Here is a 230,686-nt window from a genome sequence, read left to right on the forward strand (position 1 = left end):
CTCGACGGGGCCGCCGGGCTCGGCGTCGACGCGGACGTCGCCCTGGGCAGGGGCCCGTAGCTCGGCACGGACGCCGGGCCGCTCGACGGGGCCGCCGGGCTCGGCGTCGACGCGGACGTCGCCCTGGGCAGGGGCCCGTAGCTCGGCACGGACGCCGGCCGCGACGTCAGACGCAACGTCGGCCTCGACGTCGGACGCGACGTCGGCTTGGACCTCGACCTGGGCCTCGACCTGGACCTCGGCTGCCTCGACGTCGGCCTGGACGTCGGCGCGCACGGTCACAGGATCTGTCCCGTCCGCCCGGCGAGCGCCGCGACGCTGCGGAGCACCGCGTACGGCACGACCCGGCTGGTGGCGGGGTTGTCCGCGTCCGGCACGTGCGCGACCTCGAACCGGTACGCGCCGTGCGGACCGCTCGCCTCGATCACGTGCCGTGTCCGGTGCGCCGCGGGATCGGCGACGACCCTGACCCGTACGGCGTCGAGGTCGCCGACGGCGAGCGCGACCGACGCGGCCACGTTCGTGGACCTGGGGAACTTCGCGGGGATCTCGCGCGCCGTGCCGGACATGACCTCGACCGGTCCGGTCGCCGTCCGCATACGGGCCAGCAACTCCTCGTCCATCCAGGGCTGTTCGAGGGTCGAGGGCAGCTTGGTGGTGGTCAGCCTGACCTCGTCCAGCGGGCCGAGGGCGCGGGCCGCCTGGAGCAGGTCGAGCCCGCCGACGGCGCCGCCCGTGAAGTACACCCGCCCGGGTCCCGCCGCCGGCAACCGCTTCGCGAGCTCGTCGTCGGTCAGCGCCCCGCTGGAGGCGATCAGCAGATCGGTGCCGGAGGCGAGGACGCGCTCGCCCCACTCCCGTACGACACCCTGCCCGGCGGCCTCCACGATCAGATCGCAGAGCTCCAGGGCCTCCTCGAAGGGGACCTGGGGCGCGGGCGCCGTGTCGCCGAGGGGGCGGTTGTCGACGACGCACACCAGCTCGGCTCCGGCCACCCGCCCCTCGGCGAGGGCGGTGCCGACGATCCGGCCGATGGCGCCCCAGCCGACCACTCCGACCTTGCGTACGCGGTTCATGCGGTGTCCTTCCAGGCATCGATCGGGGCGAGCGGGCCGGGGTCGGGCGCGCCCGCCATGTGGCAGCGGATCTCCTTCGACGGCGGTCCCGCCGTGCCCCACAGGTCGGAGAGTTCCGGCACGCGCCGCCACACCCGGGCGATCCAGCCGTCCTCGACGATCTGGGCCACCTCGGAGGTGTACTCGCAGACGAGACCGGAGGGGTCGGTGAAGTAGGAGAAGGTGTTGTTGCCGGGGCCGTGCCGTCCCGGTCCCCACTGCGGGGAGATGCCGTGGTGGCGCAGCCGCCCGAGGCCCCGCATGAAGTGGTCGACCGACGGCATCTCGTAGGCGACGTGGTTCAGCGAGGTCCAGTCGGCCTGGTTGAAGGCGATGCAGTGGTGGTCGGCGTTGCAGCGCAGGAACGCCATCTGGTGCTCGGACCAGTCGGAGACGCGCAGCCCGAGGACCTCGCGGTAGAAGGCGACGGCCGCGTCGATGTCGGTGGTGTTGAGGACGGCGTGCGTGACCCCGACGGGCACCGCGCCGTCCTGTCCGCGCGGGGCGACGGCTTCGACGTGGGCGCTGATCTCGACGAGCCGCCCCTCGGGGTCGGTGAACCGCAGGCCGTAGCCGCCGCCCGCCTGGTCCAGAGGCCCCGGGCCGAAGACGGGGACGATGCCCCGCGCTTCGAGGCGCCGGGCCGCCTCGTCGACCTCGGCGGGGGTGGCGACGGCGAACGCGAGCCGGCCCAGACCCACGTGCTCGCGCTCGGTCAGGTGCAGGACGTGGTGTTCGTCGCCGGTACCGCGCAGCCAGCGCGCGCCGCTGTCGGAAGCGACGGTCTCAAGCCCCCAGACCTCCTCGTAGAAGTCGGCGGCCTCGGTGAAGGCGGGGGTGTGCAGCTCGACGTAGCGCAGCGAGCGGAGCCGGGCGATCGGGCCGGACGGCGGGGGTGGTGGTGCGTGCATGAGTCTCTCCAGACGGACGGACGGACGGACGTGTCCGGGTCAGTTGGCCCAGGGAAGGGGAGCGCCCGAGGTGCCCCAGTACAGGGACTTCTGGCGCTGGTACGCGCGGATCGCGTCGCGGCCCTTCTCCGTGCCGAGGCCGCTGTCCTTCCAGCCGCTGAACGGGGTGGCGGCGCTGAACTGCTTGTACGTGTTGATCCAGACCGTCCCCGCGTCGATCCGGCGGGCCAGCCGCCACGCGGCCGCGGCGTCCCGGGTCCAGATGCCGCAGGCGAGGCCGTAGACGGAGTCGTTGGCCTGCCGGACGAGGTCGTCCTCGTCGTCGTACGGCAGGACCACGAGGACCGGACCGAATATCTCCTCCTGGCAGGTCCGGGAGGTGTTCGGCAGGCCGTCGAGGACGGTCGGCAGGTAGTACGCGCCGTCCCGGTACCGCTCGCCCTCGGGCGCCGAGCCGCCGCACAGCACCCGCGCGCCCTCGGACCGGGCGAGGTCGACGTACGCGGCGACCGCGTCGCGGTGGCGGTGGTGCACGAGCGGGCCGACCTGGGTCGCGGGGTCGGTGCCGGGTCCGACGCGCAGCTTCCGGACGCGTTCGACCAGCTCGCCGACGAAGGCGTCGTGGATCTCGCGGGCGACGAACAGCCGTGACCCGGCCACGCAGGACTGGCCGCTGGAGGAGAAGATCCCGTACAGCACGCCCGCCAGGGCCTGTTCGACGTCGGCGTCGGCCCGGACGATCGTCGGTGACTTGCCGCCGAGTTCCAGCGAGGCGGGGATCAGCCTGCCTGCGGCGATCTCGGCGATCGACCGGCCCGTCGCCGTACCGCCGGTGAATCCGATCCGGCCGACGAGGCGGTGGCGGACGACGGCGTCGCCCACCACCCGCCCGCTGCCCGGGAGCACGGACAGCAGCGCGGTGGGCAGACCGTGCTCGTCGAGGGCGCGGGTGATCAGCCGGCCGAGGGCGAGGGAGACCAGCGGCGTCCAGGCGGCGGGCTTGAGGAGGACCGCGTTCCCGGCGGCGAGCGCGGGGGCGATCTTCTGCGCGTCGCTGGCGAGCGGCGAGTTCCAGGGGTTGATCGCCCCGACGACCCCGATGGGCTCGTGCACGCTCATGGTCAGGTACGGCCCGCGCGCGGGGGTGACGGAGTCCTCGGCGGTCTCCAGGGCGGCCGCCAGGTAGCGGAAGGTGCCGGCCGCGCTGAGGGCGAGTGCCCGGGTCTCGGCGAGGGTCTTTCCGGTGTCGGCGGTCTGGAGCGCGGACAGTTCGTCCGCCGCCTCCTCGACCAGGGCGGCGATCCGGTGCAGGAGCCGGGCGCGCTCGTGCGGGAGCAGCTCCCGCCACCGGGGGTCGGCGGCGGCCCGGGCCGCCGCCTCGGCCGCCTCGGCGACCTCCTCGGCCGACGCGGTGTGCACGGTGGCGAGGGTTCGGCCGGTCGCCGGGTCGACGGTGTCCAGCGGTTCGCCGGCACCGCGCCGCCACTGGCCCGCGATCAGGATGTCGGTGGGGTGGTGCGGCACGGGCGGACCTCCTGGTTTCTCGAAGTGCTTGAAATCTAAGGGCTTAAATATCTCCGCGCAAGACCCCGGCGCGAAATCGTTGCCCAGCAGGTCTTGAGCCCGCAGGGGGTTGACATCAAGGATGGTGTCGAGTCGGCGGGTTCGCGATTACTAAGGCCTTAACCATTGACCACTTAGATAGTGGAACCTACTGTCTCCGCAACTTCTCTGTTCGCGGAAGGACCCCCTCCATGACGACCGTGGCCGGCAAGCCAGCCCTCGGCTCCATCGCCGCACGACTCGAACGGCTGCCGCATTCGCGCTGGCACGTCAAGGTCCGCTTCCTGATCGGCGCCGTCACCTTCTTCGAGGCGTTCGACCAACTGCTGGCCGCCTCCGCCCTGCCCGTCCTGATGAAGGAATGGCACCTGTCCACCGGCCAGGCCACCTTCGCCGTGACCTCCGCCTCGATCGGCATGCTCCTCGGCGCCCTCGCCGCCGGCTGGCTGGGCGACCGGATCGGCCGGGTGCGCACGGTCGCCCTCGGCGTCGCGATCACCGGCCTCGCCAGCCTCGCCGTCGCCTTCACCGGCTCCATCGAGACCTTCGCGCTCTTCCGGTTCGTCCAGGGCCTCGGCATCGGCGGGGTGGTCCCCGTCGCCGCCACGTACATCAACGAGATCGCCCGCTCCGACAAGCGGGGCCGGTTCGTCCTGCTGTACGAGATGATCTTCCCGGCCGGGCTCGCCGCGGCGACCCTGGTCGCCGTCTGGGTCGTCCCCAACCTGGGCTGGCGGGCCATGTTCGTCATCGGCACCCTCCCGGTCCTGATCGCCGCCGCGCTCCCCCGCCACGTCGAGGAGTCCCCGCGCTGGCTCCTCGCCCGCGGACGGACCCAGGAGGCCGAGGAGGCGATCGCCCGGATCGAGGCGCAGGTCGCCCGCTCCACCGCCGAGCCGCTGCCGGCACCGGCCGCCGGGATTCCCGAGGACTCCTCGCAGGGGGGCCGGCTGCGCGACCTGTTCCGGGGCCGCTATCTGCGGCGTACCGCGGTGCTGTCCGGGCTGTGGTTCGTGGCGTACTACGTCAACCACGGCATCTCCACCTGGCTGCCCTCGCTCTACACCAAGCAGTTCGGCCTGGATCTGACCACGGCTCTCGTCTACACCCTGCTCAGCAATCTCACGGGCCTGGTCGGTACGTTCGTCGTCGCCCTGCTCATCGACCGGATCGGCCGCCGGGCGGCGCTGACGGCGGCGCTCCTCGGGGGCGCGGTCTCGCTGGGCGCGCTCGCCCTGGCGGGCGCGAGCTCGGGCGGCCAGGTCGCCGTCTTCGCCTCCTGCACGACCTTCTTCCTGTACGCGATCAACGCGGGCCTGTACCTCTACTCCCCCGAGCTGTACCCGACGGCCAACCGGGCCAAGGGGGCGGCGTTCGGCGGTCTGTGGAACCGGCTCGGCGTCATCCTCGGCCCGGTCACGGTCGGCGCGATCATCGGCGCGGGCGGCAGCCTCTCCCTGGTCTTCGCACAGTTGGCGCTGGTGGCCGCGGTCGGTGCGGTGATCGCCCGGTTCGCGGTCGAGACGAAGGGCAGGACGCTGGAGGAGCTGAATCGCTGACCGGTCGCCGCGGTGACCCGTCGTCCCGGCGACCGGTCGCCCCGGCGACCGCCCGACGCCTCAGCGGTAAGATTCTCAGCGCTGTGAGATGCCGCTGCCGGGAGCCGGAAGGGGCGTTCGGCCGGGGTGGTACGAGGGGATGGACATGGCTGCATCGAAGCCCGCGAGCCGGGACGCCGTGGAGAAGGTGATGGCGGACTGGGCGCGCGAACGGCCGGAGCTGGACACCAGCCCCCTGGACGTCCTCGCCCGGCTGCACCGCTCCTTCCTGCGCTACAACACCCGGATCACCACCTCGATCGAGCGGCACGGCCTGTCGGTGGCCGGTTTCGACGTGCTGACGGCGCTGCGCCGCTCGGGCGAGCCGTACCGGCTCACGGCGGGGCAGCTCGCGGACTCCGGGCTCGTCTCGTCGGCGGGCGTGACCCTGCGGATCGACCGGCTGGAGAAGGACGGCCTGATCGTCCGGGAACGGGACGCCGAGGACCGGCGGGTCGTCTACTCCCGCCTCACCGACGCCGGCCTGGCCACCGTGGACACGGTCTTCGCCGAACACCTGGAGAACGAGCGGCGCATGCTCGACGGGATGTCGCCCGCCGAGCGGCGCCAGCTCGCCCGCCTGCTCCGGAAGCTGGAGACGTCGATCCTCGCCGCGGACGAACCCCCGACGGGGACCGAGCCCGGCAGCTCGGTGAACAAATGATCGGTGATCGAGTAATCGCTTGCCTTCCGGTGATCGTGGTGGATGCAATCACCGCATGACTACGCCACCCTCGCGACCCGGAGCGGAACGGACCGACGGATCATCCGTCCGGATCGGCGCTCTCGTTCCGCTGACCCGGCCCGGCTGGGTCCAGGCGGGCCGACACGTGCTCGCCGGGCTCGAACTGGGCGTTGGTGACGTCAACGACGCCGGCGGGATCGACGGACGACCGCTCGAACTCGTGGTGCGAGACACCGCGGCCGATCCGCGGAAGGCCGCGGCGGCCGTGGACGAGCTGGCCGGCCTGGGCGTGGCCGCCCTGGCCGGCGAGTACCACAGCGTCGTCGCCCGCTCCGCCGCCACCAGGGCCGACGCACTCGGCCTGCCGTACCTCTGCTCGTCGGCGGTTCTCGACGCCCTCACCGAGCACGAGACGGAATGGGTCGCGCGCCTCTCCCCGCCGCAGTCCCGCGGCTGGCAGACCTACGCGGACTTCCTCCTCGACGCCGGCCACCGTCGGATCGCCGTGGCGACCCAGCCGAGTGTCTACTGGGCGACGGGCACCCGCGTTCTGCGGGACCACCTCACGCCACGCGGCGGCACCGTCGTCGAACTCGACATGAGCGCCCTCGGCCCGGCAGCCGTCTGCGACGCACTCGTCGACCGGCGCGCGACAGCCCTCCTGCTCCTGGTCGGCCACCCGGAGCCGGCGGTCCCGATCGTCCAGGCCGTCCGCCGCGACCCGCGCCTCGCCGGGACCATGATCGGCGCTCCGGCCGGGCAGCCGGAGCTGGCCGACTGGGCGACGTTGCTGGGGAAGGACGGCGCGGCGGTCCCGTTCCTGCGCTACCTGCCCGAGCGCCTCGGCCCCTTCGGCGCACGCGTCGAGACGGCCCTGCGTGAGCGGCTGGCCGAGGCACCCTCCTTCGTCGCCTTCGAGGGCTACGACACGGCCATCGTCCTCGCCGACGTGCTGCGGGCAGCGGGTTCACACGGCGCGGACCGGGCGCGGACCGCCGCATCGTGGCCGCGCGTCGCGGTCGAAGGCACCCGCGGACGGATCGAGTTCTCGCGTACGCCGGGCATCAGCGTCTGGCAATGGGCCGGTGCGCCCGTCCAGGTCGTCGACCGCGATCCTGCGGACCCCGATCGCTTCCGGGTCCTGCACACCGGCTGAGAGAGACCGTCGACACCCGGACCGGGCAGGGGCCGGCGCCGTGGAGGTCATCACCGCCCGGCGGCGTCGGCCCATCCCTGGACCGTCGGCAGGACCCGCTCGGCGACGCGGAGCATGACCGAGTCGTCCGGCACCGTGCCGTCCTCGCGCCACATCGCCAGTTCGAAGGAACCGCCGCTGTCCTTGGCGTCCTTGGCCACCGACAGCACGCGGGCCGGGACGCCGGCACCGCTGTAGGCGCCGCTCCCCTCGCCGCTGAAGCTGATGGCCGTGGTCGACTGCGTGGAGAGGACCGCCGGGTGGCCGAGCACCGTCCGCGACACCGCGCCGCCCCAGAGCAGTCCGGCTTCGGAGCCCGCCACGGAAAGCCGGTCGTAGCCGGCCAGCGTCACGGTGTACGTCTCGAACTCCACCTGGGACAAGGGCGTGGTGAGGTCCCGGACATCGCCGCCGCCCAGGCTGAGGAAACCGTCGCTCCCACTGGCGGACTTCGCGATCTCCCCCGGCGTGCCGAGGAGTTGAGCGAGGTCGGGGCGGTTCAGCAGCTCGCACAACCGCTGCCCGGTGACGCGCGGGGCCGCGCCGTCCTCGCTCGCCGGCGTCGGCGGCTGCTCGGAGCCCCCGCCCGGACACGCGGCTGCCGGCCTGGCGCCGCCCGTGCCGGCGGCCGACTCCGCCGTCTGGTCGTAGGCCCACAGGCCGACGCCCAGGGCGGGTATCAGCAAGAGGCCGGCGATGGTCTGCCCCCACACGCCCGCGCCCTTCGGAAGCGCGTCGATGTCGTCGGCCATGGGCCGTTCTCCCCCCTCGTACCAAGATCCCCCGATCCTGCCGGGGCACCGTAACCTGTGATCACTGGGCGGACAAGGCCCGGCCGCCGCCCTTCGGGGTATCCGGGTGGGCGCTGCCGCGCGGCGTGGGCGGGCGCCTCGCCGTACGGGATATCAGTGGTGGCGGCGACGGTCGGCGGTGACCGTCCAGACAACCGAAAGGCGGAAGTCCAGTGAGCGTCGAGCCCGTTCCCGAGGACTACCCGAGCCTCACGCCGTACCTCTGCGTCGACGGGGCCGAGGCCGCGATCGACTTCTACGTCTCCGTGCTCGGGGCCCACGAGCGGATGCGGATGCCGGCGCCCGACGGCAAGATCGGCCACGCCGAGCTGGATCTCGGCAGCTCGGTCGTCATGCTCGCGGACGAGTTTCCGGACATGGGCTTCCGCTCGCCGAAGGCGATCGGCGGCACACCCGTCACTCTGCACGCGTACGTGGAGGACGTCGACGCGGTCTTCGCCGCGGCACTCGCCCGCGGCGCCAAGGAGCTCCGGCCGGTCAGGAACGAGTTCTACGGCGACCGCACCGGGCAGTTCGAGGACCCCTTCGGCCACCGCTGGAGCATCGCCACGCACATTGAGGACGTACCGGCGGAGGAGATGAAGAAGCGGGGCGAGGAGGCCATGAAGTCCATGGACGACGCCAAGCCCGAAGCAGGCTGAGCCCCGACGGCGGGTACGGGGGCGGCGGGCGTACGGGGGGGGCGGGGGTCAGGCGGGCCGGTCTCCGTACGCGGCCCGGCTGGCCTCGATCTCCGTGATGTGCTCGATCGCCCAGCCGGCGAGGGCGAGCGCCGGGCCGATGAGGCTCCGCCCGGTGGGGGTCAGGGCGTACTCGACGCGCGGCGGGACCTCCGCGTACGCCGTCCGCGACACCAGGCCGTCGCGCTCCAGGTTCCGCAGGGTCAGCGTGAGCATCCGCTGGGAGATCCCCGGTATCTGCCGCTGCAGGTCGGTGAAGCGCAGAGGTCCCCGATCGAGGGTCGTCACGATCAGCAGGGTCCACTTGTCGCAGATCCGGTCGAGCACGGCGCGGATCGTCCGCCCGCCGTCGCCTCGGATCAGGCACGTGTGCTCATACCCCGTCATACCGGCTCCTTCTGCCCCCAGGCACACGTGTGTGCCTTTTGTACGCCCCTCGACGGTCCTCCATCATGAGGCCACTTCCATCCGGGAACCATGGTCGAGGGGGGCACCCGTGAACGTCGCCTACTGGATCGTCGCCACGCTGCTGGCGGTGTTCTACCTGTACGCCGGAGGCATCAAGGTCCTCCACAGCAAGGAGCGGCTTCAGCCCATGATGGGGTGGGTCGACCGCGTCCCCATGCCGGCCGTCAGGGCCATCGGGACGCTGGAGGTCCTCGGCGCGGCGGGCCTCGTCCTGCCGCCGGCGACCGGGATCGCCCCCTGGCTCGCCGTCGCCGCCGCGATCGGCCTCGTCCTGATCCAGCTCGGGGGCGTCGTCGTCCACCTCTCGCGCGGCGAGGCGCGGCAGATCGGCCTCAACATCGCGCTGCTGGTGGCCGCCGCCGCGGCCGCCTGGCTGGGACTCGAACGGCTGTGAATCGCCTGCGACCCACCGACCACGCCAGGAAGACGGCGCCGCCCTGGAACCCCTGCCTCAGCTGGTGAAGCGGCGGCGGGAGTCCTCGATGTCGCCGAGGTACTGGCGGGTCCAGCCGCACAGGCCGTCGATCGTGACGCGGAGGGCGAGCCCCGGCTCGGTGAGCGCGTACTCGACGCGCGGCGGGACGGTGGGGTGCACGGTCCGCTGGACCAGACCGTTCCGCTCCAGCATGCGCAGGTTCTGCGTGAGCATCTTGTGGCTGATGCCCTCGACCCCGTCCCGCAGCGCGCTGAACCGCAGGGTGCTCTCCCCCAGGCACTCGATGATCAGAAGCGCCCACTTGTTGGCGACGTCGGAGAAGATCTCCCGCGCCAGCGAGTCCGCGCGCGTCACGTCCGCGTCCTCGGGCAGGCCGCTGAACTGCTTGGTCACCATCGGGTTCCCCAGTCACTGAAAAGTGCGTTCTTCCGTACCGTGGACCACTCTCCTACGGTGAGTGGGTAACCACAAGTGACCACGAAGAACCAGGAAAAGGCGCATCATGGCCATCACCTTTGTGAACCCCCCCGGACTGCCCGAGATCCCCGTCTATCGGCAGGTGTCGGTCGCGACGGGGTCGAAGACGGTCTACGTCGCCGGGCAGGTCGCCTGGGGCCCGGACGGCGTCACCGTCGGCAAGGACGACCTCGCCGCCCAGGTCGAGCGCTGCTATGTCAACGTCGCCACCGCCCTGGCCGGTGTCGGCGCTTCCTTCCAGGACGTGGCGAAGTTGACCGTCTACGTCGTGGACTGGACCCCCGACAAGATGCCTCTCCTTGTGGAGGGCCTCGCGCGGGCGGCGGCGACGCTGGGGGTCACCCCCGTGCCGCCGGCGACGATGATCGGCGTCGCGGCCCTCGATGTACCGGAGCACCTGGTCGAGGTGGAGGCGACGGCGGTCATCGACTGATCGGCGGGGTCGGCTACTTGCCGAAGCCGTCGAACTTCACGTCCGGACCGCAGACGTTGAAGGTGCCCGCCGAACCGTCGGCCTTGGCCACCTTGACGTTGCGGCCCTCGTCGTCCGGCAGCGCGATCTCGACCGTGGACGCCTGGACGGCGCAGACCTCACGGGCCGAGCCGGTGCCCTCCATGTTCAGGTCCGCGTAGGAGACGTACGCAACGGCCGAGGCGCCGGGCTCGATGTCGACGGCGTCGGTGCCGTTCCTGGAGGTGTCGGCGCTGATCGGCTCGGCCTTGCCCTGGTCGTCCTTGGCCACCAGGGTCGTGGCACCGACGATCGTGCAGGTCGCCTTCGAGGTGTTGGTGACCTTGACGGTGGCGGCCGCCGGCTCGTGCTCGTTCGCGTGCTGCGCGGAGACGATGAAGGCCACCGAGGTGTTCTTCGTCGTGCACGCGGAGGTGGCGCCACCGTCACCGCCGGTACTTCCGCCGCCGTTCGAGGTGCCCTTGGAGGGCGACTTCGTCGCGGGGCCGCCGGTCGAGGAGTCCGCCGAACCGGACGCACCGGCGGACGCGGAAGCTGAAGCGGAAGCCGACGCGGTGGCGGAGGTGGTGGCGCCGCCCGCCTTGTCGGCCTTGTCGGCGTCGCCACCGCACGCGGTCAGACTGAGACCCGCCAGCACGAGGGCGGCGGCCGTGGAGGCGGTACGGAGGTGAAGGCGCATGCAACTCATTCCCCAAGCGGATCTTGACGGTGCACGAACATAGATGTCGAGGCGGCGCCGCCGGTTCCGCCGGGCATCGCGAACCTTTCCTTGACGAACACCCAATATTTTCCCCGCAGTTCGCCCCCATTGGCGCCCGCACGCATGAGCGGGTCAGTGAGCGTGGAGCCGGCCCCATGCGAAGTTCTGGCCGAAGCCGGTGCCCGCCCCTCCCGTGTACACCTGGTCGGCTGCGTAGTACGTCGCCTTGACGTCCGCGTTCGTGTTGACGGACGTACGGGTCAGCCCGTCGCCCCACACGCTCCAGATCACCCACGGGCTGCGGGTCAGCGCGTTCGTCAGGTCGGCGGTGACCGGCACGTCGAAGGTCTCGGCGAGCATCCGCGGCTTCGCGTAGTCGGCGAGGCCGGTGTAGTAGACGTGGGTGAGGTCCGAGGCGCTCGGGCTGTAGTCGTCGACGCCGACGACGTCGACCCGGTCGCCGCCGGGGTAGTGGTCCCACGGCACGTCGCCACCCTGCGGCTGCCAGGCGTTGGGCGACCAGACGAAGATCAGGTTGTGCAGCCCCTTCGTCCCGACGAGGAAGTCGTACGTGATCGCCCACAGCTTCTTGTAGCTGGCCGGGGTCTTGCCGCCCCACCAGAACCAGCCGCCGTTCATCTCGTGGTACGGACGTAGGAGCACGGGTATGTCGTAGCGGGCGAAGTACGAGAGCGCCGCGGCGAGGTACTCCAGGTCGGCGAGGAGGGCCCGGTACTCGGGGGTGTCGGACTCGCGGTCGACCACGCGGTCGAACCACGTCTGGTCGGTGGTGAGCGTGGCCACCGGGGAGGACGTGGACCCGCCCGGATGCTGCCCCTCGACCTGGGTGAGGACGCGACTGAAGGACTTCAACGCCGAGCCGGGGTACGGCTGGTGGAAGCTCATGCCCACGATCCCGGCGGCCGCGCCGCCGTTGGCGAGCGACGCGGTGGTGCCGTCGAGCCGGGTCATCACGCCCTCCGGGTTGTATGTGCCGTCGGCGGCGCGCGGCAGTCCCTTCCACACGCCGAAGGCGAGGTCGACGGCGTCGTCCACGTACTGCCACTGCCGCAGCCCGGTCGGCAGGCCGAGGGCCCGGTTGTAGTCGCGGTCCCCGTACGTCCCCCAGCCACCGGTCGCGCCGTAGCCGGGTCCGAGGTCGATCTCGACGAACCCGGAGAGCTTGCCCGTGATGTCGCGGGCCTTCTTGTAGGAGTAGCCGGAGAAGGTGGCGCCGCCGGTGTCCCCGTAACCCGCGTTGTACAGCTCGTTCTGCGTCTCGATGTGCTGCCCGATGATCGTCATCGGCCGGCTCCCGCTCCGCGCCGCGTTCTCCATCGCCACCAGGTGCGCGTAGACCGCGCGCGCGTTGGCCGAGGCGAGCGGGTCACGGTCCGTCAGCTTCGCCCCGACGGGCGGCGCCACGGCTGCGCGCGCCACGGGGGCGGTCAGCCCGCCGGCCGCGACCGCGGCTCCGGCGGCGGCCATGAACGTACGCCTGCGCATGGTGGGACCTCCGGGCCGAGGAACGAACTTCCGAGCGTGTGAACTGGCGAGCGAGGCCGATGGTAGTGGCCGCCGCGGCGCGGAATGGCTGGACATGAACTTCCGGAGTGGCTTAGGTTAGCCTTACCTTAGTGACATCGATCCGATGCCCGCCACCTCGCGAGGAGTTGCCTTGAGCGCCGTCACCGACACCGCCCCTTCCGAGCAGTCCGCGGCGGAGCGCGTCCGTTCCGTGCTGGCGCAGGCGGTCTCACTCTCCCTGACCACGGACGGGCAGTGCTACGACCTCATCGGTATGCACACCCTCGGCCGGAACGGCCGGATCACCCTCACCCCGCAGGCCGACAGCCCCCTGACCGCCGAGGTCGTCGCCGCTCCGCGCGGCAGCCTCGCCGCCCTGCTCGAGTTCACCGACATCGCACCGACACCGCTGCGCGACCGGGTGCGCGCCCGGGTGACGATCTCCGGCTGGCTGGCGACGGCCGAGGACGGACTCCGGCTCGATCTCGCGCGGGTCACGCTGAAGACCGCCGCCGGAACCCAGGACGTGAGCCTGGACGCCTTCACCCTCGCGCAGCCCGACCCCCTCGCCGTGGAGGAGGCCGCCATGCTCACGCATCTCGCCGACGCCCACGGGGACATGGTGGCCGATCTGGTCGTCCTCGCCGGCTCGCGGCTGCCGTACGGGGTGGTCCGGGCCCTGCCGCTCGCCGTGGACCGGTACGCCATCACCCTGCGCTGCGAGTACCGCGAGGGCCACTGCGACCTGCGCGTCCCCTTCCCCACCGAGGCCCGGGACGCGGCCGAGGCCGGCGAGCAGGTCCGGCGGATCCTGACGACACCGTCCTGCGCGCACCACCACCACTCGCCCCGCCGCTGAGGCACCACTCGTTCCTCCCGCCCCGGCAACTCGCCGTGCACGACGGGCAATTACCGCCGCCCGTACACCCATCCCAGCCCAACTTAGGTTAGGCTTAGCTAAATCACATACACGTGGTGGCGGCGCGGACTTGTGCGCGCACCACCGGGGGAGGAACCACCATGGGCCTGCCGACCGTCGGCCCCTACCCCCTGCCCGACCGCTCCGCCCTCCCCCGGTCCTGCGTCCCCTGGTCCATCGACCCCGCGCGCGCCGCGCTGCTGGTCCTCGACATGCAGAACCACTTCGTGGCGGCGTTCCCGGCCGGGCAGAGCCCGGTCGTGGAGCTCGTCGACAACATCGCGGCCCTCCGCGAGCTGGCCGGGACCCTGGGCGTACCCGTCCTCTTCAGCGCCGAGCCGGCCGCCCAGCGGCCCGGTCAGCGCGGTCTGGTCGCCGACGTCTGGGGTCCTGGCATCGGCGACGAACCGGACGCGGCCGCGATCGTCGCCCCGCTCACGCCCCGCACCGGCGAGCACCTGCTCGCCAACGTGCGCCACAACGCCTTCCTCCGCAGCCACCTCGGCAGGCTGCTGCGCTCGGAGGGCCGCGACCAGCTGATCATCTGCGGGGTCTACGCCCACCTCGGCGTCCTGCTCACGGCGGCCGACGCCTTCATGAACGACATCCAGCCCTTCGTCGTCGCCGACGCCGTGGCGGACTTCTCCCCCGAGGAACACGCCATGGCGCTGCGCTGGGCCGCCCGCAGCGGGGTGGTGTGCACGACGGAATCCCTTTTGCGCGACCTCTTGCTCAACAGTGCGCTACCTGCCGTTCGCCGGGATGCGTGACCTGGTCCCCCTGACGGCGACCTGCGGCGCCCATCCTGTGACCGCAGCACCCCCCACGGACAGGGAGAGACGACGAAGATGACCGTACGGGTCGCGGTGGCCGGTGCCAGCGGCTATGCGGGCGGGGAGATCCTCCGCCTCCTCGACGCACATCCGGGCGTGGAGATCGGCGCGCTGACCGCGCACAGCAGCGCGGGCCGCTCGCTCGGCGCCGTCCAGCCCCAGCTGTCCGGGCTCGCGGACCGCGTCCTGGTGGAGACCTCGCCGGACACCCTGCGCGGCCACGACGTGGTCTTCCTCGCCCTGCCGCACGGACAGTCGGCCGCCCTCGCGCGGGAGCTGGGCCCCGGCCCGGTGGTCGTGGACTGCGGGGCGGACTTCCGGCTCCGCGACCCGGCGGCCTGGGAACGGTTCTACGGCTCCGGGCACGCCGGGACCTGGCCGTACGGTCTCCCCGAACTGCCGGGCGTCCGAGACGAGTTGAAGGGCGCCACCCGGATCGCGGTGCCGGGCTGCTATCCGACGGGGGTCACGCTTGCGCTCTTCCCCGCGTACGTGGCCCGGCTGGTCGAGCCCGAGGCGGTGGTCGTCGCGGCCAGCGGCACGTCGGGGGCCGGGCGGGCGCTCAAGCCGCAGCTCCTCGGCTCCGAGGTGATGGGCTCCATGACTCCGTACGGAGTGGGCGGCGGCCACCGGCACACACCCGAGCTGACACAGAACCTGTCCCTGGTGGCGGGCGAACACGTGACGGTCTCCTTCACCCCGACCCTGGCTCCCATGTCCCGGGGCATCCTCGCGACCTGCTCGGCCCGGCTCCGCCCGGACGCGGCCGCCGCCGGGGAGGCCGCGGTGCGGGCGGTGTACGAGGCGGCGTACGCCGACGAACCGTTCGTACGACTCCTGCCGCCGGGGCAGTGGCCCTCGACCGCCGCCGTCCTCGGCTCCAACACCGCCCAGGTGCAGATCGCCGTGGACCCGGACGCAGGCCGGCTGATCTGTGTGAGCGCCATCGACAACCTGGTGAAGGGCACCGCGGGTGGCGCGGTGCAGTGCATGAATCTCGCCCTCGGCCTGCCGGAGCGGCTGGGCCTGCCCATGAATGGAGTGGCACCGTGAGTGTGACCGCTGCCCGTGGATTCCTTGCCAGCGGCGTGGCCGCCGGGATCAAGGAGTCCGGCGACCGGGATCTGGCCCTGGTGGTGAACCGAGGGCCGTCGCGCGCCGTCGCCGGCGTCTTCACCTCCAACCGCGTGCAGGCCGCGCCCGTCCGCTGGTCCCGGCGCGCCCTGGCCGACGGCCGGATCGCGGCCGTCGTCCTCAACTCCGGTGGCGCCAACGCCTGTACGGGTCAGGCCGGCGCGGTCGACGCGCTGCTGATGGCCGAGCACACGGCGCGGGCGCTGGACCTGGACCCGCACGAGGTCGCGGTGTGCTCCACCGGTCTGATCGGCGTCATGCTGCCGATGGACAAGGTCACGGCGGGCATCGCCACCGCCGTGGAGCGGCTGGCGCCCGAGGGTGGGGAGGACGCGGCCGTCGCCATCAGGACGACGGACTCCGTCCACAAGACCGCGGTCGCCGCCCGGGACGGCTGGACGGTCGGCGGGATGGCCAAGGGCGCGGGGATGCTCGCACCCGGTCTCGCCACGATGCTGGTCGTGCTCACCACGGACGCGGACGTCGACGCGGAGGCGCTCGACGCGACGCTCCGCGCGGCGGTGCGCACCACGTTCGACCGGGTGGACTCGGACGGCTGCATGTCCACCAACGACACCGTGCTGCTGCTCGCTTCGGGCGCGTCCGGGGTCGTGCCGGAAGCCGCGGAGTTCGGCGAGGCGGTGCACGCGGTGTGCCTGGATCTGGCCCGGCAGCTGATCGCGGACGCGGAGGGTGCGTCCAAGGAGATCGAGGTGACGGTCGTCGGCGCGGCCGCGGAGGAGGACGCCGTCGAGGTGGGCAGGTCCGTGGCGCGGAACAACCTCCTCAAGTGCGCGCTGCACGGGGAGGACCCGAACTGGGGCCGGGTGCTGTCCGCGATCGGGACCACCTCCGCCGCCTTCGATCCCGACCGGCTGGACGTGGCGATCAACGACGTCTGGGTGTGCCGTAACGGCGCGGCGGGCGAGTCCAGGGACAAGGTCGACCTGTCGTACCGCCGGATCACGATCACGGTGGACCTGTGCGCGGGCGACTCCTCCGCGGTGATCTGGACCAACGACCTCACCGCCGAGTACGTCCACGAGAACAGCGCGTACAGCTCATGAGCGGGCAGAGCGGCCTGACGGCCGTACCGACCGCACCGACCGCACCGACCGCCGGTCTTACGGACGCCGATCTCCCGTGGCTGGAGGAGCTCCAGGGCCGCACGGTCGTCGTCAAGTTCGGCGGCAACGCCATGGTGGACCCGGCGCTCCACCGGACGTTCGCCCAGGACGTCGTGGAGCTGTGGCACGCGGGGCTGCGCCCGGTCGTCGTGCACGGCGGCGGACCGCAGATCAGCGCGATGCTCGACCGGCTCGACCTGGAGGTCCGCTTCGAGGCGGGGCTCCGTGTCACCACGCCGGAGACGATGGACGTCGTCCGCATGGTCCTGACGGGCCAGGTCCAGCGGGACCTGGTCGGCGCGCTGAACGCCCACGGCCCGTTCGCGGTGGGCATGTCGGGCGAGGACGCGCACACGATGACGGCCGTACGGCGCCCGGCCTGGGTAGACGGGCGGGCGGTCGACATCGGCCTGGTCGGCGAGGTCGTGGCCGTGGAGCCGGGCACCGTACGGACACTGCTCGACGAGGGCCGTATCCCGGTGGTGTCGCCGGTCGCGCGCGGTGAGGACGGCGAGGTCTACAACGTCAACGCCGATCTCGCGGCCTCGGCGTTGGCGGTGGCGCTCGGCGCGGAACGGCTGGCGGTCCTGACCGACGTCGAGGGGCTGTACGCGGACTGGCCGCACAGCACCGAAGTGATCGACCGGCTCACGGCGGCGGAGCTGGACGCGCTGCTGCCGGGGCTCGCGAGCGGCATGCTCCCGAAGATGGAGGGCTGTCTGCGCGCGGTACGCGGGGGTGTCCGGCGGGCCCATGTCCTGGACGGCCGGGTGCCGCACGCCCTGCTGCGGGGGGTCTTCGCCGAGGAGGGCCCGGGCACGACCGTGGTCCCGGACGGGACGAAGAAGGAGGAGGACGCGTGACCGCCGACGGGGGCCTCACACCGCTCACGGACCGCTGGCGGACGGTCATGATGGACACGTACGGCGCTCCCCCGCTCGCCCTGGTCCGGGGTGAGGGCAGCACGGTCTGGGACGAGGCGGGCCGGGCGTACACGGACTTCACGGGCGGGATCGCGGTCAACACGCTCGGCCACGCCCACCCCGCCGTGGTGTCCGCCGTCCAGGACCAGATCGGCCGGCTCGGGCACGTCTCGAACCTGTTCGTGGCCGGGCCGCCCGTCGCGCTGGCCGAGCGGCTGCTGGGTCTTCTTGCCCGGGAGCGGGGCCGGGTGTTCTTCGCGAACTCCGGTACGGAGGCGGTCGAGGCCGCCTTCAAGATCGCCCGCCGGACGGGGCGCCCGCACATCGTCGCCGCGGAAGGCGGCTTCCACGGGCGCACCCTCGGGGCGCTGGCGCTCACCGGCCAGCCGGCGAAACGCGCCCCCTTCCTGCCGCTGCCCGGAGAGGTGACGCACGTGCCGTTCGGGGACGTCGCGGCCCTGCGCGCCGCCGTGACCGAGGAGACCGCGGCCGTCGTCCTGGAACCGGTCCAGGGCGAGGCGGGGGTCGTTCCGGCGCCCGAGGGGTATCTGCGGGCCGCCCGCGAGATCACCCGGGCCACGGGCACGCTGCTCGTCCTCGACGAGGTGCAGACCGGGATCGGCCGTACCGGCCACTGGTTCGCGCACCAGGCGGCCGAGGGCGTGGACCCGGACGTGATCACTCTCGCCAAGGGCCTGGGCGGCGGGCTGCCGATCGGTGCCACGGTGGCCTTCGGCCGGGCGGCCGAGCTGCTGGAGCCCGGCCAGCACGGCTCCACCTTCGGCGGCAACCCGGTCGCCTGCGCGGCGGGGCTCGCCGTCCTGGAGACCATCGAGACGGAGGGCCTGTTGGCCCAGGTCGCCCGCCTGGGCGCGCGGCTGCGCCACGGCATCGAGGCCCTGGCACATCGGCGGGTCGCCGAGGTGCGGGGCGCGGGCCTCCTCCTGGGCATCGTTCTGACGGAACCCGTCGCCGCCGCCGTCCAACGGGCGGCCCAGGACGCCGGGTTCCTCGTCAACGCGGCCGACCCCGGCATCGTACGGCTGGCTCCGGCCCTGACGGTGACGGACCATCAGATCGGCCGACTGGTGAAGGCGCTGCCGGAACTCCTCGACGCCTGACAGCCGGACCGGTCCACCATCGTGCGGCTCCTCCGGCGACGGGCGGTTCACCGTCGTGCTCCGGTGAACCGCCCCGTCGCTAGAGGGCGCGGGCCAGGATGCGGGCGTTGCGGCGCGGGTCGAGGGAGCGTGCCCAGGACGGCGGTGCCTGGCTCGCGCGGGCCGGTGCGAAGCCGTGCCGCAGGAAGAGGTCGCCGCCGCCGGTCGTCGCCGTGAACAGGGTCCGCAGGGATCGGCCGCGGGCCTTCGCCAGCGCGGCGCGCAGCAGTCGGGCGCCCGTACCGCACCCCTGACGGTGCCCGGCCACGCAGAAGTTGTAGAGGACCCCGGTGGCGGCGAGGCCGGCCGTCGGATCGGCGGGGTGGGCGCGCAGCCCGAGGCAGCCGTCGAGGGTTCCTCCGGGGCCCTCCGCGACGAGGAAGTCCGCCGCCCGGTCGGCGTAGAGGGAGAGCGGGCGCTCGCGGAGCGCTCCCGAGTCGACGAACGGCCGGGAGAGGGCGACGAGCGCGGCGGCGTCCCCGGGGTGTGCGGGCCGCACGGTGAGCGTGGGGTGGTTCCGTAGCGCCGGGACATCGGGTTCGCGGGACGACAGCGCCGTGGTCAAGGCTTCCGTGCCTCCGTCGCCGCACGGCCGTCCACGTAGGTCGCCACGACCTCGATGTCGCCGATCCTGGAGGTGTCCACGCGGCGCGGGTCGTCGCCGAGGACGACGAGGTCGGCTCGCTTGCCGGGCGTGAGGGTGCCCGCGCTGTCGTCCCAACGGCAGGCGTACGCGCCGGCGACCGTGTACGCGTACAGCGCCTCGTCGACGGTGATCGCCTCCTCGGGGCCGATGAGCTGACCCGACACGGAGGCCCGCTCGACCATGAACTGGACGGCCCGCAGCGGCGATCCGTCCGTGACGGGCCGGTCGGAGCTGCCGACGAGCGGGACGCCGTGGTCGAGGAAGCCCCGGCCCCGGTACATCCAGGGCGCGCGCTCGGGTCCCATGATCGTGGCGTAGTCGTCGCCGAAGTAGCGCAGGAAGTTGGGCTGGACGACGGCGCTGAGGCCGAGCCGGGCGAAGCGCGGAAGCTGGTCGGGGCGGATGAGCCCGGCGTGCTCGATCCGGTGCCGGGCATCCGTGCGGGGCCGCAGCTCCTGGGCCCGCTCCAGGGCGTCCAGGGCGAGGTCGGCGGCCCGGTCGCCGATCGCGTGGACGGCGAGCTGCCAGCCGGCGAGGTGGCCGTCGACGATGAGGGAGGTGAGGTGTTCGGGGTCGGCCTGGAGCTGGCCCGTGTGGTCCGAGCCCTCGTACGGCGCGGTGAGGGCGGCCGTACGGGCCATCATGCCGCCGTCGGTGTATATCTTCAGCGCGCCGACGGAGAGCCAGTCGTCCCCGAACCCGGTCCGCAGGCCGAGGTCGAGCCCGCGCGGGATGCCGTCCCGCTCGTGCGCGCCGACCGGGCGCAGGGTGTCGCCGCCCGGCATGAGCTGGATGCGCAGGGGCAGCCGGCCCTGGTCGCGCAGGAGTTGGTACGCGCCGAGCTCGACGGGGCTGTGGCCGAGGAGGCCGCCGCCGATGCCGGCCTCGGCCACCGCCGTGACGCCCTCGGCCAGGCACTCCCGTGCCGCGTACTCGATGGCGTCGGCCAGTTCCTCCTGCGCGTACGGGAGCCGCAGCCCCCTGACGGCGCCCATCGCGCTCTCCACAAGGACGCCGTCCTCGTGCGGAACGTCCGCCGGAAGCAGGTCGAGGACGGCGGTGTTGACCACGCAGGCGTGGCCGGACTGGTGCATCACGAACACCCGGTGGCCCTGGCTCACCCGGTCCAGTTCGGCGGCCGTCAGGTGCCGGCCGAGGGCGCGCTGGTCGTAGCCGCCGACGCTGACCCACGCGCCGGGGGTGCTCTTGCGGGCGCAGGCGTCCCCGACGACGTCGAGGACGTCCTCGACGCGTTCGAGGCCGGCGATGCTCGGGGAGCTCGCCTTGAGGCCGGTCCACGCCAGGTGGACGTGGCTGTCGATGAACCCGGGCAGGACGGTGGCGCCCTGGAGGTCGACGACCTCGCGGGCGGGCAGCGAGGTCACGGCCTCGTCGAGGCCGACGATCCGGCCCTGCCAGATGCCCAGGTCGTGGGCGACCGGGTGGTCCGGATCCATGGTGAGGATGCGGGCGTTCGTCAGCCTCGTGCAGAGCATCATGGGCGGTCGGTCCGTCCGTATCTAGGAGTCGTGTCCGGGAGGTCGTATCCGGGAGGTCGTATCCAGGTGGTCAGGAGGTCAGGAGGTCTCGGCCAGCAGGGCGGCGGAGGGCGGGGCGGCGGAGGGCGGGGCGGCGGAGGGCGGGTCCGTCCTGTCCTGCACGTCGTCGGCCGCGTCCGTCGTGTCGGTCTCCGGGTCGAACCGCCGGGGCGCGGCCGGGATCATCAGCGGGGTGCCGGTCTCCGGGTCGGCGATGATCCGGCAGGGCAGGCCGAACACGTCCTCGACCAGCTCGGCCGTCATGACGGTGGCCGGGTCGCCCTCGGCCGCGATGGTCCCGCCGGGCCGCATCACGATGAGGTGCGTGGCGTAGCGGCAGGCCTGGTTGAGGTCGTGCAGGACGGCCACCACGGTGTGGCCCTTGCGGGCGTGCAGTTCGGCGCAGAGGTCGAGCACCTCGACCTGGTGCGCGATGTCGAGGTAGGTCGTCGGCTCGTCGAGCAGCAGGATGGAGGTCTGCTGGGCCAGCACCATGGAGAGCCAGACCCGCTGCCGCTGGCCGCCGGAGAGGTCGTCCACGGGGCGGTCGGCGAGTTCCAGGACGCCGGTCTGCCGCATCGCCTCGACCACGGCCGTCTCGTCCTCCGCGGACCACTGCTTCAGCAGCCGCTGGTGCGGGTAGCGGCCGCGGGCCACGAGGTCGCCGACCGTGATGCCGCCGGGAGCGCTGGAGGACTGCGGGAGCAGCCCGAGCCGGCGGGCGACCTCGCGGGAGCGGTACGTGGCGATGGCGGCGCCGTCGAGGTAGACCTGGCCGGCCTTGGGCCTGAGCATCCGGGCGAGCGCGGTGAGCAGCGTCGACTTGCCGCAGGCGTTCGGCCCGATGATCACCGTGAAGGAGTGGTCGGGGATGTCGACGCTCAGCGACTCGGCGACGGTCCGCTGGTCGTAGGAGAGGGTGAGGTCCTCGGCGCGCAGCCGGGGGCCCGGGGCGTTCGTACCAGTCATGCGCGGCTCTTTCGCGACTCGGTGATCAGCAGCCAGATGAGGTAGGCGCCGCCGACGGCCCCGGTGGCCGTGCCCACGGGCAGCAGCGCGGGGGCGAACGCCCGTTGCACGACGAGGTCGCTGAGGGCGAGCAGGACGGCGCCCATGAGGGCGGACGGCACCAGGGCGGGGCCGGACGAGCGGGTGAGTCGGCGGACCACCTGGGGCGCGGCCAGGGCGATGAACGCGATGGGGCCCGTGACGGCGGTGGCGAAGGCGGCGAGGGCGACGCTGATGACGAAGAGGATCGTCCGGGTCCGCGTCACGTTGACGCCGAGGGCCGTCGCCGTGACGTCGCCCATCTCGACCATGGCGAGGCGGCGGGAGAGGAGGAGGGCGGGCGGCAGGAGGACGGCGAGGGCGAGTCCGATGGCGTTCGCATGCATCCACAGCCGGTTGCCGAGGCTGCCGATCAGCCACGCCTGCGCCTCCTGGGCCTCCTGGAAGGTCGCCCGGGTGATCAGGTACGAGTTGACGGCGAGCAGCAGGGCGCTGACGCCGATGCCGATGACGACCAGCCGGAACCCCTGCAACCCACGGCCGATCAGCAGGAGATGGACGACGAGGGCCGTGGCGAGTCCGCCGATCAGGGCGCCGATCGCGATCTGGGTCATGCTGCCGTGCAGCACGATGATGACGACGAGCGCGCCCACGGCGGAGCCGTTGGTGAAGCCGATGATGTCGGGGCTGCCGAGTGAGTTCCGGGTGAGGCTCTGCAGGATCGCGCCGCTGACGCCCAGGGCCGCGCCGACGAACACCGCGGTCAGGATGCGCGGCATCCGGAGGGTGTTGACGACGAAGTCGGCGGCTCCGGAGCCGTTTCCGGTCAGGGCCCCGAGGACCTCGCCGACGGTGAGCGGGAAGTCGCCGGTGGTCAGGGTGACGCCCATGACGACGACGAGCGCGGCGAGCAGCAGGGCGGTCACGGCGACGGTACGGCCCTGGACGCGCAGCGAGAGTCCGCCCCTGCCGACGCGGACGACCCGGCCGCTGATCACGCGGGGGGCGGTCCCGGCCTGGAGGGTGGAGGCTTGGGCCTCCCGTACGGCGCTCACAGCATGACCAGCTTTCGACGGCGGCACAGCGCGATGAACAGAGGGGCGCCCAGGAACGCGGTGACGATGCCGACCTGGACCTCGCCCGGGGCGCCGAGCACCCGGCCCAGCACGTCCGAGCCGATGAGCAGGACGGGGGCGAGCAGCGCCGAGTACGCGAACACCCAGCGCTGGTCGGCTCCCGCGAGGAACCGGGCCACGTGCGGAACGGCCAGGCCGACGAAGCCGATCGGTCCGGCGGCGGCGGTGGCCGCGCCGCAGAGCAGCATCACGGCGACGGCCGCGAGGACCCGGGTCCGTCCGACGTGGACGCCGAGGGCGCGCCCCATCTGGTCGCCCATGGCGAGGGCGTTGAGGGACGGGGCGAGGACGAAGGCGAGGACCAGGCCGACGACGACGAACGGCAGCATCAGCAGCACGATGTCGTAGTACCGGCCGGCGAGGGAGCCCACGGTCCAGAAACGGAACTGGTCGAACGCCTCGGGATCGAAGAGCAGCACGGCCCAGTTGAAGGCGTACAGCACGGCGGTCACGGCTGCTCCGGCGACGACGAGCCGGTCGGGGGTGGCCAGTTTCCGCCCGGAGGAGCCGAGGAGGTAGACGCCCACCGACGCGGCGGCGGCGCCGGCGAGGGCGAACCAGACGTAGCCGAGCGGCGCGGCGACGCCCAGGAAGGCGATGGCCACGACGACACCGGCGGAGGCACCCAGGTTCACGCCGAGCAGTCCGGGGTCGGCGAGCGGATTACGGGTCAGGGCCTGCATCAGGGCCCCCGAGAGGCCGAGGGCCATCCCCACGAGGAGACCGAGGACGGTACGGGGGATCCGGTAGTCGTGCACGATCACGGAGGCTTCCGAACCGTCCGGCTCCCACAGGAGATGCCAGATCGAGGTGAACGGAATGCCTCGCGTACCGACCCAGACACTGACCAGGGAGACGAGGACCAGGGCCCCGAGGGTGACGACGAGGCCGAGGCCGCGCAGAGCCACCGCGGTCGGACGTGCCGTGGGCACGGCCGGCACGGCGGGGCCACCGGTCTCGTTTCCGGGCGCCGCCCGGGTTTCGACGGACAACGACCACTCCCCTGGCGGCGGACTCGAGCCCCCGCGAGCCGCGCCGGGCGTTGAACACGGCTGTGCGGCAAGCGAGATGACAGATTCTCGAATGAACTTAGGTGAGCCTAACCGTACATCCGGGACGGGTCAACGCGAGGTTCGTCCCCGATCAACGCCGCACGCTGCGAGGATGACGCCGGGGCTGCCGCACACCCTTGGCAGCAGCCGTGTTTAAGGTAGCCTTACCTAACTATCCTGCCCTTTCCTGTGGAGGCACCGCATGCCCGCTGGAGGACCAACGGGGGGCTCCGTCCTCCGCCGAGCTCTCGCCGATCAACGCCGACGGGTCGCGGGAGCCTCGCTCCTCGGCATGGCGCACCAGGCGTGCGAGGCACTCGTCCCGGTCGTCATCGGTCTGGTCATCGACGAGGCGGTGGCGACCGGTTCCTCCGGCGCCCTCCTGCGCTGGCTGCTGGTGCTCGCCGTTCTCTTCCTCATCCTGTCCACCTGCTACCGCAACTCCGCGCGGCTCGCGGAGGGCGCGGGCGAGGCCGCCGCGCACCGGATCCGGCAGGACCTCGCCGCCCGGGTCCTCGACCCCAGGGGCGGCGCCGACGCCGGCCGGCTGCCGGGCGCGCTCACCGCGGTCGCCACGGGCGACGCCCGACGCGTCGGCTCGGTCGCCTCCGCGATGCCGTACACGCTCTCGGCCATCGCCGGTCTCGCGGTCAGCGCGGTGGCGCTGCTGCGGATCTCCGTACCGCTCGGGCTGCTCGTCCTGCTCGGCGTCCCGCCGCTGTTGTGGCTCGGCCACGTCATCAGCCGCCCGCTGGAGCGGCGCAGCGAGGCGGAGCAGGAGCACGCCGCCCACGCCTCCGGAGTCGCCGCCGACCTGGTCGGCGGTCTGCGGGTGCTGAAGGGCATCGGCGCGGAGGCGGCCGCGGTCGCCCGCTACCGGGAGACCAGCCGGAGTTCGCTGGCCGCCGCCCTGCGGGCCGCGACCAGCCGGGCCTGGCACGACGGCGCGATCCTCGCCCTGACGGGCATCTTCATCGCGGCCATCGGGCTCGTCGGCGCCCATCTCGCGATGAGCGGCAGCATCACGGTGGGTCAGCTGGTGGCGGCCGTCGGCCTCGCCCAGTACCTCCTCGGCCCCTTCCAGCTCCTCACCTACGTCAACGGCGAGTTCGCCCAGGGCCGTGCCTCGGCCGACCGGATCGCCGAGGTCCTCGCCTCGCCGCCGGCCGTCGCGGCCGGCACGGCCGAACTGCCCGACAAGGTGACCGGGCGGCTGCGGCTGCGCGGGGTCACCCAGGGCGCGCTGCGCGGCGTCGACCTCGACATCGCCGCCGGCAGCCTCGTCGGTGTGGTGGCCCGCGACGCGGCCGCCGCGAACGACCTGCTGCTCTGCCTCGGCCGTGAACTCGACCCCGCCGAAGGGACCGTCGAGCTGGACGGCGTACCGCTGACCGACCTCGGCCCGGCCGACGCCCGCCGCGCGATCCTGGTCGCCCACCACGACGCCGACCTGTTCGAGGACAGCCTGCTCGCCAACGTACGGGCGGGCGCCGACGGTACGGACCCGGCGGACACGGCCGACGCGTCGGACGTCGGCCCTGCGCTGGCCGCCTCGGCGGCGGACGACGTCGCCGAGGCGCTGCCCGAGGGTGTGGACACCGTGCTCACCGAGCGCGGCCGGTCGCTCTCCGGCGGCCAGCGCCAACGGGTCGCGCTCGCCCGGGCCCTGGCCGCCGACCCGCCGGTGCTCGTCGTCCACGACCCGACCACGGCCGTGGACACGGTCACCGAGGCCCGGATCGCCGGCCGGCTGCGGGACCTGCGCAAGGGCCGCACCACGGTCCTGGTCACCACCAGCCCCGCCCTGCTCGCCGGGACGGACGTCGTGATCATGCTGGACGACGGCCGGGTGACCGCCGAGGGCAGCCACCCGGAGCTGGTCGCCGCCCACGAGACGTACCGCACGGCGGTGCTGGCATGACGGCCGCTCAGGACAGGGATCCCCAGGACGCACACGAGGTGCGGGACCGAGACGTGAACGACGAAGGACGGACGATGAGCGGACCCGTACCCGGCACGCCCGAGCGCGAGCTCCTGCCCACCGCCACCGGTGCCCATACCTTCGCCGTCGTCCGTGAACTCCTCCGCCACCACCGTCTCCTCTCGGTGGCCGCGGTCACCGTCCTCGTCCTCGGCACGGCCATCGGGCTGCTGACCGCGCCGCTGCTCGGCCGCATCGTGGACCTGGTCGTGGACAAGAGCGGCGCGGGCGCGCTGACCGTGCCGATGCTGCTCCTGCTCGGGGTCGCGGTCGCCCGGGGCGTCGCGACCGCGATCGGCAAGTCCCTGGTGGCCCGGCTCGGCGAGACGGTCCTCGCGGACCTGCGGGAACGGTTCATCGCGCGGGCGCTGCGGCTGCCGCTCGAACGGGTCGAGAAGGCCGGTTCGGGCGACCTGACCTCGCGGGTCACGGGCGACGTCACGCTGATCGCGAAGGCGGTACGGCAGGCACTGCCCGAGTTCGCCGGCGCCTTCCTCACCATCATCCTGACCCTGGTCGGTCTCACCGTCCTCGACTGGCGCTTCCTGCCGGCCGTCCTGCTGGCCGTACCGGTCCACATCCTGACGGTGCGCTGGTACATCCCGCGCGCCGCGACCATCTACGCCGCGCACCGGGTGGCGACCGGCGCCCTCCAGCACCAGCTGCTCGACAGCGTCGGCGGGGTACGTACCGTACGGGCGTTCCGGCTGAACGGGCGGCACGCGGAGCTCCTGGAGCGGCGGTCGCAGGCGGCGGTCGACCTGGCGGCACGCGGCATGCACCTCGTGTCGGGCTTCTTCTCCCGGCTGAACATCGCCGAGTTCATCGGCATGACGTCGATCCTCATCACCGGCTTCTTCCTGGTGGACGGCGGCTCGGTGAGCATCGGTACGGCGACGGCGGCGGCGCTCTACTTCCACGGGCTCTTCAACCCGATCAACGCCGCCCTCTTCCTCATCGACGACGCGCAGTCCGCAGGGGCGAGCCTCGCCCGCCTCGTGGGCGTGTCGAGCCTCCCGGCGGAGCGTGAGCCCGACGTGCGGGCCGCCGCGCCGGTGGACGGCTCGGTGAAGGTGTCGGGCCTCGGCCACGCGTACGTGGACGGCCATCCGGTGCTGTCCGAGGTGGACCTGGAGGTCCGGGACGGCGAGCGGGTGGCGCTGGTCGGCGCGAGCGGTGCGGGCAAGACGACGCTGGCGAAGCTGATCGCCGGCGTCCACGACCCGGCGACCGGTGCGATCTCGCTGGGCGGGGTGGACTCCCGGGAGCTGGGCGCGGCCGGGGTCCGGCGGGCGGTCACCCTGATCAGCCAGGAGGTCCACGTCTTCGCGGGACCGCTGGCCGAGGACCTGCGGCTGGCCCGCCCGGCGGCCACGGACGAGGAGCTGCGCGCGGCACTGGCCCACGTCGACGCACTGACCTGGGTCGACGCACTGCCCGACGGCCTTGCGACGGTCGTCGGCGAGGGCGGCCACCGGCTGACGGTGACCCAGGCCCAGCACCTCGCGCTGGCCCGGCTCGTCCTCACCGACCCGCCGATCGCGATCCTCGACGAGGCCACCGCGGACGCCGGCAGCGCGGGCGCCCGCGTCCTGGAGACGGCCGCGCTGCGCGCCCTGGAGGGCCGTACGGGCCTGATGGTGGCCCACCGCCTCCCGCAGGCGGCGACCGCGGACCGCGTCGTCGTCCTGGACCAGGGCCGCGTCGTGGAGACCGGCACCCACGACGAACTCGTCGCGGCGGGCGGCCGCTACGCCGAACTCTGGTCGGCCTGGTCGGACAGCCGCCGCGAACCGGCGGTACCGGCGTAACCCCGAGCCCCACCGAAGTCCCCGTCCCACCCCGCAGCAGGGGCGGGACGGGGACTTCGCCGTCCCGGGGACCGTCAGCTGTCAGCGGTGGACAGGAACTGGGTGGCGGCGAGTTCGGCGTAGAGCGGGTCGGCGGTGACGAGTTCTCGGTGGGTGCCCACGGCACGTACCCGGCCCGTGTCCATCACGACGATGCGGTCGGCCATGGTGACCGTGGAGAGCCGGTGGGCCACCACCATCACGGTCGTGGTGCGGGAGACGTCGGAGACGGTGTCGCGCAGCGCCGCCTCGTTCACGGCGTCGAGCTGGCTCGTGGCCTCGTCGAGCAGGAGCAGGCGGGGGCGGCGCAGCAGCGCGCGGGCGATCGCGACGCGCTGACGCTCACCGCCGGAGAGCTTGGTGCCGCGGTGCCCCACGAGCGTGTCCAGGCCCTTGGGGAGCCGCTCGACGAGACCGTCGAGCCGGGTGGTCCCCAGCACGCGGTGCAGGTCCTCCTCGCCTGCGTCCGGATGGCCGAGCAGGAGGTTGTCGCGGAGGGTGCCGGAGAGCACGGGCGCGTCCTGCTCGACGTAGCCGATCGCGGAACGGAGCAAGGTTGTCTCCCACGCGGCCAGGTCGCGGCCGTCGAACGTGATCCGTCCGGCGTCCGGGTCGTAGAACCGCTCGATGAGGGAGAAGACGGTGGTCTTGCCCGCCCCGGACGGGCCGACGAAGGCGGTCATACCGCGCGGCGGTACCTCGAAGCTCACGCCATGGTGGACGTACGGCAGATCCTGCGCGTACCGGAACCGGACGTCCTCGAAGGCCAGCGCGGCGGGTTCGGCGCCGGGTGCGGGCAGCGGCGCGGGCTCGGCCGGCGGCTCGGCAGGCAGCCGCAGGGCCTCGCGGATCCGGGCGAGGGCGGCGGCGCCGGCCTGGTACTGAGTGACCGCGCCGACGACCTGCTGGATCGGGGACATCAGGTAGAAGACGTAGAGCAGGAACGCGACCAGAGTGCCGACGTCGATCACGCCGGTGGCGACCCGGGCGCCGCCGACGGCGAGCACGGTGATGAACGCGATCTGCATGGACAGGCCGGCCGTGTTCCCTGCAAGGGCCGACCACTTGGCGGCGCGTACGCTCTGCCGCCAGGACTCCTCGGCCGCGGCGTGCACCGCCTGCTCCTCGCGGTGCTCGGCGCCGGACGCCTTGATCGTGCGCAGTGCGCCGAGGATGCGCTCCAGTGCGGCGCCCATCGCTCCGACCGCGTCCTGTGCCTGTTTGCTGGCCTTGTTGATACGGGGCACGATCGCGCCGATCACCATCCCCGCGCCGAGCACCACGCCGAGCGTGACCGCCAGCAGGACGGGATCGACCAGGCCCATCATCACCAGCGTCGCGACGAGCGTGAGCCCCCCGGTGCCGAGACCCACGAGTGAGTCGGTGGTGACCTCACGCAGCAGGGTCGTGTCGGAGGTGACGCGGGCCATCAGGTCGCCGGGTTCGCTGCGGTCCACGGCGGCGATGCGGAGCCTCAGCAGGTACGACGACAGGGTGCGCCGTGCGCCGAGGACGACCGACTCGGCGGTGCGCCGCAGGACGTACCCGCCGAGGGCGCCGATCCCCGCGTTGGCGAGGACCAGGACCGACATCAGCAGCAGGGCGCCGGTGATGGGACGGTCGTCGGAGAGCGCGTCGATGAGGTGCTTGGCCACCAGCGGCAGCGCGAGCCCGGTGGCTCCGGTGACCAGCGACAGCAGGGCCCCGCCGAGCAGCGTCCAGCGGTGCGGCCGTACGTATCCGAGGAGCATGCGCCACGCAGGCGTGGGCGGTTCGTCGGGTGGGGTGACTGGGGCGGACTCTGCGGTGGTGACCACGCGTGCTCCTCGTCGTGCTGTGTCGCTGGCGGCATCTACAGCAGACGCCCCGGTGGGTGCGAGGGTTGAGGGCGCCGACCGCCCCTGCTCTTCGGTCAGTTCACGCGGCCTTCCCACGCGCGCGTGAAGAGCGTGGGCAGTGGACCGGAGGGGACCGCGGCCAGGTGGGATGTCGACCTGTGTTCCCTGGCCAGCGGCAGCAGCCCGAGCTTCGACACCTCGATCGGGAGACGCGGGGGCTTCCGCTCCTGCCAGGCGCCCGGCAGGAAGAGGGAGCGGCCCGCTCGCGTCCGGACGGCACGCAGCACGCGGCCCGAGGTGCCCAGTTCGGCCTCTGCCTCCTTGAATCGGGTGGCCTTCCACCCGGTCCACGCCTTGACGTTGCGGTCCGACGGATCCGGCAGGGCGAGCAGCATCAGATGGAGCGCCGCGGCGTCCTCGGTCAGTCCGTACGTCCTCGCGCATTCCTCGACGAGATGCGGCACGGAGCGCGCCGGGTCCTGCTCCCATCCCGGGGGCCGCTCCCCGTCGGTGGCGAGGTGCTCCCCGAGGGCGGCGAAGTCGTCGCTCAGCAGCAGCCGCAGGTCGGCGAGGGCGGGCAGCCCGGACGAGCTGGGCAGCCACTGGGAGGGCAGGACGGAGTCGAGGTACGCGTCCAGGGTGTCCAGGAGGGGATCGTCGGCCCCCTTGAGCGCAGCCGGGTCCACACGGAGATGACGGATGTCGTACACCGGGTCGGCCACCTCCGTGACCGCCGGATGGGCGGCGATCGCCTCGGTCGAAGGAGGCGGGCCCATCAGATAGTTGCTCTGCAGGGAGAAGAGCGTGAGCGGGCCGGGCGCCGAAGCCAGCTCCTCGCGCAGTCGGGAGATCGCCGCGCCGACCGCGGGGCGCAGCGGATCGCCGGCCGGGGTGCGGTAGGCGAGCCAGGCGGCCATCCTCGGGAGCGCCAGCACCTGGGGTTCACCCGGCAGGGCCGACCGGTGGGTCTCGAGGCAGTGCGCGCCGGTGGCGAGGCGGCCGAGCAGGGCGGGCAGCCGCAGGTGGGGCCACCAGGCCCGGGCGTCCCGGCTGTGCACGCGGTGGAGGGCACGCTCGCCCTTGGGAAGGAGCGTCTCCTTCGCGGCGAGGGGCAACAGCGCCGTGGGGACGGGCAGGGGGCTGCCCAGCTCGTGCAGCCACCACTCGGCTGCGCGGTCGACGTCGGGGCCGGTCTTCCACAGCTGCTCGGGATCGTCGGGAAGGAGCTTGTCGTAGAGCGCCGTGACGAACCGGGGGTCGAGCGTGGAGGTCAGTGCGCCGACCGCCTCGTCCGCTTCCTTCCACCGGATGTTCCAGGGCTCCAGGTCGGTGCGGGGGTGACGGGAGAGATAGCCGTCCTCGTCCTCCAGTTGGTGCGGCGCACAGGGGACGTGCGCCATCAGCAGCACGGTGGCCTCGGCCACGGTGAGGCCGAGCCGCTCGGCGAAGACCTCCGCGAGCTCCGGGCGGGCGGGGGCGGGGCCGTTCTCCCGGTACAGCTCGGCGAAGCGCGCGAACCAGGCGCCGGGACGTACGGGCTCCAGCACATGGGCGCGCGTGAGCTTCAGGCCCGCGGGGCCCGGCGGACCGTCCTCGGAGAAGGAGCCGTCGGGGGCGTACTCCCACAGCATCCGGTGGGACTTGCCGCCGCCCAGGACGACGGAGACGGACGTCGCCGTGCGGAAGACCTTCCCGGGGAGGGGCAGCTGGACGTCCGTACCGTCCTCGGGCACCTCGCACCGGCCGATCCGCCATCGGCCCGGCCCCCCGTCGAGGACGGGGTGGGCGGCGTACGCCGGCAGCGACCGGTCCGCCCGGCCGCCCGCCCTGGAGGAGACGGCGCACAGGGCGATCGGCGCGGCGCAGGCGTGCGTGTGGCGGAAGCGGTTGTCACGGGGAAGGCTGTCGATCGTGGCGTCGGCCTGCGCCAGATCGCCTCCCCAGACGGTGGTGCCGTGCTCGGCGAGCCGCATCAGCCGACGGCTCATCCGGACGTCGGGATCATCCGTCCCCGCATCTGGCGCGGGCGTCCGATCGGCCTCGCCGGGGGTGAAGCGGCGGACCAGCCGCTCAAGCCCGTCACGGCAGTTGGCGGCCATGACCAGCGAGCGGGCGGCCAGGCTGTGGATCGGTTCGCCCAGCTGAGGCAGCGTTTCCAGGATCGGTCCGCGATTGGGGCCTCGTACGCCGTCCCGGTCCACGTGGTAGGGCTGGAGTCGGCCCAGCAGCTCCTCCACCTGCTCACGTGTGACGGTGTCGGGCAGCTCGGCCATCAGCAGCGGCATGACGTCCACCGCCGCGAACCCCGCTGCGGCGTCCGCGTCCTTGAGGAGCAGCTCCACCGCCACGCCCACGTGGGCGAATCGGCCGAGCAGCAGGACCAGCTCCTCGAAGTCGACCCCCGCGCGCAGCGTCGCCCGCTCGCGGTCGGACCAGGCGCGGATCTCCTCGTGCCCGATCGGGTTGTCGAAGAGCGTGGGGATCTGCTGCCAGCCCTTGACAGCGTGCGGCTGATACCAGCTGTTCGACGCCTGGCTCTTGGTGGTCATCTCCAGGTCGGCCCGCGCCCGTGCGCGCAGTTCGCGGGCGAAGCGTTCGTCCGCGCGCAGGTGCTCCAGCTTCGGCCGGCGGCCGAGCTCGAGGTCGTGCAGCTCCGACGGGCCGAAGAGCTCCGGCGGGTCGGCGACCGGGGCGCCGTGCTCCAGCAGGAGGTCGATGAGGTCGAGAGGCGTCTTGGCGCCGGTCCGTCGGCCGAACGTCTGGTACTGGAACTCCACGGGGACACCGTCGGCGGCCAGCCGCGGCGCGATCCTCTCGGCGATCTCGTACATGACGGGCCACAGGCCGTTCCGGCCGTTGTTCGACGCGACGCACTCGGACAGCCAAGCGGCGGCCTCGCCCGCGGGCAGCCCGCCGGCCTCATCGGTGAGCCGGGCCAGCGCGCCGGTGCGCTCGAGCAGCTCCCGCCACAGCGTGGAGCTTTCACCGAAGCGGCGGGGTCGCAGCTTCAGGACCTGGTGCACCGCCTCGGGGGCGTGATCGCCCAGCATGTCCATGGCCGGGCCCTTGAAGCAGTCGGTCCAGAACTTCTCGTCGGTCAACGCGACACCACCGACCGCGAACAGCTCTCCGAGCAGCGTGGCCAGTTCCCTCTCGGGTTCGAGTCCGGCGGCCCTGGCGATCTTGCGTACGTCGGCGGCCAGCTGCGGGTACAGCTCCCCCGAGGCCTGGACGCGGCGGATGACCACGAGGCGGAAGCCTGCGAGGTCCGCCCCGGTCGCCGCGCCCTTGACGGCCAGGTCGCGGGCCCAGGCACGCAGGACCGTGGCGGAGAGCGCCTTGTCCTCGGCGTACGCGAGGTAGCGGCCCGCCAGCCACTCCCGGTCGACCTTGCGCGCCTGCGACCGCTCGGCCGTGCGGGCCCGCCCGAACCAGGCGGTGGCTGTCTGCCGCTCGCCCTTCCGCAGGGCCAGGTCGGCCAACTCGTCGAGGAGGGTGACAAGGAGCGCGGGAGCCGACTCCTCCAGATCGTGCAGGATGACGTCGATGTCCGACTTGAAGATGAACCTCCACCGACTCGTGCGTTCCTGCAGGGAGATGAGCTTCTCGGCAGCCACTTCCTCCAAGCCCGGGTGCGCGGCGATGACCCGCTCGGGGAACGGCAGTTCCCCGTCGGAGGGGTCCGGTAGGCCCGTGGAGAAGCAGCCGTCCGGTTCCCAGTGCTCCGCGCGCATCAAGCGGTCGCGGTACGGGACGAGTTGCTCGGGAAGAAGCAGGGTCAGCGTGCGGCCGTCGAACCCGGTGTACGTACGCGCCCACAGGCCGCCGTCGCCCGGATCGTCGGCGAGGTCGGCGGCCTCGGACTCCAGGGCCTCCCGCCAGAGCGGATCGGCATCGGCGAGCGCGCTCGGGATACGCACCCCGGCCTGCGCCCATGCACGCGCCTGCTGCCGGCACAACTCACGGTGCTTCTTCAGCTGCGTCCATGTCCTGAGCAGCAGGCCGAGGCCCGGCGTTCCGGAGAGGGGTTCGGGGACGTTCTTCAGCCTCCGCCCCTGCGGATTGCGGTAGACGACCTCCAGGTCGTCCGTCAGTTCCGCGGTGTACCCGTTGTTCTCGACACGCGTGCCCATGCGCCCGTCTCCCCCGTACTGTTGATCGACACCCCACGCTACGCGGCGGCACTGACATCGCCGCACACCCCTCCCGCGCACCCTCCCGCGCACCCTCCCGCGCACCCTCCCGGAGGGGAACTTCCCCGCTCGTTCGCGCGTTGCGGAAGGCGATCCACTGGTTTGGATCCGATTGTCCGGTGTGTGTGACAGCGACGGCGCGGTCGTCGTGAGAAGCGAGCAACCGATGGCCTTGGTGGGCCTGTTCTGAATCGCCGAAGGCGATGGGTACGTGGGCGCGAAGCCGACCGGTCCGGCGCGAGGTCGGGAGGTCCGGGGCCGTCGGGCCGGGCCCCGGCGACGATGACGCTGCGCGTGGAATCACGCGACGGCGACAGAGAGTTGTCGGCGTACGTGTGCCGCCACCGTCGGCTACTCCCCGGCAGAGACCGACGTCTCCCAAGCGGACGGCTCAGCGGGAGGAGCTGTTGCGGAGGTGGGTGGGCTGGCGTCCGTCCCCGTCCGTAAGACCGCCGCCGCCCGTGGAGAGTGCTCCACGGGCGGCGGCGGGCGTGCGGTCGTGCGGGCGGGTCAGCCCTGCTGGGCGGCCGCGAGGCTGGCCGGGCGGAGGTCCGTCCAGTGCTCCTCCACGTACGCGAGGCACGCCTCGCGGGTGTCGGGGCCGAACGCGGTCCGCCAGCCGGCCGGGGCCTCGGCGAAGGAGGGCCAGAGCGAGTGCTGGTTCTCGTCGTTGACCAGGACCAGGAAGGTGCCCTGCGGGTCCTCGAACGGGTTGGTGCTCATGCGTTGTCACTCCTTGTGGACATGGCGGTGAACAGCTCCGAGAGCGGCTGTTCCGGGTCGGCTGCCACCGTGCGCAGCAGCCTCTGGAGTTCGTCGGCGAGCCGCCGCGCCTTGGCGGTGCCGAACAGGTCCGTCGCGTGGATCAGGCCGCAGTGGACCGGGCCGGCACCCTGCGGCTCGTAGAAGCTGAGGGTCAGTTCGGCCCTGGTGGAGCCGGTCGGTACGGCGTCGAGGGAGCCGATGCCGCCCTCCAGCCGCTCCAGGTCCGCCTGCTCATGGTGGATCACCATGACCTGCGGGCCCCCCTCGGGCAGCCCGGTCGCCCGGACGACCTCCTCGAACGGCACGTCCTGCCGGTCGAGGGCGCCGAGCGTGGTCTCCCGTACCCGGGCCAGGAGCTCCGCGAACGTCGGGTCGCCGGCGGTGTCGGTGCGCAGCACGACGGTGTTGAAGAAGCAGCCCACCAGGTCGGCCAGCTGGTCGTCCGTACGTCCGGCGACCATCGTGCCGATGGGCAGGTCCGTCCCCGCGCCGTGCGCGGTGAGCAGCGCCGCCAGGGCGGAGTGCAGGACCATGAACATGCTGGTGCCGGTCGCCCGGGCCAGCTCGTCCACGGCCGTGTGCAGTTCCTCGTCCAGGACGAAGCCCACGTGGTCCGCGCCGGGCGAGGCCGAGCGCGGGCGGCCGTCCGCCGGGAGGGCGAGTCGGGTCGGGGCGTCCTTCAGCGTCTCGTGCCAGTACGCGAGTTGGCGTCCGCCCCGGCTGTCCGGGTCGCTCAGGTCGCCCAGGACCTCGCGCGCCCAGCGGGCGTAGTCGGCGTACGAGACCGGCAGCGGGGCCCACCCGGGCTCCCGGCCCGCCGTACGTGCCGCGTACGCGGTCGTGAGGTCCCGGAAGAGCGGTACGACGGACCATTCGTCCACCGCCAGGTAGTGCATGGTCAGCAGCAGCGCCTGCTCCCCCGACGCCGCCGTCAGCAGGTGGGCGACGAGCGGTGCCTTGCGGTCCGGCTCCGGTGATCCGGCGGCCAGTTCGGTGAGGCGCGCCTCCAGGTCCTGGCACTCCTCCAGGGTGAGGACCGGGGGTTCGACGTCCCGGTGGTGCAGCGCGCCGTCCCCTACCGCGAACGCCGTGCGGAGCGGCTCGTGGCGGCCCGCCACGTCGGCGAGCGCCGCGGACAGCGCGTCCGCGTCCAGGCCGCCGGCCGCGCGCAGGACGAGCGCGTGGTCGAAGCGCGGGGTACGGAGGTACGCGTCCCACTGCCAGCGCTGGACCGGGGCGGCCACCGTCGAATCCGAGGCGACGCCCGGTCGCAGCGCCGGCCCGGCCATCCCCGCGCCCTTCAGCTTGCCTTCGACCCCCGCGACGGTCAGCGCGTCGAAGACGTCCCTGATGGACAGCTCGACGCCGAACTCGGCGCGGATACGGCCCAGGAGCCGCATCGAGGCCATGGAGTGGCCGCCGAGCGCGAAGAAGTTGTCGTGGACGCCGACCTTCTCCAGCTTGAGGATCTCTCCGAACAGCGCGGCGAGCCGCGCCTGCGTCTCGTTGGCCGGGGCCGCGTCGCCGGTCATCGCCGCCCAGTCCGGGACGGGCAGCGCCTTGCGGTCCAGCTTGCCGTTGGGGGTCAGCGGCAGCGGCCCGTCGAGCGCGACGACGAGCGCCGGGACCATGTACTCCGGCAGCTGCCCGGCCACATGGGCGCGCAACTCCTGTGCGTCCAACTCCAGCGAAGCTTCCGGAACGGCGTAGCCGACCAGGCGGACGATGTCGCCGTCGCGGTCGGGCACCACGGCGGCCTGGGCCACCGACGGGTGTCCGGCGAGGGCCGCCTCGATCTCGCCCAGCTCGATGCGGAAGCCGCGGACCTTCACCTGGGTGTCGACGCGGCCGAGGAAGTCGAGGTTGCCGTCGGCGCGCCAGCGGGCGCGGTCACCGGTGCGGTACATGCGGCTGCCGGCAGGCCCGTACGGGTCGGCGACGAAGCGCTCGGAGGTCAGCGGCGCCTTGCCGAGGTAGCCGCGGGCGAGGCCGCGGCCTGCGACGTACAACTCGCCGACGACGCCCGGCGGGACGGGCCGCAGGTGGTCGTCCAGGACGTAGCAGCGGGTGTTGGGGTCGGGCCGGCCGATCGGCACCCGGCCGGACGGGCGGCCGCCGTGCTCCCGCGAGGGCCACAGCGTGGAGTTGACCGTGGCCTCGGTGAGACCGTACGCGCAGATCAGGTGGGCCGTGGCGCCGAACCGCTCGAAGACGTCCGGCGGCACGGTCTCCGTACCGACCAGGACGGTCGATCCCTCGGGCAGTTCGCAGCCGGGCGGCAGCGCGGAGACGAGCGACGGCGGCAGGATCATGTGGGTGATCCGCTGCTCGCCGAGGAAGTCGGTGAGCGCCGGGCCCGCGACCCGCGCCTCGTCCGTGATGAGGACGAGCCGGCCGCCGTGGCAGAGCGCCATCGCCAGTTCGAAGGCGAAGACGTCGAAGCCGATCGAGGCGAACTGCAGGACGTGGCTGTCGTGTTCCAGGCCCATCCGGTCCACCGCCGTGGCGACCAGGCTGGAGATGCCCTCGTGCGGGACGACGACGCCCTTGGGGCGGCCGGTCGAACCGGATGTGTAGATGACGTACGCGGCCTGGTCCAGGTGGACCGGCGCGGCCTCGACCGCCGTCTCCGGCAGGGCCGCCAGCTCGGCGGCGACCGTCGGCTCGTCGAGCAGCACCACCGGTACGTCCGCGACCTGCGGGATCTTGCCCGCGACCGGCTCGGTGCCGACCACGAGCGCCGCCCGCGAGTCCTCGATCATGTACGTGAGCCGGTCGGCCGGGTGGACCAGGTCGAGCGGCAGGAACGCGGCGCCCAGCTTCAGCGCGGCGAGCACCGTGGCGACCATGTCGACCGAGCGGGGCACGGCGACGCCGACCACGCTCTCGGCGCCGACCCCGTGCGCCGCGAGGAGCCGCGCGAGGCGGTTGGCGCGGGCGTCGAGCTCCGCGTACGTGACGGCCCGGGCGCGGTCGACGACGGCGACCGCGTCGGGGCGCTCGGCGAGCCGCGCCGCGAACAGCGCCGGGAAGGTCTCCTCGTCGACCTCGCGGGGCGCGCCGTTGAAGCCCTCCAGGACCAGGCGCCGTTCGTCGGCGGCCAGGATCTCCGCCCGCGAGACGGGCTGCTCGGGGGCGGCGACGAGGGCCGCGACGAGCGAGCTCAGCCGCTCCCCGAGACGGGCGGCGGTCTCGTGGTCGAACAGCTCGGTGGCGAACTCCAGGCGGCAGGCGAGGGAGCCGGTGGAGCCGTCGGCCGGCGTGTGCTCGCTGAAGCTGAACACCAGGTCGAACTTAGCCGAGCGGATCCGGAACGGCACGTAGTCGGCGCTGAGGCCGGGCAGTTCAAGGCCGTCGCCGGTACGGGCGTGGTAGCCGACCATCACCTGGAACAGCGGGTTCCGGGAGAGCGAGCGGGTCGGGTTGAGCTTCTCCACGACCGACTCGAACGGCACGTCGGCGTGCGAGAACGCGGCGAGGTCGGTCTCCCGGACCCGGGCGAGCAGCTCGGTGAAGGACGGGTCGCCGCTCAGATCGGTGCGCAGGACAAGGGTGTTGACGAAGAAGCCGACCAGGTCGTCGAGCGCCTCGTCGCCGCGCCCCGCGATCGGGGAGCCGAGCGGGATGTCCGTACCGCCGCCCAGCCGGTGCAGCAGGGCCGCCACGGCGGCGTGGACGACCATGAACATGCTGGCGCCGGTGTCACGGGCGAGCCGCTTCAGCCCCTCGTGGACCTCGGCGTCGAAGGAGATGTCCAGTTCGGCGCCGGTGAACGCCGGCCGGGCCGGACGGGGCCGGTCCGTCGGCAGCTCCAGCTCCTCGGGGGCGCCGTCCAGGGTCGTGCGCCAGTACTCCAGCTGCCGGGCGGCCAGGCTGTCGGCGTCCGCCGGGTCGCCGAGCAGACGCTGCTGCCAGAGCGCGTAGTCGGCGTACTGGACGGGCAGCGGCTCCCAGCTCGGTGCCGTACCCGCCGTGCGGGCCGCGTAGGCCGTGGCCAGGTCGCGGAGGAACGGGCGGTCCGACCACTCGTCGGTGGTGATGTGGTGCAGCAGCAGGACGACGACGTGGTCCTCGGGCGCGAGCTCCACGACCGTGGCGCGCAGCGGCAGTTCGCCGGCGAGGTCGAACGGGCGGTTGACGGTCGCCTCCACCAGGTCGGGTATCCGGTCCTCGGTGGCACGCAGCCGCTCGACCACGGGCCGCGCCCTGTCCGCGGGCAGCACGCGCTGGATGGCCTGGCCGTCGCGCGGCACGAACACGGTCCGCAGGGCCTCGTGCCGGGCGGTGACATCGGCGAGCGCCGCGCCCCACGCGTCGACGTCGAGGGCCCCGCGCACCCGCATGACCAGCGGGAAGTTGTACGCGGCCGAGGTGCACTCGATCTGCTGGATGACCCAGAGCCGCTGCTGGGCGTGGGAGAGCGGCAGCTCGTCGGGCCGCTCGCCGGCCGTAAGGGCGGGCCGGGCGGCGCCGCCGGACCGGTCCGCCCGCTCGACGAGTTCGGCGACGGTCGGTGCCTCGAACAGGTCGCGGATGGCGAGTTCGGTGTCGAGGGCGGTACGGGCCCGGCTGACGAGCCGGGTGGCGAGCAGCGAGTGGCCGCCCAGGTCGAAGAAGTCGCTGTCGATGCCGACGCTGCCCTCGGGCAGGCCGAGGACCTCGGCGAAGAGCGCGCAGAGCGTCTCCTCGCGCGGGGTGCGCGGGGGGCGGCTGGTGCCGGTTCCGGCGAAGTCCGGGGCGGGCAGGGCCCGTACGTCGAGCTTGCCGTTGACCGTGAGCGGCAGGGTGTCCACGGGGACGAGCGCGGACGGGACCATGTAGTCGGGCAGTCCGGCCTTCAGGTGGTCGCGCAGCCGCTGGAGCAGCTCCTCGCCCGGCTCCGTACCGTCCTCCGGGGCGAAGTAGCCGACGAGCCGCTTGGTGCCGGTGCTCTCGTTGACGACCACGGCCGCGTGGGCGACCTCGGGGTGCGAGGAGAGCGCGGTGGCGATCTCGCCGAGCTCGATGCGGTAGCCGCGGATCTTCACCTGGTCGTCGGTGCGCCCAAGGAAGTCGAGCAGCCCGTCGGGCCGCTGCCGTACGAGGTCGCCGGTGCGGTACATCCGCTCCCTCGGCTCGCCGAACGGATCGGCGACGAACCGCTCGGCGGTCAGGCCGGGCCGGTCGTGGTAGCCACGGGCCAGGCCGGTGCCGGCGATGTACAGCTCGCCGGGGCAGCCCGGCGGGACCGGGCGCAGCATCCCGTCCAGGACGTACGCGCGGGTGTTGCGGATGGGCATGCCGACCGTGGAGGTCGCGCTGTCGGTGGTCGAGCCGCCGAGGGTGTTGATGGTGTACTCGGTCGGCCCGTACAGGTTGTAGCCGTACGTGCCCTCGGTGCGGCGCAGCTTCGTCCACACCGTGTCGGACACGGCCTCGCCGCCGAGCAGGACGAGCGCGGGACGGTGCTTGCCCGCAGACTTGTCCCGATCGAGCAGGCCCTCCTCGATGAGCAGCTGGGCGTAGGTGGGCGTCACGTTGACGACGTCGACGCGGTGCAGGTCGCAGTAGGCGACCAGGGCCTCGGCGTCGCGGCGCAGATCCTCGTCGCAGACGTGCACCTCGTGGCCCTCGACGAGCCAGAGCAGCTCCTCCCATGACATGTCGAAGGCGAAGGAGACGGTGTGCGCGATGACCAGCCGGCGTCCGCCCGCGGAGGCGATGGCCGGGTCGAAGATCTCCTTCTGGTGGTTGAGCTGCATGTTCGTCAGGCCCCGGTAGGGGGTGACGACGCCCTTGGGGCGGCCGGTGGAGCCGGAGGTGTAGATGACGTACGCCGGGAACTCCAGCCGGTCCGCGATGTCGTGGGCGAAGGCGGGCCGCTCGGCGTCCGCGATCTCCCCGCCGGGCAGGGCGGCCAGCTCGGCGGCCACGGCCGCGTCGTCCAGGAGGAGTTCGGGCGCGACGGCGCCCTCGGGGCCGCGCAGCGTCGGGGCGACGGCCGCCGTGGACACCAGGCACAGCGGTCCGGTGTCCTCGACCATCAGGCGCAGCCGGTCGGCCGGGTGGTCGAGGTCGAGCGGCAGGTACGCGGCGCCGGTCCGCAGGACGGCGAAGAGGGCGGCGACCATGTCGATGGACCGGGGCAGCGCGAGCGCGACGACCTTCTCGGGTCCGGCACCCCGGGCCAGGAGCAGCCGGGCGATCCGGTTGATGTGCGCGTCGAGTTCGGCGTACGTCAGGGCGCGCTCGCCGAAGACCAGGGCCACCGCGTCCGGGGTACGGGCGACCTGGGCGGTCAGCATGTCGGCGATGGTCTCGTTCGGTACGGGCTCCCGGCTGCCGGTCCACTCGGCCGTCAGCGCGGCCCGCTCCGCCGGCAGCAGCAGGTCCACGCCGACGGTCCGGGCGGCGACCGCGTCCGGGGCGGCGAGGAGCTCGCCGAGCCGCTCCAGGACGGTGGTGAACCGGCCGAGGATGGTGGTCGCGGCCTCCGCGTCGAAGAGGTCGGGCCGGGCCGCCAGGGTGACCCGGAGCCGCGTCTCGGGGGTGACGATCAGGGTGAGCGGGAAGTGGGTGCCGTCCACGTTCGACACGTCGGTGATGCCGTGCCGCTGCCGCAGCGCGGCGGCCCGGTCCTCGCCGTCGGCGGAGCGGAGCACGAAGAGGGTGTCGAAGAGGCGGCGGTGGCCGGTCTCCTGCTGGAGCGTGCCGAGACCGACGTACTCGTACGGCATGACGGCGGCCCGCTCGGACTGCATGCGGCGCAGCAGGGCGAGCAGCGGCTCGTCCGGGCCGAACGCGACCCGGGCGGGGATGGTGTTGAGGAACATGCCGATGATGCCGGCGACGTTCGGGACGTCCGCGGGCCGGCCGGCGACCGCGGTGCCGAAGGCGACGTCGGCGCGGCCGGTCATGGCGGAGAGGACCAGGCCCCAGGCGGCGTTGAGGACCGTGTTCAGGGTGAGGCCGTGCTGCCGGGCGAGGGCGCGCAGCCGGTCGCTGGTCTCCCGGGTCAGTACGGCGTCGTGGTCGGCCGGGATGACGGGGCCCGCGTCGCGGCCGGTCGGGGCGACGAGGGTCGGCTCGTCGAAGCCGGCGAGCGCGTCGCGCCAGGCGTCGACGGCGCGCGTGGTGTCCTGCGCGTCCAGCCAGGCCAGGTAGTCGCGGTACGAGCCGGGGCCGGGCAGTCCGGTGGTGTCGCCGCCGCGCTCGTACAGCGTGAACAGCTCCTCCAGGAACAGCCAGGCGGACCAGCCGTCCCACAGGATCAGGTGGTGGGTGACGACGAGGCGGTCGCGGCCGTCGCCGAGCCGGATCAGCCGGAGGCGGCAGAGCGGCGGCGCGGACAGGTCGAAGCGCTGCCGGCGGTCGGCGGCGAGCAGCTCGTCGACGCGGGCGCTCCGCTCCCCGGCGGGCAGACCGGTCAGGTCGGTCTCCGTCAGCGGGATCTCGGCACCGTCGGCGATGAACTGCACGGGCTTGGGCAGGCCGTCGCTGGTGAACCCGGCGCGCAGGCTCGCGTTGCGCTCCAGGAGGGCGCGGCCGGCGGCGCGCAGCCGGTCGGCGTCCAGGGGGCGGTCGAAGTCCAGGGTCTCCTGGGAGAGGTAGACGTCGAGGGCGTCGCCGGTGTCGTAGGTGGCGTGGAAGTACATGCCCTCCTGGAGCGGGGAGAGCGGCCAGATGTCGGCGACCGGGAGGCCGGCGACGGCCTCGACGCGGGCGGTCTCCTCCTCGGTCAGTACCAGGCCGCCCAGCGGGGCGGGGGCCTCCGGCCCGGCCGGGGCGGCTGCGGTCAGCTGGGCGAGCAGGGCCTGGAGGGCGGGGTCGACCGCCGCGCCGGACTGCGCCTGGGCGGCGAGCATCGCCTGGAGGGCGGCGGCGGCCTGCCCGGCGGCGTCGGCGGACACGGTCACATCGGCGGCGGGCGCCTCGGGGGCGGGCTCGTCCGGCACGCTCGCGGCCGCCGCGGCGAGCGCGGCGGGCGTGCGGTGCTCGAACACATCGCGCGGGCTGATGGTCAGTCCCCTTTCACGGGCCCGGGTGGCGACGGAGATGGAGCTGAGGCTGTCGCCGCCGAGCATGAAGAAGTCGTCGTCGGCACCGATCCCGGGCAGTCCCAGGACGTCGGTGAAGATCGCGCACAGGGCGCTTTCCCGCTCGTCGCGGGGCGCACGTCCACCGGCGCGGGGCGCGACGGACGGCGAGGGCAGGGCGTTCTGGTCGAGCTTGCCGCTGGGCGAGAGCGGCAGCTCGTCGAGGACCGTGACGGCCGTCGGCACCATGGCGGCGGGCAGCGCGTCGGCGAGCGCGCCGTGCAGCGCCTCGGCGTCCAGGGCAGCGGTGCCGGGGGCCGGAACGGCGTAGCCGAGGAGGGCGCCGTCGCGGACGATCACGGCGGCCCGGGCAACCCCGGCGAGTGCGGCCAACGCGCCCTCGATCTCACCGAGTTCGATGCGGTTGCCGCGCACCTTGACCTGTCGGTCGGTGCGGCCGAGGTACTCGACGGTGCCGTCGGCGCGCCGCGTGACGAGGTCGCCGGTCCGGTACATACGCGTGCCGGGCTCGCCGAACGGGTCGGCGACGAACCGTTCGGCGGTCAGGCCGTGCCGGTCGTGGTAGCCGCGGGCCAGCTGGACGCCGGCGAGGTACAGCTCGCCCGGTACGCCGTCCGGCACGGGCCGCAGGAAGGAGTCGAGCACGTACAGGCGGGTGTTCCAGACGGGCCGGCCGATCGGTACGGCGAGCTCGGTGCCGCCCTCGTACGGGAAGTACGTGACGTCGACGGCCGCCTCGGTGGGCCCGTACAGGTTGTGCAGCGGCACCGGGTCGCCGTCGCCACGCCGCGCGGTCAGCTCCCACCAGCGGCGGGCGTCCGGCCCCGTGAGGGCCTCGCCGCTGCAGAAGACGCGACGCAGGCTCGCGGCCCAATCGGCCGGAGCAGCCTCCATGACCTGGACGAACGCGGCCAGCATCGACGGGACGAAGTGCATCGTCGTGATGCGTTCGGTACGGATCAGGCCGGCCAGATACGCCGGGTCGCGGTGGCCGTCGGGCCGGGCGAGGACGACGGTGGCGCCCTCGACGAGGGCCCAGAAGAACTCCCAGACGGAGACGTCGAAGCTGGCCGGCGTCTTCTGGAGCACCCGGTCGTCGGCGGTGAGCCCGTACTCCCCCTGCATCCAGGCGAGCCGGTTGACGATCGCCCGGTGGGTGACGGCGACGCCCTTGGGACGGCCGGTGGAGCCGGAGGTGTAGATCAGGTACGCGGGGTGGTCGGGTCCCGCCGCGACGGCCGGGGTGTCGGGGACCTCCTCGTCCCGGTCGACCAGGACGTGGGCGAGGTCCGGTACGTCGGGCAGCCGGCCGGCGGACTCCGCGGTGGTCACGACCGTACGGGCCCCGGAGTCGGCGAGCATGAACGCGACCCGGTCGGCGGGGTAGTCGAGGTCGACGGGCAGGTGGGCGGCGCCCGCCTTGTGCACGCCGAGCAGCGCGACCATCAGCTCCGCCGAGCGGGGCACGGCCACGGCGACGAAGGCCTCCGGGCCCGCGCCGCGCGCCCGCAGCCGCCGGGCCAGGGCCTCGGCGCGCCGGTCGAGTTCGGCGTACGAGAGGGTGGTGCCGTCGAAGACGACGGCCGGCGCGTCGGGCGTCCGGGTCACCCGCGCGGCGAAGAGCGAGCCGAGGGTGGCGTCCGGCTCGGGCAGCGGGTGCTCGGTGGAGTTCAGCGCGGTGACGGCGTCCCGTTCCCGGTCGGACAGCAGCCCGACGCGGGCGACCGGGCGGTCGGGGTCGGCCGCGAGGGTTCGCAGCAGCGCCTCGAAGCGGTGGGCGATGACGGCCACGGACAGCTGGTCGAGCCGGGCCGCGTCGTACTTGAACCGCAGCGCCAGACGGCCGTCGCCGGGTTCGACGATGAGCGCGAGCGGGTAGTGCACGGCGTCGAAGACCTCGGCGCCGGTGACGCGCAGCGTCTCCCGGTCCTGGTCGGCGGCCAGTTCGCCGGAGGGGAAGTTCTCGAACACGACGAGCGTGTCGAAGAGTTCGCCGCCGCCCGCGATCCGCTGGATGTCCGCGAGCCCGAGGTGCTGGTGGTCCAGGAGGGCCGTGTGCTCGTCCTGGACGCGCAGCAGCAGCTCGGTGAGCGTCTCGCCGCCGCGCAGGGTGACACGGGCCGGCACGGTGTTGATGAACAGCCCGACGGCCGCGTCGAGCCTCTCGACCTCGGTGGTCCGCCCGGAGACGGTGGTGCCGAAGACGACGTCCTGGCTGCCGGTGAGCCCACCGAGGAGCAGGGCCCAGGCACCGTGCACGACGGTGGAGAGGGTGAGGCCGCGGCCGCGCGCCCCGACGGTGAGATCGGCGGTCAGCGACTCGGGGAGGCGGACGTCGACGTGCTCGGGGCGGGCGACGGACGCGGTCCCGGCGGCGGGGGCGGCGACGGGCGCGGCCTTTTCGTGGCCGGTGGCCCGCGCGGCCTTTTCGTGGCCGGTGGCCCGCGTTGCCTGGTCGCCATCGGCGGCCGGCGACGTCCGGTCGTCGACGGCGTGCAGCGCCGTCCTGTCGTCGCCCGCCGCCGAGGCGAGCGCGGGCAGCCGGGTCGGGCCGTCCAGGCCGGCGAGGGCCTGCCGCCACGCCGAACGGGCGGCGTCGAGGTCCCGGCCACCGGCGAGCCAGGCCAGGTACGGCTGCGGCGCGGGCGGCGCGGGCAGGGTCTCGCCCTCGTAGGCGGCGGTGAGTTCGCGCAGCAGGACGGAGACGGACCAGCCGTCGGCGACGATGTGGTGCAGGGTGAGCAGCAGTCGGTTGCGCTGCCCGTCCCGGATCAGGGTGGCCCGCAGCAGCGGCGGCCGGGCGAGGTCGAAGCCCTCGGCGCGGTCCTGCCGCAGGACGTCCGCCAGCGGGGTGCGGCCGGCGTCGGCCTCGCGCCAGGGCAGAACGGTGCTGTCGGCGATGCGCTGGACGACCTCGCCGCCGGGGAGCTGGCGGAACGCGGCGCGCAGCAGCGGGTGGCGGTCCAGGAGGAGTTGGAGGGCGTCCCGGAGCCGCTCGGGGTCGACGGTGCCCGCGAGGTCCAGGAGCTCCTGGACGACGTACAGGTCGGCGGCTTCCCTGTCGAACTCCGCGTGGAAGAAGAAACCTTCCTGGAGCGGGGAGACCGGCAGCGCGTCCTCGTCGAGCTCGACGGTCCGGGGCGCGGCCGCGGAGACCGTGGCCTCGTCGGCCGTCCTGGCGAGGGCGGCGACGGACCGCTGCCGGAACACGTCGCGCGGGGTGATCGCGAGCCCGGCCTCGCGGGCGCGGTTGACCAGCTGGATGGCGACGATGCTGTCGCCGCCCAGCTCGAAGAAGCTGTCGTGGACGCCGACCGACGGCAGCCGCAGCACGTCGGCGAAGAGCGCGGCGAGCGCGGTCTCGGCGGGGGTGGTCGGCGTGTCGCCGCTCGTGGTCGCGGTCCACCGGGGCTCGGGCAGGGCGCGGCTGTCGAGCTTGCCGTTGGGCGTCAGCGGCAGCGGCCCGTCGAGGCGTACGACGGCGGACGGGACCATGTGGTCGGGCAGTTCCCCGGCGATCCGGGTGCGCGCCTCGGCGACGGCGGCCTCGGGGTCCGTACCGGCCTCGGCCACGAGGTAGGCGACGAGCCGCTTGGCGCTGCGGTGGTCCTCGCGGACGAGGACGGCGGCCTGGGCGATGCCCGGGCACGCCATGAAGGCGCTCTCGATCTCGCCGGGCTCGATGCGGTGGCCGCGGATCTTGATCTGGCCGTCGGCACGGCCCAGGAACTCCAGGTTCCCGTCGGCGCCCCAGCGGACCCGGTCGCCGGTGCGGTACATGCGCGCGCCGGGCTCGTCCGCGTACGGGTCGGCGACGAAGCGCTCGGAGGTCAGCCCGGGCCGGCCCAGGTAGCCGCGGGCGAGGCCGCGCCCGGCGACGTACAGCTCGCCCTCGGCGCCGACCGGCACGAGACGGAGGGCGGAGTCGAGGACGTACGCCCGGGTGTTGGGGTCGGGTTCGCCGATGGGCGCGGGGCCGGGGCGGTCGGGGGTGGCGATCCAGAGCGTGGAGTTGACGGTGGCCTCGGTGAGGCCGTACGCGACGACGACCCGGAGCCGGCCGTTCCAGCGGGCGATCAGCTCACTGGGCACGGCTTCGGTGCCGACGATCAGGACGGCGCCGTCGGGCAGCTCGCACTCCTGCGGCAGGGCCGAGACCAGGGACGGCGGGAGGATCATGTGGGTGGCGCGGTGCCGGGCGATGTACTCGGTGAGGGCGGGCCCGGCGACGCGGCGCTCGGTGGGGACGACGATGATCCGGCCGCCCACGCACAGCGACATGATCAGGTCCCAGACCGTCACGTCGAAGCCTACGGAGGCGAACTGGACGACGCGGCTCTCGGCGGTGATGCCGATGCGGTCGGTGGCGGTGGCGACGAGGCTGCCGACGCCGTCGTGGGAGACGACGACACCCTTGGGGCGGCCGGTGGAGCCCGAGGTGTAGATGACGTACGCGGCCTGGTCGAGGGCGATCGGCAGGTCCGGGTCCGACGCGTCGAGGGCGGCGCACGCGGCGGTCACGGACGGGTCGTCGAGCAGCACGTGGGTGACGCCGGGGGCGTCCGGCAGGGCGGCGGACAGCTCGTGATTGGTGAGGACCGTGCGCGCGCCGGCGTCGGCGAGCATGTAGGCGATCCGGTCCTGCGGGTGGTCGGCGTCCAGCGGCAGATAGGCGGCGCCGGTCTTCATCACCGCGAGCAGCGAGACGACGAGTTCGGCGGAGCGCGGGACGGCGACGGCGACGACGTCCTCGGCGGCGACGCCCCGGGCGAGGAGGAGCCGGGCCAGCCGGTCGGCCCGCGCGTTCAGTTCGGCGTACGTCAGCTCGACGTCCTCGCAGACGAGGGCGACGGCGTCCGGGGTGCGGTCGACCTGGCGCTCGAAGGCGGCGGGCCAGGTGAGTTCGGCCGTCTCGCGGGGTGCCACACCGAACTCGTCGAGCAGCGTGGCCCGTTCGGCGGACGAGCTCAGTTCGATGCGCCCGACCGGCCGGTGGAGGTCCTCGGTGAAGGCGTCGAGGAGGGCGCGGAATCGCGCTTCGTGGTCGGCCAGCGTCTCGTGGTCGCAGACGTCGGCGTCGGCGTCGAGGTGGACCCGGAGGCCGCGCCCGGCGTCGCACTCGGCGAAGCTCAGGGCCAGGTCGCTGACCGGGCCCAGCCAGACCGGTTCGAGCGCGGTCGCATGGTCGCCGAAGCGCAGGTCGTCGGGGCGGGGCAGGACGTTGACCGTGGGACCGACGAGCTCGTTGACGCCGTCGGCGAGGCCCAGCTCCCGGGCCAGGTCCTCGGCGCGGTAACGCCCGTGGGCGACCGCCTCGCCGATCTCGTGCCGTACGGCGGTGAGGAGTTCGGCGCCGGTCGTGCCGGGCTGGACGGCGAGGCGCAGCGGCACGATGTTGGAGACCATGCCGGGGATCTCGGCGGCCACCGCGTCCTGGCGGGCGGCGATCGGCAGGCCGAGGACGAGGTCCTGCTCGCCGCTGACCCGGTGCAGATAGGCGGCCACGGCGGCGACGAGCACGCGGGACACGCGGGTGCCGGCCCGCTCGGCGGCGGCGTGCAGCCGGTCGGCCAGCTCGACCGGCAGCTCCGAAGTACGGCGCAGCCGCCGCGTCATGGGCAGCTGGCCGCGCTCGACCAGGCGGACGGGCTCGGCCCGGTCCGCCATGCGGGCCAGCCAGTGGGCGCGGTCGTCCCGGTGCGCGGCGGAGGCGCGGTAGGCGAGATCGGCGTCGACCAGGTGGGAGAGCGCCCAGTCGCGGGGCGCCGGGGCCCGGTCGCCGGCGGTGTAGAGCTCGCCGGCCCGGCGGGTGAGGAGCGCGACGCCCATGCCGTCGGTGACGATGTGGTGGTAGCGCTGGTACCAGAGGACGTGATCGTCGGCCAGGCGCAGCAGGGCCTGGGCGAAGAGGGGGGCCCGGGCGAGGTCCACCGGACGCTCACGCTCGGCGGCCATCCAGTCGGTGGCCGCGCGCGCGGGGTCGGCGGCGGCGCGCAGGTCGATCACGGGCAGGTCGAAGGGGGCGGGCGCGGGGGTCTGGCGGGGTACGCCGTCCTCCGCTCCGACCCGTACGTGCAGGCTCTCGGCCTCGCCGACGGTCTGCCGCACGGCGGCGCCGAGCCGGTCGAGGTCGACGTCGCCACGCAGGTCCAGGGCGAACACGATGTTGAAGGCGGAGCTGTCCGGGTCGATCTGCTGGGCCAGCCAGATACCGGACTGCCCGCCCGTGACGGGTGTTCCGGAAGCGGACGTCCGGTCCGACTCGACGTCAAACATCGTTCGAATGGGCCTTTCCCTGGTGGGCAGTGAGGCCCGCCCGTCCGCGAGACTCGGCGGACGGGCGGGGTTGCCGGTGTACCGGCTCTTACTTGACGGCCGCGATCAGCGGCTCGACCTCGTCGATGGCGTACGGGATCGACAGGACGGTGTTGAAGGAGAAGGCCGCGCCGATGTCCGGGTTCTGGTACGGCACGAAGAGGTCGCGCTTCTCCTGGGTGACCTTGAGCTTCTTGTAGAGCGGCTCGGCCTTGATCCGGTCGTTGGCCTCGGTGCTGGAGGTGACCCAGACCAGCCGGTCGACGTCGAGCACGTTCAGCTTCTCGGCGCTCAGTTCGGCGACGTTCCAGCCCGGCTTGGCCAGGGTGTCGATCTCGGGCTTCAGCTTGAAGCCGAGCTCGGAGAAGAAGATCGCCTTCGGGTCGGTCTTCGTGAAGGCCGAGTACTTGCCGGCCTCGAAGCTGTCGGCCACGGCGAGGGTCTTCGTGGCGAACTCGGGGCGCTTGTCACGGACGGCCTTGAAGCGCGTGTCGATGTCCGTGATCAGCTTCTCGGTCTCCGCCGACTTGCCGAGGGACTTGCCGATCTGACGCGTCATCACCTGCCAGGAGGCGCCGTAGTCCGGCAGGTCCTTGGGCTGCGCGACGACCTTGGTGAACTTGGAGAGCGTGTCGTACTGCTCCTTCTTCATGCCGGAGTACTGGGCGATCACCAGGTCCGGCTTGAGCGCCGCGATCTTCTCGATGTTGTACTCGTCGCGCTCGCCGACGATCTCCGGCTTCGTGGACCCCCACTTGTCCTTCGTCCACGGCCACTTGCCGTACGGCGTCTCCTTGAACCAGTCCACCGCCCCGACCGGCTTGATCCCGAGCGCCAGCACCGCGTCCTGGTCCGACAGGCCCAGGGTGACGACCTTCTTCGGCTCCGCCTCGATGGTCGTGCTGCCGTACTTGTGCTCCACCGTCACCGGGAAGGCGGCGGACGCGGAGGGCTTCGCCTCGCCCGAGGGCTTGGACTCGGTCTTCTCGCTACCGCCCCCGCAGGCGGACAGCGCGAGTGCGGCGACGGTGGCGACGGCCACCCTGGGGACGTATCTGACGAAGCGCGTCAGAGAGGGGCGCGTACCAGTGGACACGGATGGTTCCTTTCACGGGGATGACACGGTGCGTGCCGCGCCCGCCGCGTGACGACGACGCGAGGCGGCGGGCGGGCGAGTGGGGGCGTGCGGAGGAAGGACCCTTGAGCAGGAGGGATTCCTCAGCGGTCGCGGCGGACCGCCGGCCGGCCGCGCGTCAGCGGACCGAGCCGATGCCGTCGGCGACCTGCCGGGGCACGCCGGGGGCGGCCTCCGGGGCGCGGTCGAGGATCGAGTCGAGGATCTCGCCGACCCGGATCGCGGTGTTGGAGAGCAGCGACGACGTGATGCCGTGGGTGTGCTCGGTACCGCCCTGCAGGTAGATGCCGCAGCGCAGTTCGGGGTCCGTCGCGATGCGGTAGTCGCGCTCGACCTGGACCCGGCCCCGCTCGTCGCGGTGGCAGCGGTTCGCGACGTCACCGAGGAGACCGAGGGGCTCGGCGGGGCTGTAGCCGGTGGCGAGGACCACCACGTCGGCGTCCAGCACGTTCTCCTCGCCGGTGACCAGGGAGGTGACGGTGGCACGGACGGTGTCCCCCGCCTCCTCCACGCCGGTCAGCCGCGAGATGTTGAGGAAGCGCAGCCGCTCGGTGCCGAGCACCTTCTCCTGGTACGCCGTCCGGTACAGGTCGTCGATCAGGTCGATGTCCACCACGGAGTAGTTGGTGTTCCCGTGGTAGTCCATCAGCCTGCGCTTGATGTCGTCGGGCGACGCGTAGTACTCGTCGACCGCCGCGGGGTCGAAGATGCGGTTGGCGAAGGCGCTGTCGTCCGCCGGGCTGTAGCCGTAGCGGGAGAAGACGGCGCAGACCTCGGCCTCGGGGAAGCGGCGGTGCAGGTACGCGACGTTCTCGGCGGCGCTCTGGCCCGCGCCGACCACGACGAAGCGCTTGGGGTCGGTGCCCTCCAGACCGTCCACCTTGGACAGCAGGTCGGAGTTGTGCCAGACGCGGTCGGTGCGCTCGACGCCCTCCGGCATCAAGGGCCGAAGTCCCGTACCGATGACGAGGTTCCGGGCCCGGTGGACCACCGTCTCGGCGCCCGAGCGGGCCGTCACGTCGAGGTACTCCACGACTCCGTCGCGCACGACGGGCTCGACGGCGATGACCTCATGGCCGTACGAGACCATGTCGTCGACCTTCGCCGCCGCCCACTCGAAGTAGTCGTGGAACTCGACACGGAGCGGGAAGAGGTTCTTGTGGTTGACGAAGTCGATCAGCCGGTCCTTGCTCTGCAGATAGCGGAGGAAGGTGTACTCGCTCGACGGGTTACGGAGCGTCACCAGGTCCTTGAGGAAGGACACCTGCATCGTGGCGTCGTCGATCAGCATGCCGCGGTGCCATCCGAAGCTCGCCTGGCGCTCGAAGAAGTGAGCAGTGACCGCCTCCTGCCTCCCGACGCGAGCGTTGTGCTCGCTGAGCGCGATCGCCATGGCCACGTTGGACGGCCCGAAGCCGATGCCTATGAGGTCATGGACCAGAGGGGTGTCGCCAGGAAGAACCTGTGACATGTCACTCCCATCGTGCGGGACGGCCGCCTGTGAGGCGTGGACGGAAAGAACGAGACGCCGACCCCGCCGTGCACACCGGCCGGTCGAACTTAGGTAAAGCTAACCTGACTTGGCTCGAACTGTCGACAGGATGAAACGGACAAGTGAGAGATGGGAGCGCTGAACGAGCGTGAAACAAGGGGCCGTTGCATCCTTAGGTAAGGCTTGCTTTACTTGGGAAGGTCATTAGCTCTTCTGAGGAGGAACTCCATGCGGGTCGTCATGTTCGGTTACCAGACCTGGGGGCACCGCACCCTGCAAGCACTCCTGGACTCCGAACACGACGTGGTGCTGGTCGTGACGCACCCCAAGAGCGAGCACGCGTACGAGAAGATCTGGAGCGACTCGGTCGCCGACCTGGCCGAGGAGCACGGGGTCCCCGTCGTGATCCGCAACCGGCCCGACGACGAAGAGCTGTTCCAGCGGCTCAAGGAGGCCGACCCGGACATCATCGTGGCCAACAACTGGCGCACCTGGATCCCGCCGCGGATCTACACGCTGCCCCGGCACGGCACGCTGAACATCCATGACTCGCTGCTGCCCAAGTACGCCGGCTTCTCCCCCATCATCTGGGCGATGATCAACGGCGAGTCGGAGGTCGGCGTCACGGCGCACATGATGGACGAGGTGCTCGACGCGGGCGACATCGTGGACCAGCGCGCGGTGCCGGTGGGGCCGACGGACACCGCCACCGATCTCTTCCACAAGACGGTCGACCTCATCGCCCCCGTCACGGTCGGCGCCCTGGACCTGATCGCCTCCGGGCAGACCGAGTTCACCAAGCAGGACCGCTCGCAGGCCAGCTTCTTCCACAAGCGGGCCGAGGAGGACATCCGGATCAACTGGGACTGGCCGGCCGACGTCCTGGGGCGCCTGGTCCGCGCCCAGTCCGCCCCGTACCCGGCAGCGTTCACCTTCCACAAGGGCAAGCGCCTGGAAGTCCTCGCCGCCGTGGTCTCCGAGGGCCGTTACGGCGGGACGCCCGGCCGCATCTTCTACCGCGAGGGCGAGGGCGTCGTGATCGTCGCCGGCGCCGACGCCCGCACCGGCCGCAACCACGGCCTGGCCATCACGCGCGTCCGGACCGAGGACGGCCGGGAGCTGGCCGCGACCGACTACTTCACGAACATGGGCGGGTACCTCACCGGCCGCCCCTGACCGCTGAACTCCGGCGCCCCCAGACGGTCCTGGGGGCGCCGGTCCCATTCCCCCCGCGTACCGCTCTCACTGCCAGTCGTCGAAGGGCGGCTCCGCCTCATCCTCCGGGTCGAGCGGCGGCTCGTCGTCGAAGACCGACCGGTTGCCCGGTGCCGGGGACGGGGGCTCCGAGGTCGGGCGCTCCGGGGCGGCCGCCTCGGGAGGACGGCACTCGGCCAGGGTGTCGAGGACTCCCTGCGCGTACTTGTCGAGCTTGGCCTCGCCCACGCCACCGACGGTGCCCAACTCCGCGGCCGTCGTGGGGAAGAGGGTCGCGATCTCCCGCAGCGTCGCGTCGTGGAAGACGACGTACGCCGGCACGCCCTGCTCCTTCGCCGTCGCGGCACGCCAGGCACGGAGGGCCTCGAAGACCGGCACCGCCTCCGCCGGCAGGTCGACCGGCACGCGGGCACCCTTACCGGAACGCGACCCGCGCTCCTTGCGGGAGCTCGCGGCGGGCGCCTTCTCCTTCCGCAGCGGGACCTTGCGGCTGCCACCCAGCACGTCGCCGCTCGCCTCCGTCAGCACCAGGGTCCCGTAGTCGCCCTCCACGGCGAGCAGCCCCTGCGCGAGCAGCTGGCGCACGACGCCGCGCCACTCCGAAGTGCCCAGCTCGGCCCCGACGCCGAACACCGAAAGCCCGTCATGGTCGAACTGGATGACCTTGGCCGTCTTCTTGCCCTGCAGGATGTCGATGATCTGTCCGGCGCCGAACTTCTGGCGCCGTTCCTTCGCCAGCCGCCACACCGTGGACAGCAGCTTCTGCGCCGCGACCGTGCCGTCCCAGGACTCGGCGGGGGTCAGACACGTGTCGCAGTTGCCGCAGGGTTCGCCCTTCTGCCCGAAGTAGGCGAGGAGCCGTACCCGGCGGCAGTCGACCGTCTCGCAGAGCGCGAGCATGGCGTCCAGGTGCGCGGCCAGCGAGCGGCGGTGCGTCTCGTCGCCCTCGGAGCCGTCGATCATCTTGCGCTGCTGCACCACGTCCTGGAGGCCGTACGCCAGCCAGGCCGTGGCCGGCTCCCCGTCGCGGCCCGCGCGGCCGGTCTCCTGGTAGTAGCCCTCGACCGACTTCGGCAGGTCGAGGTGGGCGACGAAGCGCACGTCCGGCTTGTCGATGCCCATGCCGAAGGCGATCGTCGCCACCATGACGACGCCGTCCTCCCGCAGGAAGCGGGCCTGGTTCGCCGCTCGCGTCCGGGAGTCCATCCCTGCGTGGTACGGCAGGGCGTCGACGCCGTGCTCCACCAGGAAGGCCGCGGTCTTCTCCACCGATGCCCGCGAGAGGCAGTAGACGACGCCGGCGTCCCCGTCGTGCTCGGTGCGGATGAGGTCGAGGACCTGCTTGGTCGGGCTGTTCTTCGGGACGATGCGGTACTGGATGTTCGGCCGGTCGAAGCTGGCGACGAAGTGCCGGGCATCCTGCAGGCCGAGCCGCGCCGCGATCTCGGCGTGGGTGGCCTCGGTGGCCGTCGCCGTGAGCGCGATCCGCGGCACCTTCGGCCAGCGCTCGTGGAGCATGGACAGGGCCAGGTAGTCGGGCCGGAAGTCGTGGCCCCACTGGGCGACGCAGTGCGCCTCGTCGATCGCGAAGAGCGACACCGTGCCCCGGTCGAGCAGCCGCTGCGTCCCCTCGGTGCGCAGCCGCTCGGGAGCCAGGTAGAGCAGGTCGAGCTCACCGGCGAGGAAGGCCTGCTCGACGGCCTGCCGCTCGTACGTGTCCTGCGTCGAGTTCAGGAACCCGGCCCGCACCCCGAGCGCGGTGAGCGCGTCCACCTGGTCCTGCATGAGCGCGATGAGCGGCGAGATCACGATGCCCGTGCCCGGTCTGACCAGCGCCGGGATCTGGTAGCAGAGCGACTTGCCGCCGCCGGTCGGCATCAGGACGAGGGCGTCGCCGCCCCCGACGACCTGCTCGACGATCTCCTGCTGCGCACCTCGGAAGGAGCTGTAGCCGAAGACGCGGTGGAGCACCTCCGATGCGTCGGAGGTGGTCGCGGGGGAAGCTTCCGGAAGGGCCATTCCAGAAGCCTATCCGCGACCGCCGACACTCCTGTCCAGTCCCGGTGAACCTGTGGACAACCCGCGGGCCGGTGACGCGCGCCGGGTCAGCCCGCGGGCCGGTGACGCGCGCCGCTCAGCCCGCGACCCGGGCCATCCACGCCTCGACCTCGTCGGCGGAGCGCGGCAGGCCCCCCGACAGGTTCTCGTGGCCGTCCTCGGTGACGACCAGGTCGTCCTCGATCCGGACGCCGATGCCGCGCCACTCCTCGGGGACGGTGAGGTCGTCCGGCTGGAAGTAGAGGCCGGGCTCGACGGTGAGCACCATCCCGGGCTCGAGGACACCGTCGACGTACTCGGCGTTCCGGGCCTGCGCGCAGTCGTGGACGTCCAGGCCGAGCATGTGACCGGTGCCGGCCATCGTGAAGCGGCGCTGGAGACCGAGGTCGTACGCGCGGTCGGCGGGGCCCTCGATGAACCCCCACTCGACCAGCCGGGCCGCCAGGTGGCGCTGGGACGCCTCGTGGAAGTCGCGGTACGCGGCGCCCGGCTTCACGGCGGCGAAGCCCGCCTCCTGGGCCTCGTACACGGCGTCGTAGACCTGGCGCTGCACGGGCGTGAAGGTGCCGCCGATGGGCAGCGTGCGGGTGACGTCGGCGGTGTAGAGGGTGCGGGTCTCCACGCCGGCGTCGAGGAGGAGCAGCTCGCCCGGGCGCACCGGGCCGTCGTTGTCCGTCCAGTGCATGATCGTGGCGTGCTCGCCGGCCGCGCAGATCGAGCCGTAACCGACGGAGTTTCCCTCCACGCGCGCGCGGCGGAAGAAGGTGCCCTCGATCCAGCGCTCGGAGGTGGCGATCGCGCGGGACAGCTCGCCGATCGCGTCGGTGAAGCCGCGCACGGTGGAGTCGACGGCCTTGCGCATCTCGGCCAGCTCCCACGCGTCCTTGACGAGCCGGAGGTCGCCGAGCGCCTCCGCCAGCTCGTCGTCGCGCTGCTCGTCCGTGGTGACGGCGGCCTCCAGGGCGGGGTCGATGCCCCGGACGATGCGGGTGGGCACGGTGGCGGCGGCGGCCAGATCGGCGGCCGCCGTACGGACGTCCCGGCAGGCGAGCCCGAGGACGCGCTCCGCCTCGGCGAGGGAGCGGCGCCGGCCCATCCACAGCTCCGCGGTGCCACCGGTCCAGAACTCGTCGTCGTCCCTGCTGTCCCGGGGCAGCTGGTAGCAGTACGCGTCGTGGCCGCCGTCCGCGCGGGGCTCCAGGACGAGCGCCCCGTCCCGGGCCTGGTCCCCGGTCATGTGGACGTAGCCGGAGTACGGGCGGAAGGGGTAGGGGTCGTCGTTCGAGCGGACCTTGAGGTTCCCCGAGGGGACCACCAGGCGTTCGCCGGGGAAGCGGGCGGAGAGCGCGGCGCGGCGGCGGGCCGCGTACGGCGCCTGCTCGTCGGGCTCCAGGTCGTGCCGCTCGGTGTCGGCCCACCCCGTGCGCATGAGCGCGGACAGCTCGTCGGAGAGCTCCGCGTACAGACCGTTCTTACGACCCTCGGCCACGTCGTGTCCCTTCTTCCACACCTGCCCGCCCCGGTTCCCCCGGCGGCTCCTGGGCACCGGACAGTAGTCCGCGGCACGGTCGCCGGGTGCCCAGGAGTGCCACTGGCACAGATCGGCCACGGCGCGGCGGCGGGCGTCGATAATGCGAGGCATGACGCACGCGAAACTCGGGGACTCCCTTCGGCTGCTGGGCATCGGGGAGCCCGCTGTCCGGGTCTATCTGGCGCTCCTGGAGCTGGCGCCGGCTCCCCTGAGCGCGGTCGGGTCGGCGACCGGTCTCGGCGCCGCGGAGCTCACATCGGCCTACGGCGAACTGGCCGACGCCGGTCTGGCCAGTCCCACGGACGACGGCGCGTACAAGGCCGGGGACGCCGCCCCGGGCCCGGACGTGGTGGCTCCGCTGCCGCCCGCCGCCGGTCTGGAGATCCTCGCGAGGCACCGGGCGGCCGAGCTGGAGGAGTCGCGGCTCGCGGTCGGCGGCGCCTTCGAGTCGTTCCGGCGCCGACGGCTCGCCACGTACGACGACCATCTCGTGGAGGTCGTCACGGGGGACGCCGTCGGTCCCCGGATGCGGCAGGCCTGGGCGAGCGCCCGCGAGCAGATCCGGCAGCTCGAATCGCCTCCGTACTTCCCCCACCCCGGCGCCACGGACGACGCGCTGGCCACCCTCGCGCGCGGGGTGACGCAGCGGGTCGTCTACTCCCGCGAGTCGCTGGAGTACCCGGGCCGTCTGGAGGAGGCGATCGAGCCGTGCGTCGAGGCGGGCGAGCAGGCCCGGGTGCTGCCGTCGGTCCCGGTCAAGCTCGTGATCATCGACGAGGCGTACGCGCTGGTGTCGCTGTCGATCCGGGAGGCCGACGTGCACAACTCGATGCTGGTGGTGCAGCCGTGCGGGCTGCTCTCGGCGCTCGTGGCCCTGTTCGAGCAGTCCTGGCGGAGCGCCCTGCCGTTCCACGGCCGCACCACCCGCCCGGGCGGTCTGCCGCCCGCCGACCGCCGCCTGCTGTGGCTGCTGGCCGGCGGCGCGAGCGACGAGGTCATCGCCCGCGAGCTGGACATCAGCCGCCGCACGCTGTTCCGGCGGCTCCAGATCCTGATGGCCCGGCTGGGCGCGGCGAACCGTTTCCAGCTGGCCCTGCAGGCGCAGCGGTCGGGCTGGCTGTGACCGCCCGACCGCCGCGCGCCCCGGCAATGAGCTACCGCACGACGTCCACGAACACCGGGTTGGTGTAGAGCCAGGTGTCCACCCACGGGTCACCGTCGCCGGGCTCGTGGCGGATCGGGCCGTGCGGGTCGACCGTGGCGCCGAGGAGGCCGGGGCCGTTGCGCCTGCCGTCGCTGCCGCGCAGCCGGACGTAGCAGGACTCCTCGATCCTGCCGAGCGGGATGCGCAGCGTGAAGCGCCCGGTGCGCCCGGAGACGTCGGCGGTGTGCGCGACCCGGGTGTCGGGGGCCGTCCAGGAGTCGCTGTCGCGGGCCGGTCCGGCGACCGCGCCCCGGATGACGTCGAGGTGGGCGAGGCGCGGCAGTTCGCCGTGGTGGTTGGGGCGGGAGGCGGTCGTGACGGTGACGGTCAGCGTCACATGCTCGCCCCGGCGTACGCGCAGCCGGCCGCCGAGCGTGACGCCGGGCCCGTGGCCGCCGTGCGTCGGGGCCACGCGCACCTCGATGCCGTCGACGAGCCGGCCGTGGTCGACCCAGACCCGGCCGGCCCGGAGTCCGGCCATGACGTGGCGGTAGCCGTAGCGGGTCACGCCGACGTGGGTGCGGCTGAACTGGCCGGGCCACAGGTCGCTGCCGGGCTGCGGCTCCGTCGTGTCGACGGGGTCCGGGAGGCGGCCGGCGTTGTCGAAGTTCTGCCCCGGCAGCCAGTCGCCGTTGCGCCAGGTGTCGAACACCACCCGGTGGACGTCCGAGTTGGAGGTGACCGAGAAGAGCCTGCCCTCGGCGAGCATGGCGTCCCAGAGGCCGCCGACGGTCGCGGTGGCCCAGTCGAAGCCGCCGTACGTGACGTAGGCGTCGAGCGGGTACCCCGGAAAGGAGTTCGCGGAGGGGCCGTTCTCGTACTCGCCGCGGATGCTCCGCGCGCCGCGGCCGGGGTGGGCCGCGCCCTGGGAGCCGGGTGCGCCCTCCATGCCGATCATGATCCCGGGGGCCGCGTCCCGCCAGGCGCGCATCTCGTGCGGGGAGTTGATGCCGAGCCGCAGCGGGTGGTTGGCGACGACGAGCACGTCGTCGACGTACCCGCGCCGCTTCTGCCGCTCCAGCCACTGGAGGGCCTTGACGGCGTGGGCCTCGTTGCGCGGGGTGTCGGGGTGGTCGGCGGCGCCCGCGGTGTAGCCGAGGAGCTTGCCGTCGTACTCCTGCTCGAAGCGGGTGAGCAGGTCGACCTCGTGGCGGCCGGGTGCCGAGAACACGGTGGCGTGCTCGGCGCCGGGGATGTACCACTCCAGGCCCTGGAAGATCAGCATGCGGCGGTTCTCGGCGCGGGCCTTGAGGATCTCGCGGTGCTCGGCCTCGGCGCCGCCGGCCGCGTGGTGGCCGATGTTGCTGTGCTCGGTCATCACCATCCAGTCCAGGCCGTAGCGCGAGGCGGCGGTCGCGAGCTGCGAGAAGGTGTACTTGGCGTCGTGGCTGTAGACCGAGTGGATGTGGTGGTCGCCGACCAGGTAGGCGAGGTGCGGGTCGTTGCCGCCGCGGTGGGGCGGGTGCGCCTCGGCGGGGGTGGACGCGGCTCCCACCGTGTACGCGGCGCCTGCGAAGCCGGCGCCGTACAGCCCGGCGCGGCGCAGCAGGCCGCGGCGGCTGATGCCCTGCGGGTCGAGGACGGCGGCGGGTACGTCGGGGTCGGCCCAACGCGGCAGGGGTTGGGGCGTGTTCACGATGTCTCCTGAGGGGAAGGGCGAGCGGGCTCTAGGCGTTCATGAACGCGCTGACCGGCAGGGCGCGTCCGGCGATGCGTACGTCGCCGATCCAGCCCCGGAAGAGCTGGTCGAGTGAGCCGCCGTACTCGTATCCGCCGAGCAGCCAGGACAGGCCGAGCGTGGTCAGGCCGTTGACGTCGGTGGCGGGGTTGCGGGCGACGGGGCAGCCGTCGACGTACAGGGTGGTGCGGTGGCCGTCGTTGACGACGGCGGCGTGCCACCAGGTGTCGAGCGGGAGTTCATGGCTCCAGCTGGTGATGATCCGGTCCTGGTTGAGCGGCGCCACGGCCCACTGGAGGGCATGTCCGTCGGAGACGGAGAGGGTGGCGACGGGCTCGACCGGATCGCCCTGCTTGCCCGCCGCGGCCAGCGTGCCCTGCCGGCTGATGATCGCCGACCAGGCGTTGCGGGCGCCCGTCCAGTCGGCGGGCAGTTTGAAGAACGCCTCGACGGTGAAGCCCGCCCGGAAGGTCGCGGTGTCCAGCGGGGCGCCCTTCGCCGTGCTCAGGTAGGCGCCGCGCAGCGGGGGCCGGCCGCCGTCGAAGTACAGGCTGCCGTGTCCCGGCTGGTCGGGGTGGTGCTCGGCCGACCAGCGCAGGGCCTCGGCGGGGCTGCCGGGGACGGCGGTACGGATCAGGTCGTTGCCGTGCCCGGAGAGGTCGGGGACGCGCAGGGTCTCGGCGGCCGGGGCGCCGTCCGGGCGGCCGGTGTCGAAGCGCCAGTACGCGAGCGTGCCGGGGACCAGCATGCTCGCGGCGGGGCGGGGGCGCCGCGGGGTGACGGGCGCGAAGCCGGCGAACCGCTTCTCGAAGTCGACCGGGACGGAGAAGTCGTCGGCCTCGTCGGTGAGTTCGAGCTCGCGGCGCTCCAGGGCGTTGAGGCGGCCCTTCTCCTCCTTGGCGAGCAGCCACGGGGAGAAGGTGGAGACGTCGATGGTGTTGCGGGAGAGGTCGAAGCGGTAGAGGCGGATCATCGCGCTGCCGCCGAAGTACCGGTCCTGGTAGTTGGTGATGTGCAGGTGGACGTCGTTGCCCGCCGCGTTCTTGCGGACGGTACGGCCGGCCGGCCAGAAGTGGCCGTTCAGGGTGAGGAAGATATGGTCGTTGTCCTCGATCAGCTCGTTCCAGAGGTGCTGTCCGTGCCCGGAGAGCTCCGCCTCGCCGTTGCCGCCGTCGGCGTGCACGAGGTCGTGGGTGGTGAGGATGACCGGGGTGCTCGGGTGCTCGGCGATGACCTTGCGGGCCCAGGCGAGGCCGGCCGCCGACGGCCGCCAGTCGAGGGCGAGGACCAGCCACTCGCGGCCCGCGGCGCGGAAGAGGTGGTACGTGTTGTAGCCGTCCGGGGAGGCCCCGCCGAAGGTGCGCAGGCCGCGCATCCGCTGGGGGCCGAAGGCGTCGAGGTACGGGCTGCGGCCGCGCTGGTCGTCGGTACGCGAGTCGATGTCGTGATTGCCGGCCAGGACGCTGTACCCCGCGCCGCGCCGGTCGAGGAGCCGAAACGCCTCGCTGAGCGGGGCGAATTCCTCGGCACGGCCGTTTTCGGTGAGGTCGCCCAGGTGGGACAGGAAGACGATGTTCTCGTCGCCGGCGTGGTCGAGGACGTAGCGCAGGGCCGCCTCGACGGGCTCCTTGTGGATGCTCGTGCCGTCGAAGAGGTACTGGGTGTCGGGCATGACGGCGAGCGTGAAGCGCGGATTGTCCATGTCCGGTTCGGGCCGGTGCCGCGATCCGGCAACGTTGTCACCCGGCGTCGCCGCGCTGCTGCTCGTGCCCGCGATGCCCACGGTCGCGGACGCCGCGGCGGCTACCCCGGCGGCGCGCAGGACGGTTCGTCGGCCCGTACCTATGGAGCTGGACATGTGTTCTCCCCACCCTTGTGCGACGTGACGCCCGCACGCTATGCGGACGTCACGCGCCCCAGATGCGCACACCGGCAACACCAGGAAGAAGAGTGCGTGAACGAGTCACCGGTCACTCGGAGGCGACGGAACTCCCCGCGGTGCGACGGCTTCCGGCCACCGCGAGGAGCGTGCCCGCCCCGATGAGGACGGCAAGCGCCGCGTAGCCGTACGTGAGGGTGGCGAGCGTGGCGACCGCCGCGACCACGAGGGGGCCGCCGGCGTCGCCGAGTTCGCGGCCGAGTTCGGCGGAGCCCATGGTCTGGCCGATCCGCTCCTCCGGGGTGGACGCGGCCAGGGCGGCGAAGCCGAGGGGCGTGATCAGGCCGGTGCCGACGCCGATGAGCGCCGCCGCGAGCAGGACGCCGGTGAGCCCGGGGAGCGTGGCCGCCGCGAGTCCGGCGGCGGTGACGGCGAGTCCGGTGAGGAGCCCCCCACGAGTGGTCAGGCGGCCCGCGTCGAGGGCGCGCCCGGCCTTCGGCTGAACGAACGCGGCGGTCGCGGCGAGGACGGAGACGGCCGCTCCGGTGGCGACGGTGCCGAGGCCTGCGGCGGCTCCGGAGACGGGCAGGAAGCCGACGCCGACGGAGAGCGCGGCGGTGGCGGCGGCGAGGGCCGCCGTCGGACCGAGGAAGGAGCGGTCGGCGAGCCGGCGCGCGAGGTCGGCGACGGTCTGCCGCTTGCGGGGCAGCGGCGGTACGGCCGGTACGGCGAGGGCGGCCCAGCACGCCACGAGGGCGCCGCAGAGGGCCATCACCGTGAACAGCAGCCGCAGCCCGCCGGCCCAGACCAGCACGCCGCCGAGGAGCGGGCCGAGGGTGTAGCCGATGGCCTTGTAGAAGCCGTAACTCCCGAACGCCCGGCCGTGCTTGGCCGCCGGGTTGAGGCGGGCCACGAGAGCGGACGCCGACGGGGAGAAGGCCGAGGCGGCAGCGCCCTGGCCGAGGCGGGCGGCCCACAGCCAGCCGGGGCTGTCGGCGATCGCGTACAGCGCGGAGGCGGCGGCGAAGGCGACGAGGCCGCCGAGGAGGACGGGCTTGCCGCCGATCCGGTCGGCCAGCGAGCCGAACACCGGCTTGAGGAGGACCTCGGCCCCGTCGTACAGGGCGAGCAGTCCGCCGAGGACGAGGAGCGAGGTGACGGCGTCCTCGGAGAAGCCGCCGAGGTTGGCGGCGATGCCGTGAGCACCGAAGGCGGTGGTGAACCCGGCGGCGTAGAGCGGCCACATGGCGCGGCGGGGTGCTATGGCGGGGGCGCCGGGGGTCACGGGGTGGGCTCCTCGTCGGCGGCGTGCAGGATGACGAAGACGCGTTCCGCGTACTCCTCGCAGACGGCGACACAGTGCTTGAGGCGCTCACCGGCCTCGGCCGCCTCGGGTGCGCCGAAGACGTCGCGCGCGGTCAGGTCCCGGTGCCAGCGGCGCAGCCGCTCCAGGCTCTGTTCCTCTTCCTCCAGCTCGGCCAGGGTGAACTTGCCGATCCGGATCTCCTTGGCGATCTCCTCCTCGAACTTGCCGCAGTCGGCGAGGAATTCGGCCCAGTCCGCCGAGCGCGCGGCGGTGAAGAGCGCTTGGAAACGGTCCGCGTCCTCGGCTCCCTTGCCGACCGCCTCCAGGGTGATCGCCTCACCGTCGGCCACCCGCCGGGTCAGCTCGGTCGCCCGGGCGACCCCGTCAGCGAAGGCGGGCACGTCGGGCACGGCCCAGACGCCCTGGCCGAGCGAGAGCGCGCCGACCTTGCGCAACTCCCGCCAGACCGCGACGCGGTGCTTGGAGGGCGAGGCGGGCAGCCGGATGAGGAGCACGAGCCAGCGGACCCGGCGATCTGAGCCTGTCACGGACAGGAATGTAGCACCAGTTACATCCACCGAGGAATCACGTCAGCCCGTCAGCGACCGGCGGGGGGCGCCTTCGCGTAGCGCCCCGTCGGGCGGCCCGGTCAGGGACCGGCCGCCCGACGGGACGTACGGGTGGATCAGCGGTTCTCGGCCAGGTCCTGCTCGGCCGGGAGCGCCGTCAGGTCCGGGGCGGCCGTCGGCGCGTCGAGTGCCGCGCGGGAGGACGACTTCGCCACGGCCGGCTTCTTGCCGCAGAACGCGGCCTCCAGCGTGCCGCCGAGCGCGGTGTTGGCCTCACCGCGGTTGGAGGTGTTCGCCATCGCGGCGAGGCTGCGCCGGCCGTCCCGGGTCGCGAAGGCGTACGTGTAGAAGCCCTGCACGGTGCCGGTGTGGCCGTAGATCTTCGTGCCGCAGGAGAGGTCGTAGCGGCGCAGGCCGAGGCCGTAGAAGCGGGTGTTGGTGGTGTCGGTCGGGGTGACCGTCGTCATCGCGTCGAGCATCTTCGGCGACAGCAGCCTGCCCTGCATCAGGGCGGTGGTGAAGGTGTTCAGGTCCTGCGGGTCGGAGATGATCGCGCCGGCCGACTGCGCCCAGGACACGGTCTGTTCCGTGGAGTCCACGAGCGGGGCGCCGGCCTCGTCGGGGTGCAGGTAACCGCGCACCTGGAGCCCCGCGATCTTGGTGTCGGGGTGTACGTACGAGGTGTTCCGCAGGCCGAGCGGCTGGATGATGCGGCGCTCGTACTCCTGGGCCACGGTCGTGCCGGTGGCCTTCTCGATGAGCATGCCGACGACCACGAAGTTCGCGTTCGAGTACTTGTACGCGACGCCGGGCTGCGTGGTGCGCGGCTCCTTCAGGGAGAGGTTCACCAGCTCCTGGTAGGTGAACACCTTGTTCCGGACGGCCTCGAAGCCGGGCACGGTCTGGTTGAACATGGGGTCGGTGTAGTCGGCCAAGCCGCTGCGGTGGGTCAGCAGATGACGCACCGTGATCTTGTCGTCGGGCAGCAGCCCGGGCAGGTAGCGGTTGACCGACACGTCGAGCTCGATCTTGCCCTCGTCCACCAGCTGCAGCAGCACGACGGAGGAGAAGGTCTTGCTGACGCTGCCGATCCGGAAGCGCGCCTGGGTGTCCATGGCCGCGCCGGAGACCCGGTCGCGGACGCCGAGGGTCCGCGTCTGGACGCCAGTGGGGCCGGTGTAGCGGGCCATGGCGCCCGGGGCGCCCTTGCCCATGGCGGCCTTCAGCGCGTCGTTGACGCCCGCCATGTCGGGGAAGAACCTGCCGCGGACGACGTCGCTGGCGGCGGACGTGGCGACGCCGCCGACGGTGGCGGCGGCACCGGAGCCCGCGGCGGCGGGACCGGCGGGTGCGGCGGCGGGTGCGGCGAAGGCGCTGGTGGCGGGCGCGGCGGCGGAGGCGAGCGCGGCGAGCAGGGTGGCGCTGACGGCAAGTCGTCTCTGCGACGAAAGGGGCACGTGGATTCCTCGGGGTTCGTTCGACACGGCACACGGCCTGCGGTGTGCCGGGGGGGTCCGGTCCGTCCGGGCCGCGGCGCGGGCCGGCTCCGGAACCCATGGATCATGAGTGCCAACGCGCCGGGAACGGTTCCTGACACGGGCCACGGGTTCCGGAGCGCGCGATTCCGTCGGGAGTCTCCGGAGAGTCCGTGGGCGGTGGGTAGACGACGACCACGTCAAGCAGGACGTTCCGACGGCCCAGTTCAGCGACCAGCAGTCCGCTGGCGCAGGCGGCAAGCTCATCGCGTCAGGCCGTACCGGAACCGATTCTCTACAAAGATCACTACAACCATTTCCGCGGGTGACGCACATCATGGCAGCTACCCGGGGGTTGCACAGCTCTGCCCGATTTCTGAATTGGACGCGCCCGCCGAGCCCCGCTTGCATAAGGAACTTGGACCGCAGGGGGCGGTGGAGTCTCTCCTGTCCGCTCCTGTCGACTGTCGACTTCTAAGACTGGGATGAAGCCACGCAGCACATCGGCGCGCGTCCTGGGCACCGCGACCGCCGCCGGTGCCCTGACACGGGCCGTGCGGACCGGCCCTCCGCCGCGGAGTGCTTCCTGAGCCTGGCGTCCGACTCGGTGTACCGGGTGCGGACCACCGACTACGACAGTCCGTCGACGGCCGGGAGCACGTCCTGGTCAGGATCAGCGCAGTAGATGGAGTCGTGATGGCACAGCGCCCACGACAGTTCAGCAGACGTCAGATGCTCGCCGCTTTCGCCGGGGTGGCAGCCGGTTGTGCGCTGCCGAACTGCACGGTCCTCACCCGCCCCGCGTACGCGGCGAGTGAGGCCGGCACCGACTCGGTGCCCGAGGGATCCGGTCTGCCGGACACGGACCGCGGCAAGGTGGTCTGGGGCGTACAGAACGGGCGGCCGTGCCGTCCGCACCGCCGCGGCCGCGGCCCTGGTGGGCAGTGCGGCGGACGTGACGGCGTTCCTCGACGAGAAGCTGCCCGCGGCCCGGGCCGAGGACAACAGGTTCACGCTCACGCAGTCCCTGGCCATGGCGGGCAGGGCGACTCGCGACGGTATCGGCGCGGCGTTGTCCGGCGGAACAGCGGCGATCGAGACCTTCCTCATGGGCGGTTTCCAGACCGCGGTGCGCGAGGACCTCGAGGTGGCCGTGACCACGGTCATGGCCCACGGTGGTCGTGCCGTGAAGCGTGAGGCATCCGCAGCGCTGGCTGCCGATTCGGACTTCGCGTTGCGCACCTTCCTCAGCGGCGGACAGTTCACCGCTCAGGAGGAGGACGCGCGTGTGCAGGTGACGTCCATCCTCGTGACGGCGTCACCGCAGGTGCGGGAGTACGCGTCCCGGGCACTGGACGACGGGTCACCGAGGGCGATCCGGTGGTTCCTGGAGACGGGCCAGTACATCGCCCGGGCGCGTGACGAAGAGACCGCGACGATCCAGCAGTTGGTCAAGGTCGTGGAGGCGGAGGGACGCCGGGCCGGCCGGAAGACCGACGAGGCCGTCGAGCTGTCCCAGCAGGCGGTCAAGGCCGCCGAGAAGGCGAAGGAGGCCGCGCTGGAGGCCAAGGCCGAGGCCGAGGCCGCCGAACAGGACGTCCAGCGCTCGGCCAGGGCGGCGAACAAGGCGGCGCAGGCGGCCAGGGGCGCGGCCGCCGCCGCGGCGCGGCACCGGCGGCTTCCCTGCCGTGGGCACCCGCTTCGGCGGCCAAGCCCGCTGACCTCCGACAGGTAACCGGCAGCGGAGTCAGATCCATTGACGACGAAGAGCCCCCGAAGGCCCCACCGGCCTTCGGGGGCTCTTCGCTGCGGGTCCTCACCTGTAGTCGAGCAAGGCGGCGCCCTTCCATTTGTTCTGCCTTGCCCGCCTCGTCCGCGCCCACCGCCCGACAGCGATGAGTTTCGGAGGCGTACAGGGTCCATCCTTCACGGCGCCCGTCCGTCATGCGCGACCGACGGGCCGGTGCAAGGCTGGCGTCAATGGCTGACGTCGAAGGACCTGCGAAGGGAAAGCTCATGATCACCAACGAACCCGTCCCCGGCACCCCCTGCTGGCTCGACCTCGGTGCCCCCGACGTACCGGCCGCGGCGGCCTTCTACGGCGCCGTGCTCGGCTGGGACTACGAGCCCATGGAGGGCGGCGGCGAGGACATGGAAGGCGGCATGTTCCGCAGGGACGGCAAGATCGTCGCCGGGCTCGGCAAGCTCACCGAGAAGGGCGCCCGCTCGGCCTGGATGATCTACTACAACACCACCGACGCGGATGCCACCACCCAGGCGGTCGAAAAGGCCGGCGGCACGGTCCGGGTCGCCCCCATGGACCTCGACGAGTGGGGCCGGATGGCGCAGTACAGCGACCCGCTGGGCGGCCAGTTCGCCGTCTGGCAGCCCGGCACGAACGCGGGTGTGGAACTCGTGGACAAGCCGGGCTCGCTCTCCTGGACCGAGCTGTACACGAGCGACGCCGAGGGCGCCAAGAAGTTCTACGGCGATGTCTTCGGCTGGTGGTACAGCGACATGGAGCTGCCGGGCGGCGGCGGTACGTACTCGCTGGTCACCCCGGCCGGGCTGGCCGAGGACCGGATGCAGGGCGGCATCATGGGCATGCCCAAGGACCAGCTCACCCTGACGAACGGGCGGCCGTACTGGCACCCGGTCTTCGACGTCGAGGACTGCGACGCGGCGGTCGCCCGGGTGACGGCGAACGGCGGCAGCGTGCAGATGGGCCCGGACGACGCGGAGGGCGTCGGCCGGCTGGCCGTCTGCGTCGACCCGTCGAACGCGGACTTCGTGGTGCTCACCCCGGTCAAGGCCTGACCCGGACGGCAGCGCGCAATATGCGGCTGGGGATCCGTCGCGTCCGCTGCATAGGATCATGAGGAAGGCGGGCGGCAGCACCGGACAGACAGCGGACAACAGCAGAGGGTCGACGACGATGACGGACCAGCGCGTGTACCTCGTGACCGGCGGCGGAACGGGCATCGGCGCGGCGACCGCCCGGCTGCTGCGCGAGGCGGATCACCACGTGGTGATCTCGGGGCGCCGGCCCGAGCCCCTGCACCTCGTCGCGGAGGAGAGCGGTGCCCTGGCCGTCCCGTCCGACATCGGCGACCCCGACGCCGTACGCGCACTCGTCGACACGGCGGTCGCCACGTACGGCCGCCTCGACGGGGTGGTCCTCAACGCCGGCATCGGGCGCGGCGGCGGGGTCGGCGAGGTGACGCTCGACGACTGGGACGAGGTCATGCGTACCAACCTCTCCGGCCCGTTCCATCTGCTGCGCGCCGCGCTCCCCCACCTCCTCGACGCGCGGGGCGCGGTGGTCGCCGTCGCCTCGGTCTCCGCCCTGCGCAACGGTGTGGGCAACGCCGCGTACGCGACGTCCAAGGCAGCGCTCCTCCAGCTCTGCCGCTCGCTCGCGGTCGACTACGGGGGCGCGGGGCTGCGCGCCAACACCGTGTGCCCGAGCTGGGTGCGCACGGACATGGCGGACCGCCGGATGAGCCGGTTCGCGGACGAGGCAGGGCTCGGGAACGGCGGTGTCGACGCGGCGTACGAGGAGGTGACCCGTGTCCTGCCCGCCGGGCGCCCGGGCGAGCCGCGCGAGGTCGCCGAGGCCGTCGCCTGGCTGCTCTCCCCCGCGTCCTCGTTCGTCAACGGATCCGTCCTGACGGTGGACGGCGGAGCGACGGCCCTGGACCCCGGCACGCTCGCCTTCGACTTCCGGATCGAACCCCGGACCCGCCGCGACTGAGCTGAGCTCCCGCTCCCCTCGGACAGGCCGTCCCGGACAGCACCTGACCAGCGCCGTGACCAGGTCGCACCGCCACCGGCACGTCCGGGACAGCGAAGTCGTGTTGCCGACCCCCGACCGCGCCGACAAGGCTCGCCGGGTCCGAAGGCAATCCCGACTTCTTCTCGGAGACGACGTGCGACTCAACACGAAACGAGCGGCGACGGTGATCGGCGCGATGACGGCCACGGTCGCCTTACTGAGCCAGGGCGTCGCCCAGGCGGCCCCGATCACCCGCACGGCCACGTGCGCGAGGTTCACCGGCGACTACACCTACTGGAAGAACAGCGACGGCTGGTACGGCTACCGCCTCACCGGCACCGTCACGCGCACCTGCTCGGGCAGCGGCTTCCACGGCATCCAGGTGACCGGCGACAGGAAGAACGGCGACGCGTACTACGACTACGAGGGGCACAGCGTCAGCGGGTCGATCAGGATCAACGGCTTCTCCGAGTCGGGCGGCGTCAAGAACATCCGGATCGCCCTCGACTGACGGCCGTCCGACGGCCGTCCTCGACTGTCCCCGCCCCGCCTCCGGCAGAACCCGGAGTCGGGGCGGCACCCGCGATGGCGCCCACCGCCCTGCGCGCCGCCCTGCACAGCAACGGCATGCGCGACCCCGACCTCGAACTCCACCTCGTCGGCGGCCGCACCCACTGGTGCCCCGCCGCCGGGTCCTGCACGGTGCGGGAGTCCGGGCGCAGCTGACCGCCGGGGGCGACGGCCTCCGGCCCATGAGACGTCAGCCTGTGGGACGTCAGCCCGTAAGCACGATCAGGACCGCCGCGCCGAGGAACGCGACGCTGCCGATCGGCAGGAGGACGAGGTGCGCGATGCGGTGCCTACGGGTGAACACCCGTGCCGTTTCCGGCTGTTCGGGCAGATAGGCGACCGGCGCATGGGACCCGACGTCGAGGCCGAGGCCGGTGCCCGTCGCCCTCGCCCTGAACGTGATCCGCTCCCCCCGCAGGTCGGTGAACTCGATCACCGGCGTCCACGGATCTTCGGACGACATCCGCTCCTGGCCGACGACCAGGCCCTCCGCGTGCACTCCTCGCCGCCGCAGCTCCCCTTGCAGCCGCTGCTCCCGTACCAGCGCCCACAGGCACAGCAGGCCCGCCAGGGAGCACAGCACGATCCCTACGTTCTCACCCGTCATCTCACCGGTCTCCTCCGCCGGACGCCATCGTCCCCCGGAGAGGACGCAACCCGGGGCCCGGCGGTTCGCCTCACAGAGCCCGGCGGACGACCGCGAAGGTCGTGCAGTCCGTGTCGTCGTTCACGACGTCGCCGTCCATGGCCAACGGCTGTTCGCCCGCCGGCACCCGCGCTTCGAGGTCGACCATGAGGTAGCCGTCCGGCTGGTCGATCCAGCGGTCGGCGCGCAGGACCATCCGGCGCCCGGCCTCCTCGTACGCGCCGACCATCCGGAACGACCCGCTCGGCACACCGGGGTTGTCGGGGTGGGCGGAGAACGAGAACACTGCTTCCAGGGCCCCCGTCGGGGACGCGGTGATCCGTAGCGAGAGCCGGGTCACGCCCTGGGAGCAGTTGTAGCTCCCCCACCAGTTGCCGACGACGGGGTTCGGAACGTCGTCGTCGGCTGTCGGCGAGGTGGTCGTCGGTTTCGGCGGGGCGGGCGCGGGCTGTGAACTGGCCGTGGTGGAGGCCGAGACGGACGCCGAGACGGACGGTGTCGGCGTGTCCGTCGCGGAGTTGGCACCGGAGCCCCCGGGGTTCCCGGCCAGGTACCAGGTGAGGCCGCCCGTCGCCAGGACGGCGGCGGCGACCGCGGCGGCGATCGGCCCGCCGCGCGCCCCCTTCCGTACGGGAGGCTGCTTGGCGAGGTGGACCGCCGGGGTGGCGGGGACGGTCGCCGCGCCCGGAGCGGGCACCGCGTCCTGAACGTCTCCCACACAGCCGGGCGGGGAAGTCCGGCCTGGCGCGGGCGGCAGACCGGGTCGGTGCCGCGTCGAGAACGGTGGGTGTCGGGGCGGGCGGTGCCACCGGCATCGGCGGCGGGACCTCCGACGCGCCCGGCACGGAGTCCGTAAGGGGGGCCGGCAGCCAGGAGTGACCGGCGACGGCGACCGGTGCGAGCCCGTCCAGAAGCTCCCGTACCGAAGGACGGTCGCCCGGCGCCTTGGCCAGGCAGCGGGCGACGAGCGCCCGGACCCGGGGCGGCAACGCGTCAATTCGGGCTCCTCGTGGGCGACCCGGTACATCACGCGCGCCGGGCTCGCCCCGTCGCCGCCACCCGCCGACGTACCGCCGAACGGCCCGTGGCCGGTGGCGGCGAACGCGAGGACCGAGCCGAGGGCGAAGACGTCGACCGCGCCCGTGACCTCCGCCCCGGTGAGCTGTTCGGGGGCCATGAATCCGACGCTGCCGAGGACGACTCCGCTGCGGGTCAGCGCGGAAGTCGCCTCGGCGGAGGCCGAGATGCCGAAGTCGATGACGCGCGGACCGTCGGACGCGAGCAGGATGTTGGACGGCTTCGGGTCGCGGTGGATCACACCGCCCGCGTGGATCGCCTCCAGCGCCTCGGCGAGCCCCGCCGCCAGGGCGAGTACGGAGTCCTCCGGCCACGCGCCGTGCTCCCGTACCGCCCCGTCGAGGGAGGGCCCGGGCACGTAGACCGTGGCGAGCCAGGGCGGTTCGCCGTCCGGGTCCGCGTCGACGACACCGGCGGTGAAGACCCCGCCCGCCGACCGCGCCAGCCGTACCTCGCGGGCGAACCGGCGCCGGAACTCCGCGTCCCCGGCCAGCTCCGGCCGGATCACCTTGACGGCGAGCGCCCGGCCGCCGCGCGAACGCGCGAGATAGACGGAGCCCATCCCGCCCCTGCCCAGCAGTCCACTGATCCGGTACGGGCCGACCTGCTCCGGGTCGTCTCCCCCGAGCGGCTGCGCACGGCTCTCCATTCCGCCCCACCCCCGCAGGAATCCTAGGGGTTGCGGGTCGATCAGGGGCGGGGTCGAGGGCATCCCGGACACCCTGACGGCTCGGTATCCCGGACCTCGGCCGCCAGGGCGCTCCCGTGGTGCTCGTCAGCCGGTCCAGGTTCCGCGCACGGCGGCGGTCGCGAAGCCGGGGCCGTAGGCGATGAGGAGGCCGTGGGCGTCGGCCGACGGCGGGTCCGCGTGGGTACGTTCGAGTACGCGCAGGATCGATACGCCACCGAGGTTGCCCTCCTCGGCGAGGGTCGTGAAGGAGTGGCGCGCGGCGGTGTCGTCGAGGCCGAGTGCGGCGGCGGTGTCGCTGATGATGCGGGGGCTGCCCGGGTGGATGGCGGCGAACTCGGCGGGCCGGTCGGGGCCGATCCAGTCGAGGACGGTCGGCAGCACGTCGTCGGCGGCGGAGAGCGCGGCCTTGGTGGAGTCGAAGTGGAAGCCGTCGGCGCCTATCCGTCCGGAGTAGCGGTCGGCGGAGTCCGGCAGGACGAACTCGAAGGTGTCGTCGGGCCCGTCGACGCGGAGGCCGGGGCCGAGGGGTTCGTCGGAGACCACACAGGCGGCGGCGGAGTCGCCGAACAGCGCCTTGTAGATCATCGCCTCGATGCTGGTGTCCGCGTGGTTGTAGACGCTGGAGATGACCTCGGCGGCCACGACCAGGACCTTGCTGCCGGGTCGGGCGGCGACGAGGTCGATCGCGCGGATGAGGGCCTGGGTGCCGCCGGCGCACGCCATCGTCGTCAGCGCGACGCGGCGGACGGTCGGCCGCAGGCCGAGCGCGGCCGTCAGGTGGATGTCGAGGTTGGGGACGGCCCAGCCGGTGGAGTGGGTGGTGACGATCGCGTCGATGTCCGCGTACGACCCGGGGTCGGGCCCCTGCGCCAGGCCGGCGTGGGTGAGGGTGCGCTCGGCGGCCTGGGTGGCCATGGCGAGCGCGTCGGCGAACGCGGTCCGCGAGCGGTCCTCGATGCCGGCCGGCCCCGAGATCGTCGGGGCCGTCAGCGGCCGGGTGAAGTAGCGGGTGTCGACCCGCAGGGAGCTGATGACGCGCGGCAGCGCGGCACGCCGCGGATGGTCCGGGTGGCGGGCGAGGATGTCGTCGACGATCTCGCCCGTGGTGACCTTGTGGGCGGGCAGGACCGTGACGGGTCGGGAGATGTGGGCGGGCACGCGGGTCCTCCGGCAATGGGTGTCTGCGTGGGGGGTGCGGACACCGTACGTCAGCCAGGTGTCGGGCGTTCCCCCTGCTCAGGGTCGGCGGATGTCGGGTGCGCGGAGCATGGGTACGCGGGCGTGGGCCTTCTTCTTGCCGGGGTGGTACAGGAGGATGATGAGGCGCGCGCCGGGGGCGGTCAGGGGCTGCGCGGCGCACATGGTGACGTGGCCCGGGCCGTGGGTGGCGTGGAGGATGGGGCGTTCGTCGCCGTCGGGGTGGATGTGGGCGCCGCCGGCGCCCCAGATCGGGGCGAGGTCGGGGTCGGCGACGACTTCCTTCTCGATCTGGTGAAGCGTTTCGTCATCGGGGCGTACGGCGAGCGCGGCGCGGAGTTGGGGCAGTACGAGGGGGGCCCAGACGGTCTTCCACTCCAGGAGCACGTCGCGGGCCTCGGCGTCGAGGAGCATCCACCGCATCGTGTTGTCGGGTATCCGGCCGCCGGGGAACAGCTCGGCCCAGGGCTCGTTGTGGGCGAGCAGGTTCCAGGAGGCGTCGGTCACGTAGGCCATGTGGGAGATGCCGTCGACGGCCTCCTGCCAGACACCCGGCACTTCGAGGCCCGACGACTGGTTCAGCGGGCCGGGCGGGTCGCCGATGCCCGCGTACCGGCAGAGCGACACCCACTCCTGCTCGTTGAGGCCGAAGAGCCGGGCGACCTGGCGCAGGTAGTCGACGGCCGGGCTGGTCATCGATCCGGTCTCGAGCCGGTTGTAGGTGTGCTGAGCCCGGCTGGTGAGTTCGTCGACCTGCTGCTGGGACAGTCCACGCGCGCGCCGGCCGCGGCCCTGGGGCCGGTCGTATCCGTGGGCCTCCGGATCGATGAGTTCGCGGCGCTCGCGCAGGAGCGCCCGCAGAGCCCGCTTGTTCATGGCCATATCGGTGGATCCCCCCATGTACCGCGCACGTATCGCGTTCCGGAGTCTAATTAATGGCGCCGGTCTTCGTAATAAAAACTACGTGTAGATATCGATCAGTTGAAAGGCCAAGCTGTGGGTGTGGCCACCGCTGACCTGCCGGGAAGCAGGCGAGGCGGTCACGATGCACCACAGCGGGACAGTCTTTTCAGGCGATGCGCGGGAATCCGTCATATCGCCCGGGCGGGCTGATCCGTCGCCGCCGTCGGACTTCCGGCGGGGCGGAGCAGGAACGGCGCCACAATCCGTACTCGCTACGGATTTCACAGCCCGGCAGCGTTCCACTTCGCTACGCACGGGGCTTCGGCGGGGCTCTCGAACTGCGGCCGGCGTCGACAATCGCCATTGCGTAGCGTCCTCGGCGCCGGCCGCGCTGAACGGCCAGCAGTTCCACCCCCGGCTCGGCTGGCCCCCGCCGGCCCTGGGCAGCAACCTCCACCCGCTGCCCAGGGCCGCCTCACGTTCCGGCCCCTTCTGACGGCACTACCAGTCGGCGGTGACGTACCTGGCCGACAGCGGGCCGGGGCTTCTGCTCACCAGGGCGCGGCTGTTGTACGGGCAGTGGCTGCGCCGGGCCGGGCGGCGCCGCGAAGCCCGGGCTCAGCTCACGGTCGCCCACGAGTCCGCGCTACGGATGGGCGCCGAGGCATTCGCCGCACGCGCCGCCACCGAACTCCGGGCGACCGGCGCACGCGCCCGCCCCCGCACCGAGGGTGCTCCGCATCGCCTCACCGAACAGGAACGTCATATCGCCGCGCTCGTCGCGACCGGTGCCACCTCCAGGGAGATCGGCATGCGGCTGTCCCTGAGCAAGCGCACGATCGACGCCCACCTGAGGAACATCTTCCGCAAGCTCGACATCACCTCCCGCCACCACCTACGAGAACTCTTCGCCCCGGACCCGGCCGGCGACGCACCGTAGGCCGACGTCCGAGCCGGCCGTGGCGGCGATGGTGGCGGCGACATTCGTCAAGGGGCCTCCGCGGCTTTGACGAGGGTGCAGGCGCCGTCCACGCACTGGCGTTCCAGGCGGTCCCGGGAGATGGTCTGCGCCAGGCCGACCATCCAGCAGGTGGGGCAGCCGCGGAAGGCGATCAGGGCCAACGGGGCCGCCAGCAGGGTGGCCGGGCCTGCGACGGGGACCAGGGCGATCGAGCCGACGATCAGCCCGAACCCGATGGCGCCGCGCGCCAGGTGGCGCGGCACTGACCTGCTGGCGAAGTTCGTCGCGGGCTGTGCAGTGGCCTTGTTCACGGTCGTCGGCCTCCTTCGGCTGGGTGGTCGATGGCTTGTTCGGTCGCTGCCAGGGCGTGACGCAGTGCCGCGCGCGCTCGGTGCAGCCTCGACTTCATCGCGGCGTTGCTCAGACCGAGCGCGTCGGCGACGGTCCGGCCGGGCAGCCCCTGTACGTCCCGCATGATCAGGATCTGCCGCTGGTCACGGGGCAGGGCGCTGACCGCGGCCGCGATCCGCTCCGCCTCCAGCCTGTGCAGCACCGCTTCCTCGGCGGACGGTTCCGCGGACGCCTCCGGGTCGGCCGACGCCTCGTCCCCGCGTGAGACGAGCAGCCGTACCTGCCGGAGGCATTCGTTGCGCACGATCCGGAACATCCATGAGGCAAGCGCGCCGGTGGCCCGCAAGCTGCCGATCTTCCGGTAGAGGATGATCAGCGCCTCCTGCGCCGCGTCCTCCGCGTCCTGCGGCGAGGCGCAGAGCGAGAGGGCGAACTTCCGTACATGCGGCTGCGATTCCATGACGACGGTGGTGAGCGACATGACGTCGCCGTCCTGAGCGGCCTTGATCAGCCGCTCGTCCGGCCACCGGAAGCGTTGGTTCATCTCTCCTCAGCTTCGCGCCTTGTAGCGCTTCATCAAGTGCCAGCTACACGCGCCCACGAGCAGGACGCCGATCACAACAAGAACAGTGACCATCATGGAGTTCTTTCCTCCCGGCTCCGCCGGCCCGTTCGGCCGGTACACACACAAGAGACGGGGAGGTACGGAAAGGATTCACCCCAGACCGAACTTTCGTCAGCCGCGTTCCACCGTGCGCAGGTTCTCCGGGGCAGCATCGCCGCGTCCGCCCCGAGTTCGGCCGGCGGCCGCTTGACGCCGATGGCTCCGGAGAGTTCGCGTACGCCCGTGATCGCGGCGCGCGACCAGTCGCCGTCGGCGGGCGGGGCGAGGCGCATCGCCCGGGCGACGGTCTCGTAGGCCTCGCGGGCGGCCGGGGCCGAGACTCCATGACCTCCTCCTCCAGTACGGCCGCGAGCGCGACCCCGTGCGGGGTGCCGGTGTGCGCGGTCAGGGCGTGCCCGATGCCGTGGCGGAGACGGCGTTGGCGCCGCGCCGGTACGGCGTCGAGTTCGTGCTGCTGACCGGGGCCGGCGTACTGGCCCTGGGCGGTCTCGTCTCGCGCTTCCTGGCACCCGAGAGCACCGACCTCGACCTGGCGCACGCGGCCCGTGCCGCCCGCCACGAGGACGGGCTCCGGCGGACCTGACGCGGTGACACGATCGTGGCGGGGCGGTGACGGCCCCGCCACTCTCGTCGCGCAGCCTGGTGTCCAGGAGGCCGACATGTCGATTCATTACCATAAACAGATCACGCTCATCCCGAAGCTGTTGCGCCTGAACATCGGCACGCACGGCTGGTCGCTGAGCGTCGGCCCGCGCCGCGCGCACCTCACCCAGCACAGCGGCGGCGGCCGCAGCGCGTCGGTGCGGCTGCCGGGCGGCTTCAGCTGGCGCCGACACTTCCGCCGCCACTGAAAGCAGCCTTACGACCGCTGCCCTCGCTGCGAACTGGGCCCGCGTTTCCCGGCGTTACCTCCTGCACGCCCCCACAACGGCTGCCGCGAGTGGTAGGTTATAGGTCGACCACTAACGTAGGAGTGGACATGACCGAGGAAGACGTCGCCAACCGCCGCGCCGCCGCCCAGCACACGCTCGCCGAGCACCTGCGCCTCACCGCCGCCGGACGCGTCGACGAATGGGCGGAGCTGTTCGCGCCCGACGCGGTGCTCGAATTCCCGTACGCGCCGGACGGCGTGCCGCGACGGGTGACGGGGCGGGACGCACTGGTCGCGCACATGAGGAACTTTCCCGAGACCTTCGACGTCGAGTTCGTCGACCTGGTGTTCCACGAGACGGCCGACCCGAGCCTCGTGATCGCCGAGTTCCGCTCGACGGGCACGGCGCTGCCGACCGGCAAGCCGTACGAGCAGACCTGTATCTCCGTCGTCCGGACCGACGCCGACGCGCGCATCACCCACTACCTGGACTACTGGAACCCGCTGGTCGCGATCGAGGCGCTGACACCGCACGACGTGCCGTCCGACGCTGACCTCGGCGTGACGTTCGGGGGCTGAGGACGCCGTGTTTAACTGATGCCCATGCCCGCAGCCGGTACCAGTACGAAGAGCGACGAACGACGTCAGGCCATCATGGCCGCCGCGGTCGACTGCTTCGCGCAAAAGGGTTTCTACGGGACGACGACACACGAGATCGCCGAGTGGGTCGGCATCTCCCAGCCGTATCTCTACCGCCTGTACCCGAACAAGCAAGCACTGTTCGCGGCGGCGGTCGATCACGTGTCCGTCGTCATGACCGAGACCCTGGTCGCGCACTCACCGGCGCCGGATGGGGCCCGGCCGACGCCCGAGGCGGCGTTGGATGCGGCGCGCGGCGCCTACGCCGCGCTCGTCGCGGACCGGAACGTCCTGCGTTTCCTCATGCACGCGAACTGCGCCGCCGGCGAGCCGCTGGTGGCGCAGGCTGTGCGCCGGTGCTACGCCAAGCAGGTCGAGACGGTTCGCCAACTGCTGGGCGACGACGAGGCCGTACGGCGCTGGTTCGGCGCCGGCATGCTCGACAACGTGGTCGCCGTGCTGGGCCTGGCCGACATAGACGAGCCGTGGGCGCAGGTACTCGCCGCTCGGTGAGGCGACGCATCGTGTGACCGGGGGCTGTGGCGGGGCCGCGGCCTTGGCCGTCGCCGTCAATGGGCGGCGGCGTCATCAAGCGCATCGAGTGGTTTGCGGTTCGTACGTGTGAACGCGCTGGCTCCGCGTCTGCTCGTACGACGAGTGTGATCATCGATGAGTACATACGACATGACCACTCCAGACCCCTCGTCTCCGGCCGTACCGCCCTCCCGGCGCGCCGTGATCACGGCGACCGGGGCCTCCGCGCTCGCCGCCGGACTCACCGTCACCTCTGCCATGCCCGCAGCGGCGTTGAGTCCCGCCACGTCACCCTCGCCGGCGCCGCCCGGCACCGACCCCGAGGCGTTCACCAAGGTCGCCCGCGCCATCGTCGTCTACGACGAGCACGACAAATCGCTGGTCCCGGCCTACCTGGAAACCGTCAAGAACGGTCTCCCCGCCGGCCGGGCCAGGGCGACGAAGCGGGTCCTGATCGTCGGGGCCGGTCCGGCCGGGCTGCTCGCCGCCGACCTGCTCAACCGGGCGGGCCACGATGTCGTCGTGATCGAGGCCAACGGCAACCGTGTCGGCGGCCGGATCAAGACGTTCCGCAAGGGCGGTCACGAGAACGGGCAGCAGCCCTTCGCCGACCCCCGGCAGTACGCCGAGGCCGGCGCGATGCGGCTGCCCGACAGCCACCCCCTCCTGATGGCGCTGATCGACAAGTTCGGCCTCCCGCGCCAGGAGTTCCTTCTGGTGGACGTGGAGGTCGAGAACCCGACGAAGCGCGCCAATCGCACCTGGATCCACGTCAACGGCGTCCACACGCGCCGGGCCGACTACGAGAAGAACCCCGCGCCGATCAACGACACCTTCGGCGTCACGGGCCCCCACCGCACGAAGACCGCCGCCGCCATCCTCGCGGACGCCCTCGAACCCGCACACCAGCTCATCCGGGGCAAGGAGGGGACGGCCCTCGTCAGCGGGTGGGTCGAGGTCCTCCAGCGGTACGGCCACTGGTCCATGTACCGCTATCTCACCGAGGTCGCGAAGCTGGACACCAGGACCATCGACCTCATCGGCACCCTCCAGAACCTGACGTCCCGGCTGCATCTCTCCTTCCTGCACAGCTTCCTGGGCAGCGCGCTGATCGACCCCAAGACCAAGTTCTGGGAGATCCCGGGCGGCACGGCGAAGCTCGTCGACGCGCTGTACGCGCCCGTGAAGGGCAAGGTGCGGCTCGACAGGCGCGCCGTACGCGTCGAACGCGGCGGCGGGCAGATCAGGGTGCACACCGTTTCCGAGGACTGCCAGACCAGCAAGGGGGGAGTCACGGAGGTCTTCGAGGGCGACGAGGCGATCATCACCGTCCCCTTCTCCGGACTGCGCCACGTGGCCTTCGACCCTCCCCTGGCCTACGGCAAGCGCCGGGCGATCACGGAACTGCACTACGACGCCGCGACCAAGGTGCTGCTGGAGTTCTCCCAGCGCTGGTGGGAGTTCACCGAGGAGCAGTGGAAGGAGGCTCTGAACTCCATCGAGGACGGGCTGTACGCGAAGTACCAGAACGGTCGGGTCAAGGACGGCAGGCACCTCGGCGCACACAAGTCCGTACGGAACCTGGGGGTGACCGTCCCCGCCGAGCTCAAGAAGTGCTTCGCCCCCTTCCGCCCCGTCATGAACGGCGAACCCGAACCCGAAGCCGCTCACGTCCGCGGCGGCGGCTCCGTGAGCGACAACGCCAACCGCTTCATGTTCTTCGAGCACGCCCACCCCATGGAAGGGAGCGCGGGAGGCATCGTCCTCGCCTCGTACAGCTGGTCCGACGACGCCCTGAAGTGGGACGCGTACGCCGACGAGGAGCGGTATCTGCGCGCGCTCGCCGGTGTGCAGGCCGTCTTCGGCCGGCGCTGTGAGGTCTTCTTCACCACCAAGTGCAAGACCCAGTCGTGGATGCGCGATCACTACGCCTACGGTGAGGCCTCCGTGCTCTTCCCCGGCCAGCACACGGAACTGTTCCCCGACATCCCCACCTCGGAAGGGCCGCTGCACTTCGCGGGAGACCACACCTCCATCAAGCCCGCCTGGATCGAGGGCGCCCTCGAATCCGCCGTCCGGACGGCACTGAAGGTCCACGCGAGCTGACACGAGCGCGCGAGACACTCCCCGGGCCGGTGCCCCGTCGAGACGGGGCACCGGCCCGGGCTGCTCCCGCCCCCTCCGGAATCCAGCGTGACCGTGCCCGTGGCGCCGTCCACGGTGATCAGCTGGCCGTCGCGGATGCGTGTGGTGGCGGCCGGGACGCAGATGACGGCCGGGATGCCGTACTCGCGGGCGACCGTCGGGCCGTGCGCCGTCACCGCACCGGTCTCGGTCACGAGGCCGCGGCCGCGGCCGTCAGGAACAGCGGGGTCCAGCCCGGGTCGCTCGTGGGGGCGACAAGAATGTCGCCGGGTTCGATGACGCGTCGGCCGGGTCGCGGACCACGCGGGCCCGGCCGGTGACGCGTCCGGATGCCGCGCCCATGCCGGTGGGCGACCGGCCGTCGGACGGCTCGGCGGGCAGGAGCGTCTCCACGTCCGTACCGTCCGAGAGAAGGGCGACCGGAGCCCTGCGACGGCGCAGCTCGCGCGCGTACTCGGCGCGCCGGGCGGCGATCGTGTCGCGCAGGCCGGCTCGGGTCTCGACCACCGCCGAGGAGGACGCCGTCGCCGCGCTGGACGCCCAACTCGCCCTGGTCTTCGGCGAGTCCTGAACCTCCCGTACGGGTTCAGGAGGCCAGCAGATCGGGAGGTCAGGCCTCGGGGCGGGTGGCCGTGATGACGTAGTAGTCGAGGTCGCCCTCCTGGTAGGCCTTCAGGAAGTTGCGCGGCCAGGTGCCCGGCTTCCACTGGTCCGACAGCCAGCGGTCCCAGCCCTCCCACACCTCCGGACCGATGGAGACGGCCCGCGCGTCCGTCAGGCCCGCCCAGGTCAACGCCTTGGTGATGAGCGTGACGGGACGGGCGATGTCCAGACCGTCCGCGTACGACTCCAGGAGCGCGGCGAGCCGTGCGCTGTGGTCCGGGTCGTCGTCCGGGGTGAAGAAGCTCGCGACGGCCACCCGCCCGCCGGGCTTCAGAACCCGGGCCGTCTCGTGGGCGAAGGCGATCATGTCGTCGAAGTGCTGGGCGGCCTCGACGCTGAGAACGCGGTCGAACTCGCCGTCATCGAACGGCATCTCCTCCGCCGCGCCCCGGACGAACCGGAGCCGCGAGGGAGTGGCCTCCAGCAGAGCGGCGTTGGCGAGCCGGGCGCGGTCCAGCTGCTGCGGGTGGATGTCCATGCCGGTGATGTGCGCCGGCCGGCCCTCGCGCAGGGCCAGCGCACAGCCGACGCCGAGCCCGCAGCCGACCTCGAGCAGCCGCATGTCGGCGTGCGGACCGACGGCGTCCAGCACCTGCCGGTACAAGTCCTCCTGGCTGCGGACCCGGTCCTCGACCGAGATCGGCTCCGCGAGATCGACCGCCCCCCAGTACCCGAAGTTGATGAACCCCCCGGCGAACACCGGGACCGAGCTGAGGTCAGCCGGCCCGTACGTGTCCCGAACCGCGGCCCGCATTTCCACCGATTCCGCCACCCGCGTCACCTCCGCGATCAGTGTGCCGCCCAGCCCCCTCCCGTGTCGACGGCGCCTGCCTCCACTCAGCCCAACCTCGCCAGACGTTACGTTCGCCCCGCCCGCGCCGGAGCTGGGTAAGGGACGCGGCCAACGCCTGGCTGCGCACCCAGGTCCTGACGGCCTGCGAGGCCCTCGCGAGCCGCTGATCCCGACCCCCGTCGTACGTCATCCACCGTTGGCGGACGCGACGACGGCCCCGTCGCCGGTCCGGCCGTCCACCAGCGCCGGTCCGTCGGACAGTTCCGTCCAGAGGTCCAGAAAGGCTCTCAGCGGCGCACTCGGCCCGGTGCCCGATCGCCAGACGAACACCTTCCGCAGCCGGATGGCGGGGTGCAGCGGGACCACGACGAAGCGCGGGTCGGCGGCGAGGACCGGACTCGCGTGGGAGGTCAGGGCGACACCGATCCGCTCCGCCACCAGCGCGACCTGGAGGGCGACGTCGTTCGTCGCGTACGCGATGTCCAGCCGCAGCCCCTGCGCGGCGAAGGCAGCGCGGATGTACGCGTGCACTCCGCTGTCGGGGCCGTAGCTGATGACGGGGCTCCGTACCGCCTCGTCGAGGCTCATCGGACGGTTCGGGGCCCAGCTGCCGGCGGGGAGGACCGCGACGATCCGGTCCTCCAGGAGCATCCGTGACGCGACGGCGGGAGGTCCGCCCTCCGGCGGTCCCGCGACCACGGCCGCGTCGATCTCCCCGTCGCGGACCTTGTCCAGCAGGGACGGGCTGGACGCCCCGGTGAGACTCACCGCGACCCGGGGGTACCGCCGGTGGTACTCCCCCAGCAGCCGGGGAACGCTGGTGCCTTCCAGACCGCCGACGGTCCCCAGCGCGAACGAGCCGCTGAGCAGTCCGGAGCGGTCGGCGAACTCCAGGACCGCCGACGCGGCCGCCGCCAGACAGGCGCGGGCGTGCGGCAGCAGGGCGGCACCGCCGGAGGTGAGGACGACCTGCCGGTGCAGCCGTTCGAACAGGGGCTCGCCCAACTCCTTCTCCAGCGCCTGGATCTGCTGGCTGATCGCGGGCTGCACGACATGGCAGCGGGCCGCCGCCTTGGTGAACGACCGCTCCTCCGCCACCGCGACGAAGTACTCGAGGGTACGGAGCTCCATGGCCGCCAAGTTATCAACTCCGCTGCTGGGAACCCTGGTTGTGCCGACGGGTCGGCCGAGCGGGCCACGGGGTGCGATCAGCGAACGTGACCGCTGCCATCACCGCTGCGTATTGGACGTGCGCGGTCGAAGTCCCGAGGCTGGTAGCGGACGGACGGCCGGCAACGTGGCCCCGGCGAAGGGCAAGGAACTGAGCGATGAGAGTGACCGTCGTCGGCGGCGGCATCGCCGGGCTGACCTGCGCCCTGAGCCTGCACGCCGCCGGCTTCGAGCCACGGGTGTGCGAAGCGGCGCGCACGATCGAGGCGGTCGGCGTGGGGATCAACCTGTTGGGGATGGCGACCCACTACAGGAAGCTGGCCCAGGCCACCGTCGCCCAGGTCAACACCCGCCCGTCCTGGACAGTCCCGCGCCGTCCCGGGATCGGGAGTGTGACTCCATGAGTGACATGGGTGGGGCGGGCCGGCCCGGTTTCGGCGAAGTGCTGCGTGGTCATCGCCGCGCGGCACGGCTGACGTTGGAGCAGTTGGCGGAGGTGTCGGGGGTCAGTGCCCGGACGCTGTCGGACATGGAGCGCGGGCGGAGCAAGGGGCCGCAGGCCCGGACCGTGACCGCCCTCGCGGATGCGCTGAAGCTCGACGGAACCGCGCGCACGCGGCTGATCGAGCTGGCGCGCGACGGCCGGCTGCGGGACCACTGGACGCGGCAGGGAGGTCTGTGCGAACTGCCCCGGTCGGTCGAGGACTTCACGGGCCGTGCAGCGGAACTGATCTGGATGAGCGAGCTCGTGTACGTGGAGAGTTCGCCGGGCGTCGGCGTGGTGGGGCTCGTCACCGGCTCCGCCGGCCTGGGCAAGACCACGTTCGCGGTCCGCGCCGCTCATGCCGTGCGACCGAGCTTCCCCGACGGGGTGTTGTTCCTCGATCTGTTCGGCATGTCCCAGCGGCCCCTGGCCGCCGATGACGCGTTGCGGATGCTGCTGCGCGCGCTCGGTGTCGCCGACCGGCACGTCCCGGGCGATCCCCAGGAACGCGCCTCCTTGTACCGGTCGTTGTTGCGCGAGAAGCGTGTCCTGGTCGTCCTCGACAACGCCGCGTCGGAGGAGCAGGTGCGTCCGCTGCTGCCGGGAGGGGGCGCGAGCAGGGCGCTGATCACCACGCGACGGTTGCCGGCAGGCCTGGAGGGGGTCCGCAGACTCGTCCTCGGCCCACTGCCGTCGGCGGAGTCCACCGAGCTGCTGACCGGGATACTCGGCGAGCGTTCCGCGAACGACGAGGCGTCGACGCTCACCCGGCTCGCCGACCTGTGCGGGGGGCTGCCGCTGGCGCTGCGGATCATCGGCAACCGCTTGCTCAGCCGCCCCGATTGGGACGCCGCCCAGCTCGCCGCCCGGCTGGCGGACGAGGAGCGCCGGCTGGAGCAGTTCAAGGCCGGTGATCTCAAGATCGCCAACGCGTTCGGGATGTCGTACGAGCAACTCGCGGACTCCGCGCGCCGGGTGTTCCGGAGCCTCGCCGTGATCCCCGGCCGGGACTTCGACGCCGCGCTGACGGCCGTCGCCGGCGGAGTGCCGATCGCGGACGCCTGGGACGCTCTCGACGAACTCGTCGACCTCGGCCTGCTGCAGGACAGCACCGCGGGCCGCTACCGCTTCCACGACCTCGTCCGGCTGTTCGCCCGCGACCGGCTCCAGGCGGAGGAGACCGCGGCCGGGCGGCAGGCGTCGACGGAACGGGTGACGTCATGGCTGCTGCGGATGGCCACGATGTCCGGGCGATGGTTCGAACCCGGTTACGGCCGCCCTGACCGGCCCGACCCGGATCTCGCCGTCCAGTCCTCCGGCGAGGAGGCCGACTGGTGGCTGCGAGGCAACGTGGACTACTGGCTGGGCGCGATGCGGATGGCGGTCGGCGACCGGCCCTCCCTCGTCCTCGACTGTGCCGAGGCGATGCACTGGTTCTCCGAACGGTGGGTGCACGGCCCGCACTGGCACGAGGTCTTCACCCTCGGGGCGGAGGCCGCCGCCGCCCTCGGTGACCTGACGCAGCAGGCGGCGCAACTGAACTATCTGTCCTGGGTCCACTCGGTGCCGCCGCGCGAACCGCAGCTCATGCTCCGGTACGCGACCGAGGCCCTGGAGGTCGCCACCAAGGCCGGCGCCACCGCACAGGTCGCCTGGGCGGGCGAGTACACGGCGGGAGCACTGCGCCTGCTCGGGCGGTGGGACGAGGCGCTCGCGATGTCGCTCCGCGCGGCGGAGACGTTCAGGACCATCGGTGACATGGACAGTCACGTCCAGTGCCTGGCCCACGTCGCCAACTGCCTGCGGGACGAGGGACGCCACGGCAAGGCGCTGGAGTACTACGTCAGCCTGCTCGCGCTGATGGACGACGAACACTCGGGGATGACGCCGAGCGTCGTGGCGCACAGCCGGCCCTACGCGCTGATCCGCATCGCCCAGTGTCTGGGACACCTCGGCCGCCGTGCCGAGGCGATAGCCGGGCTCGGCGAAGGGCTCGAACTCCTGGAGGCGCTCCAGGTGTCGGACTACCGGCACGGGGAGGCCCTGGAGACGCTCGCCGCGCTGCTGGCCGAGGAGGGCCGTACCGACGAGAGCCGCGGTGCGTACGCGCGGGCGGCGCTGGTGTTCGAGTCGATCGGCGACACGGAGGCGGGCAGCCGCTGCCATGCGCTGGCCGGAGCCGCCACCGCCGTCTCCTGAGGTGCGGCCGGGCCACCGTCCGCGCAACTCTGCGTGCTGCTCTGCGTGTTCCGCGTCCGGGCGCCCGGCTTGGATGGAGAGCGTCGGACAGGCACCGGGCCTGTCCCTCCGGACCGGAGACGAACATGGCAACGATCAAGAACATCGTGGTCGCGGGCCCGGTATGGCCGCCCGACAAGTTCCGGGCCGCGTTCGCCGCCGACCTGCCGCTCGCCACCACCCGCCTCATGCAGGCCACCCAGCGGCCCTTCAGCGCCACCTGCTTCACCGACGCGACCGCCGCCGTCGCGTGGCGCACGATCCCCTCCTGGGGGCTTGTCGCCGACGCCGACAAGGCCATCCCGCCCGCGCTGCAGCGCTTCTTCTACGACCGGGCTCGCGCCCGGCACGTCGTCGAGGCGCCGGGGGCGTCCCACGTCGCGATGATCAGCCACCCGCGCACCACGACCCGTCTCATCGAACAGGCCGCCCGGGCCACCGGCTGACCTCCCACCGCCTGTCCGCGCCGGCCGCACCGTGAGGCCGGGGCGGTACGGCGCCGGACGGCGCGTTCAGTGGGGCTCCACCCAGCTGTGTCGAACGGCGTGACCGCCGAGCTGCATCCGGGTGCGGACGCCCGCCATGTCCATGAGGTGGCGCAGGCGCCGGTGCAGCGTGCGCGGTGAAAGACCCAGTTGCGTCGCGGCCGTCAGGTCCGTGAGGCCGGCCAGGAGGAGCGCGAGGATCCTTCGGTCGAGGTCGGTCGGGCCTGTCGTTCCGAACTCGACGGTGGATTCGGCTGCTCCGCCGGTGCCCGCCAACGCGAGCGGGTGGGCCGCCGCCCATACCGTCTCGAACAGCGCGTCCAGCGCGTCCAGCAGGCCGCTGCGGTGCAGCAGCACGGCGCCGGGCTCTCCGGCCGGGGTGACCGCGAGCGGGACCAGACCCAGCTCCGCGTCGGCGAGGACGAGTTTCATCGGCAGTCGGTCGGCGACACGCAGTTCCACGCCGTTGCGCATTGACTCGATCGCGTCGTGGATGATGCCCGGCTCCGCCAGCACGGCCCGGTCCAGTACCGCCCGGAAGTGCACTCCGCGGCCGAGGGCCATGGGTTCGGCGGTGTTCTCCTCGGGAGGCAGGGCGACGAACGGCGCGGTGATGAAGGAGCGGACCTGAGTGCGGGCCGCCAGCTGCACCTGGAGGAAGCGATGGCGGATGGCGTCGACGCCCGTGACGACCTCGATCAGATCGCTGATGCTGCTCCCGGTCATCGTCGCCCGGTGTTCCTCGGCGAAGGCCGCCAGTGCCTGCTCGGCGACGCGCAGCCCGTCCCGGCGCTGGCTGATGAGCGCGCCGAGCGCCATGGCCGGCGGCGCCGCGGTGAACCGCTCGTCCGCCGAGACGGTCGCCAGGCCCCACTCGGCCAGTCGGGACAGTGCCCGGTCGACGTGGGCCTGCGACAGGACGAGCGAATCGGCAAGCAGCGTCGCGGTGACGTTCGGGCGTCCGAGCAACGCCCGGTAGACGCGCTCGTCATCGGCTTCCAGGCCCAGGACATCCAGCATCGGCGACCGACTCTCTTCCGCTTGTCGCAGCGGGGAGAGTATGTGCCATGGCGGCAGACCCTGAATAGTCCCTGCTGGGAGCAGGTGGGAGGGGAAGGGCCCCGGGGAGTCGCCTCCCCGGGGCCCGACAGAGCGGTTCATCGCAGGCCGTACGCCCGGATGATCTCGTTCTTGACGCTGAAGCCGCTGTTCGTCTTCGCGCTCGCGCGGAGCGAGACGAAGCCGCCGGGCTTCTTGGCCGTCCTGAACGAACCCGTCCAGGATCCGCCGGCGCCCTTGGTCAGGGTCACCTTCTGCCAGGTGCGGCCGTCGTCGTACGAGACGTCCAGCGTCACCGTGGTGACGGTGCCCGGCACGGTGCCGAGGTCCATGGACACCGGCTTGAGCGCGATCTGCTGGGTCGCGTTGGCCTTGACGTCGCCCTGCAGGTCCGTCTCCAGCTTGTAGTCCAGGTTCAGCACCGAGAACGGCTCGAAGAAGTCCGAGTCGACGGTGTCGGACATGAACGTCCACTCGGAGTGGGTGCGTGTCGACAGCCGGAAGATGTCACCGGGACGCTCCACGTCGAGGACGGCGCGGTAGGGCAGGTTGCCCGCCGGCACGTCCACCCACTGCATGTCACCGCTGACCGTGTTGTCGTGGATCAGCGTGTCGCCCTGGAAGACCTGCAGGTGGGACGGCGTCTCACCCCACGGCAGGTAGCCGCCGAGACGCATGTTGTCGCTGGAGGAGGCCCACGCCTGCACGTTCCAGGTCATGTAGTTCTGCCAACGGGAGTTGTACACGCCGAAGGACTCACTCTGGGCGGGCCGGGTCGCGGGAGCGAACCAGTCCAGCCGGGTGGTGCTGCCCTTGGCGTACGTGTTGTCGCCCGACACCATCACCCACGGCAGGCTTCCGTCGACGCCCTGCGCGTGGAACTCCCTCCAGACCTGGCCCGGGGTCACCCATTCGGTGCGGGTGCCCGGGTGCCACTCGAGCTCGGGGAAGTTGAACGAAGGGCTGAGGGTGAAGTCGGACCGGTAGCCCTCCGACAGCCGACCGCCCGCAGCCGCGTAGTAGCGGGCATCGATCCGGGCGAGGTCGGCCTTGCTCGGCTTGTAGACCAGGGCCCGGTCCGGCACCTGGCCGGGGTAGTCCCGGGTCAGGTCGTAGACGAACGGCGTGTACTCGGTCTGCTTCACGGTCAGCTTGAGATTGCCGGCCTTGGCCATCGAGACGAGGGCCTTGCCCGCGTCGCGGTGCACGGTGGCGACCGGGATGGCCGACTCGCCGACGTACTCCATCAGGGCGCCGACACCGTCGTTGACCACGATCAGCGCCTTCGCACCGGCCGCGACCGCGGCCTCGGTGCGCTCCTGCGGCGAGACCTCGTCGCTGCGCTCGACGACGACGACCTTGCCCTTGGCCTTGACCTTCTCGTACGCGGCCGCCGCGCCGTTGCCCGCGTGGACGGCGTCCAGTCTGTCCGTGGCGGTGCCAAGGGCACTGCCGGCCTGCACCAGTGAATCGAAGCGAAGCCGACCGTCCAGCGTGCTCAGGCCGAGCTGCGGCTCGCCCTTGCGCCAGCGGGTGATGAGCATGAACTCACCCTGCTCCATCGGCTCCGTCGGCGCGACGTAGACGTCGTCGTACGTCGGCGGCAGCACGTACGCGCTGCGGTAGTCCATGTACGGGTCGAGGCCCTCGTAGTGGACGTTGAAGTCGACCTTGCGCTGGCGGTCCTCGGTGCGCTGCGGCGCCTCCGTCTGCAGCAGGCGTGCCTTGCTCGCGTCGAGCACCACGTCCGCCGAGCCGTCCTTGAGCACGGTCTCCGGGTCGACCAGCACGGCCACGCCCGCACGGTCCGCCTTCTCGCCGGCCACGTCGAGGTACGCCGCGACGGTGTACGTGCCCGGTGTCATGCGCATGGTGGTCGAGCCGTCCACGTAGACGTTCCACGGCCAGGAGTCGCCGGCCAGGTTGATGCCGACCCACCCGGCGGCGGGCTTGCCGTCCCGGCCGACCAGCTTGATGTTCAGGTCGTAGCGCTCGTCCTCCTCGATCAGCGCCACGGACGTGCGGGTCACCGGCTGCCCGGTGGCCGCGTCGGTGGCCGTCACGTGGCCGCCGTGCCGGCCTGCCGAGGCGGCCTGCGGGTCGCCCGTCACGGGGACGGCCGCGGTGCCGCCCGCCGGGACGGTCACGGTGGTGGCTCCCAGGGAGAACGGGCCACCGCCACCGGTCAGCGCCAGGTTCAGCGTGACGTCGGCGGAGCCTGCGTTGGTGAAGGTCAGGTCCTTCGTGACGGCGACGTCGCTCGGCTCGTGCGGCCAGGTGTAGTTGCCGAAGAAGAGCGATCCGGTGGCGCGAACCGTCGTGCGCACGGCGGCGGCCACGTCGAGACGGCCGGTGCCGACCTCGTACGGCGAGTACCCGCCGTCCAGGCCCTTCGCGGTGCTCATCAGTTGTTCCTTGAGCTGCGCGCCGGTCCAGTCCGGGTGCTGCTGGGCCAGGATCGCCGCCGCGCCGGCCACGTGCGGGGTGGCCATCGAGGTGCCGCTGATGGTCCGGTAGAGGCCCTCACCGCCGTCGGTCATCTCCTGCGACCGGGCTGCGGTGATGTCCACGCCGGGTGCCGCGATGTCCGGCTTCATGCCACCGGAGTGGGCCAGCGGGCCGGTGCTGGAGAAGTTCGCGAGCTGGTCCTGCTTGTCCGTGGCTGCCACCGTCAGCGCCGAGGCTGCCGCGCCCGGGGCGGAGATGCTCTCCGGTCCCGCGTTGCCGGCGGCGATGACGAACAGAGTGCCGTACTGCTCGGACAGCGCGTCGACCGTCTGCGACATCGGGTCGGTGCCGTCGGTCGGGTAGGAGTTGCCGAGGCTCATGTTGACCACGTCCGCGCCGGATTCGGCGGCCCATTGCATGCCCGCCATCACCCAGGAGTCCTGGCCGTAGCCCTCCTTGCCGCCGAGCACCTTGCCGACGAAGAGGTCGGCGCCGGGGGCGACACCCTTGTTGTCGCCGCTGGAGGCGGCCCCCGAACCGACGATCGTGCCCGCCACGTGCGTGCCGTGCCCGTTCACGTCGCTGATGGCCTCACCCGGCACGAAGCTGGCCGTGCCGTCGATCAGGCCGGTGAAGTCCGGGTGGTTGACGTCGATGCCGGTGTCGAGCACCGCGACCTTGACGCCCTTGCCGGTGTAGTCGGCCGCCCATGCCTCCGGCGCGCCGATCAGCGGGACGCTCTCCTTCAGGTCGGCCTTCACGCGCCCGTCGAGCCACAGCTTGGCGACACCCTCGCCCAAGGTGGCGCTGCCCTGCGGCGCGACGGAGTTCCAGAAGGTGCGGGCCTGTTGCTTCTCGGTGCTGAGAGCGGCGCCGCGGATGTCCTTGAACTTCCGGGTCAGTTTGCTGCCCCGGGGTGCCGTCGGCTCGGCGGCCGCGCGGGACTTCGGCTCGGCGTAGGTCGCGATCAGCGGGACCGCGGCCGACTTCGCGTCGTCGTAGCCCATCTCGATCAGGTCGGTGACATTGAACAGCCGACGGTCGAGCTTGTCCGCGCCCAGCAGGGGCGCCGCCTCGTCCGGGATGACGAACAAGTCACCCTTGATCTCCTGGAGTTTCACGCCGCCGACGGCGCTGTCCGGGCGGTCGACGTCGGCGCTCTGCTTGCCGTCGGCGGTGGTGGTGACCGTGACGACGTCGCCGGTGACCAGGGTGACCGTGTGGGTCGCCGAGGGCTTGGCGGGGACGGTGGGCTTGCTCGGAGCGGCTTGTGCGGGCGCTTGCAGAACGGCGAGCCCCGACGCCAGCAGGGGCACCGCGGTGGCGGCCGAGATCAGCTGCCAGCGCCTGCGCCGGAAGGCGGAAGCCTGAGAGGGGGAGAACATGCGACGGGTCTATCGACCGGCCGACGCCCCCGTGAAGGCCTGGTGACGACAAGTCCTCGCCATGGCAAGCACTTGCCAGCGATAAACCGCGTGAATCCGGACGAGTTCGCCTCGTGCGCAGGGTGTTGTTCGGTCGGACCGGCCTGTGGCCCCCTCAGCCGCTCGGCCGTGGACCGCGACGCCGTTTCACGCCCTCAGAGTGCGAGGATGCGGCTCTTCTGGAGCTCGAACTCGGCCTCGGTGAGCACCCCCTGCTCCTTGAGCTGTCCCAGCTCCTTCAACTGGGCGATCTTCGCGTCCATCGACGGCGCCGCCGCCGGTGCCGCAGGTGCCGCCGCGCTGTAGCCCGGCTGTGGTTGCGCCGGGGCGGGCTGCTGCTCCTGTTGCGCCCATCGGCCGGCCTGGCGGCGCGAGACCCGGTTGGAGACGGCGGTGGCGGTACCGGAGATGACCGCGGTGCGGGCGACTCCGCGGAGTAGACCTGGCATGGCACGTGTTCCTTGTCGTCAGGGCGGCCGTCAGCCGCGGTGGGAGGCGGACGCCAGGGGCGCGGACGCCGGCGGCGCGGACGCTAGGAGGCGGAACCCGCCTCGGCGGCCTCGAGGGTCGCCAGGAGGTCCTGGACCGGGATCCTTCCGTTGGCCACCATCCGCGCCCCGCTGCGGCGCAGGGCCGCTGCCAGGGGCGCGGCCCACACGTTCTCGTACACGAGGATGCCGGCGGAGTTACCCGGTTCGAGGACCGCGGCCGCCTCCTGGAAATCGTCCTCGCCGAGCAGGCCGGAGGAGGCTCCGTCGAAGACTGCGAGGTCGAGTACGCCGTCGCCGTCGATGTCGGCGATCGCCATGGCGCTGACCGAACCGTCGGCGTCCTTGCGGATGAACGACAGGTCGAGGATGCGGATGATCTGCCGGTCGACGAGATCGAGCAGCAGCGGCAGGCCCTCGCCGGTCATGCGATTGCCGGGAAACTCCAAGATCAGGTAGTCGACAGGTCCCATCTCGGAGAATTCGTCGACGCTCATGCTCACTCCTCGCCTGGCTCGGTCCGCTACCCGCGGTGGGCGACGGCCTACGCCGTCGGCAGCGCTGATCACCACCATCCATTCCAGCACCGCGGCGCCGTGGCCGCACGTCGGTCGCGTCTCGTTCCGCCGATGTGCGCGGGGGGCCGCAGGGGGTCAGATTGGAGGTGTCCGACTCGCCGCACGGGAACCGCCCGGCGGGTAGGGCCGGACGACAGGGAGGAACCTGTCATGACCACACACGTGAGCGAACCCGGCCGGAGCGAGAAGACGCACGGAAGCGGGTGGCTGGTGTTCGCCGCCGTGCTGATGATCTTCGGTGGCATCATGACGCTGCTGGGAGGCATCTCGGCCATCGCCGAGGACGAGGTCTTCTTCAAGACCCGCAACTACGTGTACGAGCTCGACCTCACCGGATGGGGCTGGATCCATCTCATCCTGGGCATCTTGATCACGCTGGCCGGGTTCGCCCTGTTCACGAAGGGTGCCACCTGGGCCAGGGTGGTCGGAGTCGCGCTGGCCGGCCTCAGCATGATCGCCAACTTCATGTGGCTCCCGTACACGCCCGGCTGGGCACTGTTGATCATCGCGCTCGACGTCGTCGTCATCTGGGCCCTGTGCGTCGCCCCCCGGCCGCTGAGGGACTGACGTCCGGGCCGTCGCCTCGGCCCCCGGCCGGGGCCGACATGGCCGCCCGCGATTTCCGGGCGCTCTACGAGCGGCTGCGGAGCGCGGCGGCGCGCTCGGCGGTGGACGGTCGGCCCGGCGCCCTCTCCCAACTGACGCCCGAGCGCGTGCTGGCGGCCGTCGCGGACGTCCGCCTCGGGCGCACGGTGTCGCTGGCCGCTCCGATCGAGACCGTGCCGGGCCCCGACGACCCCGAGCCCGCGGTGCACCGGATGACCGGACCCGCCCCGGGTGACCTCCGCGCGGACGGGCTGCACTTCGCCACCGACCGCTTCGCGATGAACGTGCACGGAGACGCGGACAGCCATCTCGACGCCCTCTGCCATGTGGTGTTCGACGGGGAGTTGTACGGCGGGGTGCCCGCGAGCAGCGTGACGGCGGAGGGAGCCCGTGCGCTCTCCGTGGGCCTCGCAGCGGACGGCATCGTCGGCCGGGGCGTGCTGCTTGACATCCCCCGGCTGCGTGGCGTGCCCTGGCTGGAGCCGGGCGACCATGTGACGCCGGACGATCTGACGGCCGCCGAGGCCGCGCAAGGGGTCCGCGTCGGACCGGGAGACCTGCTGTTCGTCCGGGTGGGGCATCGCCTGCGCCGTACGGAACTCGGTCCCTGGAACGCGGCCACGGCCCGGGCCGGCCTCCACCCGACCGCCGTGGAGTTCCTGGCCGCGCGGAAGGTCGCGGTCCTCGGCGGGGACGGCAACAACGACACCGCGCCCAGCGCGGTGGAGGGCGTCGCCTTCCCCGTGCATGTCCTCGCCATCCATGCCTTGGGCATCCAGCTGATGGACTACTTGCGGTTCGAGGACCTGGCCCCTGTCTGCGCCCGGACAGAGCGCTGGAGCTTCCTGTGTGTGGTCGCGCCCCTGCGGCTGCCCGGAGCCACCGGCTCGCCCGTCAACCCGATCGCGGTGCTGTGAACGCCGTACGGGAGGCGGCGGCCGTCCCCGCTCGCCGTTCGCCGGGAGGGCCGTTACGTTCGGACGGGTGGGACCGCTCGGCAGGGGGCGACAGGGCCTGACACCAGATCAGGGCCATGATCACAAGGACGGTGGCCGTCGTGGGCGACGCCCCTCACTACGACGTCATCATCATCGGCACCGGCGCCGGCGGAGGCACCCTCGCCCACCGGCTCGCCCCGTCCGGCAAACGCGTCCTGCTCGTCGAACGCGGTGGATATCTGCCGCGTGAGCGGGACAACTGGGACTCGACGGCCGTGTTCGTCAGGGGCAAATACCGGGCACCCGAGTTCTGGCTGGACAAGGACGGCAGCGAGTTCCCGCCCGAGGTCAACTACTACGTCGGCGGGAACACCAAGTTCTACGGCGCCGCCCTCTTCCGGCTCCGGCCCGAGGACTTCGGCGAACTCCGCCATCACGGCGGCCTCTCCCCCGCCTGGCCGATCGGGTACGAGGATCTGGAGCCGTACTACACCCAGGCCGAGCACCTCTACCTCGTGCACGGACGGCACGGCGAGGATCCGACCGAGGGCGCGGTGAGCGCGCAGTACGCCCGTCCGCCCGTGGAGCACGAGCCGCGCATCCAGCAGCTGAGCGACGACCTGGAGCGACACGGGCTGCACCCCTTCCACCTGCCGATCGGTGTCGATCTCAGCCAGGGCGACGGAGGGCGGGCGACCCACTCCAGTGTCTGCATCCGGTGCGACCGGGTGGACGGCTTCCCGTGTCTGGTGCGGGGCAAGTCCGACGCCGAGGTGATCTGCGTCGAGCCGGCCCTGGCGCACGCCAACGTCCAGCTGGTCACGCACACGCACGTGGTCCGCCTGGAGACGGATGCGAGCGGACGCAGTGTCAGCGCGGTCGTCGGCCGGCTGCCGGACGACTCGGAGGTCCGGTACACGGCGGATGTGGTCGTCGTCTCCTGCGGGGCGGTCAACTCCGCCGCGCTGCTGCTGGCCTCGGCGAACGAGCGGCATCCCCGAGGTCTCGCGAACAGCTCCGACGTGGTCGGCCGGTTCTACATGCGGCACAACAACCTGGCGCTGATGGCGGTGTCGAAGGAGCCCAACGACACCCGCTTCCAGAAGACCCTGGCCCTGCACGACTGGTACTTCGGCGCGGACGACTGGGAGTTCCCGCTGGGCGGCATCCAGATGCTGGGCAAGTCGGACGCCGAGCAGATCCACGGCGAGGCCCCGCGCTGGGCCGGTGCGGTGGCGCCGGACATGCCGTTCGAGGTGCTGGCCCATCACGCCGTCGACTTCTGGCTGTGCGGTGAGGACCTGCCGCTGGCCGACAACCGGGTCACCCTCGACGGTGACGCCCGCATCCATCTCGCCCTCGACGAGAAGAACAACGTCGAGGGGCTGAATCGGCTCCGGCACAAGCTGCAGGGAATGCTCGGGCGGTTGGGCATGCACGAGCACCACCTGCTGTCCCGCAGCATCTACCTGCACAAGGGAATGCCGATCGGTGCGACGGCGCACCAGGCGGGCACCGTACGCTTCGGCACCGATCCCGCCTCCTCGGCCCTTGACGTCAACTGCAAGGCCCACGACCTCGACAACCTGTACGTCGTCGACACGAGCTTCTTCCCGAGCATCGGCGCGGTCAACCCGTCCCTGACGGCCATCGCCAACGCCCTGCGGGTGGGCGACCACCTCCTGGCCCGGCTGGGCTGAGACCAGGGGCTGAGACCGGGGCTGAGGCCGCGGGCGGGCCGCTGGTCCGATCGGACGAAGTTGCTCGGCCCAACGGCGCAACGGCGGTTCGTGGGGCACGCCGAGCCGCCGCGCCGGTGGTTGCGTGACCTCCGTGCCCGGCCGCCCCCGTCCGGGCACGGCCGCGGCCGGCGAGGAGGCAGGGCGACATGGGTTCCACCGTGGAAGCACCGCGGGGTGTGATCCCCGCACGTCTGCTGCGTGGCCAGAAGGCACTGGTCACAGGGGCCAATTCGGGTATCGGCAAGGCCACGGCCATCGGCCTGGGCCGAGCCGGCGCCGACGTGGTGGTCAACTACGTGACGGGCCGGGAGGCGGCCGAGGCGGTGGTCGAGGAGATCACCTCCTTCGGGGTGCGCGCGGCGGCCTACGAGGCGGACGTGTCCCAGGAGGACCAGGTCACGGCCATGATGGACCGGATGGTCCAGGAGTTCGGGACCATCGACATCCTGGTCGCCAACGCGGGACTGCAGCGGGACGCACCGCTCACCGAGATGACCCTCGCCCAGTGGCAGAAGGTCCTGGACGTCAATCTCACCGGTCAGTTCCTGTGCGCCCGGGAGGCCGTGAAGGAGTTCCGGCGCCGCGGCGTGGTCCCCGAGGTGTCCCAGGCCGCCGGGAAGATCGTCTGCATGAGCTCGGTGCACCAGCTCATCCCCTGGGCCGGACACGTCAACTACGCGTCCTCCAAGGGCGGTGTGCAGATGATGATGCAGACCCTGGCCCAGGAGCTCGCACCGGACAAGATCCGGGTGAACGCGGTCGCCCCGGGGGCGATCAGGACGCCGATCAACCGCGCGGCCTGGGAGACGCCCGAGGCGGCGGAGGACCTCCTGAGGCTCATCCCGTACGACCGGATCGGCGACCCCGAGGACATCGCCCACGCCGTCGTCGCGCTCGCCTCCGACCTCATGGACTACGTGGTGGGGACGACCCTCTACGTCGACGGCGGGATGACCCTCTTCCCGGGTTTCGCCACCGGCGGCTGACCCTCTCCCGCACCGTCCCGTCCCGAACAGCGAAGGCGTGTATGCCGACCTCGTTCCACCTGCTGGCGGACGCCCCGGCCCAACTGCTGCCGGCCCGGGAACTGATGGCCTTCACGCTGGCGTCCCACATCATCCTGGTGCCGCTGGGCGTCGCCTTCCCCTTCATCACCCTGGTCATGCACTACCGCGGACTGCGCCGCAAGGACGCCGCGGCCCTTCTCCTGGCGCGGCGCTGGTCGGCGGTCATGGCGGTGCAGTTCGCCCTCGGCATCGTCACCGGCACGGTGCTCTCCTTCGAGTTCGGCCTGCTCTGGCCGGGTCTGATGGGCCGGTGGGGCGATGTCTTCGGCATCGGATTCGGGGTCGAGGCCTGGGCGTTCTTCCTGGAGGCCGTGCTCATCGCCATCTATCTGTACGGGTGGCGGCGGCTGAAGCCCCGTACGCACTTCCTGCTCGGGCTGCCGCTCCCGGCCGCCGCGCTGCTCGGGGCGTTCGGCATCCTGGCCGCCAATTCCTGGATGAACACCCCCCAGGGCTTCTCCCTCGACGCCGAGGGCGACCCGGTCGACGTGGACGTGTGGAAGGCGATCTTCACCCCGATGTTCGGGCCGCAGTACTGGCACTTCGTCGTGGCGATGATCATCACGGCGGGTTTCATGGTGGCCGGGGTGTACGCCGTGGGCTGGCTGCGCGGCCGCCGGGACCACTACCACCGGCTCGGATTCGCCGTTCCGTTCACCATCGCCGCGGTGGCCACCCCGGTGCAGCTCGTCCTGGGCGACGCCATCGCGAGGTCGGTGTTCCACCAGCAGCCGGTGAAGTTCGCCGCGATGGAGATCGTCTGGAAGACCGACACCCGGGTACCGGAGTACATCTTCGGGCGTCTGCAGGAGGACGGGACCGTCAAGGGCGGCATCAAGATCCCGCTGCTCGACTCGTTCCTGGCCGGATTCAGCGCCGACACCAAGGTGGTGGGACTGACCTCCGTACCGGCGGACCAGCGGCCGACGGCCACTCAGGCGACCATCGCCCACTGGGCCTTCGACATCATGGTCCTGATCGGCTCCGCCCTGGTGGTGCTCGCCCTCTGGTACGGACTGGTCTGGCTGCGGCACCGGCGCCTTCCCGCCTCCCGCTGGTTCTACCGCGCCGCCGCCTGTGCCGGCGTCGGCTCCGTCGTAGCCGTCGAGTCGGGGTGGATCGCGACCGAGGTGGGACGCCAGCCCTGGATCGTCTACCAGAACATGCGGGTCGCCGAGGCGGTGACCTCGACCCGCTCCACCACGCTGTGGATCATGCTCGCCGTGGTGATGGTGGTGTACGTGTTCCTCTTCGGCTCGTTCCTCGTGATCCTGCTCAAGATGCGTACGCGCTGGCGGCTGGCCGACGAGCAGCGGGCCTCGGGAGGACCGCCCCACGTACCGGAGGCGGACACCCCGTACGGACCTCGCGCACCGATCCCGGCCGGCGGCTCCGCCGGCGGAGCCGCCCGCGCCGAGGACGGAGGGTCATGACCGCCGACCTCATCGCCGTCGTGCTGCTGCTCGCCGTGACCGCGTACGCCTGCGCGGGCGGCACGGACTACGGGGCCGGCTTCTGGGACCTGACGGCCGGCGGCGCGGAGCGCGGCCGGCGTCCCCGGTGGCTCATCGATCACGCCATGGCTCCCGTCTGGGAGGTCAACAACGTCTGGCTGATCTTCGTTCTCGTCATCATGTGGACCGGCTTCCCGATCCTGTTCCAGACCGTCTTCACCGCGCTGTGGCTCCCGCTGGCCCTGGCCGTCCTGGGCATGGTCCTGCGGGGCGCCGGCTTCGCGTTCCGCAAGCCCTCCCGGCGGCTCGCCGGCCGACGGCTGTACGGTGCCGTGTTCGCGGTGGCCTCGGTCGTCACGCCGTTCTTCCTCGGTGCCGCCGTCGGCGGCGTCGCGTCGGGACGGGTGGCGCCCGGTACGGAAGCCTCGGCGGACGCCTGGGCCAACCCCACCTCCCTCGTGTTCGGCCTCGTCGCCATCGTGACCACGGCGCTCCTCGGGGCCGTGTTCCTCACGGGGGACGCCCGCCGCTTCGACGCTCCCGATCTGGTCGGCTACTTCCGACGGCGGGCGCTGGGCAGTCTCGTCGCGCTCACCGCGCTGGCGGTGGTCACCGGTTTCGTCACCCATGAGGACTCCCCCCACGTGTGGCACGGACTCACCCACGGTCTGGGGCTGCTCTTCGTCGTCGCGGCCGGGGTGGCCACGCTCGCGACGGTCTGGCTGCTCCTGCGGCCCCCGGGCGCGTGGGTGCGCGTCACGGCGGTCGGGGTCGTCGCCTGCGCCGTACTCGCCTGGGGCATGGCCCAGCGCCCCTATCTCGTCCCGACCTCGCTGACCGTGGCCGACGCGGCGGGCGCTCCCGCCACGCTGACCTGGCTGGCGATCGTCACCCTGGTCGCTCTGGTGCTCGTCGTTCCGGCCGTCGTCCTCCTCTACTGGCTGGACACGCACGGCGAGCTGGCAGAGCTCAGCGACGCCGAACTGCGCGGAGGCGGCGGCACGGACGGTGACGGTGCGACAGGCCGCTGACCGCCCCGGACCCACACCGGCCGACCCCTCTCGCGCCCGGACCCGACGAAGGAACCCGCTGTGACCGACGACGAGATCCTCCTCGGACTCGCCCTGACGGTGGTGCTCGCCACCGGCTCGCAGATCCTGGCGAGCAAGCTCCGCGTCCCGGCCCTGATCATCCTGCTCCCGGCCGGATTCGCCGCCGGGGCTATGACGGACGTCATCCACCCGGACAAGCTGCTGGGGCCCGCCTTCTCGGCCCTGGTCTCGCTGTCCGTCGCGATCATCCTCTACGACGCCGGTCTGGGCCTCGACCTGCGCAAGCTCGCCCGCCACACGCGGGGGATCGTGGGCAGGCTGCTGGTGTACGGCGTGCTCCTCACCTTCCTGGTCACCGCGGCCGTGTCACCGGCGATGTTCGACATGCCGCTGCGCGTGGCGGCGATGCTCGGGGTGATCCTCGTCGTGTCCGGGCCCACCGTCGTGGGTCCGATCCTCGACTTCGTACGGCCGAGCGACAAGGTGCGGCGCATCCTGATCTGGGAGGGGACGCTCACCGACCCGATCGGCGGCATCCTCGGCGCGCTCACCTTCCACGCCATCGCGTCGACGCACCGGGTCGACATCGGCCGGGGATACCAGCTGGGCCAGTTCGCTATCAGCCTGGCCGTCGGACTGGTCGGCGGGGCCGTGGGAGCGGGGTTGCTCTGGCTGACGCTGCGCACCCTGAGGCTCGGCGAGACCCTCGGGACGCTGGCTCAACTGGCCACGGTGATCGCCGTATCGGCCGGCTGCGACATCGTGCGGGACGATACGGGGCTCATCGCCGCGATCGTCACGGGGCTGGCCGTGGCCAACATCCGGGGCTTCGACATGCCCGCGCGGCGCCCCTTCTTCGAGACCTTGGTGCAGTTGGTCATCGGGCTGCTGTTCGTCTCCATCTCCTCCACCGTCACCCCGGCGTCCCTCGTGCCGGTGCTCCTTCCCGCACTCGCCCTCATCGCGATCCTCGTCCTGGTGGTGCGGCCGCTCGTCGCCTTCGCCGCGACGGCGCGCTCGGACCTGCCGGGAGGCGAGCGGGCCTTCATCGGGTGGATGGACCCACGCGGCATCGTCGCGGCGGCCACGGCGTCGGCCTTCTCGGCCGGCCTCGTCGAACGGGGGGTGAGCGGGGCCGCGCGGGTCCTTCCCGTCACCTTCCTGGTGATCGTGGGAACAGTGCTGCTGTACGCGTTGACGGCGGCGCCCGTGGCCCGACGGCTTGGCGTCGTCAAGCCGACGGGCTCACGCATTCTCCTGGTGGGCGGCGAGCCGTGGGTGGTCGACCTGGGCCGGGCCCTGCGGTCGGCCGGACTCGACGTGGTGATGTGGGCGGGGCTCGAAGAGGAGCGGGAACGGATCGGGGGCGCGGGAATCGAGCTGGCGAAGGGCGAGCTGCTGGCCACGGCCATCAACCCCGGGGCGCGGCAGGAGGGACTGACGGCCGTGTTCCTGGCCACCGATGACGACGACTTCAACGCACTCGCCTCGGTCGTCATGCAGGACAACGTCAAGGGCCCCGTCTACCGGGTCGGACCACCGCAGGACAGCCATGGGGTCGTCGCTCCGTACACCGGCGGCGACATCCTCTTCGGCAGCTCCCTCGTCCGCCATGTCCTGGCGGAGCGCTACGAGCGGGGCGCCCGGTTCGTGGTGCAGCCCGCCTCCGCCCCCCGGTCGCCGGAGCAGGACGTTCTCTTCGTGGTGCGCGCCGACCACCGGCTCGACCCGGTCACCGAGAGGCGGCGGACGGTCCCGAAGGAGGGCGACACCGTCGTCCTCCTCGGTTCCGTACCGACGACGGCAGGACCGTGAGCGTCACGGCGGGATGGCATGCGGCTACGTGCCGCCTCGCCGGGCCCCTTCCAGCATGGCGTCCAGGGTGATCGCCGCGTCGATGAGCGCGAGGTGCGTGAAAGCCTGCGGGAAGTTGCCGAGCTGCTGTCCCGTCAGGCCGATCTCCTCGGAGTACAGGCCCAGATGGTTGGCGTACGTGAGCATCTTCTCAAGGACCAGCCTGGCCAGGTCCGTCCGTCCGGCCCGGGCGAGGGCGTCGACGTACATGAACGTGCACAGGGAGAAGGTTCCCTCGGAGCCGCGCAGCCCGTCGGGTGACGCCTCGGGGTTGTAGCGGTAGACCAGGCTGTCGCTGACCAGCTCCCGTTCCATCGCGTCCAGGGTGGACTTCCACATCGGGTCGTCCGGCATGATGAAGCCGACCGTCGGCATGCGCAGCAGCGACGAGTCGAGGACGTCGTCGCCGTAGTGCTGTACGAAGGCCTGCTTGTTCGGGTCCCATCCCTTGGCGAGGACCTGTGCGTAGATCGCGTCCCGCTCGTCCGTCCAGCGGCCGCGGGCCGCGGGCCGGCCGTCGTCGTAGGCGATCCGGACGGCGCGGTCGAACGCCACCCAGGACATCACGCGGCCGTAGGTGAAGTCCTTCCGGCCGCCACGGGTCTCCCACAGCCCTTCTCCCGGCTGGTCCCAGTGGTCGACCAGCCAGTCGAGCAGCGTGTGCAGGGCGGTCCACCCACCGTTGTCGAGGTGCATGCCGTGCTGGTGAGCGAAGTAGATGCTGTCGAGCGCCTCGCCGTAGATGTCCAGTTGCATCTGGCTCGCCGCCCCGTTGCCGATCCGGACGGGGGCGGAGCCGCGGTACCCCTCCCACTGGTCCAGGGTCTCCTCGACCAGGTCGGAGGAGCCGTCGACGCGGTACATGATGTTCAGTGGACCGGTGCCGTTCTCGTCGCCGGCCTTCTCCTTGACCCGGTCCTGCAGCCAGCTGTTGAACGCCTTCGCCTCTTCCTTGAATCCCAGGCCCAGTAGGGCGTACACCGAGAACGAGGCATCGCGGATCCAGGTGAACCGGTAGTCCCAGTTGCGCTCGCCGCCCAGTTGCTCGGGCAGAGCCGTCGTGGGCGCGGCCACCAGGGCGCCGGTCGGTGCGTAGGTCATGAGCTTCAGCGTCACGGCCGAGCGTTCCACCGCCTCGCGCCAGCGGCCCGTATAGGTGGACTGGCCCAGCCACGAGCGCCAGAAGTGGACCGTCTCGTCGAAGAGCCGCTCGAACTCCGCCACGCGGACCTCGTGCGGCGGCCCGCCCGGGGCCGACTCCATGATCATGCCGCGCTGCTGCCCCGCCCGCAGGGTCAGGGTGAACCGCAGGTCCTGGTCGCCCGAGAGGATGTTCAGGAGGCGCTCGTCCTGTGGCTCACGGACGGCGTGGACGGCGAGGTCCATGACCTCCGAGGTGAACAGGGCCCCGTGCTCGGTGATGTGCAGCTCGTGCGGGATCCGGCCGTAGTCGAAGCGGGGAGCGATCTCTCCTTGGAACGTCATGCTGCCCCGGACACAGCGCAGCATGCGGACCAGACGGTGCCGGTCCGTGGCCGTCGTGCCGGTCACCGGCATGAAGTCGACCACCTCGCCGGCCCCGGCCTCGGTCATGAAGCGCGTCACCAGAATGGCGGTGTCCGGGTGGTAGAGCTGCTTGGTGGTGTACGTGTCGGCGGCCGGCCGGACCGTGAAGTGGCCGCCCTTCCGCCGGTCGAGCAGAGCGCCGAAGACACTGGGCGAATCGAAGCGGGGGCAGCAGAACCAGTCGATCGTCGCATCGGTGGTGACGAGGGCCGCCGTCTGCAGGTCACCGATGAGGCCGTGGTCCTCGATCAGGGGGTAGTCGTCCATCGTGCAGCCCCTTTCGGCCTCCGGCCGACGACGATCCGGCACCGTCGCACGGTGCCGGGGCGGACCGGGCGCCACTCGGTCAGCTTAGGCCGCCGATGTCGCCCCGTCCTGGCGAGAGCGTCGCACCAGGTGGCGGCGGGGGCCCTACCGCTGCGCCGGTCCCGGAATCGCCCTACCGTGGGAGGACCAGGTGAAGGGGGCGTGACGTGGGTGTCCTGACGTCCTGGGCGGCCAGATTCAGGTTCCGGCAGTACGTCAAGGCGAGCCTGTGGATCGTGCCGATGTTCGGTCTCGTCCTCGGCACCCTGCTCGCCGAGCTCGCCCTCGCCGTCGACAGCGCGGACTGGCCGCCGAGCGGCTGGCACTACTCGGCGACGACGGCGAGCGGCGTGCTCACCGCCATCGTGGGGGCGATGGTGGCACTGCTCGGGTTCGTCGTCACCATCGGCGTCCTGGTGGTACAGCAGGCCACGGGAACGCTCTCCCCCCGCTACATGCGCCTGTGGTACCGGGATCGGTTGCAGAAAGCGGTGCTTGCGACCTTCACCGGGACGTTCTCGTTCGCCTTCTCCTTGCTGCGCAGCGTCGAATCCGACTCCGTCCCCGACCTCGGGGTCACCCTGGCCGGCGCGGCGGTGGCCGTCAGCCTCGTGCTCCTGCTCATCTACCTCAACCGGTTCACCCACAGTCTCCGGCCGGTGGCCATCGCCGAGTTGGTCGCGCGCATGGGAGAGGACGTCTTCACCCGCGGGGCCGCGGCGATCCGTGGCGCGGCCCCGCGCGGGGACGGAGCCGTGCCGCCGTTCGAGGGCACGGTGACGCGGGTGCGTTCCGAACGAGGCGGCGCCATCCAGGCGTTCGACGTGGCCGGACTGGTCGCGGAGGCGGCGCGCCACGACTGCGTCTTCGTCGTGCCCCGGCTGATCGGAGACTTCGTACCGCCCGGCACCGTCCTCGTCGAGGTCCACGGGGGCACGTCGGGACCGGACCCCCGTCGGGTGACCTCTCTCATCGCCCTCGGGGCCGAGCGCACCATCGAACAGGACCCCGCCTTCGCTCTGAGGATCCTCGTCGACATCGCCATCAGGGCCCTCTCGCCTGCGGTGAACGACCCCACGACCGCCGTGCAGGTCATCAACTACATCGAGTCGTTCCTGCACACGGTCGGCAGCACGCGGCTCCCCGGCCGATACGTTCTGGCCGACCGCGACGGTCACGCCCGGCTCGTGCTGCCGGGGCGGGACTGGGAGAACTACCTTCAGCTCGCGGTCTGCGAGATCCGCGACTACGGAGATTCGTCCGTGCAGATCTGCCGAAGGCTCCGCGCCCTGCTCGACGGCCTGCTCGACACCCTGCCACCGGAGCAGCACGCCGCCGTGCGAGCGGAGCTGGGTCTGCTGCGGGAGGCGGTCGAGCGGAAGTTCACGGACCCGGCCCGCCGGTACATCGCGGAACAGGCCGACCACCAGGGCATCGGCGGGCAGCACCCCTCGTAGCGCGCCTCATGGCGCACCTCGTGGCGGCCCCTCGTAGCGCGCCTCGTGGCGCCCCTCGTAGCGACCTGAGCACGGGCCGGGGCCGCGGCCGCCGTGCCAGCAGCCGGGCCCCGTCCGATCGGGTCAGGGCCTCTCCTCGGCGTGGAGGGCCGCCACCTCCTCGCCGGTGAGAGCCCTGTCGTAGGCGTGGACCTGGTCGACCGAGCCCTTCCAGAAGTCGACGTTCCCGCCGCCCCACCGGGCCCGGCCGACGGAGAGCGGCCCGGTGCCGACGTCCGCCGGCCCGGAGGTGGCCGTCGCCACGAGGGCACCGTCGACGTAGAGCCGGATCTCGTTCCTCGCGGCGTCACGGACACCGACGAGGTGGTACCACCGGCCCGGTTCGGGGGTGGTGACGTAGCGGGCGCGGTTGCCGCCGGGGGTGGAGAAGGCGAAGGCACCCTGCCCGTACTGGAGGTAGAAGGGGTTCTCCTGACGCCGTCCGTCCTGGCTGACCACCGTCGCGTAGTTGCCGGGCAGAGCGTCGAGGGTGGCCCAGGCGGACACGGTGTAGCTCGTGGTGGTGTCGAGCACGGGGCCGTCGGTCTCGGCGTACTGGCCCTGGCCGTCGAACTTCAGGGCGCTGCCGCTGACGCCCGGGGTCCAGGTGGTGCCCTCGGTGAGCGTCAGGGGCTTGGCGTTCGCACCGGCGTCCCGTGCCGTGGTGCCGGTGCCCTCGTCGAGCGCCCAGGATCCGCCGCCCTTCAGCTGGTCGCGCTCACCCGCGGCAGCGCCGGCCGCGATGACCTTCCGGTTGATCTCGCGTACCCGCACCGGGTCCACCTTGAGGTCCCGGCGGTCGTACGTGTAGAGGCCGTTGAGCTCGTTCTCCAGGTCGGAGATCTGGGTGTAGACGGAACCGGAGAGTTCGGCGCCGGCGGCTTCGAGGTAGTACCTCTCGGTGTTCTCGACGTACTTGCGGGTCAGCGCCTCCTTGTCGGCGACACCGCTGTAGATCACCGTCGGCGCGCCGGGCCACATGTGGCCGGGGGTGCGCAGGGTGAAGCCGCCGTGCTCACCGTCCATGGCGGCCCGATTCGCGTCGGGGAAGGCCGGGTCGGTGTTGTTGTAGTCGTGGTGGTCGATGATGTCGCCCTTTCCCGAATCCCCCTTGGAGTTGCAGCAGTTGACGCCGCTGTGGGCGTTGACGACGCGGGATGGGTCGGCCGCCTCGACGGACTCGGCGAGGCGACCGGTCTCCTCGCGGTTCCACTCGCCCCAGCCCTCGTTGAAGACGATCCAGCCGATGACGGAGGGTGCGCTGTGGTGCTGGCGCATCATCTCCCGGCCCTGGTCGACGAAGGCCTTCCGGCCCGTCCCGTCGGTGAGGTCGCCGGAGACGAAGTCCTGCCAGACCAGGAGCCCGAGCCGGTCCGCGTGGTAGAACCAGCGCGGCGACTCCACCTTGATGTGCTTGCGTACGGCGTTGAAGCCGAGCTTCTTTTGCGCCTCCAGGTCGAAGGCGAGGGCCTTGTCGCTGGGCTGGGTGTAGAGGCCGTCGGGCCAGAATCCCTGGTCGAGGGTGGCAAGGGAGAAGATGGGCTTTCCGTTGAGCACCAGCTTCTGGTAGCCGCCGACCTTCTCGATGCCGATCTTCCGCATGCCGAAGTAGCTGTCGACGGTGTCGGTGGACCTGCCGTCGGTCAGCTTCACGTCGAGGTCGTAGAGGTACGGGTCGTCGGGGCTCCACAGGTGCTGCTTGGCCACGGGCAGGCGCAGGGCGCTGTTGGCCGGGCCGCTGACCCGGCCGACGACCGTGCCGCGGGTGTCACGGGCGACGGCCTCGACGCGCGCCCCGGCCGGGGCGTCGTCGGACTCGACGGTCACCGCCAGGGTGCCGGTGTCGATGTCGGGCGTCGTGACGACGTTGTCGATGGAGACGGGGGCGACGGGTTCCATCCAGACGGTCTGCCAGATGCCGGACGACTGGGTGTAGAAGATGCCGCTCGGGTTGGGGTGCTGCTTGCCGGTCGGCTGGTTCCGGCCGGCGGTGTCGGTGACCGCGACGACGATCTCCTGCGGCCCGGTCCGCTTGATCGCGTCGGTGACGTCGGCGCTGAACGCGTTGTAGCCGCCGGTGTGTTCGGCCACCTGTGTGCCGTTGACCCAGACCCGGGCCTGGTAGTCGACGGCGCCGAAGTTGAGCTTCAGCCGGTTGTCCCTGCTGCCCGTGCCGACCTTCCAGTCCTTGGGCACGTTCACGAGCCTGCGGTAGAACATGTGGTCCTCGTGCCGCTCGACGCCGGAGAGCTGCGACTCGACCGGGAAGGGCACGATGATCTTCTCGTCGAGGTCCTTGCCGAAGACGGGCTGCTCGCCGGCGTCGGCGCCCGCGAACTGCCAGGGCCCGTTGAGGTTCTGCCACTTGCCGCGCACCTGCTGCGGGCGCGGGTACTCGGGCAGCGGGTTCTGCTCGTCCAGCCGGTCGCCCCACTCGGTGGTGAGCCGGTGGGTGGAGGTGTTCCGCGCGGAGCGCAGGAGCTGCGGTACGGTCTCGTCGCCGCTCTTGAGGCCGCCCTTGCCGTCGTAGTCGACCCGTACCTGCTGGTTCTTCTGGATCGGTTCGGCGAGGGTGACGAGCAGGGAGTCGGGGTCGCCCGAGTCGGCCGCGACCGAGCGGATCGGCATGGGCGTCGTGTCGGCCTCGATCGTGAGGTGGTCCTTGACCGCCGCGAGATCGGAGACCTTGTCCTCGAACCGCGCGCGCACCTTGCGGCCGCTCCCGTCGACGGTCAGCTCGACCGGGTAGACCTCGAAGTCGGCGGGCGGCGTGAACGCCGACTCCGGTACGAGCTGCTTGGCCATGGTCGGGGTGGACCAGCGCAGGAACATGTTCGCCCCGCCGACGTCCTGGAACATCTCCAGGCGGAAGTCGTACTCCTCGCCTGCGGTGAGCCTGACCGGGGCGCTGGTCTGCTCCCTGTCCCAGTCGGGGATCCAGTGGTCGATGACCGGCTCGCCGTCGACGAAGAGCCGGAAGCCGTTGTCCCCGATGCCGTAGAAGGTGTAGTCGCCGGTGGTCGGCGCCTCGATCCGGCCCGTCCAGCGGGCGGTGGTGTGTTCGGACCGGCCGGTGAGGCTCTGGAAGGTGCCGGTGAGTCCGGAGAAGTTGATCTGCGGATCAAGGGACGTGCCGCCGAGTTCGGCGAAGTCCCGGGCGCCCGGGGCCGACATGCTGAAGTACTCGCCCTTCAGGCCGTGTACCTCGATGGCGGGGTTCCGGGCGGAGCCGGCGGACGTCTCGTGGGTCGGCTCGGCGGCCGAGGCGGTGGGGATCAGGGCGCTCGTGGGCAGCACCAGAAGGGCCGCGGTCAGCAGCGCCCAGAGTCTGGCTCGGAGGCCTCGCGGGCGGGTGACGTGTCGTCGTGTCATCGAATCTTTCCTCGTGACAGAGGGGAATCGGAGCCGGACGCGGGAGGGCGTGACGGCTGAACCGCCGGTGGGCGCGGAGTGGCCGACGGCGACGGCCGGCCGTCATTCCAACGTTGGAAAGCGGCGTGCAGCGGAATGACAGCACGCCGTCCGGCGGCTGTCCAGACCTCTCGCAGCGGTGGACTGACCGCTCGTCACATCGACGGCTCCAGCGCGCCGTTGAGGACCGGCGGTGGCGCTCCGGAAACCTCGCTCCGCACTCTTGCCGAGCGCACCGAGCCGCCGTTATAACGTTGTAAAGCCGCCGTCGCCGCCCTGCCGGTCGGCTGCGTCGGTGCTCCATCTCCCCAGGTCAGGACCGAAGTTACCGGGCCTGCCGGCTCTCCACGGCAGGCTGACAACGTTCTCCCCACCCCCGCGCGACCGCACGCCACCCGGCGGTGCTGTCCCCCGCCAAGGAGTGTCCTCGCATGACCCTTCCGAAGAGATCCCGCACGTTCTCGGTCGCCTGTCTCGTGGCCGCCACCGCCACGCTCGCGCTGTCCGGTTGCGCCAAGTCCGAGACCACCTCGAACGACGCCGGCGGCGACAGCAGCAAAGGGGCGCAGGTGGCCCAGACCCCTTCGGCCTCCTCGGGCTCCGGGTGCTCGCTGACGACCTACGGTGCTCCGAAGCTCGACCTCAAGAACGCGGTCGTCGGCTTCTCGCAGTCGGAGAAGGAGGCCAACCCCTTCCGTATCGCGGAGACGCAGTCCATCAAGGACGAGGCCGCGAAGATCGGCGTGAAGAAGCTGCTCACCACGAACGCGCAGTCGCAGCTCTCCAAGCAGGTCAGCGACATCCAGGACATGCTGGCCCAGGGCGCGCAGTTCCTGATCGTCGCCCCGCTCAACTCCGACGGACTCGAGCCGGCGCTCCAGGCCGCGGCCGCCAAGAAGGTGCCCGTCCTCACGATAGACCGCAAGGTCAACGCGACGGCCTGCAAGGACTATCTGGCCTTCCTGGGCTCGGACTTCGTGGAGCAGGGCAAGCGCGCGGCCGACGCGATGATCAAGGCGACCGGCGGCAAGGGGAAGGTCGCCATCCTCCTCGGCTCCTCCGGCAACAGCGTCACCACCGACCGCACCAAGGGCTTCGTCGACCAGGTCGCGGCCCAGGCTCCGGGCCTTGAGATCGTCGCCCAGCAGACCGGCGAGTTCGCCCGCGACAAGGGCCAGCAGGTCATGGAGCAGCTCATCCAGTCGAAGCCCGACATCACGGCGGTCTACGCGGAGAACGACGAGATGGCCCTGGGCGCCGTGACCGCGCTGAAGGCCGCGGGCAAGGCTCCCGGCAAGGACGTCAAGATCGTCTCCATCGACGGCACCCGTAACGCCGTCCAGGCCCTCGCCAACGGCGAACTCAACGCCGTCATCGAGTCCAACCCGCGCTTCGGCCCGCTCGCGTTCGCCACCGCCGAGAAGTTCTACGGCGGTGAGGGCATCCCCGAGGACGTCATCATCTCGGACCGGGCCTACGACGCGTCCAACGCCAAGGACTCCCTCGGCGGAGCGTACTGAGCCTCGGCACGTACTGAGCCCCCGGAGCGTACTGAGCCTCCGGCTCGTCCGGGTCCGGTCGCCGATCCCCCCGTGGACGGCGACCGGACCGGAGCGCCCCCTCCCCCGTACGTGGCGACCCGCCGCACCCACCCACACGATCCGTCCCCCGGAAGGCGGCCACGTTCATGGCACCACCCGAAGCGGCCCCGTCCGCCCCGACCGGCCCCGCTCCGACGGTCACGACGACGGTGCTTGAGGCGCGCGGCGTCGGGAAGCGGTTCCCCGGCGTCGTCGCCCTCGACGATGTGTCGTTCACGCTCCGCGCCGGTGAGACCCACGCGCTCGTCGGTGAGAACGGCGCGGGCAAGTCCACCCTGATCAAGGTGCTCACGGGCGTGCACCGGCCGGACAGCGGCGCGTTGCTGCTCTCGGGCCGCCCGGTGCACTTCACGAGGCCCTTCGAGGCGCAGCAGGCCGGCATCTCCACGATCTACCAGGAGGTGAACCTGGTTCCGCTGATGAGCGTGGCACGCAACATCTTCCTCGGCCGCGAGCCCCGTACCCGGATCGGCCTGATCGACTTCACCCGTATGCACGCCGAGGCCACCGCCCTCCTCGGCGGGTTCGGCGTCACCGTCGACCCGCGCCGCCCGCTGCACACCCTGGGCATCGGCGCCCAGCAGATGGTGGCGCTCGCCCGCGCGGTCTCGGTCGAGGCGCACGTCGTCGTCATGGACGAGCCCACCTCCTCCCTGGAGCCGCGTGAGGTCGAGACGCTGTTCCGGGTGATCGGCGATCTGCGGCGGCGGAACATCGCCGTCGTGTACGTGAGTCACCGCATGGAGGAGTTGTACCGGATCTGCGACCGGGTCACGGTGCTGCGCGACGGCCGGCACATCCACACGGGCGACCTGGCCGATCTGGACCGGATGCGGCTGGTCTCCATGATGCTGGGCCGTGAGGTGTCCGAGGTGCGCCGGCACGGCGTGACGAGCTTCGGGGACGAAGGGCACGACATCGCGCGCAAGCCCGTCCTCACCGCGACCGGACTGGTCAGGAAGCACCAACTCGACGACGTGTCACTGGAGTTGCACCCCGGTGAAGTGCTCGGCCTCGGCGGCCTGTTGGGCTCCGGCCGCAGCGAGACCGCGAAGGCGCTCGTCGGCGCCCTGCCGCTGGACGCGGGGCGGATCACCGTCGACGGTGCGAAGCTTGACCGGTTCTCGTCCGCGCGCGCGATCCGCGCCGGGATCAGTCTGCTGCCCGAGGACCGCAAGGCCGAGGGCATCGTGCCCGGTCTCTCGGTCCGCGAGAACATCGTCCTCGCGGCGCTCCCCCGCCTCTCGCGCGCCGGCGTCGTCTCGCGCGCCCGGCAGGACCGTGTGGTCGACATCTTCATGAAGCGGCTGCGGATCAAGGCGTCCAGCCCCGAGCAGAAGGTCGGCGAACTGTCCGGCGGGAACCAGCAGAAGGTCCTGCTGGCCCGGTGGCTGTGCCTCGAACCGAAGGTGCTGCTGCTCGACGAACCCACGCGCGGCATCGACGTCGGAGCCAAGGCCGAGGTCCAGACCCTCATCGACGAGCTCGCCCAGGAGGGCCTCGCCGTCCTGCTGATCTCGTCCGACATCGAGGAGCTCGTGGAGGGCTCCGACCGGATCGTCGTACTGAGGAGCGGGGCGACGTCGGGCGAACTGACCGGCGACCAGGTGTCGGAGAGCGCTCTGCTGGCCGCGCTCGCCGACCACTCCCCCGTAGCCGAATCGGATCCCCGTACGACGACGGACGCCGACTCCACCACCGGCGCCAAGGAGGACCCCCGATGACCACCCAGGTGACCGCGGCCGAGGCCCGCGGCTCCACGACGCGCGGCGCCCCGGCGTGGTTCCAGGAGTACGGCGTGTACGCGGCGGTGGCCGCGCTCCTGGTCTTCAACGCCGTCTTCACCGAGCACTTCCTGACCGTCGACAACCTCCGTACGCAGCTGATCCAGGTCGCTCCCATCGTCATCGTGGCCCTCGGCATGGCGCTGGTGATCGGCACCGAGGGGGTCGATCTGTCGGTGGGGTCGACGATGGCCCTCGCGGCGGCGCTGCTGCCGCTGTATCTCGGTTACGGCCTCGTGCCCGCGCTCCTGATCGCGCTGCTCGCCGGCGCCGTCGTCGGGGCGGTGAACGGCACGCTCGTGTCCGTGGTCGGGCTGCAACCCATCGTCGCCACGCTGGCCCTGTTCGTCGGCGGGCGCGGTCTCGCCCTCGTGATGGCGGACGGTCAGCTCAAGCAGATCGTCAACCCCGATCTGCTGTCGCTCGGCACCGGGAGCGTCCTCGGCATCCCGCTGGTGGTCCTCATCGCGGCCGTACTGGCGCTCGCGGTGGCCTTCCTCGTCCACCGGACCACGTTCGGCCGGCAGGTCGTCGCGATCGGCGGCAACCGGTCCGCGGCCGCCCTCTCCGGGCTTCCGGTCAAGCGCGTACTGACCGGGGTGTACGTCCTGTGCGGTGTGCTGGCCGCGCTCGCGGGCGTCCTCGCCACCGCCCGGCTCACCGCGAGCGACCCGTCCTCCCTGGGCACGCTGATGGAACTGTCCGCGATCACCGCCGTGGTCGTGGGCGGTACCCCGCTCAGCGGCGGATCCATCCGGGTGCTCGGCACCGTCGCGGGGGCGCTGCTGATGCAGTTGCTGCGCGCCACGCTCGTCAAGCACGACCTGCCCGACTCCACCGCCCAGATGGCCCAGGCGGCCATCATCATCGCCGCCGTCTACGTCGCACGGGAGCGCCGATCCCGATGAAGCTCACCACCTCGCTCGCCTCCCGGGGGACGCGTACCTCGTCACCCGCGCCCACCGGGGGCGGCGCCGCCACGGACCGTACGGGGGCGGACCTCTCCGGCCCGGAACGGGTCGCCGCGCTCCTGCAACGCCAGGGCGTGCTCGCCGTCCTGCTGCTCGTCGTCGTGATCGCCTCCTTCGTCTACCCCACCTTCGCCACCCTGGACAACGCGCGCGGCGTGACGGTGCAGGCGTCCTTCCTGGCCGTCGTCGCGCTCGGGATGACCCTGGTGATCATCACCGGTGGCATCGACCTGTCCGTGGGGTCCGTCTTCGCGCTGGGCGGCGTGCTCGCCGCCTGGGCCTCGCAGTGGGGCATCGTGCCGGCACTGCTCGTACCCCTCGTGGTCTGCGGGTCGATCGGCCTGATCAACGGGCTGCTGATCGCCCGGGCCGGCATGGCGCCCTTCATCGTCACCCTCGCCTCGCTGCTCGGGGCGCGCGGACTGCTGCTCGCCCTGACCGACGAAGGGGCCACCACCTATCTCGTCCCCAAGGACTCGGCGTTCGCCACGCTCGGCCAGGGCGGCATCGCGGGGTTCGGCTACCCGATCCTCGTCGCGCTCGTGCTGTTCGGGGTCGGCGGTCTGGTGCTCCAGCGCACGTCGTTCGGCCAGACGCTCTTCGCCGTCGGCGGCAGCAGCGACGCGGCCACGCTGATGGGGCTGCCGGTCGCCCGTGCGAAGGTGATGGTGTACCTGCTGAGCGGGCTGCTCGCGGGGTTCGCCGGCGCCGTCAACGCGGCCCGGCTCTCCTCCGGTGTCACGATCATCGGGACAGGCATGGAGCTCGACGCGATCGCCGCCGTCGTCATCGGCGGAACGCTGCTCGTCGGAGGCGCCGGTTCGGTGAGCGGCACCCTGTGGGGCGTGCTGCTGCTCGCCGTCATCCAGAACCTCATCAACCAGATCGGCTCGCTCAACTCCTCGTACCAGTCGGTGGTCAGCGGCGGCTTCCTCATTCTCGTCGTGGTCACGCAGCGCTACCTGTCGCGCAGCCGAAGTACCGTCTGACGCGGGCCGGATCACACCCGCCGCAGCGAGAGCCGGGCCCCTTCCGATCAGAGCCGAACCAGAGGAGTGCCGTGGGCGTCAGCCTCAAGGACGTCGCGCAGCGGGCAGGCGTGTCGATCAAGACCGTGTCCAACGTGGTCAACAACTATCCCCACGTCACACCGCAGATGCGCGCCAAGGTGCAGCGGGCCATCGACGAGCTCGGGTACCGGCCGAACCTGACCGCGCGTCATCTGCGCAAGGGGCGTACCGGCATCATCGCCTTCGCCGTGCCCGAACTCGGCAACCCGTACTTCGCGGAGCTGGCCGGCGCCATCATCGACGCCGCCGCCCAGCACGACTACACCGTCCTCGTCGACCACACCGCGGGGCTGCGCGAGCGGGAGCTGCTGGTCTGTCAGGAGTTCCGGTCCCATGTCATCGACGGACTGATCCTCAGCCCCATCCATCTGGAGACCGCCGACCTCGTCGCCCGGCAGGAGACCTCGCCCCTGGTGCTGCTCGGTGAGCGCGAGTACGAGGCCCCGTACGACCAGATCGCCATCGACAACGTGGCGGCCGCCCGCGACGCGGTCCGTCATCTCGTGGACCTCGGCCGGCGCCGGATCGCGTTCCTCGGTTCGCGCACCGGGCGCGAGCGGCAGCCCGCGCACCTGCGGCTGCGCGGCTGGCGGGAGGAGCTCGCCGCTGCGGGCCTGGACCCGGCCGAGTCGCTGGTCGTGGCCACGGACGGCTACGGCCGGGCCGACGGAGCGGCGGCCATGGCGGCGCTCCTGGAGCGCGGGGAGCGGCCCGACGCGATCTTCGCGTACAACGACCTCATCGCCCTCGGCGCCATGCGCACGCTCACCGAACGCGGTCTCCGCGTCCCCGAGGACGTCGCCGTGGTCGGTTTCGACGACATCGAGGAGAGCCGCTACGGCGCGATCAGCCTCACCACCGTCTCCCCCGACAAGCACGCCATCGCCCGGCTCGCCGTGGACCGGCTCGTCGAGCGGCTCAGCGGGGGGTCGGTCGCCGCGCCCCGCAGGATCCGGCCCGGGTACGAGCTCGTCGTCAGGGAGTCGACAGGCGGTGGCCGTACCGACCCGGCGCGGGGCGGCGCCCCGGCCGAGACAGTCGCCTGACCCCTTCGCACCGGCTTCGTCCGGTCCTTCGCCCGCCCCGAGGACTCACATGCTGCGATCCCGCCCCACCGTGCGCCACCGGCCGTTCGGCACCGCCCCGAGCGGGGAGGACGTCGGCCTCTGGCGGCTGGAATCCCCCTCCGGTGTGTACGCCGAGATCCTCACGTACGGGGGCGTCCTGCACGCGCTCGGCGTGCCGGACACCCGGGGCGAGACGGCGAACGTGGTCCTGTCCCTCCCCACGGTCGACCAGTACGCCGGGAAGGGCCCCTACTTGGGCGCGCTGATCGGCCGTTACGCCAACCGCATCGCCCACGGGCGCTTCACCCTGGACGGCACGACGTACCGCGTCCCCGTCAACGACCGCGGGCACGCTCTGCACGGCGGTCCCGGCGGTTTCGACACCAGGGTGTGGGCGGCGACTCCCGTCCTGGGCGACGACACCGCGGCGCTCCGCCTGGCGCTGCGCAGCCCCGACGGGGACATGGGCTTCCCCGGCGCTCTCGACGTCACCGTCACGTACGCCGTAGACGCCGCCGGCACGCTGTCCTTCACCTGCGCGGCGACGACCGACCGCCCGACCGTCGTCAGTCTCACCAACCACGCGTACTTCAACCTGGCGGGTGCCGGGGACGTCCTCGGCCACACGCTGCAGGTCGACGCGGCCGCCTGTCTGCCGGTCGACGCCGACGGCATCCCGCTCGGCCCCCTCCGCGACGTCGCCGACACGCCCTTCGATCTGACCTCCCCCCGGCTCCTCGGGGAGTGCGTCCGGGCAGCCGACGAGCAGATCATCCTGGCCGGCGGGTACGACCACTGCTGGGCATTGTCCGGAACGGGGCCGGAGCCGGGGCCGGGGCCGCTGCGGCATGCGGCCCGGCTGGCCGCCCCGGCGGAATCGCGCGTGATGGAGGTGTGGACCACGGCGCCGGGGCTGCAGGTCTACACCGCCAACCAGCTGGACGGATCCCTCTCCGACGGCACGGGGCGTGCCCTCGAACGCCATGGCGCGGTCTGCCTGGAGACGCAGCATTTCCCGGACGCCCCCAATCGGGCCGAATACCCCAGCGCCGTACTGCGGCCGGGCGCGACGGCACACCGCCGCACGGAGTTCCGCTTCCCGCATCTCGCCGGTGACGCTCAGGTCGGCTGAGGGGAGTTCCGGGCCCTGGTCCGGAGGCCGTCCATCACCAGGTCGATGAGTCGCGTGGAGCGTTCCTTCCAGTGCTCGTCGGGCTCGATGACGAACAGGCCGGTGATCGCGAGGATGAAGTCGTCCGGGGTCACGCCCGGACGGATGGTGCCCGCCTCCTCGCCCGCGCGGAGCAGGCTTCCGGCCGCGGCCTGCAGCTCGGTCGGCGGGGGCTTCTCGCTCCCGGTGGCGCTGAGCGCCGCGTAGATCGCGTCCGCGAGGCCGGCCTTGGTCAGCGCGAACTCGGCGAGCCGGTCCATCCAGGCGCGCAGCGCCAGGTCGGGCGGCAGGGACGCGAGCAACCCGGCCGCGCTCTGCGCCACTTGGGTCATCCCATGGCGGTAGAGCTCCAGGACGAGGGCCTCGCGGCTGGGGAAGTTGCGGTAGAACGTGCCCTGCCCGACGCACGCCTTCCGGGCGATCGCGCTCAGCGGGACGTCCTTGTCACGGGTCAGTTCGGCCAGCGCGACCTCCAGGATGCGCTCGCGATTGCGCTGGGCGTCGGAGCGCTTCGGCCCCGCCGACTGCGCCTCCTCGGGTCTCTCCTGTCTCTCCTGCCCGCCCATGCCCGTCCTCGGTTCTCTTGCGTACCGGACAGCTGTCCGGTACGTTTCCAGGTAACGGACAGCTGTCCGCTTGAATCCAGCCTAGCGCTGGACACGGCTCGAACACACCTCATCGACCCCCCCGTCTCCCGGGCACGCGAAAGAGGGCGCCGACCATGCATCCACCTGACCTTTCCGACTCGTCGACACACAGCGCCATCACCTTGCACGTCAACGGTGAGAAGCACGCGCTGACCGTCGACCACCGCACCACCCTGCTCGACGCCCTGCGCGAGCGGCTCGATCTGACCGGTACCAAGAAGGGCTGCGACCACGGGCAGTGCGGAGCCTGCACCGTGCTTGTCGACGGCCGCAGGTCCGTCGCCTGTCTGCAGCTCGCCGTCGCCTCCGAGGGCCGTGAGGTCACCACCATCGAGGGCGTCGCCGAGCAGGGCGAACTGCACCCCGTACAACAGGCGTTCCTCGACTTCGACGGCTTCCAGTGCGGCTACTGCACTCCTGGGCAGGTCTGTTCCGCCATCGCCGTCATCGAGGAGCACGCGGCCGGCTGGCCGAGCGCCGTCACCGGCGACGTACGGCCCGAAGCGGGGCCGCCACCGCTGACCCCCGAGGAGATCCGGGAGCGGATGAGCGGCAATCTGTGCCGCTGCGGCGCGTACGTGTCGATCGTCCAGGCGGTCGCACACGCCGCCGCGCGGGCCTCGGCCGAGCCCAAGGAGGCAGTGGCATGAGGGAGTTCACATATCGAAGGGCCGTCGATACCGCGGGCGCGGTAGCCCTCCTGGACGCCGATCCGGGGGCCCGATTCCTCGGTGGCGGAACCAATCTGGTCGACCTGATGAAGGCCGGCGTCGAGCGCCCGGAGCGGCTCGTCGACATCCGCGGGCTGCCGCTCGACGGCATCGAGCCGACGGACGACGGTGGCCTGCGGATCGGCGCGACCGCCACCAACAGCGACGTCGCCGCCCACCCCGAAGTCCGCCGCCGCTACCCGGCGTTGACGCAGGCCGTACTGGCCGGGGCCTCGGGCCAGTTGCGCAACATGGCCACGGTCGGCGGCAATCTGCTGCAGCGCACCCGCTGCGGCTACTTCACCGACCTCAGCCGGCCCTGCAACAAGCGGGAGCCCGGCAGCGGCTGCCCCGCCATCGCCGGCGAGCACCGCAACCACGCGATCCTGGGCGCCTCGGAGCACTGCGTGGCCGTGCACCCCTCGGACATGGGGGTCGCGCTCACGGCGTTCGACGCGGTCGTGACGTACGAAACCGCCGACGGACCGGGCGAGTTGGCGCTTGCCGACTTCTATCTGCCGGTGGGTGGGACCCCGCATCAGGAGACCGCCCTGCCGCCGGGTGCGCTGATCACCGGTGTCACCCTGCCCCCTGCCCCCGTCGGCGCCCTCTCCCGCTACCGCAAGGTGCGCGAGCGCGCCTCGTACGCCTTCGCGATCGGCTCGGTCGCCGCGGCACTCGACGTCCGGGACGGTGTCGTACGGGACGTCCGGCTGGCCTACGGGGCCGTGGCGTCGCGGCCCTGGCGGGCGCGCGCGGCCGAGGAGGTCCTGCGGGGAGCGCCCGCCGACGCCGGGAGCTTCGCCGCCGCGGCGGACGCCGAGCTGGCGGCCGCCAGGCCGCTCGCCCACAACGGCTACAAGGTGACGCTCCTGCGCAACCTCACCGTGGCGGTCCTGAGCGAACTCGCCGAACCCACCGAACTCGCCCAGGAAGGGGCGGTCCGATGACCACCACCGTTCCCGTACGTACGCAGGCGCGGGTCGCCGGCGCCGTCGGCACCGCGCACACCCGCGTCGAGGGCCGGGACAAGGTCACCGGCGCCGCGCGCTACGCGGGCGACATCCCCTTCGCAGAACTCGCCCACGGCAGCCTGGTGTTGTCCACGATCGCCCGTGGCCGGATCCGCTCGCTCGACGACGCGGCCGTACTCGCGATGCCCGGTGTCCTCGCCGTACTGCACCACGACAACGCGCCGCGTGTCCGCACGGACTACACCAGCATCATGGGCACGAAGCCGGACCCGTCCAGCGCCGCCTTCCAGAACGACCGTGTGCCGCACGAGGGCTGGCCCGTCGCCCTGGTCGTCGCCGAGACGCCCGAGCAGGCCAGGGCGGGTGCCGAGGCGCTGGTCGTGGAGTACGAACAGGAGCCGCACGACACCGCGTTCGCGGGTGACCGACCCGACTCCTACGCGCAGGACGACTTCCTGCCCGCGACGACGGGCAAGGGTGATCTGGCGGCCGCGCTCGCCGCGTCCTCGGTCGTCGTCGACGCGGAGTACACCACTCCCGAAGAGCACCACAACCCTATGGAACCGCACGCGGCGGCCGCCCACTGGGTCGAAGGACGCCTCGATGTGGTCGACTCCAACCAGGGCGCCGCCTGGGCCGCGACGGACCTCGCGAGCCTGTTCTCGCTCGATCCGGGCGCGGTGCGGGTGCGCTCCGAGCACGTCGGCGGCGGCTTCGGATCGAAGCTGGTCCGGGTGCACCAGGTGGCGGCGGCGATGGCGGCGCGGACGCTGGGGCGGCCGGTGCGCGTGGCCATGACCCGCCGGCAGATGTTCACGCTCGCCGGACACCGCAGTCCGACCGCGCAGCGGGTCAGGCTCGGCGCCGACCCGGACGGGCGGCTGCGCGCGCTGGAGCACCGCTCCGTCAGCCAGACGTCCGCCGTGTACGAGTTCGTCGAGCCGGCCGCCGCGGCGGGCCGGGTCCTGTACGACGCCGACGCCCATCACACCTCGATCCGGATCGTCCGCCTCGACGTCCCGACCCCGACGTCCATGCGCGCGCCGGGCTCCGCCCCCGGGTCGTTCGCCCTGGAGTCGGCGCTCGACGAGCTCGCCGAGCGATGCGGAGTCGACCCGATCGCCCTGCGCGTGCGCAACGAGCCCGGGACGGGCCCGCTGAGCGGGCTGCCGTTCGCGGGTCGCAAGCTGATCGCGTGCTTCGAGGAGGGCGCCCGCAGGTTCGGCTGGGCCGACCGTGACCCGCGGCCCGGACTGCGCCGCGAGGGTCGGTGGCTGCTCGGCACCGGCACCGCCGCGTCCACCTTTCACGCCTTTGCGGTCCCGTCCACGGCGGCGGTGACGGCCTGGGCCGACGGGACGTTCACCGTACGGATCGCGGCCTCCGACATCGGCACCGGAGCCCGGACGGCGCTCACCCTCATCGCGGCCGACGCCCTGGCCGTCGCCCCCGAACGGGTCGACGTCCGCATCGGGGACAGCGACTTCGGCCCGGCGTGGGTGGCGGGCGGCTCGGCGGGCACCAGCTCCTGGGCCTGGGCCATCACGCCGGCCGCCGAGGAGCTGCGGGAGCGCCTCGCGCTCGGCCTCGACATCCCGCCGGAGGGCCTGACCGTGCGTTCGGACAGCGCCCAGGCCCTCGGTGGGCTCGCACCGGCCGAACGCCACTCCTACGGCGCCCAGTTCGCCGAGGTCGCCGTGGACACCGCGACCGGCGAGGTGCGCGTACGGCGCATGCTCGGCGTCTTCGCGGCGGGCCGCATCGTCAACCCGCTCACCGCGCGCAGTCAGTTGATCGGCGGGATGACCTGGGGCATCTCCATGGCCCTGCACGAGGAGGCGGTACGGGACCAGGCCTCGGGCGGCCTCGTCGGCGCGGACCTCGCGGGGTACCACATCGCCGCGAACGCCGACGTGGACCGGGTCGAGGCCGACTGGGTGGACGACCCCACCCCGGGCGACCCGATCGGCATCAAGGGCGTCGGCGAGATCGGCATCGTCGGCGCGGCGGCGGCCGTCGCCAACGCGGTGTGGCACGCCACGGGCGTACGGCAGCGGCAGCTGCCCATCCGCCCGGACCGGGTGCTCGCGGGCTCCCAGGAGCATCGAAGTGCTTGACATCGCCGGGGAGTTGATGGGGTGGGTCGAGGACGGCCGCCCCTTCGCCGTCGCCACGGTCGTGGCCGTCGGCGGCAGCGCCCCGCGCGGTCCGGGGGCCGCCCTCGCGGTGGACGGCGAGGGGACCGTCATCGGCTCGGTGTCCGGCGGCTGCGTCGAGGGCGCCGTCCATGAACTGTGCGGGCAGGCCCTGGCGGACGGCGAGCCGGTGCTCGAACGGTTCGGGTACAGCGACGAGGACGCCTTCGCCGTGGGGCTGACCTGCGGCGGGGTGATCGACATCCTGGTCACTCCGGTGGGCGCGCGGTCACCTCGGCGGGCGACCTTGGCGGCGGCTCTGCGGGCGGCCTCACGGGGCGAGGGCGTGGCCCTGGCCCGGGTGGTCCGCGGGCCGGCCGAGTGGGTGGGCGGCGCTCTGGTCGTACGTGCCGAGGGAACGTACGAAGGAAGGCTCGGCGATCGGGGCGAAAGCGGGGATCGTGGGGATCGCGGGGACCGGGTGGCCGAGGCCGTGGCGCGGGAGGCGCGCGCCCTGCTCGACACCGGCCGGACCGGAACGGTCGAACTCTCCGAGGACGGTTCGCGCTGCCCGGGCGGGCTCACGGTCTTCGTCGAGTCGAGTCTGCCGCCGCCCCGGATGATCGTGTTCGGGGCGATCGACTTCGCGGCGGCGCTGGTGCGTACGGGAAAGCTGCTCGGCTACCACGTCACGGTGTGCGACGCACGGCCCGTCTTCGCCACGCGGGCGCGGTTCCCGGAGGCCGACGAGATCGTGGTGGACTGGCCGCACCGCTATCTGCGAGGCACGGAGGTCGACGGTCGTACCGTGCTGTGCGTGCTCACCCATGACGCGAAGTTCGACGTGCCGCTGCTCCAGTCGGCCCTGCGGCTGCCGGTCGCGTACGTCGGAGCCATGGGCTCGCGCCGTACGCACCTGGACCGTAACCGGAGGCTGCGGGAAGTCGGTGTGCCCGAGGCGGAGTTGGCGCGGCTGCGGTCGCCGATCGGGCTCGACCTCGGGGGCCGTACCCCCGAGGAGACCGCCGTCTCGATCGCCGCGGAGATCATCGCCGTGCGAAGGGGAGGGACGGGAGTCCCGCTCAGCGCACCGGAGTCACGCCCTGCCCGCCTGACCGTGCCCGCCTGACCGTGCCCGCCTGACCGTGCCCGCCTGACCGTGCCCGCCTGAGCCGAGTGCCGCCCGACGTCGCCTCCAGGCGAGAGTCGGACGGCACGGCGCTCATACGCTCGTCCGGGCTAGCGACGCCGAACCGGGTCGATGCGGGCGATGTTGCCGCCGATCGCGAGCACGTACAGCTCGCCCGTGCCGCCCTGCACAAACGAGATGACCTCGCCACCGTTGACGACGAGGTCGTTCACTCCGGTCACCGTGCCGTTCTTCATCGTGAGGGAGCGGATGGTGCCGTCGCAGTAGTCGCTGAACAGGTACTGGCCCTGGAGAGCCGGGATCGCGTCGCCCCGGTAGACGAATCCGCCGGTCACCGAGCAGCCGAGGCCGCCGCGGGCGTACTCGTGGAGCGGGCGCGCATGGTTCGCCGGCTCGATGCCGCCCCGGAAGGGATGGTTGCCCTCCATCTGGGACCAGCCGTAGTTCTCGCCGCCCTTGCTCGTCGCCGGGGCCCGGTCGATCTCCTCCCAGTCGTTCTGGCCTACGTCGCCGATGAGCATGTCGCCGGTGCCCGAGTCGAAGGAGAACCGCCAGGGGTTGCGCAGCCCGTAGGCCCAGATCTCGTCCCTCGCGTTCGGGTCGTTCACGAACGGGTTGTCCGCCGGGATCGCGTACGGCGTGCCGCCGCGCGGGTCGATCCGCAGCATCTTGCCGAGCAGCGTGTCGAGCTTCTGCCCGTTGCCGTGCGGGTCGCCGCCCGAGCCGCCGTCGCCGAACGCGATGTAGAGGTAGCCGTCGGGCCCGAACTTGATGTCGCCGCCGTTGTGGTTCGAGTAGGGCTGCGTCTGGGTGAGGACGGTACGCCGGGTGTCCGGCCGGAGCTTGCCGTCCCGTACGGCGAACTCGTCGATGGTGCTGGTGCCTTCGAGATTCGTGTACGAGATGTAGAAGTGCGCGAGATCGTTGGCGAACGCGATACCGAGGAGGCCGCGTTCACCGTCGGTGGTGGTCTCGGCGGTGATGTCGAGGACGGGCGCGCCGAGCCCTTGATCGCCCAACACCCGTACCGTACCGGCTCGTTCGGCGATCCAGAGCTTGCCGCCGGGACCGGCGGCCCCGGCGATCGGGTTCTGCGCCGTGGCCACGTTCGTGAGCGCGATCTTCGGGACCTTCGGCCGGGCCGCGTCGCGGTCCTCCGCGGACGCCGTGGTCAGTGCGAGGGAAGCGACGAGACAGATGGTGCCGATGAGCGCCGAGCTTCTCGTGCGAACTTTCACCGTGATCCTCCTGGAGGCGGCGAACGGGGGGGGAACCCGGCTGCTCGGAGCAGTGGGGCGTCAGCGAGGCCCGTGCCAGCACGCAACCGGGTGGGGGAAGGGTGTACCGCCGGCCACGGATGAGACTACTGGGACCCGGGTAATTGGTATAGGCCAAAGAGCCCGCAGGTGCCGCCACGCGGTTTCCGCCCGGGTACGGATACGGCCAATTGGAGGAACGCGCTCCGGGCGCAGCGGTGCCGGCCCTCGATTGGCGCGCGGGGCCTGTCGCGCAAGGGATCCGGAGACCGCCGTGCGCCGCTGTCGCACAGGCATGGCACAGGCGTCACACAGCCGTCACACGTCCATCGACGCCCCATCAAACTCGCCCGTTTCAACGTGGCCTGAACTCGCGAGGATCAACCCCCCACGCCCGCACCGCCGTTGATCACATCTGTCCTCACCTCACATACTGCGCTGACCGGCGGCGGGCGCCCTCTTGCGCCCCCTGGCTGGAAATGACCACTCGACCTCATTCCAAGCTCCTGGGGGAGACTTGCGCGCACATGTGAAGAGAGCAGGCGCCTTCACCCTCGCAGCGGCCACATCGGTGGCCCTGGTGGCCGGCATGACCGGCCCCGCGACAGCGATCGCTGCGAACACGACGACCACTCCGAACACCGCACGTTCCGAAGGCGACCGGCGGATCCAGCTCGTCACGGGCGACCATGTGCTGATCGGCGCCAAGGGCCAGGTGGTGGGGATCGAGGCCGCCGCCGGCCGTGAGCACATACCCGTACAGATACAGCGCATCAAGGACCGCACTCTCGTGGTGCCCAGCGACGCGCAGCGCCTCATCGCCACCGGCAAGCTGGACCAGCGGCTCTTCGACGTCGACGAGCTCACCGATCCGCGGCTGCGCGAGAGCCACCGCGACGGGCTCAAGCTGATCGTGCAGTACGCCGGAAGCGCCGCCGGTGCCGCACGGGCCGAGGTGCGTTCGGCCGGTGACACCCAGCTGCGGCGCACCTTCCCGACCATCGATGCCGACGCCGTCCGTACGTCGCAGGACGACGTGGCCAAGGTGTGGGAGGCGCTGACCAACCGGCAGAAGAGCGGCGTGCGCGCCACCGCCTCCGGCATCGGCAGGGTGTGGCTGGACGGGGTGCGCCGGGCGAGCCTGGACCGCAGCGTCCAGCGGATCGGCGCCGACAAGGCGTGGGAGTCCGGGTACGACGGCGAGGGCGTCACGATCGCCGTCCTCGACACCGGCGTCGACAAGACCCATGACGACCTCAAGACGCAGGTCGTCGGCGAGAAGAACTTCTCCGCCTCCCCCGACGCGGTGGACCGCGTCGGACACGGCACCCACGTCGCGTCGATCGCCGCCGGTACCGGGGCGAAGTCCGGCGGCACCTACAAGGGCGTCGCCCCCGGCGCCAAGGTGCTCAGCGGGAAGGTCCTCGACGACGAGGGCATCGGGGACGACTCCGCCGTCCTCGCCGGCATGGAGTGGGCCGCCGCCGAGGGCGCGGACGTGGTCAACCTCAGCCTCGGCGGCCCCGACAGCCCCGGCGTCGACCCGCTGGAGGCGGCGGTCGACCGGCTGACCGCCGAGAAGGGCATCCTGTTCGCCGTCGCGGCAGGCAACGACGGCGAGTTCGGCGACTCGTCGCTCGGCTCGCCGGGCACCGCGGACGCCGCGCTGACCGTCGGCGCGGTGGACAAGGACGACAAGCTGGCGCCCTTCTCCAGCATCGGCCCGCGCGTCGGTGACGGCGCCATCAAACCGGACGTGACCGCGCCCGGCGTCGCCATCACCGCCGCCGCCGCCCCCGGCAGCGAGATCGACACGCGCCCCGGCACCCCGCACCCGGCGCCGGGGTACCTGCAGATCGACGGCACCTCCATGGCCACCCCGCACGTGGCGGGCGCGGCCGCGATCCTCAAGCAGCGGCATCCCGACTGGAAGTCCGCCGAGCTCAAGGGCGCGCTGACCGCGTCCACCAAGGGCGGCGACCACACCGCCTTCCAGCAGGGCTCGGGCCGCGTCCAGGTCGACAAGGCGCTGGCCCAGAGCGTCATCGCCGATCCGGTCTCGCTGACCTTCGGTACGGCGCTGTGGCCGCACACCGACGACAAGCCCCTCACCAAGAAGGTCGCCTACCGCAACCTCGGGACCACCGACGTCACCCTCGACCTCTCGGTGTCCGCCCTCGACCCGACGGGCAAGCCGGCCCCGGCCAGGTTCTTCGGCCTCGGCGCCGGCAAGGTGACCGTGCCCGCCGGTGGCAGGGCCGAGGTCGACCTGACCGCCGACACCAGGATCGGCGACGCCGACGGCACCTACTCGGGCTACGTCACCGCCACCGGCGCGGGCCAGTCCGTCCGCACGGCCGCGGTGGCCGTACGGGAGGCGGAGTCGTACGACCTCACGCTCCGGACCATCGGCCGCGACGGCTCCGACGCCGCGAACTTCTCCAGCACCCTGATCGGTGTCGGCGGCCTCGCCAAGGGCTTCGGGACCCGCATCGACGACGAGCCCGGCACGCACAGGATCCGTGTGCCCAAGGGCTCGTACACCTTCAACACGGCCGTCTACCAGGACCCGTCGGACTTCACCAAGGGCACCGACTGGATCGCCCAGCCGAAACTGGACATCTCCGGCGACACCACGCTCACCGCCGACGCGCGCACCACCAAGCCGGTGGACCTCACCGTGCCCGGCCTCGACACGGTGGACTACGGGGGCACGTACTACGAGCGCGACACCGAGATCGGCCGCGTCGGCAACGGCTGGGTCCTCCGGGGCTTCACCGGCTTCCGCACCGCCCACCTCGGCCCGGCGGTCACCGACGGCTCGCTCCTGCAGACCTGGGACGCGCACTTCCTCAAGGACGCCGGCACGCAGTACTCGGTGGCCTTCGGCGGCAAGGCGAGCCAGGTCGCGACCGGCTACACCAAGCACGTGAAGGCGAACGAGCTGGCCACGCTCAAGGTCGGGCTCGGTGCCTCCGCCCCCGGGAAGTCCGCTTTCGTCTCCCCGTTCGCCCAGCTTCCGGGCGCACCGGAGGGCAACGGATTCTCCGCCCCGCAGGCGGCGCCGGGCACGCGCACCTTCTACGTCTCCACCGCCGACGGCGTCGAGTGGCTCACCAGGTACAGCCAGGCGGGCGAGCCCGACAAGTGGGGCTACCCCGCCTGGGAGGGTGACTACAACATGGTCCGGCCGAAGCGCTACGCGGCCGGCCGGACGTACCGGGAGACGTTCAACACGGGCGTCTTCGGTCCGCTCCTCGGCGAGAACATGGGCGTCTTCCGCACCGCGCCCGACCCGGACACGGGCGAGCAGCAGATCGTCGGCGCCCTTCCGCTGTTCGGTGACGGCGCGGGCCACGCGGGTCCCTCGGCGTACACCTCGGCCACGTCGGCGCTGTACCGCGACGGTGTCAAGGTCGGTGAGAACGACGACCCGCTGAGCGGCGAGAAGCCCTTCACGGTCGACGCCGCCGACGCCGAGTACCGGCTGACGACCACCGTGGAGCGGGCGGCGAACGTCGCCGCGGCCTCCACCCACGTCGAAGCCGGCTTCACGTTCCGCTCGAAGCAGGTCGCGGCCAGGACGGCGCTGCCGGTGTCCACGGTCCGCTTCGCACCCCCCGTCGACCTCGCCTCGCGCGCCCCGGCGGGCGCCTCGGTCCTGGTCCCGGTGACCGTGCAGGGCTCGGCGGCCGGGCGGAACCTCGGGTCGCTGGCCGTGTCGGTGAGCTACGACGACGGGAAGACCTGGCGGCTCGTGAAGGTCGAGAACGGCAGGATCTCCGTGCGGAACCCGGCTAAGGACAAGAGCGTCTCGCTCCGCGCCGAGGTCACGGACAAGCAGGGCAACGCGTCGACGCTGACGATCCACCACGCGTGGTTCGGCAAGTGACGTCGACTCCGTGATCCCGTGACGATCTACGCGTGACGACGATGTGCTGGAAGGCGTCCACGGACACCTTCCAGCGCATTCGTCCGTCGAACGACCGCCCCGCCCCGACTTGGCGGGGCCCGCCTCTTCGGCGATATCCTGGGGAGGAGTTGTCGCGTCGGCCCGGCCCTCCGGTGCGCGCGCATCGGGCCTCGCCGCTGTCCGGTCACCACACGATCGCCGTCGTGAGGGAGATCAGGTCCATGGATCTCAACACCGTCACCGAAGTGATCCGGCGGCCGTCCGATCGCCCAGGTGGGGACTGGCGCGAGGGCGACGCCTGGCTCGCCGGCGGCACGTGGCTGTACTCCGTCGAGCAGCCGCACCTGCGCCGCCTGATCGACCTGACGGCGCTGCGCTGGGACGCTCTCGTCCCGAGCGGCAGCGGCCTGGAGATCGGCGCCACCTGCACCATCCGCGAGCTGTACGCCCATGTGCCGCCACGGGAGTGGACGGCGGGCCCGCTCCTCGCCCAGAGCTGTGAGGCGTTCCTGTCCTCGTTCAAGGTCTGGAACGCGGCGACCGTCGGCGGGAACATCTGCCTGTCCCTGCCCGCCGGCCCCATGATCACCCTCACGGTCGCGCTCGAAGCGCGGTACGACCTTGAGGCGCCCGACGGGTCCCTGCGCACCGTGGACGCCCTCGATTTCGTGACCGGCGACCATCGGAACGTACTGGTCCCCGGGGAACTCCTGCGCCGCGTCGTCATTCCGGTGCGCGCCCTGCGGAAGCGCACCGCGTACCGCCGGTTCGCGCTGACCAGCCTCGGCCGCTCGACGGTGTTCCTCGTCGGCACGCGGACGCCGGGAGTGCAGGACCTGACGCTCACGGTCACAGCCGGCACCACCCGGCCCCTACGCCTCGCGTTCGACACCATGCCCGACGCCACGACCCTTCAGCAGAGCGTCGACGCCATCCCCCACGACGTCTGGTTCACCGATCCCAACGGGACCCCCGAGCACCGTCGCCACCTGACCAAGTACTTCGCCGAGGAGATACGGGGCGAGCTGATGGCAGCCGGGAGCCCGTCATGACGTACTCCGTGAACGGCGAGAGCTTCGACGCGGAACCCCGACCCGGCCAGTGCCTGCGCACGTTCCTCCGCTCACTCGGCCACTTCGGCGTCAAGAAGGGGTGCGACGCGGGCGATTGCGGCGCCTGCACGGTGTGGCTGGACGGTGAACCGGTCCACAGTTGCATCACCCCCGCCTTCCGCGCCGACGGCCGTCGGGTGACGACGATCGAAGGGCTCGGCGCGCCCGGCAACCTGCATCCGATGCAGCGGCAGTTCCGCGACGCCCCGGGATTCCAGTGCGGGTTCTGCACCGCCGGAATGATCATGACGTCGGCGACCTTTTCCGAGGCCCAGAAGGCCGACCTGCCGCGGGCCTTGAAGGGCAATCTGTGCCGCTGCACCGGCTATCGCGCGATCGAGGACGCCGTCAAGGGCGTCGTGGGCGTGGAGACGGCGGCGCCGGGAAAGGCCGTCGGGACGAGCGTCCGCGCGCCGGCGGCCGACAACGTGGTGACCGGTCGCGCCGAGTTCACCATGGACACCCGCATCGAGGGGCTGCTGCACCTCAAGGTGCTGCACTCACCGCACGCGCACGCCCGGATCGTCTCGATCGACAGGGCAGCCGCGCTCGCGGTGCCCGGCGTGCGCCGGGTCTACACCTGGGAGGACGTCCCGCGCAGGCGCTTCACCACGGCGATCCACACCGACCATCTCGTCGACCCGGACGACACCTTCATCCTCGACGACACCGTCCGCTTCGTCGGACAGCGGGTCGCCGCCGTCCTGGCGGACACGGTCGGCGCCGCGGAGGAGGGCTGCCGACGGCTCGTCGTCGCGTACGACGTGCTCCCGGCGGTGTTCGAACCCGAAGCGGCGATGGCCGAGGGAGCGCCGCAACTGCACGGCGCGGAGCGCGATCACTTCGCCCGCGATCCCGCCCACAACATCCTCCTGGAGATCCACGCGCACATCGGCGATGTCGAGGCGGGGTTCGCCGAGGCCGACGTGATCCACCGGGGCACGTACGCCTCACCGCGCGTGCAGCACGCGCATCTTGAGACCCACGGATCGATCGCGTGGATGGAGGACGGCCGGCTGAACGTCCGTACCAGTTCGCAGTCGCCGTCGATCGCGAAGGTGAAGCTGGCCTACCTGTTCGCGCTCCGCCCGGACCAGCTCCGGGTGTTCTGCATGCGGGTCGGCGGCGGCTTCGGCGGCAAACAGGAGGTGATCTCGGAGGATCTGGCCGCCCTCGCCACCCTGGACACCGGCAGGCCCGTCTCCTTCGAGTACACCCGCGAGGAGGAGTTCACGACGGCTTCGCCCCGCCATCCGATGGCGCTCACGGTCACGCTGGGCGCGAAGGCGGACGGGACGCTCACGGCGTTCCAGGTCCGCAACGTGTCCAACACGGGTGCGTACGGCAACCACGGGGGCGAGACGCTGTACGCGGGCGGTTCCGCGGTCATGCTCTACCGCTGCCCGAACAAGAGGTACGACGCGTACTCCGTCTACACGAACACCGTGCCGAGCGGAGCCTTGCGCGGATACGGGATGACGCAGCCGGCGTTCGCCGTGGAGTCGGCCATGGACGAACTGGCGCGCGCCCTGCACATCGATCCGCTCGAACTGCGCCGGCGCAACATCGTGCGACCGGGCGATCCGCTCGTGGCGCTGCACGACGGCCCCGACGACGTGATGTTCACCGAGGACGGAGTCGGCCGGTGCATCGATCTCGTGGCCGCCGCACTCGCCCGTACGGCCGGGCAGCCGTCCCCCGGCCCGGAGTGGTCCGTCGGGGTCGGCGTCGCCAGTTCGCTGCACGAGACCGCACCCCCCACCGAACACATCTCGGAGGCATGGGTCACGCTCGGCGACGACCTCGTCTACGAACTGGCCGTCGGGACGGTCGAGTTCGGCGAGGGGACGTCGACCGCCCATGTCCAGATCGCGGCCCAGCAACTGGGCACGACACCCTCGCGCATCCGACTCGTGCAGTCCGACACCGACCGTACGGGGTTCGACACCGGGGCCTTCGCGAGTGCGGGTCTCTTCGTGTCGGGCAACGCGGTCCAGCGCGCGGCCAACGCCGTACGCGACCGCGTCCTGGAGTTCGCCGCCGCCCACACCGGGGTCCACCTCGTCATGTGCTCGATGGACGACGACGGTGTCGTCTGCGGCGACCGCCGCGTGTCGCTGGCCGAGCTCGTCGCCCTGGCCCGGGCGCGCGGCATCCGGTTCACCGCCGCGCGCAAGGCGTACGGCTCGCCCCGGAGCGTCGTCTCCAACACGCAGGGGTTCCGCGTCGCCGTGCACCGGGTGACGGGTGAGATCCGCGTCCTGTACAGCGTCCAGGCGACCGACGCCGCGGTGGTCATCAACCCCGCGCAGGTCCGTGGGCAGGTGGAAGGCGGTATCGCCCAGGGGATCGGTTTCGCCATGACCGAGAACTTCCAGGTCGACGCTGACGGCGCCATGGTCAACCCCAACCTCCGCAACTACCGCATCCCCACCTACGCCGACATCCCCCGGACCGAGGTGCTCCTGGTGGACTCGACGGACTCCTACGGGCCGATGCGGTCGAAGGGGATGGCGGAATGCTGCGTCAACCCGGTGGCCCCCGCGCTGGCGAACGCGCTCCACGATGCCACGGGCGTCCGCTTCCGTGCGCTCCCCCTGACTCCGGAGCGCATCTACAGCCGGCTGAACGAGAGCCGGTCGGCGCAGTCGGCGGCCTGAGTCCATGAGCACCAAGAGGTTCGAAGACACCGCGGCGACGGCGATCATCGGCCAGAAGGTCCTCCCGGGAGCGGAGCGGGAGTACGAGATGTGGCAGGAGGACGTCAACGCCGCCGCGGCCCACTACGCCGGGTTCCTGGGCGCGGAGAACTCCCCGCCGACGCCCCGTCAGCCGGACTGGGTCGTCGTCTACCGATTCGACTCGATCGCTCATCTGCAGGCGTGGATCAACAGCGCGACCCGGCAGCGGTTCCTCCACAGCGGCAGCGCGTACTTCGACGGCCCAGCGACCCAGCAGGTGGTCAGCGGCGGCACGGAACCGACGGATCCGCTGGTGACGGTGGTGGTCACCCACCGGGTCCATCCGAACAGCGTCGACGACTTCCTCGACTGGCAGCGCCGCATGACCCAGGAGGAGAGCAGGTTCGAGGGCTTCCGCGGGACCGAACTCTTCCGGCCGATCGAGGGACTGCAGGACGAATGGACGACGCTCTACCGGTACGACAACGCCGAGCACCTCGACGCCTGGCTGACGTCGGCCAGGCGTCGCGAGCTGCTCGCCGAGGGCGAGCGGTTCGACGACTTCAAGCTGCGGACGATCGACAACTCGTTCGGCAGCTGGTTCGCCTTCGACGAGAACGGCAGGGAAGCCCCGCCGCCCTCGGACACCAAGACCTCCCTCGCGGTCTGGGTCGGCCTGTACCCGACCGTCGTCCTGCTGACGCTCGCCCTGCATCCGCTGGGGATGCCGTTCTGGCTCGGTCTCCTTGTGGGCAACCTGTTCTCGAGTTTCCTGATGAGCTTCGTGACGATGCCCTACTACGTGAACCGGCTGCTCAGACGCTGGCTCCGGCCGTCACCCGCCGAATCACGGACGAAGACCCACCTCATCGGCCTCGGCATCGTCGCCACGGTCACCGTCTTCTGGGCGGTCGTCTTCTACCTCGTGACGACCGTGTTCTGGACGCTCCCCTGAGCCTGACGCTCCCCTGAGTCTCAGGCCCCGAGGCCGAGGACGGCGAGGTTCAGCGCGCGCAGGTCCGGAACGGGAGGGAGCTCGTGCGGCTCGTCGCCGCGGCCTTCGTGCGTGGCCCTGACCGGACGCAGGCCGTCGACGCCTCCGGCGGCCCAGGGGGCGTCGAGCGGGGGCAGGGACAGCGTCATGCGACGGCCGTCGGGGAGGGCGGCCTCGAAGGGGGTGGAATCGCTCGACTGCATGGGGGGCTCTCCTCTGTGGGTGGTGCCTGCGTCGCCGGTGATCGACCTTTCCGTGTGTGACGCCGCACGTCAGCCGTTTGTTCCCGCCGGACCAGCCCCCGTTCGCGCACGTCTCGCACTGAGCCATATGTCCATATTTGCGTAATTTTGACACGTGAGGTGGGGCACTCTCCCCCAGGCGTCGCGCATGGATCCCCGGAGCCAGGGCAGGCGGCCGAATCGCCGGTGCAACCGGCAGGGGGATTCAAAGGAACGAAAGGCCGTACGCGACGTGACCGCAGCACGACAGACCATCCATGTGGGCGGAGAGTGGCGCGAAGCCATCTCCGGAGCCACGCGGGACATCATCGATCCCGTCGACGCGACCACCTTCGCGGTCGTGGCCGAGGGCGGTGTCAAGGACACCGACGACGCCGTGGCCGCGGCCCGCGCCGCGTTCGACGACGGTGCCTGGCCGCGTACGCCGGTCGCCGAGCGGGCCACCCTGCTGCGGCGGGTCGCCGCCCTGCTCGAACGCGACCGCGAGCGGATCGGTGCCCTGGAGAGCCAGGACGCGGGCAAGACGCTGGAGGAGGGCCGTATCGACGTCGACTGCGTCCGCGACGCCTTCCTCTACTTCGCCGACCTCGTGGAGAAGGAGGACGGCGGACGGGTCGTCGACGCCGGTTCGGACGAGATCCGCAGCGTCGTCGTGCACGAGCCGGTCGGCGTCTGCGCCCTGATCACCCCCTGGAACTACCCGCTGCTCCAGGCCAGTTGGAAGATCGCGCCCGCCCTCGCCGCAGGCAACACCTTCGTGATCAAGCCCAGCGAGATCACCCCGCTGACCACCGTCGTGCTGGTCGAACTCCTCCTGGAGGCCGGGCTGCCGCTCGGCGCGGCGAACATCGTCACCGGTCCCGGCCACACGGTCGGCGCCCGGCTCGCCGAGCACCCCGATGTCGACCTCGTCTCCTTCACGGGCGGTCTCGTCAGCGGTACGAAGGTCGCCCGGGCGGCGGCCGACAGCGTGAAGAAGATCGCCCTCGAACTGGGCGGCAAGAACCCCAACGTCGTCTTCGCCGACGCCTGTTCGACGCCCGAAGCGTTCGACACCGCCGTCGACCAGGCCCTCAACGCCGCCTTCATCCACAGCGGTCAGGTCTGCTCCGCCGGTTCCCGCCTCATCGTGGAGGAACCGCTGCGCGAGCGCTTCGTCGCCGAACTCGCCCGCCGGGCCGAGCTGATCAGGCTCGGCCGCGGCACCGACGAGGGCGTCGAGTGCGGTCCGCTGGTCTCCGCGGCCCAGCTGGCGAGGACCGAGGAGTTCGTGGCCTCCGCCCTCGGCGAGGGCGCGGTCCTGCGCGCGGGCGGCGAGAAGCCGGCGGGCCCCGGCTACTTCTACCGGCCCACGGTCCTGGACCGGTGCCACCGCGGCATGCGGGTCGTCCGCGAAGAGGTCTTCGGCCCCGTCCTCACCGTGGAGACCTTCCGCACCGAGGAGGAGGCCGTCGCCCTCGCCAACGACACCGAGTACGGCCTCGCGGGAGCGGTGTGGAGCTCCGACGAGGCCCGTGCCCGGCGGGTCGCGGCCCGGCTGCGCCACGGCACCGTCTGGATCAACGACTTCCACCCCTACCTGCCGCAGGCGGAGTGGGGCGGCTTCGGGAAGTCCGGCATCGGCCGCGAGCTCGGCCCGAGCGGGCTCGCCGAGTACCGCGAGGCCAAGCACATCTATCAGAACCTCGCCCCGCGCCCCGTGCGCTGGTTCGCGGGCGAGCAGAAGGACCAGGCATGAACGACCGGCACGTGTACGACTACGTCGTCGTCGGCGGCGGCACCGCCGGTTCGGTGATCGCCTCCCGGCTGACGGAGAACCCGGACGTCAGCGTCGCCGTCATCGAGGGCGGCCCCAGTGACGTCGGCCGCGACGACGTCCTCACCCTGCGCCGCTGGATGGGCCTGCTCGGCGGTGAGCTGGACTACGACTACCCCACGACCGAGCAGCCCCGGGGCAACTCGTACATCCGCCACAGCAGGGCGCGGGTGCTTGGCGGCTGTTCCTCGCACAACACCCTCATCGCGTTCAAGCCCCTGCCCTCCGACTGGGACGAGTGGGCCGAGGCCGGTGCCGAAGGGTGGGACGCGGCGGCCATGGATCCGTACTTCGGCCGGCTGCGCAACAACATCGTCCCCGTCGGCGAGGCCGACCGTAACGCGATCGCGCGGGACTTCGTCGACGCGGCGCAGAGCGCGCTCGGCGTTCCGCGCGTCGAGGGCTTCAACCGGCAGCCCTTCGACGAAGGCGTCGGCTTCTTCGACCTCGCCTACCACCCGGAGAACAACAAGCGGTCGTCCGCCTCGGTGGCCTATCTGCACCCGTTCCTGGACCGGCCGAACCTGCACATCGCCCTGGAGACCTGGGCGTTCAAGCTGGAGCTCGAGGGCACCCGCGCCACCGGCGTCCACATCCGTACGAAGGAGGGCGCGGAGCACGTCGTACGGGCCCGGCGTGAGGTCCTGGTGTGCGCGGGAGCCGTGGACACCCCGCGCCTGCTGCTGCACTCCGGCATCGGGCCCCGTGCCGACCTGGAGAAGCTCGGCATCCCCGTCGTGCACGACCTGCCGGGCGTCGGGGAGAACCTGCTCGACCACCCCGAGTCCGTCATCGTGTGGGAGACGCACGGTCCGATCCCGGAGAACTCCGCGATGGACTCCGACGCCGGTCTCTTCGTCCGCCGGGACCCGGAGTCCGAGGGGCCGGACCTGATGTTCCACTTCTACCAGATCCCCTTCACCGACAATCCCGAGCGCCTGGGCTACGAACGGCCCGCGCACGGCGTGTCGATGACCCCGAACATCCCCAAGCCGCGCAGCCGCGGCCGCCTCTACCTGACGAGCGCCGACCCCGAGGTCAAACCCGCCCTCGACTTCCGGTACTTCACCGACGAGGACGACTACGACGGCCGCACCCTCGTCGACGGGATCCGCATCGCCCGGCAGATCGCGGCGAGCGAACCGCTGGCCGGATGGCTGAAGCGCGAGGTCTGCCCGGGGCCCGAGGTCACCTCCGACGAGGAGCTCAGCGCCTACGCCCGTCAGGTCGCGCACACCGTCTACCACCCGGCCGGCACCTGCCGGATGGGGGCCGCCGACGACGAACTCGCCGTCGTCGCGCCCGACCTGAGGATCCGGGGGCTCGACAACATCCGGATCGCCGACGCGTCCGTCTTCCCGACCATGACCGCCGTCAACCCGATGATCGGCGTGCTCATGGTCGGCGAGAAATGCGCCGAACTGCTGGGAGGTACCAGCCGATGAACACCACTCCGCCGCACCATACGAATCCGCCCGCACCGACCGTCTTCTCCGTGCGCGACCTGTGGAAGGTCTTCGGTCCGAAGGCCGACCGCGTGCCCGCCGACCCGGAGCTCGGCGCCCTCGACGCGGCCGAGCTGCGCGAGCGCACCGGCTGCACCGCCGCCGTCCGCGACGTCTCCTTCGACGTCCGCAAGGGCGAGGTCTTCGTCGTCATGGGCCTGTCGGGCTCGGGCAAGTCGACGCTCGTCCGCTGCCTGACCCGGCTCATCGAGCCGACCTCCGGCACGATCTCCATCGACGGCGAGGACGTGCTGTCCATGGACGCCGGCCGGCTCCGCGAACTGCGCCGGCACCGTGCGTCGATGGTCTTCCAGCACTTCGGACTGCTGCCGCACCGGTCGGTGCTCGACAACGTCGCGTACGGCCTTGAGATCCAGGGCGTGGGACGCGGCGAACGGCGCGAGCGGGCGGCGGAGTTCGTCACCAAGGTCGGTCTGGAGGGCATGGAGCACCGCAGGCCGAGCCAGCTGTCCGGTGGCCAGCAGCAGCGGGTCGGCCTGGCCCGCGCGCTCGCCGTGGACCCCGAAGTCCTGCTGTTCGACGAGCCGTTCAGCGCCCTTGACCCGCTCATCCGCCGGGACATGCAGGAGGAGGTCGTCCGCCTGCACCGGGAGGAGGGCCGCACGATGGTCTTCATCACGCACGACCTGAGCGAGGCGCTGAAGCTCGGCGACCGCATCGCGCTGATGCGCGACGGCCGCGTCGTCCAGCTCGGCACACCCGAGGAGATCGTGGGCTCCCCCGCCGACGAGTACGTCAGGGACTTCGTCCGGGACGTGCCGCGCGAACAGGTGCTGACCGTCCGCTCGGCGATGCGCCCGGCGCTCGCCGACGAGCGCCAGGCCGGTCCGGCGCTCGCCCCGAGCGCCACCGTCCACGAGGCCATCGCCGCGGTGGCCCGTACCGGCGAGAACGCGCGGGTCGTCGAGGACGGCCGGTGCCTCGGTGTGGTCGACCACGCGGGACTCCTCGGCGTCGTCGCCGGGGTCCCGGCCGCCGCGACGGGGAAGGCGGTGGCCTGATGTACTCCCATACGACCTGGCCGCCGCCGGGCGGCACGACCGGTGCCACCGCCACGGGGCGGTGGGGCCGATGACCGCCACCGTCACCCCCGCGTCCCACAACCCGGCGACCGCCGCCGGGACCGGTGCGCTGCGCACCCTCGCGCGCCACCGAAGCCGGCTGATCGGCGCGGGCACGGCCCTCGCGCTCGTCCTCGGTGCCCTGCTCGTGGGCGGCGGCAGCTGGCCGGCGTCGCTCGCCGTCGATGTGTCCGGACCGCTCGGAAGCACCAGCGACTGGATCATCGACAACCGTGACAGCCACCCGCTGTTCCTCTACTTCCTCGGGCACGTCAGCAACGTCGTGGTCGTCTCCGTCCGCGCGGTGTACCTCGTGCTGCTCGCCCTCGGCTGGGCCGGCGTCACCGCCGCCGCCGGGCTGGTGGCCTGGCGGGTCGCGGGCGTCCGGCTGGCGCTGACCTCCGTCGCCGCCTTCGCCGCCTGCGGACTGCTGGGCATGTGGGTCCCCACCATGCAGACGCTCGCCCTGATGGTGGTCGCCGTCACCGCGTCCGTACTGCTCGGTGGCCTCCTCGGCCTTGCCGCAGGACTGTCCGACCGTATGCACCGGATCCTGCGCCCGGTGCTCGACACCATGCAGGTGCTGCCGGCCTTCGCGTATCTCCTGCCCGTCGTCCTGGTCTTCGGCATCGGCGTGCCCGCGGCCGTCCTCGCCACCGTCGTGTACGCCGCCCCGCCCATGGCCCGGCTCACCGCGCTGGGCCTGCGTGGCGCGGACGCCGGCGTCATGGAGGCCGCCGCCTCCCTCGGCGCGACCGGCCGACAGCGGCTGCTCACGGCCCGGCTGCCGCTGGCCCGCAAGGAGCTGCTGCTCGGCGTCAACCAGTCGATCATGATGGCGCTCGGCATGGCCGTGATCGCGTCCGTGATCGGCGCGGGCGGCCTCGGCGACCGGGTCTACCAGGCGCTGGCCTCCGTCGACGTCGGTGCCGCGCTCGCCGCAGGCGTGCCGATCGTGCTGCTCGCCATCGTCCTCGACCGGGTCACCGCCGCGGCGGGAGAGCGGATCGGCGCGGCTCCGGCCCGCCGTGCCCGGCTCGGCTGGGCCGTCGCCCTCGTCGCGTCCGCCGTCGTCGCCGTCGGCGGCCGCCTGGCCGACCGGCTCTCCTGGCCCGACGCGTGGACGGTGGACATCGCCGCCCCCGTCAACGGGGCGGTGGACTGGATGACCGCGCACCTCTACTCCGGTGTGCCCGTCGTCGGCGGCACCGCCGACTGGGCGGGGCGGTTCACCACCTGGGTCCTCAATCCCCTGCGCGACGGCCTGCAGTGGCTGCCCTGGTGGGCGGTCCTGCTGACCGTCGGCGCGCTCGCCCTGCTCATCGGCACCTGGCGCACCGCCGCGACCGCCGTCCTCGCGATGGCCGCGATCGGGGTGCTCGGCGTCTGGGACCCGGCGCTCGACACGCTGTCCCAGGTACTGGCCGCGGTCACCGTGACGTTGCTGCTCGGCTTCGCCCTCGGGGTCGCCGCCGCCCGCAGCACCCGCCTGGGGCGGGCGTTGCGTCCGGTGCTCGACGTCTTCCAGACGATGCCGCAGTTCGTGTATCTGATCCCCGTGGTCGCCCTGTTCGGTGTCGGCCGCGCCCCGGCCGTCGCGGCCGCCGTGGTCTACGCGCTGCCTGCGGTCGTACGGATCACGGCCCAGGGTGTGCGTGGCGTGGACCCGGCCGCCATGGAGTCCTCGCGCTCGCTGGGCGCGACCGGGTGGCAGCAGCTCTTCCAGGTCCAACTTCCGCTGGCACGGCCCGCGTTGCTCCTCGCCGTCAACCAGGGCGTGGTGCTCGTTCTCGCCGTCGTCGTCATCGGCGGCCTGGTGGGAGGCGGCGCGCTCGGTTACGACGCGGTCTTCGGCCTCGCCCAGGGCGACCTGGCGACCGGCCTGGTCGCGGGTGCGGCGATCGTCTGCCTCGGCCTGATGCTCGACCGCGTCACCCAGCCGACGGAACGGCGCGACCTCGCCGGAAAGGGGGCCTGAGATGGCTCGTACACGTATTGCCGCACTCACGGCCGCCGTCGCCCTGACGGCCGTCACCGGCCTCGCCGGCTGCGGCGCCGCCGACATGACCCGCCAGGCCTCCCCGTACGCGGGCGCCAAGGACTCCCGGACGGTGACCCTGTCCGTGCAGTCGTGGGTGGGCGCGCAGGCCAACGTCGCCGTCGCCCAGTACCTGCTTGAGCACGAGCTCGGCTACCGGGTGGACACCGTCCAGATCGACGAGGTGCCGGCCTGGGACGCGCTCAGCCAGGGCCGGGTGGACGCCATCCTGGAGGACTGGGGCCACCCGGAGCAGGAGAAGCGGTACATCGACGACAAGGGGACGATCGAGCGCGGTGGCGATCTCGGGGTGACCGGCCACATCGGCTGGTTCGTACCGACGTACTTCGCCGAGAAGCACCCGGACGTCACCGACTGGAAGAACCTGAACAAGTACGCCGACGAGTTCCGTACGGCGGAGAGCGGCGCCAAGGGCCAGTTGCTCGACGGCTCCCCGTCCTACGTCACGAACGACAAGGCGATCGTGAAGAACCTGGACCTCGACTACGAGGTCGTGTTCGCGGGCTCGGAGGCGGCGCAGATCACCCAGATCAAGCAGTTCGCAAAGCAGAAGAAGCCGTTCCTGAGCTACTGGTACAAGCCCCAGTGGCTGTTCGAGAAGGTCCCGATGACGGAGGTGAAGCTGCCCGCGTACAAGGAGGGTTGCGACGCCGAACCGGCGAAGGTGGCCTGCGCGTACCCGCAGACGCCGCTGCAGAAGTTCCTCAACGCCCGCTTCGCGGACGGCGGAGGCGACGCCGCGGCCTTCCTGAAGAAGTTCCGGTGGACGACCGAGATGCAGAACGACGTCGCGCTGATGATCGCGGAGCAGAAGCTGGCCCCGCAGGAGGCGGCGGCCCGCTGGGTGAAGGAGAACGAGGCCACCTGGCGGGCGTGGCTGCCGTCCTGACGCGGACGCCACCGCCGTACGGGTTCCCAGGTCCGGGATAGGGTGCCGCCGACGTGATGCAAACGGGGGCGGGACATGACACTGCGGGACGGGGATCCGCGGGCGATCGGGGGATATGCCCTGATCGCCCGGCTGGGTTCGGGCGGGATGGGGACGGTGTACTCGGGACGGTCGGCTTCGGGCCGGCTCGTCGCGGTGAAGCTGGTACATCAGCAGTTCGCCGACGACCCGGAGTTCCGGACCCGGTTCCGGCAGGAGGTGGCGGCCGCGCGGCTGGTGAGCGGGGCCTTCACGGCAGCCGTGGTGGACGCCGACCCGGACGCGGAGCGGCCCTGGATGGCCACCCAGCTGGTTGCCGGGGCGGACGTTGGGCGCGCGGGTGAAGGCGGACGGGCCGCTGCGCGGGACCGCGCTGCGGGTGCTCGCACTCGGCCTGGTGGAGGCGCTGCGCGAGCTCCACACCACCGGGGTGGTCCACCGCGATCTGAAGCCGGACAACGTCCTCCTCACGGACGACGGGCCGCGGGTCATCGACTTCGGGATCTCACGGGCGGCGGGGCAGCAGACGCTGACCTCGACCGGGCAGATCCTGGGGACGCCGCCGTACATGTCGCCGGAGCAACTGTCGGCTCCGGCGCGGGTACGGGCGTCGTCGGACGTGTTCTCGCTGGGGTCGGTGCTGGTGTTCGCGGCGACCGGCCGGGGGCCCTTCGACGCGGACTCGCACTACATGACCGCGTACCGGGTGGTGTCCGAGGCGCCGGACATCGGAGCGCTGGCTGATTCGCTGCGGACGGTGGTCGGAGCATGCCTGGCCAAGGAGGCGACCGCCCGGCCGGGGCCGGACGAGCTGTTGGCCACGCTGGCGGGGATCCCGGCGGCCGACTGGGAGACCCCTCTCCGTGAGGGCGTGAACGGGGGCGGGGCTGGTGGGTCGGAGCCGACGGCCGGCTCGGCAGGTGCGGCCAGGCTCGGCAAGGACACCGCAGGCAGTGCGCTCACCGGACGCTCCGGGCCGCCGACCGGCCCGGTCGGGGACACGGCGGCCGTATGGCGCCGACGGCACCGGCGGCGCGCTCTCCTCGCCGGGGCGCTCGCGGCTTCACTGCTGGCCGGCGGCGGGATCTACCTGCGGCTCTCCCCGTCGGACGACGGCCCGCAGGGCGGCGCGAAGGCCCCTCGGGCCACGCCCACCCGATCGGCGGTCACCGGGACCCTCTCCCCGTACGTGGCCACCGACGGCGGAAGCCCGGCCGGCAACCGCGCCTACGCGGACCCGCCCGCCCGGCGCCCCGCCGGCTGGCGGGCGTGGAACGGCGGGACGGACATGGGTTCCTGCGGGTACGCGGACTCCTCGCTGGTGTGTACGGCGCGCGGCCCCGAGAACGGTCCGGAGGACATACTCAGCAGGTTCGACGCGACGACGGGCGAGCCGCTGTGGGGACAGCTGCTGGAGGATGCCGTGGACGGGCAGGGCCCGTTGGTGGCCCCCGGAGCGACCGCCGGTAGCCACACGGTGATCGTGCTCGGCGGTGACGGGTTCACCGCGGTGGACCTCGCCGACGGCGCTCCCCGCTGGGAGTTCCGTACCAAGGAGAAGCTGCGGCGGCCGGTCCTTGACGCGGACGGCAGCCGGGTGTTCGCGGTCGACGAGTCAGGCACGGTCACCGCCCTGGAGACCCGGTACGGGAAGGTCCTGTGGCGGCAGACGGTGTCCGGCGCCGAGGACGGCCACCCGGCGCTGCGGGTGGCGGCGGACCGGGTGTACGTACAAGGGCGGGGGCTGCAGAGCTTCGTGACGGCGCTCGACGCGGCCACCGGGGAGAAGCTGCCGTTCGGGACTCCGCGGGACGGCACCCGGTTCGCGCTGCCCGGGACGTGCGAACGTCACGGACTCGCGCTGGCCCAGGACGAGTCCGACGCGACCGTGTTCCTGTGCGGCAAGGAGGACGGGACGGGTGTGCTGCGCGGAGATCCTGGGAGGCGGCGGACGAAGAGCATCCCGTACGCCGGCACGGCGCTGTCCGGGCCGGCCGCGGCCGGGGGCAGGGTGTACGTGATGGCGACCGCGGCAAAGGGCGAACCGGTCTTCATGGAGGTCGGCCAGGAGTCCGGCGGGGCTGTGTGGCGGATCCCGCTGGCGGCGGAATGCGCCGACCCGGAGCGCCCGGAGACGGCGAACGCGGTGGTGGTGACCGACGGCCTCGCGTACGTCCGGTGCCGCACCTCGGGGGTGGTGATCGACCTGACCACCCGCGAGAAGACCGCCCGCTTCACCGTCCCGGGCGGCGTCCGCCCCGACGGCCCGTCAGGCTTCCTGGTGGTGGGCGGGCTGGTCTTCACCCCGACCACCAAGGGATGGTCCGCCGTCGAACCCACCCCGGTCTAGGGCGCGCAAGGCCCCATGACGCCTGGGCGGCCACCCGGCATGATGGACGCCATGGACACACCCGGCGCAGAGTGGATCACCATCGCGGCCTACGGGAATCTGCCCGGCCGCCTCCACCCGATGGCGGCCGCCCGCGCTTGACTGCGCGACCGCGGCATCGACTGGATGCCCTTCGGCCCGGAGGAGATCCAGTGGGGTCTGGCCTGCGGCATCGGCCCTGACGGCGATTGGCACGGCTGGTTCGACGTCCTCGTCCACGCCGACGCGCTACGGCGGCTCGGGCTCCATCCCGGCCAGCCCACCGCCGAGGTCACCGCTCCCTCCCCGCCCGGCTGGTGGCATGCCGCCGCGGAGCGCGACGCCCACCAGCGGCTCGACGGCCCCCCGTGGGCCGGCACGCTCACCCCGTGCGGCCCTCCGTCGTCGGCAGCGTCGCGGTGAGGGTGAGGACCGCCGAGACCGACGCCTCGTCGAAGTGGCGGCCGAGCAGCCGGGTGAACTCCTCTTCGCCGAGCGCGGCGCGCTGTTGGCGCAGGGCCGCGAGGTTGAGGACCGCGTTGTCCGACGTGATCTGCTGGTTGAGGGAGAGTGCCCGCACCATCAGCGGTACCGCCTCCTCGGGAAGCCCCTGGTCCGCGCGCAGGTTGCCCAGTTCGCCGTAGTCGAGCGCCACCTCCTTCCACGCACGCGCCGCCTCGTCGATGGCGAGGCACTCGCGGTAGCACTGCTCGGCGAGCTCCAGATCGCCCCGTAACTGGGCCACCCGCCCCAGGTGGAACGTGCTGTTGGAGACCCCCGCCTGGTTGCCGAGAGCTCTCTTCACGGCCACCGAGGCGCGGAAGTACTCCTCCGCCTCGCCGTAGGCGTGCCGGTCCTGGCAGACCCGGCCCAGCTGGTGGAGCACGATGGCCCGGTTGGTGTGGTTGCCCAGCTCCTCGAAGAGCGTGAGCGCCGCCCGATAGCTCCGCTCGGCGGCCTCCAGGTGGCCGGTGTGCAGGTTCACGAGCCCGAGGTCTTCGTGGCACTTGGCGACGGCCTCGGGGTAACCGGACGCCTCGCACACCGGCAGCGCACGCAACAGGAGCATCCGGGCCGTACCGTACGCGCCCCGCGCGTTCGCGGCGATCGCCAGCTGCACGTAGGCCGTGCCCAACGGCGACGGAGTCGGCGAGGAGTCGAACAGCCGGATGTACCCCACCGTGAGGTACATGACGTGGTCCGCTGTCGCGGCATCGACGTGCCGCCGTACGATCCGGTCGAAGGCGTCGGCGCCGAGCTCCCAGCGCAGGACGGCGAGCCAGTCGAGGTCCTTGTGCCCGCCTGGATCCCGCCGCCCTTCGAGCCAGGCCTCGAGTATGCACGGCACCGCGTCCTCCGCACGCCCCAGGACCGTTCGTACGGCACCGAGTTGCCGGTCGCACGCGGCGAGATGCGCCCTCTCCCCGAGCGCCGCGAACACGGCGGCCGCGCGGGAGAAGCACGTCTCCGCCCAGGGCAGGTCCCCGGCGTCGCGCGATATCTCACCGAGCTGCTGGCAGGCCTCGGCGATGTTCCTGCTGCTCCCGATCGCTTCGAATATCTCCAGGGCGGCCCTCGCCTCCGCCTGCGCCGCGTCGTGGTCGAAACGTTCCAGGGCGATCTTCGCGAGCGCGATCCGGCCGTTTCCCTCGTTCACCCGGTCGCCCAGCGTGATGTGGTGGGAGAGAGCGACGCGCGTGCACCGTTCCGACTTCACGTAGTCCTTCGCGCGGAAGGCCAGGATGCCGATCTGGTGCTGGGCCGCCGCGATCCCCGCGAGATCGCCCAGTTCCTCGCAGATGGCCAGCGCATCGACGTACTGCTGCTCCGCGAGACGATCGTCGCCCCCGCGGCTGGTGTGGCCGGCGAGTTGGTGCATGGTGATGGCCACCCGTTGGCGCTCGCCGAGGCGCTCCATGATCGACATCGACTGCCGGTACAGGCGCTCGGACTCGTCGTGGTCGCCCCTGTGCTCGGCGAGCGTGCCCAGGTTGTGCAGCACGGCCCCGACCAGGTCCTCGGCGCCCAGCTCCGCGAAGCGGGCCATCGCTTGTCGGTAGCGGCTCTCGCCCTGCGCGTACCGCCCCCTGCGCACGTCCAGTCCGCCGAGTTCCGAGAGGATCTCGGCGGCGACCAGCGACCCCGGTACGGCCATCGAAAGCGCCTCGTGACGCAGCCGCTCCTCCCGGGCCCACTGGCCGCTCTGCTGGAGTTCGCGGCAGGCCCGTTCCGTGTGGTCGAGGGCCTTCGGCACGCGGCCGCCGGCCAGTTCGTGGAACCTCGCCTCAAGTACGTAGCCGATGTAGGTGTCCTGCGCCGTCGTCGTGCCGCACCGCCACGCCCAGTACGCGCCCGCCCTGCGGTGGGCCCGGGTCAGCCGGCCCGGTCCCGCGATGCGCGCCAGGGCCGCGGCGGTCCATCGGTGCACGAGGTAACCATCGCCGGCGGGCGCGAGGAGCCCGAGATGCAGGAGCCGTGCCACGGCCTCGTCCAGGTCGTCCGGCTCCGGCGGCGGCTCGGCGGCGTCGGACGGGTCGGCCGCGTCCGGCGGGGCGGCCGCGCCGGACACGTCGGACGGGTCGGTCACGCCGGACGGGGCGGCCGACGCCGCCGCCACCTGCCACGTCAGGCCCGCGCGGTCCACCGGCAGCCGGTACACCGCCGCGCCCAGCAGCAACCGCCGCGCCGCGGGGACGTCGTCGAGCCGGGCGAGCAGTTCCGGCAGGAGCACGTCCTGCGCGATCAGCGCACCGGTCTCGTGCAGCTGCCGCCCCAGCCCGCCGCCCGAGGCGATCTCGCGACCGGCCAGTGCGGCGCCCAGCCGGGCGCTCACCTCGTCGAAGCGGGCCGCGCCGTCACGCAGCAGCGCGTCGAGGTACTCCAGGGAACGCGGATGACCGCCGAGACGCGCCCACACCTGAGCCTGCTCGGGCGGCGACAAGGCGTCGATGCCGGGCAGGCGCCAGATCAGCTTCCGGGTCTCCTGCCAGGTCAGCGGCCCGAGATGAAGGCTCTGGACGCCCGCGATGGGAAAGGGATATCTGCTGGTCACAAGGGTGCTGTGGCGCTCCGCCCAGGCCTGGAGGAACTCCGCGAGTTCCGCGTCGACGAGGTGGTGCTCCGCGTCCAGGTTGTCCTCGGCGTTGTCGAGAACCAGCAGGAGCGGTACGGCGGCCCCGACGGGCGCCGCCCCGAGCAGCTCCCGCCAGTCGCGTCCGGGCTCGTTCAGGGCGATCACCCACTGGTGCAGCGGCTCGGTCTCCGTGAGCCCCTTCCGGGCGCAGTGCGCGCCCAGCCGGCGGCGCAGCTGCTCCATGATCGTGTCGACGGTCGTCCCACCGGCGACCGCCACCACGACACCGTCGGCCGCGTCCGCCGTGAAACGGCGGACGAGTTCGGCGGCCAGGCTCGTCTTGCCGATGCCGCCGATGCCGTGCAGCAGGACCCGCGGCTCGGTGCCGGCCAGCTGCCGCAGGGTCCTTCTGCGGCCGACGAAGGCGTGCCGTCCACGGACCGTGCCGTCGACCACGACCGCCTGTGTGTCGGGTTCGCCGACGTCGGAGCTCGGTGCTTCGAGGGGGTCGGCGGCCCGCGACCCCGCGGAGGGGCCGCCGCCCGGTCGTAACGCCGGATCGGCGAGGAACAGCGCCGGCGTCGCCCACTCGGGAAGCGGACGCGGTTCGCGCGCGAGCTCCCGACGCACGTCCGAGAAGACGGTGAGCAGGTCCGTGTCGGGGCGGCTCGCCAGCCCCTCGTACAGTCGCGCGCACAGTTCGATGGCGTAGTCGTCGCTGACGACGCTGTTCATCGCCAGTACGGCCTGAGCCCCGTTGTCCAGCAGGCTCCTGGCCAGACCGGGCAGCTCGGCCTGGCCCTCCAGGGCGGTGGAACAGCCCGCGAGCACGATGAGCGGCACCCCGCCGTCGGACGGCATGACGTCCCGTACGAAGCGGGCCGCGTCCACCGCGTCCTCTTCGCCCGTGGGGGTCTCCAGGAGCAGCGCGCCGGGGCGGGCGTGGCAGGAGATGTGCAGGACGTCGCAGGCCTCCGCGTCGAGCGCGGACCGGATCGCCGCCGCGCTGCCCCACTCCAGGACCCGTACCCGGTGGCCCGTGCGGCGACCGGGCTCCACGGCGTCCAGGATCCTCGCCCATTCCCTTTCGTAGTCGAGGAGTTGGCCCGAGCTGTCGTCGGGGGCGGCGACCGCGGCGACGATCCGCAGGGGGCCGCCGGTCGCGGCGGGGGCCGGCCCACCGGTGCGCCGCGTCGTCCGGTACAGATCGACGCCGGGGTCCAGGGCCAGCGGGACGGCGCGACCGGGCGGTACGAGCGTCTCCCACGGCAGGTCCGCCACCGCCGGATCGGTCACCTCGACGCCGATCCGGTGCGGCCCCGGCCGGCGCAGCTCCTCCGACAGCGCCCGGCCGACGGGGCCGTCGAGGAAGCGGTCCGCGAGCGCGGCACCCACTTCCCACAACAGCTCGTCCGACGGCTCCCTGCGCAGCCGCCACACCAGATCGGCCGTGCGCCGGCTCGCCGCCTTCGGTGGCTGTGAGGTTCTGACGCCCCCGATGTCGCACATCACGTCCGTGCTGCCGATCGCCAGCTCGATCACATGAGCCCCCGTCCCGCTCTCGCCTTGCGTCCGTCCCGCGCGGCCAGGATGACGGGGCGGGCGACCACCGGGCAATGACGCCAACTGCCCAACCCTCATACTGGGTTCATGTCGGACACCCCTGAAGAGCCCCCGCAGCCGAACGCGGTGCGGGTCAACGAGGCCGGCCTGCTCGAGTACTTCGACGGGGAGGCGTGGGCGGCGTACGTGGACCTGCCGGACGACGATCCCGGTCCGCTCGGCCTCGTACTCCGCAAGGAGTCGCCGTGAGCGCCCCGCCGACGGCCGCGGACCCCGGCGGCACCGCTCTCCCCGGCGGCGCGGTCCTCCCCGGCGGCACCGTTCCCCCCGGCGGCGCCGTCCTCGACGCACTGCCCTCGCCGCTGGACTCCGTCGCCGACAGCCGGGAGGCCGCGCGGTGGACCCTCGCGTCCACCGGGGCCGTTGGCGCGCTGCTGCTCGGCGGCGGGCCGTTGCTCGCCGTGGGGCGGATCGACGGCTGGGCGCACGCGGCCTGGGCCGGCGGCGGCCTGTTCGTGGCCCTGCTCGGCATCGCCTGGGCGATGTGGCAGACCAGCGAGGTGCTCGTACCACCGCTGACCACGCCCGAGGTCCTCACCTCCCCGGCCCTTCGCGGGCTGCGCGAGCAGCTCGACGCCGCGCCCGGCTACTACTTCGGCTCGGCGGCCACCGACGTCGAGGGCCTGCTGCGGCACCGCCGGGTCGCCACGGAAATCTCGCGACGGATGCAGACCGCCGGAACGGCGGAACGGGCGGCGCTGGAACGCGGACTGGCCACGGCCCACCGCAACATCGCACGGACCGACCCGTATCTGCGCTGGCTGCTCGCGACCGCGCACGCGTGGATCGTGCGGGAGAAGCTGCGCAGGGCGCGGCGGCACACCTTCCTCTCCGCCGTACTCGTCATCGCCGGCGCGGTGGTGTTCCTCGGCGCTACCGGGCGCTGAGGCGCGTCGCGGTTCCAGCGCGGCCGTGCCCGGAGTGATCGGCATCGTGAACGCCCTCTCCGTACGCTGCCGGGCATGGCATGCCGCATCAGTGAACTGGTCATCGACTGCGCCGACCCCGAGCGGCTCGCCGCGTTCTGGAGCGAGGTCCTCGGATACGTCGAACTCGGCCGGGAGGACGACGGAAGCATCGAGATCGGGCCGCCCGACGCCGGCTCCGGCGGGCCGCAGCCGACGCTCATGCTCAGCCCGAGCGACGACCCGCGGGCCGGGAAGCTCCGGCTGCACATCGACGTGAACCCCACCGACCGCGACCAGGACGCCGAGCTGGAGCGACTGCTCGCGCTCGGCGCCAGGCCCGCCGACGTCGGCCAGACCGGCACCGCGAACTGGCACGTCCTGGCCGACCCGGAAGGCAACGAGTTCTGCCTCCTGCACACCCGCCTCCAGCCCCTCTGACCACGCGCGGGCCTGGCGTTCGGGCTCTCCTAGCCGCCTCCGAGTTGCCAGTCGAGTTCCCAGAGGCGCATGGTCCCGTCGGTGCTTCCCGTCACCAGGAAGCGGTCGTCCGGTGTCAGCGCGATGCCCTCGACGTCGTCCGTGTGGGCGTCGAGGGTGCGCAGGCAGCGCCCCGTCGCGGTCTCCCAGATGCGGACCGCGCCGGCCCGCTCGGCCGAGACCGCGAAGCGGCCGTCCGACGTCAGCCGGGCCATCAGGACCTGACCGGATCGGTCCGGATCCTCCTCGCCGTCACCCGCCGAGGGCTCGGTCACGTCGTCGAAGCCGCGGACGAACTGCCCCGTCGCGGCGTCCAACAGCCAGAGTGTGTGGCCCTGGTGGTCCCCGGCGCACAGCACCTGGCGGCCGTCCGCGGCGAGGCACACCGAGTCGATCCAGGTGCCCTCGTGCGGGATGGTCAGACTCGTCCCGGCCTCGACGTCCCACACCCGGACCTCCCCGTCGGATCCCCCCGAGACCGCCCGCCGCGCGTCAGGGCTCAGCCACACCTCGTTGCACCAGGTGCGGTGACCCGTCAGGGTCCGTACGCATCGACCGTCGGCCAGGTCCCACATCCGCAGGGCGTTGTCGCCGCAGGCGCCCAGGGCGAGCCGCCCGTCGGCGCCGAAGGAGACGGCACCGCGGTCCCCGCTCGCTCCGATGCCCGGCGGACCCCAACGGCCGCCGGGCTTACGGGTGTCCAGGCGGACCGGCCAATGGCCGTGCGGCGCGGTCCACATGGTGATCCTGGCGTCCCCGCTGGCCATCACCCGCCGCCCGTCGGCGCTGAGCGCGACGGAGGCGCCCCCTTCGCTCTCCCACTCCTTGTGCTGCTTGCCGTTCGTGGCGTCCCACAGCCCGACGTACCCTCTTCCACCGCAGGCGACACGCCGCCCGTCCGCCGAGATCGCCACCGACACATGGGACAGGGCTCCGCGGAGGGTGCGGAGCGCCGTGACGCCGCGCAGCCCCACCCGTACCGTCGCCGCCCCCAGTTCTCGCCACGCGTCCAGCACGTCCGGGGTGCGCTCGTGGCCGGGCACCGCCCGGGCCCGTTCCAGGAGTTCGAGGGCCTCGGGGTGGCGGCCCGCGGCCATCGCTTCCCGGGCCGCGGCCAGCAGCGTTGCCGCCTGGCGGCCGTTCCGGTCCAGGTCACCGTGGCGGCGGGGAACGCTGAGCAGGGGTGTCGCCGGGAACGCCCCGGGGAGGTCCCAGGCCCACCACCGCGCTTCGTTCCGGTCGACGGACACCGCGGAACGGGCGTCGGCGCCGAACAGGACGCGTCGCACCCCGTCGGGGTGGCCCCGGAAGGTGCGCAGGCAGCGGCCCTCGGCCAGGTCCCAGAGCCGTACGCCGTCGTCGTCCCCGTTCGCGGCGAGAGCCAGGCGACCGTCCGGGCTCAGGGCGAGCGTCGTCACCCTCCAGTGCGGCCCGGTCATCTCTCCTTCCTCCCGACCGCTGTCCACGTGCCGGCGCTGGATCCGATGGCGGTTGGCTCCCGCGTTGGTCGCGAGGGCGACGTAGCGTCCGTCGGCGCTCAGGGAGATGGCCTGTACGTGCTGGGCCGGGGGCACGCTCCAGAGACGACGCGCCGTTCTCAGGTCCCATACGGCCCAGGTGCCGGTCGTCGTGTCCTCGCCGTCGCCGGACCTGGTCAGGACGCGGCTGCCGTCGGCGCTCACCTCCAGATGGGTGAACAGCACATCGGGTCCGGTGCCCAGCGCCCTGCCAAGACCCTTGTGCCACGGGCCGGTGGGAAAGTCCCACGCGCCAAGCGTGCCGTTCACGAGGGCCACCACGATCCGGCCGTCGCCGCTGAGCCGCAGGTCGTCGACGCGGGCAAGGCGCGGGCTGACCCTGGGGACGCGCACGCCCAGGCTCCGGCCCTCGGCGAGGTCCCAGAACCGGAGGACGCCGTCCGCGTCGGCGGAGACGGCGTTGCGGCCGGTGGCGTCGATGTCGAGAGCGACGACCTCCTTGTCGTGGCCCTCCAGGGTGAGCCGGCAGTCCCCGCTCCGCAGGTCCCACAGCCGGATCCGCCCGTCACGGCCGCCGGTCACCGCCACGTTGCCGTCCCCGGACAGCCGGGAGAGGTCCCGCCACAAGGTCGAGTGGTCCCGCCAGGGCAAGGGACCCGTCAGGGTGAGGCGGGCGTCGGCCGCCCGGCCGGATCGCAGGGCCTGCCGGATCGGTTCGGCCTCCCGTGGGGCGGGTCCGTCCCGGTCCGTCTCCTCCAGGAGCGAACGGGCGCTGTCGCGGTCGCCGCGCTCGAGATGCACCTGGGCCAGCATCAGCCGGGCCTGCCCGGGGTCGGTGTCGGTGTCGCCGCGCAGGGTCTCGAGGACGGTCACGAACTCGTCGTCCGTGATGACACCGCCACGCCACTCGTGCAAACCCTTGTTGTACGTGGCCCGGAGATGCCGGGGGTCGGCGGCGAGGGCGGCGTCGAACGCCCGCTCCGCCTCCTGCCCCCGCCCGAGGTCGAGCAGGGACAGTGCCCGGTTGTTGAGCTCGTCCGCCCGCAGATCGGCGGCCTCGGGCACCGGCCGGTCGTACGGGGTGCCCGTCATCTGTCCGTACAGTTCGGCCAGTTCCTCCGCGAACTCGGCCGCCGAGGCGGGCCTGCGCGCCGGGTCCGCGCGGAGGCAGCGGGCGAGGAGACCGCCGAGTCCGTCCGGCATGGCGGGCAGCCGCCCGTCCCCGGCATCGCCGCCCCCGGCGTCCGCCCCGCCGTCCGCGAGGTACGACTCCAGCGCCGCACCCGCCACCGGCCCGGCCATCCAGGTCACACCGCCGGTGAACATCTCCAGGACCGACACGGCGAAGCTGTAGAGGTCGGTACGCCGTCCCAGCCGCCCGCCGGCCACCTGCTCGGGTGAGGCGTAGGGCAGCGACAGCCCTCCGCGCGTCACCAGGACCGTCCCGCCCGGCAGTTCGGTCCCCACCGGAGCCCCGGGAGAGCCGGCGCCGGCCGCCCGGGCGAGTCCGAAGTCGGTCACCTTCACGGTGCCGTCCTCGTCGACGAGCGCGTTCCCCGGTTTGACGTCCTGGTGCACCAGGCCCCGGCTGTGGGCGTGTTCGAGCCCCCACGCCATCTGGATCGCGAAGTCGACGATCCGCGCCCGCGCCGCCGCCTCGCCTCCGGCGTACAGCCGGCCGTCCCTGATCCACTCCGCGAGGCTGCCGCCCGCGACGTACTCCGCGAACACCCGTGGAGTGCCGTCGAGGCTGCGGACGTAGTGGCATCCGCAGACGTGCGGATGGAGCCCGAGCGACACCCAGGTCTCCGCCTCGGCCACGAACCGGTCCAGGAAGCCGTCCGTCGCCAGCAGTTCCGGGCGCGGGGACTTCACCGCCAGATCCGTCCCCCACTCCAGGTGGCGCACCCGGTGCACGAGCCCCATCCCGCCCTGCTCGTGGACCCGCAGCACCTCGTACCGGCCGTCGACCACGTCCCCGACCCGCCAGAGCCCCGACGCCCGGTCCGCACCCCCGGCCGATCCGCCGGCCCCTCCCCCGGTCACGTCCATCGTTCCCCCGTCTCCCCTTCCGGCGCTCCCAGCGCCCCCAGCTCCCAGTCGAGCTCCCACAGTCGCAACGTCCCGCCCTCCTCGCCGGCCAGTACGAATCGCCCGTCCGGGGTCACCGCCACATCGGTGATCCGCGCGGCACCTCCGGCGAGGACGGACAGACAACGACCGGTGCCGACGTCCCAGACCCGCACGGCGGCGTCGTAGCCTCCGCCGGACACGGCGAACCGCCCGTCGGCGGTGAACCGGACCACCGAGGCGTAGGCCGGTAGTTCGTCGAAGACGCGCAGACACGTCCCGTCGGCCGCGTCCCACAGCCGGATGGTGGGGTCGCCGCGCGTCCCGCTGGTCAGGATCCGGGTCCCGTCCGCGCTCAGGCACACGGAAGCCACCGGTCCGGGATGGCCGCTCAGGACGCGGACGCATGCCCCGCTGTCCAGGTCCCACAGGCGTACGAGTCCGTCCAGGCCACCGGAGACGGACATCCGGCCGTCGTCGCCGAGCCAGATCACCGAGACACCGCCGCCCCGCAGAGTCTGTACCCGGCGCCCGGTGTCCAGCTCCCACAGCCATCCCGGGTAGTAATGGCTCGCCGCCAGCGCGAACCGTCCGTCGGCGCTGAAGCTCACGTGCTGCGCGCCGCCCACCTGGTCCCGGTCGAGCCCCGTCAGCCGGACGAAGTCGTCGACCGACCACACACCGACCCGGCCATGGCCCGCCGTGAGGAGCCGCTCCCCGTCGGGGCTCAGCGCGATCGTCGTCGGGTTCCCCGCGCCGTGACGTGGCCGGACGGTGCCGGTCGTGACGTCCCAGACGCGCACGGGATCGAAGCCGCCGCCGACGGAGACCGCCCGCCGTCCGTCTGCCGCGAGGGCGACCGCCAGGACGCTGGTCATTCCCTCGGCGGTGAACGTCCGCACCGGCCAGGATGCGCGCAGCCCGGTCTTGGGGAGGACCCGGCCCAGCGCGTGCCACGCGTCCAGCAGCCGCGGAGACCGTTCGTGGCCGGGCACGGCGCGGGCTCGCGCGAGCAGATCACGCGCGGCGGTGAAGCGCTGCTCCGCCCGTGCCCGTTCCGCCCGCGCCACGAGGGCGTCGACGTCCTCGCCCAGCCGGTCCAACTCGGCCGGGCGCCGAGCCATGCTGAAGTGCGGTGCGGCGACCGGCTGTCCCAGCGGCTCCCACTCCCACCAGCGGGCCGTGCCGTCGTCGGCGAAGGACAGGCCCGAGGTCCCGGCCGCCCCGATCAGTACGTCAAGCACCACCCCCCGATGACCGCGGAACGTCCGCAGGCAGCGGCCGCGGTGCAGATCCCAGAGCTGGACCGACCCGTCGGCCGCGCCCGTGAGCAGAGAACGCCCGTCGGCGCTCATGGAGAGGGCTGTGACTCGCCGGTTCGTCGAGAAGCGGCGTACGCAGCGTCCGGTGGCCAGGTCCCAGACGCGGAGCACCCGGTCGACGGTGGCGGTGACCGCCATGCTCGCGTCGGCGTCGAGGCACACGGCCGCCATGCTGGTTCCGCCGGCGTGGGAGTAGTCGGGCAGGACGAGCCGGCTGCGGCCCGTCTCCAGGTTCCACAACCGGGCCGGGCCGCCCCGCTCACGGCTGGACAGCGCCCACCTCCCGTCGTCACTGACCTCGCCCCACCGCGTGTCGCGCCGGCCGTCGAGCCGGCGCCGCCGGATCAGTTCCGCTCTGCCGACGTCCCACACGCACACCTCGTCGTCCACGACCACGGTCACCTGCCGCGCGTCGCCGCTCAGGCGGACGAGTCCGGCCGTGCGCTCCCGCTCCGTCTCTGCTTCGGGGAGCGGGAGACTCCGCAGGCAGCGGCCGTCCGCCAGATCCCAGACGCGTACGGTCCCGGCGGCGTCGGCCGAGACCGCGATCTGTCCGTCCACGTCGGCGTCGACCGTGTTCGGCGTCGCCGTGACGGTCAGTCGGCACACGCGGCTGGTCAGGTCCCAGAGCCGCGTCGTACCGTCCGCACCGCGGCTCGACATCAACCACCGGCCGTTCGGCGCCAGGCGGCTCGTGTGCCGGGTGCCGTCCTGCTGCCAGGGCAGGGCCCTGGTGCCGAGGCAGCGGCCACCGGGCACCCGTCCGTCGAGGAGCGCCTGTCGTGCCGCGCGTACGTCGGGGTCGGCCGGGCGCTCGTCTTCCAGCTCGTCGAGGAGCGCGCGGGCGGAGTCGAGGTCCCCGCGTTCCAGATGGACCTGCGCGATGAGAAGGCGGGCCTGCCACGGGTCGTCGGTGCGGGCCCGCAGGGTGTCGAGTTCGGTGAGGAGGTCCTCGTCGGTGAAGACGACGACGGCCTCGTAGTGACGCTCCGCCGGTCCGTCGGGCGCGGCGTCGCCGCGCCGCCAACGCATCAGGCCGCGGTGGTACGTGGCGGCGAGGTGTTGGGGGTCGCGCTGCAGGGCCTCGGCGAAGAGGGTCTCGGCCTCCTCCTCCCGGCCCAGTTCGAGCAGGGACAGGCCCCGGTTGTTGAGCTCGTCGGCGCGGGCGTTCTCGGTGACCGGCGGCGGGGGCGGAGCGGCGCGCCCGGTCGAGCGCTCGTACAGGGCGGTCAGTTCGTCGGCGATCTCGCCCATCGACCGTGGCCGGAGGATGGCGTTGCGCTGGAGGCAGCGACGCAGGAGTCCGGCCACTTCGCGGGGTATGGGCGGCGGCGTGCCCGCGCCGCCGCCCCATCCTGTGCCCGTGCCCATGGCCGTGCCGGCGCCACCGTCCGCCAGGTGCTCCTCCAGTGCGGCGCCCGCGGCCGGTCCGGCCATCCAGGTCACCCCGCCGGTGAACATCTCCAGCACCGAGACGCCGTAGCTGTAGACGTCGCTGCGGCGGCCGAGGACCCAGCCGACCGTCCTGCCTCCGGCCTGCTCCGGAGAGGCGTACGCGGCCGTGTTCCACGCGCCGCCCGCGCCGGTCGCCGGATCCGGACCCGCCGACGTTCCGGCATGGGCCCCGGCGAGTCCGAAGTCGGTCAGCTTCGCGGTGCCGTCGAGGTCGAGGAGTACGTTCGCGGGCTTGACGTCGCGATGCACCAGACTCCGCCGGTGCGCGTGATCGAGGCCCCACGCCATCTGCACGGCGACCCGGAGGATCCGCGCCAGTACGTCGTCCGGTGATCCCTCGTACAGTCGGCCGTCGCGGATCCGGTCCGCGAGGCTGCCGCCCGGCACGTACTCGGCGAAGACGCAGGGCACGCCGTCGACGACCCGCACGAAGTGGCAGCCGCAGACGTGCGGATGGAGACCGAGCGAGATCCACAGATCCGCCTCGGTGACGAACCGCTCACGATCCCTCGGGCCGCGCAGACGGTCGGGGCGCGGACGCTTCAGGGCGAGGTCGGTGCCCCAGGTCAGGTGCCGTACCCGGTACACCAGGCCCATCCCGCCCTGCTCGTGCACGTGGAGCACTTCGTACCGGCCCTCGATCACGTCCCCGACCCGCCAGACGGCGGCCGGGGGTGACACCGGCCCCGGGCCCGACGTCACGAGCGCGGTACCGCCGCTCGGAGGGCGTCCCGGAACTCGGCCGCGCTCTCGAACCCGATCCGCGGCTGCTCGCGCAGCGCGCGGTCGATGACACCGGCGAGCGCGCGCGGAATGCCGGAATCCCGCTCGCGGATCGGTACGGCGGGCGACTGCAGGACGATCTGCCACGGGTCCCGATCGCGGGGGAAGTCGCGCGGGGTGTGCCCGGTCAGCGACTGGTAGAGACAGGCGGCGAGGGCCCACACGTCCACGGCGGGCGGCGCCTTCCTGAAGTTGACGACCTGTTGGCGCGGCATGAAGTGGGGCTTGCCCGCGGTCACGCCGGTACGGGTGAGTCCGCTGAGGCCCGCCTGGTCGAAGGCCTTGGCGATGCCGAAGTCGCCGGCCTTCGCGGTCGTCGAGCCGTCGGCGTTCTCGTGCAGCAGGATGTTGGAGGGGCTGAGGTCGCGATGGACGACGCCCTGGCGGTGGGCGTGGTCGAGACCGTCGAGCACCTGGAGAGCGATCGGGACGGCCTCGGCCACGGTCAGCCGGCCCTGCCTACGCCTCAGGACGCGGTCCAGGCTGCCGCCGGTGCAGTACTCGGTGGTGAGGTAGAAGATGCCACTGGCGAAGCCGGATTCGTACAGGTTGGCGATGTTCGGGTGCCGCAGGGCCCGCGTGATCTCCGCCTCGCGAAGGAAGCGGGCCCGTGCGTCGGGGTTCGCCGCCACCTTCGGCAGCATCACCTTCAGGGCCACCTCACGGCCGGTCGCCTCGTGGCGGGCGAGGTACACGGCGCCCATGCCACCGCGGCCGAGCTCGCGGAGAAGGGTGTGGCCGGCGATGGGGGCGAGGTCGGGGCGCCCGGTGTCGGCGAGTTCGAGCAGGTGCTCGATCACGACGTCGGGCGCCGACCGGCAGTCCGTACAGAGGTGGTCGCCCGCCCTGCTGCCGCCGTCCCCGTCGGCGGGGTTGCCGCAGTTCGCGCAGCGGGCGAGCGGCAGCGTGCGCGGTGCGTGGATGTCGACGCGGAAGACGGTCTCTCCGAGCCGGATCTCGTCGCCGTCGGCCAGGTCGTGCTCGGGGAAGGCCATGGCCGCACCCTCTTGCGGCGTCTGATGGCTCTCCCGCTGGCCGATCTTCTTCCCGTTGACGTACGTGCCGTTGAGGCTGCCGAAGTCCCGGACACGGATGTCCGGCGGGTTGATGTCGAGCAGGCAGTGGTGGCGGGAGACCGTGTCGTGGTGCTCGTCGCTCGGCAGCCGCGGCGAACAGTCCTTGCTGCGGCCGATCACACACGTCGTGCGCTCGTCGAAGACGTACCGGTCGGGGTCGAGCCTGCCCTCGACGAGTGTCAGGGTGACCGTGGCGGTGGGGGTGGCCGTCATCGTGCCGTGTCTCCTTCTGCGGATTCTACGAATTCCAGGTCCGTGGCTCCCGCGTCGACGACGACCTCCGAGCCGTCGTGGAAGCGTCCGGACAGCAGGGCGGTGCCGAGCGGCTGGACCAGGAGGCGTTCGACGGCCTGCTCCAGCGCACGGGCGCCCGACTGCGCGCCGTCGGTCCGGCGCAGCAGCAGGTCGCAGGCGCCGTCCGTCAGCGTGAGGGTGATCCTCCTGGCGGCGAGCCGGTCGCGGACGCGGTCGACGAGCTTGTCGAGGATGCTCCGCAACGCGGGCCGCGACAGGGGCTCGAAGACGACGACCTGCCCGATCCGGCCGAGGAGTTCGGGCCGTAGGGCCCTCGCGAGCGCGGCCCGGACCCGGTCGGCGGCACGGTCCGTGGCTCGGGCGACGTCGGGGACTTCGGGGGCCTCGCCTGGTCCCGGGGAGGGGGCGAAGCCCAGCAACTTGGGCCCGGGGGGCGGTCCGACCGGGCCGGACCCCAGGTTCGAGGTGAGGATGACGACGGTGTCGGTGAAGGAGACCCGGCGCCCCCGGGAATCGGTCAGCTGCCCCTCGTCGAAAATCTGCAGGAAGACGTCCAGGATCTCCGGATGCGCCTTCTCCACCTCGTCGAAGAGCACGACACTGTGCGGTCGGTCGCGCAGCGGGCCGCTCAGTTGCCCTTCGCGGTCGTGTCCGAGATAGCCGGGCGGCGCACCGAGGAGCCGGGACAGCGTGTACCGCTCCTTGTACTCCGACATGTCGATCCGGACGAGCCGGCTCTCGTCACCGACTAGGAACTCGGCCACGGCTTTGGCCAGTTCGGTCTTCCCCGTGCCCGTGGGGCCGGCGAGGAGGAACACACCGATGGGCCGGCGCGGATCGCCGAGGCCCGTCCGCGCGGTGCGGACGGCGTCCGCCACGACGCGGACGGCCGCGTCCTGGCCGACGACCCGGCGGCGCAGGTGTTCCTCCATACGGAGCAGGCGGCGCGCCTCGCCCTCGGTGACCCGCTCCAGCGGGAGCCGGGCGCGGTCCGCCACCGCGGCCGCCACGTCCTGGCTCCCGACGACGGCCCGGCCGCCCTGTCCGGGGTCGGAGGCGGGTGACGGCTCGGGGCTCAGCGTCTCGATACGGGCGGCGGAGCACGCCTGGTCGACGATGTCGATGGCCTTGTCCGGAAGGCGCAGCTCCGGGAGATGACGTACCGTCAGATCGACGGCCGCCGCCGGGACGTCGGCGCCGATCTCCACGCCGTGGTGCGCGGCAAGCGTCGCGCACACCTTCTCCAGGATCTCCACGGCCTCGGCCCTGGTCGGCTCGTCGACCCAGATCACCTCGAAGCGGCGTTGCAGCGCCGGATCCGCCTCGATGTCCCGCCGGTACTCCCCAGGTGTCGTCGCCCCGATGCAACGCAACTCGCCCCGCGCCAAGGCGGGTTTGAGGATGTTGGCGGCGTCGCTCGCTCCCTTGCCGCCGGCACCGAGCACCGTGTGGAGCTCGTCGATGAAGAGGATCAGCCCCGGAGACTGCCGGGCCTCGTCCAGCACCGCCTCGACGCGCGCCTCGAACTCGCCGCGGTACTTCGTGCCCGCGACCAGGGCCGCCATGGACAGTTCCACCACGCGGGCACCGGCGAGTCCGGCCGGCGCCCCGGGCTCGACGAGGCGGGCGGCGAGGCCCTCCACGATGTTGGTCTTGCCCACCCCGGCGTGCCCGACGAGAACGGCGTTCGCCTTGCGCTGCCGTACGAGGACCCGGGCCAGGGTACGCAACTCCTCACGGCGGCCGATGAGTTGCGGCAGCCTGCCGGCACGGGCGAGCTGGCTGAGGTCTCTGCCGTACGCGTCGAGGGCGGGCGTCTCGCGACGGGCGGCCTCGGGCTCGGGCTCGGGGTCGGGCTCGGGCTCGGGGTCGGGCGCGGGCTCGGGCGCGGGCTCAGGCTCGGGCTCAGGCTCGGGCTCAGGCTCGGGCTCAGGCTCGGGCTCAGGCTCAGGCTCGGGCTCAGGCTCGGGCTCAGGATGGCGCGCGGGTTCGGGAAAGAGCGCGGCGAGCGGATCGTCGAGGCCGAGCTCCCGGAAGAGTTCGGCCGCCCTGGGCATGGCTGAGGCGAGGACGGCCCGGAGCAGGTCGCCGACACCGAACTCCTCCGTCCCGGCGATCTCGGCGGCCCGGACGAAGGCCTCGCGTGCGGCACGGCTCCGGGGCGGGCCCACCGCGGGCGGAGGCGCGGGGGCGAGAGCCGGGGCGTCGGCCTCCAGAAGGGCTCGTAACCGACGGCGGAAGAGGTGCGGATCGACGGCGGCCCGGTCGAATCGGCGCCGTATCTCCTGGGCATCGGCCCCGATCTCCGCGCGCTGCGCCGGGGACAGCCTGCTCGCTTCGAGCAGGCGGCCGAGGTCGGAACGGCACAGCTTGGTGAGGGCAAGGAGCAGATGCTCCGGCCCCACGCGCGAACTCCGCACCGCCCGCGCCTCGATCCGGGCCAGCCCGAGCACCAGCGCCGTGCCGTCGGTGTACGCCTTCATCCCGCCCCCGTGTCCCCCATGCGTCCCGCGTAGGACCCCTGATCGATTCTTCCGCCGACGCCGCCGAACGGAGCGTGTATCGGGAAGATTTCTCTGCGCCCTGGATCACATCCGGCGCGAGGGGGAGGCCGTACTTCCTGCGTCGGTCAGCAGAGCAGCGAGCGGCCCGCGGGTGCCAGCCGCAACGTCCGTGGGGCTGCTGTCTGTTCGCGCTCGATGCCCGGCAGGATCTCGTCCCGCACGAGGGGATCCGCCCTTACCTGGGCGAGGTGCTGTCGGTAGGCGCGCTCGTCGGGGTACGAGGTGAAGACCGCGGCGACGTTCTCGCCGGTACGGATCGGCAGCCTGGCGAACGTGTTGTGCGCGGTCTCCGTGGTGAGGGCGGCGAACGGCGCGGGTCCCGTCCTGTGGAGCACGGGGAGGAGACCGTCCCGGATCAGCGCGATGCCGTCCTGCCGTCCGGGAGGGAAGGACCACAGGGTCGCGGACACGAACCGCTCCGGTGCCGGGGCACCGACCGGGGGACGCCGGGAAGGAACGACCGTGGTGATGCCGCTCGCCCCCGACAGGGAACGCAGGAGCAGGACATCGTCGGAGTCGATCATCGTGGCGTTGGCCTGCGGGCCGTGCTTGGCCCAGACGGGGCCACCGTAGAAGGCTGTCAGCGCGTCGTGCCGTACCGCCATGTCCCGGAAGCCGCGCAGCCACACGAAGCGATCCGGATCGTCGAGGTCCCGGAACTGGCCGAGCACGAGCATCCCGGTCTCGTCCTGGGTCTCCAGGAACTCCCGGTCGAACAGCTCGATGAGTTCGTCACGCCGACCGGGCCGCAGCGTGTACTGGCGAAGCTCGATGACGGCGAGGTGGCCGACGGGGGCGGTGGAGGGCACGGCAGGCTCCTGTTCGGTTCACTTCCGGGGACGCGAGTCGACCGTAGGGCGGCCGTGTGCCAGGTACTGTCAGGGTTTCGGGGAGGGATGCGCCGATGTCTGCCGGTCGACTGCTGTCGATGCTGCTGTTGCTGCAATCCCGGGGCCGTATGTCCGCGAGCGGGCTCGCCGACGAGCTGGGCGTGTCCCTGCGCACCGCCTATCGCGACCTGGCGCGGCTGCAGGACGCCGGCGTACCGGTCTACGCGGAGCCGGGGCCCGGCGGCGGCTATCAGCTCGTCGACGGCTATCGCACCCGGCTGACCGGGATGAGCGAGGGTGAGGCGCGGGCGCTGTTCTTCGCCGGTCTGCCCGGCCCGGCCGCCGACCTGGGGCTCGCGGCGGAGGTGACGGCGGCACGGCTGAAGCTGCTCGCCGCGCTCCCGACGGGACCGCGCGAGGAGGCCGCGCGGACCGCGGCGGTGTTCCACCTGGACGCTCCCGGCTGGTATCGCGAACCCGAGCAGACGCCGTATCTGCCCCTGTTCGTCGACGCGGTGCTCACCCAGCGTGCGGTGGACGTGCTCTACCGCCGCTGGCGCGCGCCGCAGGAGGTGCGTCGCCGCCTTCGGCCCTACGGCCTGGTGCTCAAGTCCGGTACCTGGTACCTCGTGGCCGCCACGGAGAACCGGATCGCGACCTACCGGGTGGCCCAGGTCCTCGACGCGGTACTGAGCGACGAGCGGTTCGACCGTCCGCGGGACTTCAGCCTGGGCACGTACTGGACGTCCTACCTGGACGATTTCCAGAGCCGCCGCCATACCGGCACCGCCACCATCCGGCTGTCCCCACGGGGACGCCGGCGGCTGCCCGACAACGTCCCTCCGGAGGTGGCGCGGGCGGTCGACGCCACCGAGACCCCCGTCGGCGAGGACGGATGGGTCCAGGCAGTCATCCCGACCGAGAGCACCGGCCACGCCTGCGGCGAGTTGCTACGGCTCGGCATCGACGTCGAGGTCGTCGCACCTCCCGAACTGCGCCAAGCCATGGCCGAGACAGCAGGCATACTCGCCAGAGCCTACGGATCCGCGGGCACGGCGCCCTGACCCTTCACCGATGCGGGGCCGCCCCCGGAGGCAGCGGCCGCCTCGTGCACAGGCCCGCTAGAAGGTGTAGCGGGTGTGGCTGAACACCTGGCCGTCGTGCCCGAAGCCGTACGCAGTGCCCGGTGCCACCGCGAACAGCAGGTCGTTGCCCTTGCGGATGCTGTCGCCGAAGCCGTAGAAGGTCCCCTCCGGCGAGGTGATGTGCTCCCCGTACTGCGCCTCGAACGCGGCGATGACCTCGTCCTGCCGCGCCGGATCCGTCACCCGCTCCGCCGTTCCCTCGACCACGATGTCGAGGCCTTCGGAGAGCGAGTTGCGCCCTGTGGTGAGTGCGCAGTGGGCATTGCCGGCCAGGTTCTTCGCCTTCTGCTCGCCGGGCCCCGTGCTGAAGTGCAGCGCCCCGTCGTGCCAGGCGGCGATCAGCGGCGTGACGTGCAGCCGCCCGTCCGGCCGGACCGTGGTGACCCAGAAGACCTCGGCGGCCCGCAGCTGACGCTGGGCCTCGGCCCAGTCGGTGGCGGCGACGTTCTCCGCACCCGGGCGCGGGTTGAGCGCGGAGCTGTAACGGGCGTCGAGCTCGGTCTTGGGCTGCTTCGGCGTCATATGGAACGTGCCTCCCTCGTCAGGACGCCGCATCGGCGTCGCGATGGCCACCGGTGCCCCGCGTACGAGCGTCGCCGGGCACGTCGGTGAAACGATCGGGCCGCTCCTAGGTAACCGTGAGCACGATCTTGCCCCGGATGTGCCCTCGGGCGGCGCGTTCGTGCGCCGCTCGGGCGTCCGCGAGCGCGAACGTGCTGTCGATCGCGACGCGGACCGTGCCCGCGTCGAACAGGCTCCCCAGGTCAACGCCGCCCGCAGGCACGTAACCGACAGGGTGGGGGACGTTGAAATACAGGCCGGCTGGGGAAGGACGAGCAGGTTGCCGCTCCAGCGCTCCTCGTCGTCCCGCGCCGGCGTCACGCGCAGCCCGAAGCCGTTCTCGGCGAGAGCCAGCACACTGCGGAACGGGGCGGGTTGACCGGGGACGAGCCCCAGGGGCCGCGGCGCCAGACCGGTCCAGTGCATCGGCTTCTCGTTGTAGTGCAGGGTGACGGCGTCCGTGCCCCACGAGACCGCGGACACCGGCTCGTCCTCGTCGAGGAAACTGTCGCCGTACTCGTCGGCCAGCCGCGTCATCGCGCAGGGCTACGCCCCCATCCCCCTTGGAACAAAAACCTATGCTGGTCACTCGCTTCCGCGGTGGGGATGGGGGACATCATGGCCGACGAGTGGATCTACACCGACTGGGTGGAGACGGCGTCCGAGGACGGTACGCACAGGACGGAGACCCGCCTCGGGGTTCGAATCCCCAGCTATGAGGGCCACAAGTTCGTGACCTGCGCGCTGTTCCGGAAGGCGTACGTCGTGAAGGACGGCGTTCCCCGGCAGGACCGCTCCCAGTACGATCACGTCCTGCTCGACAGCAGGTTCGAGAAGCCCAATGTCCGCAAGCTGATCAGGTACGAGGTGGTTCCCGCGACCGGGGGATCTGTCAGGAGGGACTCCCTCGGCCGGGACGGCGTGGAGACCTTTGACGGCATCATGTTCCGTGGGACCCAGGGGCTCGACAACGGTGAGTACACCTTCCGGATCGCTGAAGGAGCGACGACCACCTGGACGAGCGAGACCGGACCGGACATCACGCTGCCCCTCCCCCGCCACCAACTCACCGTCACCGTCGAGGGATCCGCGCCACCGAAGATCACGACCGCCGGCTGGTTGAACAGGTCACCACGGACGGGTCAGGCAGCGGGAACTTCCGGCAGCGCCGACGACAGGGCAGCGAGACGCCGGGATTTCGACGACAACGGAGCGCCGATGTCCGACGCGGAGGCCTCGTACGCTTTCCGCGGAGCGGGACGTGACGGCATCTACTCGAGCGACGGCCATCTGCGGGCCTGGGCCGAGCAGGAGCAGATGGGCCGGTTCGGTGGCGAACGGCTGTCCGGTTGGCGGGAACGGTACTACTGGGAACCAGCCACTCGTATCGTGCGGCTGTGGGTTTCCACCGTCCATGAGAGCGAACTGCTGCGGACGCTCCGGGCCAACCCCTGGGTGCGGATCGTCCGCGAGGGCCCCTACGGCGGCTCCTGGGTGGTGGCCGAGGGCAAGGTCGAGATATCCGCGCCGTCGCGGGAGCTGGGCGACGAAGTGGGGCGGGAGCTGCTCGTCACGGCCCGAGTGAGCGGACGGTCGGAGGAGCGGGTGTACCGGGAGGCCGTCGCGGGCCAGGCGGTGGTGGTCCGCATGCACGTCACCCGCCTCTACGGCGCGCATCGGCCGAAGGCCGAGCACGACGAAGAGGAGGAACCGATGTACTGGTGAGCCCCGCCCCCCGGGTCCTGAGCCCCCGCCGCGGGTTCAGCGGAGTCGGCGGGCGCGGAGGACCACGTCGTCCGTGTGGTGGGCGCCTGCGCCGCCTTCGGGGAGGACGCGGGGGCGTTCTTCGTCCACCTCGATCTGCCAGTCGTCGTCGAGGAGGGCGCTGACCATCGAGGGCCAGACGTAGTCGGCCGGGTCGAAGCCGCTGTCGTCGGGCTGCTGGGTGTCCATTCCCGCGTGGTGGACCAGCAGGAGTACGCCACCGGGGGCGACGGCCGCGAGGAGGGCTCGTTCGGCTGCGGCGTCGGGGGTGCGGAGCAGGGCCGGGTACTGGGCGGAGACCAGGTCGAAGGAGGCCGGGTCGAGCTTCGCCTCCGTCAGCTCGGCGTGGACCCAGTGGACGGTGACTCCGGCGGCACGGGCGTGGCCTGCCGCCCGTTCCAGTGCCACGCCCGAGACCTCGAGCGCGGTCACGTCCCAGCCGCCGCGGGCCAGCCAGACGGCGTCCGCGCCCTCGCCGCAGCCGACGTCGAGCACCCGGCCGGGGGTGAGGCCGGCGGTCTCGGCCACCAGCGCGCCGTTGGGCCGGCCGCTCCAGAGTTGTTGCCGGTCGGCGTAGCGGCTGTCCCATTCCGCCCGTACGGCCGGGTCTCCGCTGTAGTCGTCCATGGGCGATCCTTCCGCGATGTCTTCGGTCACCGGCACACCGTCGCCGAAGGTGCCCCGGCCGCGCCAACGTTGTTGCCGGTTCGGCAAATCCTCCTCTCTTGGCTGGGGGCCGTCGGTGGTGGTCATGGCCCGAGGAGCCTCACCTCGTCCTCGTCCTCGTCCTCGTTCTCGTCCTCGTTCTCGTCTTCGCACGCGTCCGGCGAGGCGTCCGACGGGGCGGTCGCCTGCGTCGGTACCGACGGGGGTGCGAACTGGCGGGCCTGGAGTTCGTAGGCCTCCCGAAACGCGCCTGTGCCCGTGGCCGGGTCCATGAGTTCGGTGAACGTGCCGTGTTCGACGACTCGGCCGCCGTCGAGGACGTAGATGATGTCGGCGTTGCGGACGCTGTGGAGGCGGTGGGTGATCAGGACCGTGGTCTGGCCGGTGGCGGCCAGTTGGTGGATCTGGTCGAACACGCGCTGCTCGGCCGCCGGGTCGAGTGCGCTCGTCGGCTCGTCCACGATCAGGACCTGGCCGTGCCGGTACCGGGCCCGGGCCAGGCCGATCTTCTGCCATTGGCCGCCGGAGATCTCCTGGCCGCCCTTGTACCCGCGGGCCAGGAGGGTGTCCAGACCACGGGGCAGTGTCTCGATCACCTCGTCGGCTCCCGCGTACGCGGCAGCGGCGTCCAGGGACGGGGCGTCGACCGTGCCCGGTCGGCCGATACCGATGTTGACGCGGGCGGTGAACGGCCAGCGGAAGAAGTCCTGGGCGACCATCGCGACCCGGTCGAAGACCTGCGCCCGGTCCGCCTCCGCCGTACTCACGCCGCGACCCGCGCCGCTCCAGAGGATCCGGCCGGAGTCGGGGAGTCTGGCCCCGCTCAGCAGCCGGACGAGCGTCGATTTGCCGCTTCCGTTGCGGCCCACCAGCGCGACGGTACGGCCCCGGGGGATGACGATGTCGACCTCGTGCAGGGACGGCTTGTCCGCGCCGGGGTAGGTGAACGTCACCTTCTCGAAGCGGATCTCGTCCACGTCCTCGGGCAGATCGGCCCCGCCGGTGGGAATGGCGCGACTGGCCGCCTCCGCGCACAGGGTCTCCAGGTCGGCCACGAACAGGGCCTCCTCCTGGACGTCGGTGACGCGCAGGACGAGGTCGGTGATGCTCGCCGATCCGGTGCGGATCGCCAGCACCGCCGTGCCGGCGACGGCGAGGTCCATCTGCCCCTTCCACAGCAGCAGCCCGAGAACGCCGTAGGTGGCAACGGTCGCGATCCCGCGGGTGGCGTCGGCGAACAGTCCGGTACGGGCGCCGATCCAGGCGAGCCGGGTCTGTTCGCGCTCGCTGGTCCGAGCCATCTGCCGGAAGTGCGTGAGGAGGAACGGCGCCACGTCGTGGACGCGGACCTCGGGCGCGGCCTGCTGGTCGATGAGGAGGCGGCTGATGAGCTGCGCGGCCCGCACGTGCTGGACGAAACGGTGCCAACTGACGTACCGGTGGCGGGCCATGGTGAGCGATCCCCACGCGCTCGGCAGCGCCATGCAGATCAACAGCGGCAGGAGCACCGGGTGCAGCACGGCCAGGACGCCGGCGGCGGCGATCAGGGAGATCGCGGAGGTGCCGACGGCTGTGCAGTGGACGACCATCCGCCGGGCCGACTCCGCGCCCCACTGCGCGGAGTCCATCAGCTTGTGGAAGGCGTCGTCCTCGATCGCCTCCAGCTCGACGCGGGCGACCAGGCCGAGGTAGCGCTCGGTCGCCGCCCGCTGGACCTTCGGCTCCAGGACGCCGGTCGCCGCCGTCGAGGCGGACTTGGCCATCGAGCCGATCACCGCGAGGACGGCCACGAGCGTGAGCGACGGCAGGGCGGCGCGTAGTCGGCCGGTGATGTCGCCCGGTGCGAGCAGTTCGATCAGGAGGGCGTTGACCGCGATCAGGGAGACGGCCTGCGTGATCCCACGGACGATCTCACCGACCGCGACCGTCGCGAGCGCCCGCCGGTCGGCCAGACGGGCCAGCCGGACGGCTACGGCGACCTGGCGGGGAAGGGAGAGAGCCATCGCCGGCAGGCTGAGCTTGAGCCAGGCGCCCTTGTGCGTGCCCCAGCCGTAGTCGTAGGTGAGTTCGCCGCCGAACAGCAACTGCTCCGAGGGCGAGGAACCGGCGGACGTGTCCGCCGGCGGAACACGATCGCTGCTGTCGGTCATGCGCCCCACCTCATGTCCGGACGTGCCGTGCGACGGGAGGCGGGGTTGTGGACAGGGACGAGGGGAGCGGGAACGGGGTGCACGGCAGGCCTCCGCGGGTCAGGAATTCGGGTGACGCCTGCTCAACGACCACGCCCGGCGTGTCGAACACATGTGTTTCGGACGCCGTCCGAACCCCGTGACAGAGCGAAAGCACGTTCGTGCCCGGTGCATCGATCCTTGCGGTGTGTGGGTGGTGGACCGGGCGGGGGTTGGCCGAAAAACCCCGGGGCAGGCCCGGCCGTCCGTCAGGCGGGGGGCGGTACCCGCTCCGGCGGGGGCGGAGGGCCGGGGGGTGTGCCGTCGCCGAAGGGGTGGCCGCCGAGGGCAGCGCGGCCGTGGGGTGAGAGCCAGTTGTGGGTGTCGGGGCCCTGGGGGACGATGCCGGTCGGGTTGATGGCGTGGTGGACGACGTAGTAGTGCGCCTTGATCTGCTGGAAGTCGATCGTGTCGCCGAATCCGGGAGTTTGGAACAGGTCCCGCGCGTATCCCCAGAGGGCAGGGAGTTCGGTCAGTTTCTGCCGGTTGCACTTGAAGTGGCCGTGGTAGACGGCGTCGAAGCGTACGAGGGTCGGGAAGAGCCGTACATCCGCCTCGGTGAGGGTGTCGCCGACCAGATAGCGCCGGCCGGTGAGCCGCTCCTCCAGCCGGTCCAGCCGCTCCCACAGCCTCCGGTACGCCTCGTCGTACGCCTCCTGGCTGGTGGCGAACCCGCACTTGTACACGCCGTTGTTGACGTCCCGGTACACCTTCTCGGCCACGTCGTCGATCTCGTCGCGCCACTTCTCCGGGTAGAGGTCGGGTGCGCCGTCCCGCTGATGCGCCGTCCACTGGCTGCCCAGGTCGAGCGTGATCCGGGCGAAGTCGTTGGTCACCACTTCACCCGTCGGGATGTCCACGATCGCGGGCACGGTGATGCCGCGTGGGTACCCGGGTTCGCGCCGGAAGAACGCCTCCTGGAGCCGTTCGATGCCGAGCACCGGGTCCTTGCCGCCCGGGTCCATGTGGAACGACCAGCTGCGCTCGTCGTGCAGCGGCCCGGCGATGCCCATCGACAGCACGTCCTCCAGGCCCATCAGCCGCCGGACGATCGCGGCCCGGTTCGCCCAGGGGCAGGCGCGGGCGATGATCAACCGGTAGCGACCCGGTTCGACGGGGTAGCCGTCCTGGCCGTCGGCCGTGATCCGTGTCGTGATGTAGTTCCGGTCCCGCTCGAACTCACCGTCACCAGCCATGGTCGCGAACCTGACCCTCCACATTCCGGTCGTACCCGCCTGGGCGCGTACCCGGCCGAGGCCCCCGCCATGCCCCCTCAGCGGTCCAGTTCCTTGTGAGCGGTCTCCGGCAGCCGGAGGTACACCACCGAGGAGACGAGGCACAGGACGGCCACGTACCAGGGGAACAGACCCGGGCGGCCCAGTTCCTTGAAGAGCGTCCCGACGTACGGGGCCGTTCCGCCGAAGACCGCGACCGTCAGCGAGTACGGGAAGCCGATCCCGGCCGCCCGGACGCGGGCGGGGAACATTTCGGCGTTCACGGCCGCCGAGATCGAGGTGAAGCCGGTCAGCAACACCATGCCCGCGCACTGCACCAGCAGGAGCGAGAGGAACGAGCCGTCGAGCGCGCGCAGCAGCGGTACGCCGAGCAGGGCGAAGCCGATGCCGAAGAAGAGCAGGAGCGGCTTGCGTCCGAACCGGTCGGAGAGCAGCCCGCCGACCGGTTGCAGGAGGGCGAAGAACGCCAGCGACAGCGTCCCGGCGAGCAGCGCGTCCGCCTTGTCGATGCCGGTGTTGAGCTCCGCGTACGTCGGGAGGTAGGAGGTCCACGTGTAGTACGCGAGGGTTCCGCCGGCCGTGATGCCGCCGATCAGCAGCGAGGCGCGGGGATGCTGCCGCAGCGCCTCGAAGAGGCCAGGTCGGGGAGCGTCCTGCCGTGCGACGTCGTGGGTCTCCTCGGCACCGCGCCGGATCCAGAAGCCGGCGAGGCTCAGCACGGCTCCGAGGAGGAAGGGAATCCGCCAGCCCCAGCCGTTCATCCGCTCGTCCCCGAGCACGGCGACCAGCAGCGCGGCCGTTCCGGAGGCGGCGAGCTGGCCGGCGGAGGTGGAGACGTACTGGAAGGACGAGAAGAGTCCGCGCCGCCCGGGTCCGGCCGATTCGACGAGAAAGGTGGTCGAGGCCGCGAACTCGCCTCCCACCGAGAGCCCTTGGAGCAGCCGGGCGACGACGAGCACGACCGGGGCGAGGACGCCGGCGGCGGCGTACGTCGGGGTGAGACCGACCAGCAGGCTGCTGCCGCCCATGAGGAGGATGGTGACGGTGAGCGCGGCCCGTCGGCCGCGCCGGTCCGCCACGGCGCCCATGAGGAGCCCCCCGATCGGGCGCATGAAGAAGCCGACGGCGAAGACGGCGAACGTCGACAGGAGCGGGACCAGGGAGTTTCCGGCCCCCTTGGGGAAGACCTGGTTCGCGATGTACGCCGCGAGGAAGGTGTACGCGTACCAGTCGTACCACTCGACCGCATTGCCGACGGAGGCCGCCAGCAACTGCCGCAGGGGGCGCCGGGGCGGTGGGGGGAGGGTAGGGCCGGAGGCGGGGCCGAGGGTGGAGTGGAGGCCCACGGGAGGCGTATCTGTCATGATCACGACTTGCCCAGGCTCGGCAGTCCGTACGCCCACGATCTTCTCGCCTCCCGGGGCCCCGTTGGGCCGTTCGGCACCGACGCGGCGCGCCTCGGCCGTCCGGGCGGCGGTCGGGGGAGGATCGGCGGGAGGCGGCTTCGGTACGGGCTGCCCGGCACCGCCCCACCGCGTGAAGAGAACCGGCCATGAAACAGTTCGACGACCCGATGGTCCAGGGCGACACCCCCCGCGCCGCGTCGGCGGCGGCGACGTGAGCACCGAACCGCCCGGGGACGCGCCAGGGAGCGGCCGCTATGGCGATGCGGTGTTCCGTCCCGAGCAGCCGGGCGAGGGCGAGCGCATCGATTTCGGCGCCCTCGCGTACGACGACATCACCATGACGCGGCTGCGGGCACTGGGGGCGGGCCCGGGGTGGCAGTGCCTCGACGTGGGTGCCGGCACGGGCACGGTCTCCCGTCGGCTGTTGGAGGAGGCCCGGGTGGAGAGGGTGCTCGCGGTGGACCGCGACGCGCGCTTCCTCGGCGAACGGCCCGTGGCCGGGCTCGACGTACTGGAGGCCGACGTCACCGCCCCGGACTTCGCCCCTGGCCGGTTCCGGCTGGTCCACGCGCGCTTCGTGCTGATGCACCTGCCCGAGCGCGAGCGCCTGATCACCCGCCTCGCGGATCTCGTCGCGCCGGGCGGTGTACTGGTGCTCAGCGACGCGGTCGACCTGACGAGCGACCGGACGCCCGGGACGCCGTACACGGCCGCGATGCGGGCGATGTGGCAGGGGCTGCGGGACACCATCGGCACCGACGTCTCCTGGGTGCCCTCGTACCCGCAACTGCTGCGCGGAGCCGGGCTCGTGCCGGTCGCGGCCGAGATCCATGTGCCCCCGCTGGTACCGGGCAGCCCCATCAGCCACTTCTGGGCGGACACCTGGGAACGAAGCCGAGCCGCGATGCTCGCCACGGGCCTGGTCGACGACGCGGCCGTCGACAGGGCGATCCGCTACCTCGACTCCGAGGAATGCGCCGCGCTGTCGCCCGGCATGATCACCGCCTGGGGCCGGAAACCGGACGCGACCACGCTCTGACCGGCCCCGACCCTCTTCGGCACGAGCGTCGCCGGTCAACTCGGCGAGTGGACAGCACCTGTTCGAGTCGATGACGATGGGGGCCTTCTACGAGGGCACGCGGAGAGATGACCATGGCGAAAGCTGAGTTCTACGTGTCGGCCGACGTGGAGGCCGACGGCCCGGTGCCCGGGCCGTTCTCGATGTCGAGCTTCGGGCTGGCGGTCGCGGGGGCCCACGACGGATCGGTGTTCAATGCCTGTGACCCCGCCGAGCGCACGTTCTACGCCGAGCTCAAGCCGATCGGCGACGCCTACGACCCGGAGGCCCTGGCGGTCAGCGGCCTGGACCGCGACCGGCTGACACGGGAAGGCCAGGAGCCCGCGCAGGCCATGAACGCCGCGGCGGCCTGGCTCGCGGGCGTGTCCGACGAGCTGGCCGCCGTTCCGGTGTTCGTCGCGTACCCGCTGGGCTACGACTGGATGTGGATGTACTGGTACTTCATGCGGTTCGCGGACGCCGGCTCGCCGTTCGGCCACTCCCGGTGCATGGACGTCAAGACGCTGTACGCCGCGAAGGCCTCCGTCCCGGTCAACAAGGCGACGAAGCGGTCGATGCCCCGCCATCTGCTGTCCTCACGCCCCCACACCCACAACGCCCTGGACGACGCGATCGAACAGGCCGAGTTGTTCCAGAACCTGATGACGTGGGAAGCCGGCGCCTGAACCGCCCGACGCGGGCCTGACGAGCCGACCACGCAGGGGTGAACGCGGCCCACCCGTACGGCTGCCCGCCGGCCGCCGGTCCAGCTCGATTCCGGGTAATAGCCCAGCTGGTACGGCGACAACCGGGAGATCGCGAGTTCCCCCGCGCCACGGCAGATCGGGCAGACGCGCTCCCGGCGGCATTCGCCGCGGGCGTGACTGTCTCGGCCGTGCGCACCGGCTCCGGCCACGGGAACTCCTGGGCTCGTACAAGGCCATCGCCGGCGTCCGCCCGCTGAACCACACGATGGGCACCTGGTCGCCCACATGGATCTCGATGTCGTTGCCGTCGCGGCGGCCGGTGACCACCGTGCGGGGCCTGCCGCCGACGCTCTCCTCCGACGTCGCCACTTACCAGCCCCGCCGAGCCGAGCAGGGCCGTCGCGCGGGACGCGATGTCGGTGGCGCCGGCACTCGCGGGACGCTCCCCGCTGAAGGAGCAGGCCGAGTACGGGTAGCGGAGCGGTTCGTGCCGGTCGACGATGCGCGGCTCGTCGAGAAACAGCAGGCGTAGGTCACTGCCGGGGGCCAGGTCGTATACGGCAGCCATGCCTGCCCCCCCTCGACCGGGCGTTTCACCGCCTGATCATCGGGATCCTGGCGCCGGTCGCTCTGGCTGCGCGGCCCGGCCACGCACCGCTCGGCGGCTATCGGTCAGGTGGCTCGAATGTCGTAGGTCGCCCGGATAAACCCCGTGCGAATCAAGGTCACTTCATCGAGGTAATCCCCGCGGGATGACACGGCTACCAGGGCGTTTCCGCCGCTACTGTTCATCGGGATCCGGACGGATTCCCGATGGTTCGACCCGCTTTCCACCCCTCGCCCTCTCCCTCTTTCACCGCTTGGCGTGCGCGGCCGCCGATCACCCACCGCGCGTAAGGAGATCTCGTCCGATGACCGTTGAGACCGGCCCGGAAGCTGAGGCGGTATCGCCACCCCAGCAGTCCAGCCTGAGTACCGCGGCCGCCCGCAACCTCGCCACCACGACCAAGTCCACCCCGCAGATGCAGGAGATCACCTCCCGCTGGCTGCTGCGGATGCTCCCCTGGGTGGAGACCAAGGGTGGCGCCTACCGTGTGAACCGGCGGCTCAGCTACACCGTCGGCGACGGACGCATCGAGTTCGTCCAGGACGGTCCGGACGTACGGGTGATCCCCCAGGAGCTCGGCGAACTGTCCTTGCTGCGCGGCTTCGACGACCTCGCCGTGCTGACCGCGATCGCCGACCGGTGCGTCCGGCGCGACTTCGGGGCCGGTGAGGTGCTGGTCGAGCGCGGTACACCCGCCCAGCAGATCCACCTGATCGCCCGCGGCCGGATCAACCAGACCTCTGTCGGCAAGTACGGCGACGAGGTCGGCGTCGCCGTGCTCGCCGACGGCGACCGGTTCGGCGAGCACGCCCTCCTGGACGGCGAGGGCAGCTGGGACCACACCGCCACCGCCGAGACCGCGGGCACCCTGCTCACCCTGTCCCGCGCCGACTTCGCCGCCGTGCTGGCCTCGGCGCCGCATCTCCAGGCCCACATCCGGCGGTTCAGCTCGCTGCCGCACCAGCGGCAGAACCGCCACGGCGAGGCCGAGATCGCGATGTCCGCCGGTCACACCGGCGAAGTCGCGCTCCCAGGTGCCTTCGTGGACTACGAGCTCAAGCCGCGCGAGTACGAACTCTCCGTCGCCCAGACCGTTCTCAAGGTCCACACGAGGGTCGCCGACCTCTACAACGGGCCGATGAACCAGACCGAGGAGCAGCTCAGGCTCACCATCGAGGCGCTGCGCGAGCGCCAGGAGTACGAGCTGATCAACAACCGCGAGTTCGGTCTGCTCCACAACGCCGACTACAAGCAGCGGATCCAGCCCCACTCGGGCCCGCCCACCCCGGACGACCTCGACGAGCTGCTCTGCCGCCGCCGCGGCACCAGGCTCTTCCTCGCCCACCCCCGGACGATCGCCGCGATCGGGCGCGAGTGGAACGCCTGCGGGCTCTACCCGGAGACCGCCGAGCTCGACGGGCACCAGGTCCTTGCCTGGCGCGGGGTCCCGATCCTGCCCTGCGACAAGATCCCGATCAGCAAGGAGAACACCAGCTCGATCCTCGCCATGCGCATCGGCGAGGACAACCAGGGCGTCATCGGGCTGCGCCAGACAGGCCTGCCGGAGGAGCACGAGCCGGGCCTGTCGGTGCGCTTCATGGGCATCGGCGAGCAGGCGATCATGTCCTACCTCGTCACCACCTATTACTCCGCGGCCATCCTCGTACCCAACGCCCTCGGTGTGCTGGAGAACGTGCAGATCGCCCGCAGGCACGCCTAGCCGGTCCGGCCCCGGCCCGCGACGGCCGGCCACCACAGCCCCCACCCCACCAAGGAGTTACGGATGCCCGATCCCGGGCTCTCCCCCGCCCTGTCTTCCCTGGAACGGATCCTGCGCGGCCCCACCGGTCTGGGCACGTCGAGCCTCTATCCGGCCCGGCTCGACGAACCCCCGGCGGAACCGCTCGCATCGACGGAACCGGTCGTACCGACGGAACCAGCCGCAGCGGCCGAACCCGCGGCGGGAAATCCGATCCCCGGCCTCTACTTCCACCCGGTCCCCGAGCCCGACCCGGTGCGCGTGGACGAGGTCAGTCGAAGGATCAAGGACTGGGCGGTCGACGAGGTCGAGCTGTTCCCCGAGGACTGGGAGGGCCAGTTCGACGGCTTCTCCGTCGGGCGCTACATGGTCGCCTGCCATCCGGACGCTCCGAGCGTCGACCATCTGATGATCGCCACGCGGCTGATGGTCGCCGAGAACGCGGTCGACGACATCTACTGCGAGGACCACGGTGGTTCGCCCATCGGCCTCGGCGGCCGCCTTCTCCTCGCGCACACCGCCCTGGACCCCCTGTACACGACGGCGGACTACCAGCCGCAGTGGGCGGAGTCGCTGCACGCGGACGCCCCGCGACGTGCCTACCGCTCCGCGATGGAGTACTTCGTCCAGCTGTCCACCCCCTCCCAGGCCGACCGGTTCCGGCACGACATGGCCCGGCTGCACCTCGGGTACCTCGCCGAGGCCGCCTGGTCCGAGACGGAGCACGTCCCGGAGGTGTGGGAGTACCTGGCGATGCGGCAGTTCAACAACTTCCGGCCCTGCCCCACCATCACCGACACCGTCGGCGGCTACGAACTGCCGACCGACCTGCACGCGCAGCCCGCGATGCAGCGGGTCATCGCGCTGGCCGGCAACGCGACGACCATCGTCAACGACCTGTACTCCTACACCAAGGAGCTCAACAGCCCCGGCCTGCACCTCAATCTGCCCGTGGTGATCAGCGAACGCGAGGCCGTCTCCGACCAGGACGGCTATCTGAAGGCTGTCGAGGTCCACAACGACCTCATGCACGCCTTCGAGGACGCGGCCGCCGAGCTGGCCGCCGCCTGCCCCGTCCCGAACGTCCTGCGCTTCCTGCGCGGCGTGGCCGCCTGGGTCGACGGCAACCACTACTGGCACCAGACCAACACCTACCGCTACAGCCTGCCCGATTTCTGGTAAGAACGGATTGATCTGTGACCAACACCGAGCTCCCCACCTTCAACGGCACCTCCGCGTTCGTCCCCGGCCCGGCGACGCCGTACCAGGGAGACATCGCCCGTTACTGGAACAACGAGGCCAGGCCCGTGAACCTGCGCCTCGGTGACGTCGACGGGCTCTACCACCACCACTACGGCATCGGCGACGTCGACCACGCCGCCCTCGGCGACACCGCCGACAGCGCGTACGAGAAGAAGCTGATCGCCGAACTCCACCGCCTGGAGTCGGCGCAGGCCGAGGTCCTCCTGGACCACCTCGGCTCCATCGGGCGCGACGACACGCTCGTGGACGCCGGCTGCGGCCGGGGCGGTTCGATGGTGATGGCCCACCAGCGGTTCGGATGCAAGGTCGAGGGCGTCACCCTCTCGGCCAAGCAGGCCGAGTTCGCGAACCGGCGTGCCGGTGAACTCGGCATCGGGGACCACGTCCGCGCCCGCGTGTGCAACATGCTCGACACGCCCTTCGAGACGGGGCAGGCGGCGGCCTCGTGGAACAACGAGTCGAGCATGTACGTCGACCTGGGCGACCTCTTCGCCGAGCACTCCCGCGTCCTGGAGGTCGGCGGCCGCTATGTGACCATCACCGGCTGCTGGAACCCGCGCTACGGACAGCCCTCGAAGTGGGTCTCCCAGATCAACGCGCACTTCGAGTGCAACATCCACTCCCGCCGGGAGTACCTGCGCGCCATGGCCGACAACCGCCTCGTCCCGCAGGCCGTCGTCGACCTGACGCCCGCGACCCTCCCGTACTGGGAGTTGCGGGCCACGTCGTCCCTGGTCACCGGTATCGAAGAGGCGTTCATCAACTCGTACAAGGACGGCTCGTTCCAGTACGTCCTGATCGCGGCGGACCGCGTCTGACCTGTCCGACCCGTCCGACCGTTCGACCTGTCCGAGGGGAGCGGGCGAGGTGGCCTGTCGCCCACCGCGCCCGCTCCCCTACAGTGCGTGATGCTCGCATCGTAACGCGGCACCGCCCCCGAACAGGAGCAGCCCCGTGGCCACCACCGCCCGCCCCGGCTCGGTCCCCGAACTGGACCCCGCCGTCGTCAAGCAATGGCAGGCGGACGGAGGAGAGCTCGTCGACCTGTTCGCCCAGGCGCGCGAACGGCTCGGCGGCATCGCCGCGTTCCGGCTCGGACCGCGGCCGACCGTCCTGGTCACCGACCCGCAGGCCGTGCAGCACGTGCTCGCGCGCCAGCCCGGCCGGTACGTGAAACGCTCGCACCGCGCCCGGCTACTGATCGGCGACGGCGTCCTGGCCGCGACGGGCGAGGCGTGGCAGCGCCAACGGAAGCTGCTGCAGTCCCAGTTCACCGGCCGGGGAATGCGCCGCTACGAGCAGCGGATCGGCGAGGCCGCCCGGACCGCCGCGGCGCGCTGGGACACGTACGCCCGCACTGGGCAGGTGTTCGACGTCGGCGACGAGATGCGCCGCTTCGCCCTGGACACCATCTGGCGGTCCTTGACCGGACATCCCCTCGAACCCGGTACGGAGCGTGAACTGGGAGCCGTGCCCGCCGTGGTGGCCGCGCTGCCCAGCCTGCCCGCCGACGGCGCCGCGGCCGAAGGGGCCGTCGCCGCCGACCTGGCCAGAATCGATGCCGTGGCGAGCCGTGCCATCGCCGCGGCCCGGGACGGAGCGGCCGGGCCCGACGGCCCGGGCCTGCTGCACGTCCTGATCGAGGCGGCCGGAAGGCATCCCGAGTACACCGACCGGCTGATCCGGGACGAGCTGGTCACCCTCCTCGTCGCCGGTCACGAGACCACCGCCACCACCCTGACCTGGCTCTATCTTCTCCTGGACCGGAACCCGCAGGCCCGGGAGCAGGCCCTCGCCGCGGGCGCCGAGGGCTCTCCCGAACGGCGGCAGGCCGTCCAGGCGCTCGTCCACGAGACGCTGCGGCTCTACCCGTCGGCCTGGCTGCTGCCGCGCTGCGCGGCGGAGGACGATGTCCTCGCCGGATATGCGGTCGAGGCCGGAACCGACGTCCTGGTCTGCCCCTACCTCACCCACCGGGACCCGGATCTCTGGGAGGACCCCCTGCGGTTCGACCCGGAGCGCTTCACGACCCCCGGACGACGCCCCACGCACCCCGGGAGCTACCTCCCGTTCGGCATCGGGCCGCGGGCGTGCCTGGGTCTGCAGTTCGCGCTCCGGGAGTCGACCGTCCTCCTTGAGCACCTTCTGCCCGCCCACGTGCCACGTTTCGGCTCCACGCCGGCCAAGGCCGCGTACGGCCTCACCGTCCGCCCCGACGGCCCTGCCCCCGCAACACTCCGGGCTCCGGGAAGCGATGTCCGAGGCCGCTGATAGCGTGCCGCTCGACGGCGGATCGATCTTGAAAGGACTGCACTCGTGCGGGAAGTGGCGGTTCACGAGCTGAGCGAGGAGCGCATAGCTGCAGCGCTCGACGACATCCACGGGCGGGCGTTCGGGAGGTGGCACAGCATGCGTTACGACAGCTTCCGCCTCGACCGGCTGCGGGAGATGGCCGACGAACTGCTCGATCACGTCGCCGCTCGCGCGCTGACCGAGCCCGGGCTCGACGACATCTCGCGCCGCGCGCTGCTGACGGCCGCGGAGTGCTCGTTGGGCGTGATCAGCCTCGGCTGCTACCCCAACGGCGACCAGGAGCTCAGGTTCCCCCTCGTCCGCGAGGAGTTGACCAGCGAGGAGTTGGCGTTCAAGGACGTCGTCGACGAGGCTCCCACGGCCCGTACGTGGCTGGACACGTTCGCGGCCGTCGTGGTCAGCGGGCTGGTGTGGGATTGGCAGCGGGTCACGGGACTCCTCCTGCGCGGTGACTTCGCCCGCGATATCCGCGACGGGGTGCCGTACTCGAAGCTGACCTCGACGTCGGAGCCGGCCGACCTGGCCGCGATGGAGGCGCTCTGCCTCTACCTGACCGAGGAGAGCGGGCACCTGCCTCGCGACTGGCCGACCGTGCCGCTGCGCAAGCCGGACCCGCAGGAGTTGGCCGACGCGGCCGAACGCCTCGACGCGGCCGGGGTGCTGACGCCGGATCAGCGACTGCTGCGCGTCCTGCTCGACGACGACCGGCGCGCCTTCGAGGAGGCCCTGGCGGACCGGCTCGTCGCCCACCGCGAGAGCGTGGGCACGGACCCGGCCCCGCGCACGCTGCTGCCGCTCGACACCCTCGCCCTGGCCGCGCTCGCCGTCCAGGTGCACGGATGGGAGCTGGACCTCCGCACCGCGTACCTGCCGCACGGCATCGTGGGCTCCTCGGACGCCCTCCGGCGCGCCGCGGACGCGGGTGAGAACAACCTCGGGGTCTGGCACGCGAAGTAGGCGGGGGCAGGGCGCACTCGTCGAAAGGTTGCTCGATCCGTTCGCGGGTGGGTCATGATGAGGGGATGGTGTCGATCATCAGCGGTCTGCCGGCGGAGTTCTGGTCCGTCCGGTACGACGGTTCGCGTTTCCCGGGCGCGGCGGCCGTGGCCGCCCGGCCGGGTCTCGCGCCCGGCGCCAACTGCCAGGTGTTCGCGTACGAGGTGCTCAGGCACTACGGCCTGACCCCTCCGGATCTGCGCTCCTCCGAGCTCTGGAGCGACACGGAGGCCACCGTCCACGTGCCGGTCGCGGAGCCGCTCGACCTGGTCCTGTTCAACTCCACCACCCGCGCCTACGGGGCTCATATCGGTGTCCACGTCGGGGACGACGCGATCCTCCACCTGTGCGCGGAGGTCGGACACCCGACGGTGTGGGCGGCGGCGGACTTCGCGGCACGAGAGCGCTACGCCATCCGGCTCGGCGCCAAGAGGGTCCTCTCGCCCCGGCCGGCCTGAGACACCCCCTGGGGGAGGTCGTGGGCTGCTACTCGGCGATCTCCGTGCGTTCCCACCACTCGTACACCCGAAGGGTCCCCTCTGCGGTGTCCTCTCGGCGCGGGGTCTCCCTGAAGTGCTCGTATCCACCGCGATGCGGAATCTTCAGGTCCTCGGCGGGGGTCTCGACAGGGACGATCCGCTCATGCAGGTCGTCAGGCCCGCCCTCCAGCAATGCCTTGTGCGTCATGACACCAGTCTCACCAAGATCGCCGCTCACCGCAGCGCGGCGGACCTCCGGGCACTCTCGTCGGACCCGGTCAGGCCGCCGTGTCCGGGTGCAGGGTGGCCTCGCCGGTGAGGCGTACGCCGACCCGGTGGCCCGGTGCCACCAGCAGCGGGCCGGGGGTTCGGATGTCGACCGTCCGGTCCAGGCCGTCGACGGCGACCGTGACCATGGCGTCGTGGCCGAAGAACCGGACCTCGGTGACCACGCCTTCGGAGTCCACGGCCTGCGGCTCGGCCAGCTGGAGCTGTTCGGGGCGGAGGAGGACGAGGCCGTCCTGGAGGCCCTGCGGGGCCGTGGCGAGAGGGATGCGTCCCAGCGCGGTCGTGGCGACGTCCTTGTCGGCGGTTCCGGGCACGATGACGGCTTCGCCGACGAAGGAGGCGACCCAGGGGTCTACGGGCCGGCGGTAGAGGTCCTGCGGGGTGGCGCACTGGGCGACGCGGCCGTGGCGGAGGACGGCGACGAGGTCGGCGGTGGACAGGGCCTCCTGCTGGTCGTGGGTGACGAGCAGACCGGTGGCGCCGCTCTCCCTCAGCATGGCGCGGACCTCCGCCCGTACGGCCCCGCGCAGTCCGCTGTCGAGGGCGCTGAACGGCTCGTCGAGCAGTACGAGATGGGGCCGGGGAGCGAGTGCGCGGGCGAGGGCGACCCGCTGCTGCTGGCCGCCGGAGAGCTCGTGCGGCATGCGGTCGCCGTAGCCGGGCAGACCCACCAGGTCCAGCATCTCCGCCACGCGGGCTCGCCGGCCCGCCCGGTCGACGTCGGTGAGCCCGAAGGCGATGTTCCGGGCCACGCTCAGGTGTGGGAAGAGCGCGCCCTCCTGGGGCACGATGCCGATGCGGCGCCGCTCGGGCGGCAGATGGACGCCGGGCCCGCCGAGCAGTCGGCCGCCGACGGTCACGGTGCCGGCGTCGGCCTTGAGGAAGCCCGCGATCACGCGCAGCAGGGTGGTCTTGCCGCAGCCGGAGGGGCCGAGGACGGCGGCGAGGGAGCCGCCGGGGACGGTGAGGTCGAGGCCGTCGAGGACCGGCGCCCCCGGTCCGTACGCCGTGACGACCTGCCGGACCTCTAGCTCGTTCATGTGCGGTGCCTTCCGAGGAGGTACGAGGGGACAGCGGCCAGCAGGATCAGCGCGGCGGCGTACGGGGCGGCCGCTGCGAAGGACCCGGTGCCGGTCTCGGTCCACAGCCGGGTGGCCAGGGTGTCCATACCGGTCGGGCGCAGCAGCAGGGTGGCCGGGAGTTCCTTCATGCAGACCACGAAGGTGAGGGCGGCGCCGGCGGCGACGCCGGGCGCGGCGAGCGGCAGCGTGATCTCCCGCAGCACGCCGAGGGGCGTCCGGCCGAGGGAGCGGGCCACGTCGTCGAGGACGGGCGGCGCCTGGAGGACGGCGGCGCGGGTGGCGGCCACCGCGACGGGCAGGAACAGCACCGCGTACGCGCAGATCAGCAGCGGTGTCTCCTGGTAGAGCGGGCGGGCGTAGCGGACGGCGAAGAAGACCAGGGCGAGGGCGACGGTGATGCCGGGCACGGCGTGGCCCGCGTACGCGGCCTGTTCGAGGAGGTGGGCGAGCCGGCCCCGGTGGCGTGCGGCGATGACGCCGACCGGCAGCGCGAGCAGGGTGGTGAGGGCGGCGCCGGCGGCGGCGACACCGAGGGTGGTGAGCGCGGTGCTGGTCAGCAGGGCCGGGTCCCAGGTGGCGGAGGTGCCGACGGAGAGCCAGTAGCCGAGCGTGGCGAGCGGGAAGCCGACGGCCAGGGCCACGATCGCGCCGCACCAGGCGAGGGCGAGGGGCCGCGTGCGGCCGAGGGCGGCCGGGACGGCCCGCCGGGCGGTTCCGGTGCCGGTACGGGCGTAGTCGGCGCGGCCCCGGGTGCGGGTCTCGGCGGCGACGAGCAGCACCGTCATGAGGACCAGGACGGCGCTGAGCGCGGCGGCCGGGGTGCGGTCGAAGCTGGCCCGGTAGGAGGTGTAGACGCCGAGAGTGAAGGTGTCGTACCGCATGAGGGAGACGGCGCCGAAGTCCGAGAGTACGTACAGCGCGACGAGCAGACCGCCGCCGGCGGCGGCGGGCCGCAGCTGCGGCAGGGTGACGCGGACGAAGGTACGGAACGGGCCATGCCCGAGGGAACGCGCCACCTCCTCGTGGCCGGGGTCGGTGCCGCGCAGGGCGGCGGCGACCGGGAGGTACACGTAGGGGAAGCTCACCAGGGTGAGGGCGAGCGCCGAGCCGGTGAATCCGGCCAGCGACGGGGCGGCCGAGAGCCAGGCGAAGGCGGTGACGTAACTGGGCACGGCCAGCGGCAGGGTGGCGAGGACGGACCAGGCCCGGGCGGCGGGCAGCGCGGTGCGCACGGTCAGCCAGGCGAGCGAGACGCCGATCAGCAGGCAGGCGGCGACGACGACGGCGGTCAGGCCGAGGCTGCGCAGGAGCAGTTCGCCGGTGCGGTCGTCGGCGATGACGTCCCAGGCGTAGGCGGGGCCGCGTTCGAGGGCGCGGACGGCGAGGTAGCCCAGCGGCAGGACGGCCAGCAGGGCGGCGGCCGTGGCGGGCGCGATCAGGATCCAGGAGGGCCGGCCCGGGGCGCGCCGCCGCCCGGCGGATGCCGGGGCATCTGCCGGGCGGAGGGCGTCGTGGGCGTCGTGCGGCCGGACCCGGGCGTCCGGTGAGCTCACGTCAGACAAGTCCGACGTCCTGGAGCATGGCCAGGGTCTCCTTGAGGGAGTCGAGCTTGCCGAGGTCGATCTTCGGCGGCTGCAGGGTCTCCAGCGCCGGCACGCCCTCGGCGGTCTTCACGCCGGCGGCCAGCGGGTACTCCTTGGTCTCCTCGGCGAAGTACGTCTGCGCCTCGGCGGAGAGGAGGTAGTCGACGGCCTTCTGCGCGTACTCGGCCTGCTTCTTGTCCGCGCCCTTGAGGATGCCGACGCCGGCGACGTTGACCAGACCGCCGGGGTCGCCGTCGGGCAGGTAGTGCACCTTGGCCTTGAGCTGGTCCGCGCCCTTCTCGGCGGCCTGCTCGTACCAGTAGTAGTGGTTGATCAGGCCGAGCGAGACCTCGCCCTTGTCGACGGCCTCCAGCACCTTGAGGTTGTTGTCGTACTTCTTGGGGTCGTTGGCCTTCAGGCCCTTGAGCCAGGTGCGGGCGGCGTCGTCGCCCTCCAGGACGCGCATGCCGGTGACGAAGGCCTGGAAGGAGGCGTTGGTCGGGACGAAGCCGATCTTGCCCTTCCACTCCGGCTTGACCAGCTCGTGCACGCTGTTCGGCGGGGTGGGGACCTGGGCAGGGTCGTACGCGAGGACGCGGACGCGGCCGCTGACACCCGTCCAGTCGCCGGCGGAACTGCGGTGGGCGGCGGCGACCTTGTCGAGGGTGGCCTTGGGGAGCGGGGTGAGGCGCTGCTCCGCGGAGAGCGCGCCGAGGGCGCCGGCGTCCTGGGAGAGGAAGAGCCCTGCCTCGGTCTTGTCGCCTTCCTCCAGGAGCTGGGCGGACAGTTCGGCACTGTCTCCGTAGCGGACCTCGACGTTGGCGCCGAGGTGCTTCTCCAGCTTCTCGATGAGCGGCTTCACGAGGTTCTCGTTGCGGCCGGAGTAGATGACGAGATCGGCCGGTTCGTCGCTGCCGCAGGCGGCGAGCGCGGGTGTGAGCAGGACGGCCGCGGCGAGCGCGGTCATGGTGCGGGCCAAGGGGCGGCGCATGCGGGTGGGGCCTTCCTGCTGTCAACTATCAAGGAAACCTGTGAGTACGGCATTAATAAGGTAAAGCTAACCTAAGGGTCAAGTCCGGTTTTGATAACAACACGGTTCCGACTGGGCATCCGAGGCGACCACCCCCTCTTCTCGACAAGGAAAGGCTTACCTACGATGCGCCCGTGACGCTCCTCCCTGCCCCGCCCGTCGGTGGCCATGCCCTCCCGTTCGCCCGTGACCTCGCGCTGCACGGCGACCGCACCGCCCTCGTGACCGCCGACGGCGAGATCTCGTACCGCGAGCTGGCCCACCGGGTCGACGAGACGGCCCGCCGGCTCGGCACCCACCGCCGGCTTGTCCTGCTGCCCGGCGCCAACACCGTCGGCGCGCTCGTCGTCCACCTGGCCGCGCTGTCGGCGGGCCACGCGGTGCTGCTCGTGCCCGGCGACCACCCCGAGGCGGTCGCCGCGCTCATCTCGGCGTACGACCCGGACGTCGTGGTCCATCCGGGGAACGACGAGGAGGGGCAGGACACTTGGCGGATCGAGGAGCGGCATCCCGCGTCCGCCCACACCCTCCACCCCGACCTCGCGCTCCTGCTCAGCACCTCGGGCTCCACCGGCTCGCCCAAGCTGGTCCGGCTCTCCTACGAGAACCTCCAGGCGAACGCCGATTCGATCGCCACCTACCTCGGCATCCGCGACACCGATCGGGCCGCGACCACACTGCCGATGCACTACTGCTACGGCCTGTCCGTGATCCACAGCCACCTGCTGCGCGGCGCCGGACTCGTACTGACCGGCCTCTCGGTGGCCGACGCCTGCTTCTGGGACCTCTTCCGGGCGGCCGGCGGCACGTCGCTGGCCGGTGTCCCGTACACTTTCGACCTGCTCGACCGGGTCGGTTTCGCCGACATGGACCTCCCGCACCTGCGGTACGTCACCCAGGCCGGCGGTCGCCTCGCGCCCGAACGCGTCACCCGCTACGCCGAACTGGGCGCGCGACGCGGCTGGGAGCTGTTCGTCATGTACGGCCAGACCGAGGCGACCGCCCGCATGGCCTATCTGCCGCCGGCCCTGACCACCGCACATCCCGGGGCGATCGGCGTCCCGGTGCCCGGCGGCTCGTTCTCCCTCGAACCCGTCGAGGAGTCCCCCGGCACCGACATCGGCGAACTCGTCTACGCCGGCCCGAACGTCATGCTCGGCTACGCCCACACCCGCGACGACCTCGCACTCGGCCGTACGGTCGACACCCTGCGCACCGGTGACCTCGCCCGCCGCACCGAGGACGGCGTGTACGAGATCGTCGGCCGGCGCAGCCGCTTCCTGAAGATCCTCGGCCTGCGCGTCGACCCCTCGCAGATCGAGGCCATGCTCGAACGGCACGGCCTCGACGCCCTGTGCGCGGGCGACGACGAGGCACTCGCCCTCGCCGTCGTCCGAAGACCCGGCTGGGACGAGCGGCGGATCCGAAGACGCGTGGTGGACGCGTGCGGCCTGCCCGCCCGCGCGGTCCGCGTCCACCTGCTGCCCGAACTCCCCCGGCTTCCCACGGGCAAGCCCGACTACCCGGCCGTACGCGGCCTGAACCACCCGGCCGTCGATTCGCCGGCCGGCGGGCTCGCGACCCCGGACGACCTCTGCGGGCTGTACGCACGGATCCTGGACCGCCCCGACGTGACGCCGGACAGCTCCTTCGTCTCCCTCGGCGGCGACTCCCTGTCGTACGTCGAGATGTCACTCCACGTCGAAGAGCGCCTGGGTCACCTGCCGCCGAGCTGGCACACGACGCCCATCCGCGAACTGGAAGAGCACCGGAGGCCCGACGGGGAAGGCCGGTCGCGGCGGCACGTGGAGACCAGCGTCGTCCTGCGCGCGGTGGCCATCGTGTGCGTGGTCGGCTCGCACATCAGCCTCTTCAACCTCCGTGGCGGGGCCCATCTGCTGCTCGCCGTCGCCGGCTACAACTTCGCCCGCTTCCTGCTCGCCGATCCCGAGCGCCGCGAAAGGACGCGCCGTACGGCCCGTGGCATCGCGCGGATAGCCGTCCCCACCATGGCCTGGACCGCCTTCGCGCTCCTCGTCGACGACGACTACGACCTCTCCAATCTCTTCCTCCTGCACAACGCGCTCTGGCCCGAGGACATGGGCAGCCGCATCCACCTCTGGTTCATCGAGGCCCTCGTCTACATCCTGCTGGCCCTGATGGCCCTGCTCGCCGTCCCCGCGGTGCACCGACTGGAGCGCCGCTTTCCGTACGGCCTGCCGGTCGCCCTGGCCGGCGTCGGCCTGCTCACCCGCTACGAGCTGGTGGGCCTGCCGGCCCGGGCCGAGATCACCGACGCGGTCACCGTCTTCTGGCTCTTCGCCCTCGGCTGGGTGGCCGCCCGGTCCCGCACCGTGTGGCGGCGGCTCCTCGTGACGCTCGCCGCGCTGGCCACCGTTCCCGGCTTCTTCCCCGGAGAACCGGGCCGTGAGCTGTTCGTCATGGCGGGCTTCTGCCTGCTGGTGTGGTTCCCGGCCCTCCCCAGCAGCCACCGCGTCAACCAGGTGGCGGGCCTGCTCGCCGGCAGCTCGCTGGCCATCTACCTGACGCACTGGCAGGTCTTCCCGCTCTTCGACGACGTGTCGGAACCCCTGGCCCTCGCCGTCTCCCTCGCCTTCGGCATCGCGTACGCCAAGGGTGTCACCCGACTCGTCCAGCGCGCCTCGGCCCTGCTCGCGACCCGGAGGCGCCCGACGCCCAGCCGGCCGGCAGGCTAGGAATCTGCTGTGTCGTCGCCTGCCGGGCACCTGGTGCGTGTCAGCGCATGAACAGGCAGCCGTTGGCGTCCCAGCTGGCGCCCGTGACGGTGTCGGCGTGGTCCTCGGCGAGCAGCACCACCATGTCGACGAACCTGGGGCGGCCGAGCCGGCCCACCGGGATCACGGCCTCGGTCTGTGCGAGCTTCTCGGGGTCGACGGTGCGGCGCACCACGGGCAGGTTCTGCGGGCCGGGCAAGACCACGTTGACAGTGACGCCGTGCGGGGCGAGGTCGCGCGCGAACACCTGGTGAGCGTGGCGACTCCACCCTTGGCCGCCGCGTAGTGCGCGCCCGTCGCGGTGCCACCGTTCTGCCCGGCCGGCGAGCCGATGTTGACGATGCGTCCGTAGCCGCGTCGCTCACGGTCCTGCGCCGCTACGAACCGGACGCCCAGCTCGGCACGTTCATGTCCCGACTCGCGATCTACGTACTCCCCTTCATGGCCGCCTGGCTCGCCGTCTCGGCATCTTCTGCAAGAACTTCGCCAGCCGCCGTACGAGACGCCTCGATGCGCGCCAGGAGACGAACGGGGCCAGGAACAGGAGGAGTACGGAGAGCAGGGAAGCCGCAGCGCCCGGCAGGCCGACGCGATGGACGAGTACGGAGCCGGAAAGACTCAAGGCCCAGCCGATCACCACGACGAGAGAGACCGACACGGCGACGGGCACTCCGCCGAGCCGCAGGCGCTCGGCGTCCACGTCGGAGTCGAAGGCCCCCCGTTCCGCCACCCCGGACAGCACCAGCAGCCAGAATCCGAGGACGACGACCAGGGCGGCGCTGAACAGCATCGTCGGCAAGCCGGCGGCAGCGCTCAGGAACTCCCCCATCTACTGCCCCCGACATGTCGTTGTTTCCGGCGCCCGGCATCACCACCGCGCCGGCGCCCTCCGGCAGGACCATCCTGGAGCGCGCCGGTCCCGCTCGCATTGCCGTAACCCGGCAGTCTTGACACGCCCTTGATGCCGGTGGCGTTCCCCTCGCTGAAGGCATGTCGCATCTGACGGCCTGGCACATCGTTCACCGGGCGACAAGCCCCACCAGCAACGGATCCCGGCGGTCACGCCAGGTCCGTGAACGCCTCCACGGCCTGGGTCTTGCCCGTGACCACGATGATGTCGCCCTTCTCGACGACCGTCTCGGCGGTCGCGTAGGTGAAGTCCTCCCCAGGCCGCTTGATGCCGACGACGGTCACGCCGTACTCGCTGCGGACCCGGGAGCGGCCCAGCGGCTGTCCGGTGGCCACACCCGGAGCGACGGTCTTGACGAGGGCGTAGTCGTCGTCGAACTCGATGAAGTCGAGCATCCGGCCGGTGACGAGGTGAGCGACCCGCTCACCCATCTCGTGCTCGGGAAGGACGACGTGGTGGACGCCGAGACGTTCGAGGATCTTGCCGTGCTGGCGGCTGATCGCCTTGGCCCAGATGTTGGGGACGCCGGCTTCGAGGAGGTTGGAGCTGACCAGGATGCTGGCCTCGATGTCGGTGCCGATGCCGACGACGGCACTGGTGAACTCGTGGACGCCGAGCTGGCCCAGGACATCGGGATCGGTGGAGTCGGCGACGACGGCGTGGGTGAGCAGGTCGCTGTACTTCTGGACGAGCCGGGCGTCGGTGTCGATGCCGAGGACGTCCCAGCCGCGGCGCATCAGCTCGTTGGCGAGGGAGAATCCGAAGCGGCCGAGCCCGATGACGGCGACACGCTGGTCCGCGGACAACTGGTGCTGCTCGGTCAGCCGCCGACGCCGACGCTTGCGCAGGTTGTGCAGGTAGTTAGCCAATGACGGGTCGCTCCTCGGGGAGTTCGTAGCGTCGCGTGCGCTCGCGCAGGGCGAGCGCGGAGACGAGGGTGATGGGACCGATGCGACCGATGAACATCAGGACCACGAGGATCAGCTGCCCGATCGTCGGGAGGTCGGCGGTGATGCCGGTGGACAGGCCGACGGTCGCGAAGGCGGAGACCACCTCGAAGAGGACGATGTCCAGCGGCTCCCCGCTCACCGACAGGAGGGCCAGGGTGGCGGCCATGACCAGACCCACACCGAGGAGCGCCACCGTGAGCGCCTGGCGCAGCACATGCGGGGCGAGACGGCGGCCGAGGACGACCGAGTGCGTCTCGCCGCGTACCTCGGCCAGGATCGCGGCCGCCAGGACGGCGAACGTGGTGACCTTGATGCCGCCGGCCGTTCCCGCGCTGCCGCCGCCGATGAACATCAGGACGCACGTCATCAGGAGCGTGGAGGGCTCCAGCGCGCCGATGTCGAGGGAGTTGAAGCCGGCGGTGCGGCTCATCGAGGAGTAGAAGAAGCTGTTCAGAAGCTTGCCCCAGACGTCGTACGCGCCGAGCGTGGCGGGGTTGCTCCACTCCAGCAGGCCCGTGAGCACCGTCCCCACCACCAGCAGGACCACGGACGTGATGACCGTGAGCCTGGTGTGCAGGGTCCAGTTCCGACGACCGGTCGTCCGCACCCGGTTGCGGTGGCGCAGCACCTCCAGCATGACCGGGAAACCGATCCCGCCCAGGATGACGGCGAGTGCGATCGGCAGCGTGATCCAAGGATCCTGGGCGTAGCGGGTGAGGCTGTCGGCGTGCAGACCGAACCCGGCGTTGTTGAAGGCCGACACGGCGTGGAAGTACCCCAGGTACGCGGATTCGCCGAAACCGTAGTCGTACCCGAAGCGGAACCGCAGCGCGAGGAACGCACCGACGCCGAGCTCCACGGCCAGGGTCGTGCCGGCCACGCCGAGGAGGACCTTGCGTACGTCTCCGATGCCGAGGCTCTTGGTCTCCGCCTGCGCCGTCAGCTGCATGCGCAGCCGCAGCCGGCCCGACACGAGGAGGGCGAGCAGTGAGGCCATGGTCATGATGCCGAAGCCACCGACCTGGATCAGCGCGAGGATGACACCCTCGCCGAAACCGCTCCAGTACGCGCCGGTGTCGACGACCGCGAGGCCGGTCACGCAGACGGCGGAAGTCGAGGTGAACAGCGCGGTCAGCAGATCGGTGGCACCGGCGTCCGCGGCCGCGAGCGGCAGCATCAGGAGCACCGTGCCGACCATGACCACACCCGCGAACCCGAGGACCACGGTGCGGGCGGGATGGGCCGTGAAGAGCGCTCGTGCACGCTGAGGCACGGTAAACACCACCGGCGCTGTCCTTTTCCCGCGGGATGTTGATGTGACGTCAAGAGAGCGTCAATGATGACGGCCGCAACAGTACCTCCGCGCCCATGGGGGATCAGGGTCCGGCACGATCCGGCACGGGTGATCCCCATCCACCGGCTCCACGAGCAACACTGTGAGTAGGCGGACACCGTACTGATCCGATCACCGGGAGCGCCCTGAGGGCCTGCGGCTCGGGCGGAGGGCCGCCTGCTCGAGCCATGGGAGACGGCGATGAACGGCTCGGTACGGATCGGACGGGTTCAGGGCGTGCCGCTGCGCATCCACTGGACCGTGCCCCTGCTCGTGGTCCTCTTCGGATACAGCCTGGGAAGCCAGACGCTCCCCGTCTGGCTTCCGGGCCGGTCGAACGCCACGTACACGGTCGCCGGGCTGGTGGGGGCCCTGCTGGTCATCGGAAGCCTGCTCGCTCATGAGGCCGCGCACGCGATCATCGCCCGGAGGAAGGGCATCCCCGTCCAGGACGTCACGCTCTGGGCGCTGGGCGGGATGACACAGATGGGCAAGCCGCGCACGGCCGGCGTGGCCTTCCTGGTAGCCGTCGGCGGGCCGCTCACCAGCCTTGTCGTGGGCGCGGCGGCGCTCGGCGCGGGCGTCGGGCTGAACGCAATGTTCGGCTGGGCGGTACCGGCGGCCGTCCTGGTGTGGCTGGCCTGGGTGAACTTCTTGCTGGGAGTCTTCAATCTGCTGCCCGCCGCGCCGCTCGACGGCGGGCGTGTGGTGCAGTCGGTGATCTGGTGGCGTACCGGAGACCGGGACCGGGCCGAGCGAGCGGCCGCGCGCAGCGGCCAGGTGCTCGGCTTCCTGCTGATCGCCGGCGGCTGGGTCTCCGTCCTGCGCGGCGCACTGGGCGGTCTGTGGCTGATGGTCATCGGCTTCTTCGTCCTGATCGTCGCCGGCGCGGAGCGACGGCAGGCCGGAATGGCATCAGCCCTGCACGGGGTACGGGCGGCCGACGCCATGTCGAGCCCCGTGGAGACCTGCCCCGACTGGCTCACCGTGGAACGCTGCGTCGACGACGTGGCGATGCGGGCCCGCCATTCCGCCCTGCCCCTGATCGACTTCGAAGGTCGCCCCAGCGGCCTGGTCGACCTGTCGCGGTTCGCGAAGATCCCCGCGCCGCGGCGCAAGGAACTGCGCGTACGTGACATGGCGACCCCGCTGTCGCAGTGCACCACCTGCGCGCCGGACGACCTTCTGGAGGACGTTCTCGAAAAGGCCCGCCCGAGCAGGAGCGGCATACGGATCCTCGTCACCGACGGTCGACTTCTGGTGGGCATCATCACCGCGCGCGACATCGCGCGCCTCGTCCAGCGCCACTCACTCCGCGGAACGAACGGCGTTCCGAACAGCGACGTTCCGAGCAGCGACACGGACAACTGATGCGGCTGGTCGCGTCGGGATTCCCGGGGCCCTCGCCATCTGTGCTCAATCGCCGGACGTCTGCCCCCGGCCCGGCACCTGGGACGCCCGTGCCGCCTCGGCCTCGGCCTTCGCGTCGCTCACCACGGCGTCGGCCTGCTTCGCGACCTCGGCAGCGGCCGCGGCGGCGTCCAGCGAAAGCGACGAGGCTGCCTCGAGCTCCGGCGCCCCGCCTTCGTCCGACGTGCCGTCGGCGTCGGTGGTGGTGGTCGCCTCGTCCGGCTGCGCGGATCCGGGCAGACCCATCGTCGACCGATCGCCGAACGCGCTGGTGACGGCGCGCACCGCCTCGGTCAGCTCGCCTGGGATCACCCAGAACGTGTTGTTGTCACTCTTCGCCAGGTGCGGGAGCGTCTCGAGGTACTTGTAGGCGAGGATCTTCGGGTCGGCGTTGTTGCGATGAACGGCCTGGAAGACGCGCTCCACCGCCTTCGCCTCGCCGTCCGCCCGCAAGATCATGGCCTGCTGCGTGCCCTGCGCTTCCAGGATGTCCTTCTGCTTCGTGCCCTCCGCGGTGAGGATCTTGGCTTGCCGCTCCCCCTCGGCGTGCAGGATGGCCGCGCGCTTGTCCCGCTCGGCCCGCATCTGCTTCTCCATCGCCTCCTTGATGGTGGCCGGCGGATCGATGGCCTTGATCTCGACGCGGTTGACCCGGATGCCCCACTTGCCGGTGGCGTCGTCGAGGACGGCGCGAAGGCGGGCATTGATCTCTTCACGTGAGGTGAGCGTCTCCTCCAGGTCCATGGAGCCGATGACGTTCCGCAGCGTGGTCACGGTGAGCTGATCGATCGCATGCAGATAGTCAGCGACCTCGTAGGCCGCCGCCCGCGGGTCGGTGATCTGGTAGTAGAGCACCGTGTCGATGTTCACCACGAGGTTGTCCTCGGTGATCACCGGCTTGGGAGCGGACGAATACACCTGCTCGCGCACGTCGAGTTTGGTGTTGACACGGTCCGCCACCGGCACGACGAAGTTCAGGCCGGGTTGCAGCGTCCGCCGGTACCGGCCGAACCGCTCGATGTTGTAGCGGCGCGCCTGCGGGACGATCCGCACCGTGGCGGCCACCAGGAAGACGACAACGATCGCCGCCACGAGAATCGGGATGACAACCGGATCCACAATTCCTCCGTTGGGATGTGTTCAGCCGTTCACGGAAGGAGTTCGCGGGGGTAGACGACAGCTGTAGCGCCTTCGATCTCCATGACGTCCACCAGCGCTCCCACCGGGATCACGAGGCTCTCGTCGAGAGCGCGAGCGGACCATTCCTCACCGGAGATCTTGACCAGGCCGCGGCTCGCGGTGACCTCCCGCAGGACTTCGGCCCGCTTGCCGATCAGAGCATCGCTGCCCTCACGGGTGAGGGGCGCCTGTGCCATGTGCCGCAGCGCGACAGGACGGATGATGAGGAGACCCGCTGCCGCTGCCACTCCGAGCGCCACGAGCTGGCCGAGCAGGCCGACGCCCACACCGGCGACTACAGCGGCGACCAGTGCAGCCGCGGCCAGCAGCCCGAAGACCAGCGTCAGGGTGAAGAACTCCGCGACACCGAGCGCCGCGGCGGCGAGCATCCATACGAGCCACGGCATCGAATCAGCCTCCCTCGGGGGCCTATCCACCACCTACCCACCCAGAACCCAGACAGAACGGACCAATCATGCCCGGTCTGGAAGCTTCGCCATGAGGACATCGTGAGCAACGGCCGACCGGGCGGTCGTCATCGCGGAACGGTTCGGGGACGCGGACACCGACCTGGGGCTTCGTCATGGAGCGGAGGAACACGTCAGTCGGGGACGCCCGGGGTACGGGCGATCACGGCCGCGAGGTCCAGGCCGGCCGGGAGGGTACCGAACGCCAGACCGTGGCCGCCGCCGAGGCGAGAGGCGCAGAAGGCGTCGGCCACGGCGGTCGGTGCGTGACGGACCAGCAGCGAGCCTTGAAGAACGAGGGCCATCCGCTCCACCAGACTCCGGGCGCGAAGCTCGATCTCCTCGGTGCGGACCAGCTGCTCTCGCAGGGACCGCCAAGCGGCGTCGAGGCGCGCGTCCGCGCCGGCCGCCGCCTCGATCTCGGCGGTGCACGCCTGCATGCTCTCCGGCTCGCGGGTCAGCGCACGCAGCACGTCCAGCGCGTTGACGTTGCCCGAGCCCTCCCAGATGCCGTTGAGCGGAGCCTCGCGGTAGAGGCGGGGCATTCCGGACGCCTCGTCGTAGCCATTGCCGCCGAGGCACTCCAGGGCCTCCGCGACCGCGGCCGGTTGGCGCTTGCAGATCCCTTGCCGACGGCCGTGGCCAGTCGCAGGAAGGCGCGCTCGCCCGCGTCCCCGTGCTGGGCGCGGTCGGCGGCTCCGGCGATGCGGAGCGCGAGTGTGGTGGCGGCCTCCGACTCCAGGCCGAGATCCGCGATCACGTTGCGCATCAGCGGCTGGTCGATCAGCTTGGCACCGAATACCGAGCGGTGCCGGACGTGGTGGACAGCCTGGGCGAGCGCGGCCCGGGTCCCCGCGGCGGAGCCCAGGACGCAGTCGAGGCGGGTCATGGTGACCATGTCGATGATGGTCCGCACTCCACGCCCCTCCTCGCCGACCAGCCAGGCGACGGTGTCGTCGAACTCGGGCTCGCTGCTGGCGTTGGAGCGGTTGCCGAGCTTCTCCTTGAGCCGCTGGATGCGGAAGGTGTTGCAGCTGCCGTCGGGAAGCACACGGGGGACGAGGAAACAGGACAGCCCACCGGGTGTCTGCGCCAGGACGAGGAAGAGGTCGTTCATCGGCGCGCTGGTGAACCACTTGTGGCCGCGCAGCCGCCAGCTGCCGTCCGGTTGCTCGGTGGCGCGGGTCGTGTTGGCGCGCACGTCGGTGCCGCCCTGCTTCTCGGTCATGCCCATGCCCGCGAGCAGGCCACGCTTGTCCCCCGGCGCGCGCAGCCCCGGGTCGTAGACGCGGCTGGTCAGCAGCGGTTCGTAGACCGCCGCGAGCTCGGGGGAACGGCGCAGGGCGGGGACGACGGCGTACGTCATGGAGACCGGACAGCCGTGCCCGGCCTCGGCGGTGCTCCACGTCATGAGCCCGGCGGCACGCGCCACGTGGGCTCCCGGACGCTGGTCCGTCCAGGCGCTGCCCGCCAGCCCCTCGCCCACCGCCACCTCCATCAGTGCGTGGTACGAGGCTGGAAGTCGACCTCGTCGACGCGGTTGCCGTAACGGTCGTGCGTCCGCAGCACCGGCTCCTGGCGGTTGGCCTCGTGGCCCCACCGCTGCGCTTCCTCGCTGCCGGCGCGGCGGCCGATCCGGTGCAGGTCGTCGAGACACCAGGCGGCGCCCTCCCGCTCCACGCCTTCCAGCAGAACCTGGTCGTCGGCGACATCGTGTCCGACGAGGGGTGGGGCCTGGTTGATCACCTCGTGTGTCCGGGCCGTCGGGTTGCTTCGCGGCGACGCGGTGTGGGTGGGTGCGGTGTCGCTGGGTGCGGCCATCGGTTCCTCCGTGCTCGGCGCTCGGCGCCTCGGGCACGAGCGGGTGCGGGTTCGCCGGCTCGCCGGGCGGGCGTAGCAGCGGCGGGGTCGATCGAGTGGGGCAGCACGCCTCGGCCGATGCGGGCCGCTTCGTGGTCGTGCGACGGAGGGCAGGACCTGCCCGCCGGATCGGGACCGGGCCGGCCCCGGGATTCAGAGCGCGTCGGACCGAGCGCCGGCACAGCGCAGCGACGTCGTGGTCAGGTGCGCGACCAGGGCGTCGGCGCTGTCCTCGACGGGCACGGACAGCGGGTCGACGAGCACCTCGCCGATCGCGCCGGTCAGGGCGGCGGCGGTGATCCAGGGTTCCTGCTCGGGAAGCAGGCCGGCGTCGACGCCCTCCCGTACCACCTCGGCGAAGAGTTCCCGGTAGCGGCGCCTGAACTCCAACCGCTCACGTCCCACGGCGGGTTCCGCGGGGGCAGCGAGCAACGCATGGGCGAGCCCATGACGTTGCAGTGCGCGGCGGGCGAAGACCGTCACGCCCTGGGCCAGTCGCTCGTCCCGTGGCTGTAGTCGTCCGCCTCGTTGAAGGTGGACCAGTCGGACTTGTGGACACGGAGCTGGATCTCGCCGGTGGAAGCGCCGGCGGCGAGCGAGCCCCCGGAGAGGTTCGCCTTCAGATAGTGGTCGGCGCCGGTGGCCGAGCCGTTGGCGGCCACCGAGTGGGTGAGGTTCGCACAGCCCGGCTGCGCCCAGTCGCACCAGGTGGTGTACGAGGCCGCGCTGTCGCCGAACCAGTAGCGGATCTCCACCCAGGACAGGCTCTGTGCGCTCGATCCGGTGTTGACCAGCTGCAGCGTCATCCGGATCGCGTTGTCGGTGGCGTTGGTGTCGCTGGTCTTGTACTGCACCTTCAGGCTTCCGCCGCCGGTACCGCCGGAGGTGGTGGTGGCGCTCACCGCCGCCGACTGTGCCGAGGCATTGCCCGCCGCGTCGCGGGCCCGCACCCGGTAGCCGTACGTGGTGGCGGCGGACAGGCCCGAGTCCGTGAGCGTGGTGCCCGACGTCGCGCCGACCTGCACCCCGTCGCGGTACACGTCGTACGCCGTGACCCCGACGTTGTCGGTCGAGGCCGTCCACGCCAGCGAGGCGGACGAGGAGGTGGTGCCGGTCACCCGCGGACCGGTGGGCACGCTCGGCGCCTGGGTGTCGCCGCCCGGCCCGCCGCCGCCGATGGGCGGGTAGGCGTTGGCGAGCAGCATCTGGAACTGGGCCGAGAACCAGTGGCCGGCCAGCGGTGCGTCGGCCATGGCACCGGTCGGGCTGTTGCCGTTGCGTCCGTTGCCCTCGTAGGTCGGGCCGCACATCCGGTCGAAGCCCTTGCCCTCGTCGTTCTCGACGGGCTGGCTGTTGCCGTCGGACTCCCCCGGCGGCTTCGCCCAGACGTACGCGTCGATACCGGGCTCGGGCGCGGTGGTCGGGCGCTCGCCGACGCCCGCTCCCACCTGGTTGCACCAGTTGCCGGCGTGGATGCGCCGGTCGGTGCGGCTGCCGTCGGCATAGGCGTCGACGCTGGTCGTCGGGCCGGGGCCGGCGGGCCGGGCGGAGCCGCCCCAGCCGTTGCGTGCGGTGTCGATGAGCATGCCGATGGTGGAGTTGAAGCCGCCCCGGCTGACCAGTCGGTCGCGCAGCGCCTGGGCGAACGACAGCTCGTCGACGTAGAAGTTCCAGTCCACCCACTTCGCCTGGCGCACGGTCTGGCCGTTCACCGTGTCGGTGACCTTGAAGTGCGGCTCCTTCAGCGCCGAGTAGTTGGCGGTGTTGACGATGAAGCCGTGCACATCGTCGACGGTCGCGCCCTCGCTCGTCGCGGCGAGCTTGAACTCGTCGACCGCCGGGTCGAAGTTGGTGTCCCAGCCCAGCCAGCCGTGGTGGCCCGCGTTCACGTAGTTGTAGACGTTCTCGATGTCGCCCAGCTTGTTGAGCGCGTAGCCGACGCCCTTCTCGTAGGAGCCGAGCTGCTTGACGTGGCGGCAGGCCTCGGTCGCGCCGGCCGCGCTGCCCGCGTTGGTGACGATGTTGGGCAGCGAATCGGGCTCGATGAGGGCCACGATGCGCAGCGAGGCGTACTGGGGGTCGGAGAGGATCGCGGAGATCGGATCGATGTACTGGGTCTTGTACTTGTCGAGTTCCTCCGCCTTGAGCTCTCCGTTGGAGGCGAGGGCGGCGCAGTCCCGGCCGGGCAGGTCGTAGATGACCACCTGGAACAGGCTCGCGCCCTGGGTGAGCGCCGTGTCGAGGTGGGCGCGCAGTCCGCGGCTCGTGGCGGTGCCGGTGATCGCGGCGATGCGGTCCATCCACACGAAGCTGGGCTCGTCGGCGATCGCGGCGCCGCCGGGCTCGGCCGCGGCGCGGGCGGACCAGTCGGGGTTGACGTAGGGGGTGGCGCCCACGTACGGATTGTCGACCCTGGCGGCCGCCGCGGCCGGCGCGGTGGGCAGGGCGACGCTCAGCGCCGCGCCAAGGGCGAGCGCGGGCAGCGCCGCCGCGAGCCGGAAGCGCCTGTGTCTCGTTCGTGATCGGGTGGCTCTCGTGGTGTTCATCGCGGCTCCGGTGCTCCTCTCGGATGGAACAGGGCATGCAAGGGCCCCGGTGGCGGACGCAGCGGGACGGTTCATCCGCCACCGGGCGCTTCTGGGGGGCAGGGCGCGGTGCCCCAGACCAGTTGGCCGCCCGCGTAGGCGGTGATCTCGGTGGCGTCGGCGAAGGAGCCGGAGCTCGGCGTTGACCGCGCCCTGAACTGGGAGCACACCGCCGGCGACGATGCCGAGGGCGATCCATCCGATCCGGCCCGGGCCCGACATCGTCGGGGCTCCGGGCGGGGCGGTCGCCTGCTGCCCCCTGATGATCACGATGATGCCGAGGAGGACCGCGAGGGCGCCGAGAGCGATGCCCGGGCTCAGGCCCTGCCTCTCCAGCCCGAAGAGGCCGCCCAGGTCGAGGACCAGTGAGGAGAACATCTGCCCCGTGACGAACAGCCCGACCGAGGCCAGGGCCCCCAGCCGGGGGAAGAGCAGGATGCCGCTGGTGATGTAGAGGGGGCTGGCCAGGCCGCCCAGCAGATGCCACCACTCGACGTCGGGGATCTTCCCGAGCGCGCCGAGTGAGCCGGACACCGCCGCGAGGACCAGCAAGAGTCCGGTGGCCACGCCCAGTTGGACCGTGGAGGCGCCGTACGGAGTTCCCACCGCCTTGTTCAGTTGCAGGTTGACCGACGCCTGGACGGCCAGGAGGCAGCCGACCAGGAGGGCTGCCGCGAGCAGCGCAGCGTTCATCTCGTTTCAGGGTGCCTCGGAGCGCCAGACCGACTGGATCACCAAGGTGCAGCTCGGTCAGCATCCGTCACTGGAGGCCCTAGCCAGGGCCGCAGTCTCCGGCGGCACGGGCGACGACGGCATCCCGTCCATCGACCGGCCCCGGTTCGTCCCGGCGCGCGACGCCGGGTTGCTCGCAGACGACGACCCCTGTTCGGACTGGACTACCGAGGCGAGGTCCGGGCGTAACCGCAGCTGGTGTTGCACGTGATCGTCGACGACACGTGGGCGGCGGGACGCGGACGGCCTCGACCGCTGCGTCCTGTCCGGCGCCCTCGGCCGCCGCGAAGTCGGCTCCGCCGCGGCCGAGGATCGCGAGCCTGCTCGGTGTGAGGATCCGGAGCAGGGCCTCGTTCATCCCGGCGGTCACTCCGTGATCGTGGGCGGCGTGGCCAGGAACGGGCGTGCCTCCCGCCACTCGTGGACTGGCGGGCATGGGGAGGCATTTCCTCCTGGCGACCAGCCGGGCTTCCTCGTCCCCGCGTCGAGCTGTGAGGGACCGAGACGGCGACGACCGTCAGTAAGGGGTCGCCGCGTTCTGCGCGGCCCAGTGCCGTTCGGCGTCGGAGCCGCCCGGGGGCGGTACGAGCCCGTTGATCATCCAGAGGTCCTCGCTGGTCTCGTCGACGTGGAACTCCCATTGAAGTCCGGTGTGCCGTTCCAGGTGGGGTTGCAGCATCTGTCTGATCCAGCGGGCGGTCCGGCGCCTACTCTCCTGATCGGGATTGCGCCGGGCGATGTGATCGATGACGACGCGGACTCCGACCGGGACAGGCTCCCCGCCGATGTAGAAGTCCTCGGGCCGGGCCTCCTGGAACAGAGTGACCACGTAGAACCGGGGCAGTCCGACCTTCTCGTAGTGGTCCGCGATCGTGGAGGCGAGCTGATACTTCTCCGCATCGGAGAAGATTCCCGGGGTGTGATGAACAGTCCACAGAGGCATGGTGGTTCGGTGTTCCTTTCGTCAGCGGTCAGCCGGCGGCCGAGAAGGTCAGGTGCTCCACGGGCCCGGAGAGTGCGGACTTGACTGTGATGCTGACGTCGTCGGCGAGCACCTCCGTATCCCCGGCCTCCAGGCCGTCGACGATCCGCGCGGCCACCTCGGCGGGCTTCGCCTTGGTCCGCTCCATGGCGGAGACCATGTCCGTGTCGATGAATCCGGCGTGCACGCCGACGACATGCGTGTGCTGCGGCGCCAGTTCGAGCCGGAGTGAGTTCGTGAGCGACCATGCCGCCGCCTTGGAGGCCCCGTAGGCTCCGCTGCCCGCCAGCCACGACAGCACGGAGTGCATGTTCACCAGGGCTCCGCCGCCGTTCGCGGCGAGGACCGGCGCGAACGCCCGCGCCACCCGCAACGGCCCGAAGACATTGACGTCGAACGTCTCGGTCGCCTGCTCGAAGGCGCCCGTGAGCAAGGGCGCGGGCAGCAGGACTCCGGCGTTGTTGAAGACGATCTCGGCGTCTGCGGCGACCTCCGCGAGGGCGGCGACCGACCTGGCCGAGCGGACCTCGAGTTCGACGGCCACCACCTCCGGACGGTCGTCGACGTACGCCGAGCGTGCGGTGGAGTACACCTTGCGCGCCCCGCGTGCCAGCACCTCGTCCACCAGCGCGGCGCCGAGCCCCCGCCGCCCGCCGGTCACCACGACCACCTTGCCTGCCACCGCAACCACAGCACGCCCCCTATCTGAATAACGATCTCGTTAGTCAGATGCAAGCACGCCAGAGCTGGGTAACGCAAGCATTAGTTACAATGGCCGGGTGGCGATGAGGTTCGAGAAGCGGCTGAGCGACCGGGACGCGTGGTCGATCGGCGACGGATGTTCGGCCGGGCGGGTACTCGACCTGCTGAGCACCCGGACGGTCTTCATGGTCGTGCGCGAGTGTTTCTACGGCACGACCAGGTTCGAGGACTTCGTGGCTCGGATCGGCACCTCCGCGCCGTCGGTCTCCCGTGCGCTCAAACAGCTGGAGTCCGCAGGGGTCGTGGCGCGCACCCCCTATCAGGAGCCGGGGCGGCGGGCTCGGGACGAGTACCGGCTGACCGAGGCCGGAGAGGACCTGCTGCCGGTGTTCCTGTCACTGGTCCAGTGGGGCGACAAGTACCTGCAGGACGGCCACCCGCCCCTCTCCTTCGTCGAGGCCGACAGCGGCCGCACACTGAGCGTCCGCGTGACCGCCGACCCGGCACCGGAAACGTCCTCCGACGACGTCGAGGTCCGCGTGCACCCCGCCTGACGCCGCGGCTGACGATCTCGCGCACGCCCGGCGGTGAGGCACAGAGCCCTTGGCCGTCGAACACGAGCCGTCCTCCACGCGGACGTCTCCTGGTCGCGGCCTTCGGCTCCCGCGTCCTGTACGGTCACGGGCTCGCCGATCCGGGCAATGGTCAAGACCTGTGGATGGGTTGACGTGTAGTTCAGCGCGAGCCCTGCTACTTGATGTTGGTCCTGGCGGTGTTGCGGATCCGCTTTGTGCGACCGTACTGGGCGAGGATCTCGATGGTGCGGGTGTTCGACGTGGCGGCCGCTTTGAGTTGAAGCCAGTCGGATGAGTCGAGCAGGACGTCCGGGTGCCAGGGCTGCTTCAGCGTGATGGCTCGGAAGAGCGACCATTCCCGCAGACGCCGGGTCAGCAACGAATGGTGGCCTGCGACCTGGGCCATCGAGGCGGCCCAGGGTTCGTAGGCCGGGCCGCGGAGCAGTTCGGTGGCCCGGCCGCGGTCCAGGTGCCGAAGGATGGCGGACTGGGCCATCGCCTGGTCCGGATCGGTGAGGACTTCGCTGACCAGGCGGGCCTCGTCGGCGTCGGTGACCTGCTCCAGCGCGCTCAGGTAGGCCCAGAAGCGGAGGTGCTCGGCCGGCTCATCCTGCGAGGCATCGTGGTGATTCATGCGACCTGCTTCTGCCGCTCGACCAGGAGGCCGCTCTCGAACCTGGCGCCGGAGCGGACCAGGGCGACGAGGTGGGCGCCGGTGATCGCGCGTCGGCGTTCCTGGGCGGACTCCACGAGCTTGAACACCAGGGTCCCATGTGTGTCGTTCCTCAAATCGGGACGCGAACCGGGGGCTCGCCAAGTTCCAGGGTTAGAGAGTCAGGGAGTTCAGCGAGGGCGGCCTTCCAGTCGTCGGGCGCGAGGACTTGACGCAGCCGGACGTGAGAGTCGGTAGGGCGCTGCACAGGGTCGGCGAGGTTGCCGAGAGAGGCTGTGAGAGTGGCGTTGGCGCGGTAACCGGCCCAGGTCCACCAGCGGGTGGCATCGGCGTTTCGGACCAGGAGGGTGGCCGCCGGGTGCACCTCGTGGGGTGCTCGCATGCGCGGTCGGGCGAGAGCGGCCGCGGCGCGCGGCGGGTCAGGCGGACGTCCGGGTCTGTACCGAGGAGAACATCGCGCATTACCCGGGCGAGAGCGCAGGAAAGGCCGCGGGCTTCGCTGCCCTGCCATTTGGCAACGCTGCCGTCCTCGACTGGTTCGACGAAAGCGCGGCGTCGGGCCCAGTCGATGAAGGGGAACCGCCAGCTGCGGCCTGCCAAGAGCAGGCGGTGTGGGGCTGGGCGTACTTCGGCGAGGACGATGGGGGCGGTGGTTCCGATCTCAGTGGGTTTGGCGAGCACCGCGAACTCGGCCGGTGCGGCGAAGGAGGGGTCAACTCCATGAAGTGCCGTCGCCCTAAGTGCTTCTCGGCTTCAGTGCCGATGAACAGAATGCCGCTGTCGCTGTCGAGGAAGCCGTCCTCGACAAATGGGACAGGAGACAGTGACAGCGGTCGAGACGGACCAACACGGCGCGCGCACCGTCCAGCCGGATCGGGAGGCCAACCCACCGCCCGCGCTTGAGCATGTGTGGGCCCGTGGGGCGGGGGCCCAGCCTCACCACGGGCTCGCGGTGACACATCTGAACACCTCCGGGTCTTCACCCGTACTCCATGTCGTCCCCCTGTCTGCCCCCGCGGAGGGGAATCAACCTGGAGACGGAGCAGCGACGTGCCTCAGCAACGACCGCGACCACGCACCGGCGGCCCCTCGACCCCCGCCCGGCTGGTCCGCCGCGCCGCACTCGCCGGAAGCCTGGCCCTCATCCTCCTGACCGCGGCGTGCGGCGGGGGCGAGGACGACGCGGCGGCCAGGAGCAAGTCGTCGAAGAAACCGACGATTTCCGCCCGAGAGGCCCAGATCGTCGCGCCGGCAAAGGTCGAAGTCATCGCGAGCCTCACGAAATGCAAGGTCGAGATCCGTGTCGAGGCCGAAGAGCTCCGCGACGGCGTCTGCCGCACCGAGCGCGGCGCCTACCTCATCACCACGTTCCCCAAGGAGAAGCACCAACGAACATGGCTGGACACCAGCAGCATGTACCAGGGCACCTATCTGGTCGGACCGCGCTGGGTGATCAGCGCCCAGCCGAAGCTGCTCGAGCAGTTGCGCTCCACGCTCGGCGGCAGCGTCATCCGAATGACCGGCATGGGCCCCGCCTCCACCCCGAGCTCGTCCTGACGCCCAGGACGCTCACACCGTCCGGCTCCTGCCCCGCCCGATCGATCCCGGACGCCGCGCCCGCGGCGCCGCCCTGGAGACTGCCGATCATGCCCACGAGATCGCGACCGGCACGGAAATCGCTGACCGTCATGGCCCTGGTCGGCACCGTACTCGCCCTTCTCTTGGGCGGCGCGGGGTCCGCCTCCGCCCATGCCGCTCTGAGTTCCTCCGACCCCGAAGACCGATCCGTCGTCACGACAGCTCCGAACCAAGTCACGCTCACCTTCACCGAGGCGGTCAGTTTCCCCGACGGCTCGCTGCGCGTGCTGTCGCCCGACAACGAGCGCGTGAACCCGCTTCCTCCAGAACGCCCGGACGGCAAGGCGAACGCCGCGCGGGTGGCGCTGCCGGGAAAGCTGGCCCAGGGCACCTACACGGTTGCCTGGCGCGTGGTCTCCGCGGACAGTCACACGATCTCCGGCGCGTTCACCTTCTCCATCGGTAAACCCTCCGAGACGAAGGCCGTGTTGCCGAGCGCCTCGCCGGACGACAGCGCAGCCAATCGGTTGTACGGCTTGTTCCGCTATCTCGCCTACGGTGGCCTCGCCCTTCTCATCGGCGTTGCCGCGTTCACCTTCATCTGCCCCGCCGGGACAGCTCAGCGCCCCGTTGCCAGGTTGATGGTGACCGGGTGGACGACGCTGACGGTCGCCACCGTTGTCCTGTTGCTGCTGCGCGGTCCGTACGAGACGGGACGGGCACTGACCTCGGTGTTCGACCTCTCGTTGCTGGGCGACACCATGACCGGGAGAACAGGCAAGGCTCTCGTCGCACGGCTCGTACTGCTCGCGGCCACCGCGGTTCTCCTCAAGCGGATGACGGCACGATCGGAGCGCCGACAGGAGCGAACGCCCCGGCGGGAACTCGCCATCCGTGTGGTCGGTGCGTTGCTCGCCGTGGGGCTGGCTGTCACCTGGGCCGCCACCCAGCACGCCTCCGCAGGTACCCAGGTGCCGCTGGCCATCGCTGTCGCTGTCCTGCACCTGCTGGCCATGGCCGTGTGGCTGGGCGGCCTGACCGCACTGGTCGTCGGCATGTACCGGCTACCGCCCGCTGACCGGCTCCCGGCATCCGACATCAACCGCTTCTCGACCGTGGCGTTCACCGCGGTTGCCGTCCTGCTGGCCACTGGCGTGTACCAGTCCTGGCGGCAAGTGGGTTCCTGGGCGGCGCTGACCGACACGTCGTACGGCAGGACCCTCACCCTCAAGGTCGCCGCCGTGGTCCTTCTGCTGTGGGCGGCGTCGTTCTCCCGCCGCCGGACCGCGCGCCTGCTCCATCGGCCTCGGCCGGCCCTGGAAGCCGTGCCGGTGCCGGTGCCCGAGCGGGTCCGCCTCGCGCAGACCGTCGGAGGGCCGGCCTCGCCCGACATTGCCGTCGGCGGCGTCACCACAGTCGATTCGCCTGCCCCGGATGCGCGGGCCGGCGACGCCAATCCGCCGGGTTTCGAATCGGACCTGTATTGGCGCCGCCTGCGCCGGTCGGCAACCACCGAAGCCGTCCTCGGCGTCGTCGTCCTGGCGATCACCACCGTGCTGACCGGCACCCAGCCCAGCCGTGCCGCTGAAGGGACCGCAACCGCCGCCGCCGCGCAGGAGCCCCTCGCCAAGGTGATCATGGTCCCGTTCGACATGGGCTCGCCGAATAATCGCGGCAAGGTCCTGATCACTCTGGCACCTGGCCGCGTCGGCGAGAACACGGTCGAAGCCGTTGTGTACGCGGCCGACGGCGGCATCTCCGCTGTCCCTGAGCTTCGCCTCACCCTCACGCAGCGCGAGGACCGGATCGGCCCGCTCGATGCCGGGCTGAAGGACCGGAAGGGGTACTGGGCCAGTTACGACCTGCGGTTGCCCATGCCGGGGGTGTGGACCATGAACATCACGGTACGCACCACCGACGTGGACCAGGTCACCCTGCAGAAGAGCATCCGCATCGCACCGCCATCGACGTGACGGGCCTGCCCGTCCTCGTTCCCAGTGCAGACGATGGCGGGACCTGCCACGGTCCCTGCCACCGTCTTCGACGACGAACATCCGCCCACCATCGACTGCTTGTCAGGAGGTATCGAAGGAGATCCAGCCACCCTCCCAGCCGCGAGGGCCATCGTCAGGCTGCGCAAGCACCACCAGAGCCCGCGTCGCGGGCGACGGTGGGCATGCTAGGGCCGCCCCAACCGCCGTTCACACCTTGACGGTTACCGGCTCGGCAGCGGGGAGGCGTCCCGTGCGGGCCAGCGCGGCAAGCGCACCCGCGCTTCCGACGCCGATCACGGCGAGCACCATCCACGGCAGTACGGAGAAGTCCGCGGCGCGCGCCGCGTCCAGGAGGGCTCCCGTTGCGAGGTTGCCGAGGGTGATGCCGATTCCGCACACGGTGTTGTAGAGCCCGTAATGCGTGGCGACCCATCGCCCGCCGGAGAGCTCGACGATGGTGTCCATCTCGAACGGATAGAGCACCGCTGTCGCGACGGCGAGCAGCGCGGCGCAGATGAGGAGCGGCACGATGGCCAGCGCCGTTCGCGGTCCTGCGGATGCCGGCGCGGAGGATGCTGTGAGCATGGGCGCGAGGAAAGCTCCTCCCATGATCATCATCCCTGTCACGAGACATCGGCTCGGTGCCCAGTTCCGCTTGCACCATGCTGTGATGCGCGTCTGGCCGAGCAGGGCGACGAGGCCGGAGACGACGAACAGAGCGCTCGTGGCCACCATGGCGAAATCGCCGTTGCCGACAAGGCGTTCCGTTTCGAGGGGCAGCGCCAGGTAGATCTGGAACGAGAGGACGTACGAGCCGGTCATCGCCCCCGCGAAGAGCCAGAACGGCCGATTGCGGAGGACCGTGCCGGCCTGCTCGCGCAGCGCAGGCCGATCCGCGCGGGGCGTTCCTCGGTTCTCCGGGAGCTTGCGCAGCTGGAGCACCGTGAGGACAGAGAAGAGCGCGGCGGCCGCGATGCACGTGGCGGGGAACGAGACGGCTGTCAGCGCGAGCCCGACGAGCGGGCCGAGCAGGATGCCGGTCTGGTAGAAGACGTTGAACAGGGCGAAGGCTTCCACCCGGCGCTCGCCCGACTCGGCCGCCAAGTAGGCGCGGACGGCCGGATTGAACAGCGCACCGGCCAGCCCTGTCGCGGCGGAGGCGGCTACGAGCGCGGCGAGCGAGTCGGCGAAGGCCAGCGCGGCGAAGCCGACGGTGCGCAGAGCACACCCGGCGACGATCAGGGGCTTGTAGCCGAAGCGGTCGGCGAGGGCCCCGCCGACCAGGAACATGCCCTGCTGCGAGAGGTTGCGTACCCCGAGGATGAGGCCGACCGCCCAAGTGGCCATGGCCAGCCCTTCCGAGAGGTGGGCGGCCAGATAGGGCATGAGCATGTAGAAGCCGAGGTTGATGGTGAACTGGTTGACGAGCAGCAGCTGCACCGTGGCGTCGAAGGACCGGTACTGGTGCCAGGTGGTCTTCACCGTGCGGCTCCGGTGGTGTGTGCGAGGGGAATGGGGTCTGTGACGGTGGCGCAGCGGGTCCAGCGGGTGACTTCGCGGGCGCTCGGTTCGTCGATGGTGTCCGGCTCGTCCGGTGGCGCGGCGTCGAGAAGCTGGTTGGCCCGGCAGTAGTCGTCGTTGAAGACGGTGTCGAAATAGCGGTGGGGGCCGTCCGGGAAAACGGCGGCGATACGGGTGCCTTCGGGCCGCGTGCGGGCGAGCCATCCGGCCACCAGCGCGACGGCGCCGACGCTCCACCCGCCGGTGGCGAACTGCCGCTCGGCCAGGCGACGGGCGGACCAGACCGCTTCGGCGGGGGCCACCCAGTGGATCTCCTCGAAGGCCGAGTAGTCGACGTTGCGTGGGTAGATGGAGGACCCGAGGCCGCGCATCAGCCTGGGCCGTGCGGGCTGGCCGAAGATGGTCGAGCCAACGGTGTCGACCCCGACGAGGCTGAGGTCCGGCATGGTCGTGCGAAGGCCGCGGGTGATGCCCGCGGAGTGCCCGCCGGTGCCGACCGCGCAGACCAGGATGTCGATGGTGCCGAGTCGCTCGGCGAGCTCGGCGGCCAGGGGTCCATAGGCGAGGACGTTGTCGGGGTTGTGGTACTGGTCAGGGCACCAGGCTCCGGGCAGGTCGGCCAGGAGCTCGGCGACTTTCTGACGGCGCGCCTCCTGCCAGCCGCCCTCCGCGTGCGGCTCGGTCACGATGTGGAGCACGGCGCCATGTGCCGCGAGCATGCGCTCCATGATCGGTTCCATGCCCGGGTCCGTGACCAGGTGGACGGGGTGGCCGTGCAGGACGCCGGCCAGCGCGAGGCCGAGGCCGAGCGTCCCGGAGGTCGATTCGACGATGGGGGCGCCGGGGCGCAGTTCGCCGCGCTCGCGGGCCCGGTCGACCATGTACAAGGCGGTGCGGTCCTTGATGCCGCCCGGGTTGAAGCCTTCGAGCTTGGCCCAGAAGCCGCGCGGCGCGGTGGCGAAGGGCTTGTCGATCCAGAGGAGTGGGGTGTTGCCGACGGCGCCGAGAACACCCTGAGGGTAGGGCGTCGCGGGGGCGGGGCAGGAGACGTCGTTCATGGTGTGGGTGTCTTCCGTGCTGCACGGCACGCCGTGGTACGCCTCGTGGCGAGGCGTCTTCTGGTGCCGTGAGGGGTGCGGGGACGCGAAGAGCCCCTCAGGCCGGAGCCCGTGAGGGGGTGGGCCCTTCTACGTACGGATCACACACACTCTGGAGAGGACGTCGCGGCCCGATTCGCCGCGTCGAGAGACGACCGTGGACGGGTCCGCGCTCATCTTCGAAGCAGCGGCTGAGGGCTCCGAAGTATCAAGCAGTTCCGTCAGCGGCTGAGGAGTCCATCGCTCCTGCGCCGGGGCGGCGAGGTGCTCGTCATGCCCGTGGCCGCATTCCGTGCCGCCTTTGGAGCACCCCACCATCACCGTGGCGTGGGTGGCGTGCGTCGTCATGGGGGGAGTGGCTTCTGGCGTCGCGATCCGGTGGTGGCCGCCGTGCCCGCACACGCTGAAGAGCAGCGCGATCAGGGCGGTTGTCACCAGGACGACCAGCCCACCGCGCCGCTCGGAACGGCCACGATCCCACTCGACATGTCGCAAAGTGATCAACAAGCTACCTTGCGTCACCCACGTCAGCCGCACTTGAACACCCGATGGAGTGGGCCGAATCCGGCCAGTCTGAGCGCAGCGTGAGCACTACAGTTCAGCGTTCCCTGAATCCAGGATTCGCTGTACTTTATGTGGGTGCTGATTCTTGCCGAGGAAACCGAAGTGCTGGCGCGGTTCGGCCGCGCGCTCGCCGATCCCATCCGCAGTCGCCTGCTGCTGGAACTCCGTCAGGCGCCCGCCTACCCGGCCGACCTGGCGGAGAAGCTGGACATCTCCCGGACACGCCTGTCGAACCACCTGGCGTGCCTGCGGGACTGCGGCCTCGTCGTCGCGATCCCCGAAGGCCGGCGCAGCCGTTACGAACTCGCCGACGCCCGGCTGGGCCACGCCCTGGACGACCTGCGCGCCGCCGTCGTGACGGTGGCGGCGGAGCGGACGTGCGCCGAGGCCGACGAGAAGGGCTGCTGCTGATGACCGTACTCTCTCTCGGGCCGTCCCCCGCGCGCCGGGATGTGCTCGCCCGCCGCATACGCCTGCTGGTGGCGGCGACCATCGCCTATAACGTCATCGAGGCCGCCGTCGCCCTCACCGCAGGGTCGCTCGCCTCGTCGACGGCACTGATCGGCTTCGGACTGGACTCGGTCATCGAGGTCTCGTCCGCGGCCGCCGTCGCATGGCAGTTCTCCGCCCGCGACCACGCGGTGCGCGAAGCACGCGAGCACCGCACGCTGCGCATCATCGCCGTCTCCTTCTTCGCACTCGCCGCGTACGTGTCCGTCGACGCCGTCCGCGCGCTCACCAGCACCGGCGAGGCCGAAAGCTCCCTGCCGGGCATCGCCCTGGCCGCCCTGTCGCTCGCGGTCATGCCGTTCCTGTCCGCCGCCCAGCGTCGCGCCGGACGCGAACTCGGTTCGGCTTCCGCCGTGGCCGACTCCAAGCAGACCCTCCTGTGCACGTACCTGTCCGCCGTGGTGCTGGTGGGGCTGGTCCTGAACGCGGCCTTCGGCTGGTCCTGGGCCGACCCGATCGCCGCGCTCGTCATCGCCGCGATCGCGGTCAAGGAAGGCCGCGACGCGTGGCAGGGCAAGGGGTGCTGCGCGCCGGCGGCATCGTCCGCGGTGCCCGCGGCCTCCGGCCAGGGCGCCTGCGGCACCACCGGCGGTTCCTGCTGCGCCGACGAGCGAGCGGAGGCGACCCGATGAACGGCTGGGCCTGGGCGGCGCTCGTCCTCTTCCTCGGCTGGGCGGTCATCGCCTTCGGTGTACGGGCCGCGATGCAGCGTCGCCGTACAGGGGACGCCGGGTTCCGGGGGATCTCGGGACGTCCGGGATCGGCGTCCTGGTGGGCCGGAGTGCTGTTCGTCCTCTCCCTGGTCGGCGGTGCGGTGGCCCCTGTCGCGGCTCTCGTCGGCCTCGACTCGATCTTCGGCCTGGAGACCACTCCCGTTCAGTGGGCGGGGCTGCTCGTAGCCGTCGCCGGTATCGCTGCGACGCTGGTTGCTCAGAGCACCATGGGCTCCTCGTGGCGAGTCGGTGTGGACGCATCGGAGCGCACCGACCTCGTGACGTCGGGGCTGTTCGCGCATGTACGCAACCCCGTCTTCACCGCCATGGTCGTGACAGCGGCCGGGCTCGCCCTGATGGTCCCGAACGTGGTCGCCGTACTCACCTGGCTGACGCTGATCGCGGCTGTCCAGCTCCAGGTCCGCATCGTGGAAGAGCCGTACCTCTCCCGGCTCCACGGGCCTGACTATGTCGCGTATACGGCCCGGGCCGGCCGCTTCGTGCCCGGAGTCGGACGGAACGGTGTGGGAGGCAGGGCCTGACGAGACTGCTTCGCGCCGCTTCGAGGCCCTGGCTCCAGGGCCTCGAAGCACACAGACGACACGATCTCGACGACATCACGCGCACGTGCCAGACGGAACGGGAAGGGCAACGATGGGACACGACCACAGCCACGGCTCCACACCGGGGTCGGACGGTGGTGACGGGCACGCGCACGGCCCGAGGATCGGCAGCGCGGGTGAGCGCCACCAGAAACCACTGGCCATCGCGTTCGCGGTCACGGCCGCGTATGCCGTGGTCGAGGTGGCCGCCGGCATCACCACAGGGTCACTCGCGCTCATCAGCGACGCGGCGCACATGGGCACGGACGTCCTCGGACTCGGGTTGGCCCTCGCCGCCATCCACCTCGCGAAGCGTCCAGCCGCAGGGCAACGCACGTACGGCACCTACCGTCTTGAGGTGCTGGCCGCGATCATCAACGGCCTGCTGCTTTTCGGCGTCGCCTTCTACGTCCTGTACGAGGCGGTCGAACGGTTCCAGAACCCGCCCGAGGTCATGGGTGTGCCCATGCTCGTCGTCTCCTCGATCGGCCTGATCGTCAACATCATCGCGTTCCGACTGCTCACGGCCGGTTCGAAGGAGAGCCTCAACGTCAAGGGCGCCTATCTCGAAGTGCTCTCCGACATGCTCGGCTCGGTCGGCGTCATCATCGGCGCGATCGTCATCGCCACGACCGGCTTCCAGTACGCCGACCCCATCGTCGGTGCCGCGATCGGCCTGTTCATCCTGCCCCGCACATGGAAGCTGTTGCGCCAGGCCCTGCGCATCATCATGGAGGTGGCGCCTCCCGGCGTCGACGTCGAGGCGGCACAGCGTGAACTCGCCGCGATCGTGGGCGTCGAGGAGGTCCACGATCTGCACATCTGGACCATCACGAGCGGCATGGAAGCGGCGTCCGCCCACATCGTCATCAAGGACGGTGCCGACTGGCACGCTGTGCTCGACGAAAGCAGGAGCATCCTGGCCGACAGGTACGGGGTCACACACCCCACGATTCAGGTCGAGCCGATCGATCACAGCGAAGAGCCCGTCGGCTTCTAGCCGGCTCGACGTGCCGGGCGGGCTGCCTGCGTGGCCGACCCGCCCGGCATCCACTCAGTGGTGTCCGGGCGATGGGCTCGCCGCCACCACGGGCTTTGCTCCGCGCTGGGCGAGCATGTCCCGCATCAGGGAGATCTCCGACTGCTGGGCCCTGACGATGCCCTCCGCGAGCGCCCTGACCTGAGGGTTCTTCGCCTGTTTGACGGCAGCCTCGGCCATCTTCACCCCGCCCTGATGATGGGGGATCATCAGCTGCAGGTACAGCACTTCGGCCGCGCGGCCCTCGGCTTTGCGCAGCTGTTCGAGCTGGGCACGCGTCGCCATGCCCGGCATCTCGGTCTGGCCCATACCGCTGCCGGCACTGTGCCCTGCCATCCAGCTCATGGCCCCCTCGCCGGTCACCTTCGGGGCCTCCCACATGTCCAGCCAGCCAAGCATCATGCCGCGTTGGTTGGCCTGGGTGTTGATGACGTCGAAGGCGAGCCGCCGCACTTCGTCGTCGGTGGTGTTGTCCCGTACGAGGAAGGACATCTCCACGGCCTGCTGATGGTGAGCAGCCATGTCGCGGGAGAAGCCGGTGTCCGCCGCGGTGGCGACGGTCGGCTCCCCTGCGTCGCCTGATTCGGTCGCTCGGCCGATGACGAAGGCGAGCGCGGCGGTGCAGAGCACCAGCCCCGCCACGGCCCACACCCCCCAGTGCCCCGGGTACAGGCGGACGCTCACGCGGTCAGCCCGTTCGTGCAGGCCGCTCCCGGTTCGGGGGTCTGCTTGCCCTGGACGTACTTGGTCAGGAACGCGGACACGCGCGGGTCCGAAGCCTTGTCGACGGTGAGCTGCTTGCCCCAGGCGCTCAGCGTGATCGGTCCGGTCTGCTGGGCGTGCGGGCTCATCAGCGTGTACGGCGTCTTCTTCACCTTGTCCTGCAGCGACTTCACGTCCCCGGAGGCGGCCTTGGGGCTGTAGGTGATCCACACGGCGCCGTGCTCCAGCGCGTGTACGGCGTTCTCCTGCGGGATCTCCTTGCCGTAGACGTTGCCGTCGCAGTTCATCCACGCCTGCGCGTGATCACCACCGGCCGCCGGCGTCATGGCGTACTTCACCGGCGTGCCGACATGGTTCTGGGTGAGCTTGTCCCAGCTCTTCTCGCCGTCGACCGGGGAGGTCAGGGCCTGCTCCTTCTTCTTCTCCTCACCCTTGATCGTGAAGAGCAGATACGTGGTAGCCCCGGCGAGGGCGGCGAAGATGGCCGCGCAGACGGACACGGTGATGATCTTGTTGCGGCGATCGCGCGCTCGCTGGGCGCGGCGTACCTCTTCGAGCTTCTCGCGCCGGGCGGCGGCAGCAGCCGAGGACTTGCTGGGCGACATGGGCGGACTCCTTCAACGCCCCGGACAGGGCGGTTCGCGGATCAGGGTGGGAAGCCGGAAGGCCGCGTCGGCTGGGACGCGGCCGGGCCTCGCTAGATCCGCTGTACCTGCAGCACGTGAAGATCGACCCCGAATGCCTCCTGCCGCACCCTGGGGGAAGCCGTCACCACGTACCGTGCCGTCGTCACCACTGAATCGGCAACCGGCGCAAGCGCATCGCCTGCATCCGGAAACACGGCTCTCGGCAGGTGCTGCAGTCCGGTGACGCACCGATCCCCCGGCTGGTGGTTCACACACCCGCGGACGACCTCGCCCGATCCGTGCTCCGACAGGTTCCCTACCGCCACGAACGTCGCGCCGGCGGGACGGTCGGGCTGTCCTCCCACCGTCGGGTGGCAGACCACCACCGCCAGGAACAGAGCAGCGAGGGCGCACACCAAGCTCACGACCGTACGCGTCCCCCGGTGGGGACGAATCGAGGTGCGTGTCGACGGTGGAGTCCTCATGGTGGGCAGATCCTAGTCAGCTACGGAACAAGGGCGTGTGCAGCGCGCCTCTCTCACTTGTTCCGGGCCGCGTCGATCGCGTCGCTGAGTGCCTGGGGCGAACGCGTGGACAGGTAGAGGTACGGCGTCGGGTCGTCGGGGTCGACCACCTCGATCCGGACAGCGCCGGTCACGAAGCCGCGCATGAGCATGTGCGCCCGCAGGTCGGCCTTGTACGTGCGCCAGGCACGGGCCTCCTCCCCCTCCAGGGCTTCCACCTCCCCGAGGGCCGAAAGGGGGACGCGGGCGTCGTCGGCGACGAGCAGGTTGCCCACGATCCTGATCCGCGAGGAGCCCTGCGTGTTCACCCACGAGCAGGCCACCACTGTGCCGACCGCGAATCCCGCGAGCGCGGCCAGGCCGCCGTACGGGAAGACGATGAGCGCCGAGGCGAAGCCGATCAAGACGGCGATCAGCCAGTAGGAGCGCGGAGCCGTGAGGCGCTCGTCGTAGGTCGTGGTCAGTTTGGTCGACATCGCGAGGGGTCCTGTCTCGTACGGTGCGCGGAGCGAGCACTCAAGAGGAGAGGCAGGCTCCCCAGCGGGGGTCATCGCGCCAGCCGGGAGTCGATGAGGGCCTTGAACTCCTCATAGGAACGAGGAGTCTGGATCTTCACGCCGTCGACGAAGAAGGTGGGCGTCCCCTGGACGCCGAGCCCGAGGCCGTCCTTCTGATCCGCCTTGACGCGTTCCAGCGTCGCCGGGGCCTTCACGACGGCGTCGTACTTCGTCATGTCCAGTCCCAGCCCTTCCGCGAAGGTGCGGAAGAGCCCGGCCTTGGAGTCCTGCGCCTCGCCCCACTCCTTCTGGGTGCCGAACAGCTTGCTGTACATGGGTTCGAACTTGCCCTGCTGAGCGGCCGCTTCGACCGCGAGCGCGGCGGTCGTGCTGTTGCGGTGGCCCGGCATGGGGAAGTAGCGGGCGACGAACGTCACCCGGTCCTTGTACTCGGCGCGAAGCTTCTCCACGATCGGATGGGCCGCGCCGCATCCTTCGCATTCGAAGTCGAGGAACTCGACGACCGTCAGCTCACTGCGCGCCGGCGAGGTCAGCCTGTGGCTGTCGTCCCGTACGGGCTTGGCGTCAGCCGCGGGCTCGGCGCTCACGGACACGGAGCTCGTGTCCTTCGGCGAAAAGAGCATGAAGGAGCCGAAAGCGACGGCGAGGGCGGCCAGGAGCACTCCGGCGGCCAGGAGGTTCTTCTTCAGCTTGGTCATGAGTCCTCATGCGTGGGGTGGTCGGAGGCCGCCGGACCGGGCTGTCCCGGGACCTTGGGCAGCCGCGGCGCGCGGTCGCGTGCGTGGAGGCTCGCAAGGTAGGCGTTGTAGGCGGCCAAGGGGTCGTTGCTGTCTCCCCGGTCGATCTGGCGGTCGACGCGCCGCGCCTCCCGGGCGTCGGAGCGAACCCACTGGATGGCCAGGATGATGGTGGTGACCAGGACGGGGATGTCGCCGGTCGCCCAGGCGATCGCGCCGCCGTTGTACTGGTCGTCCAGCAGGGACGGTCCCCAGCGGCGCCCGACATCACTCCACCACCCCTCGCCGATGACTTCGACTGAGCTCATCAGCGAGATGCTGAACCAGGAGTGGAACGGCATGGTCAGGATCAGCACGAACAGGCGGCCCAGATGGGGCGGCCGGCGCGGTCCCGGGTCGATGCCGATGATCACCCAGAAGAAGAGCAGCCCCACCGCCAGGAAGTGGATCAGCATCGCCATGTGGCCGAGGTGGCTGCGCATCAGCGTCTCGAACAGCGAGGTGTAGTAGACGACGAAGGCGCTGCCGATGAACAGGACGCCTGCGACCACCGGGTGGGAGATGATCCGCACGTAGCGGCTGTGGAGCAGGCTGAGAAGGACCTCGCGCGGTCCGGACGGGCCGTCCTTGGCCGCCGACGGCAATGCCCGCAGCGCGAGAGTGGCCGGCGCCCCGAGGACGAGCAGAATGGGGACGGCCATGGCGAGGACCATGTGCTGCCCCATGTGGACGCTCATCATGACCTTGCCGTACACCGCCAGGCCGCTCATCGTGGTGAACACCGTCAACGCCAGGCCGGCCATCCAGGAGATCGTGCGGCCCACCGGCCACGCGTCGCCCCGCGCACGCAGCTTGCGCACCCCGGCGACGTAGAGAGCTCCCGCCGCGGCGGTGCCGAAGGCGAAGAGCGGGTCGAAGTGCCACTGCGTGAACAGGGGCGTCCAGGGGAAGTCCCCCAAGGGCGGCGGCATGGGGAAGCCGAGCAGCTCCTCCGCCGGCGTCAGCTCGGAGCCGCCGGCCCCCGGCGCCGGAGTGCGCGACAGCGCGACGGCCAGGCCCATCGCGGCCGCCATGATCAGCACCTCGCCGACCGCGATCCGGAGGAACGGTCGGTGTGTCCCGTCCCCGAGCAGGCTCAGCGTGCGGCGCCGGTGCCACCAGCCCAGGCCCCCGAGTACCGCCAGCGCCAGCAGCTTGACGACCACCATCAGCCCGTACGCGCTGGTGAACAGCACGCCGGGAGACGGCAGCCGGACGACGGCGTTCACCAACCCACTCGCCGCGACGGCCAGGAATGCACCGCCGGCCAGCACGCTGAACCGCCGGGCCGCGACGCTCATGCCCTCCTCGCGGCGAAGGCCCGCGACGACGAGGAAGACCAGACCGCCGACCCACACCGCCACGCCGACCACATGGAGGGCGAGGCTCGTGACGGCGGCGTCGTGGTTGGCGGCAGCGGCGGAGTGACCGGTGAACGCGGGCGGGAGGATTCCCGCGAGCGCGAGCACGAGGGCCGCCCTGGCCCAGCGCACCGTGGTGATGCCCAGGCCGACGGTCGCGAGGACGACGCCGACGCCCGTCATCATCGCGTAGGAGCGTCCCTGCGCATCGGTGATGACGAAGTCCGCCACGACGGCCGGATCCAGGACGGCGCCGACCGGCTGGGCGAAGAGGTCGGAGAGCGTGAACACGAGCAACGCCGAGGACGCGAGGGCCCAGATGCCTGCGCCCACGGAGGCGGCGACCACGTATCGCGACTGTGCCTCGTTCAGGCGACGGCCGCTCGGCAGCAGAACGGACGCGAGGAGCAGGGCGCCGATCGTGGCCGCCGACGCGATGTCGCTGGCCACCCGGGCAACCGGCAGGCCCCACGCGGTCAGTTCACCCGCGTCCTCGATCCCAGGCACCCGCTGGGTGCCGCCGCCGGCAAGGCCGAGGCTCAGCACCACCACGGTCACCGCCAGGGCGCTCGCGCCGGCCAGCAGAGCGGCGGGGCGGCGGGCTCGCATGCGGTCACCCGCCATGACGAGTCCTCCGCCGCCACGCGATCACGGCACCGACGGCGACAACGAGCGCCCCGCCCAGTGCCACGAGGACGGGCCCTGCCGTAGACGTGGACTTCGAGGGCTGCCCGACGGCGGCCGGGGCCGACGGCGAGTTGCTCACCCGCGGCGCCGGTGCGCTGGCGGACATCGATGGTGTGGGGCTCGCCGCCTTGACGGTGAAGGAGTACGAGCCGGCGACGGGGTGACCGTCGGCGGACACGACCCGGTAGCCGACCGTGTACCGGCCGGCTCCCAGCCCCGACTTCACCGTCAGTGTCGCGGTCTTCCCCTCCACCTGGGGGTCGCCTTGGCCGGCCGGGGTTCCGTCCGGTGCGGTGAGGGCCACCTTGGCGTAGCGCTCGGTCATCTCGTCGCTGAACGTCAGTCGGATGCTGCTCGGCGGCCCGTCGAGGGAGGCTCCCTGTGCGGGTGCGCTGGAGACGAGATCGGTGTGGGCCGCTGCGGGCGTCGGGGTGGCCCAGACGAGCGCAGCGGCAAGGGGCAGAACCAGGCCGCGCGCCGCTGCGGGAACGGCACGCCTCGCCGGCGTTCGGGGATGCATGGGGGCTCACGGTCTCTCGCTGTGGACCCGCCCGGATCGGAGCAGGTCGGGAACGCCGCGCCGCGCCTGCTCCTGCGTCTACGCCGCGAGGGCGTACGGAGACCACCGGCGGGCCGCGGCCCGGTCGAGGAGGGGGGCATGGCCATGTAGGCCACGCCGGCCACGCGGCGGCGCACGGCCCGTGTTCAGCCCGGCGAACAGGGCTGAGCGAGGTAGAGCATCGCTCTTCGACGATCGGAGCGTCGGCTTCGGGCCGACCCCGGATCCGATCAGGAGCGGCCAAATGAAATGGAAGAGTGCTTCGACGGCCGCGAGCACTGGCTGGGTGTGCCAATGCAGCCGATCAGCCACTCCGAGCAGCCGCGCCGCCAGGAAGACCATGATCAGATGACCGGCGAGGAACGCCTCCGGCGGAGCCCCTGAGACCGTGGCGTGCCCCGCTGCGGAAGGCGATCCACCGGAGGCTCCGACAGCCGCGCACACTCCTGGGAGAGCGTAGGCCGCCTGGTAAGCCAGCTGAGCACCGGCGAGCGCGACGAGGATTTGTTCGTCCGTAAGCCTTCGACGCGAGAGGAAAGCCGCGCAGGCGCCTGCGACACCCGCAAGGCCCGCAAGAATCAGCCACCTCGGGATGTGCCCCTGCGCCAGAAGGTGCACGGTCATCGGCAGCAGAACGCACAGGGCGCCCAGGCTCGCCGTCCGCAGCCCGCGCGTCACCCGGGAAGCCGGGGATGCAGAGCCGGTCGAGCGGGTGCCTGCCATGCCGTGCGGACTTTCTGGTTCGGTGGAGTGTGGGCGCGCTGCGGCGCGAGGTACTCAGGAAGGGTATCCCGCCACTTGAGCGTGTCCGCAGCCAGGCATCCGAGCCCGCGAGCCCTTCCATGTCGCGCTGCTGGGCCCGGTCAGCGGGAGCAGTGACGATCACGCCGGCCGCCCCGGGCTGGACCTGCCTCGGACGGGAGTCCTGCCGCCCGCGGCAAGGGCGCGCGGCCGAAGCGCGAGCACGTCGGCTCGCTTGCAGAATCAGCGTGGGGTCACGGCATGCTTCATGGAGAACTGGAAGTCCGGAACCACCTTCTGAAAGGCGTCTGCGCTTTGGGGCACCGGTTCTGCATGGATTCCGTACCCCCAAGCACCCCGGGCGGCATGATGAGTGGCCATGCCTGTGAAGGAGCGTTCGTCCGCCCCATCCTGGCCGCCCTCGCCGGGGAGCCGGGGCTGGCCGGGCGCTGCGCTGTTCACGGTGGGCAATGCCGTGCTGGCAACCGTCGGACATCATCTGGCCTCCGAGGATGCGGTGCCGTGGATGCGGCTGGCCGCCGTGACCGGCGTCGTCTTCGTTGCCTCGATCCCAGGGGCCCGCCGCCCGCGCGGCTTGGCGCGGACGATCACGGCGACCCTGTTGGCTCAGAGCGTGCTCCACCGAGGGCTCGCTGTGTCCGGCCCTCATCTCGGCCGCGAGCAGATGGACACCGGGGCACAACACTGCGCGACGTGGCTGATGCTCGCCGCCCACATCACGGCCGCGCTCGCGGTGGCTGCGCTGTTGAATCGCGCCGACCACCGGCTGCGGATTGTGTCCACAGCTCTGATCCGGTGGGCCCAGTCCACGGGCGAGACGTTCCGTACAGCGGCCGGGCGCAGGTTCCGTCACCTCGCATCGCCCCTGCGGTTGCCCGCAGGCACACCCCTCATCACTCGTCGGCGGATGCCGATGTGGCAGCACTTGGTGCATGTCGTCGTACGGCGTGGGCCACCGGCGGCTGTCGCTTCGTAGCCCTGACCATTCACCCTGCACGGCCGCGGCCGCAGGGCATCGCGTCCCGTCGAGAAGAGACACGCACTCATGACCCGCTCACGCACGTCCTCACGCACCGCTCGCGTCACCGCGGCACTCGCCGCCTCGGCAGCATTCGTGGTGGCAGGCTCCGCCACGGCCTTCGCCCACACCGAGGTAGACGCCTCCGACGACAGGGCCCTCGCCGAGAACGTCACCCTCACGTTCTCGTCCGAGGCCGAGTCCGACTCCGCCGGTATCAAGCAGCTGCGCATCGTCCTGCCCGAGGGCCTAGCTCCGGAGGCCGTGGTCCTCAAGGCCGCTCCCAAGGGCTGGACGCTCGCGGCAACCCCCGACGGCTATACCGTCGGGGGAACCCCGCTCAAGGCGGGCGTCGACGCGGAGCACAGCGTCGTCGTGCGGCAGCTGCCCGAGGCCGCGTCCTTGGCCTTCAAGACGGTGGAGACATACGAGGACGGCAAGATCTCCCGCTGGATCGAGGTGCCGGCCAACGGACAGAAGGTGGAGAACCCGGCTCCGGTACTGAAGCTGAAGCCCGCCGCGCCCGGCGCCAAGCCGCTCGCCCCCAGCCCCAGCCCGACCCCCACCCCGACCCCCGAACAGACCTCGCAAGCGCCGGCAACGTCGGCCGCACCCAGCACCTCCACCGCGCCAAGCGCCCAGAACAAGGACGACGAGGGCGGCAACCTTGGCGTGATCATCGGCGTCGCCGCCGTCGTTCTCGTCGGCGCGGGGGCCGCTCTGTGGTTCAAGCGTCGCGGCGGCAGCGCAGGCTAGGTCGCTACGGGCAGGAGTCGAACACGCGGTCGGGCGTGTTCGGCCCTTTCCAGCGGGCGCTCCAGATCCGTCCTCGACACGGCCGCCTCGCCCTGTTCGTCGACAGGGCAGGAGTGTCGGTCGGCAAGGCGAGCTGTCGCGGTGTGCCGCCTCAACCGCCCAGACGACCGCTGCGCTGATCCGACAGAGCAGCCCCGCCACCCCCATGGGGTGGCGGGGCTCTTGAATCGGTCCGGCCTTGATGCGGTCAGCCGGCCACCGGCGTGGTCCGCGATGCCACAGTCTCGGTACGGATCGCCTGCGGTGCGAGCAGGCGCTGGGCCAACACTCCGAAGACGACGCCGAACGCCGACCACAACACGGCCTGGATGGCGAGCGAGGCCACCCTGAACTCCCACAACAGAGCTGCCGGGAAACCAGCCTTGATCGCGTCGTCGTTCGCCGGAAGGAAGACGAACGCAAGCGCCATCGCGGCGATGAAGCCTGCCCCGGCGGCCAACGAGGCGTTCCAGTTGCCCAGACGCGGCGCCATACGGCGTCCGGCGATGATGGCAGCGATGCCCACCAGCACGCTGAGGAGAATCATCAGGAAGAACAGCGTCGTGCGCTTGCCGATGGTGTCCGGGTTTCCGACCGCCGGCGGGGTGGCCGGATACTTGAGGAACGGGACCAGGTACACGAGCGTGAAGGCGCCCGCCGCGGTGAGCGCCGCGGTCGCCCGGGGGCTGAACCGGCCGACGCGGCCCAGTGCGAAGGAGAACGCCAGGGCGGCGATGCCGCCCAGGGCGACTCCGTACACCAGGACACCGGTGGCGAGACCGGCCGTCGACTGCATCGAGCGGCTGACGGCCTCCTCTTCCTCCTCCGCGGCTTCCCCCGCGGCGGCGCCGTGTCCGGCGTGCGCCTCCTGAGCGGCCTGAGCCTCCTCGACGGCGATCGAGCCGTTGACGGGCGGCTCACCGATCGCATACGCCACGGCGAAGGCGAAGAGTCCGGCGATGAGGCCCGCGATCATGCCACGAACCAGGAGACCTCTGACAGTTGAGGCGTGCATGTGCGTTGCCTCTCAGTGGCAGGGGAAGCCGAGCAGGTGGCGTCCGTCGTGCACCCATTCGTGCACGTCGGAGCCGGCGAACACGGAGATGGCACCCTGTTCGGCGCCGACGAAGTACAGGGCGACGACCGCCAGAAGGCCGACGAACACCGCCCAGGGCAGTACCGCACGCACGGGCAGAGCGGCCGGCGTAGGAATGACAGGGCTGGATACGGCAGGGGATACGACAGCCTCGGCCATGATGGAACCTCCTCGGGGAACACGCGTCCCATACGGTGGTGCAGGACGACGGCCCACGGGTCTGACTAGCCACCGCTGCGCCCACTTTCGGGCGTCGAGGCAGCACACAGTGGCGCGACCGTGCCGGATTCTCACCGGACTTCCGTCTCGCCGTCGTCACGATGTTCATATGTCGCCGAGACCGTACCGCGCGAACTGCATCCCGCCAAGGGCGTGAGTCCCACATCACCCCACGCCCCCTTGGTAGGGTGCCACCCTGCTAGCCACTAATGAGCGGGGGCAGGAGAAGCACATGACCGTACGGGTCACGTTGATCGCCCCCTCGACGAACGAAGCCCTTCGAGAAGTCCGCTTCGACGATCAAAGCCCCCTCGACCCCGCGGGGTTCACACGTGCGGAGGCGGTCGCTGACACACTCGCGCCTGGGGTGCACGTGTACTCGTCACCTTCTCCGCGCTGCCACGAGACCGCGCAGGCCCTCGGATTGGACGCCGAGACCCTGACCGATCTCGCCGGGTGCGACATGGGGCGATGGCGAGGTCGGACGCTGGACGCCGTTGCGGCCCTCGAAGGGGAAGCGGTTGCCCTGTGGCTGAGCGACCCGACCGCCGCGCCACACGGCGGTGAATCGGTACGGGAACTGCGGGTTCGGGTCGGTGCATGGCTCGACGGTCTCTGGAGTCAAGCCGGACGCATCCTCGCAGTCGTCGAACCCGACGTGATCCGCGCCGCTGTGCTCCACGCCCTCGGCGCACCGGACGAAGCCTTCTGGCGCCTCGACGTCCGCCCGCTCACGGCCACCGAACTGAGCGGCCGAGCCCAACGATGGAACGCCCTCTGCGGCCGCCCACTCGGGCCGCAGACAACCGAGACACCATCAGTTCCGCGTTGACCTCGATCGCACCGTTTGCCGTGATCACTCAACCCCGTCACCATCCAGGTGAAGCCGGCAAGATCAACCTCTCTCGTCTCGGCCACTTGAGCTGGACGAGCACCCTGGCCTTGCGCGCCCCGGCCGCTGTCTGGCAGCGGCATTCACGACCGGGCCACCCACAACCGACAGATCATTCAGGTCACCCTTCAGCGTCTGAAGGAGACGCTCGCCACAGGACAGCAGAGGGGGCGTGCGGCCAACCGGCCGCACGCCCCTTTGCTGCGCCTCTTGTTGGCGCGTCATGCCGCACTGCCTGTCCGGACGGGGGTAGACCAGACCGGCAACTGTTGGGCGCGGCACGGTACGGGGGATGAAACCGAACCGCGCCCGTCCTAGTCGCCTCCGAGACGGGCCGGGGCGGCCAGGAGCTTTACGGTGTCGTGCTCCCAGCCTTCGCCTGCGGCCGGGCCGATTCGGTCAGCAGGGGTGTCTTGTCGCGGGCCGGCAGCAGGGCGACCACGACGATCGCGGTGACCGCGGCGAGGCCGGCACAGATCAGCGAGACCATCGACATGCCGGCCACGAACGCGTCCCGTGCCGAGTCGGCGATCGTCCCCTCCTGTGCTTCGGGGAGTTTCTCGGCGACCCTGAGGGCGCCTGCCACGTTGTCCCGGATCGCTTCCTGGGCCAGTTCCGGCAAGGCTGCGGGGATGTCGTCGTCAATGTTGTTGCGGTACGCGGAGTTCAGCGAGGAGCCGAGGACGGCCACGCCGACGGACGCGCCGATCTGACGCATGCTGTTGGCGAGCGCGGATCCGGCACCGACCTGGTCGGCAGGCAGGGAGCCGAGGATCGCGACCGACGGCGACGATCACCTTCGTGCCAATCTTGCCCACCAGGCGGCCGCCGACGCCCGCCGCGCCGATCATCGGCAGCAGGTGCAGGCCGGTGTCCATGGCATCCTTACCCTGCACCTGCTGCAGGAACTGCGGCACCACGAACAGCACACCGAACAGAATGAACATCACCGCGGAAATCGCAACGCTGGACCACGTGTAGCGCGCGTTGCGGAAGAAGCCCAGGTCCACGAGCGGGCTGGAGGCTTTACGCAGCCACGCCAGCAGCAGCGCCAGCAGGACCAGGCCGCCGATCATGGTGAGCATGACGACGGGGTCGTCCCAGCCGGCGTTCGGGACCTCGATGACGCCGTAGACGAACGCGGTGACGCCCAGCAGCGACAGCGCTGCGCCGATGAGGTCGAGTCGCTTGGCATGCGGGTCGCGGGGCTCCGGCACGAACAGCAGCATTCCGATGACAGCGACAATGACGACGGGGACGTTGATCAGGAAGATCGAGCCCCACCAGAAGTTGCTCAGCAGCCAGCCGCCGGCCAGTGGGCCGAGCGGGAGCCCGAGGGCGAACCCGGCGGTGGCGATGGCCATGGCCTTGGAACGCTCCTCCGGCGGGAACATCAGCGGCACCATCGACAACGCCAAGGGCGTGATCGCGGCAGCGCCGGCGCCCATGACGATGCGGGCGACGATCAGGCCGTCAGGGCTGTCGACTCCCATGACCATCAAGGAGCCGATACCGAACAGCAGCAGCCCGCCGATCAGGACGAGTCGGCGCCCGATCCGGTCGCCGAGCACGCCGAGCGGGAGCAACAGCCCGGCGAAGGGAAGGGTGTAGCCGTCGGTGAACCACTGCAACTCAGCAGTGGTCGCTTCGAGTTCGGTGGCCAAGGTCGGCAGGGCGACCGTGAGTATGGTCGCGTCGAGACCGACGATCATCAGACCGAAGACCGGTGCGGCCAGAGCGAGCCAGCGCTTGCGTGCAAGCCCACTCTTGCCGGGCGATGGCTGATCAGTTGCGGTGGTGCCGGGCATTGCCATGGATGTTCCTCAGCAGGGCGCACACTGAGAGTCGATGAAGTCCCGAGGTGTTGGCCCCGGCCGGATTCGGCCACCGATCCGCGCGATCCGTCGTGGCCGGAGTGCGTTCGCGCGCACTCGAAAGCCCCCTGAGCTGTTCGTGTCGCTCAGGGGGCTGATACACGGTCCAGTTCTTGCAGTGTTCCGGGCGCCAGAGCCCCGCTGCCGCAAGAGGCAGTGCTTTCAGGTCAGTTGCAGCAGGCGCACCCCGGTGCGCAGCCGCAGGCGTCATCCGTGCCGGCCGGCTTCGCGTCGGCCTTCAGCGTGGTCAGACCGGCCGGTGCGCAGCAGCCGTCGCCCCGCCATGCCTCCCGGCCTTCCTTGACCGCGATCGCCGCTATGACAAGCGCTGCTATCGGATCCGCCCACGACCATCCGAGCGTGGCATTGGCAACCAGGCCCACCAGCAGCACGGCCGAAAGGTAGGTGCACAGCAGTGTCTGCTTGGAGTCCGCGACCGCCGATGCCGAACCCAGCTCTCGACCAGCCTTCCGCTGGGCGGCAGACAGGAACGGCATGACCGCGAGCGACAGGGCTGCCAGAACAATGCCTGCGATCGACGATTCCGCCTCCCCGCTGCCCGTCAGTGCGCGGATCGCGTCCACTGTCACGAAGGCAGCGAGTGCGAAGAACGAGACCGCGATGATCCGCAGCGCCTTCTTCTCGCGCGCTTCCCGAACTGCGTGCTCCCGAGCGGAGAACTGCCAGGCCACTGCCGCGGCCGAGGAGACCTCGATGATCGAGTCCAGACCGAAGCCCACCAGCGCGGAGGACGATGCGATCGTTCCGGCGGTCAGGGCGACGATCGCTTCGACCACGTTGTAGGCGATGGTCGCCGCGACAAGCAGCCGTATGCGGCGGGCCAGGACCTCCTGTCGCGCGGGTGCCGGTCCGAGGGATATCTCCGCGGCCATCAACAGCAGCCCTTCTCTTCGGTGTCGGGGCAGCTGCTGTCCGCGGCGACAGCCAGCACGGCCTGACGCAGATCGTCCAGCGCGTGTCCCAGCCGGGGGTCGGCGAGCTCGTACCGAGTGCGGCGGCCCTCGGGTAGGGCCACGACCAGCCCACAGTCCCGGAGACACGCCAGATGGTTCGACAGACGCGTGCGGGAGATCCCGAGTTCGTCGGCGAGGTCGGAGGGATAAGCGGGAGCTGCACGCAGGGCGAGCAGCAGTCGGCAGCGGATCGGGTCGGCGAGGGCACGGCCGAACCGCGCCAGCACCTCGAAGTCGGTCGCGAGATTCAGCACAAACTAAACGATACACAGGAACCTGAATCCACGGAAGTATGGATAGTCGACTCCGGCTACGGCACGCCTGCAGGCCGGAGCCGCTCAGTGGTCGTGCGGCGCATCTCGATGGATCGGGCCGTGCGGGCCTTCGCAGTGCGGTGCCGACCCTGCGCCGCCGCCGTGGGCGGCGAGTTGGAGGACGCGCTCCGGCTGGTGGTCGACCTGGAGGGTGGTGTGCGTGATGCCGTAGTCGCGGCGAACGAGGTCCTCAAGGCCGCGGCGCACCGACCGTAGGACTTCATGCCGACCAGGTAGACACCCTCCTCCGGATGCGAGAGCTCCTTCACGCCGTGCGGGTAGACGGTGCCGCAGGAGTGCTGGTTCGGGTCGATGAGCGGGGCCAGCTCGACGGGGGCCTGGAGGCGCTCGTCGAGGCCGAGTCGCAGCTCGTCGAGGAAGGACAGGTCGGGACGGAAGCCGGTGAGGACGATGACCTCGTCGACCGGGTCCAGGCGGCGGCCGTCCTCGGCGACCAGGACCAGTCGCTCGCCTTCGCGCTCGATCGCGTCCGCGCGGAAGCCGGTGACGGCATCCGCGTGGCCTTCGTCGACCGCGGCCTTGGCGGCGAGGCCGAGTGCGCCGCGGGCGGGGAGCTGGTCTGCGGTCCCACCGCCGAAGGTCGAGCCGGAGATGCCCCGGCGCAGGATCCACATGGCCTTCGTCCCCGCTCCGCCCTCGGCAAGGTCGGCGAGCGAGGCGAGGGCGGTGAAGGCGGAGGCGCCGGAGCCGATGACTGCGGTACGCCTGCCCGCGTAACGGGCGCGGACGGCCGGGTCCTTGAGGTCGGGTACGCGGTAGGTGACGCGGTCGGCGGCGGCCTTCTCCCCCAGGGCATGAAGACCGGACGCGCCTGCCGGACTCGGGGCGGCCCACGTGCCGGAGGCGTCGATCACTGCGCGTGCGAACAGCCGCTCCTCGCGGCCTCGACGAGACCGGGCGCGTGCTCGGCTGGGTCGCCGCCAGGTGGGGGCGGTCGTCCAGTCCGGCATCTTCCCGGAGAACACGGCCAGTCTCGCCGTGCACCAGCGAGCGGGCTTCCGGATCGTCGGGACCCGCGAGCGCATCGGCCGACACCACGGCATGTGGCGGGACGTGGTCTTGTTGGAGCGCCGGAGTCCGCAGGTCAGTTGACGTTCCCGCTGCCGAGGGTGAGTTGGCGGTGGTGGAAGTCGAAGTGCTGGGTCGGGTAGCGGTAGACGTCCGCGAGGGTCATGTAGTCCCGGAAGAAGGGGTCCCAGCGGACGGGGTAGTGCATGCCGCGCGCGAGGTCGGCTTCGGACTCCTCAGCCAGGTGGCGCTCCAGGGAGCCGGTGACGCGATCGAAGGCGGCTGCCATGCGGCGCGGCCCGTAGACCTTCACCGCGCCGCACGGACCCAGGTAATTGACCAGGTCGAACGGCACGGTGGCAGCGTCAAGGACTCGGGCGAACACCTTGCTCGCCCGGCGCGGGAGCCGGCCGACGACGCGCATCAGGACCAACAGAGCCCGGACGACCACGTAGCCGAAGAGCATGTGCCACAGCAGCTGCTCGTTGGACCACTTGGTATCGCGGGTGGGCCGGGCCAGGTCGTCCTTCGAGGCCGAGTCGAGGAGCCGGTGAAAGGTCCGGCGGGCGCGCTCGTAGTCGTCGTACACGGCCTGCCGGTCTACCGGTTCGGCGTTCGTCATGTCTTGCCCGCTCTCGTCACCCGGGCTTCGATGATTCCCGCTGCGGGGCGGTCTCTCACCGGCCGCTGCCGTTTCAGTCGTTCTGAAGGAGCGGGCCGAAGGTCTGCTGCCCGATCTGCACCGCGTGGTCCTGGTCGACGATCTGGCCGATGACCTCGGGGTGCGCTCGTCGCCATTGCTCGGCCGAGTCGCGGTCGGTGAAGAAGTTCAGCGCGTCGCAGCACACCTCGGCGGCGGGCCCGTTTCCTTCGCGGCGGCCGATGAAGACGACCGCGTCCGCAGGCTCCCACAGTGGGTTGCCGTCGATGAAGGTGACGGTCACCGGTTCGCCGCTGACAGGGTCGGAGGAGGAGATTCGTACGTCCTGGCCGTCGAGCATGGCGCTGATGCCCAGGGCGTCGACGGCGCACATCGACCACGCCTCCACTCCGCTCGCCATCCGGACCCGGTGCGGGGTCTCGACCGCCGAGAACGGGTAGGCGGCCCGGATCCGCCCCTCTTCGTCGAGGGCCAGGAAGTCCTCGCGGTCCAGCTCGGCCAGTACGTCCGCGGCTGCGCGGCCGGCTGGGGCGGCTACGTGTTCGAGTGCAGCCGGCTGTGGTGCCCTGCCGTGGGTGGCGAAGTGCCGCAGCACCGCCTGGTGGACGGCGCGCAGTCCGCGTTCCGCCGGGGCGCGCCGGCCCCGGCCGGCCCGGCCGATCGGATCCAACAGGTCCGCCTCGCAGCACTCCAGTTGTTCCTCGGTGGCTGGCGCGGGAGTCGTGCCGGCCAGTGCCTGGCGCAGGGAGTGGACGCTGGGGGCCCCGCCCGCTTGGCCGTCCGCATCGCGGTAGAGGCGGCAGGACACGCTCGTCGGGGCGCCGGGTACGGCGAACGGGTCGGCGCCGTCGAGGAGCACTGTCGGCGATCCTGTCATCCCCCAGCGGGCGGCTTCGGCGTCCTCGCGTACCTCGATGAGCTCCACCTCGGCGCTCCGGCCGTCGAGCGCGGCCGTGATCCGCTCGCGTACGACCGGTGCGTTCGGGCAGTCCGGCACCGTCAGAATCGTGATCCGCATGTCCGCCGTCCTCCCGGTCACTGGCCTGTCGCTTCGACCGTAGACCTTCCAGTGCACTGGAAGGTCAAGGCGTTAGCGTGGAGGTATGCGTATCGGCGAGCTGGCGGTGGCGAGCGGGCTGACCACGAAGACGATCAGGTTCTACGAGCAGGCCGGACTGCTTCCCGCGCCGCCGCGTACCTCCGGCGGCTACCGCGACCATCCACAGCACACGCTCGCCCGGCTCGGCTTCATCCGCGATGCTCAGGCCGCCGGGCTGACCCTCGCCGAGATCCGCTCCGTACTCACCCTGCGGGACAGCGGGCAGGCGCCGTGCGCCCGGGTCGGTGCGCTCATCGACCAGCATCTGGCGGAGATCGACCGGCGCATGGCCGAGCTGCGCGAGGCCCGGACGGAGCTTCAGGAGCTGGCCCGGCGGTCCGCGGTGACCGATCCCGACTCGTGTTCCGAGGGCGAGATCTGCACCATCCTCAGCCGGCCCTGACCGGCGTCCGGTCCGGGCCCGGGACGAGGCGCGGAACGAGGCGTACGTAGGCGACCATGCCGATGACCTCGACGAGGGTCTGGGTGACCACGACGACGGCGGCCACGGCCAGATCGTCGGGCAGGGCCAGGGCGAGGGGCAGGACGACGAGGGAATTGCGTGTCGCGCCGGTGAAGACGACGGCCCGGGAGGCAGGGACGTCGAGCCGGAAGAGCCGGGCCACCAGACGCCCGGCGAAGGCCATGACGACCAGGAAGACGGCGTACACGGGGACGACGGCCGCCACGTCGCCCAGACGGCCGTCCAGCTTGGGGACCTGCGAGGCGACGACCATGATCAGCGTGGCGGCCATCAGCGGCACCATCGTGGTGGTCGCCGCTTCGGACACCTTCTGGCCTACCACCCTGTGCGCGGCCCACGCCTGCAGGCCCCAGGCCAGGGCGAGCGGGATGACGATCAGGAAGAGGAAGGCTTCGAGGAAGGGGCCCGCCTCGACGATGTCGCCGAGTTCCGGGCCCATGAACAGGTAGAGGAAGCCGGGCAGGAGCAGCATCTGCGCGACGAGCAGAAGCGGGGTTGCGGCCATCAGGCGACGGCTGTCCCCGCCGGCCAGGCCGCTGAAGACGATCACGTAGTCCACGCACGGGCACAGCAGGACCAGCAGCACGCCGATCCGGACCGCCTGGTCGGCGGGCAGGAACGTGAACAGGGCCGCCACGACGAGCGGTACGACGACGAAGTTCACGGCCATCGCGGCCGACAGGAACCGGCCGTCGCGCAGCGAACGGAGCAGGTCGGCAGCCGGGACCTGGAGGAAGGTGACGAACAGCAGCGCGCCCAGGACGGGGTTGATGGCGTGCTCCAAGGCGGGGCCGGCCCCGGCTGCCGCCCAGCCGAGGAGACCGCCGAAGGCCATCGCGGCGAGGTAGATCGCGACCTGGTGGTCTTCCATCCGCTCGACCAGACCGCGCGGTTCCTGCGACACCATTCCGACCCGTTCCCTCTGGCTGTGCTGACCTGCGTGGTTGCGCCCTGGTGGGCGTCGTTCATCGTGGCAAGCGGTCGGAGCCGGTGCCGGGCGGGATGCGCGTGGGCATGCCCACATCGACGGTGGCAGGCCCGGTCTGGCAGACGGACGTCCGCTTCCTGCGCCGGTGCACCCACACAGCCGCCACGACGGCGGCGACCGCGAGGACGGCCAGCGCCGGTGCCCAGATCGCGCCGATGGCGGACGCGACACCGATACCGCCCAGGGCTGCCAGCAGCGGTCCCGCACAGCACACCGCGCAGGCAGCCACGGCAAGCAGGCCGGCACCGAGCACGGACTTGTCACGAGGCGGCTCCGAAGAGGTCGGCCAGCAGGGATCCGGCAGCCTCAGGGGCCCGCACGGTCAGCTCCAGAGTGGCGGGGGTCAGGTGCAGGGTGAAGTCGAAGAAGGCGCAGCATCCCTGTTCGGCCGCGGCCAGCGAAGCGACCTCGGCGGCGAGTTCAGGGGTACCGGGGAAGGTCAGGCGCATCCCGTCCGGGACCTCTTCGCGCGTGGTCGCCCGGGCGACGAGGTCCTGCCACTGCGCGGTGCGCTCCCCCAGCTCATCGCCGTTCAGGGTGCATGCCACCGGTGCCTCACGCCACAGCTCCCCGGCCTCAGCGGGTACGGAGTCCGGGGCCGGTGGACGCGTGGGCGACAGCTCGACCAGGACAGGGCCCGGCGCGCTGCTCTCGCTGGTGCAGCCGCAGTCCGGGCCGCAGGCGCCCGCCGGAGCCGGACCGGCCAGCCGCTCGTGCACCCCGGCCAGGTGGGCGGAGAACGCGGCCAGCTCGGCTGCTCGCCGGTCCGCGTCCGCGATCCGGTCGGCGACCATCGGCACCATCCGGTCCCGCACCGCCGCGCACACCCCCTCGTCCCGCACATCGAGGAGGTCACGGATGTCCTCCAGCGCGAGCCCCAGCAGCTTGGCCGACGAGATGAAGGCCAGGCGCTCCACCGACCCCTCGTCGTAGAGGCGGTAGCCGGCCGCGGTGCGCTCGGCCGGCAAGAGCCCGGCCGACTCGTAGAACCGCAGCGTGGACGGGCGGACGCCGGAGCGTTCGGCCAGCTGGGAGATCCGCAGAATGCTCATACCTCGAACGTAAACCTTCAAGTCGACTTGAAGGTCAAGCCCGCAGCAGCCCCGCGATCTCACGGGCCGCGTCACGCGCGGGGCGGCCGACACCGATGAGGGTGGCTGAGGCGGGGCCGGTCCAGTCGCCGTAACCGAGAAGGTGCAGGCGGGGCTCGGCGAGGGCCTGGGTCCCTGCGGTGGGGATGTGGCCGCGGGTGCCGCGCAGGCCGAGCGGCGCCAAGTGGGAGAGGGCGGGACGGAAGCCGGTGCACCAAATGATCGCGTCCGCCTCCGCCGTCATGCCGTCGGACCACTCGACGCCGCTCGTGGTGAGCCGGGTGAACATCGACTGCGCCTTGAGCAGGCCCGCGTCGCGGGCGGCCCGGACGGGCGGGACGGCGACGATGTCACCGAGGGAGGCAACTCCGCCGGTGTCGGTGCGGCCTTCGTCGAGGGCGCGGCGGCGGGCGGTGGCGTGGTCGAAGAGGGCGCGGCCGTCGATGTCGTCGGCGAGGTAGCGCGGTTCGCGGAGGGTGACCCAGGTGAGGTCGGTGTCGTACGCGAGGTCGGCGGCGATCTGGGCGCCGGAGTTGCCGCCCCCGACGACCACCACTTTCTGCCCGGCGAAGCCGGAGGCGCGGCGGTACTCCACGGTGTGGAGCTGGGCGCCCTTGAACTGCGTACGCCCGGGGACGGCGGGGACGAAGGGCCGCCACCAGGTACCGGTCGCGCTGATGACCGTACGAGCCCGCCAGGTGCCCGTGTCCGCCTCCACGCGCAGGAACTCGCCGTCCCGGTGGACCGCTTCGACTCTGACCGGTCGGACGACAGGAAGCTCGTATCGCCGCTCGTACTCGCTGAGGTACGAGACGACGTGGGCGGCGTCGGGATACGTCTCCCCCTGCTGCGGCGGCATGAGGCGGCCGGGCAGGCAGGAGTACGCGGCCGGAGAGAAGAGGTGGAGGGAGTCCCAGGTGTGCTGCCAGGCTCCGCCCGGGGCGGCCTGGGCGTCGAGGATGACGAAGTCCAGGCCGAGGCGGTGCAGGTGGTAGCCGGCGGCCAGCCCGGCCTGGCCGCCGCCGATCACCACCACGTCCACGACCTGCGTCATTCGCTGGTCGTCTTGCCGCGCATGAAGATGACCGCGACCAGCGCCAAGCCCACGACCGCGCCGATCAGCTGCATGCCGATGAACGCCGGGACGGAGGCCGGGGCGATGCCCGCGAAGGTGTCGGTGAAGCCCCGGCCGATGGTCACCGCCGGATTCGCGAACGAGGTCGACGACGTGAACCAGTAGGCCGCGCCGATGTACGAGGCGACCGCGACGGGCGCGAAGCGGAGGCGGTCGGTGCGGGCCAGGCCGAAGATCAGCAGGATCAGACCGGCCGTCGCCACGACCTCGCCGAGAAGCAGGTTGCCGGCGGAGCGGTCGTGCGTGGACCACTTCACGAGCGGCTCGCCGAACATCGCGTCCGCCAGGACCGCGCCCGCGATCCCGCCGACGACCTGCGACGGCACGTACACGGCGAGTTCGCGCCCATTCACACCAGCGCCGCCGGGGCGGGCGGTCCACCACTCGGCCAGGGTGACGGCCGGGTTGAAGTGCGCCCCCGACACCGGCCCAAGGAGAGCGATCAGGACGCCGAGGCCGAAGACGGTGGCGGTGGAGTTGGCCAGCAGCTGCAGGGCGACGTCGTCGGTGAGGTCGGTGGCCTGGATGCCGGAGCCGACGACGATCGCCACCAGGGCGGCCGTCCCGACCAGTTCGGCGGCGGCTCGGGCGACCAGCGGGGTACGGGGCGGGGTGGCGCCGGGCGCGGGCTGCGGCGACGTGTCGGCGGCTATGGCGTCGCTCGCGGCGGGCTCGATGGCGGTCACGGGCAGGGTCTCCTCGGGCAGGTGAGGCGAGAGGCTTACGGGCAGGCTCTCTTGGTGTCGGCGTTGGCGCGTGCGGCCTCGGCGAGGGCGGCGAACTGACCGGCCAGGGCTTCGATGACGTCCGGCTTGAGCCGGTAGTAGGTGAACCGGCCGCAGGGTTCTGTCTCGACGACCCCTGCCTCGCGCAGCACCTTCAGATGGTTGGAGAGGTTGGTCTGCTTGGCACCGGTCTCCTCCACGAGGTGGGTGGTGCACAGCGTCTCGCGAGCGAGCAGGGTCACGATCTGGAGGCGCAGGGGGTCACCCAGCACCCGGATCAGATCAGTATCGACTGACGTCATCATGAGCTGATACTCTCACATCACCCGGAGCTGATACCAGCCCGGGCTGACCTCTTTGAACCCGCCGAAGGGGGTTCTCGCCATGACCGCGTCCTCGTACCCGGTCCTTCCCGACGCACGTCTCGCGGCCGGCGTCGCCCGCCTCGCCGTCCGTCACCATGGCCGGTACTCCGTGGAGACGGTACAGCGGCTGATCGCCGACTCCTACGAGCAGCTCGCCGCGCACGCGCACGTCCGCACCCACCTCGTCGTGCTCGCGGAGCGATTCGCCGCCGAGCGCCTGGACGCACTGGCGCACGTCGAGAACCCGGCCGGCACCGGTGGCCGGCCGCGGGTGCTCTTCGTGTGCAGCCACAACGCCGGGCGTTCGCAGATGGCAGCCGCCCTGCTGGCCCACCGGGCCGGGGACGACGTCATCGTCTCCTCCGCCGGCACCCACCCGTCCGGCGCCGTCGACCCGCACGTGGTCCAGGCCCTCACCGAGGCCGGCGTCGCACTCGACGAGGTCTACCCCAAGCCGCTGACCGACGAGGTCGTCCGGGCCGCAGACATCGTGATCACCCTGGGCTGTGGCGACGCCTGCCCCGTGGTGCCCGGCCACCGCTACCTGGACTGGCCCGTCCCGGACCCCGACGGTGCCCCGATCGCGGTCATGCGCTCCATCCGCGACGCCATCGACGCCCGTATCACCACCCTGCTGGACACCCTGCCCGGCATCTGAAGCTTCCCGTCCCCGCACCACGCTCCATCCCTGCCTAAGGAAGAACCGATGACCGCTCCGCTCGCCTCCGTGCTCTTCGTCTGCGTCCACAACGCAGGCCGCTCCCAGATGGCCGCCGGATTCCTCAACCACCTCGCCGGCGACCGGATCGAGGTGCGCTCCGCCGGCTCCATCCCCGGCGACCAGGTCAACCCGGCCGCGGTCGAGGCGATGAAGGAGGTCGGCGTCGACATCTCCGCCGCCACGCCGAAGATCCTCACCACCGAGGCCGTCCAGGCGTCCGACTACGTCATCACCATGGGCTGCGGCGACGCGTGCCCGATCTTCCCCGGCAAGAAGTACCTGGACTGGGCCCTGGAGGACCCGGCCGGTCAGGGCGTCGAGGCCGTCCGCCCCATCCGCGACGAGATCAAGGGCCTCATCGAGGGCCTCATCGCCGAGATCGACGCGAAGCAGGAGGCGTGACCTCAGTGACCGACCCGACCGCCGCCACCGATGACGACGTACGCAACGTCATCGTCATAGGCTCCGGCCCCGCCGGATACACCGCCGCCCTCTACACCGCCCGCGCCCAGCTCAAGCCCCTGCTCTTCGGCAGCTCGATCTTCGTCGGCGGCTCCCTCACCACCACGACCGAGGTCGAGAACTTCCCCGGCTTCCCCAACGGCATCGACGGCCCGGACCTCATGGACAACATGCGGGCCCAGGCCGAGAACTTCGGCGCCGAGATGATCGACGACGACATCATCTCCGTCGACCTCACCGGCGACATCAAGGAAGTCACCGACTCCGAGGGCACCGTCCACCGCGCCAAGGCCGTGATCATCGCGACCGGCTCCGGCTACCGCAAGCTCGGCCTCCCCAACGAGGACGAGCTCTCCGGCCGCGGCGTCTCGTGGTGCGCGACCTGCGACGGGTTCTTCTTCCGCGACCGCGACATCGTCGTGGTCGGCGGCGGCGACACCGCCATGGAGGAAGCCACCTTCCTCACCCGCTTCGCCCGCTCCGTCACCGTCGTCCACCGCCGCTCCACCCTGCGCGCCTCCAAGGCCATGCAGAACCGCGCGTTCGCCGACGACAAGATCTCCTTCGCCTTCGACAGCGAGATCGCCGAGATCAAGGCCGAGAACGGCATGCTCGCCGGCGTCGTCCTGCGACACACCATCACCGGCAAGACCCGCGACCTCGACGCCACCGGCCTGTTCATCGCCATCGGCCACGACCCGCGCACCGAACTCTTCACCGGCCAGGTCGACCTCGACGACGAGGGCTACATCAAGGTCGACCCCCCGTCCACCCGCACCAACATCCCCGGCGTCTTCGCCGCCGGTGACGTCGTCGACCACACCTACCGCCAGGCCATCACCGCAGCCGCCAGCGGCTGCCAGGCCGCCCTCGACACAGAGCGGTACCTCGCCGCTCGGGTCTCTCCTGTGCAGCCGGTCGGCGTCTCCGCCTGATCACGTGTGGGCAGAGCCTCTCAGGGTCCTGCCCACCTGCACACGTCGGACACGGTGGTTCAGCACGCGCGGCAACTCCCGGTTGGTGGGGCGTGGGCACTCCGGCTCGGCCCCGCCTCCAGCCAGACGCAAGGACAGGCGCGGGGTGCCGGGCCGTCAGAAGCCCGCGCTCTTAGCTTGTCGGCGTCTCGTCGAACGCCATTTCAATGGCGAGAACGGCCTCGGTGAGGCTTCGGAAGACCTGGGTACGTCGCCCAAGTCGGTTGATCCCACGGGCCAA

General features: G+C 71.7%; 180 protein-coding genes, 13 pseudogenes and 1 riboswitch (1 of these 194 cut by a window edge). Of the genes and pseudogenes, 90 read left to right on the forward strand and 103 right to left on the reverse strand.

The window, feature by feature from the left end:
- From Q5762_RS02605 to Q5762_RS02620, 4 genes are all read right to left on the reverse strand, one after another.
- Nucleotides 1-276: hypothetical protein (locus Q5762_RS02605; protein ID WP_315890260.1), on the reverse strand; the 276-nt coding region annotated here is incomplete at its 3' end.
- A gap of 2 nt (nucleotides 277-278) precedes the next feature.
- Nucleotides 279-1,076: an aspartate dehydrogenase domain-containing protein gene (locus Q5762_RS02610; protein WP_315890261.1), complete on the reverse strand. Its 798-nt coding sequence runs from the start codon at nucleotides 1,074-1,076 to the stop codon at nucleotides 279-281.
- A complete protein-coding gene (locus Q5762_RS02615) occupies nucleotides 1,073-2,026 on the reverse strand; it encodes a VOC family protein (RefSeq protein ID WP_315890262.1) in 954 nt (317 codons plus the stop codon). Before Q5762_RS02615 ends, Q5762_RS02610 begins: the two co-directional genes overlap by 4 nt.
- A gap of 39 nt (nucleotides 2,027-2,065) precedes the next feature.
- Nucleotides 2,066-3,550 carry an aldehyde dehydrogenase family protein gene (locus Q5762_RS02620; RefSeq protein WP_315890263.1) on the reverse strand — a complete coding sequence of 495 codons (1,485 nt, stop codon included), beginning with the start codon at nucleotides 3,548-3,550 and terminating at the stop codon, nucleotides 2,066-2,068.
- 230 nt (nucleotides 3,551-3,780) lie between these two features.
- Between Q5762_RS02620 and Q5762_RS02625 the strand changes: the two genes are divergently transcribed.
- The 3 genes from Q5762_RS02625 to Q5762_RS02635 all read left to right on the forward strand — a co-directional run bounded on the left by Q5762_RS02625 (nucleotide 3,781) and on the right by Q5762_RS02635 (nucleotide 7,028).
- Nucleotides 3,781-5,148: an MFS transporter gene (locus tag Q5762_RS02625; RefSeq protein WP_315890264.1), complete on the forward strand. Its 1,368-nt coding sequence runs from the start codon at nucleotides 3,781-3,783 to the stop codon at nucleotides 5,146-5,148.
- A gap of 145 nt (nucleotides 5,149-5,293) precedes the next feature.
- A complete protein-coding gene (locus Q5762_RS02630; RefSeq protein WP_315890265.1) occupies nucleotides 5,294-5,851 on the forward strand; it encodes a MarR family transcriptional regulator in 558 nt (185 codons plus the stop codon).
- Nucleotides 5,852-5,906: 55 nt separating this feature from the next.
- Nucleotides 5,907-7,028, forward strand: a complete 1,122-nt coding sequence (locus Q5762_RS02635) for an ABC transporter substrate-binding protein (RefSeq protein ID WP_315890266.1) — start codon at nucleotides 5,907-5,909, stop codon at nucleotides 7,026-7,028.
- Between the two features lie 50 nt (nucleotides 7,029-7,078).
- Here the strand turns inward: Q5762_RS02635 and Q5762_RS02640 are convergent, their stop codons facing one another.
- The gene (locus Q5762_RS02640; protein ID WP_315890267.1) at nucleotides 7,079-7,819 is read right to left on the reverse strand and encodes a DUF6215 domain-containing protein; all 741 of its coding nucleotides are present in this window, start codon (nucleotides 7,817-7,819) and stop codon (nucleotides 7,079-7,081) included.
- Between the two features lie 212 nt (nucleotides 7,820-8,031).
- On the opposite strand from Q5762_RS02640, the gene Q5762_RS02645 reads away from it, so the two are divergent.
- On the forward strand, nucleotides 8,032-8,520 hold the full coding sequence (locus Q5762_RS02645) for a VOC family protein (protein WP_315890268.1): 489 nt from the start codon (nucleotides 8,032-8,034) through the stop codon (nucleotides 8,518-8,520).
- A 48-nt stretch (nucleotides 8,521-8,568) separates the two neighbouring features.
- Here Q5762_RS02645 and Q5762_RS02650 read toward each other — a convergent pair whose 3' ends face one another.
- A complete protein-coding gene (locus tag Q5762_RS02650) occupies nucleotides 8,569-8,946 on the reverse strand; it encodes a helix-turn-helix domain-containing protein (RefSeq protein WP_315890269.1) in 378 nt (125 codons plus the stop codon).
- A gap of 109 nt (nucleotides 8,947-9,055) precedes the next feature.
- On the opposite strand from Q5762_RS02650, the gene Q5762_RS02655 reads away from it, so the two are divergent.
- Entirely contained in the window at nucleotides 9,056-9,421 is a 366-nt protein-coding gene (locus Q5762_RS02655) for a DoxX family protein (protein WP_315890270.1), read from the forward strand.
- 57 nt (nucleotides 9,422-9,478) lie between these two features.
- Here the strand turns inward: Q5762_RS02655 and Q5762_RS02660 are convergent, their stop codons facing one another.
- Entirely contained in the window at nucleotides 9,479-9,859 is a 381-nt protein-coding gene (locus tag Q5762_RS02660; protein ID WP_315890271.1) for a helix-turn-helix domain-containing protein, read from the reverse strand.
- 106 nt (nucleotides 9,860-9,965) lie between these two features.
- Between Q5762_RS02660 and Q5762_RS02665 the strand changes: the two genes are divergently transcribed.
- Entirely contained in the window at nucleotides 9,966-10,373 is a 408-nt protein-coding gene (locus Q5762_RS02665; protein ID WP_315890272.1) for a RidA family protein, read from the forward strand.
- A gap of 13 nt (nucleotides 10,374-10,386) precedes the next feature.
- Here the strand turns inward: Q5762_RS02665 and Q5762_RS02670 are convergent, their stop codons facing one another.
- Together Q5762_RS02670 and Q5762_RS02675 are read right to left on the reverse strand one after the other, a co-directional pair.
- Nucleotides 10,387-11,091, reverse strand: coding sequence for a DUF4232 domain-containing protein (locus tag Q5762_RS02670; protein WP_315890273.1), 705 nt, complete (start codon nucleotides 11,089-11,091; stop codon nucleotides 10,387-10,389).
- A gap of 153 nt (nucleotides 11,092-11,244) precedes the next feature.
- The gene (locus Q5762_RS02675; protein ID WP_315890274.1) at nucleotides 11,245-12,618 is read right to left on the reverse strand and encodes a glycosyl hydrolase; all 1,374 of its coding nucleotides are present in this window, start codon (nucleotides 12,616-12,618) and stop codon (nucleotides 11,245-11,247) included.
- 172 nt (nucleotides 12,619-12,790) lie between these two features.
- Between Q5762_RS02675 and Q5762_RS02680 the strand changes: the two genes are divergently transcribed.
- The 6 genes from Q5762_RS02680 to Q5762_RS02705 all read left to right on the forward strand — a co-directional run bounded on the left by Q5762_RS02680 (nucleotide 12,791) and on the right by Q5762_RS02705 (nucleotide 18,696).
- Nucleotides 12,791-13,498, forward strand: coding sequence for a DUF2470 domain-containing protein (locus Q5762_RS02680; RefSeq protein WP_315890275.1), 708 nt, complete (start codon nucleotides 12,791-12,793; stop codon nucleotides 13,496-13,498).
- A gap of 161 nt (nucleotides 13,499-13,659) precedes the next feature.
- Nucleotides 13,660-14,328 (forward strand): isochorismatase family protein, encoded by a 669-nt coding sequence (locus Q5762_RS02685; protein ID WP_315890276.1) that lies wholly within the window; start codon nucleotides 13,660-13,662, stop codon nucleotides 14,326-14,328.
- 78 nt (nucleotides 14,329-14,406) lie between these two features.
- Entirely contained in the window at nucleotides 14,407-15,444 is a 1,038-nt protein-coding gene (argC, locus tag Q5762_RS02690) for an N-acetyl-gamma-glutamyl-phosphate reductase (RefSeq protein ID WP_315890277.1), read from the forward strand.
- Nucleotides 15,441-16,592, forward strand: coding sequence for a bifunctional glutamate N-acetyltransferase/amino-acid acetyltransferase ArgJ (argJ, locus tag Q5762_RS02695; protein ID WP_315890278.1), 1,152 nt, complete (start codon nucleotides 15,441-15,443; stop codon nucleotides 16,590-16,592). Before argC ends, argJ begins: the two co-directional genes overlap by 4 nt.
- The gene (argB, locus tag Q5762_RS02700) at nucleotides 16,589-17,515 is read left to right on the forward strand and encodes an acetylglutamate kinase (RefSeq protein WP_315890279.1); all 927 of its coding nucleotides are present in this window, start codon (nucleotides 16,589-16,591) and stop codon (nucleotides 17,513-17,515) included. The genes argJ and argB overlap by 4 nt, the downstream gene beginning before the upstream one ends.
- Nucleotides 17,512-18,696 carry an acetylornithine transaminase gene (locus tag Q5762_RS02705; protein WP_315890280.1) on the forward strand — a complete coding sequence of 395 codons (1,185 nt, stop codon included), beginning with the start codon at nucleotides 17,512-17,514 and terminating at the stop codon, nucleotides 18,694-18,696. The genes argB and Q5762_RS02705 overlap by 4 nt, the downstream gene beginning before the upstream one ends.
- Before the next feature lie 79 nt (nucleotides 18,697-18,775).
- Here Q5762_RS02705 and Q5762_RS02710 read toward each other — a convergent pair whose 3' ends face one another.
- The 5 genes from Q5762_RS02710 to Q5762_RS02730 all read right to left on the reverse strand — a co-directional run bounded on the left by Q5762_RS02710 (nucleotide 18,776) and on the right by Q5762_RS02730 (nucleotide 24,055).
- A complete protein-coding gene (locus Q5762_RS02710) occupies nucleotides 18,776-19,300 on the reverse strand; it encodes a GNAT family N-acetyltransferase (RefSeq protein WP_399494286.1) in 525 nt (174 codons plus the stop codon).
- Nucleotides 19,297-20,877, reverse strand: coding sequence for an amidohydrolase (locus Q5762_RS02715; protein WP_315890672.1), 1,581 nt, complete (start codon nucleotides 20,875-20,877; stop codon nucleotides 19,297-19,299). The genes Q5762_RS02710 and Q5762_RS02715 overlap by 4 nt, the downstream gene beginning before the upstream one ends.
- Before the next feature lie 81 nt (nucleotides 20,878-20,958).
- Nucleotides 20,959-21,888 (reverse strand): ABC transporter ATP-binding protein, encoded by a 930-nt coding sequence (locus tag Q5762_RS02720; protein ID WP_315890281.1) that lies wholly within the window; start codon nucleotides 21,886-21,888, stop codon nucleotides 20,959-20,961.
- Entirely contained in the window at nucleotides 21,885-22,982 is a 1,098-nt protein-coding gene (locus Q5762_RS02725) for an iron chelate uptake ABC transporter family permease subunit (protein ID WP_315890282.1), read from the reverse strand. Before Q5762_RS02725 ends, Q5762_RS02720 begins: the two co-directional genes overlap by 4 nt.
- On the reverse strand, nucleotides 22,979-24,055 hold the full coding sequence (locus Q5762_RS02730) for a FecCD family ABC transporter permease (protein WP_399494288.1): 1,077 nt from the start codon (nucleotides 24,053-24,055) through the stop codon (nucleotides 22,979-22,981). The genes Q5762_RS02725 and Q5762_RS02730 overlap by 4 nt, the downstream gene beginning before the upstream one ends.
- 262 nt (nucleotides 24,056-24,317) lie before the next feature.
- Between Q5762_RS02730 and Q5762_RS02735 the strand changes: the two genes are divergently transcribed.
- Nucleotides 24,318-26,036: an ABC transporter ATP-binding protein gene (locus Q5762_RS02735; protein ID WP_315890283.1), complete on the forward strand. Its 1,719-nt coding sequence runs from the start codon at nucleotides 24,318-24,320 to the stop codon at nucleotides 26,034-26,036.
- 74 nt (nucleotides 26,037-26,110) lie between these two features.
- The gene (locus Q5762_RS02740; RefSeq protein WP_315890284.1) at nucleotides 26,111-27,907 is read left to right on the forward strand and encodes an ABC transporter ATP-binding protein; all 1,797 of its coding nucleotides are present in this window, start codon (nucleotides 26,111-26,113) and stop codon (nucleotides 27,905-27,907) included.
- 74 nt (nucleotides 27,908-27,981) lie between these two features.
- Here the strand turns inward: Q5762_RS02740 and Q5762_RS02745 are convergent, their stop codons facing one another.
- The 6 genes from Q5762_RS02745 to Q5762_RS02770 all read right to left on the reverse strand — a co-directional run bounded on the left by Q5762_RS02745 (nucleotide 27,982) and on the right by Q5762_RS02770 (nucleotide 51,699).
- Nucleotides 27,982-29,697, reverse strand: coding sequence for an ABC transporter ATP-binding protein (locus Q5762_RS02745; RefSeq protein WP_315890674.1), 1,716 nt, complete (start codon nucleotides 29,695-29,697; stop codon nucleotides 27,982-27,984).
- Between the two features lie 161 nt (nucleotides 29,698-29,858).
- Nucleotides 29,859-33,917 (reverse strand): hypothetical protein, encoded by a 4,059-nt coding sequence (locus tag Q5762_RS02750; RefSeq protein WP_315890285.1) that lies wholly within the window; start codon nucleotides 33,915-33,917, stop codon nucleotides 29,859-29,861.
- Nucleotides 33,918-34,487: 570 nt separating this feature from the next.
- A complete protein-coding gene (locus Q5762_RS02755; RefSeq protein WP_315890286.1) occupies nucleotides 34,488-34,700 on the reverse strand; it encodes an MbtH family protein in 213 nt (70 codons plus the stop codon).
- Nucleotides 34,697-49,054, reverse strand: coding sequence for a non-ribosomal peptide synthetase (locus Q5762_RS02760; RefSeq protein WP_315890287.1), 14,358 nt, complete (start codon nucleotides 49,052-49,054; stop codon nucleotides 34,697-34,699). The genes Q5762_RS02755 and Q5762_RS02760 overlap by 4 nt, the downstream gene beginning before the upstream one ends.
- Nucleotides 49,055-49,142: 88 nt before the next feature.
- On the reverse strand, nucleotides 49,143-50,189 hold the full coding sequence (locus tag Q5762_RS02765) for an iron-siderophore ABC transporter substrate-binding protein (protein WP_315890288.1): 1,047 nt from the start codon (nucleotides 50,187-50,189) through the stop codon (nucleotides 49,143-49,145).
- Between the two features lie 157 nt (nucleotides 50,190-50,346).
- Nucleotides 50,347-51,699 (reverse strand): SidA/IucD/PvdA family monooxygenase, encoded by a 1,353-nt coding sequence (locus tag Q5762_RS02770; RefSeq protein ID WP_315890289.1) that lies wholly within the window; start codon nucleotides 51,697-51,699, stop codon nucleotides 50,347-50,349.
- A gap of 249 nt (nucleotides 51,700-51,948) precedes the next feature.
- Between Q5762_RS02770 and Q5762_RS02775 the strand changes: the two genes are divergently transcribed.
- Nucleotides 51,949-52,896, forward strand: coding sequence for a methionyl-tRNA formyltransferase (locus Q5762_RS02775; RefSeq protein WP_315890290.1), 948 nt, complete (start codon nucleotides 51,949-51,951; stop codon nucleotides 52,894-52,896).
- Nucleotides 52,897-52,962: 66 nt separating this feature from the next.
- Here the strand turns inward: Q5762_RS02775 and recQ are convergent, their stop codons facing one another.
- Both recQ and Q5762_RS02785 read right to left on the reverse strand, forming a co-directional pair.
- A complete protein-coding gene (recQ, locus tag Q5762_RS02780) occupies nucleotides 52,963-54,954 on the reverse strand; it encodes a DNA helicase RecQ (protein WP_315890291.1) in 1,992 nt (663 codons plus the stop codon).
- A 115-nt stretch (nucleotides 54,955-55,069) separates the two neighbouring features.
- Nucleotides 55,070-56,482, reverse strand: coding sequence for an aminopeptidase P family protein (locus Q5762_RS02785; RefSeq protein ID WP_315890675.1), 1,413 nt, complete (start codon nucleotides 56,480-56,482; stop codon nucleotides 55,070-55,072).
- A 151-nt stretch (nucleotides 56,483-56,633) separates the two neighbouring features.
- Here Q5762_RS02785 and Q5762_RS02790 point away from each other — a divergent pair, with 151 nt between their 5' ends.
- A complete protein-coding gene (locus Q5762_RS02790) occupies nucleotides 56,634-57,647 on the forward strand; it encodes a LuxR family transcriptional regulator (protein ID WP_315890292.1) in 1,014 nt (337 codons plus the stop codon).
- A gap of 31 nt (nucleotides 57,648-57,678) precedes the next feature.
- Here the strand turns inward: Q5762_RS02790 and Q5762_RS02795 are convergent, their stop codons facing one another.
- The 5 genes from Q5762_RS02795 to Q5762_RS02815 form a co-directional block, all read right to left on the reverse strand.
- The gene (locus tag Q5762_RS02795; protein ID WP_315890293.1) at nucleotides 57,679-59,364 is read right to left on the reverse strand and encodes a PHP domain-containing protein; all 1,686 of its coding nucleotides are present in this window, start codon (nucleotides 59,362-59,364) and stop codon (nucleotides 57,679-57,681) included.
- A 31-nt stretch (nucleotides 59,365-59,395) separates the two neighbouring features.
- The gene (locus Q5762_RS02800) at nucleotides 59,396-61,264 is read right to left on the reverse strand and encodes a LamG-like jellyroll fold domain-containing protein (RefSeq protein WP_315890294.1); all 1,869 of its coding nucleotides are present in this window, start codon (nucleotides 61,262-61,264) and stop codon (nucleotides 59,396-59,398) included.
- Nucleotides 61,265-61,376: 112 nt separating this feature from the next.
- The gene (locus Q5762_RS02805; protein ID WP_315890676.1) at nucleotides 61,377-62,531 is read right to left on the reverse strand and encodes an MFS transporter; all 1,155 of its coding nucleotides are present in this window, start codon (nucleotides 62,529-62,531) and stop codon (nucleotides 61,377-61,379) included.
- Nucleotides 62,532-62,566: 35 nt separating this feature from the next.
- Nucleotides 62,567-63,139: a Chromate resistance protein ChrB gene (locus tag Q5762_RS02810; RefSeq protein WP_399494295.1), complete on the reverse strand. Its 573-nt coding sequence runs from the start codon at nucleotides 63,137-63,139 to the stop codon at nucleotides 62,567-62,569.
- 137 nt (nucleotides 63,140-63,276) lie between these two features.
- Entirely contained in the window at nucleotides 63,277-64,617 is a 1,341-nt protein-coding gene (locus Q5762_RS02815) for a serine hydrolase domain-containing protein (protein ID WP_315890295.1), read from the reverse strand.
- 973 nt (nucleotides 64,618-65,590) lie between these two features.
- Between Q5762_RS02815 and Q5762_RS02820 the strand changes: the two genes are divergently transcribed.
- The 5 genes from Q5762_RS02820 to Q5762_RS02840 all read left to right on the forward strand — a co-directional run bounded on the left by Q5762_RS02820 (nucleotide 65,591) and on the right by Q5762_RS02840 (nucleotide 69,136).
- On the forward strand, nucleotides 65,591-66,370 hold the full coding sequence (locus tag Q5762_RS02820; RefSeq protein WP_315890678.1) for an ALF repeat-containing protein: 780 nt from the start codon (nucleotides 65,591-65,593) through the stop codon (nucleotides 66,368-66,370).
- 281 nt (nucleotides 66,371-66,651) lie between these two features.
- Complete coding sequence (locus tag Q5762_RS02825) at nucleotides 66,652-67,452, forward strand: VOC family protein (protein ID WP_315890296.1); 801 nt, start codon at nucleotides 66,652-66,654, stop codon at nucleotides 67,450-67,452.
- A 118-nt stretch (nucleotides 67,453-67,570) separates the two neighbouring features.
- Nucleotides 67,571-68,389, forward strand: a complete 819-nt coding sequence (locus tag Q5762_RS02830) for an SDR family oxidoreductase (protein WP_315890297.1) — start codon at nucleotides 67,571-67,573, stop codon at nucleotides 68,387-68,389.
- Nucleotides 68,390-68,564: 175 nt separating this feature from the next.
- Nucleotides 68,565-68,921: a hypothetical protein gene (locus Q5762_RS02835; RefSeq protein WP_315890298.1), complete on the forward strand. Its 357-nt coding sequence runs from the start codon at nucleotides 68,565-68,567 to the stop codon at nucleotides 68,919-68,921.
- 74 nt (nucleotides 68,922-68,995) lie between these two features.
- Nucleotides 68,996-69,136 (forward strand): hypothetical protein, encoded by a 141-nt coding sequence (locus Q5762_RS02840; RefSeq protein WP_315890299.1) that lies wholly within the window; start codon nucleotides 68,996-68,998, stop codon nucleotides 69,134-69,136.
- A gap of 49 nt (nucleotides 69,137-69,185) precedes the next feature.
- Here the strand turns inward: Q5762_RS02840 and Q5762_RS02845 are convergent, their stop codons facing one another.
- From Q5762_RS02845 to Q5762_RS02860, 4 genes are all read right to left on the reverse strand, one after another.
- Nucleotides 69,186-69,587 carry a DUF3592 domain-containing protein gene (locus Q5762_RS02845; RefSeq protein WP_315890300.1) on the reverse strand — a complete coding sequence of 134 codons (402 nt, stop codon included), beginning with the start codon at nucleotides 69,585-69,587 and terminating at the stop codon, nucleotides 69,186-69,188.
- Nucleotides 69,588-69,657: 70 nt separating this feature from the next.
- On the reverse strand, nucleotides 69,658-71,352 hold the full coding sequence (locus Q5762_RS02850; RefSeq protein WP_315890301.1) for a serine/threonine-protein kinase: 1,695 nt from the start codon (nucleotides 71,350-71,352) through the stop codon (nucleotides 69,658-69,660).
- 126 nt (nucleotides 71,353-71,478) lie between these two features.
- The gene (locus tag Q5762_RS02855) at nucleotides 71,479-72,552 is read right to left on the reverse strand and encodes a PhlD (protein ID WP_315890302.1); all 1,074 of its coding nucleotides are present in this window, start codon (nucleotides 72,550-72,552) and stop codon (nucleotides 71,479-71,481) included.
- A 78-nt stretch (nucleotides 72,553-72,630) separates the two neighbouring features.
- Entirely contained in the window at nucleotides 72,631-73,467 is an 837-nt protein-coding gene (locus Q5762_RS02860; RefSeq protein WP_315890303.1) for a helix-turn-helix domain-containing protein, read from the reverse strand.
- A gap of 529 nt (nucleotides 73,468-73,996) precedes the next feature.
- Here Q5762_RS02860 and Q5762_RS02865 point away from each other — a divergent pair.
- Nucleotides 73,997-74,434 (forward strand): annotated as a pseudogene (locus Q5762_RS02865) (LuxR C-terminal-related transcriptional regulator); the annotation flags it as partial.
- 47 nt (nucleotides 74,435-74,481) lie between these two features.
- Here the strand turns inward: Q5762_RS02865 and Q5762_RS02870 are convergent.
- Both Q5762_RS02870 and Q5762_RS02875 read right to left on the reverse strand, forming a co-directional pair.
- A complete protein-coding gene (locus Q5762_RS02870; RefSeq protein ID WP_315890305.1) occupies nucleotides 74,482-74,766 on the reverse strand; it encodes a hypothetical protein in 285 nt (94 codons plus the stop codon).
- Nucleotides 74,763-75,350: an RNA polymerase sigma factor gene (locus Q5762_RS02875; RefSeq protein WP_315890306.1), complete on the reverse strand. Its 588-nt coding sequence runs from the start codon at nucleotides 75,348-75,350 to the stop codon at nucleotides 74,763-74,765. The genes Q5762_RS02870 and Q5762_RS02875 overlap by 4 nt, the downstream gene beginning before the upstream one ends.
- A gap of 472 nt (nucleotides 75,351-75,822) precedes the next feature.
- On the opposite strand from Q5762_RS02875, the gene Q5762_RS02880 reads away from it, so the two are divergent.
- From Q5762_RS02880 to Q5762_RS02900, 5 genes are all read left to right on the forward strand, one after another.
- Nucleotides 75,823-76,014 (forward strand): hypothetical protein, encoded by a 192-nt coding sequence (locus tag Q5762_RS02880; protein WP_315890307.1) that lies wholly within the window; start codon nucleotides 75,823-75,825, stop codon nucleotides 76,012-76,014.
- Between the two features lie 76 nt (nucleotides 76,015-76,090).
- Nucleotides 76,091-76,282 carry a DUF4236 domain-containing protein gene (locus tag Q5762_RS02885; RefSeq protein WP_315890308.1) on the forward strand — a complete coding sequence of 64 codons (192 nt, stop codon included), beginning with the start codon at nucleotides 76,091-76,093 and terminating at the stop codon, nucleotides 76,280-76,282.
- A 128-nt stretch (nucleotides 76,283-76,410) separates the two neighbouring features.
- Entirely contained in the window at nucleotides 76,411-76,881 is a 471-nt protein-coding gene (locus Q5762_RS02890) for a nuclear transport factor 2 family protein (protein ID WP_315890309.1), read from the forward strand.
- A gap of 24 nt (nucleotides 76,882-76,905) precedes the next feature.
- Complete coding sequence (locus Q5762_RS02895) at nucleotides 76,906-77,454, forward strand: TetR/AcrR family transcriptional regulator (protein WP_315890310.1); 549 nt, start codon at nucleotides 76,906-76,908, stop codon at nucleotides 77,452-77,454.
- A gap of 171 nt (nucleotides 77,455-77,625) precedes the next feature.
- Nucleotides 77,626-79,581, forward strand: coding sequence for an FAD-dependent oxidoreductase (locus Q5762_RS02900; protein ID WP_315890311.1), 1,956 nt, complete (start codon nucleotides 77,626-77,628; stop codon nucleotides 79,579-79,581).
- Between the two features lie 107 nt (nucleotides 79,582-79,688).
- Here Q5762_RS02900 and Q5762_RS39920 read toward each other — a convergent pair.
- A pseudogene (locus Q5762_RS39920) lies at nucleotides 79,689-79,853 on the reverse strand (PEP-utilizing enzyme); the annotation flags it as partial.
- Nucleotides 79,854-79,936: 83 nt separating this feature from the next.
- On the opposite strand from Q5762_RS39920, the gene Q5762_RS02905 reads away from it, so the two are divergent.
- On the forward strand, nucleotides 79,937-80,191 hold the full coding sequence (locus Q5762_RS02905) for a hypothetical protein (RefSeq protein ID WP_315890312.1): 255 nt from the start codon (nucleotides 79,937-79,939) through the stop codon (nucleotides 80,189-80,191).
- Nucleotides 80,192-80,230: 39 nt separating this feature from the next.
- On the opposite strand, the gene Q5762_RS02910 is transcribed toward Q5762_RS02905, so the two are convergent.
- Both Q5762_RS02910 and Q5762_RS02915 read right to left on the reverse strand, forming a co-directional pair.
- Nucleotides 80,231-81,055: a class I SAM-dependent methyltransferase gene (locus Q5762_RS02910; RefSeq protein WP_315890313.1), complete on the reverse strand. Its 825-nt coding sequence runs from the start codon at nucleotides 81,053-81,055 to the stop codon at nucleotides 80,231-80,233.
- A gap of 207 nt (nucleotides 81,056-81,262) precedes the next feature.
- Nucleotides 81,263-82,207 (reverse strand): LysR family transcriptional regulator, encoded by a 945-nt coding sequence (locus Q5762_RS02915; RefSeq protein ID WP_315890314.1) that lies wholly within the window; start codon nucleotides 82,205-82,207, stop codon nucleotides 81,263-81,265.
- Between the two features lie 197 nt (nucleotides 82,208-82,404).
- Between Q5762_RS02915 and Q5762_RS02920 the strand changes: the two genes are divergently transcribed.
- The 3 genes from Q5762_RS02920 to Q5762_RS02930 all read left to right on the forward strand — a co-directional run bounded on the left by Q5762_RS02920 (nucleotide 82,405) and on the right by Q5762_RS02930 (nucleotide 85,414).
- Complete coding sequence (locus Q5762_RS02920; protein ID WP_399494303.1) at nucleotides 82,405-82,650, forward strand: NAD(P)-binding protein; 246 nt, start codon at nucleotides 82,405-82,407, stop codon at nucleotides 82,648-82,650.
- Nucleotides 82,647-84,929, forward strand: a complete 2,283-nt coding sequence (locus tag Q5762_RS02925) for a helix-turn-helix domain-containing protein (RefSeq protein WP_315890315.1) — start codon at nucleotides 82,647-82,649, stop codon at nucleotides 84,927-84,929. Before Q5762_RS02920 ends, Q5762_RS02925 begins: the two co-directional genes overlap by 4 nt.
- A 125-nt stretch (nucleotides 84,930-85,054) precedes the next feature.
- The gene (locus Q5762_RS02930; RefSeq protein WP_315890316.1) at nucleotides 85,055-85,414 is read left to right on the forward strand and encodes an alpha/beta fold hydrolase; all 360 of its coding nucleotides are present in this window, start codon (nucleotides 85,055-85,057) and stop codon (nucleotides 85,412-85,414) included.
- A 66-nt stretch (nucleotides 85,415-85,480) separates the two neighbouring features.
- On the opposite strand, the gene Q5762_RS02935 is transcribed toward Q5762_RS02930, so the two are convergent.
- From Q5762_RS02935 to Q5762_RS02950, 4 genes are all read right to left on the reverse strand, one after another.
- Nucleotides 85,481-86,473: a helix-turn-helix domain-containing protein gene (locus Q5762_RS02935; protein WP_315890317.1), complete on the reverse strand. Its 993-nt coding sequence runs from the start codon at nucleotides 86,471-86,473 to the stop codon at nucleotides 85,481-85,483.
- Between the two features lie 137 nt (nucleotides 86,474-86,610).
- The gene (locus Q5762_RS02940; protein ID WP_315890318.1) at nucleotides 86,611-90,345 is read right to left on the reverse strand and encodes a S8 family serine peptidase; all 3,735 of its coding nucleotides are present in this window, start codon (nucleotides 90,343-90,345) and stop codon (nucleotides 86,611-86,613) included.
- Nucleotides 90,346-90,539: 194 nt separating this feature from the next.
- Nucleotides 90,540-90,833, reverse strand: coding sequence for an SHOCT domain-containing protein (locus Q5762_RS02945; protein WP_315890319.1), 294 nt, complete (start codon nucleotides 90,831-90,833; stop codon nucleotides 90,540-90,542).
- Nucleotides 90,834-90,916: 83 nt separating this feature from the next.
- Nucleotides 90,917-91,369 carry a DUF6325 family protein gene (locus Q5762_RS02950; RefSeq protein ID WP_315890320.1) on the reverse strand — a complete coding sequence of 151 codons (453 nt, stop codon included), beginning with the start codon at nucleotides 91,367-91,369 and terminating at the stop codon, nucleotides 90,917-90,919.
- Nucleotides 91,370-91,600: 231 nt separating this feature from the next.
- On the opposite strand from Q5762_RS02950, the gene Q5762_RS02955 reads away from it, so the two are divergent.
- The 7 genes from Q5762_RS02955 (at nucleotide 91,601) to Q5762_RS02985 (ending at nucleotide 100,124) form a co-directional block, all read left to right on the forward strand.
- On the forward strand, nucleotides 91,601-92,017 hold the full coding sequence (locus tag Q5762_RS02955; protein WP_315890321.1) for a hypothetical protein: 417 nt from the start codon (nucleotides 91,601-91,603) through the stop codon (nucleotides 92,015-92,017).
- A 38-nt stretch (nucleotides 92,018-92,055) separates the two neighbouring features.
- Nucleotides 92,056-92,973, forward strand: coding sequence for a cyclase family protein (locus tag Q5762_RS02960; RefSeq protein ID WP_315890322.1), 918 nt, complete (start codon nucleotides 92,056-92,058; stop codon nucleotides 92,971-92,973).
- A gap of 116 nt (nucleotides 92,974-93,089) precedes the next feature.
- On the forward strand, nucleotides 93,090-94,694 hold the full coding sequence (locus Q5762_RS02965) for a GMC family oxidoreductase (protein ID WP_315890323.1): 1,605 nt from the start codon (nucleotides 93,090-93,092) through the stop codon (nucleotides 94,692-94,694).
- 188 nt (nucleotides 94,695-94,882) lie between these two features.
- Nucleotides 94,883-95,722: an SDR family oxidoreductase gene (locus tag Q5762_RS02970; protein ID WP_315890324.1), complete on the forward strand. Its 840-nt coding sequence runs from the start codon at nucleotides 94,883-94,885 to the stop codon at nucleotides 95,720-95,722.
- 41 nt (nucleotides 95,723-95,763) lie between these two features.
- A complete protein-coding gene (locus tag Q5762_RS02975) occupies nucleotides 95,764-97,236 on the forward strand; it encodes a cytochrome ubiquinol oxidase subunit I (RefSeq protein WP_315890325.1) in 1,473 nt (490 codons plus the stop codon).
- Nucleotides 97,233-98,288, forward strand: coding sequence for a cytochrome d ubiquinol oxidase subunit II (locus tag Q5762_RS02980; protein WP_315890326.1), 1,056 nt, complete (start codon nucleotides 97,233-97,235; stop codon nucleotides 98,286-98,288). The genes Q5762_RS02975 and Q5762_RS02980 overlap by 4 nt, the downstream gene beginning before the upstream one ends.
- A gap of 60 nt (nucleotides 98,289-98,348) precedes the next feature.
- Nucleotides 98,349-100,124 carry a cation:proton antiporter gene (locus tag Q5762_RS02985; RefSeq protein ID WP_315890327.1) on the forward strand — a complete coding sequence of 592 codons (1,776 nt, stop codon included), beginning with the start codon at nucleotides 98,349-98,351 and terminating at the stop codon, nucleotides 100,122-100,124.
- A gap of 24 nt (nucleotides 100,125-100,148) precedes the next feature.
- On the opposite strand, the gene Q5762_RS02990 is transcribed toward Q5762_RS02985, so the two are convergent.
- Complete coding sequence (locus Q5762_RS02990) at nucleotides 100,149-101,996, reverse strand: glycoside hydrolase family 15 protein (protein WP_315890328.1); 1,848 nt, start codon at nucleotides 101,994-101,996, stop codon at nucleotides 100,149-100,151.
- A gap of 206 nt (nucleotides 101,997-102,202) precedes the next feature.
- Here Q5762_RS02990 and Q5762_RS02995 point away from each other — a divergent pair, with 206 nt between their 5' ends.
- Entirely contained in the window at nucleotides 102,203-103,492 is a 1,290-nt protein-coding gene (locus Q5762_RS02995) for a DUF2254 domain-containing protein (RefSeq protein WP_315890329.1), read from the forward strand.
- Nucleotides 103,493-103,615: 123 nt separating this feature from the next.
- Here Q5762_RS02995 and Q5762_RS03000 read toward each other — a convergent pair whose 3' ends face one another.
- Nucleotides 103,616-106,903, reverse strand: coding sequence for a LamG-like jellyroll fold domain-containing protein (locus tag Q5762_RS03000; protein ID WP_315890330.1), 3,288 nt, complete (start codon nucleotides 106,901-106,903; stop codon nucleotides 103,616-103,618).
- Between the two features lie 470 nt (nucleotides 106,904-107,373).
- On the opposite strand from Q5762_RS03000, the gene Q5762_RS03005 reads away from it, so the two are divergent.
- From Q5762_RS03005 to Q5762_RS03030, 6 genes are all read left to right on the forward strand, one after another.
- Nucleotides 107,374-108,462 carry an ABC transporter substrate-binding protein gene (locus Q5762_RS03005; protein ID WP_315890331.1) on the forward strand — a complete coding sequence of 363 codons (1,089 nt, stop codon included), beginning with the start codon at nucleotides 107,374-107,376 and terminating at the stop codon, nucleotides 108,460-108,462.
- Nucleotides 108,463-108,629: 167 nt separating this feature from the next.
- Entirely contained in the window at nucleotides 108,630-110,267 is a 1,638-nt protein-coding gene (locus tag Q5762_RS03010; RefSeq protein ID WP_315890332.1) for a sugar ABC transporter ATP-binding protein, read from the forward strand.
- The gene (locus tag Q5762_RS03015; protein WP_315890333.1) at nucleotides 110,264-111,235 is read left to right on the forward strand and encodes an ABC transporter permease; all 972 of its coding nucleotides are present in this window, start codon (nucleotides 110,264-110,266) and stop codon (nucleotides 111,233-111,235) included. Before Q5762_RS03010 ends, Q5762_RS03015 begins: the two co-directional genes overlap by 4 nt.
- Entirely contained in the window at nucleotides 111,232-112,287 is a 1,056-nt protein-coding gene (locus Q5762_RS03020; protein ID WP_315890334.1) for an ABC transporter permease, read from the forward strand. Before Q5762_RS03015 ends, Q5762_RS03020 begins: the two co-directional genes overlap by 4 nt.
- Before the next feature lie 71 nt (nucleotides 112,288-112,358).
- Entirely contained in the window at nucleotides 112,359-113,414 is a 1,056-nt protein-coding gene (locus Q5762_RS03025) for a LacI family DNA-binding transcriptional regulator (protein ID WP_315890335.1), read from the forward strand.
- Nucleotides 113,415-113,463: 49 nt separating this feature from the next.
- Nucleotides 113,464-114,567: an aldose epimerase family protein gene (locus Q5762_RS03030; protein ID WP_315890336.1), complete on the forward strand. Its 1,104-nt coding sequence runs from the start codon at nucleotides 113,464-113,466 to the stop codon at nucleotides 114,565-114,567.
- On the opposite strand, the gene Q5762_RS03035 is transcribed toward Q5762_RS03030, so the two are convergent.
- Entirely contained in the window at nucleotides 114,555-115,172 is a 618-nt protein-coding gene (locus Q5762_RS03035) for a TetR/AcrR family transcriptional regulator (protein ID WP_315890337.1), read from the reverse strand. The genes Q5762_RS03030 and Q5762_RS03035 overlap by 13 nt on opposite strands.
- A gap of 155 nt (nucleotides 115,173-115,327) precedes the next feature.
- Between Q5762_RS03035 and Q5762_RS03040 the strand changes: the two genes are divergently transcribed.
- From Q5762_RS03040 to Q5762_RS03055, 4 genes are read left to right on the forward strand one after another with little or no spacing between them, the layout of a single operon-like run.
- A complete protein-coding gene (locus Q5762_RS03040; RefSeq protein ID WP_315890338.1) occupies nucleotides 115,328-115,903 on the forward strand; it encodes a 2Fe-2S iron-sulfur cluster-binding protein in 576 nt (191 codons plus the stop codon).
- The gene (locus Q5762_RS03045) at nucleotides 115,900-116,913 is read left to right on the forward strand and encodes a xanthine dehydrogenase family protein subunit M (protein WP_315890339.1); all 1,014 of its coding nucleotides are present in this window, start codon (nucleotides 115,900-115,902) and stop codon (nucleotides 116,911-116,913) included. Before Q5762_RS03040 ends, Q5762_RS03045 begins: the two co-directional genes overlap by 4 nt.
- Nucleotides 116,910-119,054 carry a xanthine dehydrogenase family protein molybdopterin-binding subunit gene (locus Q5762_RS03050; protein WP_315890340.1) on the forward strand — a complete coding sequence of 715 codons (2,145 nt, stop codon included), beginning with the start codon at nucleotides 116,910-116,912 and terminating at the stop codon, nucleotides 119,052-119,054. The genes Q5762_RS03045 and Q5762_RS03050 overlap by 4 nt, the downstream gene beginning before the upstream one ends.
- On the forward strand, nucleotides 119,047-120,201 hold the full coding sequence (locus tag Q5762_RS03055) for an XdhC/CoxI family protein (protein ID WP_315890341.1): 1,155 nt from the start codon (nucleotides 119,047-119,049) through the stop codon (nucleotides 120,199-120,201). Before Q5762_RS03050 ends, Q5762_RS03055 begins: the two co-directional genes overlap by 8 nt.
- Before the next feature lie 110 nt (nucleotides 120,202-120,311).
- Here the strand turns inward: Q5762_RS03055 and Q5762_RS03060 are convergent, their stop codons facing one another.
- Entirely contained in the window at nucleotides 120,312-121,460 is a 1,149-nt protein-coding gene (locus tag Q5762_RS03060) for a PQQ-dependent sugar dehydrogenase (RefSeq protein ID WP_315890342.1), read from the reverse strand.
- 607 nt (nucleotides 121,461-122,067) lie between these two features.
- Here Q5762_RS03060 and Q5762_RS03065 point away from each other — a divergent pair.
- The 4 genes from Q5762_RS03065 to Q5762_RS03080 all read left to right on the forward strand — a co-directional run bounded on the left by Q5762_RS03065 (nucleotide 122,068) and on the right by Q5762_RS03080 (nucleotide 130,139).
- Entirely contained in the window at nucleotides 122,068-125,370 is a 3,303-nt protein-coding gene (locus Q5762_RS03065; RefSeq protein ID WP_315890679.1) for a S8 family serine peptidase, read from the forward strand.
- Between the two features lie 242 nt (nucleotides 125,371-125,612).
- Nucleotides 125,613-126,443 (forward strand): FAD binding domain-containing protein, encoded by an 831-nt coding sequence (locus Q5762_RS03070; RefSeq protein ID WP_315890343.1) that lies wholly within the window; start codon nucleotides 125,613-125,615, stop codon nucleotides 126,441-126,443.
- A complete protein-coding gene (locus tag Q5762_RS03075; protein ID WP_315890344.1) occupies nucleotides 126,440-129,163 on the forward strand; it encodes a molybdopterin cofactor-binding domain-containing protein in 2,724 nt (907 codons plus the stop codon). Before Q5762_RS03070 ends, Q5762_RS03075 begins: the two co-directional genes overlap by 4 nt.
- A 4-nt stretch (nucleotides 129,164-129,167) precedes the next feature.
- On the forward strand, nucleotides 129,168-130,139 hold the full coding sequence (locus Q5762_RS03080; RefSeq protein WP_315890345.1) for an antibiotic biosynthesis monooxygenase: 972 nt from the start codon (nucleotides 129,168-129,170) through the stop codon (nucleotides 130,137-130,139).
- A 20-nt stretch (nucleotides 130,140-130,159) separates the two neighbouring features.
- On the opposite strand, the gene Q5762_RS03085 is transcribed toward Q5762_RS03080, so the two are convergent.
- Nucleotides 130,160-130,381, reverse strand: coding sequence for a hypothetical protein (locus Q5762_RS03085; protein WP_315890346.1), 222 nt, complete (start codon nucleotides 130,379-130,381; stop codon nucleotides 130,160-130,162).
- A 271-nt stretch (nucleotides 130,382-130,652) separates the two neighbouring features.
- Between Q5762_RS03085 and Q5762_RS03090 the strand changes: the two genes are divergently transcribed.
- The 7 genes from Q5762_RS03090 (at nucleotide 130,653) to Q5762_RS03120 (ending at nucleotide 140,601) form a co-directional block, all read left to right on the forward strand.
- Nucleotides 130,653-132,158 (forward strand): aldehyde dehydrogenase family protein, encoded by a 1,506-nt coding sequence (locus Q5762_RS03090; protein WP_315890347.1) that lies wholly within the window; start codon nucleotides 130,653-130,655, stop codon nucleotides 132,156-132,158.
- Nucleotides 132,155-133,681 carry a GMC oxidoreductase gene (locus Q5762_RS03095; protein WP_315890348.1) on the forward strand — a complete coding sequence of 509 codons (1,527 nt, stop codon included), beginning with the start codon at nucleotides 132,155-132,157 and terminating at the stop codon, nucleotides 133,679-133,681. The genes Q5762_RS03090 and Q5762_RS03095 overlap by 4 nt, the downstream gene beginning before the upstream one ends.
- Complete coding sequence (locus Q5762_RS03100) at nucleotides 133,678-134,763, forward strand: glycine betaine/L-proline ABC transporter ATP-binding protein (RefSeq protein WP_315890349.1); 1,086 nt, start codon at nucleotides 133,678-133,680, stop codon at nucleotides 134,761-134,763. The genes Q5762_RS03095 and Q5762_RS03100 overlap by 4 nt, the downstream gene beginning before the upstream one ends.
- A gap of 70 nt (nucleotides 134,764-134,833) precedes the next feature.
- Nucleotides 134,834-136,801, forward strand: a complete 1,968-nt coding sequence (locus tag Q5762_RS03105; RefSeq protein ID WP_315890350.1) for an ABC transporter permease subunit — start codon at nucleotides 134,834-134,836, stop codon at nucleotides 136,799-136,801.
- A 1-nt stretch (nucleotide 136,802) separates the two neighbouring features.
- Nucleotides 136,803-137,771, forward strand: coding sequence for an ABC transporter substrate-binding protein (locus tag Q5762_RS03110; RefSeq protein WP_315890351.1), 969 nt, complete (start codon nucleotides 136,803-136,805; stop codon nucleotides 137,769-137,771).
- Between the two features lie 367 nt (nucleotides 137,772-138,138).
- A complete protein-coding gene (locus tag Q5762_RS03115) occupies nucleotides 138,139-140,160 on the forward strand; it encodes a protein kinase domain-containing protein (protein WP_315890352.1) in 2,022 nt (673 codons plus the stop codon).
- A gap of 165 nt (nucleotides 140,161-140,325) precedes the next feature.
- Nucleotides 140,326-140,601 (forward strand): hypothetical protein, encoded by a 276-nt coding sequence (locus Q5762_RS03120; RefSeq protein WP_315890353.1) that lies wholly within the window; start codon nucleotides 140,326-140,328, stop codon nucleotides 140,599-140,601.
- Here the strand turns inward: Q5762_RS03120 and Q5762_RS03125 are convergent.
- The gene (locus tag Q5762_RS03125; protein WP_315890354.1) at nucleotides 140,561-144,793 is read right to left on the reverse strand and encodes a tetratricopeptide repeat protein; all 4,233 of its coding nucleotides are present in this window, start codon (nucleotides 144,791-144,793) and stop codon (nucleotides 140,561-140,563) included. The two genes, Q5762_RS03120 and Q5762_RS03125, sit on opposite strands and share 41 nt — an antisense overlap.
- Before the next feature lie 108 nt (nucleotides 144,794-144,901).
- On the opposite strand from Q5762_RS03125, the gene Q5762_RS03130 reads away from it, so the two are divergent.
- The 3 genes from Q5762_RS03130 (at nucleotide 144,902) to Q5762_RS03140 (ending at nucleotide 146,220) form a co-directional block, all read left to right on the forward strand.
- Nucleotides 144,902-145,063: a hypothetical protein gene (locus Q5762_RS03130; protein WP_315890355.1), complete on the forward strand. Its 162-nt coding sequence runs from the start codon at nucleotides 144,902-144,904 to the stop codon at nucleotides 145,061-145,063.
- A complete protein-coding gene (locus Q5762_RS03135) occupies nucleotides 145,060-145,761 on the forward strand; it encodes a hypothetical protein (RefSeq protein WP_315890356.1) in 702 nt (233 codons plus the stop codon). The genes Q5762_RS03130 and Q5762_RS03135 overlap by 4 nt, the downstream gene beginning before the upstream one ends.
- Before the next feature lie 75 nt (nucleotides 145,762-145,836).
- Nucleotides 145,837-146,220 (forward strand): VOC family protein, encoded by a 384-nt coding sequence (locus Q5762_RS03140; protein WP_315890357.1) that lies wholly within the window; start codon nucleotides 145,837-145,839, stop codon nucleotides 146,218-146,220.
- A gap of 29 nt (nucleotides 146,221-146,249) precedes the next feature.
- On the opposite strand, the gene Q5762_RS03145 is transcribed toward Q5762_RS03140, so the two are convergent.
- The 5 genes from Q5762_RS03145 to Q5762_RS03165 form a co-directional block, all read right to left on the reverse strand.
- Nucleotides 146,250-149,789 (reverse strand): protein kinase domain-containing protein, encoded by a 3,540-nt coding sequence (locus tag Q5762_RS03145; RefSeq protein WP_315890358.1) that lies wholly within the window; start codon nucleotides 149,787-149,789, stop codon nucleotides 146,250-146,252.
- Complete coding sequence (locus Q5762_RS03150) at nucleotides 149,780-153,286, reverse strand: protein kinase domain-containing protein (RefSeq protein WP_315890359.1); 3,507 nt, start codon at nucleotides 153,284-153,286, stop codon at nucleotides 149,780-149,782. The genes Q5762_RS03145 and Q5762_RS03150 overlap by 10 nt, the downstream gene beginning before the upstream one ends.
- Nucleotides 153,283-154,656 (reverse strand): protein kinase domain-containing protein, encoded by a 1,374-nt coding sequence (locus tag Q5762_RS03155; protein WP_315890360.1) that lies wholly within the window; start codon nucleotides 154,654-154,656, stop codon nucleotides 153,283-153,285. The genes Q5762_RS03150 and Q5762_RS03155 overlap by 4 nt, the downstream gene beginning before the upstream one ends.
- Nucleotides 154,653-157,181, reverse strand: a complete 2,529-nt coding sequence (locus Q5762_RS03160) for an ATP-dependent Clp protease ATP-binding subunit (protein WP_315890361.1) — start codon at nucleotides 157,179-157,181, stop codon at nucleotides 154,653-154,655. The genes Q5762_RS03155 and Q5762_RS03160 overlap by 4 nt, the downstream gene beginning before the upstream one ends.
- Before the next feature lie 146 nt (nucleotides 157,182-157,327).
- Entirely contained in the window at nucleotides 157,328-158,071 is a 744-nt protein-coding gene (locus tag Q5762_RS03165; protein WP_315890362.1) for an NIPSNAP family protein, read from the reverse strand.
- Nucleotides 158,072-158,166: 95 nt separating this feature from the next.
- Here Q5762_RS03165 and Q5762_RS03170 point away from each other — a divergent pair, with 95 nt between their 5' ends.
- Entirely contained in the window at nucleotides 158,167-159,156 is a 990-nt protein-coding gene (locus tag Q5762_RS03170) for a WYL domain-containing protein (RefSeq protein WP_315890363.1), read from the forward strand.
- A 57-nt stretch (nucleotides 159,157-159,213) separates the two neighbouring features.
- On the opposite strand, the gene Q5762_RS03175 is transcribed toward Q5762_RS03170, so the two are convergent.
- The gene (locus tag Q5762_RS03175) at nucleotides 159,214-159,759 is read right to left on the reverse strand and encodes a pyridoxamine 5'-phosphate oxidase family protein (protein ID WP_315890364.1); all 546 of its coding nucleotides are present in this window, start codon (nucleotides 159,757-159,759) and stop codon (nucleotides 159,214-159,216) included.
- A 106-nt stretch (nucleotides 159,760-159,865) separates the two neighbouring features.
- Nucleotides 159,866-160,003: pseudogene (locus tag Q5762_RS03180) on the reverse strand (zinc-binding dehydrogenase); the annotation flags it as partial.
- 413 nt (nucleotides 160,004-160,416) lie between these two features.
- On the opposite strand from Q5762_RS03180, the gene Q5762_RS03185 reads away from it, so the two are divergent.
- Nucleotides 160,417-161,523, forward strand: coding sequence for a hypothetical protein (locus tag Q5762_RS03185; protein WP_315890365.1), 1,107 nt, complete (start codon nucleotides 160,417-160,419; stop codon nucleotides 161,521-161,523).
- A gap of 36 nt (nucleotides 161,524-161,559) precedes the next feature.
- Here Q5762_RS03185 and Q5762_RS03190 read toward each other — a convergent pair whose 3' ends face one another.
- The 4 genes from Q5762_RS03190 to Q5762_RS03205 form a co-directional block, all read right to left on the reverse strand.
- Nucleotides 161,560-162,189, reverse strand: a complete 630-nt coding sequence (locus tag Q5762_RS03190) for a class I SAM-dependent methyltransferase (protein WP_315890680.1) — start codon at nucleotides 162,187-162,189, stop codon at nucleotides 161,560-161,562.
- Between the two features lie 122 nt (nucleotides 162,190-162,311).
- Entirely contained in the window at nucleotides 162,312-164,378 is a 2,067-nt protein-coding gene (locus Q5762_RS03195) for an ABC transporter ATP-binding protein (RefSeq protein WP_315890366.1), read from the reverse strand.
- 287 nt (nucleotides 164,379-164,665) lie between these two features.
- On the reverse strand, nucleotides 164,666-165,652 hold the full coding sequence (locus Q5762_RS03200; protein ID WP_315890367.1) for a glutathione S-transferase C-terminal domain-containing protein: 987 nt from the start codon (nucleotides 165,650-165,652) through the stop codon (nucleotides 164,666-164,668).
- Nucleotides 165,653-165,729: 77 nt separating this feature from the next.
- The gene (locus Q5762_RS03205; RefSeq protein WP_315890368.1) at nucleotides 165,730-167,055 is read right to left on the reverse strand and encodes an MFS transporter; all 1,326 of its coding nucleotides are present in this window, start codon (nucleotides 167,053-167,055) and stop codon (nucleotides 165,730-165,732) included.
- 253 nt (nucleotides 167,056-167,308) lie between these two features.
- On the opposite strand from Q5762_RS03205, the gene Q5762_RS03210 reads away from it, so the two are divergent.
- The 8 genes and pseudogenes from Q5762_RS03210 (at nucleotide 167,309) to Q5762_RS03245 (ending at nucleotide 176,257) form a co-directional block, all read left to right on the forward strand.
- Nucleotides 167,309-168,136 (forward strand): methyltransferase domain-containing protein, encoded by an 828-nt coding sequence (locus tag Q5762_RS03210; protein ID WP_315890369.1) that lies wholly within the window; start codon nucleotides 167,309-167,311, stop codon nucleotides 168,134-168,136.
- A 113-nt stretch (nucleotides 168,137-168,249) separates the two neighbouring features.
- Nucleotides 168,250-168,840 (forward strand): exonuclease, encoded by a 591-nt coding sequence (locus Q5762_RS03215; protein ID WP_315890370.1) that lies wholly within the window; start codon nucleotides 168,250-168,252, stop codon nucleotides 168,838-168,840.
- A gap of 932 nt (nucleotides 168,841-169,772) precedes the next feature.
- Nucleotides 169,773-171,176 (forward strand): annotated as a pseudogene (locus Q5762_RS03220) (family 2B encapsulin nanocompartment shell protein); the annotation flags it as partial.
- Nucleotides 171,112-172,409 (forward strand): annotated as a pseudogene (locus Q5762_RS03225) (family 2 encapsulin nanocompartment cargo protein terpene cyclase). The pseudogenes Q5762_RS03220 and Q5762_RS03225, both read left to right, overlap by 65 nt.
- A gap of 14 nt (nucleotides 172,410-172,423) precedes the next feature.
- Entirely contained in the window at nucleotides 172,424-173,308 is an 885-nt protein-coding gene (locus tag Q5762_RS03230; protein ID WP_315890372.1) for a geranyl diphosphate 2-C-methyltransferase, read from the forward strand.
- Between the two features lie 136 nt (nucleotides 173,309-173,444).
- Entirely contained in the window at nucleotides 173,445-174,761 is a 1,317-nt protein-coding gene (locus Q5762_RS03235; protein ID WP_315890373.1) for a cytochrome P450, read from the forward strand.
- A gap of 45 nt (nucleotides 174,762-174,806) precedes the next feature.
- Nucleotides 174,807-175,760, forward strand: a complete 954-nt coding sequence (locus tag Q5762_RS03240; RefSeq protein WP_315890374.1) for an immunity 49 family protein — start codon at nucleotides 174,807-174,809, stop codon at nucleotides 175,758-175,760.
- A 65-nt stretch (nucleotides 175,761-175,825) separates the two neighbouring features.
- The gene (locus Q5762_RS03245; RefSeq protein WP_315890375.1) at nucleotides 175,826-176,257 is read left to right on the forward strand and encodes a hydrolase; all 432 of its coding nucleotides are present in this window, start codon (nucleotides 175,826-175,828) and stop codon (nucleotides 176,255-176,257) included.
- Between the two features lie 28 nt (nucleotides 176,258-176,285).
- On the opposite strand, the gene Q5762_RS03250 is transcribed toward Q5762_RS03245, so the two are convergent.
- The 4 genes from Q5762_RS03250 to Q5762_RS03265 form a co-directional block, all read right to left on the reverse strand.
- Nucleotides 176,286-176,486 (reverse strand): DUF5988 family protein, encoded by a 201-nt coding sequence (locus Q5762_RS03250; RefSeq protein WP_315890376.1) that lies wholly within the window; start codon nucleotides 176,484-176,486, stop codon nucleotides 176,286-176,288.
- Between the two features lie 70 nt (nucleotides 176,487-176,556).
- Entirely contained in the window at nucleotides 176,557-177,606 is a 1,050-nt protein-coding gene (locus Q5762_RS03255; RefSeq protein ID WP_315890377.1) for an ABC transporter ATP-binding protein, read from the reverse strand.
- On the reverse strand, nucleotides 177,603-179,201 hold the full coding sequence (locus Q5762_RS03260; protein WP_315890681.1) for an iron ABC transporter permease: 1,599 nt from the start codon (nucleotides 179,199-179,201) through the stop codon (nucleotides 177,603-177,605). Before Q5762_RS03260 ends, Q5762_RS03255 begins: the two co-directional genes overlap by 4 nt.
- 1 nt (nucleotide 179,202) lies before the next feature.
- Nucleotides 179,203-180,222, reverse strand: a complete 1,020-nt coding sequence (locus tag Q5762_RS03265) for an iron ABC transporter substrate-binding protein (RefSeq protein ID WP_315890378.1) — start codon at nucleotides 180,220-180,222, stop codon at nucleotides 179,203-179,205.
- A 173-nt stretch (nucleotides 180,223-180,395) separates the two neighbouring features.
- On the opposite strand from Q5762_RS03265, the gene Q5762_RS03270 reads away from it, so the two are divergent.
- Nucleotides 180,396-182,978 (forward strand): AMP-binding protein, encoded by a 2,583-nt coding sequence (locus Q5762_RS03270; RefSeq protein ID WP_315890379.1) that lies wholly within the window; start codon nucleotides 180,396-180,398, stop codon nucleotides 182,976-182,978.
- A 40-nt stretch (nucleotides 182,979-183,018) separates the two neighbouring features.
- Here Q5762_RS03270 and Q5762_RS03275 read toward each other — a convergent pair whose 3' ends face one another.
- The 5 genes and pseudogenes from Q5762_RS03275 to Q5762_RS03295 all read right to left on the reverse strand — a co-directional run bounded on the left by Q5762_RS03275 (nucleotide 183,019) and on the right by Q5762_RS03295 (nucleotide 186,150).
- The gene (locus Q5762_RS03275; protein WP_315890380.1) at nucleotides 183,019-183,264 is read right to left on the reverse strand and encodes an SDR family oxidoreductase; all 246 of its coding nucleotides are present in this window, start codon (nucleotides 183,262-183,264) and stop codon (nucleotides 183,019-183,021) included.
- A 47-nt stretch (nucleotides 183,265-183,311) separates the two neighbouring features.
- A pseudogene (locus tag Q5762_RS03280) lies at nucleotides 183,312-183,413 on the reverse strand (hypothetical protein); the annotation flags it as partial.
- A gap of 43 nt (nucleotides 183,414-183,456) precedes the next feature.
- A complete protein-coding gene (locus Q5762_RS03285) occupies nucleotides 183,457-183,846 on the reverse strand; it encodes a hypothetical protein (RefSeq protein WP_315890381.1) in 390 nt (129 codons plus the stop codon).
- A gap of 230 nt (nucleotides 183,847-184,076) precedes the next feature.
- Entirely contained in the window at nucleotides 184,077-184,796 is a 720-nt protein-coding gene (locus Q5762_RS03290; protein ID WP_315890382.1) for a TrkA family potassium uptake protein, read from the reverse strand.
- Nucleotides 184,789-186,150 carry a potassium transporter TrkG gene (locus Q5762_RS03295; protein ID WP_315890383.1) on the reverse strand — a complete coding sequence of 454 codons (1,362 nt, stop codon included), beginning with the start codon at nucleotides 186,148-186,150 and terminating at the stop codon, nucleotides 184,789-184,791. Before Q5762_RS03295 ends, Q5762_RS03290 begins: the two co-directional genes overlap by 8 nt.
- Nucleotides 186,151-186,411: 261 nt before the next feature.
- On the opposite strand from Q5762_RS03295, the gene Q5762_RS03300 reads away from it, so the two are divergent.
- Nucleotides 186,412-187,581, forward strand: coding sequence for a site-2 protease family protein (locus Q5762_RS03300; protein ID WP_315890384.1), 1,170 nt, complete (start codon nucleotides 186,412-186,414; stop codon nucleotides 187,579-187,581).
- Nucleotides 187,582-187,626: 45 nt separating this feature from the next.
- Here Q5762_RS03300 and Q5762_RS03305 read toward each other — a convergent pair whose 3' ends face one another.
- The 9 genes and pseudogenes from Q5762_RS03305 to Q5762_RS03345 all read right to left on the reverse strand — a co-directional run bounded on the left by Q5762_RS03305 (nucleotide 187,627) and on the right by Q5762_RS03345 (nucleotide 196,116).
- A complete protein-coding gene (locus tag Q5762_RS03305; protein ID WP_315890385.1) occupies nucleotides 187,627-188,739 on the reverse strand; it encodes an SPFH domain-containing protein in 1,113 nt (370 codons plus the stop codon).
- A 29-nt stretch (nucleotides 188,740-188,768) separates the two neighbouring features.
- Complete coding sequence (locus Q5762_RS03310) at nucleotides 188,769-189,206, reverse strand: NfeD family protein (protein ID WP_315890386.1); 438 nt, start codon at nucleotides 189,204-189,206, stop codon at nucleotides 188,769-188,771.
- A gap of 194 nt (nucleotides 189,207-189,400) precedes the next feature.
- Nucleotides 189,401-191,087 (reverse strand): annotated as a pseudogene (locus Q5762_RS03315) (acyl-CoA dehydrogenase family protein).
- A gap of 192 nt (nucleotides 191,088-191,279) precedes the next feature.
- A pseudogene (locus tag Q5762_RS03320) lies at nucleotides 191,280-191,624 on the reverse strand (TetR/AcrR family transcriptional regulator); the annotation flags it as partial.
- A pseudogene (locus tag Q5762_RS03325) lies at nucleotides 191,624-193,672 on the reverse strand (glycoside hydrolase family 6 protein); the annotation flags it as partial. The pseudogenes Q5762_RS03325 and Q5762_RS03320, both read right to left, overlap by 1 nt.
- A 366-nt stretch (nucleotides 193,673-194,038) precedes the next feature.
- Nucleotides 194,039-194,404 (reverse strand): annotated as a pseudogene (locus tag Q5762_RS03330) (DMT family transporter); the annotation flags it as partial.
- Between the two features lie 268 nt (nucleotides 194,405-194,672).
- Nucleotides 194,673-194,801: pseudogene (locus tag Q5762_RS03335) on the reverse strand (RNA polymerase subunit sigma-24); the annotation flags it as partial.
- Between the two features lie 159 nt (nucleotides 194,802-194,960).
- Nucleotides 194,961-195,386, reverse strand: coding sequence for a tautomerase family protein (locus Q5762_RS03340; protein ID WP_315890387.1), 426 nt, complete (start codon nucleotides 195,384-195,386; stop codon nucleotides 194,961-194,963).
- A gap of 28 nt (nucleotides 195,387-195,414) precedes the next feature.
- Nucleotides 195,415-196,116 (reverse strand): SDR family oxidoreductase, encoded by a 702-nt coding sequence (locus Q5762_RS03345; RefSeq protein ID WP_315890388.1) that lies wholly within the window; start codon nucleotides 196,114-196,116, stop codon nucleotides 195,415-195,417.
- Nucleotides 196,117-196,210: 94 nt separating this feature from the next.
- Between Q5762_RS03345 and Q5762_RS03350 the strand changes: the two genes are divergently transcribed.
- The gene (locus tag Q5762_RS03350; protein ID WP_315890682.1) at nucleotides 196,211-196,681 is read left to right on the forward strand and encodes a helix-turn-helix domain-containing protein; all 471 of its coding nucleotides are present in this window, start codon (nucleotides 196,211-196,213) and stop codon (nucleotides 196,679-196,681) included.
- Between the two features lie 196 nt (nucleotides 196,682-196,877).
- Here Q5762_RS03350 and Q5762_RS03355 read toward each other — a convergent pair whose 3' ends face one another.
- Both Q5762_RS03355 and Q5762_RS03360 read right to left on the reverse strand, forming a co-directional pair.
- Nucleotides 196,878-197,336 (reverse strand): hypothetical protein, encoded by a 459-nt coding sequence (locus Q5762_RS03355; RefSeq protein WP_315890389.1) that lies wholly within the window; start codon nucleotides 197,334-197,336, stop codon nucleotides 196,878-196,880.
- Nucleotides 197,333-197,464 (reverse strand): hypothetical protein, encoded by a 132-nt coding sequence (locus tag Q5762_RS03360; protein WP_315890390.1) that lies wholly within the window; start codon nucleotides 197,462-197,464, stop codon nucleotides 197,333-197,335. The genes Q5762_RS03355 and Q5762_RS03360 overlap by 4 nt, the downstream gene beginning before the upstream one ends.
- Nucleotides 197,465-198,425: 961 nt before the next feature.
- Here Q5762_RS03360 and Q5762_RS03365 point away from each other — a divergent pair.
- Together Q5762_RS03365 and Q5762_RS03370 are read left to right on the forward strand one after the other, a co-directional pair.
- Complete coding sequence (locus Q5762_RS03365; protein WP_315890391.1) at nucleotides 198,426-198,932, forward strand: hypothetical protein; 507 nt, start codon at nucleotides 198,426-198,428, stop codon at nucleotides 198,930-198,932.
- 89 nt (nucleotides 198,933-199,021) lie between these two features.
- On the forward strand, nucleotides 199,022-200,926 hold the full coding sequence (locus Q5762_RS03370) for a copper resistance protein CopC (protein WP_315890392.1): 1,905 nt from the start codon (nucleotides 199,022-199,024) through the stop codon (nucleotides 200,924-200,926).
- Between the two features lie 228 nt (nucleotides 200,927-201,154).
- Here Q5762_RS03370 and Q5762_RS03375 read toward each other — a convergent pair whose 3' ends face one another.
- From Q5762_RS03375 to Q5762_RS03385, 3 genes are all read right to left on the reverse strand, one after another.
- Complete coding sequence (locus Q5762_RS03375) at nucleotides 201,155-202,429, reverse strand: MFS transporter (RefSeq protein WP_315890393.1); 1,275 nt, start codon at nucleotides 202,427-202,429, stop codon at nucleotides 201,155-201,157.
- Complete coding sequence (locus tag Q5762_RS03380) at nucleotides 202,426-203,526, reverse strand: PLP-dependent cysteine synthase family protein (protein ID WP_315890394.1); 1,101 nt, start codon at nucleotides 203,524-203,526, stop codon at nucleotides 202,426-202,428. The genes Q5762_RS03375 and Q5762_RS03380 overlap by 4 nt, the downstream gene beginning before the upstream one ends.
- A gap of 129 nt (nucleotides 203,527-203,655) precedes the next feature.
- Nucleotides 203,656-204,069: a hypothetical protein gene (locus Q5762_RS03385; protein WP_315890395.1), complete on the reverse strand. Its 414-nt coding sequence runs from the start codon at nucleotides 204,067-204,069 to the stop codon at nucleotides 203,656-203,658.
- A gap of 129 nt (nucleotides 204,070-204,198) precedes the next feature.
- Here Q5762_RS03385 and Q5762_RS03390 point away from each other — a divergent pair, with 129 nt between their 5' ends.
- The 4 genes from Q5762_RS03390 (at nucleotide 204,199) to Q5762_RS03405 (ending at nucleotide 206,954) form a co-directional block, all read left to right on the forward strand.
- The gene (locus Q5762_RS03390) at nucleotides 204,199-204,540 is read left to right on the forward strand and encodes an ArsR/SmtB family transcription factor (protein WP_399494330.1); all 342 of its coding nucleotides are present in this window, start codon (nucleotides 204,199-204,201) and stop codon (nucleotides 204,538-204,540) included.
- Nucleotides 204,540-205,271, forward strand: a complete 732-nt coding sequence (locus tag Q5762_RS03395) for a cation transporter (protein ID WP_315890397.1) — start codon at nucleotides 204,540-204,542, stop codon at nucleotides 205,269-205,271. Before Q5762_RS03390 ends, Q5762_RS03395 begins: the two co-directional genes overlap by 1 nt.
- Nucleotides 205,268-205,894 carry an isoprenylcysteine carboxylmethyltransferase family protein gene (locus Q5762_RS03400; RefSeq protein ID WP_315890398.1) on the forward strand — a complete coding sequence of 209 codons (627 nt, stop codon included), beginning with the start codon at nucleotides 205,268-205,270 and terminating at the stop codon, nucleotides 205,892-205,894. The genes Q5762_RS03395 and Q5762_RS03400 overlap by 4 nt, the downstream gene beginning before the upstream one ends.
- Before the next feature lie 112 nt (nucleotides 205,895-206,006).
- A complete protein-coding gene (locus tag Q5762_RS03405; RefSeq protein ID WP_315890399.1) occupies nucleotides 206,007-206,954 on the forward strand; it encodes a cation diffusion facilitator family transporter in 948 nt (315 codons plus the stop codon).
- Nucleotides 206,955-207,008: 54 nt separating this feature from the next.
- On the opposite strand, the gene Q5762_RS03410 is transcribed toward Q5762_RS03405, so the two are convergent.
- The 7 genes from Q5762_RS03410 to Q5762_RS03440 all read right to left on the reverse strand — a co-directional run bounded on the left by Q5762_RS03410 (nucleotide 207,009) and on the right by Q5762_RS03440 (nucleotide 212,728).
- Nucleotides 207,009-207,677 carry a DUF305 domain-containing protein gene (locus tag Q5762_RS03410; protein WP_315890400.1) on the reverse strand — a complete coding sequence of 223 codons (669 nt, stop codon included), beginning with the start codon at nucleotides 207,675-207,677 and terminating at the stop codon, nucleotides 207,009-207,011.
- The gene (locus Q5762_RS03415) at nucleotides 207,674-208,321 is read right to left on the reverse strand and encodes a DUF3105 domain-containing protein (RefSeq protein ID WP_315890401.1); all 648 of its coding nucleotides are present in this window, start codon (nucleotides 208,319-208,321) and stop codon (nucleotides 207,674-207,676) included. The genes Q5762_RS03410 and Q5762_RS03415 overlap by 4 nt, the downstream gene beginning before the upstream one ends.
- A gap of 92 nt (nucleotides 208,322-208,413) precedes the next feature.
- Nucleotides 208,414-208,761 (reverse strand): hypothetical protein, encoded by a 348-nt coding sequence (locus Q5762_RS03420; protein WP_315890402.1) that lies wholly within the window; start codon nucleotides 208,759-208,761, stop codon nucleotides 208,414-208,416.
- Nucleotides 208,762-208,880: 119 nt separating this feature from the next.
- The gene (locus Q5762_RS03425; protein ID WP_315890403.1) at nucleotides 208,881-209,342 is read right to left on the reverse strand and encodes a DUF3093 domain-containing protein; all 462 of its coding nucleotides are present in this window, start codon (nucleotides 209,340-209,342) and stop codon (nucleotides 208,881-208,883) included.
- A 71-nt stretch (nucleotides 209,343-209,413) separates the two neighbouring features.
- Nucleotides 209,414-210,082: a thioredoxin domain-containing protein gene (locus Q5762_RS03430; protein ID WP_315890404.1), complete on the reverse strand. Its 669-nt coding sequence runs from the start codon at nucleotides 210,080-210,082 to the stop codon at nucleotides 209,414-209,416.
- Nucleotides 210,079-212,145 (reverse strand): cytochrome c oxidase assembly protein, encoded by a 2,067-nt coding sequence (locus Q5762_RS03435; RefSeq protein ID WP_315890405.1) that lies wholly within the window; start codon nucleotides 212,143-212,145, stop codon nucleotides 210,079-210,081. Before Q5762_RS03435 ends, Q5762_RS03430 begins: the two co-directional genes overlap by 4 nt.
- Nucleotides 212,135-212,728 carry a copper resistance protein CopC gene (locus Q5762_RS03440; RefSeq protein WP_315890406.1) on the reverse strand — a complete coding sequence of 198 codons (594 nt, stop codon included), beginning with the start codon at nucleotides 212,726-212,728 and terminating at the stop codon, nucleotides 212,135-212,137. The genes Q5762_RS03435 and Q5762_RS03440 overlap by 11 nt, the downstream gene beginning before the upstream one ends.
- Nucleotides 212,729-213,971: 1,243 nt before the next feature.
- Here Q5762_RS03440 and Q5762_RS03445 point away from each other — a divergent pair.
- Entirely contained in the window at nucleotides 213,972-214,505 is a 534-nt protein-coding gene (locus Q5762_RS03445) for a hypothetical protein (RefSeq protein WP_315890407.1), read from the forward strand.
- Nucleotides 214,506-214,574: 69 nt separating this feature from the next.
- Nucleotides 214,575-215,303 (forward strand): DUF1775 domain-containing protein, encoded by a 729-nt coding sequence (locus Q5762_RS03450; RefSeq protein WP_315890408.1) that lies wholly within the window; start codon nucleotides 214,575-214,577, stop codon nucleotides 215,301-215,303.
- Nucleotides 215,304-215,550: 247 nt separating this feature from the next.
- On the opposite strand, the gene Q5762_RS03455 is transcribed toward Q5762_RS03450, so the two are convergent.
- Together Q5762_RS03455 and Q5762_RS03460 are read right to left on the reverse strand one after the other, a co-directional pair.
- On the reverse strand, nucleotides 215,551-216,357 hold the full coding sequence (locus Q5762_RS03455; protein ID WP_315890409.1) for a CbtA family protein: 807 nt from the start codon (nucleotides 216,355-216,357) through the stop codon (nucleotides 215,551-215,553).
- A gap of 12 nt (nucleotides 216,358-216,369) precedes the next feature.
- Nucleotides 216,370-216,597, reverse strand: a complete 228-nt coding sequence (locus tag Q5762_RS03460; RefSeq protein ID WP_315890410.1) for a CbtB-domain containing protein — start codon at nucleotides 216,595-216,597, stop codon at nucleotides 216,370-216,372.
- A gap of 59 nt (nucleotides 216,598-216,656) precedes the next feature.
- Nucleotides 216,657-216,741: riboswitch (cobalamin riboswitch) on the reverse strand.
- 148 nt (nucleotides 216,742-216,889) lie between these two features.
- Here Q5762_RS03460 and Q5762_RS03465 point away from each other — a divergent pair.
- A complete protein-coding gene (locus tag Q5762_RS03465; RefSeq protein WP_315890411.1) occupies nucleotides 216,890-217,489 on the forward strand; it encodes a histidine phosphatase family protein in 600 nt (199 codons plus the stop codon).
- Nucleotides 217,490-217,901: 412 nt separating this feature from the next.
- Here the strand turns inward: Q5762_RS03465 and Q5762_RS03470 are convergent, their stop codons facing one another.
- The 5 genes and pseudogenes from Q5762_RS03470 to Q5762_RS03490 form a co-directional block, all read right to left on the reverse strand.
- Nucleotides 217,902-218,267: a hypothetical protein gene (locus Q5762_RS03470; protein ID WP_315890412.1), complete on the reverse strand. Its 366-nt coding sequence runs from the start codon at nucleotides 218,265-218,267 to the stop codon at nucleotides 217,902-217,904.
- On the reverse strand, nucleotides 218,191-219,357 hold the full coding sequence (locus tag Q5762_RS03475; protein ID WP_315890413.1) for an MFS transporter: 1,167 nt from the start codon (nucleotides 219,355-219,357) through the stop codon (nucleotides 218,191-218,193). Before Q5762_RS03475 ends, Q5762_RS03470 begins: the two co-directional genes overlap by 77 nt.
- 233 nt (nucleotides 219,358-219,590) lie before the next feature.
- On the reverse strand, nucleotides 219,591-220,316 hold the full coding sequence (locus Q5762_RS03480; protein ID WP_315890414.1) for a cation transporter: 726 nt from the start codon (nucleotides 220,314-220,316) through the stop codon (nucleotides 219,591-219,593).
- Nucleotides 220,316-220,651: a metalloregulator ArsR/SmtB family transcription factor gene (locus tag Q5762_RS03485; RefSeq protein ID WP_315890415.1), complete on the reverse strand. Its 336-nt coding sequence runs from the start codon at nucleotides 220,649-220,651 to the stop codon at nucleotides 220,316-220,318. The genes Q5762_RS03480 and Q5762_RS03485 overlap by 1 nt, the downstream gene beginning before the upstream one ends.
- A 251-nt stretch (nucleotides 220,652-220,902) precedes the next feature.
- Nucleotides 220,903-221,616: pseudogene (locus Q5762_RS03490) on the reverse strand (flavoprotein); the annotation flags it as partial.
- Between the two features lie 52 nt (nucleotides 221,617-221,668).
- Between Q5762_RS03490 and Q5762_RS03495 the strand changes: the two are divergent.
- A pseudogene (locus Q5762_RS03495) lies at nucleotides 221,669-221,824 on the forward strand (GNAT family N-acetyltransferase); the annotation flags it as partial.
- Here the strand turns inward: Q5762_RS03495 and Q5762_RS03500 are convergent.
- The gene (locus Q5762_RS03500; RefSeq protein ID WP_315890416.1) at nucleotides 221,817-222,362 is read right to left on the reverse strand and encodes a DinB family protein; all 546 of its coding nucleotides are present in this window, start codon (nucleotides 222,360-222,362) and stop codon (nucleotides 221,817-221,819) included. The pseudogene Q5762_RS03495 and the gene Q5762_RS03500 sit on opposite strands and share 8 nt — an antisense overlap.
- 73 nt (nucleotides 222,363-222,435) lie before the next feature.
- Nucleotides 222,436-223,419, reverse strand: a complete 984-nt coding sequence (locus Q5762_RS03505; protein WP_315890417.1) for an alkylmercury lyase family protein — start codon at nucleotides 223,417-223,419, stop codon at nucleotides 222,436-222,438.
- 85 nt (nucleotides 223,420-223,504) lie between these two features.
- Here Q5762_RS03505 and Q5762_RS03510 point away from each other — a divergent pair, with 85 nt between their 5' ends.
- A complete protein-coding gene (locus Q5762_RS03510; RefSeq protein ID WP_315890418.1) occupies nucleotides 223,505-223,903 on the forward strand; it encodes a heavy metal-responsive transcriptional regulator in 399 nt (132 codons plus the stop codon).
- On the opposite strand, the gene Q5762_RS03515 is transcribed toward Q5762_RS03510, so the two are convergent.
- Genes Q5762_RS03515 through Q5762_RS03540 form a run of 6 tightly spaced genes read right to left on the reverse strand, consistent with a single transcriptional unit; the run spans nucleotide 223,890 to nucleotide 228,228 of the window.
- Nucleotides 223,890-224,891 (reverse strand): bile acid:sodium symporter, encoded by a 1,002-nt coding sequence (locus tag Q5762_RS03515; RefSeq protein WP_315890419.1) that lies wholly within the window; start codon nucleotides 224,889-224,891, stop codon nucleotides 223,890-223,892. The two genes, Q5762_RS03510 and Q5762_RS03515, sit on opposite strands and share 14 nt — an antisense overlap.
- Nucleotides 224,892-224,949: 58 nt before the next feature.
- The gene (locus Q5762_RS03520) at nucleotides 224,950-225,201 is read right to left on the reverse strand and encodes a hypothetical protein (RefSeq protein WP_315890420.1); all 252 of its coding nucleotides are present in this window, start codon (nucleotides 225,199-225,201) and stop codon (nucleotides 224,950-224,952) included.
- Between the two features lie 31 nt (nucleotides 225,202-225,232).
- Entirely contained in the window at nucleotides 225,233-226,024 is a 792-nt protein-coding gene (locus tag Q5762_RS03525) for a MerR family transcriptional regulator (RefSeq protein WP_315890421.1), read from the reverse strand.
- A gap of 34 nt (nucleotides 226,025-226,058) precedes the next feature.
- Nucleotides 226,059-227,117 carry an ArsO family NAD(P)H-dependent flavin-containing monooxygenase gene (locus tag Q5762_RS03530; RefSeq protein WP_315890422.1) on the reverse strand — a complete coding sequence of 353 codons (1,059 nt, stop codon included), beginning with the start codon at nucleotides 227,115-227,117 and terminating at the stop codon, nucleotides 226,059-226,061.
- Nucleotides 227,114-227,884 carry an MIP/aquaporin family protein gene (locus Q5762_RS03535; protein ID WP_315890423.1) on the reverse strand — a complete coding sequence of 257 codons (771 nt, stop codon included), beginning with the start codon at nucleotides 227,882-227,884 and terminating at the stop codon, nucleotides 227,114-227,116. The genes Q5762_RS03530 and Q5762_RS03535 overlap by 4 nt, the downstream gene beginning before the upstream one ends.
- A 35-nt stretch (nucleotides 227,885-227,919) precedes the next feature.
- Nucleotides 227,920-228,228, reverse strand: a complete 309-nt coding sequence (locus tag Q5762_RS03540) for a metalloregulator ArsR/SmtB family transcription factor (RefSeq protein ID WP_315890424.1) — start codon at nucleotides 228,226-228,228, stop codon at nucleotides 227,920-227,922.
- A gap of 79 nt (nucleotides 228,229-228,307) precedes the next feature.
- Between Q5762_RS03540 and Q5762_RS03545 the strand changes: the two genes are divergently transcribed.
- The 3 genes from Q5762_RS03545 to trxB are packed head-to-tail and all read left to right on the forward strand — an operon-like array spanning nucleotide 228,308 to nucleotide 230,406.
- On the forward strand, nucleotides 228,308-228,946 hold the full coding sequence (locus tag Q5762_RS03545; protein WP_315890425.1) for an arsenate reductase ArsC: 639 nt from the start codon (nucleotides 228,308-228,310) through the stop codon (nucleotides 228,944-228,946).
- A gap of 48 nt (nucleotides 228,947-228,994) precedes the next feature.
- Nucleotides 228,995-229,411: an arsenate reductase ArsC gene (locus Q5762_RS03550; RefSeq protein WP_315890426.1), complete on the forward strand. Its 417-nt coding sequence runs from the start codon at nucleotides 228,995-228,997 to the stop codon at nucleotides 229,409-229,411.
- 5 nt (nucleotides 229,412-229,416) lie between these two features.
- A complete protein-coding gene (gene trxB, locus Q5762_RS03555) occupies nucleotides 229,417-230,406 on the forward strand; it encodes a thioredoxin-disulfide reductase (protein ID WP_315890683.1) in 990 nt (329 codons plus the stop codon).
- A 172-nt stretch (nucleotides 230,407-230,578) separates the two neighbouring features.
- Here trxB and Q5762_RS03560 read toward each other — a convergent pair whose 3' ends face one another.
- Nucleotides 230,579-230,686, reverse strand: partial view of a hypothetical protein gene (locus Q5762_RS03560; RefSeq protein WP_315890427.1) — the 3' end only. It continues 1,134 nt past the right edge of the window; the window shows 108 of its 1,242 coding nt (coding positions 1,135-1,242); its start codon lies off the right edge, out of view; it ends in the stop codon at nucleotides 230,579-230,581.

The organism is Streptomyces sp. P9(2023), from assembly GCF_032436795.1.
GTDB lineage: Bacteria > Actinomycetota > Actinomycetes > Streptomycetales > Streptomycetaceae > Streptomyces.

Excerpts from the sequence above, each read along its gene's own strand:
- Q5762_RS02610 (WP_315890261.1), bottom strand. The coding sequence starts at position 1,076 with ATGAACCGCGTACGCAAGGTCGGAGTGGTCGGCTGGGGCGCCATCGGC.
- Q5762_RS02615 (WP_315890262.1), bottom strand. The coding sequence starts at position 2,026 with ATGCACGCACCACCACCCCCGCCGTCCGGCCCGATCGCCCGGCTCCGC.
- Q5762_RS02625 (WP_315890264.1), top strand. The coding sequence starts at position 3,781 with ATGACGACCGTGGCCGGCAAGCCAGCCCTCGGCTCCATCGCCGCACGA.
- Q5762_RS02630 (WP_315890265.1), top strand. The coding sequence starts at position 5,294 with ATGGCTGCATCGAAGCCCGCGAGCCGGGACGCCGTGGAGAAGGTGATG.
- Q5762_RS02635 (WP_315890266.1), top strand. The coding sequence starts at position 5,907 with ATGACTACGCCACCCTCGCGACCCGGAGCGGAACGGACCGACGGATCA.
- Q5762_RS02640 (WP_315890267.1), bottom strand. The coding sequence starts at position 7,819 with ATGGCCGACGACATCGACGCGCTTCCGAAGGGCGCGGGCGTGTGGGGG.
- Q5762_RS02650 (WP_315890269.1), bottom strand. The coding sequence starts at position 8,946 with ATGACGGGGTATGAGCACACGTGCCTGATCCGAGGCGACGGCGGGCGG.
- Q5762_RS02660 (WP_315890271.1), bottom strand. The coding sequence starts at position 9,859 with ATGGTGACCAAGCAGTTCAGCGGCCTGCCCGAGGACGCGGACGTGACG.
- Q5762_RS02665 (WP_315890272.1), top strand. The coding sequence starts at position 9,966 with ATGGCCATCACCTTTGTGAACCCCCCCGGACTGCCCGAGATCCCCGTC.
- Q5762_RS02670 (WP_315890273.1), bottom strand. The coding sequence starts at position 11,091 with ATGCGCCTTCACCTCCGTACCGCCTCCACGGCCGCCGCCCTCGTGCTG.
- Q5762_RS02675 (WP_315890274.1), bottom strand. The coding sequence starts at position 12,618 with ATGCGCAGGCGTACGTTCATGGCCGCCGCCGGAGCCGCGGTCGCGGCC.
- Q5762_RS02685 (WP_315890276.1), top strand. The coding sequence starts at position 13,660 with ATGGGCCTGCCGACCGTCGGCCCCTACCCCCTGCCCGACCGCTCCGCC.
- argC (WP_315890277.1), top strand. The coding sequence starts at position 14,407 with ATGACCGTACGGGTCGCGGTGGCCGGTGCCAGCGGCTATGCGGGCGGG.
- argB (WP_315890279.1), top strand. The coding sequence starts at position 16,589 with ATGAGCGGGCAGAGCGGCCTGACGGCCGTACCGACCGCACCGACCGCA.
- Q5762_RS02715 (WP_315890672.1), bottom strand. The coding sequence starts at position 20,877 with ATGCTCTGCACGAGGCTGACGAACGCCCGCATCCTCACCATGGATCCG.
- Q5762_RS02720 (WP_315890281.1), bottom strand. The coding sequence starts at position 21,888 with ATGACTGGTACGAACGCCCCGGGCCCCCGGCTGCGCGCCGAGGACCTC.
- Q5762_RS02735 (WP_315890283.1), top strand. The coding sequence starts at position 24,318 with ATGCCCGCTGGAGGACCAACGGGGGGCTCCGTCCTCCGCCGAGCTCTC.
- Q5762_RS02740 (WP_315890284.1), top strand. The coding sequence starts at position 26,111 with ATGAGCGGACCCGTACCCGGCACGCCCGAGCGCGAGCTCCTGCCCACC.
- Q5762_RS02745 (WP_315890674.1), bottom strand. The coding sequence starts at position 29,697 with ATGCTCCTCGGATACGTACGGCCGCACCGCTGGACGCTGCTCGGCGGG.
- Q5762_RS02750 (WP_315890285.1), bottom strand. The coding sequence starts at position 33,917 with ATGGGCACGCGTGTCGAGAACAACGGGTACACCGCGGAACTGACGGAC.
- Q5762_RS02755 (WP_315890286.1), bottom strand. The coding sequence starts at position 34,700 with ATGAGCACCAACCCGTTCGAGGACCCGCAGGGCACCTTCCTGGTCCTG.
- Q5762_RS02760 (WP_315890287.1), bottom strand. The coding sequence starts at position 49,054 with ATGTTTGACGTCGAGTCGGACCGGACGTCCGCTTCCGGAACACCCGTC.
- Q5762_RS02770 (WP_315890289.1), bottom strand. The coding sequence starts at position 51,699 with ATGTCACAGGTTCTTCCTGGCGACACCCCTCTGGTCCATGACCTCATA.
- Q5762_RS02775 (WP_315890290.1), top strand. The coding sequence starts at position 51,949 with ATGCGGGTCGTCATGTTCGGTTACCAGACCTGGGGGCACCGCACCCTG.
- recQ (WP_315890291.1), bottom strand. The coding sequence starts at position 54,954 with ATGGCCCTTCCGGAAGCTTCCCCCGCGACCACCTCCGACGCATCGGAG.
- Q5762_RS02790 (WP_315890292.1), top strand. The coding sequence starts at position 56,634 with ATGACGCACGCGAAACTCGGGGACTCCCTTCGGCTGCTGGGCATCGGG.
- Q5762_RS02800 (WP_315890294.1), bottom strand. The coding sequence starts at position 61,264 with ATGTCCAGCTCCATAGGTACGGGCCGACGAACCGTCCTGCGCGCCGCC.
- Q5762_RS02805 (WP_315890676.1), bottom strand. The coding sequence starts at position 62,531 with ATGTGGCCGCTCTACGCCGCCGGGTTCACCACCGCCTTCGGTGCTCAC.
- Q5762_RS02825 (WP_315890296.1), top strand. The coding sequence starts at position 66,652 with ATGATCACCAACGAACCCGTCCCCGGCACCCCCTGCTGGCTCGACCTC.
- Q5762_RS02830 (WP_315890297.1), top strand. The coding sequence starts at position 67,571 with ATGACGGACCAGCGCGTGTACCTCGTGACCGGCGGCGGAACGGGCATC.
- Q5762_RS02840 (WP_315890299.1), top strand. The coding sequence starts at position 68,996 with ATGGCGCCCACCGCCCTGCGCGCCGCCCTGCACAGCAACGGCATGCGC.
- Q5762_RS02845 (WP_315890300.1), bottom strand. The coding sequence starts at position 69,587 with ATGACGGGTGAGAACGTAGGGATCGTGCTGTGCTCCCTGGCGGGCCTG.
- Q5762_RS02850 (WP_315890301.1), bottom strand. The coding sequence starts at position 71,352 with ATGGAGAGCCGTGCGCAGCCGCTCGGGGGAGACGACCCGGAGCAGGTC.
- Q5762_RS02860 (WP_315890303.1), bottom strand. The coding sequence starts at position 73,467 with ATGAACAAGCGGGCTCTGCGGGCGCTCCTGCGCGAGCGCCGCGAACTC.
- Q5762_RS02875 (WP_315890306.1), bottom strand. The coding sequence starts at position 75,350 with ATGAACCAACGCTTCCGGTGGCCGGACGAGCGGCTGATCAAGGCCGCT.
- Q5762_RS02885 (WP_315890308.1), top strand. The coding sequence starts at position 76,091 with ATGTCGATTCATTACCATAAACAGATCACGCTCATCCCGAAGCTGTTG.
- Q5762_RS02890 (WP_315890309.1), top strand. The coding sequence starts at position 76,411 with ATGACCGAGGAAGACGTCGCCAACCGCCGCGCCGCCGCCCAGCACACG.
- Q5762_RS02895 (WP_315890310.1), top strand. The coding sequence starts at position 76,906 with ATGCCCGCAGCCGGTACCAGTACGAAGAGCGACGAACGACGTCAGGCC.
- Q5762_RS02900 (WP_315890311.1), top strand. The coding sequence starts at position 77,626 with ATGACCACTCCAGACCCCTCGTCTCCGGCCGTACCGCCCTCCCGGCGC.
- Q5762_RS02915 (WP_315890314.1), bottom strand. The coding sequence starts at position 82,207 with ATGGAGCTCCGTACCCTCGAGTACTTCGTCGCGGTGGCGGAGGAGCGG.
- Q5762_RS02920 (WP_399494303.1), top strand. The coding sequence starts at position 82,405 with ATGAGAGTGACCGTCGTCGGCGGCGGCATCGCCGGGCTGACCTGCGCC.
- Q5762_RS02925 (WP_315890315.1), top strand. The coding sequence starts at position 82,647 with ATGAGTGACATGGGTGGGGCGGGCCGGCCCGGTTTCGGCGAAGTGCTG.
- Q5762_RS02930 (WP_315890316.1), top strand. The coding sequence starts at position 85,055 with ATGGCAACGATCAAGAACATCGTGGTCGCGGGCCCGGTATGGCCGCCC.
- Q5762_RS02935 (WP_315890317.1), bottom strand. The coding sequence starts at position 86,473 with ATGCTGGATGTCCTGGGCCTGGAAGCCGATGACGAGCGCGTCTACCGG.
- Q5762_RS02940 (WP_315890318.1), bottom strand. The coding sequence starts at position 90,345 with ATGTTCTCCCCCTCTCAGGCTTCCGCCTTCCGGCGCAGGCGCTGGCAG.
- Q5762_RS02945 (WP_315890319.1), bottom strand. The coding sequence starts at position 90,833 with ATGCCAGGTCTACTCCGCGGAGTCGCCCGCACCGCGGTCATCTCCGGT.
- Q5762_RS02950 (WP_315890320.1), bottom strand. The coding sequence starts at position 91,369 with ATGAGCGTCGACGAATTCTCCGAGATGGGACCTGTCGACTACCTGATC.
- Q5762_RS02955 (WP_315890321.1), top strand. The coding sequence starts at position 91,601 with ATGACCACACACGTGAGCGAACCCGGCCGGAGCGAGAAGACGCACGGA.
- Q5762_RS02960 (WP_315890322.1), top strand. The coding sequence starts at position 92,056 with ATGGCCGCCCGCGATTTCCGGGCGCTCTACGAGCGGCTGCGGAGCGCG.
- Q5762_RS02965 (WP_315890323.1), top strand. The coding sequence starts at position 93,090 with ATGATCACAAGGACGGTGGCCGTCGTGGGCGACGCCCCTCACTACGAC.
- Q5762_RS02970 (WP_315890324.1), top strand. The coding sequence starts at position 94,883 with ATGGGTTCCACCGTGGAAGCACCGCGGGGTGTGATCCCCGCACGTCTG.
- Q5762_RS02975 (WP_315890325.1), top strand. The coding sequence starts at position 95,764 with ATGCCGACCTCGTTCCACCTGCTGGCGGACGCCCCGGCCCAACTGCTG.
- Q5762_RS02980 (WP_315890326.1), top strand. The coding sequence starts at position 97,233 with ATGACCGCCGACCTCATCGCCGTCGTGCTGCTGCTCGCCGTGACCGCG.
- Q5762_RS02990 (WP_315890328.1), bottom strand. The coding sequence starts at position 101,996 with ATGGACGACTACCCCCTGATCGAGGACCACGGCCTCATCGGTGACCTG.
- Q5762_RS03000 (WP_315890330.1), bottom strand. The coding sequence starts at position 106,903 with ATGACACGACGACACGTCACCCGCCCGCGAGGCCTCCGAGCCAGACTC.
- Q5762_RS03005 (WP_315890331.1), top strand. The coding sequence starts at position 107,374 with ATGACCCTTCCGAAGAGATCCCGCACGTTCTCGGTCGCCTGTCTCGTG.
- Q5762_RS03010 (WP_315890332.1), top strand. The coding sequence starts at position 108,630 with ATGGCACCACCCGAAGCGGCCCCGTCCGCCCCGACCGGCCCCGCTCCG.
- Q5762_RS03015 (WP_315890333.1), top strand. The coding sequence starts at position 110,264 with ATGACCACCCAGGTGACCGCGGCCGAGGCCCGCGGCTCCACGACGCGC.
- Q5762_RS03020 (WP_315890334.1), top strand. The coding sequence starts at position 111,232 with ATGAAGCTCACCACCTCGCTCGCCTCCCGGGGGACGCGTACCTCGTCA.
- Q5762_RS03030 (WP_315890336.1), top strand. The coding sequence starts at position 113,464 with ATGCTGCGATCCCGCCCCACCGTGCGCCACCGGCCGTTCGGCACCGCC.
- Q5762_RS03035 (WP_315890337.1), bottom strand. The coding sequence starts at position 115,172 with ATGGGCGGGCAGGAGAGACAGGAGAGACCCGAGGAGGCGCAGTCGGCG.
- Q5762_RS03040 (WP_315890338.1), top strand. The coding sequence starts at position 115,328 with ATGCATCCACCTGACCTTTCCGACTCGTCGACACACAGCGCCATCACC.
- Q5762_RS03045 (WP_315890339.1), top strand. The coding sequence starts at position 115,900 with ATGAGGGAGTTCACATATCGAAGGGCCGTCGATACCGCGGGCGCGGTA.
- Q5762_RS03050 (WP_315890340.1), top strand. The coding sequence starts at position 116,910 with ATGACCACCACCGTTCCCGTACGTACGCAGGCGCGGGTCGCCGGCGCC.
- Q5762_RS03065 (WP_315890679.1), top strand. The coding sequence starts at position 122,068 with ATGACCGGCCCCGCGACAGCGATCGCTGCGAACACGACGACCACTCCG.
- Q5762_RS03070 (WP_315890343.1), top strand. The coding sequence starts at position 125,613 with ATGGATCTCAACACCGTCACCGAAGTGATCCGGCGGCCGTCCGATCGC.
- Q5762_RS03075 (WP_315890344.1), top strand. The coding sequence starts at position 126,440 with ATGACGTACTCCGTGAACGGCGAGAGCTTCGACGCGGAACCCCGACCC.
- Q5762_RS03080 (WP_315890345.1), top strand. The coding sequence starts at position 129,168 with ATGAGCACCAAGAGGTTCGAAGACACCGCGGCGACGGCGATCATCGGC.
- Q5762_RS03085 (WP_315890346.1), bottom strand. The coding sequence starts at position 130,381 with ATGCAGTCGAGCGATTCCACCCCCTTCGAGGCCGCCCTCCCCGACGGC.
- Q5762_RS03095 (WP_315890348.1), top strand. The coding sequence starts at position 132,155 with ATGAACGACCGGCACGTGTACGACTACGTCGTCGTCGGCGGCGGCACC.
- Q5762_RS03100 (WP_315890349.1), top strand. The coding sequence starts at position 133,678 with ATGAACACCACTCCGCCGCACCATACGAATCCGCCCGCACCGACCGTC.
- Q5762_RS03105 (WP_315890350.1), top strand. The coding sequence starts at position 134,834 with ATGACCGCCACCGTCACCCCCGCGTCCCACAACCCGGCGACCGCCGCC.
- Q5762_RS03110 (WP_315890351.1), top strand. The coding sequence starts at position 136,803 with ATGGCTCGTACACGTATTGCCGCACTCACGGCCGCCGTCGCCCTGACG.
- Q5762_RS03120 (WP_315890353.1), top strand. The coding sequence starts at position 140,326 with ATGCCCTTCGGCCCGGAGGAGATCCAGTGGGGTCTGGCCTGCGGCATC.
- Q5762_RS03130 (WP_315890355.1), top strand. The coding sequence starts at position 144,902 with ATGTCGGACACCCCTGAAGAGCCCCCGCAGCCGAACGCGGTGCGGGTC.
- Q5762_RS03140 (WP_315890357.1), top strand. The coding sequence starts at position 145,837 with ATGGCATGCCGCATCAGTGAACTGGTCATCGACTGCGCCGACCCCGAG.
- Q5762_RS03145 (WP_315890358.1), bottom strand. The coding sequence starts at position 149,789 with ATGGACGTGACCGGGGGAGGGGCCGGCGGATCGGCCGGGGGTGCGGAC.
- Q5762_RS03155 (WP_315890360.1), bottom strand. The coding sequence starts at position 154,656 with ATGACGGCCACCCCCACCGCCACGGTCACCCTGACACTCGTCGAGGGC.
- Q5762_RS03160 (WP_315890361.1), bottom strand. The coding sequence starts at position 157,181 with ATGAAGGCGTACACCGACGGCACGGCGCTGGTGCTCGGGCTGGCCCGG.
- Q5762_RS03170 (WP_315890363.1), top strand. The coding sequence starts at position 158,167 with ATGTCTGCCGGTCGACTGCTGTCGATGCTGCTGTTGCTGCAATCCCGG.
- Q5762_RS03175 (WP_315890364.1), bottom strand. The coding sequence starts at position 159,759 with ATGACGCCGAAGCAGCCCAAGACCGAGCTCGACGCCCGTTACAGCTCC.
- Q5762_RS03185 (WP_315890365.1), top strand. The coding sequence starts at position 160,417 with ATGGCCGACGAGTGGATCTACACCGACTGGGTGGAGACGGCGTCCGAG.
- Q5762_RS03190 (WP_315890680.1), bottom strand. The coding sequence starts at position 162,189 with ATGGACGACTACAGCGGAGACCCGGCCGTACGGGCGGAATGGGACAGC.
- Q5762_RS03195 (WP_315890366.1), bottom strand. The coding sequence starts at position 164,378 with ATGACCGACAGCAGCGATCGTGTTCCGCCGGCGGACACGTCCGCCGGT.
- Q5762_RS03200 (WP_315890367.1), bottom strand. The coding sequence starts at position 165,652 with ATGGCTGGTGACGGTGAGTTCGAGCGGGACCGGAACTACATCACGACA.
- Q5762_RS03205 (WP_315890368.1), bottom strand. The coding sequence starts at position 167,055 with ATGACAGATACGCCTCCCGTGGGCCTCCACTCCACCCTCGGCCCCGCC.
- Q5762_RS03215 (WP_315890370.1), top strand. The coding sequence starts at position 168,250 with ATGGCGAAAGCTGAGTTCTACGTGTCGGCCGACGTGGAGGCCGACGGC.
- Q5762_RS03245 (WP_315890375.1), top strand. The coding sequence starts at position 175,826 with ATGGTGTCGATCATCAGCGGTCTGCCGGCGGAGTTCTGGTCCGTCCGG.
- Q5762_RS03250 (WP_315890376.1), bottom strand. The coding sequence starts at position 176,486 with ATGACGCACAAGGCATTGCTGGAGGGCGGGCCTGACGACCTGCATGAG.
- Q5762_RS03255 (WP_315890377.1), bottom strand. The coding sequence starts at position 177,606 with ATGAACGAGCTAGAGGTCCGGCAGGTCGTCACGGCGTACGGACCGGGG.
- Q5762_RS03265 (WP_315890378.1), bottom strand. The coding sequence starts at position 180,222 with ATGCGCCGCCCCTTGGCCCGCACCATGACCGCGCTCGCCGCGGCCGTC.
- Q5762_RS03285 (WP_315890381.1), bottom strand. The coding sequence starts at position 183,846 with ATGGGGGAGTTCCTGAGCGCTGCCGCCGGCTTGCCGACGATGCTGTTC.
- Q5762_RS03300 (WP_315890384.1), top strand. The coding sequence starts at position 186,412 with ATGAACGGCTCGGTACGGATCGGACGGGTTCAGGGCGTGCCGCTGCGC.
- Q5762_RS03310 (WP_315890386.1), bottom strand. The coding sequence starts at position 189,206 with ATGCCGTGGCTCGTATGGATGCTCGCCGCCGCGGCGCTCGGTGTCGCG.
- Q5762_RS03340 (WP_315890387.1), bottom strand. The coding sequence starts at position 195,386 with ATGCCTCTGTGGACTGTTCATCACACCCCGGGAATCTTCTCCGATGCG.
- Q5762_RS03350 (WP_315890682.1), top strand. The coding sequence starts at position 196,211 with ATGAGGTTCGAGAAGCGGCTGAGCGACCGGGACGCGTGGTCGATCGGC.
- Q5762_RS03355 (WP_315890389.1), bottom strand. The coding sequence starts at position 197,336 with ATGAATCACCACGATGCCTCGCAGGATGAGCCGGCCGAGCACCTCCGC.
- Q5762_RS03370 (WP_315890392.1), top strand. The coding sequence starts at position 199,022 with ATGCCCACGAGATCGCGACCGGCACGGAAATCGCTGACCGTCATGGCC.
- Q5762_RS03380 (WP_315890394.1), bottom strand. The coding sequence starts at position 203,526 with ATGAACGACGTCTCCTGCCCCGCCCCCGCGACGCCCTACCCTCAGGGT.
- Q5762_RS03390 (WP_399494330.1), top strand. The coding sequence starts at position 204,199 with ATGTGGGTGCTGATTCTTGCCGAGGAAACCGAAGTGCTGGCGCGGTTC.
- Q5762_RS03395 (WP_315890397.1), top strand. The coding sequence starts at position 204,540 with ATGACCGTACTCTCTCTCGGGCCGTCCCCCGCGCGCCGGGATGTGCTC.
- Q5762_RS03400 (WP_315890398.1), top strand. The coding sequence starts at position 205,268 with ATGAACGGCTGGGCCTGGGCGGCGCTCGTCCTCTTCCTCGGCTGGGCG.
- Q5762_RS03405 (WP_315890399.1), top strand. The coding sequence starts at position 206,007 with ATGGGACACGACCACAGCCACGGCTCCACACCGGGGTCGGACGGTGGT.
- Q5762_RS03415 (WP_315890401.1), bottom strand. The coding sequence starts at position 208,321 with ATGTCGCCCAGCAAGTCCTCGGCTGCTGCCGCCGCCCGGCGCGAGAAG.
- Q5762_RS03425 (WP_315890403.1), bottom strand. The coding sequence starts at position 209,342 with ATGTCGACCAAACTGACCACGACCTACGACGAGCGCCTCACGGCTCCG.
- Q5762_RS03430 (WP_315890404.1), bottom strand. The coding sequence starts at position 210,082 with ATGACCAAGCTGAAGAAGAACCTCCTGGCCGCCGGAGTGCTCCTGGCC.
- Q5762_RS03435 (WP_315890405.1), bottom strand. The coding sequence starts at position 212,145 with ATGGCGGGTGACCGCATGCGAGCCCGCCGCCCCGCCGCTCTGCTGGCC.
- Q5762_RS03440 (WP_315890406.1), bottom strand. The coding sequence starts at position 212,728 with ATGCATCCCCGAACGCCGGCGAGGCGTGCCGTTCCCGCAGCGGCGCGC.
- Q5762_RS03450 (WP_315890408.1), top strand. The coding sequence starts at position 214,575 with ATGACCCGCTCACGCACGTCCTCACGCACCGCTCGCGTCACCGCGGCA.
- Q5762_RS03455 (WP_315890409.1), bottom strand. The coding sequence starts at position 216,357 with ATGCACGCCTCAACTGTCAGAGGTCTCCTGGTTCGTGGCATGATCGCG.
- Q5762_RS03460 (WP_315890410.1), bottom strand. The coding sequence starts at position 216,597 with ATGGCCGAGGCTGTCGTATCCCCTGCCGTATCCAGCCCTGTCATTCCT.
- Q5762_RS03465 (WP_315890411.1), top strand. The coding sequence starts at position 216,890 with ATGACCGTACGGGTCACGTTGATCGCCCCCTCGACGAACGAAGCCCTT.
- Q5762_RS03470 (WP_315890412.1), bottom strand. The coding sequence starts at position 218,267 with ATGCGTCAGATCGGCGCGTCCGTCGGCGTGGCCGTCCTCGGCTCCTCG.
- Q5762_RS03475 (WP_315890413.1), bottom strand. The coding sequence starts at position 219,357 with ATGCCCGGCACCACCGCAACTGATCAGCCATCGCCCGGCAAGAGTGGG.
- Q5762_RS03480 (WP_315890414.1), bottom strand. The coding sequence starts at position 220,316 with ATGGCCGCGGAGATATCCCTCGGACCGGCACCCGCGCGACAGGAGGTC.
- Q5762_RS03500 (WP_315890416.1), bottom strand. The coding sequence starts at position 222,362 with ATGACGAACGCCGAACCGGTAGACCGGCAGGCCGTGTACGACGACTAC.
- Q5762_RS03505 (WP_315890417.1), bottom strand. The coding sequence starts at position 223,419 with ATGCGGATCACGATTCTGACGGTGCCGGACTGCCCGAACGCACCGGTC.
- Q5762_RS03510 (WP_315890418.1), top strand. The coding sequence starts at position 223,505 with ATGCGTATCGGCGAGCTGGCGGTGGCGAGCGGGCTGACCACGAAGACG.
- Q5762_RS03515 (WP_315890419.1), bottom strand. The coding sequence starts at position 224,891 with ATGGTGTCGCAGGAACCGCGCGGTCTGGTCGAGCGGATGGAAGACCAC.
- Q5762_RS03525 (WP_315890421.1), bottom strand. The coding sequence starts at position 226,024 with ATGAGCATTCTGCGGATCTCCCAGCTGGCCGAACGCTCCGGCGTCCGC.
- Q5762_RS03530 (WP_315890422.1), bottom strand. The coding sequence starts at position 227,117 with ATGACGCAGGTCGTGGACGTGGTGGTGATCGGCGGCGGCCAGGCCGGG.
- Q5762_RS03540 (WP_315890424.1), bottom strand. The coding sequence starts at position 228,228 with ATGATGACGTCAGTCGATACTGATCTGATCCGGGTGCTGGGTGACCCC.
- Q5762_RS03545 (WP_315890425.1), top strand. The coding sequence starts at position 228,308 with ATGACCGCGTCCTCGTACCCGGTCCTTCCCGACGCACGTCTCGCGGCC.
- Q5762_RS03550 (WP_315890426.1), top strand. The coding sequence starts at position 228,995 with ATGACCGCTCCGCTCGCCTCCGTGCTCTTCGTCTGCGTCCACAACGCA.